Annotated in this window: 201 protein-coding genes and 1 tRNA gene (1 of these 202 only partly in view); 102 read left to right on the top strand and 100 right to left on the bottom strand. The window is 68.5% G+C overall.

The annotated features are described in order from the left end of the window. From FE263_RS13420 to FE263_RS13390, 7 genes are all read left to right on the top strand, one after another. Window positions 1-939, top strand: the 3' portion of a protein-coding gene (locus FE263_RS13420; protein WP_138326524.1) for a lysylphosphatidylglycerol synthase domain-containing protein. 111 nt of this gene lie to the left of the window's left edge; 939 of the gene's 1,050 nt are visible here — the last part of the coding sequence; the start codon falls outside the window, past its left edge; the stop codon is at window positions 937-939. After that, window positions 936-1,601, top strand: coding sequence for a CDP-alcohol phosphatidyltransferase family protein (locus FE263_RS13415; protein ID WP_138326523.1), 666 nt, complete (start codon window positions 936-938; stop codon window positions 1,599-1,601). Before FE263_RS13420 ends, FE263_RS13415 begins: the two co-directional genes overlap by 4 nt. Window positions 1,602-1,609: 8 nt before the next feature. Continuing rightward, window positions 1,610-4,204 carry an MMPL family transporter gene (locus tag FE263_RS13410; protein ID WP_138326522.1) on the top strand — a complete coding sequence of 865 codons (2,595 nt, stop codon included), beginning with the start codon at window positions 1,610-1,612 and terminating at the stop codon, window positions 4,202-4,204. Then, complete coding sequence (locus FE263_RS13405) at window positions 4,204-5,271, top strand: purine nucleoside permease (protein ID WP_138326521.1); 1,068 nt, start codon at window positions 4,204-4,206, stop codon at window positions 5,269-5,271. Before FE263_RS13410 ends, FE263_RS13405 begins: the two co-directional genes overlap by 1 nt. A gap of 128 nt (window positions 5,272-5,399) precedes the next feature. Continuing rightward, window positions 5,400-6,077, top strand: coding sequence for a response regulator transcription factor (locus FE263_RS13400; protein WP_138326520.1), 678 nt, complete (start codon window positions 5,400-5,402; stop codon window positions 6,075-6,077). A gap of 17 nt (window positions 6,078-6,094) precedes the next feature. After that, window positions 6,095-7,630: a sensor histidine kinase gene (locus tag FE263_RS13395; RefSeq protein WP_138326519.1), complete on the top strand. Its 1,536-nt coding sequence runs from the start codon at window positions 6,095-6,097 to the stop codon at window positions 7,628-7,630. Then, complete coding sequence (locus FE263_RS13390; RefSeq protein WP_138326518.1) at window positions 7,627-7,875, top strand: hypothetical protein; 249 nt, start codon at window positions 7,627-7,629, stop codon at window positions 7,873-7,875. Before FE263_RS13395 ends, FE263_RS13390 begins: the two co-directional genes overlap by 4 nt. Window positions 7,876-7,912: 37 nt before the next feature. On the opposite strand, the gene FE263_RS13385 is transcribed toward FE263_RS13390, so the two are convergent. Next, complete coding sequence (locus FE263_RS13385; RefSeq protein ID WP_138326517.1) at window positions 7,913-8,674, bottom strand: SDR family NAD(P)-dependent oxidoreductase; 762 nt, start codon at window positions 8,672-8,674, stop codon at window positions 7,913-7,915. A gap of 100 nt (window positions 8,675-8,774) precedes the next feature. On the opposite strand from FE263_RS13385, the gene FE263_RS13380 reads away from it, so the two are divergent. Then, window positions 8,775-9,677, top strand: coding sequence for a LysR family transcriptional regulator (locus FE263_RS13380; RefSeq protein ID WP_138326516.1), 903 nt, complete (start codon window positions 8,775-8,777; stop codon window positions 9,675-9,677). 11 nt (window positions 9,678-9,688) lie between these two features. On the opposite strand, the gene FE263_RS13375 is transcribed toward FE263_RS13380, so the two are convergent. The 6 genes from FE263_RS13375 to FE263_RS22130 are packed head-to-tail and all read right to left on the bottom strand — an operon-like array spanning window position 9,689 to window position 14,826. After that, entirely contained in the window at window positions 9,689-10,795 is a 1,107-nt protein-coding gene (locus FE263_RS13375; RefSeq protein ID WP_138326515.1) for an aldo/keto reductase, read from the bottom strand. A gap of 11 nt (window positions 10,796-10,806) precedes the next feature. Next, window positions 10,807-11,877 carry an aldo/keto reductase gene (locus tag FE263_RS13370; RefSeq protein WP_138326514.1) on the bottom strand — a complete coding sequence of 357 codons (1,071 nt, stop codon included), beginning with the start codon at window positions 11,875-11,877 and terminating at the stop codon, window positions 10,807-10,809. Next, window positions 11,874-12,551 (bottom strand): nickel pincer cofactor biosynthesis protein LarB, encoded by a 678-nt coding sequence (gene larB, locus FE263_RS13365; protein WP_138326513.1) that lies wholly within the window; start codon window positions 12,549-12,551, stop codon window positions 11,874-11,876. Before larB ends, FE263_RS13370 begins: the two co-directional genes overlap by 4 nt. Further along, the gene (locus FE263_RS13360) at window positions 12,548-13,399 is read right to left on the bottom strand and encodes an adenine nucleotide alpha-hydrolase family protein (RefSeq protein ID WP_205880375.1); all 852 of its coding nucleotides are present in this window, start codon (window positions 13,397-13,399) and stop codon (window positions 12,548-12,550) included. Before FE263_RS13360 ends, larB begins: the two co-directional genes overlap by 4 nt. Then, window positions 13,389-14,642 carry a nickel pincer cofactor biosynthesis protein LarC gene (larC, locus tag FE263_RS13355; RefSeq protein ID WP_138326512.1) on the bottom strand — a complete coding sequence of 418 codons (1,254 nt, stop codon included), beginning with the start codon at window positions 14,640-14,642 and terminating at the stop codon, window positions 13,389-13,391. The genes FE263_RS13360 and larC overlap by 11 nt, the downstream gene beginning before the upstream one ends. A 31-nt stretch (window positions 14,643-14,673) precedes the next feature. Then, a complete protein-coding gene (locus FE263_RS22130) occupies window positions 14,674-14,826 on the bottom strand; it encodes a hypothetical protein (protein WP_171034100.1) in 153 nt (50 codons plus the stop codon). Window positions 14,827-14,936: 110 nt separating this feature from the next. On the opposite strand from FE263_RS22130, the gene FE263_RS13350 reads away from it, so the two are divergent. Both FE263_RS13350 and FE263_RS13345 read left to right on the top strand, forming a co-directional pair. Next, the gene (locus FE263_RS13350) at window positions 14,937-15,767 is read left to right on the top strand and encodes a Dyp-type peroxidase domain-containing protein (protein WP_171034099.1); all 831 of its coding nucleotides are present in this window, start codon (window positions 14,937-14,939) and stop codon (window positions 15,765-15,767) included. Window positions 15,768-15,829: 62 nt separating this feature from the next. Next, entirely contained in the window at window positions 15,830-16,480 is a 651-nt protein-coding gene (locus tag FE263_RS13345) for a hypothetical protein (protein ID WP_138326510.1), read from the top strand. Here FE263_RS13345 and FE263_RS13340 read toward each other — a convergent pair. Together FE263_RS13340 and FE263_RS13335 are read right to left on the bottom strand one after the other, a co-directional pair. Beyond that, a complete protein-coding gene (locus tag FE263_RS13340; protein WP_138326509.1) occupies window positions 16,440-17,924 on the bottom strand; it encodes a UdgX family uracil-DNA binding protein in 1,485 nt (494 codons plus the stop codon). The two genes, FE263_RS13345 and FE263_RS13340, sit on opposite strands and share 41 nt — an antisense overlap. Window positions 17,925-17,931: 7 nt before the next feature. Beyond that, window positions 17,932-19,161 carry a putative DNA modification/repair radical SAM protein gene (locus FE263_RS13335; RefSeq protein WP_138326508.1) on the bottom strand — a complete coding sequence of 410 codons (1,230 nt, stop codon included), beginning with the start codon at window positions 19,159-19,161 and terminating at the stop codon, window positions 17,932-17,934. Window positions 19,162-19,356: 195 nt separating this feature from the next. Here FE263_RS13335 and FE263_RS13330 point away from each other — a divergent pair, with 195 nt between their 5' ends. The 7 genes from FE263_RS13330 to FE263_RS13300 all read left to right on the top strand — a co-directional run bounded on the left by FE263_RS13330 (window position 19,357) and on the right by FE263_RS13300 (window position 28,472). After that, a complete protein-coding gene (locus FE263_RS13330) occupies window positions 19,357-21,144 on the top strand; it encodes a tannase/feruloyl esterase family alpha/beta hydrolase (protein ID WP_138326507.1) in 1,788 nt (595 codons plus the stop codon). A 57-nt stretch (window positions 21,145-21,201) separates the two neighbouring features. Next, window positions 21,202-22,581, top strand: a complete 1,380-nt coding sequence (locus tag FE263_RS13325; RefSeq protein WP_138326506.1) for an MFS transporter — start codon at window positions 21,202-21,204, stop codon at window positions 22,579-22,581. Between the two features lie 55 nt (window positions 22,582-22,636). Then, window positions 22,637-24,277, top strand: coding sequence for an AMP-binding protein (locus tag FE263_RS13320; protein WP_240759529.1), 1,641 nt, complete (start codon window positions 22,637-22,639; stop codon window positions 24,275-24,277). Window positions 24,278-24,351: 74 nt separating this feature from the next. Beyond that, a complete protein-coding gene (locus tag FE263_RS13315; RefSeq protein WP_138326505.1) occupies window positions 24,352-25,059 on the top strand; it encodes a TetR/AcrR family transcriptional regulator in 708 nt (235 codons plus the stop codon). Window positions 25,060-25,111: 52 nt separating this feature from the next. After that, window positions 25,112-26,002: an SDR family NAD(P)-dependent oxidoreductase gene (locus tag FE263_RS13310; protein WP_138326504.1), complete on the top strand. Its 891-nt coding sequence runs from the start codon at window positions 25,112-25,114 to the stop codon at window positions 26,000-26,002. Between the two features lie 2 nt (window positions 26,003-26,004). Further along, the gene (locus tag FE263_RS13305) at window positions 26,005-27,177 is read left to right on the top strand and encodes an acetyl-CoA C-acyltransferase (RefSeq protein WP_138326503.1); all 1,173 of its coding nucleotides are present in this window, start codon (window positions 26,005-26,007) and stop codon (window positions 27,175-27,177) included. A 146-nt stretch (window positions 27,178-27,323) separates the two neighbouring features. Further along, on the top strand, window positions 27,324-28,472 hold the full coding sequence (locus FE263_RS13300) for an AGE family epimerase/isomerase (protein ID WP_138326502.1): 1,149 nt from the start codon (window positions 27,324-27,326) through the stop codon (window positions 28,470-28,472). Window positions 28,473-28,485: 13 nt separating this feature from the next. Here FE263_RS13300 and FE263_RS13295 read toward each other — a convergent pair whose 3' ends face one another. Beyond that, a complete protein-coding gene (locus FE263_RS13295) occupies window positions 28,486-29,061 on the bottom strand; it encodes a DUF2939 domain-containing protein (RefSeq protein ID WP_171034098.1) in 576 nt (191 codons plus the stop codon). A 187-nt stretch (window positions 29,062-29,248) separates the two neighbouring features. Here FE263_RS13295 and FE263_RS13290 point away from each other — a divergent pair, with 187 nt between their 5' ends. From FE263_RS13290 to FE263_RS13270, 5 genes are all read left to right on the top strand, one after another. Then, entirely contained in the window at window positions 29,249-30,058 is an 810-nt protein-coding gene (locus tag FE263_RS13290) for a HesA/MoeB/ThiF family protein (protein WP_138326500.1), read from the top strand. Then, window positions 30,055-30,441 (top strand): hypothetical protein, encoded by a 387-nt coding sequence (locus FE263_RS13285; protein WP_138326499.1) that lies wholly within the window; start codon window positions 30,055-30,057, stop codon window positions 30,439-30,441. Before FE263_RS13290 ends, FE263_RS13285 begins: the two co-directional genes overlap by 4 nt. A gap of 76 nt (window positions 30,442-30,517) precedes the next feature. After that, complete coding sequence (locus FE263_RS13280) at window positions 30,518-31,273, top strand: SH3 domain-containing protein (protein WP_171034097.1); 756 nt, start codon at window positions 30,518-30,520, stop codon at window positions 31,271-31,273. Window positions 31,274-31,296: 23 nt separating this feature from the next. Continuing rightward, complete coding sequence (pyk, locus tag FE263_RS13275; protein ID WP_138326497.1) at window positions 31,297-32,736, top strand: pyruvate kinase; 1,440 nt, start codon at window positions 31,297-31,299, stop codon at window positions 32,734-32,736. Then, on the top strand, window positions 32,733-33,173 hold the full coding sequence (locus tag FE263_RS13270) for a hypothetical protein (RefSeq protein WP_138326496.1): 441 nt from the start codon (window positions 32,733-32,735) through the stop codon (window positions 33,171-33,173). The genes pyk and FE263_RS13270 overlap by 4 nt, the downstream gene beginning before the upstream one ends. Here the strand turns inward: FE263_RS13270 and FE263_RS13265 are convergent. Further along, complete coding sequence (locus FE263_RS13265) at window positions 33,125-33,820, bottom strand: TetR/AcrR family transcriptional regulator (RefSeq protein ID WP_276611200.1); 696 nt, start codon at window positions 33,818-33,820, stop codon at window positions 33,125-33,127. The two genes, FE263_RS13270 and FE263_RS13265, sit on opposite strands and share 49 nt — an antisense overlap. Window positions 33,821-34,049: 229 nt before the next feature. Between FE263_RS13265 and FE263_RS13260 the strand changes: the two genes are divergently transcribed. Beyond that, window positions 34,050-35,087, top strand: coding sequence for an aldo/keto reductase (locus FE263_RS13260; protein WP_138326494.1), 1,038 nt, complete (start codon window positions 34,050-34,052; stop codon window positions 35,085-35,087). 45 nt (window positions 35,088-35,132) lie between these two features. Here FE263_RS13260 and FE263_RS13255 read toward each other — a convergent pair whose 3' ends face one another. Then, window positions 35,133-36,032 (bottom strand): prephenate/arogenate dehydrogenase family protein, encoded by a 900-nt coding sequence (locus FE263_RS13255; protein ID WP_138326493.1) that lies wholly within the window; start codon window positions 36,030-36,032, stop codon window positions 35,133-35,135. 223 nt (window positions 36,033-36,255) lie between these two features. Between FE263_RS13255 and FE263_RS13250 the strand changes: the two genes are divergently transcribed. Beyond that, a complete protein-coding gene (locus tag FE263_RS13250) occupies window positions 36,256-39,114 on the top strand; it encodes a bifunctional diguanylate cyclase/phosphodiesterase (protein WP_138326492.1) in 2,859 nt (952 codons plus the stop codon). 4 nt (window positions 39,115-39,118) lie between these two features. On the opposite strand, the gene FE263_RS13245 is transcribed toward FE263_RS13250, so the two are convergent. Next, complete coding sequence (locus FE263_RS13245) at window positions 39,119-40,129, bottom strand: lysylphosphatidylglycerol synthase domain-containing protein (RefSeq protein ID WP_138326491.1); 1,011 nt, start codon at window positions 40,127-40,129, stop codon at window positions 39,119-39,121. Between the two features lie 153 nt (window positions 40,130-40,282). Between FE263_RS13245 and hpnA the strand changes: the two genes are divergently transcribed. The 9 genes from hpnA to FE263_RS13200 all read left to right on the top strand — a co-directional run bounded on the left by hpnA (window position 40,283) and on the right by FE263_RS13200 (window position 52,373). Next, entirely contained in the window at window positions 40,283-41,293 is a 1,011-nt protein-coding gene (hpnA, locus tag FE263_RS13240; RefSeq protein WP_138326490.1) for a hopanoid-associated sugar epimerase, read from the top strand. Next, the gene (locus FE263_RS13235) at window positions 41,290-42,468 is read left to right on the top strand and encodes a glycosyltransferase (RefSeq protein WP_240759591.1); all 1,179 of its coding nucleotides are present in this window, start codon (window positions 41,290-41,292) and stop codon (window positions 42,466-42,468) included. Before hpnA ends, FE263_RS13235 begins: the two co-directional genes overlap by 4 nt. Window positions 42,469-42,473: 5 nt before the next feature. Next, a complete protein-coding gene (hpnC, locus tag FE263_RS13230; RefSeq protein ID WP_408886193.1) occupies window positions 42,474-43,340 on the top strand; it encodes a squalene synthase HpnC in 867 nt (288 codons plus the stop codon). Then, window positions 43,340-44,224, top strand: a complete 885-nt coding sequence (gene hpnD, locus FE263_RS13225; RefSeq protein ID WP_138326487.1) for a presqualene diphosphate synthase HpnD — start codon at window positions 43,340-43,342, stop codon at window positions 44,222-44,224. Before hpnC ends, hpnD begins: the two co-directional genes overlap by 1 nt. A 12-nt stretch (window positions 44,225-44,236) precedes the next feature. Beyond that, the gene (gene hpnE / locus FE263_RS13220; RefSeq protein WP_138326486.1) at window positions 44,237-45,568 is read left to right on the top strand and encodes a hydroxysqualene dehydroxylase HpnE; all 1,332 of its coding nucleotides are present in this window, start codon (window positions 44,237-44,239) and stop codon (window positions 45,566-45,568) included. 73 nt (window positions 45,569-45,641) lie between these two features. After that, the gene (gene shc, locus FE263_RS13215; protein ID WP_138326485.1) at window positions 45,642-47,609 is read left to right on the top strand and encodes a squalene--hopene cyclase; all 1,968 of its coding nucleotides are present in this window, start codon (window positions 45,642-45,644) and stop codon (window positions 47,607-47,609) included. Next, complete coding sequence (locus tag FE263_RS13210; protein ID WP_138326484.1) at window positions 47,590-48,261, top strand: phosphorylase family protein; 672 nt, start codon at window positions 47,590-47,592, stop codon at window positions 48,259-48,261. Before shc ends, FE263_RS13210 begins: the two co-directional genes overlap by 20 nt. Window positions 48,262-48,374: 113 nt before the next feature. Next, window positions 48,375-50,918, top strand: a complete 2,544-nt coding sequence (locus FE263_RS13205) for a glycosyltransferase family 2 protein (RefSeq protein WP_240759526.1) — start codon at window positions 48,375-48,377, stop codon at window positions 50,916-50,918. A 189-nt stretch (window positions 50,919-51,107) separates the two neighbouring features. Continuing rightward, window positions 51,108-52,373 (top strand): hypothetical protein, encoded by a 1,266-nt coding sequence (locus FE263_RS13200; RefSeq protein WP_138326483.1) that lies wholly within the window; start codon window positions 51,108-51,110, stop codon window positions 52,371-52,373. Between the two features lie 8 nt (window positions 52,374-52,381). On the opposite strand, the gene FE263_RS13195 is transcribed toward FE263_RS13200, so the two are convergent. Both FE263_RS13195 and FE263_RS13190 read right to left on the bottom strand, forming a co-directional pair. After that, window positions 52,382-54,289, bottom strand: a complete 1,908-nt coding sequence (locus tag FE263_RS13195) for a CocE/NonD family hydrolase (RefSeq protein WP_138326482.1) — start codon at window positions 54,287-54,289, stop codon at window positions 52,382-52,384. A 55-nt stretch (window positions 54,290-54,344) separates the two neighbouring features. Next, entirely contained in the window at window positions 54,345-57,341 is a 2,997-nt protein-coding gene (locus FE263_RS13190; RefSeq protein ID WP_138326481.1) for a PAS domain-containing protein, read from the bottom strand. A gap of 155 nt (window positions 57,342-57,496) precedes the next feature. Here FE263_RS13190 and FE263_RS13185 point away from each other — a divergent pair, with 155 nt between their 5' ends. Next, the gene (locus FE263_RS13185) at window positions 57,497-58,381 is read left to right on the top strand and encodes a cytochrome c oxidase assembly protein (protein ID WP_138326480.1); all 885 of its coding nucleotides are present in this window, start codon (window positions 57,497-57,499) and stop codon (window positions 58,379-58,381) included. On the opposite strand, the gene FE263_RS13180 is transcribed toward FE263_RS13185, so the two are convergent. Continuing rightward, the gene (locus tag FE263_RS13180) at window positions 58,378-58,791 is read right to left on the bottom strand and encodes a hypothetical protein (protein ID WP_138326479.1); all 414 of its coding nucleotides are present in this window, start codon (window positions 58,789-58,791) and stop codon (window positions 58,378-58,380) included. The two genes, FE263_RS13185 and FE263_RS13180, sit on opposite strands and share 4 nt — an antisense overlap. Before the next feature lie 166 nt (window positions 58,792-58,957). Here FE263_RS13180 and ykgO point away from each other — a divergent pair, with 166 nt between their 5' ends. The 4 genes from ykgO to FE263_RS13160 all read left to right on the top strand — a co-directional run bounded on the left by ykgO (window position 58,958) and on the right by FE263_RS13160 (window position 62,013). Next, entirely contained in the window at window positions 58,958-59,083 is a 126-nt protein-coding gene (gene ykgO, locus FE263_RS13175; RefSeq protein ID WP_077807834.1) for a type B 50S ribosomal protein L36, read from the top strand. Window positions 59,084-59,276: 193 nt separating this feature from the next. Next, complete coding sequence (locus FE263_RS13170; RefSeq protein ID WP_138326478.1) at window positions 59,277-59,768, top strand: hypothetical protein; 492 nt, start codon at window positions 59,277-59,279, stop codon at window positions 59,766-59,768. Then, window positions 59,765-61,072, top strand: a complete 1,308-nt coding sequence (locus tag FE263_RS13165) for a 3-phosphoshikimate 1-carboxyvinyltransferase (protein WP_138326477.1) — start codon at window positions 59,765-59,767, stop codon at window positions 61,070-61,072. Before FE263_RS13170 ends, FE263_RS13165 begins: the two co-directional genes overlap by 4 nt. Beyond that, window positions 61,069-62,013 carry a carbohydrate kinase family protein gene (locus tag FE263_RS13160; protein WP_171034096.1) on the top strand — a complete coding sequence of 315 codons (945 nt, stop codon included), beginning with the start codon at window positions 61,069-61,071 and terminating at the stop codon, window positions 62,011-62,013. The genes FE263_RS13165 and FE263_RS13160 overlap by 4 nt, the downstream gene beginning before the upstream one ends. Here the strand turns inward: FE263_RS13160 and FE263_RS13155 are convergent. The 3 genes from FE263_RS13155 to FE263_RS13145 all read right to left on the bottom strand — a co-directional run bounded on the left by FE263_RS13155 (window position 62,010) and on the right by FE263_RS13145 (window position 64,741). Continuing rightward, window positions 62,010-62,615 (bottom strand): cytochrome b, encoded by a 606-nt coding sequence (locus FE263_RS13155; RefSeq protein WP_240759523.1) that lies wholly within the window; start codon window positions 62,613-62,615, stop codon window positions 62,010-62,012. The genes FE263_RS13160 and FE263_RS13155 overlap by 4 nt on opposite strands. Then, window positions 62,612-63,664, bottom strand: a complete 1,053-nt coding sequence (locus FE263_RS13150) for a catalase family peroxidase (RefSeq protein WP_138326475.1) — start codon at window positions 63,662-63,664, stop codon at window positions 62,612-62,614. Before FE263_RS13150 ends, FE263_RS13155 begins: the two co-directional genes overlap by 4 nt. 66 nt (window positions 63,665-63,730) lie before the next feature. Next, complete coding sequence (locus FE263_RS13145) at window positions 63,731-64,741, bottom strand: LacI family DNA-binding transcriptional regulator (RefSeq protein WP_138326474.1); 1,011 nt, start codon at window positions 64,739-64,741, stop codon at window positions 63,731-63,733. Here FE263_RS13145 and FE263_RS13140 point away from each other — a divergent pair. Genes FE263_RS13140 through FE263_RS13120 form a run of 5 tightly spaced genes read left to right on the top strand, consistent with a single transcriptional unit; the run spans window position 64,734 to window position 69,858 of the window. After that, complete coding sequence (locus FE263_RS13140) at window positions 64,734-65,921, top strand: Gfo/Idh/MocA family protein (RefSeq protein WP_338086724.1); 1,188 nt, start codon at window positions 64,734-64,736, stop codon at window positions 65,919-65,921. The genes FE263_RS13145 and FE263_RS13140 overlap by 8 nt on opposite strands. Then, the gene (locus tag FE263_RS13135) at window positions 65,918-66,820 is read left to right on the top strand and encodes a sugar phosphate isomerase/epimerase family protein (protein ID WP_138326473.1); all 903 of its coding nucleotides are present in this window, start codon (window positions 65,918-65,920) and stop codon (window positions 66,818-66,820) included. The genes FE263_RS13140 and FE263_RS13135 overlap by 4 nt, the downstream gene beginning before the upstream one ends. 55 nt (window positions 66,821-66,875) lie before the next feature. Then, the gene (locus FE263_RS13130; protein WP_138326472.1) at window positions 66,876-68,114 is read left to right on the top strand and encodes an ABC transporter substrate-binding protein; all 1,239 of its coding nucleotides are present in this window, start codon (window positions 66,876-66,878) and stop codon (window positions 68,112-68,114) included. Further along, window positions 68,111-69,031: a carbohydrate ABC transporter permease gene (locus FE263_RS13125; RefSeq protein ID WP_205880372.1), complete on the top strand. Its 921-nt coding sequence runs from the start codon at window positions 68,111-68,113 to the stop codon at window positions 69,029-69,031. The genes FE263_RS13130 and FE263_RS13125 overlap by 4 nt, the downstream gene beginning before the upstream one ends. A gap of 26 nt (window positions 69,032-69,057) precedes the next feature. Next, entirely contained in the window at window positions 69,058-69,858 is an 801-nt protein-coding gene (locus tag FE263_RS13120) for a carbohydrate ABC transporter permease (RefSeq protein ID WP_138326471.1), read from the top strand. A 16-nt stretch (window positions 69,859-69,874) separates the two neighbouring features. Here FE263_RS13120 and FE263_RS13115 read toward each other — a convergent pair whose 3' ends face one another. The 6 genes from FE263_RS13115 to FE263_RS13090 all read right to left on the bottom strand — a co-directional run bounded on the left by FE263_RS13115 (window position 69,875) and on the right by FE263_RS13090 (window position 74,898). Next, window positions 69,875-70,888, bottom strand: a complete 1,014-nt coding sequence (locus FE263_RS13115; protein WP_138326470.1) for a peptidoglycan -binding protein — start codon at window positions 70,886-70,888, stop codon at window positions 69,875-69,877. A gap of 63 nt (window positions 70,889-70,951) precedes the next feature. Next, window positions 70,952-72,100: a flagellar motor protein MotA gene (locus FE263_RS13110; RefSeq protein ID WP_138326469.1), complete on the bottom strand. Its 1,149-nt coding sequence runs from the start codon at window positions 72,098-72,100 to the stop codon at window positions 70,952-70,954. After that, window positions 72,097-72,873, bottom strand: coding sequence for an OmpA family protein (locus FE263_RS13105; RefSeq protein WP_138326468.1), 777 nt, complete (start codon window positions 72,871-72,873; stop codon window positions 72,097-72,099). Before FE263_RS13105 ends, FE263_RS13110 begins: the two co-directional genes overlap by 4 nt. 72 nt (window positions 72,874-72,945) lie before the next feature. Then, the gene (locus FE263_RS13100; protein WP_138326467.1) at window positions 72,946-74,220 is read right to left on the bottom strand and encodes a GntP family permease; all 1,275 of its coding nucleotides are present in this window, start codon (window positions 74,218-74,220) and stop codon (window positions 72,946-72,948) included. Window positions 74,221-74,230: 10 nt separating this feature from the next. Then, a complete protein-coding gene (locus FE263_RS13095) occupies window positions 74,231-74,656 on the bottom strand; it encodes a type II toxin-antitoxin system VapC family toxin (RefSeq protein WP_138326466.1) in 426 nt (141 codons plus the stop codon). Further along, window positions 74,656-74,898 (bottom strand): type II toxin-antitoxin system Phd/YefM family antitoxin, encoded by a 243-nt coding sequence (locus FE263_RS13090; protein ID WP_138326465.1) that lies wholly within the window; start codon window positions 74,896-74,898, stop codon window positions 74,656-74,658. Before FE263_RS13090 ends, FE263_RS13095 begins: the two co-directional genes overlap by 1 nt. Before the next feature lie 159 nt (window positions 74,899-75,057). On the opposite strand from FE263_RS13090, the gene ilvD reads away from it, so the two are divergent. Next, window positions 75,058-76,920 (top strand): dihydroxy-acid dehydratase, encoded by a 1,863-nt coding sequence (gene ilvD, locus FE263_RS13085; RefSeq protein WP_138326464.1) that lies wholly within the window; start codon window positions 75,058-75,060, stop codon window positions 76,918-76,920. A 72-nt stretch (window positions 76,921-76,992) separates the two neighbouring features. Here the strand turns inward: ilvD and FE263_RS13080 are convergent, their stop codons facing one another. The 3 genes from FE263_RS13080 to FE263_RS13070 form a co-directional block, all read right to left on the bottom strand. Beyond that, on the bottom strand, window positions 76,993-78,006 hold the full coding sequence (locus FE263_RS13080; protein ID WP_338086722.1) for an EAL domain-containing protein: 1,014 nt from the start codon (window positions 78,004-78,006) through the stop codon (window positions 76,993-76,995). A gap of 190 nt (window positions 78,007-78,196) precedes the next feature. After that, window positions 78,197-79,492: a sensor domain-containing diguanylate cyclase gene (locus FE263_RS13075; protein WP_138326463.1), complete on the bottom strand. Its 1,296-nt coding sequence runs from the start codon at window positions 79,490-79,492 to the stop codon at window positions 78,197-78,199. Between the two features lie 6 nt (window positions 79,493-79,498). Then, window positions 79,499-79,864, bottom strand: a complete 366-nt coding sequence (locus FE263_RS13070; protein WP_138326462.1) for a PAS domain-containing protein — start codon at window positions 79,862-79,864, stop codon at window positions 79,499-79,501. A gap of 697 nt (window positions 79,865-80,561) precedes the next feature. Between FE263_RS13070 and FE263_RS13065 the strand changes: the two genes are divergently transcribed. Continuing rightward, a complete protein-coding gene (locus FE263_RS13065) occupies window positions 80,562-82,472 on the top strand; it encodes a ribonucleoside-diphosphate reductase subunit alpha (protein ID WP_408886190.1) in 1,911 nt (636 codons plus the stop codon). Window positions 82,473-82,521: 49 nt separating this feature from the next. On the opposite strand, the gene FE263_RS13060 is transcribed toward FE263_RS13065, so the two are convergent. Beyond that, window positions 82,522-82,725 (bottom strand): hypothetical protein, encoded by a 204-nt coding sequence (locus FE263_RS13060; RefSeq protein ID WP_138326460.1) that lies wholly within the window; start codon window positions 82,723-82,725, stop codon window positions 82,522-82,524. Between the two features lie 201 nt (window positions 82,726-82,926). After that, a complete protein-coding gene (locus FE263_RS13055; protein ID WP_205880370.1) occupies window positions 82,927-83,796 on the bottom strand; it encodes a hypothetical protein in 870 nt (289 codons plus the stop codon). Window positions 83,797-84,002: 206 nt separating this feature from the next. Between FE263_RS13055 and FE263_RS13050 the strand changes: the two genes are divergently transcribed. Continuing rightward, complete coding sequence (locus tag FE263_RS13050; protein ID WP_138326459.1) at window positions 84,003-85,094, top strand: tartrate dehydrogenase; 1,092 nt, start codon at window positions 84,003-84,005, stop codon at window positions 85,092-85,094. A gap of 20 nt (window positions 85,095-85,114) precedes the next feature. Here FE263_RS13050 and FE263_RS13045 read toward each other — a convergent pair whose 3' ends face one another. Beyond that, complete coding sequence (locus FE263_RS13045; RefSeq protein ID WP_205880369.1) at window positions 85,115-86,260, bottom strand: Gfo/Idh/MocA family protein; 1,146 nt, start codon at window positions 86,258-86,260, stop codon at window positions 85,115-85,117. Beyond that, the gene (locus tag FE263_RS13040; protein WP_138326458.1) at window positions 86,257-87,324 is read right to left on the bottom strand and encodes a sugar phosphate isomerase/epimerase family protein; all 1,068 of its coding nucleotides are present in this window, start codon (window positions 87,322-87,324) and stop codon (window positions 86,257-86,259) included. Before FE263_RS13040 ends, FE263_RS13045 begins: the two co-directional genes overlap by 4 nt. A gap of 154 nt (window positions 87,325-87,478) precedes the next feature. Between FE263_RS13040 and FE263_RS13035 the strand changes: the two genes are divergently transcribed. Further along, the gene (locus tag FE263_RS13035; RefSeq protein ID WP_171034095.1) at window positions 87,479-88,729 is read left to right on the top strand and encodes an MFS transporter; all 1,251 of its coding nucleotides are present in this window, start codon (window positions 87,479-87,481) and stop codon (window positions 88,727-88,729) included. Window positions 88,730-88,745: 16 nt separating this feature from the next. On the opposite strand, the gene FE263_RS13030 is transcribed toward FE263_RS13035, so the two are convergent. Next, window positions 88,746-89,141, bottom strand: a complete 396-nt coding sequence (locus FE263_RS13030) for a VOC family protein (RefSeq protein ID WP_138326456.1) — start codon at window positions 89,139-89,141, stop codon at window positions 88,746-88,748. A 179-nt stretch (window positions 89,142-89,320) separates the two neighbouring features. Between FE263_RS13030 and FE263_RS13025 the strand changes: the two genes are divergently transcribed. Together FE263_RS13025 and FE263_RS13020 are read left to right on the top strand one after the other, a co-directional pair. Then, the gene (locus FE263_RS13025) at window positions 89,321-90,355 is read left to right on the top strand and encodes a ribonucleotide-diphosphate reductase subunit beta (RefSeq protein WP_138326662.1); all 1,035 of its coding nucleotides are present in this window, start codon (window positions 89,321-89,323) and stop codon (window positions 90,353-90,355) included. A gap of 247 nt (window positions 90,356-90,602) precedes the next feature. Next, window positions 90,603-91,013 (top strand): hypothetical protein, encoded by a 411-nt coding sequence (locus FE263_RS13020; RefSeq protein WP_205880368.1) that lies wholly within the window; start codon window positions 90,603-90,605, stop codon window positions 91,011-91,013. 1 nt (window position 91,014) lies between these two features. Here the strand turns inward: FE263_RS13020 and FE263_RS13015 are convergent, their stop codons facing one another. Then, complete coding sequence (locus FE263_RS13015) at window positions 91,015-91,803, bottom strand: tRNA1(Val) (adenine(37)-N6)-methyltransferase (protein ID WP_138326455.1); 789 nt, start codon at window positions 91,801-91,803, stop codon at window positions 91,015-91,017. A gap of 277 nt (window positions 91,804-92,080) precedes the next feature. Between FE263_RS13015 and FE263_RS13010 the strand changes: the two genes are divergently transcribed. Beyond that, window positions 92,081-93,028 carry a polyprenyl synthetase family protein gene (locus FE263_RS13010; RefSeq protein WP_138326661.1) on the top strand — a complete coding sequence of 316 codons (948 nt, stop codon included), beginning with the start codon at window positions 92,081-92,083 and terminating at the stop codon, window positions 93,026-93,028. Here FE263_RS13010 and FE263_RS13005 read toward each other — a convergent pair. Both FE263_RS13005 and FE263_RS13000 read right to left on the bottom strand, forming a co-directional pair. Then, entirely contained in the window at window positions 93,004-93,852 is an 849-nt protein-coding gene (locus tag FE263_RS13005) for a glutamate racemase (protein ID WP_240759520.1), read from the bottom strand. The genes FE263_RS13010 and FE263_RS13005 overlap by 25 nt on opposite strands. Before the next feature lie 37 nt (window positions 93,853-93,889). Continuing rightward, window positions 93,890-94,663, bottom strand: a complete 774-nt coding sequence (locus FE263_RS13000) for an orotate phosphoribosyltransferase (RefSeq protein ID WP_408886189.1) — start codon at window positions 94,661-94,663, stop codon at window positions 93,890-93,892. 58 nt (window positions 94,664-94,721) lie between these two features. Here FE263_RS13000 and FE263_RS12995 point away from each other — a divergent pair, with 58 nt between their 5' ends. After that, a complete protein-coding gene (locus FE263_RS12995) occupies window positions 94,722-95,714 on the top strand; it encodes an ELM1/GtrOC1 family putative glycosyltransferase (RefSeq protein ID WP_138326453.1) in 993 nt (330 codons plus the stop codon). A gap of 81 nt (window positions 95,715-95,795) precedes the next feature. Then, window positions 95,796-96,032: a hypothetical protein gene (locus FE263_RS12990; protein ID WP_138326659.1), complete on the top strand. Its 237-nt coding sequence runs from the start codon at window positions 95,796-95,798 to the stop codon at window positions 96,030-96,032. Window positions 96,033-96,217: 185 nt separating this feature from the next. Here the strand turns inward: FE263_RS12990 and gltA are convergent, their stop codons facing one another. The 14 genes from gltA to FE263_RS12920 form a co-directional block, all read right to left on the bottom strand. After that, a complete protein-coding gene (gene gltA / locus FE263_RS12985) occupies window positions 96,218-97,525 on the bottom strand; it encodes a citrate synthase (RefSeq protein ID WP_138326452.1) in 1,308 nt (435 codons plus the stop codon). Window positions 97,526-97,674: 149 nt separating this feature from the next. Continuing rightward, a complete protein-coding gene (locus FE263_RS12980) occupies window positions 97,675-98,181 on the bottom strand; it encodes a SixA phosphatase family protein (RefSeq protein WP_205880367.1) in 507 nt (168 codons plus the stop codon). After that, a complete protein-coding gene (locus tag FE263_RS12975; protein WP_138326451.1) occupies window positions 98,178-98,537 on the bottom strand; it encodes a chorismate mutase in 360 nt (119 codons plus the stop codon). Before FE263_RS12975 ends, FE263_RS12980 begins: the two co-directional genes overlap by 4 nt. A gap of 133 nt (window positions 98,538-98,670) precedes the next feature. Further along, a complete protein-coding gene (locus FE263_RS12970; RefSeq protein WP_138326450.1) occupies window positions 98,671-99,390 on the bottom strand; it encodes a metallophosphoesterase in 720 nt (239 codons plus the stop codon). After that, window positions 99,387-100,892 carry a cryptochrome/photolyase family protein gene (locus FE263_RS12965; protein ID WP_138326449.1) on the bottom strand — a complete coding sequence of 502 codons (1,506 nt, stop codon included), beginning with the start codon at window positions 100,890-100,892 and terminating at the stop codon, window positions 99,387-99,389. Before FE263_RS12965 ends, FE263_RS12970 begins: the two co-directional genes overlap by 4 nt. Before the next feature lie 49 nt (window positions 100,893-100,941). Then, window positions 100,942-101,664: a ligase-associated DNA damage response endonuclease PdeM gene (gene pdeM, locus FE263_RS12960; protein WP_138326448.1), complete on the bottom strand. Its 723-nt coding sequence runs from the start codon at window positions 101,662-101,664 to the stop codon at window positions 100,942-100,944. Continuing rightward, window positions 101,661-104,270, bottom strand: a complete 2,610-nt coding sequence (locus FE263_RS12955; protein ID WP_138326447.1) for a ligase-associated DNA damage response DEXH box helicase — start codon at window positions 104,268-104,270, stop codon at window positions 101,661-101,663. Before FE263_RS12955 ends, pdeM begins: the two co-directional genes overlap by 4 nt. Before the next feature lie 330 nt (window positions 104,271-104,600). Continuing rightward, window positions 104,601-105,074, bottom strand: a complete 474-nt coding sequence (locus FE263_RS12950) for a hypothetical protein (RefSeq protein ID WP_138326446.1) — start codon at window positions 105,072-105,074, stop codon at window positions 104,601-104,603. A 43-nt stretch (window positions 105,075-105,117) separates the two neighbouring features. Next, complete coding sequence (locus tag FE263_RS12945; protein ID WP_138326445.1) at window positions 105,118-106,647, bottom strand: methyltransferase domain-containing protein; 1,530 nt, start codon at window positions 106,645-106,647, stop codon at window positions 105,118-105,120. A gap of 135 nt (window positions 106,648-106,782) precedes the next feature. Then, window positions 106,783-107,712 (bottom strand): hemolysin family protein, encoded by a 930-nt coding sequence (locus FE263_RS12940; protein WP_138326444.1) that lies wholly within the window; start codon window positions 107,710-107,712, stop codon window positions 106,783-106,785. Continuing rightward, window positions 107,709-108,239: an rRNA maturation RNase YbeY gene (gene ybeY / locus FE263_RS12935; protein WP_138326443.1), complete on the bottom strand. Its 531-nt coding sequence runs from the start codon at window positions 108,237-108,239 to the stop codon at window positions 107,709-107,711. Before ybeY ends, FE263_RS12940 begins: the two co-directional genes overlap by 4 nt. Then, a complete protein-coding gene (locus FE263_RS12930; RefSeq protein WP_138326657.1) occupies window positions 108,223-109,359 on the bottom strand; it encodes a PhoH family protein in 1,137 nt (378 codons plus the stop codon). The genes ybeY and FE263_RS12930 overlap by 17 nt, the downstream gene beginning before the upstream one ends. A 5-nt stretch (window positions 109,360-109,364) precedes the next feature. Then, a complete protein-coding gene (gene miaB, locus FE263_RS12925; RefSeq protein WP_138326442.1) occupies window positions 109,365-110,747 on the bottom strand; it encodes a tRNA (N6-isopentenyl adenosine(37)-C2)-methylthiotransferase MiaB in 1,383 nt (460 codons plus the stop codon). A gap of 182 nt (window positions 110,748-110,929) precedes the next feature. Further along, window positions 110,930-112,024, bottom strand: a complete 1,095-nt coding sequence (locus FE263_RS12920) for a lysophospholipid acyltransferase family protein (RefSeq protein ID WP_138326441.1) — start codon at window positions 112,022-112,024, stop codon at window positions 110,930-110,932. A 117-nt stretch (window positions 112,025-112,141) separates the two neighbouring features. Between FE263_RS12920 and FE263_RS12915 the strand changes: the two genes are divergently transcribed. Both FE263_RS12915 and FE263_RS12910 read left to right on the top strand, forming a co-directional pair. Continuing rightward, window positions 112,142-114,070, top strand: coding sequence for an autotransporter assembly complex protein TamA (locus FE263_RS12915; protein WP_138326440.1), 1,929 nt, complete (start codon window positions 112,142-112,144; stop codon window positions 114,068-114,070). 29 nt (window positions 114,071-114,099) lie between these two features. Beyond that, window positions 114,100-118,281, top strand: a complete 4,182-nt coding sequence (locus FE263_RS12910) for a translocation/assembly module TamB domain-containing protein (protein ID WP_138326439.1) — start codon at window positions 114,100-114,102, stop codon at window positions 118,279-118,281. 27 nt (window positions 118,282-118,308) lie between these two features. On the opposite strand, the gene FE263_RS12905 is transcribed toward FE263_RS12910, so the two are convergent. The 4 genes from FE263_RS12905 to FE263_RS12895 are packed head-to-tail and all read right to left on the bottom strand — an operon-like array spanning window position 118,309 to window position 120,205. Then, window positions 118,309-119,019: an SDR family oxidoreductase gene (locus tag FE263_RS12905; RefSeq protein WP_138326438.1), complete on the bottom strand. Its 711-nt coding sequence runs from the start codon at window positions 119,017-119,019 to the stop codon at window positions 118,309-118,311. Window positions 119,020-119,041: 22 nt separating this feature from the next. Beyond that, window positions 119,042-119,242 (bottom strand): hypothetical protein, encoded by a 201-nt coding sequence (locus FE263_RS12900; protein ID WP_138326437.1) that lies wholly within the window; start codon window positions 119,240-119,242, stop codon window positions 119,042-119,044. Further along, window positions 119,202-119,543 (bottom strand): hypothetical protein, encoded by a 342-nt coding sequence (locus tag FE263_RS22920; RefSeq protein WP_408886192.1) that lies wholly within the window; start codon window positions 119,541-119,543, stop codon window positions 119,202-119,204. The genes FE263_RS12900 and FE263_RS22920 overlap by 41 nt, the downstream gene beginning before the upstream one ends. 56 nt (window positions 119,544-119,599) lie before the next feature. After that, a complete protein-coding gene (locus tag FE263_RS12895) occupies window positions 119,600-120,205 on the bottom strand; it encodes a glutathione binding-like protein (protein WP_138326436.1) in 606 nt (201 codons plus the stop codon). A gap of 123 nt (window positions 120,206-120,328) precedes the next feature. Between FE263_RS12895 and FE263_RS12890 the strand changes: the two genes are divergently transcribed. Beyond that, the gene (locus tag FE263_RS12890) at window positions 120,329-121,228 is read left to right on the top strand and encodes a LysR family transcriptional regulator (RefSeq protein ID WP_138326435.1); all 900 of its coding nucleotides are present in this window, start codon (window positions 120,329-120,331) and stop codon (window positions 121,226-121,228) included. A gap of 15 nt (window positions 121,229-121,243) precedes the next feature. Here the strand turns inward: FE263_RS12890 and FE263_RS12885 are convergent, their stop codons facing one another. Genes FE263_RS12885 through FE263_RS12875 form a run of 3 tightly spaced genes read right to left on the bottom strand, consistent with a single transcriptional unit; the run spans window position 121,244 to window position 124,496 of the window. After that, window positions 121,244-121,711, bottom strand: a complete 468-nt coding sequence (locus tag FE263_RS12885; protein ID WP_240759513.1) for a CreA family protein — start codon at window positions 121,709-121,711, stop codon at window positions 121,244-121,246. An 8-nt stretch (window positions 121,712-121,719) separates the two neighbouring features. Continuing rightward, window positions 121,720-122,478, bottom strand: coding sequence for an AIM24 family protein (locus FE263_RS12880; RefSeq protein WP_138326433.1), 759 nt, complete (start codon window positions 122,476-122,478; stop codon window positions 121,720-121,722). A gap of 2 nt (window positions 122,479-122,480) precedes the next feature. Continuing rightward, complete coding sequence (locus FE263_RS12875; protein WP_138326432.1) at window positions 122,481-124,496, bottom strand: M1 family metallopeptidase; 2,016 nt, start codon at window positions 124,494-124,496, stop codon at window positions 122,481-122,483. Between the two features lie 160 nt (window positions 124,497-124,656). Between FE263_RS12875 and mbfA the strand changes: the two genes are divergently transcribed. Together mbfA and FE263_RS12865 are read left to right on the top strand one after the other, a co-directional pair. After that, window positions 124,657-125,613, top strand: a complete 957-nt coding sequence (gene mbfA, locus FE263_RS12870) for an iron exporter MbfA (protein ID WP_138326431.1) — start codon at window positions 124,657-124,659, stop codon at window positions 125,611-125,613. Window positions 125,614-125,816: 203 nt separating this feature from the next. Next, the gene (locus tag FE263_RS12865; protein ID WP_138326430.1) at window positions 125,817-126,041 is read left to right on the top strand and encodes a hypothetical protein; all 225 of its coding nucleotides are present in this window, start codon (window positions 125,817-125,819) and stop codon (window positions 126,039-126,041) included. A 17-nt stretch (window positions 126,042-126,058) separates the two neighbouring features. On the opposite strand, the gene FE263_RS12860 is transcribed toward FE263_RS12865, so the two are convergent. Further along, window positions 126,059-127,678 carry a tetratricopeptide repeat protein gene (locus FE263_RS12860; protein ID WP_138326429.1) on the bottom strand — a complete coding sequence of 540 codons (1,620 nt, stop codon included), beginning with the start codon at window positions 127,676-127,678 and terminating at the stop codon, window positions 126,059-126,061. Further along, window positions 127,668-128,030 (bottom strand): response regulator transcription factor, encoded by a 363-nt coding sequence (locus tag FE263_RS12855; protein WP_138326428.1) that lies wholly within the window; start codon window positions 128,028-128,030, stop codon window positions 127,668-127,670. The genes FE263_RS12860 and FE263_RS12855 overlap by 11 nt, the downstream gene beginning before the upstream one ends. 125 nt (window positions 128,031-128,155) lie before the next feature. Between FE263_RS12855 and FE263_RS12850 the strand changes: the two genes are divergently transcribed. From FE263_RS12850 to FE263_RS12830, 6 genes are read left to right on the top strand one after another with little or no spacing between them, the layout of a single operon-like run. Beyond that, window positions 128,156-129,124 (top strand): sterol desaturase family protein, encoded by a 969-nt coding sequence (locus tag FE263_RS12850; protein ID WP_138326427.1) that lies wholly within the window; start codon window positions 128,156-128,158, stop codon window positions 129,122-129,124. Window positions 129,125-129,160: 36 nt separating this feature from the next. Further along, on the top strand, window positions 129,161-130,228 hold the full coding sequence (locus FE263_RS12845) for a ligase-associated DNA damage response exonuclease (RefSeq protein ID WP_138326426.1): 1,068 nt from the start codon (window positions 129,161-129,163) through the stop codon (window positions 130,226-130,228). Next, entirely contained in the window at window positions 130,225-131,856 is a 1,632-nt protein-coding gene (locus FE263_RS12840) for a cisplatin damage response ATP-dependent DNA ligase (protein ID WP_138326425.1), read from the top strand. Before FE263_RS12845 ends, FE263_RS12840 begins: the two co-directional genes overlap by 4 nt. 32 nt (window positions 131,857-131,888) lie before the next feature. Beyond that, window positions 131,889-133,103, top strand: coding sequence for an ergothioneine biosynthesis protein EgtB (gene egtB / locus FE263_RS22125; protein ID WP_171034093.1), 1,215 nt, complete (start codon window positions 131,889-131,891; stop codon window positions 133,101-133,103). Window positions 133,104-133,127: 24 nt separating this feature from the next. Beyond that, window positions 133,128-134,096: an L-histidine N(alpha)-methyltransferase gene (gene egtD / locus FE263_RS22120; RefSeq protein WP_171034092.1), complete on the top strand. Its 969-nt coding sequence runs from the start codon at window positions 133,128-133,130 to the stop codon at window positions 134,094-134,096. A gap of 20 nt (window positions 134,097-134,116) precedes the next feature. Further along, complete coding sequence (locus FE263_RS12830) at window positions 134,117-134,437, top strand: YnfA family protein (RefSeq protein WP_138326424.1); 321 nt, start codon at window positions 134,117-134,119, stop codon at window positions 134,435-134,437. Between the two features lie 14 nt (window positions 134,438-134,451). On the opposite strand, the gene dhaL is transcribed toward FE263_RS12830, so the two are convergent. Next, complete coding sequence (gene dhaL, locus FE263_RS12825) at window positions 134,452-135,093, bottom strand: dihydroxyacetone kinase subunit DhaL (RefSeq protein WP_138326423.1); 642 nt, start codon at window positions 135,091-135,093, stop codon at window positions 134,452-134,454. Between the two features lie 7 nt (window positions 135,094-135,100). After that, window positions 135,101-136,120, bottom strand: a complete 1,020-nt coding sequence (locus FE263_RS12820; RefSeq protein WP_138326422.1) for a dihydroxyacetone kinase subunit DhaK — start codon at window positions 136,118-136,120, stop codon at window positions 135,101-135,103. A 151-nt stretch (window positions 136,121-136,271) separates the two neighbouring features. On the opposite strand from FE263_RS12820, the gene truB reads away from it, so the two are divergent. The 4 genes from truB (at window position 136,272) to FE263_RS12800 (ending at window position 141,449) form a co-directional block, all read left to right on the top strand. After that, the gene (gene truB / locus FE263_RS12815) at window positions 136,272-137,192 is read left to right on the top strand and encodes a tRNA pseudouridine(55) synthase TruB (RefSeq protein WP_138326421.1); all 921 of its coding nucleotides are present in this window, start codon (window positions 136,272-136,274) and stop codon (window positions 137,190-137,192) included. A 22-nt stretch (window positions 137,193-137,214) separates the two neighbouring features. Next, window positions 137,215-137,484, top strand: coding sequence for a 30S ribosomal protein S15 (gene rpsO, locus FE263_RS12810; RefSeq protein WP_138326420.1), 270 nt, complete (start codon window positions 137,215-137,217; stop codon window positions 137,482-137,484). Window positions 137,485-137,733: 249 nt separating this feature from the next. Continuing rightward, window positions 137,734-139,884, top strand: coding sequence for a polyribonucleotide nucleotidyltransferase (gene pnp, locus FE263_RS12805; RefSeq protein WP_138326656.1), 2,151 nt, complete (start codon window positions 137,734-137,736; stop codon window positions 139,882-139,884). A 149-nt stretch (window positions 139,885-140,033) separates the two neighbouring features. Further along, window positions 140,034-141,449: an NAD(P)H-dependent flavin oxidoreductase gene (locus FE263_RS12800; RefSeq protein WP_138326655.1), complete on the top strand. Its 1,416-nt coding sequence runs from the start codon at window positions 140,034-140,036 to the stop codon at window positions 141,447-141,449. A gap of 3 nt (window positions 141,450-141,452) precedes the next feature. Here the strand turns inward: FE263_RS12800 and FE263_RS12795 are convergent, their stop codons facing one another. Continuing rightward, window positions 141,453-142,349: a LysR substrate-binding domain-containing protein gene (locus FE263_RS12795; RefSeq protein ID WP_138326419.1), complete on the bottom strand. Its 897-nt coding sequence runs from the start codon at window positions 142,347-142,349 to the stop codon at window positions 141,453-141,455. Between the two features lie 145 nt (window positions 142,350-142,494). Between FE263_RS12795 and FE263_RS12790 the strand changes: the two genes are divergently transcribed. Beyond that, the gene (locus tag FE263_RS12790) at window positions 142,495-143,310 is read left to right on the top strand and encodes a class II aldolase/adducin family protein (RefSeq protein WP_138326418.1); all 816 of its coding nucleotides are present in this window, start codon (window positions 142,495-142,497) and stop codon (window positions 143,308-143,310) included. A 10-nt stretch (window positions 143,311-143,320) separates the two neighbouring features. Here FE263_RS12790 and FE263_RS12785 read toward each other — a convergent pair whose 3' ends face one another. Beyond that, the gene (locus FE263_RS12785; protein ID WP_138326417.1) at window positions 143,321-144,187 is read right to left on the bottom strand and encodes an alpha/beta fold hydrolase; all 867 of its coding nucleotides are present in this window, start codon (window positions 144,185-144,187) and stop codon (window positions 143,321-143,323) included. Window positions 144,188-144,476: 289 nt separating this feature from the next. Here FE263_RS12785 and FE263_RS12780 point away from each other — a divergent pair, with 289 nt between their 5' ends. After that, a complete protein-coding gene (locus FE263_RS12780; RefSeq protein WP_240759510.1) occupies window positions 144,477-144,800 on the top strand; it encodes a hypothetical protein in 324 nt (107 codons plus the stop codon). A gap of 3 nt (window positions 144,801-144,803) precedes the next feature. Here FE263_RS12780 and FE263_RS12775 read toward each other — a convergent pair whose 3' ends face one another. Together FE263_RS12775 and FE263_RS12770 are read right to left on the bottom strand one after the other, a co-directional pair. Beyond that, window positions 144,804-145,544: a 2OG-Fe dioxygenase family protein gene (locus tag FE263_RS12775; RefSeq protein WP_138326416.1), complete on the bottom strand. Its 741-nt coding sequence runs from the start codon at window positions 145,542-145,544 to the stop codon at window positions 144,804-144,806. After that, window positions 145,541-147,994, bottom strand: a complete 2,454-nt coding sequence (locus FE263_RS12770) for a mechanosensitive ion channel family protein (RefSeq protein WP_171034091.1) — start codon at window positions 147,992-147,994, stop codon at window positions 145,541-145,543. The genes FE263_RS12775 and FE263_RS12770 overlap by 4 nt, the downstream gene beginning before the upstream one ends. 118 nt (window positions 147,995-148,112) lie before the next feature. Here FE263_RS12770 and FE263_RS12765 point away from each other — a divergent pair, with 118 nt between their 5' ends. Beyond that, window positions 148,113-148,307 carry a twin transmembrane helix small protein gene (locus FE263_RS12765; protein WP_138326414.1) on the top strand — a complete coding sequence of 65 codons (195 nt, stop codon included), beginning with the start codon at window positions 148,113-148,115 and terminating at the stop codon, window positions 148,305-148,307. Here FE263_RS12765 and thiM read toward each other — a convergent pair. After that, window positions 148,304-149,146: a hydroxyethylthiazole kinase gene (gene thiM / locus FE263_RS12760; protein WP_138326413.1), complete on the bottom strand. Its 843-nt coding sequence runs from the start codon at window positions 149,144-149,146 to the stop codon at window positions 148,304-148,306. The two genes, FE263_RS12765 and thiM, sit on opposite strands and share 4 nt — an antisense overlap. Window positions 149,147-149,260: 114 nt before the next feature. Here thiM and FE263_RS12755 point away from each other — a divergent pair, with 114 nt between their 5' ends. Continuing rightward, on the top strand, window positions 149,261-149,896 hold the full coding sequence (locus tag FE263_RS12755) for an NUDIX hydrolase (protein WP_138326412.1): 636 nt from the start codon (window positions 149,261-149,263) through the stop codon (window positions 149,894-149,896). Window positions 149,897-149,912: 16 nt separating this feature from the next. Here the strand turns inward: FE263_RS12755 and FE263_RS12750 are convergent, their stop codons facing one another. From FE263_RS12750 to FE263_RS12725, 6 genes are all read right to left on the bottom strand, one after another. After that, window positions 149,913-151,865, bottom strand: a complete 1,953-nt coding sequence (locus FE263_RS12750) for a CocE/NonD family hydrolase (RefSeq protein WP_138326411.1) — start codon at window positions 151,863-151,865, stop codon at window positions 149,913-149,915. A 102-nt stretch (window positions 151,866-151,967) separates the two neighbouring features. Continuing rightward, window positions 151,968-152,282, bottom strand: a complete 315-nt coding sequence (locus tag FE263_RS12745; protein WP_138326410.1) for a Rieske (2Fe-2S) protein — start codon at window positions 152,280-152,282, stop codon at window positions 151,968-151,970. Next, a complete protein-coding gene (gene nirB, locus FE263_RS12740) occupies window positions 152,282-154,729 on the bottom strand; it encodes a nitrite reductase large subunit NirB (RefSeq protein WP_138326409.1) in 2,448 nt (815 codons plus the stop codon). The genes FE263_RS12745 and nirB overlap by 1 nt, the downstream gene beginning before the upstream one ends. A gap of 14 nt (window positions 154,730-154,743) precedes the next feature. Then, complete coding sequence (locus tag FE263_RS12735; RefSeq protein ID WP_138326408.1) at window positions 154,744-155,094, bottom strand: molybdopterin oxidoreductase; 351 nt, start codon at window positions 155,092-155,094, stop codon at window positions 154,744-154,746. Window positions 155,095-155,115: 21 nt separating this feature from the next. Next, window positions 155,116-157,206: a molybdopterin oxidoreductase family protein gene (locus FE263_RS12730; protein ID WP_138326407.1), complete on the bottom strand. Its 2,091-nt coding sequence runs from the start codon at window positions 157,204-157,206 to the stop codon at window positions 155,116-155,118. Then, window positions 157,206-158,417: a nitrate/nitrite transporter gene (locus FE263_RS12725; protein WP_138326406.1), complete on the bottom strand. Its 1,212-nt coding sequence runs from the start codon at window positions 158,415-158,417 to the stop codon at window positions 157,206-157,208. Before FE263_RS12725 ends, FE263_RS12730 begins: the two co-directional genes overlap by 1 nt. Window positions 158,418-158,538: 121 nt before the next feature. Between FE263_RS12725 and FE263_RS12720 the strand changes: the two genes are divergently transcribed. Further along, window positions 158,539-160,251 carry a bifunctional protein-serine/threonine kinase/phosphatase gene (locus FE263_RS12720; protein WP_205880365.1) on the top strand — a complete coding sequence of 571 codons (1,713 nt, stop codon included), beginning with the start codon at window positions 158,539-158,541 and terminating at the stop codon, window positions 160,249-160,251. 21 nt (window positions 160,252-160,272) lie between these two features. Here FE263_RS12720 and FE263_RS12715 read toward each other — a convergent pair whose 3' ends face one another. Continuing rightward, window positions 160,273-160,773 carry a YybH family protein gene (locus FE263_RS12715; protein ID WP_171034090.1) on the bottom strand — a complete coding sequence of 167 codons (501 nt, stop codon included), beginning with the start codon at window positions 160,771-160,773 and terminating at the stop codon, window positions 160,273-160,275. 198 nt (window positions 160,774-160,971) lie between these two features. On the opposite strand from FE263_RS12715, the gene FE263_RS12710 reads away from it, so the two are divergent. Then, entirely contained in the window at window positions 160,972-161,433 is a 462-nt protein-coding gene (locus FE263_RS12710; protein ID WP_138326403.1) for a nuclear transport factor 2 family protein, read from the top strand. Window positions 161,434-161,528: 95 nt separating this feature from the next. After that, window positions 161,529-162,440 carry a LysR family transcriptional regulator gene (locus tag FE263_RS12705; protein WP_138326402.1) on the top strand — a complete coding sequence of 304 codons (912 nt, stop codon included), beginning with the start codon at window positions 161,529-161,531 and terminating at the stop codon, window positions 162,438-162,440. A 2-nt stretch (window positions 162,441-162,442) separates the two neighbouring features. Here the strand turns inward: FE263_RS12705 and FE263_RS12700 are convergent, their stop codons facing one another. The 5 genes from FE263_RS12700 to hisC form a co-directional block, all read right to left on the bottom strand. Then, window positions 162,443-163,420, bottom strand: a complete 978-nt coding sequence (locus FE263_RS12700) for a zinc-binding alcohol dehydrogenase family protein (RefSeq protein WP_138326401.1) — start codon at window positions 163,418-163,420, stop codon at window positions 162,443-162,445. Beyond that, on the bottom strand, window positions 163,411-163,854 hold the full coding sequence (locus tag FE263_RS12695; protein WP_138326400.1) for a DoxX family protein: 444 nt from the start codon (window positions 163,852-163,854) through the stop codon (window positions 163,411-163,413). Before FE263_RS12695 ends, FE263_RS12700 begins: the two co-directional genes overlap by 10 nt. Before the next feature lie 228 nt (window positions 163,855-164,082). Beyond that, window positions 164,083-165,807 carry an arginine--tRNA ligase gene (argS, locus tag FE263_RS12690; protein ID WP_138326399.1) on the bottom strand — a complete coding sequence of 575 codons (1,725 nt, stop codon included), beginning with the start codon at window positions 165,805-165,807 and terminating at the stop codon, window positions 164,083-164,085. Window positions 165,808-165,827: 20 nt separating this feature from the next. Continuing rightward, window positions 165,828-166,013, bottom strand: a complete 186-nt coding sequence (locus FE263_RS12685; RefSeq protein WP_138326398.1) for a hypothetical protein — start codon at window positions 166,011-166,013, stop codon at window positions 165,828-165,830. A 69-nt stretch (window positions 166,014-166,082) separates the two neighbouring features. Further along, window positions 166,083-167,168, bottom strand: coding sequence for a histidinol-phosphate transaminase (gene hisC / locus FE263_RS12680; protein ID WP_138326397.1), 1,086 nt, complete (start codon window positions 167,166-167,168; stop codon window positions 166,083-166,085). Window positions 167,169-167,289: 121 nt separating this feature from the next. Here hisC and FE263_RS12675 point away from each other — a divergent pair, with 121 nt between their 5' ends. Further along, window positions 167,290-167,865: a YbhB/YbcL family Raf kinase inhibitor-like protein gene (locus tag FE263_RS12675; RefSeq protein WP_138326396.1), complete on the top strand. Its 576-nt coding sequence runs from the start codon at window positions 167,290-167,292 to the stop codon at window positions 167,863-167,865. A 74-nt stretch (window positions 167,866-167,939) separates the two neighbouring features. Then, window positions 167,940-169,199 carry an allantoate amidohydrolase gene (locus FE263_RS12670; RefSeq protein ID WP_138326395.1) on the top strand — a complete coding sequence of 420 codons (1,260 nt, stop codon included), beginning with the start codon at window positions 167,940-167,942 and terminating at the stop codon, window positions 169,197-169,199. Between the two features lie 6 nt (window positions 169,200-169,205). On the opposite strand, the gene FE263_RS12665 is transcribed toward FE263_RS12670, so the two are convergent. Then, window positions 169,206-170,615 carry an amidase gene (locus tag FE263_RS12665; protein ID WP_138326394.1) on the bottom strand — a complete coding sequence of 470 codons (1,410 nt, stop codon included), beginning with the start codon at window positions 170,613-170,615 and terminating at the stop codon, window positions 169,206-169,208. Window positions 170,616-170,729: 114 nt separating this feature from the next. On the opposite strand from FE263_RS12665, the gene FE263_RS12660 reads away from it, so the two are divergent. Next, complete coding sequence (locus tag FE263_RS12660) at window positions 170,730-171,290, top strand: TetR/AcrR family transcriptional regulator (protein ID WP_138326393.1); 561 nt, start codon at window positions 170,730-170,732, stop codon at window positions 171,288-171,290. Here the strand turns inward: FE263_RS12660 and FE263_RS12655 are convergent. From FE263_RS12655 to FE263_RS12630, 6 genes are all read right to left on the bottom strand, one after another. Then, window positions 171,287-171,796 (bottom strand): ankyrin repeat domain-containing protein, encoded by a 510-nt coding sequence (locus FE263_RS12655; protein WP_138326392.1) that lies wholly within the window; start codon window positions 171,794-171,796, stop codon window positions 171,287-171,289. The genes FE263_RS12660 and FE263_RS12655 overlap by 4 nt on opposite strands. A 99-nt stretch (window positions 171,797-171,895) precedes the next feature. Next, window positions 171,896-174,628, bottom strand: a complete 2,733-nt coding sequence (gene treY / locus FE263_RS12650; RefSeq protein WP_138326391.1) for a malto-oligosyltrehalose synthase — start codon at window positions 174,626-174,628, stop codon at window positions 171,896-171,898. Next, window positions 174,625-176,403: a malto-oligosyltrehalose trehalohydrolase gene (gene treZ / locus FE263_RS12645; RefSeq protein WP_138326390.1), complete on the bottom strand. Its 1,779-nt coding sequence runs from the start codon at window positions 176,401-176,403 to the stop codon at window positions 174,625-174,627. The genes treY and treZ overlap by 4 nt, the downstream gene beginning before the upstream one ends. Further along, a complete protein-coding gene (gene glgX / locus FE263_RS12640; RefSeq protein ID WP_138326389.1) occupies window positions 176,403-178,544 on the bottom strand; it encodes a glycogen debranching protein GlgX in 2,142 nt (713 codons plus the stop codon). Before glgX ends, treZ begins: the two co-directional genes overlap by 1 nt. Before the next feature lie 47 nt (window positions 178,545-178,591). Then, window positions 178,592-179,680 (bottom strand): MBL fold metallo-hydrolase, encoded by a 1,089-nt coding sequence (locus FE263_RS12635; RefSeq protein ID WP_138326388.1) that lies wholly within the window; start codon window positions 179,678-179,680, stop codon window positions 178,592-178,594. Next, window positions 179,677-181,218 (bottom strand): NAD(P)/FAD-dependent oxidoreductase, encoded by a 1,542-nt coding sequence (locus tag FE263_RS12630; RefSeq protein WP_138326387.1) that lies wholly within the window; start codon window positions 181,216-181,218, stop codon window positions 179,677-179,679. The genes FE263_RS12635 and FE263_RS12630 overlap by 4 nt, the downstream gene beginning before the upstream one ends. Between FE263_RS12630 and FE263_RS12625 the strand changes: the two genes are divergently transcribed. The 16 genes from FE263_RS12625 to FE263_RS12550 all read left to right on the top strand — a co-directional run bounded on the left by FE263_RS12625 (window position 181,213) and on the right by FE263_RS12550 (window position 200,682). Then, a complete protein-coding gene (locus FE263_RS12625; protein WP_138326386.1) occupies window positions 181,213-182,481 on the top strand; it encodes an efflux RND transporter periplasmic adaptor subunit in 1,269 nt (422 codons plus the stop codon). The genes FE263_RS12630 and FE263_RS12625 overlap by 6 nt on opposite strands. 12 nt (window positions 182,482-182,493) lie before the next feature. Then, on the top strand, window positions 182,494-185,658 hold the full coding sequence (locus FE263_RS12620; RefSeq protein WP_138326385.1) for an efflux RND transporter permease subunit: 3,165 nt from the start codon (window positions 182,494-182,496) through the stop codon (window positions 185,656-185,658). Between the two features lie 243 nt (window positions 185,659-185,901). After that, window positions 185,902-186,969: a transketolase-like TK C-terminal-containing protein gene (locus FE263_RS12615; protein WP_138326384.1), complete on the top strand. Its 1,068-nt coding sequence runs from the start codon at window positions 185,902-185,904 to the stop codon at window positions 186,967-186,969. After that, on the top strand, window positions 186,966-189,842 hold the full coding sequence (locus FE263_RS12610) for a bifunctional transaldolase/phosoglucose isomerase (protein ID WP_138326383.1): 2,877 nt from the start codon (window positions 186,966-186,968) through the stop codon (window positions 189,840-189,842). The genes FE263_RS12615 and FE263_RS12610 overlap by 4 nt, the downstream gene beginning before the upstream one ends. Window positions 189,843-189,916: 74 nt before the next feature. Continuing rightward, window positions 189,917-190,948: a phosphogluconate dehydrogenase (NAD(+)-dependent, decarboxylating) gene (gnd, locus tag FE263_RS12605; protein WP_138326382.1), complete on the top strand. Its 1,032-nt coding sequence runs from the start codon at window positions 189,917-189,919 to the stop codon at window positions 190,946-190,948. A gap of 8 nt (window positions 190,949-190,956) precedes the next feature. Then, window positions 190,957-192,492, top strand: a complete 1,536-nt coding sequence (zwf, locus tag FE263_RS12600) for a glucose-6-phosphate dehydrogenase (protein WP_138326381.1) — start codon at window positions 190,957-190,959, stop codon at window positions 192,490-192,492. Beyond that, entirely contained in the window at window positions 192,489-193,373 is an 885-nt protein-coding gene (locus FE263_RS12595; RefSeq protein WP_240759507.1) for a Cof-type HAD-IIB family hydrolase, read from the top strand. Before zwf ends, FE263_RS12595 begins: the two co-directional genes overlap by 4 nt. Then, window positions 193,370-194,203, top strand: coding sequence for a Cof-type HAD-IIB family hydrolase (locus tag FE263_RS12590; protein WP_138326380.1), 834 nt, complete (start codon window positions 193,370-193,372; stop codon window positions 194,201-194,203). The genes FE263_RS12595 and FE263_RS12590 overlap by 4 nt, the downstream gene beginning before the upstream one ends. Beyond that, window positions 194,203-194,946 carry a 6-phosphogluconolactonase gene (gene pgl, locus FE263_RS12585; RefSeq protein WP_138326379.1) on the top strand — a complete coding sequence of 248 codons (744 nt, stop codon included), beginning with the start codon at window positions 194,203-194,205 and terminating at the stop codon, window positions 194,944-194,946. Before FE263_RS12590 ends, pgl begins: the two co-directional genes overlap by 1 nt. Then, complete coding sequence (gene rpiA / locus FE263_RS12580) at window positions 194,939-195,631, top strand: ribose-5-phosphate isomerase RpiA (RefSeq protein ID WP_240759504.1); 693 nt, start codon at window positions 194,939-194,941, stop codon at window positions 195,629-195,631. The genes pgl and rpiA overlap by 8 nt, the downstream gene beginning before the upstream one ends. Further along, window positions 195,628-196,161 (top strand): gluconokinase, encoded by a 534-nt coding sequence (locus FE263_RS12575; protein ID WP_138326377.1) that lies wholly within the window; start codon window positions 195,628-195,630, stop codon window positions 196,159-196,161. The genes rpiA and FE263_RS12575 overlap by 4 nt, the downstream gene beginning before the upstream one ends. 6 nt (window positions 196,162-196,167) lie before the next feature. Then, window positions 196,168-196,671: a YaiI/YqxD family protein gene (locus FE263_RS12570; protein WP_138326376.1), complete on the top strand. Its 504-nt coding sequence runs from the start codon at window positions 196,168-196,170 to the stop codon at window positions 196,669-196,671. Between the two features lie 123 nt (window positions 196,672-196,794). Then, a complete protein-coding gene (locus FE263_RS12565; RefSeq protein ID WP_138326375.1) occupies window positions 196,795-197,493 on the top strand; it encodes a TIGR04282 family arsenosugar biosynthesis glycosyltransferase in 699 nt (232 codons plus the stop codon). A 35-nt stretch (window positions 197,494-197,528) separates the two neighbouring features. Next, on the top strand, window positions 197,529-198,866 hold the full coding sequence (locus FE263_RS12560) for a glycosyltransferase family 87 protein (protein ID WP_205880363.1): 1,338 nt from the start codon (window positions 197,529-197,531) through the stop codon (window positions 198,864-198,866). After that, entirely contained in the window at window positions 198,863-199,933 is a 1,071-nt protein-coding gene (locus FE263_RS12555; protein ID WP_138326373.1) for a radical SAM protein, read from the top strand. The genes FE263_RS12560 and FE263_RS12555 overlap by 4 nt, the downstream gene beginning before the upstream one ends. A gap of 5 nt (window positions 199,934-199,938) precedes the next feature. Beyond that, window positions 199,939-200,682: a glycosyltransferase family 2 protein gene (locus tag FE263_RS12550; RefSeq protein ID WP_138326372.1), complete on the top strand. Its 744-nt coding sequence runs from the start codon at window positions 199,939-199,941 to the stop codon at window positions 200,680-200,682. Window positions 200,683-200,690: 8 nt separating this feature from the next. On the opposite strand, the gene FE263_RS12545 is transcribed toward FE263_RS12550, so the two are convergent. Beyond that, entirely contained in the window at window positions 200,691-201,050 is a 360-nt protein-coding gene (locus tag FE263_RS12545) for a hypothetical protein (RefSeq protein WP_138326371.1), read from the bottom strand. Window positions 201,051-201,092: 42 nt separating this feature from the next. On the opposite strand from FE263_RS12545, the gene FE263_RS12540 reads away from it, so the two are divergent. Together FE263_RS12540 and FE263_RS12535 are read left to right on the top strand one after the other, a co-directional pair. Continuing rightward, a complete protein-coding gene (locus tag FE263_RS12540; protein WP_138326370.1) occupies window positions 201,093-201,866 on the top strand; it encodes a molybdopterin-dependent oxidoreductase in 774 nt (257 codons plus the stop codon). 224 nt (window positions 201,867-202,090) lie between these two features. Continuing rightward, window positions 202,091-204,052 (top strand): cache domain-containing protein, encoded by a 1,962-nt coding sequence (locus tag FE263_RS12535; protein ID WP_138326369.1) that lies wholly within the window; start codon window positions 202,091-202,093, stop codon window positions 204,050-204,052. A gap of 84 nt (window positions 204,053-204,136) precedes the next feature. On the opposite strand, the gene FE263_RS12530 is transcribed toward FE263_RS12535, so the two are convergent. Genes FE263_RS12530 through FE263_RS12490 form a run of 9 tightly spaced genes read right to left on the bottom strand, consistent with a single transcriptional unit; the run spans window position 204,137 to window position 215,077 of the window. After that, window positions 204,137-205,177 (bottom strand): ABC transporter ATP-binding protein, encoded by a 1,041-nt coding sequence (locus tag FE263_RS12530; RefSeq protein ID WP_138326368.1) that lies wholly within the window; start codon window positions 205,175-205,177, stop codon window positions 204,137-204,139. Continuing rightward, window positions 205,174-206,157 (bottom strand): ABC transporter ATP-binding protein, encoded by a 984-nt coding sequence (locus tag FE263_RS12525; RefSeq protein ID WP_138326367.1) that lies wholly within the window; start codon window positions 206,155-206,157, stop codon window positions 205,174-205,176. Before FE263_RS12525 ends, FE263_RS12530 begins: the two co-directional genes overlap by 4 nt. Next, entirely contained in the window at window positions 206,147-207,121 is a 975-nt protein-coding gene (locus FE263_RS12520; protein ID WP_138326366.1) for an ABC transporter permease, read from the bottom strand. The genes FE263_RS12525 and FE263_RS12520 overlap by 11 nt, the downstream gene beginning before the upstream one ends. Continuing rightward, window positions 207,121-208,131 carry an ABC transporter permease gene (locus tag FE263_RS12515; RefSeq protein WP_138326365.1) on the bottom strand — a complete coding sequence of 337 codons (1,011 nt, stop codon included), beginning with the start codon at window positions 208,129-208,131 and terminating at the stop codon, window positions 207,121-207,123. Before FE263_RS12515 ends, FE263_RS12520 begins: the two co-directional genes overlap by 1 nt. Beyond that, on the bottom strand, window positions 208,128-209,759 hold the full coding sequence (locus tag FE263_RS12510) for an ABC transporter substrate-binding protein (protein ID WP_240759501.1): 1,632 nt from the start codon (window positions 209,757-209,759) through the stop codon (window positions 208,128-208,130). The genes FE263_RS12515 and FE263_RS12510 overlap by 4 nt, the downstream gene beginning before the upstream one ends. Beyond that, on the bottom strand, window positions 209,756-211,399 hold the full coding sequence (locus tag FE263_RS12505) for an ABC transporter substrate-binding protein (protein WP_138326651.1): 1,644 nt from the start codon (window positions 211,397-211,399) through the stop codon (window positions 209,756-209,758). Before FE263_RS12505 ends, FE263_RS12510 begins: the two co-directional genes overlap by 4 nt. A 45-nt stretch (window positions 211,400-211,444) precedes the next feature. Then, the gene (locus tag FE263_RS12500) at window positions 211,445-212,053 is read right to left on the bottom strand and encodes an SCO family protein (RefSeq protein ID WP_138326364.1); all 609 of its coding nucleotides are present in this window, start codon (window positions 212,051-212,053) and stop codon (window positions 211,445-211,447) included. After that, window positions 212,050-214,839: a DNA polymerase I gene (gene polA / locus FE263_RS12495; protein WP_240759497.1), complete on the bottom strand. Its 2,790-nt coding sequence runs from the start codon at window positions 214,837-214,839 to the stop codon at window positions 212,050-212,052. The genes FE263_RS12500 and polA overlap by 4 nt, the downstream gene beginning before the upstream one ends. Window positions 214,840-214,861: 22 nt before the next feature. Further along, on the bottom strand, window positions 214,862-215,077 hold the full coding sequence (locus FE263_RS12490) for a zinc-finger domain-containing protein (RefSeq protein ID WP_138326363.1): 216 nt from the start codon (window positions 215,075-215,077) through the stop codon (window positions 214,862-214,864). A 35-nt stretch (window positions 215,078-215,112) separates the two neighbouring features. Here FE263_RS12490 and FE263_RS12485 point away from each other — a divergent pair, with 35 nt between their 5' ends. Next, window positions 215,113-216,234, top strand: a complete 1,122-nt coding sequence (locus FE263_RS12485; RefSeq protein ID WP_171034088.1) for an alpha/beta fold hydrolase — start codon at window positions 215,113-215,115, stop codon at window positions 216,232-216,234. Window positions 216,235-216,275: 41 nt separating this feature from the next. After that, window positions 216,276-216,352: transfer RNA gene (locus FE263_RS12480), tRNA-Arg, on the top strand. Between the two features lie 81 nt (window positions 216,353-216,433). Here FE263_RS12480 and FE263_RS12475 read toward each other — a convergent pair. After that, window positions 216,434-218,152, bottom strand: coding sequence for a putative bifunctional diguanylate cyclase/phosphodiesterase (locus tag FE263_RS12475; protein WP_171034087.1), 1,719 nt, complete (start codon window positions 218,150-218,152; stop codon window positions 216,434-216,436). Window positions 218,153-218,558: 406 nt separating this feature from the next. Next, entirely contained in the window at window positions 218,559-218,951 is a 393-nt protein-coding gene (locus FE263_RS12470; RefSeq protein ID WP_138326360.1) for a sensor histidine kinase, read from the bottom strand. A gap of 153 nt (window positions 218,952-219,104) precedes the next feature. Between FE263_RS12470 and FE263_RS12465 the strand changes: the two genes are divergently transcribed. Together FE263_RS12465 and FE263_RS12460 are read left to right on the top strand one after the other, a co-directional pair. Beyond that, window positions 219,105-219,395: a hypothetical protein gene (locus FE263_RS12465; RefSeq protein WP_138326359.1), complete on the top strand. Its 291-nt coding sequence runs from the start codon at window positions 219,105-219,107 to the stop codon at window positions 219,393-219,395. A 119-nt stretch (window positions 219,396-219,514) separates the two neighbouring features. Continuing rightward, complete coding sequence (locus FE263_RS12460; protein WP_171034086.1) at window positions 219,515-220,735, top strand: glycosyltransferase family 87 protein; 1,221 nt, start codon at window positions 219,515-219,517, stop codon at window positions 220,733-220,735. On the opposite strand, the gene FE263_RS12455 is transcribed toward FE263_RS12460, so the two are convergent. From FE263_RS12455 to FE263_RS12445, 3 genes are all read right to left on the bottom strand, one after another. After that, window positions 220,732-221,076, bottom strand: coding sequence for a hypothetical protein (locus tag FE263_RS12455; protein ID WP_138326357.1), 345 nt, complete (start codon window positions 221,074-221,076; stop codon window positions 220,732-220,734). The genes FE263_RS12460 and FE263_RS12455 overlap by 4 nt on opposite strands. 20 nt (window positions 221,077-221,096) lie before the next feature. After that, on the bottom strand, window positions 221,097-223,364 hold the full coding sequence (locus FE263_RS12450; RefSeq protein WP_138326356.1) for a TonB-dependent receptor: 2,268 nt from the start codon (window positions 223,362-223,364) through the stop codon (window positions 221,097-221,099). A gap of 96 nt (window positions 223,365-223,460) precedes the next feature. Then, window positions 223,461-223,829: a response regulator gene (locus FE263_RS12445; protein ID WP_138326355.1), complete on the bottom strand. Its 369-nt coding sequence runs from the start codon at window positions 223,827-223,829 to the stop codon at window positions 223,461-223,463. Between the two features lie 133 nt (window positions 223,830-223,962). Here FE263_RS12445 and FE263_RS12440 point away from each other — a divergent pair, with 133 nt between their 5' ends. From FE263_RS12440 to FE263_RS12430, 3 genes are all read left to right on the top strand, one after another. Further along, entirely contained in the window at window positions 223,963-225,174 is a 1,212-nt protein-coding gene (locus FE263_RS12440; protein ID WP_171034085.1) for a PAS domain-containing protein, read from the top strand. An 80-nt stretch (window positions 225,175-225,254) separates the two neighbouring features. Beyond that, a complete protein-coding gene (gene treA / locus FE263_RS12435; RefSeq protein WP_138326353.1) occupies window positions 225,255-226,919 on the top strand; it encodes an alpha,alpha-trehalase TreA in 1,665 nt (554 codons plus the stop codon). A gap of 118 nt (window positions 226,920-227,037) precedes the next feature. After that, window positions 227,038-227,934, top strand: a complete 897-nt coding sequence (locus tag FE263_RS12430; RefSeq protein ID WP_138326352.1) for a fructose bisphosphate aldolase — start codon at window positions 227,038-227,040, stop codon at window positions 227,932-227,934. Window positions 227,935-228,300: the final 366 nt, after the last annotated feature.

The following is a 228,300-nucleotide window of genomic DNA, read 5'->3' as shown; positions in this document are numbered from 1 at the left end:
GGCATCGTGCTGGTGCTGGGCTTCCACCTCGTGCAGGTGCTGTTCTCGGCGCTGGGCTGGCGTGCCATCGCCGGCGCCAGTCCGGGCCGGCCCGGCCTCGCCGACTTCGTGCTGCTGCGCTGGGTCCGCGAGGGGGTGAACAACCTGCTGCCGGTGGCGCAGGTCGGCGGCGAGTTCGTCTCTGCCCGGCTGCTGCGCCGGCGCGGCATGAGCCTGGTCGATGCCACCGCCTGCACCGTCTGCGACCTCACCACCGAGATGGTGACGCAGATCGCCTTCACCATCACCGGGCTGCTGACCCTGCTCGCCCTGCTCGGCCGCAGCCAGGTCACCGACGAGGTGGTCGGCGCCATCGGCATCGCCTGCCCGGCGGCGCTGGGCTTCGTCGGCGGCCAGTGGTTCGGCCTCGCCAGCCTGCTGGAAAAGGGGCTGATGCGCCTCGCCAGCCAGTTCGGCTGGCAGGGCATGGAGGGCATCGCCGGCCTCCACCAGGCGATCCGCCGCCTCTACACCGCGCCGGGCCCGGTCGCCTGGGCGCTGCTGCACCAGACGATCTCGTGGCTGCTGGGCGCCGTCGAGGTATGCCTCGCCCTGCATTTCCTCGGCCACGGCGTGTCGCTTGCCACCGGGCTGGTGATCGAGAGCCTCGGCCAGGCGGTCAAGGCAGCAGGATTTGCGGTGCCGGGCGCGCTCGGCGTGTCCGAGGGCGGCTACATCGTCGTCGGCGGCCTGTTCGGGCTGTCGCCGCAGGTCTCGATCGCACTGTCCCTGGTCAAGCGGGTGCGCGAGATCGGCCTCGGACTGCCGGCGCTGGCGGCGTGGCAGTGGCTGGAGCATCATTGGTCACCTGCTTCCGGACCGGACCTCCCGGCGTCGGGGCCAAAAGTCGAACGGGGCGGTCCCATCGAGGCCGCACTGGATTACGGAGACGCGCCTTGAACAACGACACCTGGACCCACGCCATGGCGCGCGGCGTGGTCCGTCCGCTGCTCGGCACCGGCATCACCCCGAACCATCTCACCACGCTGCGGCTGCTGACCGGCGTTGCGGCGTGCGCGGCGCTGGCGGCCGGCCCGGGCGTACACGGGGCGATGCTGTGGGGCGGACTGCTCTGGGTGCTGTCCGCCTTCCTCGACCGCATGGATGGCGAGTTGGCACGCATCGGCAACATGATGAGCCCCGGCGGCCATCGCTACGACTATCTGGTCGATAACGGCGTCAACTGCCTCTTCTTCGTGGCCATCGGCGTCGGCCTGCGGCATGCGACCCTGTTCGGGCACGATCTCGGCTTGTGGACCATGGTGCTGGGCGTGGTGGCGAGCGGCGCGCTGCTGCTGTGCAACTGGATGTCCGAACGCTACGAGGAGCGCCTGCCCGGCGAACGCACCTGGTCCGGCGCCTGGGGCTTCCATCCCGACGACGCCCTCTACCTGCTCGGTCCGGCGGCCTGGCTCGGCCTGCTGCTGCCGATCCTGCTGGCCGCCGCCGTCGCCACCAGCGTGATGGCGCTGGTGATCCTGGTACGGTTGCGCCTGCTGATCCGGCTGCAGGATGGCGTCCCGACCCGGGCTGCGGCCGCTTCCGTCACGACCCGATCCTGAGCCGGGTCATGCTGAGGGCTCCTCTCGGGCGGCTGGTCGCCTTCTGTGCGCGTCGGGCATTGCTTGTGCTGGTGCTGGCGGCGGTGCTCGCGGCCGGCGCGCTGCTGGTGACGCGCGCCCGGCTGGGCGTGTCGACCGACACCGGCAACCTGTTCTCGGCCTCGCTGCCCTGGAAACAGCGCGCCATGATGCTGCAGAAGGACTTTCCGCAGAACGAGGATCTGCTGGTCGCCGTCATACGCGCCGACATCCCCGAGGAAGGCCAGGAGACCGCGCGTGAGCTCGCGCAGGCGCTGTCCGCCCAGCCCGCCCGCTTCAAGTCGGTGCGCCGCCCGGACGCCGATCCCTATCTGCAACGCAATGCGCTGCTGTTCCTCGATCCGAAGCCGCTCGAGAGCCTGCTGAACGCCACCATCGACGCGCAGCCGTTCCTGGGCCAGCTCGCCGCCGACCCTTCCTCGCGTGGTCTGTTCCAGTCGCTCGGGCTGATCGGCGAGGGCGTCGTCCGCGGCCAGGCCAATCTCGCCAACTTCCAGGCGCCGCTGCAGGCTTTCGCCCGCAACCTCGACGCCGCCGTGGCCGGCCATCCGACGCCGCTCTCGTGGCAGCGCCTGCTGACCGGGTCGCTGAGCGATCTCGGCGGCAAGTACCAGTTCGTCGAGACCCAGCCGCGGCTGAATTTCGGCTCGTTCGCCCCCGGCGGCGTCGCCACCAATGCGATGCACGCGGCGATCGCGACGCTCCCGGAAGTACGCGCCGGTCATGCCAGGGTCTACATCACCGGCCAGGTGGCGCTCGACGACGAGGAGTTCGCCTCGGTGGCGGACGGCGCCATCAAGGAGCTGGTCGGCTCGCTGGTGCTGGTGACGTTGTGGCTGTTCCTGGCGGTGCGCAGCTGGCGGATCATCATCCCGATCGTCATCGTGCTCTTGCTCGGCCTGCTGCTCACCACCGGCTTCGCGGCGATCGCGGTCGGGACCCTGAACCTCGTTTCGGTGGCGTTCGCGGTGCTGTTCGTCGGCATCGCGGTCGACTTCGCAATCCAGTTCTCGGTGCGCTTCCGGGCCCAGCGCCATGCCAGCGGCCAGCCACTGCCGCTGCTGCTGTCGCTGTCTGAGACCGGGCGCGAGACCGGGGTTCAGATCCTGATTGCGGCATCCGCGACCGCGGCCGGCTTCCTGGGCTTCACGCCCACCGCCTTCCGCGGGGTCGCGCAGCTCGGGTTGATCGCCGGCGTCGGCATGCTGATCGCGTTCGCCGTCACGCTGACGGTGCTGCCGGCGCTGCTGATGCTGTTCGGCTACCGGCCGACCGGCATCGACGAAGGCTTCGGCTGGGCGCGACGCTACGACCGCATGTTCCGCCGCAACCGCCGCGGCCTGCTTGCAGGTTTCGCCGTGCTCGGCCTGGTAGGCGCCGCGCTGCTGCCGCTGCTGCGCTTCGACGGCGATCCGCTGCACACCAAGAACCCGAACTGGCCCGGCATGCGCGCCCTGCACCTGCTGATGGACAACCCGCAGACCAGTCCGTACAGCGCCGAGATGCTGGTGCCGAACCTCGCCTCGGCGCAGGCGCTTACCACGCGCCTGCAGAAGCTGCCGCTGGTCAGCGACGTGCGCACCCTGGAGACCTTCGTGCCGGTCGACCAGTCGCAGAAACTGCCGCTGATCCAGGATGCCGCCTCGCTGCTGCTGCCGACGCTGCTGCCCTACAAGGTGGCGCCGCCACCGGATGCGGCCGAAATCCGCAGCGCTATGGTCAGCACCGTCGCCAGCCTGCAGCCGGCGCTCGGCAAACTGCCGGCGGGCGATCCGCTGCGCAGCATCGCGGCGTCGTTGCAGACCCTGTCGACGCGCCCGGACGCGGACCTGTTGGCGACCGACCGCGCACTCGTGCAGTACCTGCCGGTGACGCTCGACCAGCTGCGCAGCGTGCTGCAGGCGAAGCCGACCACACTCGCGGATGTGCCGCCGGGACTGGCGCGCGACTGGATCCTGCCGGACGGGCAGGCGCGCATGGAGGTGCATATACGCAACGGCGCTTCCGACAGCGCCTCGCTGAACCGGTTCCTGCGCGAGGTGCGCACGGTCTATCCGCAGGTATCGGGCTCGGTGGTGACCATCGTGGAGAGCGCGGTGACCATCGTGTCGGCATTCAAGATCGCCGCCCTGTCGGCGCTGGCGATGATCACGCTGATCCTGCTGATCGCGCTGCGCAGGCTGCGCGACGTGGCGCTGGTGCTGGCGCCGCTGCTGCTGTCGGCGATGCTGACGGTGATCGTGTGCCACCTGCTGCGCCAGCCGCTCAACTTCGCCAACATCATCGCGCTGCCGCTGCTGCTCGGCGTCGGCGTCAGCTTCAACATATATTTCCTGATGAACTGGCGTGCCGGCATGCGCGACCCGCTGGCGTCGCCGACGGCGAAGGCGGTGCTGTTCTCGGCGCTGACCACCGGCACCGCGTTCGGCTCGCTGGCGTTGTCGCACCACCCAGGCACCGCCAGCATGGGAAGGCTGCTGCTGATGAGCCTGGCCTGCACGCTTCTTGCAACGCTGGTGTTCGAGCCGGCGCTGCTGCCGCGCCGGAGACAGGACCCGCAGTAATGCGCCAGACGTTGGTTGCCGCCGCTGCATCCTTGCTGCTGCTCGGAGGCACGGCGCAGGCAACCGGCCGCATCCCGGTGCGCGTCGTGGTGATCACGACCTTCGAGCTTGGGGCCGATACCGGTGACAAGCCGGGGGAGTTCCAGGACTGGGTCGAGCGGCTGCCGTTGCCGACGGTGATGTCGTTTCCGCAAGGCTACCACCCGCTGCGCTGGAACGCGTCGCTCGGGGTGCTCGGCATCGTCAGCGGCGAGGGGCCTGCGCGGATGGCGGCGTCGATCACGGCACTTGGCGACGATCCGCGCTTCGACCTGTCCCGTGCCTACTTCGTGCTGGCCGGCATCGCCGGGATCGATCCCAGGATCGGCTCGGTGGCGTCCGCGGCGTGGGCGAGGCATGTGGTGACCGGCGAGGCCCATGAGATCGACGCCCGCGAGATCCCGCCCGGCTGGAGCACCGGCTACGTGCCGCTGACCCGCAGCACGCCGTTCGAGCAGCCTGCGCCACCGCCTTCCGGGATCTGGGGCGGCTCGATGTACACCCTCGATCCCGGCCTGGTGGACTGGGCGTATGAACTGACCCGGGACACCAGGTTGCCGGACAGCCAGCCACTGATGGCAATCCGGGCCCGGTACACCCTGGATGAAGCGGCGCGCCGGCCACCCTTCGTGCTGGAGGGTGACACGCTCGCCTCCGGCATCTTCTGGGTCGGCGGCCGCATGAACGACTGGGCCGAGCAGTGGGTGCGCTACTGGACGCACGGGCAGGGCGTCTTCGCCACCACCGCCGAGGAGGATGGCGGCATGATGCAGGCGCTGACCTTCCTGGCGCAGGCGCACAAGGTCGACCTGTCCCGCGTGCTGGTGCTGCGCACGGCGAGCAACTACGACATGCCCCCGCCGGGACAGACCCCCGCCGAGCTGCTTGCCCGGGAGGGCGGTGGCGGTACCGGCTACTCCGCCTACGTGCCTTCGCTCGACAGCGCCTATCGCGTCGGCAGCCGGGTCGTGCTGGAGCTTGCGACGCACTGGAGCCGCACGCGCGACCATCTGCCCGGTCGTCGATAAAGACTCTGAACCCGAATTTACTGGCTCGGAACCCTCTCGGAGCCATGATCGCCCGGGCGGACCGCTGCCAACCGGCGTAGATGGGGCATGCCACCGCGACAACCCGCCGCCGGGCCGCAGGAGCCTTCATGAGCCGCATGCTGCTGATCGAGGACGATGCGGAGACGGTCGACGAGGTGTCCGGCTATTTCCGCAGCCGGGGCTACGAGGTCGATTGCGCGTCCACCGGGCCAGATGGACTGAGGCAGGCCAGGGACGGCGCGGCGGATGTCCTGGTCGTCGACCGCATGCTGCCCGGGCTCGACGGGCTGGAGATCCTGGGCCTGCTCAGGCGCAGCGAGATCCGCACGCCGGCGCTCGTGCTCAGCGCGCTGTGCGAGATCGACGATCGCGTGCGCGGCCTGCGCGCGGGTGGCGACGACTATCTCGGCAAGCCGTTCGCGCTGAGCGAACTCGCCGCCCGCATCGAGGCTTTGCTGCGCCGGCCGACGCACGGCGCCGAGACCATGCTGCGCGTCGGCCCGCTGGAGCTGAACCTGGTCAGCCATACGGCGAGGCGCGGTGGCCGGATACTGGAACTGCTGCCGCGCGAACTGCGCCTGCTGGAATACATGATGCGTCGCGTCGGCCAGACGGTGACCCGGACGATGCTGTTCGAGGACGTCTGGAGCTACAACTTCGCGCCACGCTCCAATCTCGTCGACGTGCACATGGGCCGGCTGCGGCGCAAGCTCGACCTCCGGGGCGAGGAGGAGCTGCTGACCAATGTGCGCGGCGTCGGCTTCGTCCTGAAGTCGCCATCCTGACGCCAGGACCATCACCCGTGTCCAACCGCGCGATCACCACCCCGGCCGCAGCAACCCCCGCGCCCGCAACTCCATCCGCGACCATGGCACTGCCCGGCACCACCCTGCTGGACCGGCTGCGACGGGCCGCCTCGTCCACCATCTTCCGCTGGACGCTGTCCATCTCCGGTGGCTTCGCCGGCATGGCGTTGCTGCTGTTCGGCTTCATCTACTGGCAGACCGCGCTGCACCAGCGGCAGAAGATCGACAGGACGATCCTGCTGGAGGCCCACCTGTTGGCGCAGGCGCCGGCCCGGGACCTGGAGGAGCCGAGGCTGGAAGCGCGTCTCGCAGCGTGGCTGGCCAACGATCCGCACGAGGTGCGCTATGCCGGCATCTTCCGGCGCGACGGCCGGCATCTCGCCGGCAACCTGCAGGCCATGCCGAAGCACCTGCCGGTCGACGGGCACGCCCGCCAGGCGGTGTTCAAGGGGATCGACCGCGACCATGACGGCGACGATCCGGAAGTCGTGCGCGCGGTGGCGACGGCAATCGGGCCCGACCGGGTGCTGTTGATCGGCTACGATCTCGACGAACTCGAGGACGTGCAGGACATCATCCGCCGTGCCCTGGAACTCGGCCTGGCACCGGCGCTGCTGCTGTCCATCGCCGGCGGGACCTGGCTCGCCTGGCGCGCGCAGAGCCGCATCGCCCGGCTGCACGCGGCGATCGGGCGGATCATGGGCGGCCAGTTGAGCGGGCGGCTGCCGGTCGATCACAGCGGCGACGATCTCGACCGGCTGGCGACGGCGGTGAATGGCATGCTGGACGAGATCGAGCGGCTGGTCGAAGGCATCCGTGGCGTCAGCGACAGCATCGCGCACGATCTGCGTACGCCGCTGACGCGGGTGCGGAACCGGCTGGAGCGCTCGCGCGACGAGGCCGGCACCCGTGACGAGTTCCAGGCCGCGGCGGACCGGGCGATCGCCTCGATCGACCAGGCCCTGGCGGTGGTCGCCAGCGTGCTGCGCATCAGCGCGATCGATCATGGGCGGCGTCGCGAGGCGTTCGCGCGCGTCGATCTTGCCGAGGTGCTGTCGGAGGCCGCCGAGCTCTACGAGCCGCTCGCCGAGGAGAAGGGCGTGGCGCTGCTCCTGCAGTCGCGCCCGGGATCGATCGTCGTCGGCGATCACGACATGCTGCTGGAGGCGGTCGGCAACCTGCTGGACAACGCCATCAAGTTTGCCCCGGTGCAGACCCCGGTGATCCTCGCGCTGACGGCGGAGACCTACGGCCTGCGCATCCGCATCATCGATCGGGGCCCCGGCATCGTCCCCGGCGAGCGCGACCGTGTGCTGCAGCGCTTCTATCGCTCGGAACGCAGCCGGAGCGTGCCCGGCAACGGACTCGGGCTAAGCCTGGTCGCAGCGGTGATGGCGCTGCATGGCTTCAGGATGGAGATCGAGGACGCCGGTCCCGGCTGCATCATCGACCTGCACTGCCAGCCCGCCTTGCCATGGGTCCTCCACAACCAGCAGCACAGCCTGGCAGCAGCACATCCGGACGCGTCATGAAGACGGCCGAAGACTGGCGTCGCTGTGTCAGCAACCTGCACCACGCCATCGAGCGCCTGCAGGCGACGACGGACGACATCCCCCCGGAACTGGCAGCGCTGAAAGATCGCCCGGCGTCGGATGTCGCACTCCTCCTGGAGCGCCATCTGACGACCTTCGGCGACTACACCGTCGCCCTGTCCTGCCTGCAGGCGCACCTCGCGAAGCTCGGCATCATCCCGATCCAGGGTGGCGCGCAGGACTGATCCGCGCCCGCCGGTGCGCTGCAGGCGACAACCAAGGCTAGATCATCATGCCGCCGGAGACCTCGATGCGCTGGGCGTTGATCCAGCGATTATCGTCGGACAGCAGCCCCGCGATCATCGGGCCGATATCGTCCGGCAGCCCCGGCCGGCCGAGGGCCGTCGCCTCCGAGATCCGCCGGTTGATCTCGGGGTTGTCGCGCACCATTCCGCCGCTGAAGTCGGTCTGCACGGCGCCGGGCGCCACCGTGTTGGCGGCGATCCCGCGCGTGCCGAGCTCCCGCGCCAGATACCGTGTCAGCACCTCGACCGCCCCCTTCATGGAAGCGTAGGCGGCACTGCCGGGATAGGCGAAGCGGGTCAGGCCGGACGATACGTTGACGATCCGGCCACCATCGGCGATCAGCGGCAGCAGCGCCTGGGTCAGGAAGAACACGCCCTTGAAGTGGACGCGGTAGAGCGCATCGAAATCCGCCTCGGTCACCTCGGCGATCGGTGCGTGATGCGATGTGCCGGCGTTGTTCACGAGGTAGTCGAACCGCTCGGCGCCCCAGCCTTGCAGGACCTTGCGTATTTCCACCGTGAAGGCTGGAAAGGCGGCGCTGTCACCGGTGTCGAGCCTGAGCGCGGCTGCCCGTGCCCCCGCCCGCTCGACGGACGCGACCACCGCGTCGGCGGCCTCACGGTTGCTGTTGTAGGTGAAGATCGAGCTGACGCCCCGCCGGGCGAGCGCCTCGACCGTCGAGCGGCCGAGGCCGCGGCTGCCGCCGGTGACGAGTGCGATGCGGGATTGTGCGGGCATGGTGGCCTCCATCGGTTGAAGGTCTCCATCTGGGCCGCTCCGATTGCGCGGGTTAGGCCACGGTGGCAGTCAACATTGTTTTGCCCAGCGGAATAGAGCCATGGATCGTCTGACCACGCTCGACCTGTTCGTGCGCATTGTCGACCGGCGCAGCTTCACCGCGGCGGCGGCGGACCTCGGCATCTCGCGTCCGGTCGCGACCGCCAGCATCAAGGCCCTGGAGCAGCGGCTCAAGACACGGCTGCTGCACCGCTCCACCCGTCATGTGCAGCCGACCGTCGAGGGCGAGATCTACTACCACCGGTGTGTCGCGGTGCTGGCGGATCTCGAGGACGCCGATCGTGGCGCCAGCGGGGCGGTGGCCGGGCTGCTACGCATCGATGTCTCGGGATATCTCGCCCGCACCGTGCTGCTGCCGGCGCTGCCCGCTTTCCTGGCGCAGCATCCGGCCCTCACCCTGCATCTTGGCGAGGGTGAACGCTACGTGGACCTGGTGCGCGAGGGCGTCGATTGCGTGGTGCGTGCGGGACCGCTCGCCGACAGCGACATGGTGGTGCGGCGCCTGGGGGTCATGGAGGAGATCACCTGTGCCAGCCCGGGCTATCTCGCCAAGCATGGTGTTCCCGCTGCACCCGATCGGCTGGACGGGCATGTGATGGTCGGCTTCGTCTCGTCCCGGACCGACCGGCCTCTGCCGCTGGAATTCACCGTCGACGGCAGGACGATCGAGGTGATGCTGCCCGCCCGCGTGCTGGTCGGTGGCGCTGATACGAGTGCCGCTGCCGCGCGGCTCGGGCTCGGCCTTATCCAGGCGCCACGCTACCGTTTCGACGACGACCTTGCCTCGGGAGTCCTGGTCGAGGTGCTGGCCGAATTCCCCCCGACACCCACGCCGCTGGCTGTGCTCTATCCGAGCAACCGGCAGATGTCCCCGCGGGTCAGGGTGTTCGTCGACTGGCTGGTCGAGACGATCGGACCGCAACTGGACCGATCGCGACGATAGCCTGACGGCGATCAGCCCCCTGTCTTGGGTGCCAGCGCGGCCGTCGTTGCCGTATCGCCGCCGAGCCAGTCCGGATTATGTGCCGTGCCGTCGAAATGGTCGGTGGTCTTGAACAGCTCGTAGCGGCCTTCGGCAGCCTGCGTCTCGGTCTCCTGCAGGATGCGCTGCTCCTGCACGACGTCCATCGGGCGGAAGCTGCTGGCCGCCCGGAACGCCTGGTCGAGCGCACGCTGGTTGTCGATGCCGGTGATGACGACAGACGTCGGCCGGTTCAGCGCGTAGTGCAGGCAGTCGATCGGCTGTATCGCCGCACCGCTCTTCAGGATCACGCCGTTGGAGCCGCCGAACGGCTTCATGGTGATGACCGCGATGTTGTCCCGCAGCGCCACCGGCATGGCGAGGCGCGCGAACGAGCGGAAATGCGCGTCCATCACGTTCGACGGCATAAGCACCACGTCGAACTGGAAGCCGTTCCGGCGCGCCGCCTCCATCATCGCGATGTGGATGTGCGGGTCCTTGTGTCCGGTGAATCCGATATGGCGGATCTTGCCGGCCCGTTTCGCCGCCACCGCCGCCTCGATCGCACCGCCCGGTGCGAAGATGCGGTCGGGGTCGTCGAAACGCAGCACCTCGTGGAACATCCAGAGGTCGAGATGGTCGGTACGCAGCCTTCGGAGCGACTGCTCGAGCTGCTGGTTGGCGATGCCGGCATTGCGGCCATCCACCTTGGTCATCAGGAAGACACGGTCGCGGTAGCCGCCCTGGCCGAGTGCCGCGCCCATGCGGCGCTCGCTCTCGCCCTTGTTGTAGTCCCAGGCGTTGTCCATGAAGTTCATGCCGCGATCGATCGCCGCATGGCAGAGCCTGATCGACTCCGCTTCCTCGATGCCGGGCTTGGCGAAATGCGAGCCGCCGAAGCCGATCGCCGACACGGTGGCGCCGGTATTTCCCAGCTTGCGATAAAGCATCTCGCCGCGCAGCTCGCCCGGATCGGTGACACGCGGCAGCGGTGGCAGGGGATTGCTGCCGGTGCCGAGCCCGGTGGTGGCGGCGACCGCGGCGCTTGCCTTGAGAACGCCACCGGCGACGACGGTCTGGAACAGGGTGCGACGGTCCATCGGATGGTCTCTCAGGCCTCCGTCAGCCATTGCGGGTTCTGCCCGGTGCCGTCGAAATGCCCCGAGATCTTGTAGTGCTCGGTAGAGCCGGTGCGGCCGACCTCTGCGCTGCGGGCCAGCAGCGCGTTGCGGAACTCGGGCGACGGTGGCGTGAAGGTCCGCACCGCCTGCAGCGCCTGGTGCAGGATCGGCATGCTGTCGATACCGGTCACCTGCAGGCTGACCGGCAGGCCCATCGGATATTGCAGCATCTGGATCGGAGGCATGACGCGCGACTTCAGGATGAAATTATCACCGAACGCCTTCATGCCGATGATGCCGGTGTCGTGCGCGAGCGCGATCGGGACCACCGTCTGCTCGAAGCTGTCGTAGTGCGCGTCCATGATGTTCAGCGGCATCTGTACGGTGTCGAAATGGAAATCGTGCTGGTCCGCGACCGCGAACATGTGGGCGTGGATCTTCGGACTCTTGTGCCCGGTAAAGCCGATGTAGCGCAGCTTGCCCTGCTCGCGCGCGCGCAGCACCGCCTCGAGCGCGCCACCTGCTGCAAAGACGCGCTCGGGATCGTCCATCCGGATGATCTCGTGGAACTGCAGCAGGTCGAGATGATCGGTCTTGAGGCGGGTCAGCGAAGTCTCGATCTGGCCCATCGCGGCCTGCGCGGTGCGGCCGTCGATCTTGGTCATCAGGAAGGCCTTGTTGCGGTAGCCTTCCTGCGACAGCGCGCGCCCGAGCCGGACCTCGCTCTCGCCACCGTTGTAGTCCCAGCAATTGTCGCAGAAGTTGATGCCGGCATCGAGACCGGCATGCACGACGCGGATTGCCTCGGCGTTGGTCATGCCGCCCGGCTTGGCAAGATGGAATCCACCCATGCCGACCAGCGACACCGCCTCGCCGGTGCGGCCCAGCCGACGGTACTTCATGTCCGGATGTTGCGGGATGGACGCGGTGACGGTGCCGGGGGCGGGTTTGGCGGCATCGTCGATGGCGGCGGCGGCGGCCGGAGCGGATGGCATGACGTCGAGTGCGGCGGTCGCGCCGACCCCGGCCGCGGTGGTCTTGATGAAGTCGCGTCTGTTCATGAGGAGTGATCCTTGCTGAGGCGCGTCATTGCGTTGAGGACGCGCAGCGCGGCGCAGGCGCCGCCATAGCCGTTATCGATGTTCACGACGGTGACGCCGGGCGAGCAGCTGGCGAGAATGGCGTCGAGCCCCGCGCGGCCGCCCGCGGCGACGCCGTAGCCGACCGACGTCGGCACCGCGATCACCACGCCCGGCACCAGGCCGCCGATCACGCTGGGCAGCGCCGCATCCATGCCGGCCACCACGATCACCACCTCGTGCCGGCGCAGTTCCTCGACACGGTCAAGCAGCCGCCAGAGGCCAGCGACGCCGACATCGACGATCTCCGTGCTGTCATGTCCAGAGAAGCGCAGCGTCCGCGCCGCCTCGCGCGCCACCGGAACATCCGACGTGCCGGCGGTCACGATGGCGATGCGCGGCCCGGAATGTCCCGCGACCGGAGCCGGGTCGCCCTGCCACGCGGTCTGCGAGACCGGGTCCCAGTCGAGCCGGCTTCGAACCGGCGTCGGCAGGGCGTCGAACTTCGCGGCATCCAGGCGTGTCAGCAACAACGAGCGAGCCGGGTCGGACTCCAGGATAGCGCCTACCTGGGCGGCAGACTTGCCGGCGCAGTAGATCGCCTCGCCGAAGCCGATCCGGGCGGTGCGCTCGAGGTCGAGCTTGAACTCGCTCATGGTGCGACCAGGAAGGCACTGCCGGTCCGGTAGGGCGCGAAGCGCACCGGACGCACCTCGCCGGCGCGTCGTGCCAGCGCCTCGATCTCCTGCAGCAGACCGGAAGGTTCCGCAGGCAGGGCGGCGAGGGCGCCCGGATCGAGTTCCACCACCATGCCGTCGGCGCGCACCCGGCAGCGCACGGTGGCGGGTCGCAGGCGTCGTGTCACGGTGCGCTCGACATCGTGCACCAGGGCAAGCGTCGCCGGTTCAATGGCGATCCCGGTCTCGATCCGGCTCGACAGGCACGGTGCCGAGGGCAAGTCCGACAGCGTCCCGAGCCCAAGCAGCCGGGCGATGCGCCGGACCATCGCCTTGTCGATCCCCGCCTCGACGAAGGGATGCCGCACGCCGTGCAGGCGCGCGGCTTCGAGGCCGGGACGATACTCGCCAAGATCGTCGGTGTTGGTGCCGGACAGCACGATGACGCCGGTCGCGGCGAGGCGGCGGACTATGCTGCCATACAGACTTGTCTTGCAGAAGAAGCAGCGATTGACCGGGTTGGCGCGGTAGTCGGCATCGGCGAACTCGCCGGCGTCGAAGATCTCCAGCCGCCAGCCATGCAGCTCGGCGAGGGCCCTGGTCCGTTCGGTGGCTTCGGATGGCACCGCGGGCGAGGTGGCATGGTGCATCGCCACACCGGCTCCGAGCACCGCATGGGCTGCCGCCGAGAGCGTGAGGCTGTCGATGCCACCGCTGACCGCGACCGCAGCCCCGGTGCCACGCAGGGTTGCCAGGTTGGCCCGCAGGCGAGCCAGGGCTTCCCCAGCCTGAGCGTCCTGCGCCGGGTTGATGTCGTCAGCGTCCATCGTTCTCTCCGCTTGCCGCCTGCTCGGCGCGGCGCCTGAGCGCCTGCCGGCCGGCGTGGCCTAGCGCCGTCCCCACATGGTCGGCCTCGGCCTTGCCGGTGCGCTGCCCGGGCCGGTCCACCAGCTTGACCTGCACAGGCAGCCCGTCGACGGACACCTGGCTCAGGCTGCGGTGAAGCGCCCGCCCCTCGACCATGTGAGTTCGCAGACCGATGGTGGTGGTCTCGGTGAAGCAGGCCGCGACCACGTCATCCAGCCGGTCCGGCACCACCAGCACCTGCACGTGTACCGCAAGCCGGCCCTTCTTGCCGATGGTCGGCCATTGCACGACATCGTGCACCCCGGGCAGGTCGCGCAGCCGGTCGAGGCCGGTGGCGAGATCCTCGCCCGACTGGTCGTCGATCTCGAAGCCGATCACCGCCAGCAGACGATGCGCGGCGGCGGTGTCGCGCTCGGTCGCACCGGTCTGCAGCACCAGGGCGCGCAGGCAGTTGCTGAGGCCGGGAAGGCGCCTGGTGCCGAAGCCGATCCCGGTCGCGCCCATTCGCCCGGATGGACGCGAACGCAGCCGGCCGGAGTCGGCCAGCCAGGCCAGGATGGCGGCACCGGTCGGGGTGACGCGCTCTCCGGCAACGCCGTCGTCGACGATCTCGAAGCCTTCCAGCAATATGGTCGTTGCAGGCGCGGGGACCGGCATGATGCCGTGCGCGGTTCGCACCCGGCCGGAGCCGAGGGGCAGCGCCGAGACGCTCCAGCCGGTTTCCTCGCCCAGCCTGGCGATCAGCCATGAAGCAGCCACGATGTCGGCGATGGAGTCCGCGGCGCCGACCTCGTGGAAGGCGACCTCGTCGGCCGGCACGCCATGCACACGGCCCTCGGCCTCGGCGAGCCGCCCGAAGATCCCGATGGCGATTCCGGTGACGGCCGGCTCCAGGTCGGATCCGCTCAGCCGGGCGCGGATATGGCTCCAGTGCGTGTGCCCATGGCCATGTCCATGCTCGTGTCCATGCTTTTGGTCATGCGTATGGTGGTGGTCGTGTCCTGCGGAGACCGTCGTGTCGACCACGTCGAAGCGGCTCCCGGTGAGGATGCCGTCATCGTGACGCTGAAGGCTGCACGAGACCGGGGCCAGGCGTCGCACGCATTCCGAAAGCGCTTCGGCATGCTGCGGAAAGGCGTCGAGCAGGGCGGCGGTAAACATGTCCCCTGCCACCCCGCCGATGGCATCGAGATGGATATGCATCACGGGTGCGCCATGCGACCGGCTGGCAACGTCAGCGATCGGTGACGCGCGACGGGTTGGCGTTCTGGTCGCCGCTCTGCACCGGCTGTTTCTCCGGAGTGTCCTTGGGCGGTGCGGGACGCGTGCCGCCGGGATCGGTTCCGCTCACGGGCGTGTTGGCGGTGGTCTTCTCGTCCTCGGCCATGCGGCCTCCCATGCTGGTCCGCGTCGATGCGGCGGTCCTGTCAGCGCCGTGGCACCGACAATGTTCCGGAGCGGCTGACGTGGCGGCGGACCCGTGATACGGCAAGAGCCATGGCTGGGCTCCGCTTATTCGCCACGCGCCGGTTCTCCTTCACGCGCCGGTCGTTCCTGGGCGGCCTGCCGGCGGCTGCAGGGATCGCGGCGTCGCATCGGCCCGCCGCCGCTGCCGCCACGCCGGTTTTCCGCGCGCGGCACCAGCCCGGCGTCACGATGCAGCCACCGGTCCTGCTGTTCGTGGCGTTCGATGTGCTGGCCAGCGAGCCGGCGATCCTGCGCCGTGCCATGCGTGTCATGGCCGAGCGCGCCGAGGCGCTGGCCCGGGACCATGTCGTGCTGACCCTCGCGGTCGGCGGCACGCTGTTCGACGGGCGAAACGGCCTGGCCGGGTTGCGTCCGCGCCACCTCGAGGCAGCGCCGGCAAGCGTCGCGGACCAGGGCGGCGACCTGCTGCTGCAGATCGGCGCCGCCACGCCGTGTGCAGCCGCCGATGGCCTGCGCGACGTGATCGCATGCACCCATGACCTCGTGGCGCCGCGCTGGAAGCTGAACGGCTTCCGCCGGGGCGATACCGGCGCCACGGCCGGCTCGCCCTGGATCGGGCCGCAGCAACGCGACGAACCGGCCTGGACCCACGGCGGCAGCTACCTGCTGGTGCGGCGGACGCGGCAGTTCGTCGAGCAGGGCGGCCGGCAACCTGGGTCCGGCTACGGTTACGACCACGGTGTCGATGCCGCCGGGCAGTTCGACATGGGCGACATCCTGTGCCGCTACCGGGCGCGGCCGGATGCTGCCGATGACAACCTCTTCCTTGCGCTGCCCGGGGTGCGCGCCGGACATGCCGGCTTCGGGCAGGCGCTGCTGGATGCCATGACGGCCGCCTGACCGGTGGGGACACGCTAGGCTGTCCACGCACCGCGACGGGCGGCGGCGGGAGAGCCGGCGTGATGGCGAACAATCGATCCCGGCTTTGCGTGCTCTCCCTGCTGTGCCTCGCCGCCTGTGACCCCGGCGTGGTCATGCGTGGCTACGTCGACGTGCCGGAGCCCGGCGGCGGCATGCAACAGGTCGGGCTGGTCTGCCGGGAACTCTACAGTCCGCGCTCCGAGACCTTCAGCATCAGCGGCATCACCCTGCCGTTCGGTGCGGTGATCAAGGCGCAGGTCGGCGGGGTATCCTTCGCCGACACGACGCAGGCGGTGTCCGACCGGATCGAGGGCATGGATCTGCAGCAGATCGCCATCTGCGAGGCGCTGATCCTGCTGCCGTCGCAGCCTGACCTCGAGCAGACCCTGAAGGACTATGTCGGCCTGGACGGCTACCTCGCCCAGGAGATCGCGACCCTCAACAGCTCGACCTCGCCGTCGCAGTATCGCGGCACCATCGCCATCCTGGCCGCCACCCCGGCGACGGTGGCGCCGTCGACACTTGCGGTCGTGCGGAGTGCCGTCGCGCGCGCCGGTACGCTGCCCCCGCAACAGGCGCTGCCGCTGCGCGACTTCGGCCGCGTGCCGATCGACACCTTCTCCGAGCAGCCGCTGCTGCTGGCACCTTCTCTCAGGCCGCCAGTTCCGCGAGCAGCTCCCTTGCGTGCGTAAGATCGGCGACGAAGGCGGCATATTCACGCCGCTTCGCCTCCTCGTCCGGCAGCCGCAGCAGGTAGGACGGGTGCACGGTGACGAAGCCCTGGGTGTTTCCCTCCAGCGGGATCGGCCGGCCGCGCTCGCGCGAGATGGTCACCGTCCGGCCCAGTACCGCGCGGGCGGCGGTGGCGCCGAGCATCAGCAGCAGGGCCGGACGCACCAGCCGCCGTTCCTCGGCCAGCCATGGGGCGCAGGCGGTGATCTCGCTGTTGTCCGGCTTCTGGTGGATGCGCCGCTTGCCGCGCGGCTCGAACTTGAAGTGCTTCACCGCATTGGTGACGTAGACCGCCTGCCGGTCGATCCCGGCCTCGCGTATGGCGCGGTCGAGCAGCTGGCCGGCAGGCCCGACGAACGGCCGGCCCGCAAGATCCTCCTGGTCGCCCGGCTGCTCGCCGACCATCATCATCGCCGCATCCTGCGGACCCTCGCCGAACACCGTCTGCGTCGCCGGCTGCCAGAGCGGGCAGCGCCGGCACCCGGCCGCGTCCCTGGCGAGCGCCGCGACCGAGGCCGGAAGGGTGTCCGCCAACAGGTCGCCGATGGCGGGCTCACCCGGTTCGACGAGCGACTGGGCTGCCTTCGGACGCGTTGCAGCCTTGGGCGTCGGGGCGGTCTTCGGCATCGGAGCAGTCTCCAGCATGGTCCTGGTGCGCTCTTGCGCCGCGCGCACCAGTTCGGGAATGGCGGCGGCCTCGGGCAGGTTGCGCCAGTATTTGCGCGGCATCTCCGACGTCATCGCCGAGACCTTCAGCCGCGCCGGATTGAAGATCGAGCTGAAATAGGCGCGCCAGTAGCGCTCCAGCGCGTCGTCGTCCGGCACCTGCGAGGGGTCGGCGCCGGGGCTGAAATCGACCTGACTGCCGGTCCAGTGCAGGCTGCGGTACGGCGTCAGGATCGAGAACACCATGGTGGCGAAGCGGCGCACGAAGAAGTCGGCATTGGCCTCGACGATGAAGTGGTCGGGCTCGAACCACGACACATAGCGGGTAACGCCCTCCTCCTCGACCGCCCGGAAGCGCACGAAGGCGCGCATCTTGTGGGTGTCGCGCCGCACCGACTGCGAGAGCCGGATGGCGCGCGCGACCTGCGGGTCGGTGACGTCCTCGATCACCCGCTTCTCGCCCCGGCTGGTGCGCCAGATCAGGCCATACAGCAGCGCGAATCGCTCCGGCTCGCGGGCCTGGATCACCGTCTGCGCCAGCTCGACCAGTGGCCGAGGCACGCTGAATGCTGCGGCGGCAGCGGGTTGCGGCGGCTGTTCGGTGCCCGCGAAGAGGTCGTCCGGCGCGCCCACCGACCAGATCACCGCCTCGGGAGGGACGCCCTCGATGGCGAGATCGCGTGCCGCCGCGCGCCAAGCCGCGAAATCCACTTCATGGGCAAGGACGACATTCCGCATGCCGGCCTCAAAGCAGGCTGAGCTGCGCCGGTTTCCTGCTGACCCGTGCCGCCAGCCGGACGCTGTCCAATTCGCCGCGCGGCGTGTGGTCGGCCGCCACCACGAAGGGCGCGATGGCGGCGATCGAGATGCGCAGGCGGGCAAGGTCGTCCATCCGCAGGCTGCGGTGCCGTCGCGCGGTGAGGATGCGCCCCACCGACTTCACCCCGAAGCCGGGCACACGGAGCAGCGCCTCCTTGTCGGCGCGGTTGACGTCGACCGGGAACATCTCGCGGTGCTGCAGCGCCCAGGCCAGCTTCGGGTCGCGCTCGAGGTCGAGGTTGCCGGAACTGTCCGTGGTCAGTTCCTCGACGCCGAACCCGTAGAACCGCAGCAGCCAGTCGGCCTGGTACAGCCGGTGCTCGCGCAGAAGCGGCGCCGGTCGGAGCGGTAGGGCCACCGCCGCATCCGGGATCGGCGAGAAGGCCGAGTAGTAGACCCGCTTCAAACCATACGATCCATACAGGTTGGTGCTGGTGCGCAGGATGGTGCGGTCGGAGCTCGCATCCGCGCCGATGATCATCTGGGTGGACTGGCCAGCCGGCGCGAACCGGCGCGGCTTCGCCCGGCCCGGTGCGGTCTTCTCGCGGGCGGCGTCGATGCCGAGCCGGATGCGGCCCATCGAGCGCCTGATGCCGCCCATGTCCTTCTCCGGCGCGTAGTCGGCGAGCGCCGCCTCGGTGGGGAGTTCGACGTTGATCGAAAGCCGGTCGGCCCAGCGCCCGGCCTCCTCGAGCAGCAGCGGATCGGCGTCCGGAATGGTCTTGAGGTGGATGTAGCCGCGGAATCCGTGCGTCTCGCGCAGCGTGCGGGCGACGCCGATCACCTGCTCCATGGTGTAGTCCGGCGACTTGATGATGCCGGAAGACAGGAACAGCCCCTCGATGCAGTTGCGCCGGTAGAAGCCGAGCGTGAGGCGGACCACCTCGTCCACCGTGAAGCGGGCCCGGCGCACGTTCGAGGAGGCGCGGTTGATGCAGTAGGCGCACTCGAACAGGCAGGAGTTGGTCAGCAGGATCTTGAGCAGCGAGATGCAGCGGCCGTCCGGCGCATAGGCGTGGCAGATGCCCATGCCTTCGGTGGAACCGACGCCGTCCTTGGCGCCACGACTGTCGCGCTTGTCGGTGCCGCTCGAGGCGCAGGACGCGTCGTATTTCGCGGCGTCGGCCAGGATCTCGAGCTTCTGGAGAAGTTCCACTTAGCCATGTTCCTGTATTGTTCGCTCGCATGCAAGCCTCTGGGTATCCATGCGCGGGAGCTCTGAACGCACGTGCCGGAACCTTGTTGCGATGCACAAACTCACTCTCATGTTAGTGAATTTACAGCGAAACGTTCTGGTGCCCATTCTCGCGTCAAATGCGTCCCCGACAGAGGGACCTGAAGGAGGAGCGGAATGTTCGCGCAATCGCGCCACATGTTTTGGCTGGCCCTGCCCATGGCCCTCGCGGCGGCCCCGGCCGCGCACGCCTCGTCCTGCGAGACGATCTCGCCGACGGCCTTCAACCTCGGCGGCGGCGCGACCGTCGTCTCTGCCCAGGGCACCGAAGTCACCGGCGGCAGCTTCCTGCCCCCCGGCTATACCGCGTCGATCACCGGCCTGCCGGCGTTCTGCCGGGTGCAGATCACGGCGTCCTCGAACGGCAATCCCGCGCAGTCGCTCATTTCCATCGAGGCCTGGCTGCCGGAGCAGGGCTGGAACGGTCGCTTCATCGGCACCGGCAACGGCGGCTACGCCGGCACCCTCGACTACGTGGCGCTGTCGCAACGCCTGCAGGAAGGCTTTGCCGTCGCCAACGACGACCTCGGCACCGGGCTACGTTATGCCTGCAACCCGCTTTCCTGCGGCGACGCGACCGGCGGCGGCAGCAAGCCCGGCGGGCTTTACGGCAATCCCCAGTCGATCAGGGATTTCGGCTACGCCGCGACCCATGTGATGACGCTGGTCGGCAAGCAGGTGACCGCGGCGCTGTACGGCAACCAGCCGGCGCACAGCTACTTCGCTGGCTGCTCCACCGGCGGCCAGAACGCGTTCTCCGAGAGCCAGCGCTTCCCCACCGACTACGACGGCATCCTGGCCGGCGCGCCGGCGCACAACCGCACCCACCAGATCGCCTCGAGCCCCGCGCTCTACGCCAATGCCCGCGAGCCCGGCGGATACCTGACCAACGCCGCCCTCGCTCTCATCCACGGCAATGTCCTGGCGCGATGCGCAGGTCACGATGGCGGGCTCGCGACCGACGATTTCCTCGAGCAGCCCTATTCCTGCCCTGCCGACGTCCACCAGCTGATCTGTCACGGCGTATCCGAGGAGGTGCCGTGCACCGATCCTACATCGGCGAAATGCAGTTGCCTCACGCCTGCGCAGGCGACGACGATCGGTGTCTACTGGAACGGCGTGAACGACGATCTCGGACGTCGCGAACAGCCCGGTTTCGAGCGCGGCGCGGAAGAGCCGATCCCGCTTACAGCGGCAAACGGCTTCATCGGCGACATCGGCCTCACCTGGACGCAGATCCAGGCCGAACCGGACTTCGACAGCCTGTTCTACTGGATCTACGGCCCGTCGTGGCAGTGGCCTTCCCTGCTGACCAAGCACCGGAACACCAATGTGCTGATCAGCAAGGCCTTGGATGCCGCGGATGCGTTCCCGATCGGCGGCGACAGCTTCGCCGGCACGGTCAATGCAAACAGCACCAACCTGTCCGCCTTCGCCAGGCACGGCGGCCGCATGCTGCTCTACCAGGGTTACGACGATCCGCTGATCCCTAGCGCCACGGCGATCAACTACTACACGGCGGTGTTCGCCACCGATCCTGTAAAGGTGAACAGCTATCTCCGCCTGTTCATGGCGCCGGGCGTCGAGCATTGCGACGGCGGGCCTGGCGCCAACAGCTTCGGCGCCACCTCGCAGCCACTGCCGCCGGTGCCGCTCGACCGGCAGGACGATGCCCTCGGCGCGCTGATTGCCTGGGTCGAGCACGGCGTGCCGCCAACCCGGATCACCGCGACCAAGTACCTCAACGACACGCCCGCGAGCGGCATCGCGTTCCAGCGTCCGCTTTGCCAGTATCCGCTGCACGCGGCCTATCGCGGCGGCGATGCGAACCAGGCCGGCTCGTTCGCCTGCGTGCCGTCCGCACCCGTGCTCGACCAGATGACCGACCCACACTGGGGCGATTGAAAACGACCGTTCTCGCTACCGGCCGCAAGAGCCGGATCCGGACAAAGGGGGAAACAGATGACCGTCCAATATGCGGATCACCGGGACGACGCACCGATCGAGGACCGCCGCTACGACGCGGCAGCGCGCAAGGCGATCCGCGTGCTGCTGCCGATGATAATCCTGATCTATCTGCTGTCGTATCTGGATCGCACCAACGTCGCGCTGGCCAAGCCCGCATTCCAGCGCGATCTCGGCATCGGGCCGGCGGCCTACGGCCTGGGTTCAGGACTGTTCTTCATCGCCTACGCCTTCCTGGAAGTGCCGAGCAACCTGCTCGCCTACCGGATCGGTCCACGCCGCTGGATCGCGCGCATCGCCGTCACCTGGGGCATCGTCTCGGTCGCCATGGTGTTCGTGCGCGGCGACCTGTCGTTCTATGTCCTGCGCGTTCTGCTCGGCGCCGCCGAGGCCGGATTGTTCCCGGCCCTGCTGTATCTGATCACAAGCTGGTTCGCCTATCGCGAGCGCTCGATCATGGTGGGCTGGCTGTATGTCGCGCCGCCGCTCGCCATCATCTTCGGAAACCCGTTCGGCGGGCTGCTGATGGAGCTGAACGGGGCCGGCGGGCTGCAGGGCTGGCAGTGGATGTTCCTCATCGAGGGACTGCCGACCATCGCGATGGGCGTGTTCCTGTGGTTCCGCCTTCCAGACCGGCCGCGCTCGGCCACCTGGCTGAATCCGGAGGAGGCAGCCGTGCTGGAACGCCGCGCCATCGCCAACACGGAGCAGCGCGCAGCCATCGAGTCGCATGGCTGGACCAAGGGGCTCGGCTCCGCCACCACCCTGCTGATCGGCACCATCTACTTTCTCAACCAGGTCGGCTGGAACGGCCTGGTGTTCTTCGCCCCGGGCGCCATCCACCAGATGAACGTGACGTCGCCGCTGCTGCTCGGCATCGTCTCGAGCAGCATCGGCATCGGCGCCCTGATCGGCGTGCTGGTCATTCCCCGCCTGCATCGACGGGTGCCGAGCGACAGCCTGTTCCTGGCCGCCGTGACGATCGGTTTCCTGCTCTGCGGGCTCGGCTTCGGCAGCACCGGCAACCACGTGCTGCAGATGCTGTTCATCGTCTGCGGCGCGATCTTCGGCGTCGGTGTGCTGCCGGTATACTGGGCGGTCGCCATGCGCCAGCTGAACGGCCTGCAGGCCGCCGCCGGGCTAGCCGCCATCAACACCATGGGCCTCTCCGGCGGCTTCGTCGGGCCCTACCTGTTCGGCCTGGCGGAGAGCTGGACCGGTCGCAGCAGCTCCGGCTTCTACCTGATCGCCATTGCCTCGGCATTGGCGCTGGTGCCGATCTTCCTGCTGAGCCGCGTCGCCCGCGAGGATGGAACGCAGGCCGCTACCCAGGGCGCCACCATGCCGGCCGCCGTCGCACGGACCGCGCTCGAATGACCGGACCAGATACAGCGGTCCGGACCACAGCCGGCCGGACCGGCGGAGTGCGATGATGGCGGGTGTGATCGACGGCGCGATGCAGGATTTCCCGCTCACCCTGGACCGGTTCCTCGACCATGCCGCGCGATGGCATCCAGGGTGCGAGCTGGTGACGGCCAGTCATGGCGGCGAGGTCGCGCGCGTCGGCTATGCCGGTTTGCGCGAGCGCAGCCGTCGCCTGAGCGCGCTGTTCGCCGACCTCGGGATCGTGCCGGGCGAACATGTGGCGACGCTCGCCTGGAACACGCAGGCGCATGTCGAGAGCTGGTATGCCATTATGGGTATGGGCGCCTGCTGCCTCACGCTCAATCCCCGCCAGACTGCCACCGAGCTCGGCAGGATGGCCGCGGCGGCGTCCTGCCGGGTCTTGATCGCCAGTGCCGACCTGCTGCCGCTGGCACGCGCGCTGTCCGCCGGGGCGCCCGGTATCGGCCACATCCTGGTCATCGACGGCGACGCGGTCATGCCGGCCGCCGCCGGGCCGCTGTCCACGGATGAGCGCCCGCTCGAACAGCCCCTCGAACCGCTGCTCGAGCGCATCGCCGCGGCCGAGCCGGACGGCATCGCCGCCGATCCAGGCTGGGGGCGTTTCGACGAGCGGTCGCCGGCCGGGCTGTGCTTCACATCCGGCACCACCGGGGCGCCGAAGGGCGTCACCTACACCCACCGCGCGACCTTCCTGCATACGCTGCGCCTGCTGCAGGCGGACGTGCTCGGCATCACCAGGCAGGACAGCGTGCTGGTCGGCGTGCCGATGGCGCACGCCAATGCCTGGGGGCTGCCCTTCGCGGTCCCGGCGGTTGGCGCGAAGCTGGTGCTGCCGGGGCGCCGGTTGGACGGTGCCAGTCTCGCCGCGCTGATCGAGCGCGAAGGCGTCACGCTCGCCGTCGGCGTGCCGACCGTCTGGCTCGGCCTGCTCGAGCATCTCGAAGCCCATGGCGGCAGCCTGCCGTCGCTCAGGCGTATCTGCATGGGCGGTGCCGCGATGCCGCCGGCGCTGATGGCCCGCCTCGAACAGCGGCTGGGCGTGGTGGTGCAGACCAGCTGGGGCATGACCGAGCTGTCGCCGTCCGGCACGGTGGCGCCGTTGAGCGCCACCGGGCGTTCGGCTGCCCTGAGCGGTCGGCCGGCGATCGGCGTCGACCTGCTGCTGACCGATGCCGACGGCGTGCCGCTGCCGCAGCAGCGCGGACCGGAGGGCCATCTGCGCGTGCGTGGCGCCGCCGTGATCGAACGCTATTTCGGCCAGGCCGAGCCAGCCACCGACGCCGCCGGCTGGTTCCCGACCGGCGATCTCGCCCGCATCGACGCGGACGGCAACCTTGCCATCACCGGCCGCTCGAAGGACCTGATCAAGTCAGGAGGCGAGTGGATCAATCCGGGCGCCATCGAGGCCATCGTCGGCGCGCATCCGGACATCTCGCTGGCCGCCGTGATCGGCCGGCAGGACGAGAAATGGGGCGAGCGGCCGATCCTGCTGGTGGAGACGCGGGATGATCGCGAGGTCTCCGGAGAGGATTTGATCGAGGCGCTGCGCGGCCGGGTCGCGTCCTGGTGGCTGCCCGACACGGTACTCCGGATCACCGCCATGCCGCTGACGCCCACCGGGAAGATCGACAAGACGCTGCTGCGATCGACATATGGGAGCGATTGAGGTGCGGCCGACCGGGGCAGGCAGCCAGCCTTCACCGCTGCGGGCGCGCGCGCGACCAGGAAGGCGGCAGCAGCTTGACGACAGAGACCACCACCCGGAGGAAGCGCCCGACCAAGGCCGAGCAGAGATCCAGCACCACCGAGCAGATCCTCGATGCGGCCGAGCACCTGTTCGCACGGCACGGCTTCTATGGCGTGACGCTGAAGGACGTCGCCGTCCGCGTCGGCGTGCACCACACGCTGCTGAACTACTATTTCAACGACAAGGCAGCCCTGTTCGAGGCGGTGTTCGCGCGGCGGGCGGCGATCTCCAGCAGCCGGCGCATGCAGGCGCTCGACCGCTACGAGGCGGAGTGCGGCGGCAGGCCTTCGGTCGAGGGCGCGGTGCATGCCTTCCTCGACACCGATCTCGAGCTCTACATCGAGGGCGGCGAGGCCTGGAAGAACTACGGCGCGCTCGGCGCCCAGGTGTCGAACACCCCCGACTGGGGGGCGGACCTGATGAGCCGGCATTTCGATCCCGTCGTCATGCGGCTGATCAGCCTGCTGCGCCGGGCCATGCCGGAGTGCCCGGCGGAAGACATCTTCTGGGGCTACAACTTCGTGACCGGCGCGCTGCTGCTGACGCTGGCCCGGACCGGGCGGATCGACAAGCTCTCCGGCGGCCTGTGCCATTCGGACGACTTCGCGGCGGTGAAGGACCGGATGGCGCGCTTCATGGCCGCCGGCTTCCACGCGCTGTGCCATTCCGAGCGGCGGCCGGAGCCAGAATCACCGGATTGAAGAACACCCACGGCCGGCAGCGTACGGGCGGCCCAGCAGAGGAAGTCGCGCCATGACGCTCGAAGGACGGGTCGCCATCATCACCGGGGCGGGTGGTGGGCTCGGTCGCCAGCATGCCCTGTTCCTTGCCAGGAGTGGCGCCGCAGTGGTCGTCAACGACGTCTCGCAGGCGGCGGCGGATGGCGTCGCGCACGAGATCGAGGCCTCGGGTGGCCGCGCGATGGCGGTCGCCGCCTCGGTGACCGACGACGCGGCGGTCCGGGGACTGGCGCGTCGGGTCACGGGCGAGTGGGGCCGGATCGACATCCTGGTCAACAATGCCGGCATCCTGCGCGACAAGAGCTTCGGCAAGATGACGCTCGACGCGTTCCGCGAGGTTGTCGAGGTGCACCTGATGGGTGCGGTGATCTGCACCCAGGCGGTGTGGGAGACGATGCGCGCGCAGTCGTACGGACGCATCGTCATGACGACCTCGTCCTCCGGCCTGTTCGGCAATTTCGGCCAGGCAAACTACGGCGCCGCCAAGATGGCCCTGGTCGGCCTGATGCAGACGCTGGCGATCGAGGGCGCGCGATACGGCATCCGGGTCAACTGCCTGGCGCCCACGGCGGCGACCGGCATGACCGCGGGGGTCCTGCCGCCGGAGAGCCTCGCCCGGCTCGATCCCGCCCTGGTCAGTCCGGGGCTGCTGGCGCTGGTCGGCGATGCCGCCCCGACCCGCATGATCCTGTGCGCCGGCGCCGGGCACTTCGCGACCGCCAGCATCGAGCTGTCGCAGGGGCGCCTTGTCGGCGGCGGCAATGACGCAGCCGCGCGGGTGGTTGCCGGACTCGACGCGATCGCCGACCGCAGCGGGGCCATCGTGCCGGATCGAGGATTCATCCAGGCCGAGCGCGAGGTCGCCAGCGCGACCCAGGCCGCGCCGGCCGCCCAGGGAGAATGAGCATGCGCGACGCAGTCATCGTATCGGTGGCCCGCACGCCGATCGGCCGTGCCTATCGTGGCGCCTTCAACGCAACGCCCGCGACCGAACTCGCCGCGCACGCGATCGGCGCGGCGGTGGCGCGTGCCGGCGTGGCCGGGGACGAGATCGACGACGTTCTGCTCGGCTGCGCGATGCCGCAGGGCATCCAGGTCACCATCGCCCGCAACGCGGTGCTGCGCGCCGGCCTCCCGGTCGGGGTGCCCGCGATGACGCTCGACCGGCAATGCTCGTCGGGCCTGATGGCGATCGCGACCGCGGCCAAGCAGATCATCGTCGACCGGATGGACGTCGTGCTCGCCGGCGGCGTCGAGTCGATCTCGCAGGTGCAGACCGAGGCCTACCGGCTGGACCGTGATCCGTGGCTCACGGCGCACCAGCCGGATGCCTACATGCCGATGCTGGAGACCGCCGAGGTGGTGGCCGCGCGCTACGGCATCGACCGCGAGCGTTGCGACCGATACGCGCTCGCCTCGCAGCAGCGCGTGCAGGCGGCGTTCGAGGCGGGCCGCTTCGACGACGAGATCATCCCGGTCTCGGCGCGCATGCGGGTGGTGGACAAGGCGAGCGGCGAGACCAGCATGCGCGACGTGACGCTGGCCCGCGACGAGGGCCCTCGTCCGGAGACCACGCTGGAAGGGCTCGGGGCGCTGAAGACCGTGCTGCCCGGCGGCACCGTCACCGCCGGCAACGCCAGCCAGCTTTCCGACGGGGCCGCCTGCAGCCTGCTGATGGAACGCGGCCTCGCCGAGCGGCGCGGGCTGGCGCCGCTCGGCCGCTATGTCGGCATGGCCGTTGCCGGCACCCGGCCGGACGAGATGGGGATCGGGCCGGTGTTCGCAGTGCCGCGCCTGCTCGAACGGTTCGGCCTCAAGGTCGAGGATATCGGCCTCTGGGAGCTGAACGAGGCGTTCGCGGTACAGGTCCTGTACTGCCAGGACCGGCTCGGCATTCCCGGGGAGCGCCTGAACGTGGATGGCGGCTCGATCGCCGTCGGCCACCCCTACGGCATGTCGGGCGCCCGGATGGTGGGGCATGCGCTGATCGAGGGACGCCGGCGCGGCGCCAGGTGGGTCGTGGTGACGATGTGCGTCGGCGGCGGGATGGGTGCCGCGGGACTGTTCGAGGTCCTGTAGCGAACGCGCCGGGTGGCCCGATGCTGTCCGCGGCCGATGTGCAGGTAGCGATTCCATCTGCTTCGGCGCTGCTTTAAACAATCCGGTAGCAACAGGAAGCTCGACCGGCCGGAACGCGGCTGCGCGCGGCTGGCGGTGGAGGCGAGATGTCGACCGAGACGAGCAGCAGGCCGGACCCGACCCGGCTTCGCGAGACCGCGGTTCGCGTGCGGCACTGGCTGAACCAGGAGGCCTGGCCGCTCTGGATCGAGCGCGGCATCGACAGCGACGGCCTGTTCTACGAGCAACTGGATTTCGCCGGTCACCCCGACCTGTCTGCGCGTCGGCGGGTGCGGGTACAGGGTCGCCAGCTATTCTGCTTCGCGCAGGCGCTCGCCGCCGGGCACGAGGCGGCGCGCGACAAGCTGGCACTCGGCCTGGCGACGGTCGAGGCTCGGTGCTGGGGGCCGGACGGCAAGCCCGGCTGGATCCACATGCTGACCCCGGACGGCCAGACCCTGGACACCCTGCGCGACACCTATGACCAGGCCTTCATGCTGTTCGGGCTGGCGGCAGCCTATCGCGTCGGCTTCGAGCACGCGCGCGTGCTGGCCGAGCGCACCATTGCGTTCCTCGATCGCGACGTCGCGGACGGCAAGGCTGGCGGGTATCTCGAGGGGGTGCCGGCCTCGCTGCCGCGGCGTTCCAACCCGCATATGCACCTGATGGAGGCGATGCTGGTCTGGTACAGCGCCACCGGCGACAAGGGCTGGCTTGCCCGCGCCGAGGCCATCGCCGCGCTGTTCGAGACCCGCTTCTTCGATCGGACCGCCGGCACCCTGGGTGAATATTTCTCGCAGGATCTCCGGCTGGCCGATGGCGACGCCGGCGACTCCGTCGAGCCGGGCCATCATTTCGAGTGGTCGTGGCTGCTGCACAGGCTTTGCGACCTCGGCGGCCGCAACTTCCGCCACCAGGCCGACGCGCTGTACCGCTTCGCACTCCGCCACGGCATCGGCGCCGACGGGTTCGCCGTCGACGAGTGCCGGAAGTCGGGCGAGCAGCAGCGCGCCTCGCGCCGTACCTGGCCGCAGACCGAGCTGATCAAGGCGCATCTTGCCAACGGCGCCTGGGACGAAGCCGCCACCGTCACCAACGCGGTGTTGCGCACCTATCTCGGCACCCAGGTCGCCGGGCTATGGATCGACCAGTTCGACGCCAGGGGCGAGGCACGGGCCGACGTGGTGCCGGCCAGCACGCTCTACCACCTGGTGGTGGCGTTCGAGGACCTGCTGCGCATCGCTGACGAGGAGTGACCCCGATCGGCGACTAGCTGCGGGCGGCGAACCGGGTCTGCGGCGGCGCGAGCAGGGCCGGCGGCAGGTCGATGGCGGTGATCTTCCAGTGCCACTGCTCGATGCGCATCGACACCTGCACGGCCGGCGAGCCGGCCACCGGGATGCTGGCGACGAAGCTCGCCGGGCCGGTGAAGTGACCATGCGGCATGCCGCGTGCATGGGCGGCCGCCGGGATCCGGCCCAGCATGTCGCCCAGCCGCTCCGGGGTGATCTCGTCGTCGATCATGCCGGAGGCGACGTTGGTGGCGAAGCTCTCGCCGAAATCCGGCAGCTCGTCCTGCTGGGCGATCTGCTGGACCGGCGACTGCAGCCCGAGCGTATGCTTGAGGCTGAGCCGCACCTGCTGCCAATCGAGGCTGCCGCGCAGCGTGACGCGGTCATGGTGGCTGACGGCATAGCCGGCCGACCAGAGCGCCGCGTAGGGAGACATCGCGAACATGAGGCCGGAGACGGCAAGGCTCGTGACGGCGATGCGACGGGCCCGGCGCCCCGGCCGGGTCTGTGCACCATTCGGCGCGGGTCGCGGGCGGAGCATCCGTGCAGCCATCACGCGCATCCTTGTGCGGGCGTAGTCCGGCAGGGGATGCCGGTGTCGGGACGACTATGACTCGACGAAGGTTGAGACTGTATGAATTTTTCTTCGCTCACCCACATTTATCATGTGTCGATGATGGTCCACGGCAGGCGTGGCTGACCCGGCGGATGGAATCGCGGCGTATGGAACGATGATGCAGATGGCCCAGGCGTCCCGGACCGGCGCGCCGGACGATCTGCACTTCACCGAGGCAGAGGTGCAGCGCTACTCCCGGCACATCCTGCTTGCCGAGGTGGGCGGCACCGGCCAGGCCAGGCTGCGCGCGTCGCGCGTGCTGGTGGTCGGTGCCGGCGGCCTCGGCTCGCCGCTGGCGCTCTATCTGGCGGCGGCCGGCGTCGGCACCATCGGGCTGGTCGACGACGACGTCGTCGAACTTTCCAACCTGCAACGGCAGATCGCGCACAGCGACGCCCGGATCGGCAGCAGCAAGGTGGCTTCGGCGCGCGAGGCGATGCTGGCGCTCAATCCCGGCATCGCGGTGCAGGCGCATCCGGTGCGCCTCGACGCCGGCAACGTCCAGGCGCTGGTCGGCGCCTACGACCTGGTCTGTGACGGCACCGACAATTTCGCCAGCCGCTACCTGGTGGCCGACGCCTGCGTCGCCGCCGGCCGCACCCTGGTCTCCGCCTCGGTGCTGCGCTTCGAGGGCCAGCTCGCCACCTTCAGGCCGCATCGTGGGGGTCCCTGCTACCGGTGCCTGTATCCGGAGGCCCCGGAGCCGGGGCTGGTGCCCTCCTGCGCCGAGGCCGGCGTGCTGGGCGCGGTGACCGGGGTGATGGGGACGCTGCAGGCCAGCGAGGCGATCAAGGAGATCGTCGGCATCGGCGAGACCATGGCCGGGCGGCTGCTGCTGTGGGATGCGCTGTCGATGCGCTTCACCATGATCCGGGTGCCGGCCGATCCGCACTGTCCGCTGGGTCACGCCCGGCCCGTTACTGGCGTCCCGTGACGGCATCCGGCGCGACCCTCGGAATCGTGCTGCTGGATGGCAGCCACGCGCACGCGCACTTTGCCTTCTCGATGGCGGCGGGAGCGGCGGCAATGGACCGCACCGTCGTGCTGTTCGCCAGCGGCGCCGGCCTCGAGGCGCTCTGTCTCGACTGGAGCGGCCTCGCCGATGCCGGGCACGACCGGGTGCTGGTCGATCGCGGGGTGGCCGGCCTGGACACCTTGCGCGAGGCGGCACTGACCCTCGAGGTGCGGCTGCTGGCCTGCGAGGCCGGGCTGCGCGGCGGCTCGATCGAGCCCGGCCGGCTGCTGGAAGCAGTCGAGGTCTCCGGCATCGCGAGCTTCCTGGAGGCTGTCGCCGGCGGCCAGATCGTCTCGTTCTGAGGGAATGCCCGCCATCTGCCGCGACCTGGGCCGCCACCCCTTGCCCAACCGGCGCGGGCTTGGCAGGGAGTTGGCCATGCTGATGCCGACGCTGTGCAGGTCATCGAGGTCGACAGGAGGGGCGGCGGCGCCGCGGCCGGCCCGGCTGTCGCTCACCGCCATCGCCGGTGCAGCGCTGCTGGCGGGCACGGGCACGCAGGCAGCGGGCGCGCAGACTTCAGCGGTGCACCACCCAGAGCACCCGCACCACCATCACCGGACGCATCCCGCGCCGCATCGTGCTCCTGTCCACCACGTCCATCCGGCGCCGGTTCCGGCGCCAGTGCCGGTCCCCGCGCTGCCGGCCCCGCCGCCGCCGCCCGTGCCGGCCAATATCGGCACCAACACGAAGTTGCCGCTGCCCCGCTTCGCCGCCCTGCGAGCCGACGAGGTGAACATGCGGTCCGGGCCCGGCACCCGCTATCCGATCCTGTGGCTGTACAAGCGGCGCGACCTGCCGGTCGAGATCACCCGCGAATTCGACGTCTGGCGCCTGGTGGAGGACAGCGACGGCGTGCGCGGGTGGGTCCACCAGGCAACCCTGGTCGGCAACCGCACCTTCGTGGTGACCGCCTCCGGCAGCACCGATCGTGGCCCCGGCGCGGTGCTGCGCGACGACCCGCAGGAGGATGCGGGTGTTGTGGCAATCGTCCGACCGGGGGTAATAGGCCGGCTGCGTGCCTGCCCAGCCGGTTCGGCATGGTGCCGGGTGTCGGTTCATAACTACAGCGGCTGGTTGCAACGATCGGCGTTCTTCGGGCTATTGCCGAACGAGACGATCACGCCGCCCTGATCTCGGAAGAAGAGGCCTCGACCATGTCAACCACCAAGCCGGGCCACCAGCGCCGCACCAAGATCGTCTCGACCCTCGGGCCGGCCAGCTCGACGGCGGCGATGATCGAGCGCCTGTTCGATGCCGGCGTCGACGTGTTCAGGCTGAACTTCTCGCACGGCACCCACGAGGACCATGCCAGCCGGATCTCGATGATCCGCGACCTCGAAGCGCGCAGCGGCCGCCCGATCGGCATCCTCGCCGACGTCCAGGGTCCCAAGCTGCGCGTCGGCCAGTTCGAGGCCGGTCGCGCCGCACTCGCGCACGGCACCCGCTTCCGGCTCGACCTCGACCCCACGCTCGGCACCGCCGACCGCGTGAACCTGCCGCATCCCGAGATCATCCAGGCCGCCCAGATCGGCTCGCTGCTCCTGCTCGACGACGGCAAGCTGCGCCTGCGCGTGCTGGAGAAGGGTGCCGAACACCTCGTCACCGAGGTCGTCACCGGCGGCATCCTGTCCGACCGCAAGGGCGTGAACGTACCGGACGTTGTGCTGCCGATCCCGGCGCTCACCGCCAAGGACCGCATCGACCTCGATTTCGCCCTGGCGCATGGCGTCGATTATGTCGGACTTTCGTTCGTGCAGCGTCCCGCCGACGTGCAGGAGGCGCGCGAGATCATCGGCAACCGCGCCTGGATCATGACCAAGATCGAGAAGCCGCAGGCGCTCGACAACCTGGGCGAGATCCTGGCGCTGTCCGACTGCGTGATGGTGGCGCGCGGCGATCTCGGCGTGGAACTGCCGCCCGAGGAGGTGCCGCTGGTGCAGAAGCGCATCGTCCGCGAGGCGCGGCTGCTCGGCAAGCCGGTGGTGGTGGCGACGCAGATGCTGGAGAGCATGATCTCCGCACCCGCGCCGACCCGCGCCGAGGCCTCCGACGTTGCCACCGCGGTGTTCGACGGCGCCGATGCGGTGATGCTGTCGGCCGAGACCGCGGCCGGGCAGTATCCCGAGGAGGCGGTCGAGATCATGGGCCGCATCGTGCTGCGGGTGGAGCGCGACGCCGGCTGGCAGGCGCTGATGCAGGCCTCGCGCCCGGCGCCGGAGCACTACGCCGCCGACGCCATCGCCGCGGCCGCGCAGCAGGTGGCGCAGACGGTGGCCGCCAAGGTCATCGTCGCCTACACCAACTCCGGCCGCAGCGCGCTCCGCATTGCACGCGAGCGGCCCGAGTGCCTGGTGCTCGGCCTCGCCGGCAACATGGGCGCGGCCCGCCGGCTGTCGCTGGTCTGGGGCGTGCGTTCCTGCGTCGCCGACCAGGGCTCCGACGACGTGACCTTCGGCCATGTGGTGCAGGTGGCCGCCGTGCTGGCCCGCGAAAACGGCCTGGCGGCGACCGGCGACGCCGTGGTGGTGGTGGCCGGCGTGCCGTTCGGCAAGGCCGGCAGCACCAATTCGCTGCGCATCGTCCGGGTGCCTTGAGGGCCGCAACCGCCCTTCTCGCCCTCTCGATCGCGGCTGTACCGGCCGCTCAGGCCTGCGTGGATCAAGCCTGGGCGCAGGCCGCCCTTCTGGCCTCCCCCGGTTCATACAGCCTGGCTCCGGTGCTGCCGGAACCCGGCGCCGCGCCTGGAGGGATCGCCAGCGTCGGCTATGGCACCCGCAACACCCAGACCAGCTCGATCCAGCTGCAGAGCGGGCTGCTCGGCAACACCGGCGCGCGGGCGTTCGTGGCACTCGGCCAGGCGCGTACCGACGTCGACCGGAGCATCCGGTATTTGTCGCAGGGTGGCGCGGTCGGCATCGAGAAGCAGTTCCCGGGCGGGACGACCATCAGCCTTGGGGGCGGCTGGCAGCGCGACCGGTTGCCTTATGCCCCAGCCATGCGCCCGGTCGGGCCGGTCGAACCGGAGCCATAGAGGCGCACGATCACGTCCGCCGCGACCCCGGCATTGTGCCGCCAGGCGCGCGGGATCTCGATCTCGGACCCGGGCAGCACCGCTTCGAGCATGAGGTCACGCATGGTCAACGCCATGAACAGGTCAGCGGCTTCCTGCGGCTCATCGATGCTCAGGGCGAGGCTGTCAGCCTGGTCCCTGAAGAACTCTGCCACCGCCGCGACCAGTCGCTGTCGTACTTCGCCGAGACCGCCGAGGGTCAGGCGCGGCATGCGGGCGCCCTCGATCACGCACAGCCTGATAAGCGCCACCGCCTCGGGGTCGAGCGTGCGTTCCAGGATCCGGCACGCCACCGCGGTGAGGCGCTCCCGGGCCAGCGGCTCTCGGGCCGCGGAACCGTCGGCGCCATCCTCGGCTGCAGGCAGGTCGAACAACCCGTCCAGGGCAACCCGACTGCGCTCACCCAGCACCTTGCCCACGACCTGGTTGAACAGCGCTTCCTTGCTCTCGAAATGCGCGTACAGCGTGGTTTTCGAAACGCCCGATTGCTGGGCGATGGTGTCCATGCTGGTGTCGAGATATCCGTGCCTCATGAATATTTCACGAGACGTTGACAGGATCGTGCCGCGCGAAGACTGGTAACGGGTCGATCTTGTCTGAATGTCCATTTCCTGCACCCGGCCCTGTCCCTAAAAGCCAAACTTATTATTGTTGCAGTTACATTAAGACAGGTATCGGGCTGGTCAATGCCGGTAGTCGGCTGCAAAGCCGCACGCTTCTGTGAGTCACGTTCCTGTCCCGTAATGGCGCAATGCACAAAATCCGCCGAGGCATCCTTTCGCTTCTGCCTGTCGTTGTGTTGTTCAATGGGACACGCCTTCGAAAAGGACCAACAGCATGCGTAACCGCGCACTCGGCCGCACCGGCCTCTATGTTTCCGAGATCTGCCTCGGCACCATGACCTTCGGTGGCGGCGAGGGGATGTGGCAGAAGATCGGCGCGCTACGCCAGGACGAGGCCGAGCGCCTGATCGGCACCGCGGTTGATGGCGGAGTCAATTTCCTCGATACCGCCGATGTCTATGCCGAGGGCCTGTCGGAGGAGATCACCGGCCATGCCATCCGCAACCTGAAGCTGCCGCGCGACGAGATCGTCGTCGCCACCAAGGTGTTCGGGCCGACCGGCAAGGGCCCGAACGCGCGCGGCAACACCCGCAGCCACATCATCGACGGCGTCAAGGCCAGCCTGAAGCGGCTGCAACTCGATCATATCGACCTCTACCAGATCCACGGTTTCGACCCGGCGACGCCGATCGAGGAGACCGTTGAGGCGCTCGACATCCTCGTCCGGCACGGACATGTCCGCTACACCGGTGTCTCGAACTGGGCCGCCTGGCAGATCGTCAAGGCGCAGGGTATCGCGCAGCATCGCGGCCTCGCGCAGTTCCAGAGCCTGCAGGCCTACTACACCCTCGCCGGACGCGACCTCGAGCGCGAGATCGTGCCGATGCTGAAGGCCGAACGGATCGGGCTGATGGTCTGGAGCCCGCTGGCCGGTGGCCTGCTGTCAGGCAAGTACGGCCGCGACGGCAGCGCCGAGCAGGGCAGCCGCCGGGTCGATTTCGACTTCCCGCCGGTCGATGCCGAGCGCGGCTACAAGGTGATCGACGCCATGCGTCCGATTGCCGATGCGCACGGGGTGTCGGTCGCGCGCATCGCGCTCGCCTGGCTGCTGCACCAGGAGGTGGTGACCAGCGTCATCATCGGGGCGAAGAAGCCGGAGCAACTCGAGGACAACCTGGCCGCTACCGAGGTGCGGCTCGACGCCAGGCAACTCGAGACGCTCAACGAGGCAAGCCGGCTGCCGCCGGAATATCCGGGCTGGATGTTCGAGCGCCAGGGCGCCTACCGCCGCGACCAGATCGCCCAGGGCTGATCGCGCCAGGGCCAGGCGGATCGAGGCCAGGACCCAGGGCCGGCATCAGGCCTGGTTCAGTTCGATCAGGCTGCGCCGGATGGCGCGGCCGCGCTCGATCCTGTCCACGATGAACGCGTCGTCGCCCCAGCGTATGGCGCGCGCCATCGCCTGCGCGTCCTCCGTGAAGCGGGCCAGCATCTCCAGCAGCGCCTCGCGGTTGTTGAGGAAGATGTCGCGCCACATCACCGGGTCCGACGCCGCGATCCGGGTGAAGTCGCGGAACCCGGTGGCGGCGAACTCCAGCACCTCGCTGCGTGTCTCGTCGGCGAGGTCGTCTGCGGTGCCGCAGATGGTGAAGGCGAGCAGATGCGGGAGGTGGCTCACGATCGCCAGCACCCGGTCGTGATGCGCGGCATCCATCTCGCGGCTACGGGCGCCGCACTCGTTCCACATCGCGGCCACGCGCGCCACCGCGCCGGGATCGGTCCCCTCGGGCGGGGTGAGCAGGCACCAGCGGTTCTCGAACAGGGTGGAGAAGCCGGCATCCGGTCCGGAGTATTCAGTGCCGGCCAGCGGATGGCCCGGCACCAGTGCCACGTCGGCGCGCAGGATCGGCTCGATCTCGCGCAGCATGGACTGCTTGGTCGAACCGACGTCGCTCAGGATGGCCCCGGGCGCCAGATGCGGCATGATCCGGGCCGCCACGTCCCCCAGTGCCCCGACCGGCACGCAGAGCACGACGCAGTCGGCATCACGGACCGCCAGCGTGGCGTCCGGCTCGACGCGGTCGGCGATGCCGAGCACGCGCACGCGATCGCAGGCCAATCCGGAACTGTCGCACGCCACGATCTCGCCTGCGATGCGGCGTGCTCCGGTGGGGTGCTGCATCGCCCTGCGGGCCAGCGAGCTGCCGATCAGCCCTAGTCCGATCAGGGTGAGACGCTTGAAAATCGGCTCGGACATGGATGTTCCTGTGGTGCAGCGGCCGTCGCGTCCCCCGGGACGCGTTCCTGAGCACGTCCGGTGCGAGGGCACGCAGCGCTCTAGCTGATCGGGCGAGGTCCGGCCAATCGCAAGCCCCGATGGTCCTCGACCGCGGGGCAAGCTGCGTCAACCGGTACTTAAGCAATCCCGCGCATGTTGGGACCTCCGCGACGGTGTCGCCCGGTATCGGATAGGACCCGCCATGGAGCATGCCGAACGCCCGGTCGGGGACCCCGAGCTAAGCGAATGCGACCGGGAGCCGATCCACATCCCGGGCGCGATCCAGCCGCATGGCGCGCTGCTCGCGGCAAGCGAGGACGACTGGCGGATCAGCCATGCCAGCGCCAATCTTTCGGAAGTCCTGGGACTGGATGCGCATGCCATGCTTGGACGTCCCCTGCGGGATGCGGTGCAAGAACTGGCGTTCGGGTCGCTGGCTGCCGCCTCCGGCGAGGCGCTGTCGCACGACAACGTCAATCTCGGGCATCTCAATACGCTCACCCGTGCCGACGGGGTCCTGCTTCACCTGCAGGCGCACCGCTCGGGATCGCATGTCTGCGTGAACATCGAGCCACTGCCTCTGGCTCCGGAAGCTACGCCGGCGATCACGGCAGTGCTTCCGGCTCTGGAGAGCTTCAGGGCCGCGACCAGCTGCAAGGAGGTCTGCACGCTGGCGGTCCGGGCACTGCGGAAGCTAACCGGTTACGACCGCGTGATGGCGTATCGTTTCGCAGCCAAGGGCGATGGCGAGATCATCGCCGAGCTGCACCGTCCGGGCGACGAGCCCTATCTCGGGCTGCATTATCCGGCGGCAGACATCCCCGTGCAGGCCAGGCGGCTGATCATGCTCCAACGCGTGGGCATGATCGCCGATACCAGCTATCGGCCGGTCGCGCTGCTGGTCGACCCCTCGCTCTCCGATGTCGCTCCGCTCGATCTGACCTACAGCGCGTTGCGCAGCGTCTCGCCGCTGCACTGCGAGTACCTGCGCAACATGCACGTCGGTGCGTGCCTGACGGTGGCGCTGGTGCATCACGACCGGCTCTGGGGAATGCTGGTCTGCCAGCACGCGACCCCGCGGACGTCGGGGCCCGAGCTGCGGGCGGTCGTCGACATGATCGGCAAGGTCGTTTCGCTGCTGCTGGCCAGTCTCGGCGAGGCCGAGGCGCATGCCGATCGACTGCAGCGTCAGGAACTCCTGAATTCGCTGGGCGCGCGAATGGAATCCAGGATGCCGCTGCTGCAGGCCCTTGCGGAGCCGGGGGCGGACCTGCTGCGCTGCATGGCCGCGTCCGGCGCCGTGGTTCGGATGTCCGGCAGGACGATGTGCGTCGGCATGGTGCCGGAGGCGGACGTAGCCGAACTGATGCTCTCGACGATGCTCAACCGGGCAGCTGGCGAGGTGCTGGCCTATGACGATCTCGGCCTGCGCCAGGCGGACTTTCCGGCCGGCACCGCCGATACCGCCGGGGCGCTGCTGCTCCCCCTCGGGCAGGCCAGCGGGGATGCCATCCTGTGGCTGCGACCAGAGATGCTTCATACCGTCGTCTGGGCCGGCGAGCCGGGACGGCATGCCATCACCGACACGGAGACCGGGCGGCTGTCGCCGCGTGGCTCGTTCGCTGCCTGGAAGGAGATCGTCCGAAACCGGTCGCGTTGCTGGAGCGACGGCGACCTGGCGACGGCGAGGCAGCTGGGCGCGGTTGTCGCGGCGGCGGCGGCGCGGCGCACCGAGGCGGAACTGGCGCTGCTGCGCTACTACGATCCGCTCACCCGCCTTGCGAACCGGAGCCTGCTGCAGCAGCGGCTGGACGTTCCCGACCGTGAAGGCCGGCCGGCCACCGCGCTGGTGTTTCTCGACCTGGACCGCTTCAAGGCGGTCAACGACACACTGGGCCACGATGCCGGGGACACCCTTCTGATCGAGGTGGCTGCCCGTCTGCTCGCGATCAGCGGACCGGTGCATCTCGTCACCCGGCTCGGTGGCGACGAGTTCGTGGTGCTCTGCTACGGGTTGCGGCAGGAGGCTGTGGTCCACCTCGTGGAGCAGATGCGCCAGGCGATCATGACTCCGTTCGAGATCATGGGGCGATCCTGCCACATCTCGGCCAGCATCGGGATCGTGCTGGCGAAGCAGGCGGGCGGCCTCAACCTGGTCCGGGCCGCGGACATGGCGATGTATTCGGCCAAGCAGGCCGGCGGCAATCGCGGCGTCATGTATGAGTCCGCGTTGTTCGACAAGGCTGCGCAACAGTTTGCCATCGAAGCCGACATGCGCGACGCGCTGCGCGAAGGCGACCAGTTCGTGCTGCTCTACCAGCCACTGTTCCGTCTCGGTGCCGGACGGTCCGTGCTGGCCGGCTTCGAGGCGCTGCTGCGCTGGCGGCATCCGGTCCGCGGCTGGCTGTCGCCAGCGCTCTTCATTCCGGTGGCCGAGGAATCCGAACTGATCCTCCCCCTCGGCGAGTGGGTCATGGAGCAGGCGCTGCGCCAGGGCCGGGCGTTCCATGCGGCGTCTCCCGGCGCCGGGCTGGTGATGAACGTGAACGTCTCGGCCCTGCAGCTGACCCAAGCTGGCTTCTGCTCGGGGCTGGCCGGCGTCATCGAGGCCGAGGGATTGGATGCCGGGCAGCTCTGCCTGGAGATCACCGAGAGCATGCTGACCGGGGCGGGAGCATCGACGGTTCTGGCCGAGGCGCGTGAGCTCGGGGTGCAGGTGGCGATCGACGATTTCGGAATCGGCTATTCGTCGCTGTCCTATCTGCGCCGGCTGCCGGTGGACGTGGTCAAGCTGGACCGCAGCTTCCTGGAGGATGTCGGCGGCGGCTCAAGCGGCGAGGCGTTCGTGGTCGCCGTGATCGCGCTCGCCCATGCCGCCGGCAAGCCGGTGGTGTTCGAGGGGATCGAGACCCAGGACCAGAAGGACATCGCGCGGAGAGCCGGCGCCGACATGGTGCAGGGCTTCTTCTTTGCGCCGCCGCTGTCGGCCAACGCCGCTTTGGAGCTTGTCCGGTCGGACCGGAAGCTTTCGGAGCTGGCCGAGGCAATCACGTCCGACTGATCCGTCAGGCGGTCTGGCTCACCGTCTTCGCGCCACGGCGCAGCCTGACCAGCTCGACCCACTGCCAGAGCAGCAGGACCGGCGCGCCGATGGCGAGGTCGCGTGCGCGCCTGAGCAGCGAGAGGCCGAAGGAGAGGTGGGGGTCCAATCCGAACAGGCTGCCCAGCGCCACGTAGGCCGCTTCCTGCACGCCGAGCGCTCCGGGCACCAGGAACGAAACCGCCATGATGCCGCTGGCCGCGCCCTCGATGGCCAGCGCTGTATCGATCTGCACGGGTGCGCCGAGCAGCCTGTAGGCCATCCATACCCAGGCGGCACCGCCGAGCCAGCCGGTCAGGTGGATCAGGCAGCCGCCGGCGATCCGGCCGGGTCGCGCATAGAACGCATCGAGGTCGCTCTGCAGGCTGTCGATGCCGTCCAGCACCGAGCGACGCAGCGCCGGTGCCGCGACACGGTCGCCCATGCTGCGGGCCAGCCGGCGGAACAGGCCGCCGGCGCCGCGCTGCACCCAGATGAAGCCGGCCATGGCGGCGACTGCCAGCAGCATGCCGAGCCCGAGCGGGCCGGCGAGGTCGGTATCCGGCTTGCGGTCGAGCAGGAACAGCAGGCCGAGCAGCACGAAGGCGATCTGGCCGATCACCTCGGTGGTGAGGTCGATCACGTTGGCGGCGACCGCCATCGGCCAGGCGATCGCGCCGCCAAAGCCGGTGGCGCGCATGCCGATCAGGATGCCGCCGATCTGCGAGAAGGGCAGGCAGGTCATCGCCCCCTCGCGCACCATGCGGGATAGCAGCAGCCGGCCGATGCCGATCCGCAGCAGGCTGCGCGGGCAGGAGGTGCGCCAGGCCAGCGCCAGCACGCCGTCGCAGAGCAGTTGCCAGCCGACCAGCAGGGCAAAGCCGCCTGCGCCCACCGACAGCATGGCCTTGAACACCGCGCCGGCGCCGAGCCAGACGCCGACGGCGGTCATCAGCCCGACCCCGAGCAGGGCAAGCAGGATCGAGGCTGTCTTCAACGCGCACCCTAGCCGGACGGGAGACCTGGGCTCGACGGGAGACCAAGGAGGGGGCTGGCTCTACACCAGCGCGGATCGCGCGGCTATAAGCCGCTTCGCGTTCGAACAGGCTTCGGTTCGGATGGTTCTCTGCGTAACCCCGGAGCAGGCCGCATGGCGACATCACCCACACTGGTCACCGGCGCCACCGGCTTCGTCGGCTCGGCGGTGGCGCGCACCCTTGCGGCGCGCGGCCACAGGCTGCGGCTGATGGTCCGCCGTGGCAGCGACCGGCGCAACCTCGAAGGGCTCGACGCCGAGCTGGTCGAGGGCGATCTCGGCCGGCCTGACACCTTCGCCGCGGCGCTGAAGGGCTGCGAGGCGCTGTTCCATGTCGCCGCCGACTACCGCCTCTGGGTGCCCGACCCGGCCTCGATGATGCAGGCCAATGTCGAGGGCACCCGCCTGCTGATGCTGGCGGCGCAGCAGGCCGGCGTGTCGCGCATCGTCTATTGCTCGTCGGTGGCGGCCCTCGGCCTGATCGGCGACGGCAGCGTGGCCGATGAGGCGACCCCGGTGCACGAGCATGCGGTGATCGGCATCTACAAGAAGTCGAAATACCGCGCCGAGCAGGAGGTGCTGCGGCTGGTGCGCGAGCAGGGATTGCCGGCGGTGATCGTCAATCCCTCCACCCCGATCGGCCCGCGGGATATCAAGCCGACCCCGACCGGCCTGATGATCGCCGACGCCGCCGCCGGCCGCATGCCCGCCTATGTCGAGACCGGGCTGAACATCGTGCATGTGGATGATGTCGCCGAGGGCCATGCGCTGGCGTTCGAGCGCGGCACCATCGGCGAGCGCTACATCCTGGGCGGCGAGGACATGCAGCTGCGCGAGCTGTTCGCCATGGTCTCCGAGGTCGCCGGGCGCCGGCCGCCCCGGCTCAGGCTGTCGCAGTCGGTGCTGTGGCCGGTCGCGGTGGCCTCGGAATGGGCGTCGCGCGGGTTCGGCATCGAGCCGCGGGTCACCCGCGAGATGCTGGCGATGTCGCGCAAGAAGATGTTCTTCTCGTCGGCCAAGGCGATCCGCGAGCTGGGCTACGCACCGCGGCCGGCCAGCGAGGCGGTGGCCGATGCGGTCGCCTGGTTCCAGGTCGATGCGCTGTCGCGGGGCAAGGCCGCCTGATGCTGGTCCTGGCCACCCTGTCGCTGCTGGTCTGGCTGGTGCTGGCGTTCGCGCACGGCCGGTTCTGGCAGGGCGGCCCGATGCTGGGCCCGGTGCCGAAATCGGTGCGGCCGGTCGCCGGCACCTGGCCCGCGGTCTGCGTGGTGGTGCCGGCGCGCGACGAGGCGGAGACCATCGAGGACAGCATCGGCTCGCTGCTGGCGCAGGATTACCCGGGGCCGTACGGCGTCGTGCTGGTGGACGATCGCAGCGGCGACGGCACCGGGACGCTGGCCCGCGCGCTCGCCTCGCCGCACCTGCACGTGGTGGAGGGCGCCGAGCCCCCGGCGGGCTGGAGCGGCAAGCTGTGGGCGGTGGCGCAGGGCACCGCCGAGGTGACGCGGCTGATGCCGGACGAACCCGGTGCTCCGGATAATACCTACATCCTGCTGGCCGACGCCGACATCATCCACGAGCCGGCGCATGTCGCGACCCTGGTCAACAAGGCGCTGCGCGACGACCTGGACATGGTGTCCGAGATGGTGGAGCTGAACACGGCGAGCCGGGCGGAACGCGCGCTGGTGCCGGCCTTCGTGTATTTCTTCCAGCTGCTCTATCCGTTCGCGCGGGTGAACCGTCGCGACAGCAAGGTCGCCGCGGCGGCCGGCGGCACCATCCTGATCCGGCGCTCGGCTTTGGCGCGGATCGGCGGCATCGAGAGCCTGCGTGGCGCGCTGATCGACGACGTGACCCTGGCGCAGCGGGTCAAGCGCAGCGGTGGCGCGATCTGGCTCGGCCACAGCCTGCTGGCACGTTCGGTGCGTCCCTATCCGCACCCGGCCGACATCTGGCGCATGGTGGCGCGCACCGCCTACGTTCAGCTGCGCCATTCGCCGCTGCTGCTGCTGGGCACCGTGCTCGGCATGGTGCTGGTCTGGCTGGTGCCGCCGGTCGCCGCCCTGTTCGGCGAGGGCTGGGCCAGGCTGGCTGGAGCGTTGGCATGGGCAATCGCCACGATCACGTTCCTGCCGACGCTGCGCCGGTTCGAGCTGGTGCCGTTCTGGGCGCTGTTGCTGCCGGCGGTGGCGGCGTTCTACACCCTGGCGACGATCGGCTCGGCGGTGGACCATCATCGCGGACGCGGCGTCGTCTGGAAGCAGCGCGCCTACCGCGAGAGGACGTCCCCCCGGTCATGAACGACATGCGTCCGCAGCAGGCTATCCCGGTCGCCGAGGTGGCCTCCGGCAAGGGGAAGCAGGACGAGAACTTTCCGGTCGGCTCGCTGCTGCTCGACCGCCGCCACCGGCCGCACGTGCATGCCTACTATGGTTTCGCCCGAGCCATCGACGACATCGCCGACAACAGCCTGCTGTCGCCGGAGGCCAAGGTCGCGCGCCTCGATGCGATGGAGGCGGCCGTCCTCGGTCGTTTCGGGGGCGAGGCGGCGAGTGCGGGCGAGCTGGCGCATGCGGTGCGCCTGCGGGCCTCGCTGGCGCTGACCGGGGTGCCGGCCACCACGGCGACCGACCTGATCGTGGCGTTCCGGCGGGATGCGGTGCAGCCGCGCACGCCCGACTGGGACGATCTCCTGCTGTATTGTCGCTACTCCGCCAATCCGGTCGGACGCTACCTGCTGGCGCTGCACGGCGAGAGCGAGGCCACCGCGCCGGCATCCGATGCGCTGTGCACCGCGCTCCAGGTGCTCAACCATCTGCAGGACTGCGCCGACGATCTCGCGACGCTGGATCGCTGCTACATCCCGCAGGACTGGCTGGCGCAGGCCGGGCTGGACGAGACGGCGCTGCGCGCTTCGGCGGCGGGGCCCGCCCTGCGCCGGATCCTGGACCGGCTGCTTGACGAGGTGGACGCGCTGAACCGCCTCGCCGCCACCCTGCCCGGCCAGGTGGTGGACCGGCGCATGCGGCTGGAGGCGGCGGTGATCGTCGGGCTGTCGCACCGGCTGGCGACGCGGCTGCGTCGCGAGGACCCGCTGGCCGGACGGGTGAAGCTGCGCCGCAACGATGTCGCCGGCAGCCTGCTCGGCGCGGCACGCGCCTGGAGGCGATGATGGCGGCGAACCGATCCTCGCGGCGCCGGGGTCCGGCGCTCGGCTGCGATCCGGCCGATCTCGCCCTGGTGGAAGCCATCGTGACGCGGTCCGGCACCTCGTTCGCGCGCGGCATGAAGGTGCTGCCGCCGGACCGGCGCTACGCCATGTTCGCGATCTATGCCTTCTGCCGGCTGGTCGACGACGTCGCCGACGAGGAGGCCCCGTTCGAGGACAAGCTGCCGCGCCTGCGCGAGTGGCGCGGCCGCATCGCCGGTCTGTACGAGGGCTGCACCGGCGACGGGCTCGACCGCGTGCTGCTGGCCGCGATCAGGCGCTACCGCCTGCGCCACGAGGATTTCGAGGCGGTCATCGACGGCATGCAGATGGATGCCGAGCAGGTCATCCTGGCGCCCGCCGAGGCCGAGCTGGACGTCTATATCGACCGGGTGGCAAGCGCGGTGGGGCGATTGTCGGTGCGTGCCTTCGGCGACAGCTCGCCGGCCGCCGACCAGGTCGCGCATCATCTCGGCCGGGCGCTGCAGATCACCAACATCCTGCGCGACATCGACGAGGATGCGGAACGCGGGCGGCTCTATCTGCCGGCCGAGCGGTTGCAGGCGGCAGGTGTCCCGCTGGCGCTGCCGGCGGCGCTGGGGGCGCCGGGCCTGGAGACCGCCTGTCGCGGCATGGCGGCGCTGGCGCACTACCATTTTGCCCAGGCGCGCAGCGCCATGCGCCGGTGCAGGCGGCGGCCGATGCGTCCGGCCCGGCTGATGGCCGCCAGCTACGCCGCGATTCTGGCCACCCAGGAGCGGGCCGGCTGGCAGCCACCACGCCAGCGCATCAAGGTGCCGCGCTGGCGCAAGGCGCTGATCGCGGCAAGGGCGCTGTCGCCGGTATGAAGGCTGTCTGACATGAGTGGCTGCGTGCATGTCGTCGGCGGCGGCCTCGCCGGGCTGTCTGCGGCGCTGGAGGCACTCGCGACCGGCCGTCGCGTGGTGCTGTACGAGGCAGGGCCGGCGTGCGGCGGCCGCGCGCGTTCATACGAGGACCGCCAGCTCGGCTGCCGGATCGACAACGGCAACCACCTGCTGCTGTCGGCGAACCACGCGACCTTCGACTATCTCGACCGCATCGGCGCCCGCGACACGCTGGCCGGCCCGGGCGTGCCGATGTTCCCGTTCTCCGACATCAGGAGCGACCTGCACTGGACCCTGCGGCTGTCGCGCGGGCGCATCCCGTGGTGGGTGCTCGACCGCGCGCGCCGGGTGCCGGGGATGCGGCTGCGCGAGCTGCTGGGCCTGGTCCGCATGCTGCGCGCCGGCGAGGGCACCACGGTGTCCGACTGCCTGCTGCCGGGAATGCTTGCCGACCGGCTGATGGTGCCGCTGTCGATCGCGGTGCTGAACACCCAGCCCGAAGCCGGCAGCGCCATGCTGATGGCGGCGATGATGCGCGAAAGCCTGACCCTTGGCGGCGAGGCCTGCGTGCCGTGGTTTCCCCGCCTCGGCCTCTCGGAGAGCCTGGTCGATCCCGCGCTGGCGCATCTCGCGGCTGGTGGCGCGCTGGTCCGCACCGGCAGCCGCGTCTCCGGTCTGGTCACCGACGGGCGCGGCCGGGTATCGGAGCTGGTACTCCCGGAAGGTCCCGGGCGGCTCGGCGAGGATGACCAGGTGGTGCTGGCGGTGACCGCGCCGGTGGCGGCCGAACTGCTGGCCGGGCCGCTGCCGGGGCAGGCGGTGCCGGACCAGTTCGAGAGCATCCTCAACCTGCACTACCGGATCGCGCTGCAGGACCGCATCGGCGGCGACCTCGGACGGGCTGGCTTCGCGGGCATCGTCGGCGGCATCGCCGAGTGGGTGTTCGTGAAGGCGGACGTGGTCTCGGTGACCATCAGCGCCGCCAACCATCTGGCCGGCCGCGACTCCGTGTCGGTTGCGGCACAGGTCTGGGACGAGATAGTCCGGGTGCTGCGACCGGCGCTGCGTCCATCCATCCAGGCGAAAACGCAACGAGGCAGCGCGCCGGTCGTCCTGCCCTCGGCGCCACCCCCGAACCGTGTGCTGCGGGAAAAGCGGGCGACGTTCGCGGCGACCACGGCGCAGCAGCGGCTGCGGCCCGGAAGTCGCACTGATTTAAGGAATCTCGTCCTGGCGGGCGACTGGACCGACACAGGGTTGCCCGCAACCATCGAAGGTGCAATCAGATCCGGCAAGAGTGCCATCCGCGCGTTGGCCGGATCTTGAAAGCCGGGTATCTAACCAGAACGGAGCGAATGCATTTGTCCAGGTCGCCCTTCTCTCGCAGTCCGACCGGGCCATGCTGACAACACCGGATGCCGCACTCTCCGACGTCGCCCTCGATGGCGCGATCGTTGCCGCCCAGTCGGCCCTCGCCGGCATGCAGAGCGCCGATGGCCACTGGGTGTTCGAACTCGAGGCGGATGCCACCATCCCCGCCGAATACGTCCTGCTCGAACACTATCTCGACCGGATCGACGCGCCGTTGCAGACCCGCATCGGCCGCTACCTGCGCCGCATCCAGGGCACGCATGGCGGCTGGCCGCTCTATCACGATGGCAAGATCGATCTCTCCGCCAGCGTGAAGGCCTATTTCGCGCTCAAGGCGATCGGCGACGATGTCGACGCACCGCACATGCGGGCGGCCCGTGAGGCGATCCTGGCGCTGGGCGGCGCGGAGCGGGCCAACGTGTTCTGCCGCTTCCAGCTCGCGCTGTTCGGCGAGATCCCGTGGCACGGCACGCCGATCATGCCGGTCGAGCTGATGCTGCTGCCGCGCTGGTTCTTCTTCAATATCTGGAACATGTCGTACTGGTCGCGCACCGTGACCTGCCCGCTGCTGGTGCTGGCGGCGCTGCGGCCGCGGGCGCGCAACCCGCGGGGCATCCATGTCCGCGAGCTGTTCCGGACGCCGCCGGAGCAGGTACGGCAATGGACCCGTGGGCCGTTCCGCTCGATCTGGGGCCGGGTGTTCAAGCATGTCGACGATGCCCTGCGGCTGGTCGATCCGCTGACGCCGCAGATCCTGCGCCGCCATGCCGTCAGGCGCGCGGTTGCCTTCGTCGAGCAGCGGCTGAACGGCGAGGACGGGCTGGGCGCGATCTATCCGGCGATGGCCAACAGCGTGATGATGTACGACGCGCTCGGCGTGCCCCCCGACCATGCGGGTGCGGCAATCGCCTGGCGCTCGGTGCGCAACCTGCTGGTCGACCATGGCGAGGAGAGCTACTGCCAGCCCTGCGTCTCACCGATCTGGGATACCGGGCTCGCCGGCCATGCGATGATCGAGGCCGCCAGCGGGCTGTCCAGCCTGCCGCGCGCCGAGAGCCAGGCGGCGACCGGCGAGCGCCTGGCCACCGCCGGGGCATGGCTGCGCGAGCGCCAGGTGCTGGACGTGAAGGGTGACTGGGCGGTGCAGCGGCCGGACCTCGCGCCCGGTGGCTGGGCCTTCCAGTATCGCAACGACTACTATCCCGACGTCGACGACACCGCCGTGGTCGGCATGCTGCTGCATCGCCAGGACGAGGCCGCCAACTCCGGGGCCATCGAACGCGCGCGTGCCTGGGTGGTCGGCATGCAGAGCAGCAACGGCGGCTGGGGCGCCTTCGACGTCGACAACAACCACGACATCCTCAACCACATCCCGTTCGCCGACCATGGCGCGCTGCTCGATCCGCCGACCGCCGACGTCGCGGCGCGCTGCATCTCGTTCCTGGCGCAACTCGGGCACGCCTCCGACCGGCCGGTGATCCAGCGCGGCATCGACTTCCTCCGGCGCGAGCAGGAGCGCAACGGCAGCTGGTTCGGCCGCTGGGGCACCAACTACATCTATGGCACGTGGTCGGTGCTGTGCGCGCTCAACGCCGCCGGGGTGCCGCGCTCGGACCCGATGATGCGCCGCGCGGTAAGCTGGCTGCTCTCGGTGCAGCGCGACGAGGGCGGCTGGGGCGAGGATTGCGCCAGCTTCGAGGGTGCCCCGCCCGGCCGCTACAACCAGAGCCTGCCGTCGCAGACCGCCTGGGCGCTACTCGGCCTGATGGCGGCGGGCGAACGCGACCATCCGGCGGTGGCGCGCGGCATCGCCTGGCTGACGGCGGCGCAGGACGGTGACGGCGAGTGGCGCGAGCTGCCCTACAATGCGGTCGGCTTCCCAAAGGTGTTCTACCTCCGCTACCACGGCTACCGGATGTTCTTCCCGCTGATGGCGCTCGCGCGTTATCGCAACCTGGGCCAGGGGAACAGCCGGCGTGTCCAGTTCGGCTTCTGACCGCATCGGCTTCCTCGTCGGCCTGAGCGCCGAGGCCCGCCTGTTGCGGCCGCTCGGCGCCGGCGTGGCGGTCGAGGTCAGCGGTGCGACCGCGCAGGGCGCCCAGGCCGCCGTGGTTCGCCTGATCGCCGCCGGTGCCGGTGCCCTGGTCAGCTTCGGCATCGCCGCCGGCCTCGACCCCGACCTGCGACCGGGAACCGTGCTGGTGCCTTCACGCATCGTCGTGCCGGGTGCCGGCGGCATGACCGACTACTTCACCAACCTCGCGCTCTGCGCCCGCCTCGGCGGGGTGACGCGCGGCGCCCTGCTGCACAGCGACAGTGCGGTCGATACGCCGGACGAAAAGCGCGCGCGGTTCGAGGCCAGCCAATGCGTCGCCCTCGACATGGAGAGCGGCATCCTGGCCGAAGCGGCGTCGCGGGCCGGACTACCGTTCGCGGCCTTGCGCGCGGTGTGCGATCCGGCGGGCTCCGGGCTGCCTCCCGCCGCATTGGTCGCGCTGGGATCGGACGGCAGGATGCTGCCGGGGGCGATCGCCCGCTCGCTGCTGCGCCGTCCGTACCAGGTGCCGGCGCTGGTCGGGCTGGGTTATCACGCTGCGCTGGCCCGCCGCGCGCTCAAGGCGCGCATTCCGCACATACGCATCGCCTGACATCGCAGGCCGGCGGCGCCCGGGCCGCCGTCTGTTGCAACATCCCATCGCGGCTGTCGTAACGTGCTACCAACGATCCCTTCGTGCCTGCGGCAGGATGGGACCAGCGTGACATGGCGAAGTCGGCGACGATACGGCCAGGTCCGACCCTGCCGGGCACGATGCAGCCCTTCATGGGCATGTTCGAGGCGCTGGCGGATCGCGAGGCGCGTGGCTGGGCGATCGACACGCGGCCGAACGCGCAGGCGGTGCGGCTGCACGTGCTGGTCGACCGCCAGGAGGTCGACACCATCTTCTGCGACCGTCGGCGCGACGACGTGCAGGCGGCGCTGGGTCATCCGCACGGACGGCTCGGCTTTCTGTTCAAGGTGCCGGACCGGTTCGTCGATGGCGAGGTGCATGCGCTGGCTTTCCGGTTCGCGGATCGCAGCGTGGTGCCGTTCATGGACCCGGCGACGTCGGAGGAGCCCGCGGAGGAGCTCGAATTCATCCTGCACCGGCGCTACGACTTCGCCAGCTTCATCGACGGCATGAAGCAGGGCGCCTTGCGCGGCTGGGTGCAGCGCATCGACCCGGACACCCGGGAACGCGTCGGCGGCTGCCGGATCCTGCTCACCGCGAACGGCGCCCCCGTCGCCCAGGCGAGGGCCGACCGCTATCGCGGCGACGTGGCGGCCGCCCTCGGCGGCGACCCGAACTGTGGCTTCGAGATCGTCCTGCCGCCGCGGTTGCGGCGCGGCGGTGCGCAGACGCTACGCTTCATGGTGACGCCGGACGAGCACGAGCTGTCCGGCAGCCCGCTGACGACGCTCCTGGTCGACGATGCGCTGGAGGCGCGGCTGCTCGGCATGCAGGACATCGTGGACCGGCTGTATGGCGAGATCGTCCAGCTGCGCACCAGCATCGCCGACGTCATGCCGACGCCGAGCCATTCGCTCGGCGACTACGATCGCTGGGCGCGGCACTACTACGTGCTGCTGCGTGGCCGCGCCGGCGGCATCCTAGACGTCACCGACGAGGCCGCGCCACTCGTCAGCATCCTCTGCCCGACCTGGCGGCCGCTGCTGTCGGATTTCGAGGCCGCGGTAGGCTCGGTGCTGGCGCAGACCTGGCGCCACTGGGAGCTGATCATCATCGACGATGGTGGCGGGGCGGTGGAAATCACCGCCCGCATCGAAGCCTGGTGCAAGGCCGACAGCCGGATCCGCTGCATCGTGCTGCCGGCGAACCTGGGCATCAGCGCCGCGACCAATGCCGGGCTGGAGGCGGCGCGTGGCGAGTATGTCGCGTTCTTCGACCATGACGACCTGCTGGTGGATGTCGCCATCGAGGTGATGGTGGCGGCGGCCGCGGCGACCGGCGCGCAGGTGCTGTATTCGGACGAGGACAAGATCGATCAGGCGGGCTACTTCCTCGAGCCGAACCTGAAGCCCGACTGGAACTACCGCTACCTGCTGGGCTGCAACTACGTCTGCCACCTGCTGTTCGTCCGCACCGCGACGCTGCGCGCGGTCGGGCCGTTGCGGGCGGAGTACGACGGCGCGCAGGACCACGACCTGATCCTGCGCCTGGCCGAGGCGGTGCCGGCGTCCGGCTTCCACCATGTCCCCGAGATCCTCTACCACTGGCGCAAGACGCCGAACTCGACGGCGGTGGATGTCTCCAAGAAGGGCTACGCGATCGAGGCCGGCATACGCTGCGTGTCGGACCACCTGAAGCGGCGCGGCATCGCGGCGACGGTACGGTCGATCCGCGGCCTCACGCTGTACGGCATCGAATGGCTCGAGGCAGCACGGCCCTCGGTCGCCATCATCGTTCCCTACAAGGACCAGATCCAGACGACCCGGCGCTGCATCGAGGCGCTGCTGGCGCATACCGACTACGGCAACTTCGAGATCATCCTGGTCGACAACTGGTCGGTGACCCGGGAGGCGATCGAGTTCCGCCACCGCCTGTCGCGCCACAGCCGGGTCAGGTTCATCACCGTGGAGGAGGAGTTCAACTTCTCCCGCCTGAACAACATCGCGGCGGCGCAGTCGGACGCGGACTTCCTGGTGTTCATGAACAACGATGTCTTCGTGAGCGATCCGTCCTGGCTCGCCACCATCGTCGCGGAGGCGCAGGCCCTGCCGGAGGTCGCCATCGTCGGCGGCAAGTTCCTGTATCCCAACGGCACCATCCAGCACGCCGGCGTGGTGGTGGGGCCGGACGGCGTCGCCTCCCACGCGCATCGTGGCCTGCCGGCGACCGAATACGGCTATATCGGCCGCGCGATGCTCAGCCACGAGGTCAGCGCGGTGACCGCGGCCGGCATGCTGATACGCGCATCGGTATTCCGCGAGGTCGGCGGCTTCGACGAGGGGCAGCTCAAGATAGCGTACAACGACGTGGATCTCTGCCTGAAGGTGCGCATGGCCGGCTACCGGGTGATCTGGTGCGCCGAATTCGTGGCGGCCCACCACGAGAGCCTGTCGCGCGGCAGCGACGACCAGCCGGCGAACGAGGCACGCTTCTTCCACGAGACCCAGCTCATGCTCGCCCGCTGGGGCAACGTGCCGGACTTCCGGCACGACCCGTTCTACAGCCGGTTCTTTACCGTGCAGCGCCAGAATTTCTTCGATCTCGTGGACCCGGCGTCGCTGGCTACGACAGCGTGAGCCGGGCGGTCCCACCGTTGGTGTTATAGCAGGGATCCGATGCAACCAGGGTCGATATGGCGCGCTGCACAAGCGTCCCGGGATAGCCCGGGCGACCTGCTCATCGCCGGCCTCCAGTCGCGATAAGGTCTGGTCTAAGAGCCTCGTTTTCATTATGCTATCGCAAAGATAAAGCTTATGGAGCGAGTGATGCGGCAGGCCATGCCGGGCATAGTTGTCCTGCTGCTGGCCGGCCACGGGGCCCAGGCTGCAAGCTATCGCGTGGTGTCCCCGGTCTACGCCTGCATCGACCGGCATGCCGCAGTGGTTCTCGGCGATGCTGGGCCCGGCGACGTGCTGGCATCCCCGCGCAACATGGCGATCAGGCGGCAGGGCCACTGCCTTTCGATCGTGCCGGGCGCTCGCTGGGAGCGCATCCTCTCGACCGGCGGCCTGGTGCTGCTGCGCCGCGCTCCGCCTGTGCCGGGGCTGCCGCCGTTGTATTTCCGCGCGGACGCGGTGGCGGAGGTTACCGATAACGGATTTGCTGATCCCTCCTCTCCAGGTGGCCCTGCACCGGATGGCAATGTCCCGGCGGCAGATCCTGGCCACGGCCTTGCGGCATCGTCAGCATCCGGCGCGACCGTAGCCGCGTCGGAACCGCCGATCGTCACCGAGCCGCTGCTGCCGCCAGCGCCATTGCCCACGAACCTGGCGCTGACCGCACCGCAGGCCGAGACCGATCAATCGTTGACCGCAGTGACAACGAACTCGGTCAATCTCGCGAAGGCCATGCAGCAAGGCTACGTCGTAGGCTTCCTGGCCGCGATGCTGCTGCTGGCGCTGGTGGTGGCGGTGCTGGCCGTCGTGGCGTGGACGCTGCTGCGCAATGCCCGGGCGGCGCGGGATGCAGGCTTCATCGGCGTCGACCGCGACGGGGCTGGCGGTCTTTCGCCGATACTGGCCGGCGGCCCGGGGGGCGGGTCTTCCGGTGGATCGTCGCGAATTCGGCGTCTGGTGATGACCGACGAACGCCGCAAGGAAGCACCGGTAGAGGTCATCGACGCTTCCGGCTCGCAATCGATGCAGACCACGCCGCCGCCCGCGACACACCGGTCGGCGCTGCCGCCGTTGGTGCCGCCGCCGCCGAGGGATCCTTCCGGCTACCGGGCCCACTGCATCGCCCTGCTCGAGGCAGCCGGCTGGCGGACCACCCTGCGGCCGGTTGGCAGCCAGCCGATGCCGGACCTGGTCGCCGAGCGGGATGGCAGGGTGCTGACGCTGCTTTGCCTGCCCGCTGAGCCGGCGGTCGACGAGGACAGTATCGAGCTCGCCTGCGTGGGGCGTGACCGCCGGCAGGCAGATATGGCGGCGATCGTCTCGAACGCCTCCTTCACGGCGGCGTCCAAGCTGCTGGCGACGCAGACCGGCATCGTCCTGCTGCACGAGGACGAACTTGCCGCTTTCGCGGCGTAGGTCCCCGTCTACTTTATCGCGGCATCCTTCACGACCGGCAGCCAGACCGCGCTCGCCGCATCCGGGGCGTGCTGCACGGTGATGGTGGCAGCCCGGTAGTCCGACGGCTTCGCCTCGAACATGCTGGCGACGTAGGTCTGCGGGTTGCGGTCGTAGAGCGGGAACAGCGTCGATTGCAGCTGCACCATGATCCGGTGCCCCGGCAGGATCGTGTAGTTCACGTTCGGCAAGGTGAAGCGGTAGTGCTGCGGCTGTCCGGCCACGATCGGCGACGGTGTCGTGAAGCCGTGTGCGTAGCGGCCGCGCAGGATGTCGGTGCCGATCGGCAGCTCGTAGCCGCCCATCCCCGGCTGGGCGCGCACCTGGCCCGGAAAAACGTCGATCAGCTTGACCACGACGTCGGTGTCGGTCCCGGTGGTGCTCTCGACGATATCGGCGATCGGCGCACCCGCCAGCTTGATTGGCTTGTCGAGCACCGCGCTCCGGTAGGTCAGCACGTCCGGACGGCCATCGACGAAGCGCTGGTCGTGCACCAGCCAGGTCCGCCACGCCGCGCGGTCGTCGAAACGGGCCGGCCTCGGCTCGAACGGCACCGGCCTGGCGGGATCCGACACGTAGCTGTCCGAGCCGGCGGCGGCGGGCTTGTGGAACGAGAGCGCATACCCGTCGCGCAGGTAGAGCGGCGTGCTGGCCTGTGCCGCCGGCCAGTCCGGGTATGACTGCCAGTGGTTCAGGGCGGGCTCGTAGAAGTTCACCCGTGGCAGGTTCGCAGGCGGCCCGTCCTGCAGGTGTTCTCGGAAGAACGGCAGCACCATGTCGCGCCGGAACTGCTGCGCGGTGTCGCCTTGCCAGAGCAGCGGCCCCAACGAGCGCCCGTCTGCGCCGACCTGGCTGTGGAACCAGGGTCCGATGACCAGCCAGTTGTTGCCCTCGTGACCGGCCCGCTTGAGCGCCGCGAAGGAGTGGTTGGCGCCCCACATGTCCTCCTGGTCCCACATGCCCTGTTCCCACATCGTGGGCACGTCCGACGGATGCTGCGCCACCAGCCTGTCCAGCGCCTGGTCCTGCCAGAAGCTGTCGTAGGCCGGGTGCGCCTGCAGCTTGCGCGACCAGCCGAGCTGGTCGAGGCCGGCCGCGTTCGCATAGGCGCCGACGGCGCCGGCTTCGAGGAAGGTGGTGTAGTCGTCGTACTGCGCGCGCGGCACGCCGTCGCCGTCGCCCTTCTGTTCGGTCTGCTCGGCGATGTAGTCGTAGTTCGGCACCCGGAATGCGCCGTAGTGGAACCAGTCGTCGCCCATCCAGCCATCGACCATCGGGCTCTCCGGCACCGCGGCCTTCAGCGCCGGATGCGGATGCAGCAGCGCCATCACCACGGTCCAGCCTTCGTACGACGACCCGATCATGCCGACGCGGCCGTTGCTCTGCGGGACGTGCTTGACCAGCCAGTCGATGGTGTCCCAGGCGTCGGTGGTGTCGTCGGTCGCCGACGCGTTCAGCGGGCCGCGCGGCGGCCGGGTCATCTCGTAGACACCCTGCGAGCGATACTTCCCGCGAACGTCCTGATACACGCGTATGTAGCCGGCCTGAGCCAGCTCCTCGTCGCCCCGGCGCAGCACCTCGGTCATCAACGGCGAATCGCTGTCGGCGGCCGCCTTGTGGGCATCGTACGGCGTGCGGGTGAGCACGATCGGGGCGCCCTGCGCGGCCTTCGGTATCACGATCACCGTGTAGAGCCTGACGCCGTCGCGCATCGGGATCATCTCGATCCGCCGCACATAGTCGTCCTGCGCCACCGGCCTTGCGAAGTGATCCGGGATGTCCCCCGGCGGACCCTGGTTGGGCGGGGCCTGGGCCAGAGCCACGGCGTTGCATGAGGCGAGCAAGGCGGTCAGCGCGACCCAGGCGGGTTTTCTCATCCGCCGTGCTTAATCGACAGGCCGCGCGGATGCCAGATGTCGCCGCCGGGCGGGGTCAGGCGCCCTCGATCAGTGCGCGTATCCGGCCGGCCAGCGTCTTCATCGTGAAGGGCTTGGTCAGCAGATGCATGCCCGGCTCCAGCTGGCCGTCGCCGATCACCGCGGTCTCGGCATAGCCGGTGATGAACAGCACCTTGAGACCGGGCCGCAGCATGCGGGCGGCATCCGCCACCTGGCGGCCGTTCATGCCGTTCGGCAGCCCTACATCCGACACCAGGAGGTCGATGCGCGCGCCTGATTCCAGGATGCGAAGCGCCCCGGCGCCATCCTCCGCCTCGAGGGCTCGGTAGCCGAGTTCCAGCAGCACATCGGCCACCAGCATGCGCACGGTCGGCTCGTCATCGACCACCAGCACGGTCTCCCCATCGACGGCACGCGGCGCCTGGCTGGGGGCCGTTGCGTCGCCGGCGGCCTCGCCCGACGCCTTCCCCCGGTGTCGGGGCAGGTAGAGGGAGACTGTGGTGCCCTGTCCGGGTGACGATGCGATCCGCACCTGACCCCCGGACTGCCGCGCGAAGCCGTAGATCATCGACAGGCCGAGGCCGGTCCCCATGCCGATCGGCTTGGTGGTGAAGAACGGATCGAAGGCGCGGGCGCTGACCTCGGCGGACATGCCGGTGCCGGTATCGGTGACGCGCAGCATCACGTAGTCACCCGCGGAGAGCTCGCGCTCGCGCGCGGTACGGCGGTCGACCACGCAGTTGGCGGTCTGGATCGTCAGCCGGCCGCCCTCGGGCATCGCATCGCGCGCGTTCAGGCAGAGGTTCAGCAGCGCGTTCTCCAGCTGCGGCGGATCCACCAGGGTGTTCCACAGCCCCTCGGCGGCCACCGTATCGAGCGTCACCGACGGCCCGACGGTGCGTCGCACCAGCTCCTCCATGTCCGCCACCAGGCGGTTGACGTCGGTAGGCTTGGGGTCGAGCGTCTGCCGCCGCGAGAAGGCCAGCAGCCGGTGGGTCAGTGCCGCCGCGCGATCGGCCGCCCGCATCGCGGCGGCGATGAAGCGTTCGGTCTCGCCATGACGACCCTGCGCGATCCTGGCCCGCAGCAGTTCCAGGCTGCCGGTGATGCCGGTCAGCAGGTTGTTGAAATCGTGTGCGAGGCCGCCGGTCAGCTGGCCGACCGCCTCCATCTTCTGCGACTGCCTGAGCTGCTCCTCGGCCGCCAGGCGCTGGGTGGTCTCGAACGCCTCGGAGATCAGCCCGATGACCGCGCCGGTCAGCGTGCGCACCGGGCGCAGCGAGAAGTCGAAGGCGCGCCGTCCGGTCGGCAGGTTCACCACGAAGGCGCCGAACGAGGTCTCGCCGGCGGCGGCGCGACGGACCGCATCCTGCACCATGGCCGGCACGCCGGGCGTGGCGCTGAACCATGGCGTATCCCAGAACGGCTGCCCGACCACCGTCTCGAGCCGGCCCTCGATGGCGGCGAGGGCCGCCGGATTGACGTCGAGCAGGGTCCCGTCCGGCTCCAGGTAGCCCTGCAGCACGAAGCTCGTCTCGAAGGCGGTGCGCAGCCGCTTGGTGCTGATCTCGAGCGCCGCCAGCGCCTCGCGCAGCTGGTTGGAGCGCTCGTCGACCTGCGCCTCCAGCGTCTGGTTCATGCGTTCCAGCTCGTCCTGCGCCCTGGCGCGCTCGACGGCATCCCAGATGCGCGCGGCGACATCCTCGACCAGCTCGATCTCGGAGTGCGTCCAGGCGCGTGGCACCCGGTGATGGAGATAGAGCACGGCGTGCAGGCGGCCGGCGCGCACCAGCGGCACCCCGAGGCTTGCCGCAATGCCCAGCGCTCCAAGGCCGAGGCCGGCGGTGTCCGAACTGGCCTCCACATCGGCGTAGGCGGCGGTACGGCCCGATCGCAGCCTGGCGATCTGGCCGGCACCGAAGGCGTCGAGCGGATACGTCGCCGCAAGCGGCACGACGTGGTCGACATACGCGGTCTCCAGCGTCACCTGCCGCCCGTCGGTATCGATCAGACCGTAGCCGACGCGGCTGAGTGCGAGATGCCGCCCGATCGCGTCCACCGCGGCCTGCATCGCGGCGCGCGGATCACCCTGCCGGCGCAGGGTGTCGTTGAGGGCGAGCAGGAAGCCCTGGCGGCGCTGGGCGTGGCGGAGCGTGGCGTCGGCGCGCACGCGATCGGTGACGTCGTAGCCGCCGACGAAGATGCCGACGACGGCATCGGCCTCGTCGCGTATCGGCTGGTAGATCAGGTCGACGAAGCGCTCGGCGCCGTCGGCGGCGAGCCGGATCGGCAGCGCGCGGGCCACGAACGGCTGGCCGCTGGCGAACACCCGGTCGAGCTCGTCGAAATGGCCCGGCGTGCGCAGCTCGGAGAACACCTCGCGGATCGGCCGCCCGATGAAGTCGCGCCGGCCGGCGATCGCGACATAGGCGTCGTTGACGTAGTCGTAGACGTGCGATGGACCGGCCAGCAGGGCGACGAAGCCGGGCATCTGCTGCAGCAGCAGGCGCTGGCGCTCGCGTTCGCCGGCCAGGCGGCGTTGCGCCTGCACCTGCCTGGTGGTCTCGGTGCAGGCGCAGAACATCCCCGCCACCGTCCCGTCGGGGTCGCGCACCGGCGTGTAGCTGAAGGCGAAGTGTGTCTCCTCGGCATAGCCGTGGCGATGCATGGTGAGCTGGATGTCGTCGGAGTAGGTCGGCTCGCCGGCATAGGCGCGGTCTAGGATCGGACCGATCTCGTCCATGATGTCGTGCCAGACCACGTCGAAGCGCGACCCGAGCGAGGCGGGATGGCGCGAGCCGCAGATCTGCGCGTAGCTGTCGTTGTACAGCATGATGCGGTCCGGACCCCACGCCACGAACATCGGCTGGTGGGAGCCGAGCATCACCGCAACCAGGGTCTGCAGCGCCGCGGACCAGCCCGAAGGCACGCCGAGCGGGGTCGCGGACCAGTCGATCCCCCGCATGCGGGCTCCGGCTTCGCCACCACCTGCGAGGAAGGCGGCGGGATCCTCGTGGTGAACATGGTCCATGGCGAGCCCGTCCGTCGGCACCGCGTCCAGGCGGCGGCCTCGTTTCTGCAGCGACACTTGTATAGCAGACCGGCGGGAGGCGCAGGTCCAGAGCTATCGTCACGTTGACGGCGGCAGGCGATGCCTTCGCTGTCTTCCTGGGCTAGGATGGCGCCATGAACTCACCTCGCCGCCGCCGCTTCTGGCTGGTACCCGCCGGGCTGCTGGCGGTGGTGGCCGTCATGCTGACGATCGTCTCGTTCTCGGTTCCGCTGTACCGGATGTTCTGCGCCGCCACCGGCGCGGGCGGCACCACGCAACGGGCCTCGGCGGCGGACGGCGCGCTCGGCCGGATGATCACCATCGACTTCTCCACCGGCATCGCGAAGGGGCTGCCCTGGCGGTTCCGGCCGATGCAGTCCCGGTTACGGGTGCGGCTCGGCCAGGAAAGCCTGGTGTTCTTCGAGGCGGAAAACCTGTCCGATACACCCATCGTGGGCCACGCCGCCTTCAACGTGACGCCGGACAAGGTCGGCATCTACTTCAAGAAGATCCAGTGCTTCTGCTTCACCGAGGAGCGTCTCGGCGCGCACCAGAAGGTCGAGATGCCGGTGACCTTCTTCGTCGATGGCCGCCTCGCGACCGATCCGTCGACCACCGACGTCGACGACATCACGCTGTCCTACACCTTCTTCCGGTCCAGTCGCCCGAAGGACGCCACCGACCTCGCCCGCTTCGCCAATGCGCCACCCGATGCCGCCGCCGGGCGCACGCTGTTCGCCGCCGACTGCGCCGGCTGCCACGCCCTCGACCACGCGATCGAGGGGCCGCGACTTGCCGGGGTGTATGGCAGGCGGGCCGGATCGGTGCCCGGCTATCCGTATACCCCGGCCCTGGCCGGCGCCCGCATCACCTGGGACGACCGCTCGCTGGAGCGCTGGCTGTCGGGACCGCGCGCCTTCATTCCCGGCACCGCGATGCCGGATGCCATCGACGACCCGGTCGGCCGCCGCGACATCATCGCCTACCTGCATAGCCTCTCCCCGCCGGGCCGGAGCTAGCGCAGTACGCTGACCACCATGATGCCGAACAAGGCAGCGGCGGCGGTGAACACGACCAGGACGATGCGCAGCCTGAGCGCGATGTCCTCGCCCTGCTGCCGGAAATGCTGCATCAGCACGTCGTGGGCATGATCGATCTGCCGGTCGAGGTCACCGCTGCCGTCGAAGGCGCCCGCGCCGTCCTCACCCAGCGCGTCGCGAAGCCGGGCCAGTCGCGCCGCCGTATCCGGTGCGTGACGGGCGGCATCCAGCCTGGCCTCCGCATAGAGCGCGCGCTGGTAGGGCAGTTGCGCGGCATAGGTCGAAAACAGACCGCACAGGCCAAGCACCACGAAGGCCATCACCAGGAAGCCGGTCCAGGCAAGCTTGCCTCGCCGCTGATCGCTTGTCCCGCCCTGCATTCCGGTCATGACGCGGTGCTTAGGGCAGATCGGCGGCGGGGGGAATGCACGGGCCACGTCACGCCCCTTGACCAGGATCGGCACCCCCGCTAGTCAGCCTCTCCTTCCGGCGCTGCCTGCAGCGGTCCGGATCCTTTTCTATGGGCCTGCAGCGGGCCGGAACCAGGGTCGTGTCATGAAGATCAGAAACAGCCTGAAGTCGGCGAAGGTCCGCGACAAGGATTGCCGCGTCGTCCGCCGGCATGGCCGGGTCTACGTGATCAACAAGAAGAACCCGCGCATGAAGGCGCGCCAGGGCTGAATGCGATGGCCTCCGCGTAGGCCGTCCTACCGGAAAGAGCATCATGCGGGCACCGCCGCACCTGACCGCGATGCAAGCGTTCAGGGGGTGGCTGTCGCTCGCGGCTGTGTTGTCCTGCGCACCGCTGCCGGCTCTCGGGGCCGACGCGCCGCCTCAGGCTCCGGGTCATCAGCAGGCTCCTGGAAGCCAGGCCATGGCCGCGCCGGATCCGAAGATCGTGACGCTGGTCGGCCAGCTTGCCCAGGCTTCCGATCGCAGCCAGGCCGAGGCGGTCGCCGCCCAACTCGAATCGGTGCGCGAGCAGTCGGTGCAGCCCGCCGTTCGCCTGCTGTTGCGGCGCGCGCAGCACGAGATGGCGGCCGGCAAGCGACAATCCGCGGTCTCCGATCTGGACGACGCCCTGGCGCTGCAACCGGACAGCGCCCTGCTCTGGCGGGAGCGGGCGGCGGCGCACGATCTCGACGGTGATCTCGACGCTGCCGTGCAGGATCTCGGTGGCTCGATCTCGCGCGATGCAAGCGATGTGCTGGCGTGGCAGGCGCTGTCGGCGGTCGAGGAGCAGCGTGGCAACGCCACCGCGGCGTGGCGGGCCTGGCAGCACGTGCTGACGCTGGACCCGATGATCGTGGACGGCGGCCACCGGCTGGACCAGCTGCGTCGCAAGGCGCTCGGCCAGCCGGCATGAAGCAGCCGGACAGCGAAAGCCTGACACGTCCCCCGCTTGACTGGCTCGCGGCGGATGCGCTCACCGTGGTGCCACCCGGCCAGCCGTTGCGCGGCCGCGTACGGCCGCCCGGCAGCAAGTCGATCACCAACCGCGTGCTGCTGCTGGCGGCGCTGGCGCGTGGCAATACGACACTCACCGGGGCGCTCAAGAGCGACGACACGCGCTACATGGCGGCCGCGCTGCGCGCCTTCGGCGTTGCGATCGAGGAGCCAGACGACACCTCGTTCCTGGTGCACGGCACCGGCGCGCTTGGCGTTCCGGACAGCCCCCTGTTCCTCGGCAATGCCGGCACCGCCACCCGCTTCCTGACGGCGGCGGCGTGCCTGGCGCCGGGTGACGTGGTGCTGGACGGCGATGCGCACATGCGGGTGCGGCCGATCGCGCCGCTGGTCGAGGCGCTGCGCGACCTCGGTGTCGCGGTCGACTGTCCGACCGGCTGCCCCCCGGTGCGCATAGGCGGTCGCGGACGACTGCCGGCCGGCCGGGTCGCGGTGGATGCCGCGCTCTCCAGCCAGTATGTCTCGGCCCTGCTGATGGTGGCCGCTTGCGCCGAGGGGCCGGTGGAGGTTGCGCTCCGCGGCGACGCGATCGGTGCACGTGGCTATGTCGGGCTCACCCTGGCGGCGATGCGCGCGTTCGGCGCCGAGATCAGCGAGGACGGCCCCGGCACCTGGCGGGTGGCCCCGACCGGCTACCGCGCCGCCGACCTGCTGGTCGAGCCGGACGCGTCGGCGGCGACCTATCTCTGGGCGGCGGAGCGGCTCACCGGCGGTGCGATCGATCTCGGCATCGAGGCCGCTGCGTTCACCCAGCCGGACGCCGCCGCCGCGTCGTTGATCGCCTCCTACCCGGACATGCCGGCGGTGATCGACGGCGCGCAGATGCAGGACGCGGTGCCGACGCTGGCAGTGATGGCGGCCTTCAACCGCAATCCGGTGCGCTTCACCGGCATCGCCAACCTGCGGGTCAAGGAGTGCGACCGGGTGCGCGCGCTGGCCCTGGGATTATCATGCATCCGGCCCGGCCTCGGCACCGAGGCGGGCGACAACCTGCTGGTCGCCGCCGATCCGTCGCTTGCCGGGCAGACGCTGCCGGCCCGCATCGATACGTTCGCCGATCATCGCATCGCGATGGGGTTCGCGTTGGCCGGGCTGCTGGTGCACGGCATCACCATCCTCGAACCGGGATGCGTGGCGAAGACTTATCCCGGCTACTGGGGCGCACTCGAGACGCTCGGGGTCCGGCTGGAGGAGGGCGCATGATCATCATCTGTGGCGACTCGCTGATCGACTTCCTGCCGTCGCGCAGCGAGGATGGCGGCCAGGACGCCTACATCCCGGTGCCTGGCGGATCGTGCCGCAACATCGCCGTCGGGCTCGGGCGACTGGGCAGTGCCGCCGGCTTCATGGGCGGTATCTCCACCGACTTCTTCGGCGACCTGATCGTCTCGTCGATGCAGGTTTCGGGGGTGTCGATGCAGTATGTCGCACGCCTCGACAACGCCACCACGCTCGCCTTCGTCAAGCTGGGCGACGGCGAGCCGGAATATGCCTTCTTCGACGAAGCCAGCGCCTCGCGCTGCTGGACCCTGGCCGCCAGCCCGCCGCTCGCCGACGACGTCACCGCCCTGCATGTCGGCTCGCTCGGCCTGATCTCGCCGCCGGTCGCGGACGAATGCCTGGCCCTGATGCGCGAGCAGAAGGGCCGCCGGGTGCTGTGCGTCGATCCCAATTGCCGCCCGACCCTGACAAGCGACCTCGCCACCTATCGCGCCCGGCTCGCCGAGGCGCTGGCGCTTGCCGACATCATCAAGCTGTCGCGGGCCGATCTCGACTACCTGATCCCTGGCGCCGACCCCGAGACCATCGCCGCGGAATGGCTCGCAGCCGGCACATCGCTGGTGATCGTGACCAAGGGTGGCGACGGGGCGACGGCCTGGGTCAAGGGGGGCCGCATCGACGTTCCGGTCGGCGAGACGGTGGTGGTGGACACGGTCGGCGCCGGCGACAGCTTCATCGCCGCCGTGCTGTGCCATCTTGATCGCACTGGCCTGCTGCATCCGGGACGCATCGCCGCGATCGATCCGTCGCAGGCCGAGGCCGCGCTGCAGTTCGCGGTGCGGGTCGCCGCGTTCACCTGCGGCCGTGCCGGTTCCAACCCGCCCTGGGCGGCCGAGCTGCAGGAGAGCGCGACCCCGGTCTAGACCGGCGGGCGGCCTCCCGCCATCGCCTCGAATACCCCGTCGCGGCGGATCAGCGCATGCATCAGCGCCGCCGATACATGAAGCAGGATCAGCGCGAACAGCAGGTAGGCGATGATGCGGTGCGCGTCCCACAGAACAGCGTGCAGCGCGTCGCTATGCGGCAGGATCGGCGGCAGCTGGAACCCGCCCCACATCACCACCGGCAGCCCCGCCGCCGACACCATCCCCCAGCCGATGATCGGCATCGAGATCATCGCGGCGTACAACAGCCAGTGCGAGAGCGTTGCGCCAAGCTTCACTCCGGCGGGCAGGTCGCGCGGCAGCGCCGGCGTGCCGCGCCTGGCCCGCACGGCGAGCCGCACCACCACCAGCAGGAGGATCAGGATCCCGAGCGGCCGATGCACGTCGACCAGACCCAGGCTGATCGGCCGTGCCGTCGACACCATGCCGACGCCGATGAACAGCATCGCCAGGATGCACACCGCCATCGCCCAGTGCAGCACCCGTTGCACCGGCGCGAACGGTTCGCGCACGACCTCGCCACGCTCCAGCAGGCTGGGTTGCACCCGTCCGTTGAAGCCGTTTCGCGTGAAGTCGCTCACTGCGCGTTCCTCCCGGTATCGTGCCCACCCGTGGCTTGTCCGCTCGCTTCCTGGGCCGTCCGTCTGTTGTACGAAACGGCGTAGACGGCGGACCGCGCGGCCGGGAACGGATCGTCACCGGTCGCCAGCCCCGATGGCAGGATGGTCGGATCGAAATTCACGTCGCGGCAAGGGCCGGCTACGTTGTCCTGGCCTGCTGTCAGGGTGATCGTACCCGCCGCCACGGTCGGACGCCCTGCCGGCCAGGCCTGGCTCGGATCCGCCGTCTGGTCGCCGGGCGCCGCTTCCGTCAGCACCATCCGCCAGTGCAACGGCCCCGAGGCCAACCGCGATTCCAGCTCACGATCGAGGAAGTCCGGCCCCTTCGCCTTCAGTGCGTCGGGTGTCACCTGCTGCGCGGTGGCGGCCGGCAGGAGCGACCAACGCACGAAATGGCGACTGCCGGCGGCGTCGGTCGCCACGAAGGCATCGATCCCGTTGTACTGCTCTTCCGCGAACGACGCCGTCCAGGGCGCCGACTTGGCCCAGCCGCCGAACGCCTTCAATTCCGGATGCGCTGCGGCAACCTGGCCGATGGCACCAGGGTCCTTGCTGCCCGACGCCTGCAGCAGCTGCAGGAACGCGTCCGGGGTCGCGACCGGGAAGAACGGCACGTCTATATTGGCGCTGCGCCATTCCTCGCCGCCGGGCCCGGTGATGTCGAAGCCGAAGCCGCGCACCCGTGTCGCGGAATCCGATGCCGCCGGATCGGCGCTGCCGAGGCTGAAGCGTCCGATCAGCGGATAGGTCCCGGGGCGGAACAGCGAGGCGTGCGACACCGCGGTGGCCGCACCATCGGCGGTGAAGGTGCCGGTGACGCAGACACCCTTGGCGTGGTTGCGCCGGTCGCCGTAGCCGAACCCGCCTGGTGGCTTGAGCGCCGTGATGAACCGCTCCGGGGACAGCCGATCGCCGGACAGCCAACCGCCCGCCCAGGCAAATGCGGCCACCAACACCGCCAGCACCGCACCGATCACCGCTCCGCCGCGCACCACGTTCCCGGCAGCCATCCGCACGCTCCCTCCTGCTGCAGGAGACCGTGCCGAAACCTTGCGTTGCCGTAAAGGCCCGGGCTGTCAGCCGTCGCTGGCACCCTCGACCAGGCGCATCGGCCACAGCTGCTGCACCGGTTCCGGATCCGCATCGGGATCGAGTCGCGCCAGCAGGCTGGCAGCCAGCGCCATGCCCAGGTCGTGCAGGGAGCAGGTGTATCGCGTCAGCGCCGGCGACAGCGCGCGGCAGGCCGGCGCGTCGCCGGTTGCGATCACCGCGAAATTCCGACCCGGCGTGAGGCCGCGCTCGCGAAGCGCCCGATAGACGCCGATCGGCGTCGTCTCGCCGGTCAGCACGGCGGCGGTCGGCGGCCTGGGCAGGTCGAGCAGCCGACCGGCCGCGAGATGGCCGCCCGCTTCATCGGGCTCGACCCGGACCAGGAGATCCGGGTCCGGGTCGAGCCCCGCCTGGACCAGCGCATTGCGCCAGCATTCCTCGACGACATGGCCGAGATTGATGTCGCTGCCCGGCTCGATCGCCGCAATCCGGCGATGGCCGCGGGCCGCGAGGCGACGTACCGCCTCGGTCACCATCGTCTCAAAGTCGAGGTCGATCCAGGACTGCGCGCCGCCCGACAGGCTTCGGCCGAGGGTCGCGAACGGCACGCCGCGCTCCAGCAGGAACGGGATCCGCTCGTCATGCCGCGTGGTGGCCGACAGCAACCAGCCATCGGCGAGGCCGCGGGACACCGCGCGGACGAGGAAGGCGAGCTGGTCCTCGTCGCGCCTCGGCAGCAGCACGATCAGGTCGAGGCCGGCGCCGGCGAGGGCGTGCTGGATGCCGTCGAACAGCGCCATGAAGAACGGATCGCCGTGCGATGCGCTGTCGACGCTTGGCCGCAACACGAAGGCGATGGCGTTGGTGCGGCCACGCCGGAGCGCCCGCCCGGAATGGTTCGGGGCATATCCCATCGCCGCCGCGGCTTCCCGCACCCGCAGCCGGGTCGCGTCGCGCACGTCCTTGCGGTCGTTCAGCGCGCGAGAGACCGTGCCGATCGACAGGTCGAGATGCCGGGCGAGGGCCTTGATGTCCATCTGCACGCGCTATCGGCTGCGGGCGACCTTGACAAGCATGCGTGTCCACCGGCAGCGTCCGTGTCGCGACACCGTAAACGTTTACGCCGGCGTGAGACCGGTGCGTTGGGAGGAGGCGCCTGTGCGGGCAGCTTTGATCGGGTGCGGCAACATGAGCCGCACCTGGCTACGGGCGGCACTCGCCATCGAGGGCCTGACGATCGTGGGGCTGGCCGATCTGGACCGCGCCGCCGCGATCCGGCTTGCTGGCGAGTTCGGACTGGACGACGTCGCCATAGCGGGCGGCATCGACGAACTTCTCGCCCTCGCACGTCCGGACATCCTGTTCGATGTCGTGGTGCCCGCCGCGCGGCACGCGGTGGTGCGCCGGGCGCTGGCGGCCGGATGCCATGTGCTGAGCGAGAAGCCGCTCGCCGACACGCTCGAGCACGCGGTCGACCTCGTAGCCGCCGCCGCCGACGCCGGGCGTGTCCACGCCGTGATGCAGAACCGGCGCTATGTCGCCGGCATACGCCGCCTCCGCCGGTTGATCGACGCAGGTGCGCTCGGCGACATCGACGAGGTGCACTGCGATTTCTTCAAGGCGCCGCATTTTGGCGGCTTCCGCGAGCAGATGGACCACGTTCTGCTGCTCGACATGGCGATCCACAGCTTTGACGCAGCGCGGCTGCTGGCCGGCAGCGATCCGGCGAACGTCATGTGCCGCGAGGGCAATCCGCGCAAGTCCTGGTATCGTGCCGGCGCCAGCGCCGCTGCGGTGTTCTCGCTGCCGGAGGGTGGCGTCATCACCTATCGCGGCAGCTGGTGCGCCAACGGGCTGCAGACCGAATGGGACAGCGCGTGGCGGATCATCGGCACCAGGGGCAGCGCGACCTGGGACGGTGCGGATCGCTTTGCTGCCGAGATCGTCGACGGCCTGCCGCCCGGCGGAGAGCTGTTCGCGCCGCTCCGCGCGGTTCCGGTGCCGACTCTCGAACCCTCCGACCGCATCGGTGGCCATGCCGGCGTCCTGCGCGACTTCATCGACGCGCTGCGCAGCGGCGGCGAGCCGGAGACCTCGAGCCGGCGCAATTTCGCCAGCCTCGCCATGGTGCTGGCGGCGATCGAAAGCGCCGAACAGCAACGTCCGTGCGAGCTGCCCCGCCTGCCAATCGAACTTGCCCAAGGACACGACGCATGAGCAACCCAGCCCTGGACATCCGGATCGGCACCATGATCCGTGCGAATGCGCCGGATCCGGCGGCCTACGTGCGCGACATCCTGCCGCACGGCTTCGAGAGCATCGAGCCCTTCTTCTGGCAGACGCTGGGTGGCGTCGACCTGCCCCGTCTCGCCGGCACGTTGCGGGACGCGATCGGCGATCGCGACGTCACCATGGACACGCTCGGGATGTTCGGCAATCCGCTCGAGGACCAGCCGCTCGATCGCGAGACGCTCGAAGGCTGGCGGGCGCTGATCGACAACGCGCACCTGTTCGGCGCGAAAACCATCGCCGGATTTACCGGGCGCGTGCGCGATCGTCCGCTGCAGGAGAGCCTGCCGCGCTTCAAGGCGGTGTTCGGCGAGCTTGCCAGGCGCGCGGCGGACAAGGGCGTCCGTATCGCCTTCGAGAACTGTCCGATGGACGGCAGCTGGCAGACCGGCGACTGGAACATCGCGCATAATCCCGCTGCCTGGACGATGATGTTCGAGACCTTGCCGGACGACAATATTGGCCTCGAATGGGAGCCGTGCCACCAGTTGTTCTACCTGATCGATCCGATGCCGCAGCTGCGTGACTGGATTCCGAAGATCTTCCACGTGCACGGCAAGGATGCCTCGGTGCGCTGGGACGTGGTGCGCCGTCATGGCGTGCATGGCGCCGAGCCGTTCGCTTTCCATCGCACGCCCGGTTTCGGCGACAGCGACTGGACGGCGATCATCGGCGACCTGCGGCTCGGCGGCTACAAGGGGTCGATCGACATCGAGGGCTGGCACGATCCGGTCTATCGCGGCGCGCTCGAGATGACCGGGCAGGTTGCCGGCCTGAACCATCTGAAGACGTGCCGCGGCGGGACATACGTGCCGAACCCGGCCTGAGACGGGACCATTGCGGACCGGGGAGCAACCCCGGCCGGACGGGAAGGAGGACACCATGTACAGATCAACGACCGCATCGCTGGCGGCCGGACTTGTCGCGTTGGCGCTGCAATCGTCGCCGGTACGAGCCGAGCCGGTCACGCTGACCTTCTGGACCATCGACAAGCCGGACCAGGCGCAGCAGAGCTACGTGTTGGCGCATGAGTTCGAGACGAAGAATCCGGACATCCGCATCGCGGTCAAGCATGTCGATTTCGCCGACATCTCGAACGACGCGATCCGCGCGGTTGCCACCGGCAGCGGGCCCGACCTGGTCTCGATCGACAATCCCGAAGTGGCATTGTTCGCCTCGCACGGCGCCTTTGTCGACCTGACGCCGATGATCAAGGCATCGAAGATCATCGACCCCGCCCGCTTCTTCCCCGGACCGCTCGCGTCCGTCACCTGGAAGGGCGGGATCTATGCGTTGCCACGCGGGTCCAACACGCTCGCGCTGTATCTGAACGACGACGCCTTTCGCCGCGCCAAGCTCGACCCCGCGAGGCCGCCGGCAACCTGGGCGGAACTCAGGGCGGACGCCGCGAAGCTGACCGATCCCGCCGCCAACCGCTACGGCCTGGCCTTCTCGGCGATCGCCGACGAGGAGGGCACCTTCCAGTTCCTGCCCTGGATCCAGAGCGCCGGCGGTGACTGGAACAAGGTGAACGGCGCCGCCGGCGTCTCGGCGCTCACCTTCTGGCAGGGCCTGATCGACGACAAGCTCGCCTCGCGCGATACGCTGGTGCGGGCGCAGACCGACAGCTTCCAGACCTTCGTGGCCGGCAACGCCGCGATGGCCATCTCCGGTCCGTGGGAGCTGAGCGGACCGATCGCCGGCGCGCGCTTCGCCTGGAGCACCGCGCTGCTGCCGGTCGCGGGTCCGGGTGCACCGCACGCCTCGGCGCTCGGCGAGCATACCTTCGGCATCCTGCACACCAGTGCGCATCCCGCGGCGGCATTCCGCTTCCTCGAATATGTCTATTCGCAGGAGGGCCGCGACTGGAACGAGTTCGGCATGCTGCCCTCCATCCGAAATGCCGATCCGAAGAACCCCGCGCATCCGAAGGCCTATGCGACCTTCATCGAGGAGATGCGCTATGCCCGCGTGCGTGGTCCAAGTCCGGCCTGGCCGTCGATCTCGAAGGCGATCCAGTCCGCCTACCAGGGCGCATTGACGCACCAGGCAACGCCGCAGCAGGCACTCGATGCCGGGCAGAGCGCCATCGACAGCGCACGCGAGGAGGCGTCGCCGTGAGCGCACGCCGGCGATCGGGTCAGGATCGTCCGGGCTTCCTGCATCGCAGCGGTTTCGAGACCGCGCTGCTTGCCGCACCGGTGCTGTTCCTGGTCGCCGTCTCGGCGTTGCCGGTGCTCTACACGATCGCCATGTCGGTGCAGTCGGTCGACATGTTCGACATCCTGTCGCTGCACCGCCCGTTCGTCGGCCTGCGCAACTACATCCATCTCTTCCACAACCCGGCGGCCGGGCGGATCGCACTCAACACACTCCTGTTCACGACCTGCTCGGTGGTGGCGCAGGTGACGATCGGGTTTGCGCTCGCCGTCTTCTTCCAGCGGCGCTTTCCCGGCGCCGCGACGATACGCGGCGTATTCCTGGCGGCGTGGATCATGCCCGGGCTGGTGGTCGGCGCGATCTGGAAATGGATGTTCGCGGGCGACAGCGGCGTGGTGAACGCGATCCTTGCCGCATCCGGGTTGATCCACGCGCATCCATTCTGGCTGTCCGACCCGCACCTCGCGCTGCCGGCGGTGATCATCGCCAATATCTGGCTCGGCGTGCCGTTCAACATGATCCTGCTTTCGGTCGGGCTCGCGGCGATCCCGCGCGATCTCTACGAGGCGGCGGCGATGGATGGCGCCGGATCGATCCGGAGTTTCGTCTCTATCACGCTGCCGATGATGCGAGCGACGATCGCTGCCGTGGTGTCGCTCGGCATCATCTTCACGCTGCAGCAGTACGACCTGATTTCCGGCCTGACCGAGGGTGGTCCGGCGAACGCCTCGAACGTCGCGCAATACTGGTCGTGGCAGCTCTCGTTCCAGACCTACCAGATCGGCCAGGGCAGCGCGCTCGCGGTGCTGATGCTGGCGGTGACGGCTCTGGTCGCCTCGATCTATGTGTCGTCGACCCGCCGCGAGGTGGTGGCGTGATCGCGGCATCGGCAGCGAGGCGGCGGATGGATACCGGCCTCGCGCTGCTGCTCGCCGCTGCCTACCTGTTCCCACTGTACTGGATGTACGTGACGGCGCTGAAGGAGCCGCGCGAGATCTTCCTCAATCCGCCATCGTTCTGGCCGCACCGGCTGCACGCCGAATTCGTGCAGGTCTTCGTCGAGCACGGCATGGCACATTACCTGTGGAACTCCTGCCTGATTGCGGCGGGCGCCACATTGCTGACCGTGCTCCTCGGCACCGGCGGCGCCTTCGTGCTGTCGCGCCGCAACGACCGCATGGCGCTGGGTGCATTGTTTCTCGTGTTGCTGTTGCAGGCACTGCCGCCGTCGCTGCTGGTGACGCCGATCTTCGTCGCCTTCAACCAGCTCGGTCTGCTGGCGACGCCGCGTCTTGCCGTCGTGCTGGCGCAGACCGGCCGGATGCTGCCGCTGTTCATCGTGCTCACGCGTCCCAGCTTCGCGCAGGTGCCGCGCGAGCTTGAGGACGCGGCGAGAATGGACGGCGCGTCGCGGTCGAAGGTGTTCCTGCTGATAGCCGTGCCGCTGGCCCGCAACGGCATCCTGGTCTCGACGATCCTGGTGTTCCTGCAGTCGCTCGGCGAGTACGTCTATTCACGGTCGCTGATCAGCTCCGACCAGTTGCAGACGGCGACGGTGGGGCTGCGCGGCTTCCTGGGTACTAACACCACCGACTGGAGCGGCATCATGACCTACGCCGCGATCTACGTGACGCCGATCCTGGTGCTGTTCGCGCTGCTGCAGACGCGGATCGTGGGAGGGCTGACGGCGGGGGCGTTGAAGTAGGTCCCGCCAGCCAGCCTCACCGGTCGGTCAGCCGCAGCTCGATGCGGCGGTTGCGCGCGAACGCATCCGGCGTCCCGGCATCGTCCAGCGGCTGGTATTGCGAGAACGCGGTGGCCGCGAGATGGCGCGGATCGACACCCTGGGCGATCAGAAGCTTCACCACCTGGATGGCGCGCGCCGAGGACAATTCCCAGTTGGTGGCGAAATGCTGGGTGTTCACCGGCTGCCGGTCGGCATGGCCGTCGACGCGCAGCACCCACGGCACGTCCGCCGGGATCTCGCTGCCGATACCCTTCAGCGTCTGCGCCAGCGCCTTCATCTGGTCGGCGCCGGCCTTCGACAGGTCGGCGCTGCCGGGCGGGAACAGCACCTCGCTCTGGAACACGAAGCGGTCGCCCACCACCGCGATGCCCGGACGGTTCGCCAGCACCTTGCTCAGCCGCTCGAAGAATTCAGAGCGGTAGCGCTTCAGTTCCTCCACCTTGTCGGCAAGCGCCAGGTTCAGCTTGTTGCCCAGATCGGCGAGTTTGGCGTCGCGGTCCTTCACGTCCTTCTGCGCGATGTCGAGCGCCTGGGTGATGGCGGCGAGCTGCTTCTCCAGTTCGACCAGTTGCTGGTTGAGCTGGTTGACCTGCGCCTGCGCGTCGGCGCTCAGCTTGTCCTGGCTGGCCTTTTGCGACGCGATCACCCCGGTATCCTTGGCGACCTCCGCATTCAACGCCAGCGCCTGCGCCGCCAGCTGCTGGCGCTCGGCATTCAGCTGCGCGCGCTGCGCCGTCAGTGTCGCCACCGACAGGCCGAGATCGTGCGACTTGCCGCGTTCCAGCGAAAGCAGTTCGGTAAGCTGCGCCATCTCGCGCTGCAGCCGGTCGAGCACATGCTGGCGGCCGTTCAGCGCCACCGACAGGAAGGCCTGCGCCAGCACGAACACCAGCAGCACGAAGATGATCACCATCAGCAGCGTGGACAGCGCGTCCACGTAGCCGGGCCAGGCGTCGAGGCCGTTATGGACGCTGCGACGGCGCCTCATGGCGCATCTCCGACGTGACGGCTCATGGCTTGGGTCCTGTCACGAGGGCTGTCCCCCCAGACATCAAGGATTCGGATTGCCGCCGATGGCGGCCAGGGTGCGCGTCAGCAGCCGGATGTCGCCGCGCAGCTCGGTGGTGCTCTGCGTCCGGCCCTGCTCGTTCTCGCTCAGCATGCGCCCGAGCAGCCGCTCGATCGCGCGCAGATGCTCCCGCGTCTCCCGCGAGCTGTCGCTCTCGATCCGGTTGTCCTGTGCGTCGGCCAGGCGCTTCAGCACCGGAGCCAGCGCGGCCTGGCCCTCGGCGACGCGATGCATCAGCGTCTGGTTCGCGCGCATCATCTCGGCAAGATCGCCGATGCGCTCGGACAGCGTGTTGAGCGTGTGGGTCTGCGACGAACGTGCCTCGTCGCTGCGCGACAGCACCGTCTGCAGGCCGTCGAGGTTCTCGGCGGTCTGCTCCAGCAGCGCCTGCACGTAGTGCGGCATCGGCGCCTCGCCTTCGCCACCGAAACCGCCGGAGAAGCGGGTGATGCCGGCGAGCCATTCCTCCAGCTCGTTGAAGAAGCGGTTCTGCGCCTGGCCTGCGGTGAGGTCGAGGAAGCCGAGCACCAGCGCGCCGGCGAGGCCGAACATCGATCCGGAGAACGCCGTGCCCATGCCGTGCAGCGGCCGCGCCAGCCCGGATTTCAGCTGGTCGAACATCAGGTTGACGTCGCCGGTGCTGATCGAGAGGTTGGCGATCACCTCGGAAATCGCGCTCACCGTCAGCAGCAGGCCGTAGAAGGTGCCGAGCAGGCCGAGGAAGATCAGCAGCCCGATCATGTAGCGCGACAATTCGCGGCTCTCGTCGAGGCGCGAGGACAGGCTGTCGAGCAGCGAGCGCATCGCCGGGGTCGAGAGGGTGAGCCGGTCGGCGCGGTTGCGCGACGCGATCATCGACGCCATCGGCGCCAGCAGCTTCGGCGATGGTGGCGGAGCAAGCCCGGCGCGTGGATGACGCAGCGTCTCCAGCCAGCGCACCTCGGGATTGAGCCTGGCGACGGTGACCAGGTTCCACAGGATGCCGAGCGCCAGCACGCCGAGGATCAGGCCATCCAGCAGCGGGTTGTTGTTGAAGGCGCTGATCAGGGTCGGCAGCAGCGTTGCGGTGACCGCGGCGACCACCGCCAGGAACACCAGCATGCGGACGAGATAGGTCAGTGGTTTGGTCATGGCACCTTTGCCGGTGTGGTGGAGGCCGCCGGTGTGCTGGCGACAGCGGCGGACGTGGTGGTCGGCGCATCGAGGTCCGAGCGGGCAAGGTCGACGCGGTCGGGCTCGCTGTTGTCGAGCGGGCGTCCGATGGCGCGCACATAGATCCGGGTGGACGGGATGCCGGAGTTGATCAGCACGGCGCGCACCGCGAGGCCACGCGAAAGCGACAGCCGGCGTGGCGTCGACGGGTCATCCGGACTGCCGTTGCCGTAGGCGTCGATCTGCGCCCGCGCGACGGGGTCCGCCTTCAGGCTGGCGGCGAAATCGCGCACCGCCTGCATGGTGCCGGCATTCAAATCCGCGCTGCCATCGCCGAAGGTGATCCGGGTGCCGCCATGGCTCGCGGTCGCCTTCCCCTTGGCGCCGGCGACCACCGGGACCGGCGGCGGCGGCGGCTCCGGATGCAGCGGCACGTTGATGATCGGCGGCTTGATGATCGGCGGGGCGGGCGGCGTCGTCGGCACCGGCGGAGGCATGGCGACGCCGGCCGGCATGTGCGAGGACGCGGCGCTGGCTGCAGGCTGGGCGCCCGCCTGGTGCACCGCGTGATGGGCCGGGTGGCGATGGGCCGGGTGTGCCGGCGCAGCCTGCTTCGGCTTCGCGCCGCCGAGCGAGTCCAGGGCGCGCTGGTCGCCGGCGGACTGCGCGAACGCCCGCGTCGCGGGAGCGAGAGCGCTGGCGCTCAGCAGGATCATCAGCAGCGCGTGTCGGACGTTGCCGACCGGGTTCATCGATGGACGCATTGCGCGCGACGCTAGACGACACTCGCCCGATGCTCAACCGGGCCTCTGAACGCCAGACGTCTAGCCGGTGAGCCACCAGAGCAGGGAGGCCCCGGCCAGCCCGACCACCGAGACGATCGTCTGCAGCACCGACCAGACCAGCAGGGTCTGCCGCAGCCGCAGCGCGAAGAATTCCCGGACCATCCAGAAGCCGGCATCGTTGACGTGGCAGAAGAACACCGAGCCGGCGCCGATCGCGAGCACCAGCAGGGCAACGTGGTCCGGGCTCATGTGCAGCCCGGGCAGCAACGGCGCCAGCAGGCCGGCGGTGGTTGTGGTGGCGACCGTCGCCGACCCGGTGGCCTGGCGCAGCAGCACCGCGACCAGCCAGGCGAGCACCAGCACCGGCATGTGGGTGCCGGCGGCGATGCCGGCGACCGTGCGCGAGATGCCGGCAATCACCAGCACCTGCTTGAAGCCGCCGCCGGCGCCGATGGTCAGCAGCAGGACCGCGATCGGCGCCAGGCTGTCGCGCATCGTCTCGCCGGCCCGCACCCGACCCAGGCCCGAGTTTCTCATGCCCCAGCCGAGGGTGACGAGGGCGAAGGTGACCGACAACGTGAGGGCGACGACCGGCTCTCCGACGACATCGAGCGTACGGGCAACCGGGACGGGCAGCAGGCCGAGCTTCGCCAGCGTCCGGCAGAGCATCAGCGCCACCGGCAGCAGGATGACCGCGATCGAGAGGGCGAGCGACCGCCGGGGGACGGCCACGGGAGCGGGCTCGATGGGCATGGGACCGATCACCACGTGATGGGCCAGGGCATTGCCGTAGACCGGGCCGGCCAGGATCGCCGCCGGTATCGCGATGAGCAGGCCGAAGCCCAGCGTGCGCCCGAGGTCGGCGTGCAGGGCGGCGATCGCGATGAGCGGGCCGGGATGCGGCGGCACCAGCGCGTGCAAGGTGGTCAGTCCGGCGAGCGCCGGCACCGCAATGCGCAGCACCGGCAGCCCGGCGCGGGCGGCGAGGGCGAAGATCACCGGGATCATGATGACCAGCCCGACCTCGAAGAACAGCGGCAGGCCGATCACCATGGCGGCCAGGGCGACGAGCCATGGCAGCAGTCCCGGCCTGGTGTCGCGCACGACCGCGTCCACGATGCGCGCAGCCGCCCCGCTTTCGGTGACCAGTCCGCCGAGCAGGGCGCCGAGGGCGATGATCAGGCCGATATCGCCGAGCAGGATGGCGAGGAACGGCACGACACGCAGCCAGCCGATCAGCGTCACGATGACACCCAGCGAGGCGGCGCAGGCGAGGATCAGCCTGGTGTCGTGCGGGCTCCAGGCGGCCTGCATCGGACGGCGGTCAGGCCAGCTGCCGGGTGGGCACGCCGACCAACGGTCCGGCCTCGGCGAGCCGCTTGTCGGGCGTCTGCACGGCGGCGCCATGGTCCGATGCGGTGGCGAGATGCAGGGCATCGCCGGCACGCAGCCCGGGCGTGTGCTGGTCGACGAACCTGGCCGCTCTCGGGAAATGGCTGCCGGAGATCGGCAGGATGGTGAGGCTCTCGGCGGTCAGCCTGTCGAACAGGGCGAGCGTCGCCGCGCGCTGCTCCAGCGTGATGCGCCGGTCGCGCGACCGGATGGCCAGGGCGGAGGACATCTCCGGGACGGTCCAGTCGCTGGTCATGAGCAGGGCCGGATCCTGCTCGCCCAGCCAGGCCTGGATGCGCTGCGTCGAGGCTTCGCTGGACGACGAGGCAACGATCACCGACGTGTCCAGGTAGGACATCAGCAGCGGTCGTCGTGCCGCATCGAGCGCACCAGCCGGGCGGCATCCTCACAGCGTCGCGGCAATGTATCTGTCAGGCTTCGCAGCGTCGCCGGCTCGATGCGCCGACGCGGTGCGGACACCGCGGTGAGCCGGGTGACGGGCTTGCCACGCCGGGCGATGTCGATGGCGTCGCCCGCCTCGGCGCGCTCGACCAGCTCGCTCAGCCGGGGTTTGGCGTCCGCCAGGTTGACCGCTTGCATGCTGCCCTGCTGACCAGGTGGATAGTCATCTAACGAGGGCGATGGGGTGATGCCAGAGGAGTTGCGGATGAATTCCGGGCTTGCAGTTCGCCTCGGCGGCGGCTTGGCGTAGGATGCTTTTCATATAGACGCACCAGCGATCAGCCCAGGACCCGACCGATGCCCGCATACCGCTCCCGCACCACCACGCATGGACGCAACATGGCCGGCGCCCGCAGCCTGTGGCGGGCGACCGGCATGCAGGACGGCGATTTCGGCAAGCCGATCATCGCCATCGCCAACTCCTTCACCCAGTTCGTGCCCGGCCATGTCCACCTCAAGGACCTCGGCCAGCTGGTCGCCGGCGAGATCGCGGCAGCCGGCGGCGTCGCCAAGGAGTTCAACACCATCGCGGTCGATGACGGCATCGCCATGGGTCATTCCGGGATGCTGTACAGCCTGCCGTCGCGCGAGCTGATCGCCGACGCCGTCGAATACATGGTGAACGCGCACTGCGCCGACGCCCTGGTCTGCATCAGCAACTGCGACAAGATCACCCCCGGCATGCTGATGGCCGCGATGCGCCTGAACATCCCGGTGGTGTTCGTCTCCGGCGGCCCGATGGAGGCTGGCAAGATCGTCGCCGATGGCGTCATCAAGCGTGCCGACCTGATCACCGCCATGGTCGCCGGCGCCGACCCGAACGTGTCCGACGCCGAGAGCGAGGTCATGGAACGCTCGGCTTGCCCGACCTGCGGCTCATGCTCGGGGATGTTCACGGCGAACTCGATGAACTGCCTGACCGAGGCGCTCGGCCTGGCGCTGCCCGGCAATGGCAGCCTGCTCGCCACCCACGCCGACCGGCGCAAGCTTTTCGTCGAGGCCGGCTGGACCATCGTGGACCTGGCCCGCCGCTGGTACGAGCAGGACGATGCGGCCGCCCTGCCGCGCGGCATCGCCACGATGGCGGCATTCGAGAACGCGATGTCGCTCGACATCGCCATGGGCGGCTCGACCAACACCGTGCTGCACCTGCTGGCGGCCGCCCACGAGGGCGAGGTGCCGTTCGTGATGGCCGATGTCGACCGGCTGTCGCGGCAGGTGCCGAACCTGTGCAAGGTGGCGCCATCCAAGGCCGATGTGCACATGGAGGACATCCACCGCGCCGGCGGCATCATGGCGATCCTGGGCGAGCTCGACCGTGCCGGTCTGATCGACACCACCACGGCCACCGTCCATGCCACGACCATGGCGGAGGCGCTGCAGCGGTGGGATGTCCGGGCGCCTGGCCGCGAACCGGGCGACACCGCCAGCACCCTGTTCAGCGCAGCACCCGGCGGCGTGCGCACCACGCAGGCCTTCAGCCAGGACAGCCGCTATGTCGAGCTCGACACCGACCGGGCGACCGGCGTGATCCGCGACCTCGAGCACGCCTTCAGCCGTGACGGAGGCCTTGCGGTGCTGTTCGGCAACATCGCGCCCGAAGGTGCCATCGTGAAGACCGCCGGTGTCGATCCGGCCTCGCTGGTGTTCAACGGTCCGGCGCGGATCTTCGAGAGCCAGGACGACGCGGTGTCCGCCATCCTGGGCAACCGGGTGGTGGCGGGCGACGTGGTGGTGATCCGCTACGAGGGCCCCAAGGGCGGCCCCGGCATGCAGGAGATGCTGTATCCGACCAGCTACCTGAAGTCGAAGGGGCTCGGGAAGTCCTGCGCGCTGATCACCGACGGGCGCTTCTCCGGAGGCACCGCCGGGCTGTCGATCGGCCACATGTCGCCGGAAGCGGCGGAAGGCGGCGCCATCGGGCTGATCGAGGAGGGTGACCGGATCGAGATCGACATCCCGTCCCGCAGGCTGTCGGTGGCGGTGTCGGACGAGGCGCTGGCCGGGCGCCGGGCGGCGATGGATGCGCGCGGGGCAGCCGGATGGCAGCCGGACCGCGAGCGCATCGTGTCGCCGGCGCTGCAGGCCTATGCGGCGTTGACCACCAGCGCCAGCCGGGGCGCTGTCCGCGACGTCACCCAGGTGCAGCGGCGCGGCTGACCTGCACGCCCTCTCCTGTGGCTCGCCGCGCACCGTGCCGTGCGCGGCGGTGGCGGTCCGGGGCGGCCCCCCTCACGATGCGTGGCTTGGAACCTCGCTGGCGAGCCAGGGAATATCGCCATCGTGCGCGATGCCCTCGAACAACGGCTTGGCAAAATAGAAGCCCTGTATGAAACGGACCCCGACCGAACGGAGGGCCTGGGCCTCTTCCGCGCGTTCCACGCCCTCGACGACGACCTTCACCCCGATCTCCGCGCCAAGGCGGACGATTGCCGACAGGATCGCCAGCCTGGTGCCGTCCCTGTCGCAATCCCTGACCAGCGCCCTGTCGACTTTCACGATATCCGGCCGCAGATCGGCAAGCCGCGCCAGGCCGGAATGCCCGGTCCCAAAATCATCCAGTGCGATCTTGAAGCCGTGCTTCCTGTATTCACGGATGATATCCAGCAGATGCGCGGTATCGGTGACCGTCTCCGACTCCAGGATCTCGAAGGTCAGGAGATCAAGACGGAATCCCGTGCGCCCTGCGGCCTCCAGGGTTGCCCTGATGCAGGCACGAGGATCGTAGACTGCATTGGGCAGGAAGTTGATGCTCAGCTGCCGGTCGACGCCCAGGCCAGCCGCCATCTCTATGGCCTTGACCCGGCAGGCCTGGTCGAAGCTGTACATGTTCTCCGCGGTCACCTGGTCCAGGACATACCGGGCGCCCTCGGATTGTGGTCCGCGCACCAGTGCCTCATAGGCATCGATGCGGTTGTTCCGGATATCGACGATCGGCTGGAACGCCATCGTGAACGGGAACGCCGGCTTGCCCGTTCGGCACGCGACACATCCAGCGGCTTTCGCCTTTGCGGCCGCTGCGGGCCGCTCTTCCTGTGGCGGGGCACCGATGGGCTCGACTGCCTCTGTCGGACCTGGACTGCGCAGGAGTCCGATCAGGCCAGGGGCGACCGTCTCGAGACGGTCCGGCCTGCGCCTGTCCGTCGTCATGCTCTGGCTGCCTGCTTCCGCAGCCTGATCGGCTGCGACAGCCTCGACAGAAACTCGATCTTGCATCGGGAGATCCAGTCTGCTGCTGCAGAGCAAGCAGCGTTGGTGAGGAACGACGGGAGCGTGCGCCGGACGATATAGGGCTTGGCCAGCGCGAGGCCGGTCGCCCAGGGGCCGGCTGCAAAAACTGTAACGACATCATGCGACCGGCGCATCCACGCCGTGATCGGTACTGCCACGGAACAGGACAGACCGTCCCGGAGCGGTCCACAAGCCGGTCGCCTGTTCACGGGGGGTTCAGAACCGGTTGCGTCTCCACCCGGTTCCGCCCCCGCCGCTTGGCACGGTAGAGTGCTTCATCCGCGAGCTTGAGCAGCGCATCCAGATCCTCCGCGTCCTCGCTGATCGTCGCGCAACCGAGGCTGGCGGTGATCGCAAGCAGGAGGTCACCGGCCACGACCGGTTCGGTTGCGATGACGGCCCGGATTTGTTCGGCGATCTCCACGACTTCCAGATCGTCGGTGCCGGGCAGCAGGATCACGAACTCCTCGCCACCCATGCGCGCCACGATATCGAACGACCGCAGGACGGTGCGGCAGCGTTCGACGGTCACGCGCAATACCTGATCGCCGGCGGCATGTCCGCTCGTGTCGTTGACGTGCTTGAAGTGGTCGAGGTCGATCATGACGACCGAGAGTGGCCGGCGATGCCGATGCCAGCGGGCGATCTCGGTTTCCGCAAGCTCGAAGAACCGCGCGCGGTTCACGGCCCCGGTCAGATGATCGGTCGTGAGAAGGCGCTGCACCTCGGCGGCGGTCACGCGCCGCTCGGTGATGTCGCGCAGAACCATCGAGAAGCCACAGATCTCGCCATTCTCCTCGCGCAGCGCTGCAACCAGGCTCTGGCTCCAGTAGCGGCTTCCGTCCTTGCGGACGCACCGGCCTTCATCGACATGCCAGCCTTCGCGGCGCGCTGCCTCGAGCTGAAGTTCCGGCTTGTGACGGATATTCTCGTCGGACGCATACAGACAATGAAGTGTGCGGCCCAGCATCTCCGCGGTCTCGAAGCCAGTCTGGCGGAGGCCCGAGCTGTTCCACTCCTCGATCAGTCCGTAGCGGTCGAGGGCGAAGAAGGCGAAATCGTTGACGCCCGTGAAGATCGCCTCGAACCACGACTCCGTCTGCTTGAGCTGCCGCTCCTGCTTCACCTGCAGCGAGATGTCGGTCACGACGGCCATCAGGCAATCGCGGTCGACACGCAAGAGGCTGATCGAGAGCACCTCCGGATTCGACCAGGATTTATTCACGAAGACACGATGGCTCGCGCAGATCGTTCCGCGCGGTGCGCTGTAGGACGAAGCGAGATTGCGTATCTCCGGCGCGAAGGTCTCCAGACGTTCGAACAGGTTGTCGAGGACCGGGCTGCCTCCCAGCGGCAGCAGGAGCTGGGCGGCGAGGGGATTGGCCATCCGCACCGCGCCGGACGGGTCGATCTGCAGCAGGCCGGCCGGACACATGTAGAGGAAGGAGAGGAGCAGTTCGTAATCGGCCTCGAGTCCAGACCCTGCCAAGATGTCGCTCATGGCCGGTCAGGTGCGCCGGAGGATGGCGATGTAGCGACGGGCACGGTAGCGCTGCTGCAGCAGACGCAGGATCACCGGCTGCGGTCGCATCCGAAACGTCAGGACATACTCGATGCGCTCGTCCAGATCCGGCTCGTCCTCGAAGCGCTGCGCGATCATGAAGTTATTCATGCAAGGTGCTATCGCCTGGAAGAGATGGCGGCCGATGACCCTCTCCTGGGAAAGGCCGCCGAGCTTGGACTCCATCGCGTTGTAGGTTTCGATCATCCCGTCGCGGTCGAAGCCGATCACCCCGAACGGGAGATCATCGAGCTCGGAGGCTGTCGCAGCGTCCAGAAGATCCAACGTGACTTCGTCGAATGAAGGGGGCACCGGTCGCGTTCCTCAGCCTGTCGTCGATATTCAACTTGAGACATCCTTTCGCTAGCGCCAGCACGGCGAGAAGAATTATCGCACCTAATTAAACATGTTGTTGCGGGCACACAACTGAAACCGTTGGTAATTGCGTCCGCATTCAAGACCAATATTTAGGACGAGTTGAAACAAAAAGACGGACCTTCGGCGCCGCTGCCCGATCCGGTCGGGTAACAATCGAGTGCGGGGTCGGAGCGCACAGCGTGGGCGGGCCGGTTCGCATCACTGTGCCTGCGAGATCACGTCAGGCACGCCGATGGCGGCGATCCGGCTGGATATCCGACGTCCTTGTCTCCGGCGGCGGGTGGATCCGCGAGGGGCCTTACGGGTGGCCCGGCCTGCAGGGAGACGCGCGCCGACGGGTCCCCCGGGGCCGAAGAGCGCCGCCATGCCCCCGGATCGGGCCCTCCCATGCGCGGCGGGGCGAAGCGTGGTCCGATCCTGGCGAGTCGGACTGTTGTCCACAGCCTGTGGATCGAGGGGATCGTCCGGCTCATCGTGTTGAGGCTGCAACACCTTCGAAGCGCCCACTTACCGAATACTTGCGCCCGTCGCCTGAACCTTATCTAGTGGTCGACGTCGTAATAGAGCCCATCATGTAGCGTCTGCTTCTCATTCCCGGGGAGCAGGGTGGATGGGCCCCGCGGAGAAGCTGATGACCCTGCACGAAGCGAAGACCCGGCCGGATGCGAGCGCGGACGAGGCGGCTCACCCCGACATGCTGGTCGATGCGGTGCAGATGCCGGGCCGCCACCAGGTGCGGGTCGACCGCTCGCGGGATGCGCTGCTGACCGATTTCGGCCGCGCTACCCTGGACAACCGATACCTGCTGCCCGGCGAGAGCTACCAGGACCTGTTCGCCCGTGTCGCCAGCTTCTACGGCGACGACCAGCCGCACGCCCAGCGCATCTACGACTACATGTCGCGGCACTGGTTCATGCCGGCGACCCCGGTGCTCTCGAACGGCGGCACCACACGCGGGCTGCCGATCTCCTGCTTCCTGAACGAGGCCAGCGACAGCCTGGAGGGCATCGTCGGGCTGTGGAACGAGAATGTCTGGCTGGCGTCCAAGGGCGGCGGCATCGGCTCCTACTGGGGCAACCTGCGTTCCATCGGCGAGAATGTCGGGCGCAACGGCAAGACCTCGGGGGTGATCCCGTTCATCCGGGTGATGGACAGCCTGACGCTGGCGATCTCGCAGGGCTCGCTGCGTCGTGGCTCCGCGGCGGTTTACCTGCCGGTCTGGCACCCGGAGATCGAGGAATTCATCGAGATGCGCCGCCCGACCGGCGGCGATCCAAACCGCAAGGCGTTGAACCTGCATCACGGCGTGCTGATCCCGGACGGGTTCATGCGCGCGGTGCAGGCCGACGAGGAATGGGCTCTGGTGTCGCCGAAGGACGGCGCGCATATCCGCAAGGTGTCGGCGCGCAGCCTGTGGATACGCATCCTGACCGCGCGGATGGAGCAGGGCGAGCCGTACATCATCTATTCGGACCATGTGAACAACGCGCGTCCCGAGCACCACAAGCTGGCCGGGCTGGAGGTCAAGACCTCCAACCTGTGCTCCGAGATCACCTTGCCCACCGGTATCGACCAGCACGGCCAGCAGCGTACCGCGGTGTGCTGCCTGTCGTCGGTCAATTTCGAGACCTGGTTCGAGTGGAAAGACCATCCGCTGTTCATCGAGGACGTGATGCGGTTCCTCGACAACGTGCTGCAGGACTTCATCGACCGCGCACCGGACGAGATGGCGCGGGCGAAATATGCCGCCGCGCGGGAGCGTTCGGTCGGGCTCGGCGTGATGGGGTTCCATTCGTTCCTGCAGGCCAACAACATCCCGTTCGAAAGCGTCATCGCCAAGGTCTGGAACAAGCGCATGTTCCAGCATCTGCGCAGCCAGGCCGACGCCGCATCGCGCATGCTGGCGGAAGAGAAGGGCGCCTGCCCGGACGCCGCGGAATACGGGGTCATGGAGCGCTTCTCGCACAAGATCGCAATTGCGCCGACCGCGTCGATCTCGATCATCACCGGCGCCACCAGCCCGGGCATCGAGCCGATCGCCGCCAACGTGTTCCTGCAGAAGACGCTGTCGGGATCGTTCACCGTGCGCAACCGGCATCTGCAGAGATTGCTGTCTTCCAAGGGGCAGGATCGCGACGAGGTATGGTCCTCGATCACGCTCACCAAGGGCAGCGTGCAGCACCTGGATTTCCTGACGCAGCAGGAAAAGGACGTGTTCAAGACCGCGTTCGAACTCGACCAGCGCTGGGTGGTGGAACATGCGGCGGATCGGACGCCATATATCTGCCAGAGCCAGTCGGTGAATTTGTTCCTGCCGGCCGACATCCACAAGCGCGACCTGCACCAGATCCACATGATGGCATGGTCGCGCGGCCTGAAGTCGCTGTACTATTGCCGGTCGCTCTCGATCCAGCGCGCCGACACCGTCAGTGACATGGCGGTCAAGACCGACATCCTGCAGCAGGAGGCGGCGGTCCCCCCCATGGCGTCACCGCCGCGGCAGTCCAGCACCGACTACGAGGAATGCCTGGCCTGCCAGTAGAAGCCTCGACCGGTCGGAATGCGCGCCTGGCACCGAGATTGCCGCGGCGCTACCAGCCGTAGGTTCCGTCCCCGACGTCTGCATCGGACCCGGCGGGTCCGGTCCCGGCGACTCCGACGCTCTCCGGTCCCATCTGGCTGGCGCCGACCGGGGCCCGGGCGAGCGAGCCGGGGGCGAGCGCGCCCTGATGTATGGTGCCCGGGCCATTGCCGGCACAGGCCGATGCCGCCAGCGTCAGAAGCAGGGCGCCCATGGCCACGGTCCACCGCACTGTCATCGCGTTCTCCACTGGCCCGTCGATCGAGCGCATGAAGCTTGAACGGCCGGGATTCTTCCGGGTTTGAAACAGCCGGGCGCCATCATCGATCCCTCCGGCTGGATGCCGGCCAGCGCCTTCAGCGGCTTTCCGCCCGGACGGCCGGACGGCTGCAGCACCGTCCGGCCAGCTCGGCGCTCAGTCGTTGAACCGCCAGGTGAGCGGCGTCCGGTCCGGGCCGATCCCGATCACCAGGTCCGCCGGCTGGTCCTCGAGGATCCAGCGCGTCACCCGTTCGTAGTGCGCGATGAAGCGCGCCACCGCGGCGGCATCCATCGAGGGCAGGGCGGAACCGGGAACGCGGTCGAGCCGCTCCTCCTGCTCGAGCCGCCACGCATGGACATGCTCGAAGCCGGGCGCCAGCAGCAGCACCCGGTAGTCCAGCCGCCCGAACAGCTCGCGGTAGGGGCCGGAGAGCGCCGCATTGACGTGGCGGCGCCATTCCCCGCCGCCATCCTCCTCCTGCTCGAGCCTGTTGACCGGTGTCGCGAGGTGCTCCTCCGGCATCGGCCGTGCCGCCACGCACCAGCCCTCCAGGATCACGATCGACACCCTGGCGGGGGAGTGCGGCCACGCCTGTGGCGGCGCGCGGTCGTCGCGGGTCTTGTCGAACACCGGCAGTGCGACCTCGTGTCCGGCGAGCAGCGCGTCGATGGTGGCGAGGGCAAGGTCGAGATCGTGCGTCCCCGGGACCCCCCGGGTCTCGAGCAGCGGATGCACGTCGCGCCCGAGCGATATCCGCTCGGCGCGGGTCAGGTAGAAATCGTCGAGCGACAGCACCACGGTGGGATGGCCGGCACTCTCCAGACGATGCCTGAGCCGCGCCGCGGTGGTCGACTTGCCGCTGCCCTGCGCCCCGCAGAGCCCCGTCAGGATCGGCCGGCCGAGCCGGGTGCGGCACGCCACTAGAGTCTCGGCGATCAGCCGGTCGGCCGCGTCGAACGCGTTCGCGCCCGGCGACGGGTCGAAGCGTCCCGCTTCCATCGGATCGACAAGGTCGGCGTTCATCATGGCAAGCCTTTGCACGGGGTTCTCGCATGACTTGCCGGACGTCGCCCCGCGGTGCCGACCTGCAGTCGCCCGAGGCTACGCGACGGCGCCGCGACGGCAAGTGCCGGCACGAGCAGGACGTCGCTCGCGCCGCTGTGGTCCGGGTAGAAGTGGCATTCTCGATCCCGCGCTATCATCTTCACGCCGTTCCAAGGGAGGCGAGCATGACCAACGATACTGCCGGGACCAACAGGGTGTACCGTCTCGCCGTGATCCCGGGGGACGGCATCGGCAAGGAGGTCGTGCCCGAGGGATTGCGGGTCCTCGAAGCGGCGGCCAGGCGGTACGGCTTCCGGATCGAGACCGACCAGTTCGATTTCGCCTCGTACGACTACTATGCATCGCACGGCAGGATGATGCCCGAGGACTGGAAGGACCGCATCGGCGGCCACGACGCGGTGTTCTTCGGCGCCGTCGGCTGGCCGGACAAGATCCCCGACCATGTCTCGCTGTGGGGTTCCCTGGTCGCCATGCGGCGGGAATTCGACCAGTACGCGAATGTCCGCCCGGTCCGGCTGATGCCTGGCGTGGCCTCGCCGCTCGCGGGCCGCAAGCACGGCGACATCGACTACGTCATCGTGCGCGAGAACACCGAGGGCGAGTATTCCTCGGTGGGCGGGCGGATGTTTGCCGGCACCGATCGCGAGTTTGTGGTGCAGGAAACCGTCATGACGCGAATCGGCGTCGACCGCATCATGCGCTACGCCTTCGAGCTGGCGCGCAAGCAGGGGCGCCGCCGGGTCACGTCGGCGACCAAGTCGAACGGCATCTCGATCTCGATGCCATACTGGGACGAGCGCTTTCGAGAGATGGCGAGGAACTATCCGGACATCGAGACGGACAGCTTCCATATCGACATACTGTGCGCCCATCTGGTGCAGCGGCCCGACCATTTCGACGTCATCGTGGCGTCGAACCTGTTCGGCGACATCCTGTCCGACCTAGGGCCCGCCTGCACCGGCACGATCGGCATCGCACCCGCCGGCAACATCGACCCCGAGCGGCGCTATCCATCCCTGTTCGAGCCGGTGCACGGCTCCGCGCCGGACATCGCGGGGCAGGGGATTGCCAATCCGATCGGCCAGATCTGGGCGGCGTCCATGATGCTCGAGCATCTCGGCGAAAGCGAAGCCGCGACCGCCGTGGAGGCGGCGATCGAGCGGGTGCTGTCGGAGCCGTCGCTGCGTACCTGCGACCTGGGCGGCCGTGCCGATACCGCGACCTGTGGCAAGGCGGTGGCGGACGCGCTCGGCTGAGCGCGTCGCCTGGACGGGCTTCAGTCCTCGATCGCGGTCCAGCAGCCGCCCGCCTCGCTCGACCGCAGCGCCGCCATGATGAAGGCGACGCCACGCACGCCGGCATCGATGCCGGGCAGCAGATCCAGCTCGGTGTCCGCCCGGTGTCCGTCGGCGTGCGCCCGGATCACCGCGGCGGCATCGGTGTAGAGCTGCGCGAAGGCTTCCAGATATCCCTCCGGATGACCGGCGGGAACCCGCGCGCCGGCAACCGCCACCGGCGACAATCCCTTCATGCCGAGGAACAGCGTGCGCGTCGCCTCGCCCAGCGGCGTGTGCTGCAGCTGGTTGGGGAATTGCTGCACCCAGAACAGCGAGCCGCGTTCGCCATACACGCGCACGCGCAGTCCGTTGGCGTCGCCCGGCGCCACCTGGCTTGCCCACAGCATGCCGCGCGCACCGCCCTTGTACCGCAGCAGCATGCCGACGTTGTCGTCGAGCGCGCGGCCCGGCACCATGGTGCTGAGTTCGGCGAGCAGCGTCTCGACCTCCAGGCCGCTGACGTAGCAGGCGAGGTGATGCGCGTGCGTGCCGATATCGCCGGTGCAGCCGGTGGGACCGGATTTCGCCGGATCGACGCGCCAGTCCGCCTGCTTGCTGCGCACCGGCTCGCTCAGCCAGTCCTGCGGATATTCCACCTGCACCAGCCTGATCGTGCCCAGCGCGCCGGCGGCGACCATCGCGCGCGCCTCGCGTACCATCGGATAGCCGGCATAGGTGTGCGTCACGATGAACGGCAGGCCGGTCTGACGCACCAGGGTGCGCAGCGACCGTGCATCCTCGATCGTGGTGGTCAGCGGCTTGTCGCAGATCACGCCGATGCCGGCACGCAGGAAGGCACTGCAGATGGCGGCGTGGCTGTCGTTCGGCGTCACCACGCTGACCACGTCGATGCGGTCGTCGCGCGCTGCCTCGGCCTGCGCCATCGTCTCGAAGTCGGGATAGATGCGGTCGGACGGCACATGCAGCGCCGCACCCGATCGGGCGCCGCGCTCGCGGTCGGAGGAGAAGGCGCCGGCGACCAGCTCATACTGGTCGTCCATGCGGGCGGCGAGGCGGTGCACGGCGCCGATGAAGCTGCCTTCGCCGCCACCGACCATGCCGAGGCGCAGGCGACGTGTGGTCATGCTGATGTCTCCGTGAGGCCGAGCATGCGGCGGTTGGCGGCGAGATCGGTGCCGCCATCGGCGAAATCGTCGAACGCCCGCGCGGTGACCGGGATGATGTGGTGGCGGATGAACTCTGCGCCCTCGCGCGCACCGACTTCCGGCGCCTTCAGGCAGCATTCCCATTCCAGCACTGCCCAGCCGTCGAAATCGTGAGCGGCAAGCTTGGAGAAGATGGCGCCGAAATCGACCTGGCCGTCGCCGAGCGAGCGGAAGCGTCCGGCGCGCTGCAGCCAGGGCTGGTAGCCGCCGTATACGCCCTGGCGCGGGCTCGGGTTGAACTCGGCGTCCTTGGCGTGGAACATGCGGATGCGCTGGTGATAGACGTCGATGAAGCCGAGATAATCCATCACCTGCAGCACGAAATGGCTCGGGTCGTACAGGATGTTGGCGCGCGGGTGCTGGCCCACGGCCGCGAGAAACATCTCGAAGGTCACGCCGTCATGCAGGTCCTCGGACGGATGCAGCTCGTAGCAGAGGTCGCATCCGGCCTCGTCGAAGGCATCCAGGATCGGCCGCCAGCGCCGCCCGAGCTCCTCGAAACCGGCTTCCACCAGCCCGGGCGGGCGCTGCGGAAACGGGTAGAGGTAGGGCCACAGCAGCGCGCCGGAGAAGGTCGCGTGCGCGGTGAGGCCGAGCCGGCGGGAAGCCCGGGCCGCCAGGTGAAGCTGCTCCACCGCCCAGGCCTGCCGCGCCGCCGGATTGCCGTGCACCGTCGCCGGCGCGAAGCCATCCAGGCCGATATCGTAGGCCGGGTGCGCGGCGACGAGCTGGCCCTGCAGGTGGGTGGACAGTTCGGTGAGCGCGACGCCCGCGTCGGCGAGGGTGCCACGCACCTCGTCGCAATAGGTGTCGCTCTCGGCGGCACGAGCGAGGTTGAACAGCCGCCCGTCCCAGCTTGGCACCTGCACACCGTCGAAGCCGCTGTCGCGTGCCCATCGCGCGATGCCGGCGAGGCTGTCGAATGGTGCCTGGTCTCCGGCGAACTGGGCCAGAAACAGTCCTGGACCCTTCAGGGTCTTCATGATGTGCCTCCCTCCGCATCTGGTGCGATTTCCACACCTCAGCGGGCCGGCCCCGGATGGTCAAGTCGCAACTGGTATGCTTAGTCTACCTGTGAGCCGGGCGCAGAGCCGGCTGCGCAGTGGGAGAGACGCGGTGCCAACACTAAGCGAACCGATGCGCCCGTCGCCCGTACGGGTCGCCCAAAGCCAGGACCGCCGCTACCTGGTCTACCTGATCGCCATCGCGCTGGCCGGCTGGAGCCTCGCCTCCTACGACGTGAACCTGCTGGTGCTGGCGCTGCCCGACATCGCGCGTGACCTGCATATCTCCAGCACCGGCCTCGGCGTCCTGGGCTTCTTCGTGTTCGGCGCGCAGTTCATGATCACCATCTTCGCGGGCTACGCGATGGACCGGCTCGGCCGCCGACGGGTCTGGATGTTCTGCCTGACCGGCACCGCCCTGTTCACCGGCCTCACCTGCCTGGTGCAGGGCTTCTGGGAACTGGTGTTCGTGCGCGCGCTCGCCGCGGGACTGGCCTATTCCGAACTTGCCGTCTCGATCACCATCGTCAACGAGCAGGTGCCGGCGCGCAATCGTGGCTTCCTGTATTCGATCGTGCAGGGCGGCTGGCCGCTCGGCGTGTTCCTGGCCTCCGGCGTCTATCTGGTCTTCGGCCATCTCGGCTGGCGGTTCGTGTTCCTGCTCGGCGTGCTGCCGGTGCTTGCCGTCATCGTCGGCCGGATCTTCATCCGCGAGAGCGAGCGCTTCGAGCATGCCCGCGGCACCACCGCCGATCCCGACCATGTGCCGGTGACAGAGATGCTGATGTCGCCCGGCCCGGTGCGCCGGCAGCTGGTCTGGCTTGCGATCGTCTGGGTGTTCTACGGCGCCAGCTACGTCGCCACCAATTTCTACATCACCTACTGGCTCACCCAGTACAAGGGCTTCAGCTCGTCGCAGGCCAGCGGACTGCTGCTCGCCTGTGGCGGCATCGGGTTCTTCTTCTACATCATCGGCGGCTGGCTCGGCGAGAAGCTCGGCCGGCGCGAAGTGATCATCGTCACCGGCATCCTGGTCGCTCCGCTCACCGTACTGTTCCTGTACGTGCAGGACCATGTCGCCGTCGTGCTGGTGTATTTCCTGCTGTATCAGGCCACCAACGGCACCTGGTCGGGGGCGGGCTACGCCTACCAGGGCGAGAGCTTCCCGACCCGGGTGCGTGGCACCGCGGTGGGCTTCCTCTCGGCCATGCAGGTCATGGGCTTCGTGGTCGGCAGCGTTCTGTGGACGGTGATGTCGAACCATGGCCAGCCGACGCTGACCTGGCTGGTGGTGGCGACCGGCGCCTCGCTCGGCCTGTGGGGCACGCTGTGCCTGCGCCGCATCCCGCCCGGTCAGGAACTGGAGGCGACGGCGGGGACCTGAACGGCTGGTCTCCCGATCAGACGAAGCGCCCGCCGCGCTGGATGACCTCGATCTTGTAGCCATCCGGATCCGACACGAAGAAGAACCGCGCGAGGGGCGTCCCCTCGTGCGACATCGCCTTCACCGGCAGGGGGCTCAGCCCGGCGCTCTCGAGGCGTGCGTGCTCGGCCTCTATGTCCTCGACCGATACGGCAAGATGGCCGTAGCCGTTGCCGGGGTCGTACGGCACCTCTTGGCCGGCGTTGACGGTGAGCTCGAGTTCGAAGCCCTGCTCGGCATTGCGCAGGTAGATCAGGGTGAAGCGGTCGAAGCGGTATCGGTCCACCACGTCGAGCCCGAACGCCGTGCGGTAGAAGGCCAGCGAGGCCGCCTCGTCGCGCACCCGGATCATCGAATGGATCATCTTCGCCATGGCTGGGCCTGCTGGTCCGGAGAGTGGAGGATAGCTTGGCGGTAGGGGCGGCAATTGCGACGAGGCGGCAGTCAAGGCCCGCGGTCTCGAAAAAGCAACACATCAAGGTGTAGCAGAAGCCGCTTCTCGAATCGTTGGAAGGCCCGTGTGGCGCGTCCTAGAGTGCGCCGATGGACAGCATGATCGACAACCTCCCGGTTCCCACGCCGGCCGCAACCCAGCCCGAGCAGCGCTTCGACCTGCTCACCGCCAATCCGGTCTACAAGCCGTTCCGGTATCCCTGGGCCTACGAGGCCTGGCTCACGCAGCAGCGCGTGCATTGGCTGCCGGAGGAGGTGCCGCTCGCGGATGACGTGAAGGACTGGCATCGCAGCCTGTCGGCCGGCGAGCAGAACCTGGTGACGCAGATCTTCCGCTTCTTCACGCAGTCCGACGTGGAAGTGAACAACTGCTACATGAAGCACTACAGCCAGGTGTTCAAACCCACCGAAGTGCTGATGATGCTGTCGGCGTTCAGCAACATCGAGACCATCCATATTGCGGCCTACAGCCACCTGCTCGACACCATCGGAATGCCGGAGCTCGAATACTCGGCGTTCCTGAAGTACAAGCAGATGAAGGACAAGTACGACTACATGCAGGGCTTTACGGTCTCGTCCAAGCACGAGATCGCCAAGACCCTGGCCGCCTTCGGCGCCTTCACCGAGGGGCTGCAGCTGTTCGCCTCGTTCGCGATCCTGCTGAACTTCCCGCGCTTCAACAAGCTCAAGGGCATGGGCCAGATCGTCTCCTGGTCGGTGCGCGACGAGACGCTGCACTGCCTGTCGGTGATCCGGCTGTTCCGGGTGTTCATCCAGGAAAACCCGGAGATCTGGACCGACGCGCTGCGCTCGGAACTCACCCAGGTCTGCGCCACCATCGTCGAACACGAGGACGCCTTCATCGACCTCGCCTTCGAGCTTGGCTCGGTCGAGGGGCTGAATGCCGGGCAGGTCAAGACCTACATCCGCTTCATCGCCGACCGCCGGCTGACCCAGCTCGGACTGGATCCGCTCTATCATATCGAGAGCAACCCGCTGCCCTGGCTCGATGACATGCTGAACGCCGTCGAGCACGCGAACTTTTTCGAGAACCGGTCCACGGAATACAGCCGCGCCTCGACCGCCGGGACGTGGGAAGAGGCATTCGAGGACAGCGTCTTCGCAGCCGGCTGAGCCGCCGCTGATCGGCAAGCGCATGCAAGCAAGGCATTGACTCGGAAAGTCATTTTGTCTCCGGCCCGATCGGGCCGGGATGAAGTGGCGGTTTTCCGGCACCACAGCCGAAAAAAAGCACCCTCACGAGAACGAGAGCAGTTCCCTCTTGACCGATTGACGATTATATATCGTTCGAACCACGCGGCGTGCGGCAGGTCACCTTGCTGCGTGGCAGGGCAAGACGAGGCAAAGAATGCAGACGGACATGCGTGCCAACGACGTCCTTGATCTGTCAGATCTCATGCAAGGGTTGCCGGCGACGGTCTCCCGTGCACTCGGCGTGCAGGTCGGCACCGCTCCCAGGCAGAGCCGTCGCCTCCCGGAGCGGATCCTGGTCGCGGCGCACCAGGCCTGTGACCTCGGGGACCTCGATATCGCGGCGCAACTGCTCACGATCCTGGAGACGGTAATCGGCCAGCGCGGCGGCACCGTCGATCCGGGTCGTCGGCGGGTCATGGAGAGCCTGATCGCGGCGCATCAGCGGCTGTGGCATCTCCGGCATGCCGAGACCACGAGCGAGGAACTGGCCGCGCGCGCCAGGTTGCCGGTCCAGGCATACGCACTGCACGAGACGCAGGATGGCGCCGCCTTCAACATGGACTTCCCCGCCGGCTAGGCTATCGTCCTGGGGACCACCTCTGGAGTTCTAGCGCCGCCCCGTCGCGCAGGATCCTCTCCGCATCGGCGGAGTAGACCCCGCCCGGCTCGTGCAGCAGCAGGCCGGGCAGTATCGTGGACGGAGCCCGCGAGCCGCGACGGCCCTGCAGCAGCACGATCTTTGCCGGCCGGCCGACCCTGGGCCAGAACGGCACCAGGGCGATGCCGCCAACCAGGCCGCCCCGGAGCAGGGCAGCGCAGGCTTCTGCATGCAGCGCCGCCGGCAGGATCAGGCTGAAGCTGCCGCCCGGTACCAGCAGCGGCGCCAGCACCGCGATCCACTCCCCCAGCAGGCCGCCCGCCGCCCGTCGCGCCAGGTCACGCTTCGGCACCGGAGACGCGGTCGCATTGCCCCGGTGCCAGGGCGGGTTGCACAGGATGTGGTCGAAGCTCGCCCGTCCGGGCTGGCGTGGGTCGGGGCCGTCCGGCAGCCCATCCGCCGGCAGGCGCGGCAGCACCGCCTGATGCAGCCGGGCGTCGAACCCGTTGGACCGCATGTTCCAGCGCGCGACCTCCAGCGTCTCCGCATCGGCCTCGATGCCGTGCGCGATCACGCCCGGAACCCGGCTGCTGAGGCACAGCAACGCCGCCCCGGCTCCGCAGCCGGCTTCCAGCACCGACTGGCCGGCTCTGGCCGGAACCGCGGCCGCCAGCAGCACCGGCTCGATGCCGGTCCGGTAGCCGTCCAGGAACTGCCGGTAGCGCAGGCGCCCGCCGAGCAACGCATCGTCGGTCACCGCCGGGCTCATGACGCAGCCCTCATCCCTCGATCACTCCGCATCGCTGCGCCGCCGTTGGCTTGACCACCCCCCTGGCGCCGCTCATATGTGCCACGCACCCCGGACGGATCGGGTAGCGGCAGCAGGGGGAGGATCGTGCTTGAGTCTTGCCGCCAACCTCGCTGCAGCCAATCCTGCCTCCTATGCCGACCACGGCGGGGAGGGTGATCTGGACGGCCCGGGTGAGGCGCTCCCCCCTACCGGAAGCGACGCGCTTCGCGAACTGTCCGATCTCCTCGCGGACGACATGGCCGCCTGCAACCGGGCGATCGTCGCGCGCATGGACAGCCCGGTCGCGCTGATCCCGCAGCTCGCGGCTCATCTGGTGGCCGCCGGCGGCAAGCGGCTGCGTCCCTTGTTGACCCTGGCCTCGGCTCGCCTGTGCGGCTACGAGGCCGGGCACGGCGTACCGCGCCACGTCAACCTCGCCGCCTGCGTCGAATTCATCCACACCGCCACCCTGCTGCATGACGACGTCGTCGACGAGAGCCAGCTTCGCCGCGGCCTCGCCAGCGCCAACGCGGTGTTCGGCAACAAGGCCTCGGTGCTGGTCGGCGACTTCCTGTTCGCGCGCTCGTTCCAGCTGATGACCGAGGACGGCTCGCTGCGGGTGATGGCGATCCTGTCGAACGCGTCCGCCACCATCGCCGAGGGCGAGGTGCTGCAGATGGCGACGCAGAACGACCTGTCGACCCCGATGGACCGCTATCTCGACGTCATCCACGGCAAGACCGCCGCCCTGTTCGCGGCCGCCTGCCAGGTCGGCGCCGTGGTCGCCGCGCGTCCGCAAGCCGAGGAGCAGGCATTGCAGGCCTACGGCGACAATCTCGGCATGGCGTTCCAGCTGGTCGACGACGCGCTCGACTACGCCGCCGACCAGGGCGAGCTTGGCAAGACCGTCGGCGATGATTTCCGCGAGGGCAAGATCACCCTGCCGGTTCTGGCTGCCTACGGTGCCGGCGACGAGACCGAGCGGGCGTTCTGGCGCCGGGTGATCGAGCAGAGCAGCCAGGACGAGACCGACCTGGACCACGCCATGGACCTGATCGCCCGTCGTGGCGGCATCGAGATCACGCTGCAGCGGGCACGCCACTATGCGCACGCCGCGCGCGACGCGCTGGGAGTGTTCCCGGACAGCCGCCTGCGCCGCCTGATGGGCGATATCGCGCTTTATACGGTCAGCCGCGGCCGGTAGCCGGTCCCGGCCGGGATCCCGGTCTCGGCGATTTCCAGCAGCGAGAAGTCCGGATAGCCGAACCCGGGCAGGCCGCAACGGAGCGCTTCCGGATCGGCCGGCGGCGCGGTGAACAACGCAACGCCCGCCCCGTTGCCCGTATCGTCCAGTCCAAGCTGCGCCAGCACGTCGGCAGTGCGCCGCGCGACCGCTTCCGCCGGATCCAGCCAGAGGATTCCGTCGGGCGAGGCGGCACGCAGCGCGTCGAGCAGGAAGCTGTAGTGGGTGCAGCCGATGCAGACGACGTCGATCCGGCCGCCACCCGGCTGTCCGAACAGCGCCGCCAGTTCGTGGCGGATGGCGTCCTGCGGCACCGGCCTGCCCCGGAAGGCGGCCTCGGCGAGATCGGCGAGGCCGCGCGCACCGTGCGCCAGCAGAGTGCAGTCCGCAGCGAACCGGGCGGCAAGGTCGTGCAGGTAGGGGCGCCGCACCGTGGCCGCCGTTGCCAGCAGACCGATATGCCGGGTGCGGCTGAGCGACGCAGCCCACTTCACCGGCGGCACGGTGCCGACGAATGGAATGGCGAAGCGCCCCCGCAAGGCGTCCAGCGCCACCGTGCTGGCGGTGTTGCAGGCGATCACCACCACGTCCGGACGCACCGCGTCCAAGCCGGCGCCGATCACCCGCTCGATGCGCGCGACGAGCGCCGTGTCGGGGATCTCGCCATACGGGTAGACCTCGTTGTCGGACAGCATGGTGATGTCGGCCCGCGGCAGCCGCGTGCGCAGGGCGCCGACGATGCCATAGCCGCCGATGCCTGAGTCGAAGGCGAGTATCCTCGTCACGAAGGCGGGCCTCGCGTCATGAAGCCCGGCGCCTGGATCAGTCCTCGGCCTCCCGGGCCGCCTTGCGCGCCAGGGCCTCTTCCGCCGAGGCGACGCCGCCATGCCGCGCCGACCAGGCGCATGGGTCGTCGAGGAAGCGGCGTACCTCGGAGGCGGCCTTCTCGGAGAAATACGGCCGGCCGGCACAGGCCTCCAGCACATCCCACCAGGTGCACAGCGAATGCAGCTGGATGTCCATGTCGGCCAGCGTCCGGTGCGCACCCGGGAACACGCCGTAGAAGAACACCACGAAGGCGTGGTTAACGATCGCCCCCGCCTCGCGAAGCGAGTTCGCGAACTTGATCTTGGACGCGCCGTCGGTGGTCAGGTCCTCGACCAGCAGGGTGCGCCTGCCCTCCGGAACATCGCCCTCGATCAGCGCGTTGCGGCCGAAACCCTTCGGCTTCTTCCGCACGTACGCCATCGGCGCGAGCATGCGGTCGGCGATCCAGGCGGCGAACGGGATGCCGGCGGTCTCGCCGCCGGCCACCACGTCGATGCTCTCGTAGCCGACATGACGGCCGATCTTCTCGACGCCCAGCTCGACGATCTTGGCGCGGGCGCGCGGAAAGAAGATGATGCGGCGGCAATCGATATAGACGGGCGACCTCCAGCCGGAGGTCAGCGTGTAGGGTTCCTCGGGACGGAAGTTGACCGCCTTGATCTCCAGCAGCAGACGCGCCGTCGTGAGTGCCGCATCGCGGTCCCAGTCGGTCGTGCTGCCCGCCGACATGTCGGTGCCGGATTCCGGTCCGCCCGCCTTGTTTGCCATCACGCCATCCCCTCATCTGCTGCGGCAGCGATAGCCGCATGACCACAGGAAATCCATCATGCTCACGGCCGGACCGGATCTCATGAGCCTGGCGCTGCTGCCGCAGCCACCGGTCTGGGTGCTGGACGACACGGGCACCGCCGCCGGTGGCCAGGCGACCGCCATCGCAGGCCGGCTTGGCCTGCCGTTCCGCCGCCTGACCGCCGCTCCGAAGCAGCCGCATCGCCCCGGCGGCCCTGGTCCGGGCCTGGTCCTCTCGGCCGGCCGTCGTGCCGGGCTGCGTGCCCTGCTGCTGCGCTCCCGCCATGGCTGCCGCGTGGTGCATTGCAGCTCAACCCGGCTCTCCGCGATGTTGCCGTACGACATGATCGTGTTGCCGCAGCAGGTGGGCGGGCCTGCCGGTGCCGGCTTGCAGGCCGACCACCGCTCGGAGGATGGGCGCCTGGTGCCGGTGCTTGGGGCGCCGAACGTGGTGTCTCCCATGCTGCTCGCCCAGGCGCGCGAACTCTGGACCGAGAGGCTGGCGCATCTGCCGCATCCCAGGCTGCTGCTGCTGTTCGGCAGCCCAGACCGCCGGTTCGCCTGGCAGGTCGGACGCCATCTGGCGAGCCTCGCCCGCGAGCGCGGCGGATGCGTCCTGGTCTCGGTGCTGCCGGGTGGGCTGCAGACCGCGGACGCCCTCATGGCTGGCCTGTCCGACTGCCTGCACCTGATCTACCGGGCTGGCGAGCCGGGCGAAAACCCGACCCTCGGCTTCCTTGCCCACGCCGACGCGGTCGTCACCGCACGCGTCGGTCCGCTCACCCTCTCCGAGGCGTGTTCCGCCGCCGCCCCGGTGTTTGCGGCGCAGGCCGCCGGCGAGACCGGAACCGCCAGCCGACTGCTGGCGCATCTGCTGGCGGTGGGGCAGGTCCGCCCTCTCGAGCACGATCTTTCGCCATGGACGCGGCAGCCCCTCGACGAGGCCGGCCGCATCGCGCTGATGATCCAGGCGCGGTTCGGTCGGCCGGCGCCCGCTGTTGCGGTGCAGCGAACTATTTCGAAGTCCTGAGCGTCACGTCTTGCGCGACCTGGACCGTAACGTCTAGCCTACGCGTCATTGTTGCGAACGATTTGCAGAAAGAGGTTGGCTGTGGCCATTAGGACGAGCCAGATTGCTCGCAACTGCGAACGTGCCGTTGTGACAGCCTACAAAGAGTTGCGCGGCTGCGGCACGGCGGACCTGCGCGCCTTCCAGTCCTGCACGACGCTGTATCGCATCCACCACCCCGAGGCCTCGATCGACGAGGCGCGCCGTCTGGTCTCGGAATGGATCGACCATCATGTGGTGAGGGAGGCGGAAGGCCCCACCAGAGGCTGCGACTGCTGAGAACCGGCGCGCTGACGCACCAGGCTGGTCATCCGGCGCGCTTTTCCTGCGCTCCGGTGCTCACGGCCCGACGGCCGCTCCGCTCCGGTGCTCGGCAAAACACGACGGGCGGCGCGTAGGTCACCTCTGACTCAGCCTGGTACGGCAGCGCGCCGGTTCCCGTGCCAGGCGAAGCGTAAGGTAGGCTAGCCGCGCTGGTGCAGGGGGACGAAGTCTCGCTGCGGGCTGCCGGTGTAGATCTGGCGGGGGCGGCCGATGCGCTGGCCGGGCTCCTCGATCATCTCCTTCCACTGGCTGATCCAGCCGACGGTGCGGGCGACGGCGAACAGCACGGTGAACATGCTGGTCGGGATGCCCATCGCCTTGAGGATGATGCCCGAATAGAAATCGACGTTCGGATACAGCTTCCGGCTTACGAAATACTCGTCCTCGATGGCGATCTTCTCCAGCTCGACAGCGAGTTCCAGCAACGGCTCGTTCTTGATGCCGAGTTCGCCCAGCACCTCGTGACAGGTCGCCTGCATGATCTTCGCGCGCGGGTCGAAGTTCTTGTACACGCGGTGGCCGAAGCCCATCAGCTTCACGCCGCTGCTCTTGTCCTTCACCTTCCGGATGAACTCCGGGATGTGATCCTTGGTGCCGATCTCGTTCAGCATCTTCAGCACCGCCTCGTTGGCGCCGCCATGCGACGGGCCCCAGAGCGAGGCGATGCCGGCGGCGATGCAGGCGAACGGGTTGGCACCGGTCGAGCCGGCGAGGCGCACCGTGCTGGTGGACGCGTTCTGCTCGTGGTCGGCATGCAGGATCAGGATGCGATCCATCGCGCGCGCCAGCACCGGGCTCACCTTGTACGGCTCGCTCGGCATCGCGAACATCATGTGCAGGAAGTTCTCGGCATAGCCGAGGTCGTTGCGCGGATACACGAACGGCATGCCCTGCGCATACTTGAACGCCCAGCCGGCAATGGTCGGCATCTTGGCGATCAGCCGCAGCGCCGACAGCTCGCGATGCGCCGGATCGTTGATATCGAGGCTGTCGTGGTAGAAGGCCGACAACGCGCCGACCACGCCACAGATGATCGCCATCGGATGCGCGTCGCGGCGGAAGCCGTTGTAGAAATGCCGGAGCTGCTCGTGCAGCAGCGTGTGGTTGGTGATCTGGGCGACGAAGTCCCGGTTCTCCTGGGCGTTCGGCAGCTCGCCATGCAGCAGCAGATAGCCGACCTCCAGGAACGTCGACTGCTCGGCAAGCTGCGCGATCGGATAGCCGCGATGCAGCAGCACCCCCTCGTCGCCGTCGATATAGGTGATCTTGCTTTCGCACGCCGCGGTGCCGCCATAGCCGGGATCGTAGGTGAAGATGCCGAGGTCGGCATGCAGCTTGCGGATGTCGGCGACCGCCGGCCCGAGGGAGCCGGTCAGCAGCGGCAGCTTGGCCGACTTGCCGGTGTCGTCGAGGCTGATCGTGACCGAGGAAGTGGCTGTCCCGCTCATGCGATGTTCCTGTCCTGACCGGAGCCGTCGGCCATGTGTTCCGGGGTTCGACTATCTTGGGCTTCGAGAGATCGTGGCAGATCTATGGTCAAGGCACGCCCGTGGCAACCGGCACCGCGTGTGCCGCGGGCAGGGCGCCCCGGGGACGCTCATGGTGCAACCACGTCCAGCAACCGGGCGTGACGTGCATCCAGCGTCGACCAGCACCCTTCCACGGCAAAGATTGCGAGCATGCAGGTAGGAAAGCCGCGCTGCAGCGCATCCGCCTCGCCGGACAGCCGGTAGGCGAGCTCATGCAGCCCGGGATTGTGCCCGACCAGCAGCACGCTGTCGGCGTCGGCCGGCGCCTCGCGCAGCGCGTCGAGCAGGCTGTCCGGCTCGGCGAGGTAGAGATGGTCGTGAAACGCAGCCGCGGTGCTGCCGTCCGGCGGCTGCAGGCCGAGCTGTGCGTAGGTCTGCCGGGCTCGCGCCGCGGTGCTGACCAGCGCCTGCTCCGGTCGCCATCCACGCTCGCGCAGCAACCGTCCCATCGCGGCCGCGTCCATCAGGCCACGATCGGCGAGCGGGCGCGCATGATCCCAATCGTCCGGCGCCCCGGGTGCGGCGGCGAGCGCCTTGGCATGGCGCAGCAGCAGCAGCCGGCGCTCGTCGGTCATGCCTCCCGCCTGGCCATGCCCGTGGCGACCGGACCGGAGGCGGCGTCGATCGCCGCTGCCTCGTGATGCCGGATCACCTCGCGGATGACGAAGGCCAGGAACTTCTCGGCGAAATCCGGGTCCAGCCGTGCCTCCTGCGCCAGCCGGCGCAGGCGGGCCACCTGCAGCGCCTCGCGGGCCGGATCGGCTGGCGGCATGGCGTGTCGCGCCTTCAACTCGCCGACCGCCTTGGTGCAGCGGAACCGCTCGGCGAGCATGTGGATCAGGGCAGCATCGATATTGTCGATGCTGCTCCTGAGCGACTGCAGATCCGCCAGCCCCTCTGCCTGATCCTGGTCCGCCGCCGTCTGATCCAAATCTGCTCCTCGCGCCGGCCGGGACGTGTGATCGTCCGGCCACCGCACACGCACGGTTCCGGACGCGGAAGTGTGCAGGATCAACGGGGCACCGACAAGGCGCGGCGGCGGCTGGGCGGAGGGTGACGCCGGCCTACAGATCGATCCAGGCCAGGTGGCCGCCCTTGCCGGCGCCGGTATCGGTGAAGATCGCGGTGCCGCCGTTGCGGCCATGCTTGACCCAGGGGCGTCCGTCCGGGCTCCGCCGGTCATGACCGCAGTAGACGGTGTAGCCGCGCGGGATGTGGTCGACCCAGCCGAGCCGCCGCTCCGGGTAGCCGTCCTCCTGCATGCGTCCGGTAGTTTCCCCGAACAACGCGCGGGACAGCAGGTGCGAGACGCCGTCTAGCCCGGGCGGTGGATCCTGCTCCAGCATGCCGGTATGGAAGCCCCCATGCACGAAGGCACGCTGGCCCAGCACCATCCAGGCCGGCGCCCGGCCGATCTCGGCGAGTGCGCGGGCGCGCAGTTCGTCGTCGAGCTGGGCGAGGGTGGCCTCCAGCGGCGGATCCGGCCGCATCCGCCGTCCGCCCAGCGCACGACCCAGCTTGCGATCGTGGTTGCCGAGGATGAACATGCCGCGACCCTCGTCGATCAGGCGGAACATGATGCGCAGGGTGCCGGCGCTATCTGGGCCGTGGTCGACCAGGTCGCCGAGCTGGATGATGAAGCGGTCGGTGGCAACAGCATGGCTGAAGGCGCGGGTGTCGCCATGGACGTCGCCCACCACACGCAACGGTCGCCCGGCAAGGTCCGGCCAGGCATGTCCGGGTGCGAGGCGACCCGCCTGGGGCGGGGGACCGTCGGCGCTCATGAGGCGGCACGCACCTCGTTGCGGAAGGCTGCCAGCGCACGGTCGCGGCCCTCGGTCAGCGAGATGACCGGCCGGGGGTAATGGTCCCCGAGCCGGATGCCGGCGCGCTCGAGTTCCGCCTCCGGCGCCTCCCATGGCTCATGCAGCCAGCGATCGCCGAGGCGCTGCAGCTCGGGCACCCAGCGACGCACGTAGGCGCCGTCCGGATCGAACTTGCGGCCCTGGGTGACCGGATTGAAGATCCTGAAGAAGGGCTGGCTGTCGGTACCGGTGCCGGCGACCCACTGCCAGCTGGCGCTGTTGGTGGCGAGGTCGCCATCCACCAGCGTGTCCCAGAACCAGGCCTCGCCTTCCTGCCAGGACACCAGCAGATGCTTCGTCAGCAGGGAGGCGGTGATCATCCGCACGCGGTTGTGCATCCAGCCGATATGCCAGAGCTGGCGCATCCCGGCATCGACAATCGGCACGCCGGTCTGTCCGCGCTGCCACGCCTGCAGGCCGCGCGGGTCGTGGCGCCAGCGCAGCCGGTTGTAGGCAGGGCGCAGCGGCTCGTCCGGCATCGCCGGGTTGTGGTGCAGCAGGTAGGCGGCGAATTCGTGCCACAGGATCTCGCCCTGGAAGGTGTCGAAACCGGAACGTCCGGTGCTGCCCTTCCTTGCCCGGCCCTGTCCGTTCGCCTCGCGCGCTGCGTGCCAGACCTGCACCGGGGAGAGCTCGCCCCAGCGCAGGTGCGGTGACAGCATGGACGTGCCATCCTCGTTGCCGGGGATGTTGCGGCTGTCGCCGTAGTCGTCGAGATGGTCGGCCAGGAAGCGCTGCATGCGTGCGTGCGCCCCGGCCTCGCCCGGGTTCCAGGCGTCGCGCAGTCCGCCGGCCCAGTCCGGCCGTGTCGGCAGCAGGTGCCAATCCTCCAGTCGGTCGGACGCGAACTTGCCGTCGGGGGCATGCAGCTGCTTCACCGGCGGCAGCGGCGGCTCCGGATCCGGCAGGCCGCGGCAGGTCCGCGCGAACGGGGTGTAGACGCCGTAGACCTTGCCGGTCTGGGTGCGGATGGTGTCGAGCTCGAACAGCGTCGAGACGCGGTGCGACCTGAAAGCGATGTCATGCTGCGCCAGCGCCTTCTCGACCCGGCGGTCCAGCTCGCGCAGCACCGGTTCGTGCGAGCGTCCGCAATGCACGCTAGCCGCGCCCGCCTCTGAGGCCAGCGCCGGAATGATCTTCGCGGCGTCGCCTTCGCGCAGGATGAGTGTGCCACCCGCCTTGCCGATCGCCTCGGCAAGCGCGGCGAGGCTGTGATGCAGCCACCAGAGCGATGCGCCGCCGAGCGCCCAGGCGCCCCCGGCCTTGCGGTCGAGCACGAACACGCACAGCACGTGGCGGGCTTCCTGCAGCGCCTCGGTCAGCGGGCGGTGGTCGGCGAGCCTGAGGTCGTTGCGGAACCACACGAGGGCCGTGTCGTCGCCCCGGTCACTCGCCGCCTTGGCTCCCGGCTTGTGGGCCATCTTCGTTTCGCCTTGCGGCATCCGGCACTTCCTGATCCTGATACCGCCTTCAACAGTTGAGGCGGGCGCCGGTTCTGGACCTCGGAGGTGAGGATGGCACACCGTTCAGGGCAAAACTAAACAAGCGTTCAGCACCGAGCAGGAAGGCGCGGCCGCCGCGCGGGAACAGCCGGGCGATCGGCGGGCTGGTGACGTCGAGGCCGCCGGTATAGGCGCCGAACGCCGGCAGGATGATGCGCCGGCTGTCGGCCACGAAGCAGGGCCGGGAGATGGCGCCGCCCCGGGTGGCGATGCGCGCCTTCGGGTGGTGATGGCCGCACAGCTCGGCCTGTCGCGCCGGCAGACCGTCAACCGCCTGGTGACGGAAGCGGAGCGGCCCAAGGGCGAACTCCTGCGCGCTCTCGCCCGGCAGGCCCTCCGGCGGCGTCGGGTCGTGGTTGCCGAGCACCCACACCAGCCGTGCAAGGCTACCGAGGCGACGTACCCGCTCGCCGTCCGATAGTGTCAGCCGCAGTGCCGCGCGGCGGTCGTGGAAGCTGTCGCCAAGCGCCACCACGATCTCCGGACGCCAGTGCTGGATGCGCAGCAGCAGCCGGTCCAACGTGATCCTGGTGTCCCAGGGTGGCACCAGCGCGCCGCGCCCGGCTGCGGCGGAGCCCTTCTCCAGGTGCAGGTCGGCCACCACCAACAGCTTCGCCGCCGGCCAGAACAGCACGCCGGCCGGATCCAGCATCAGGCGCTCGCCGGCAACGTGCAGCGGGGCGGCGTTCACGGGCGATCCCCGGGACGTCCGGGCGCACGCGCGGCGCTACCGGCAGGCGATCGGCCACCGCCCTCGCCGCGATAGGGGCGCGGACGCCGGCCACCCTGGCGGACGCCCGGCTGCCGGGTCAGCCGGCGCAGCTCCTGCGCGTGGCCGGGGGCGATGCGCATCTCCTCGGTCGACGGCTCGGCGGCGCCGGTCGCTTCAGCGATCAACGCCTCGGTCTCTGCCAGCAGGCTATCCTCCGCATCCTCGTCGCGCACATGCTCGCGACCGATATCCAGCATCACCGGCACCGCCAGGGGCGACACGCGGTCGAGCCGCATGACGCGAACGCGGCCCACGATACGCGCAAGCAGATCGCCCAGCCGGCCGATATCGGTCAAGCCGCCGGCGGCCTCCTGCCTTGTCGCGCGCAGCAGAACATGATCGGGCTGGTGCCGGCGCAGCACGTCGTACACGAGGTCGGTGTTCACAGTGACCTGCCGCCGGCTGGCATTGGCGCCCGGATGCTGGCGCTCGATCAGCCCCGCCACCACCGCTACATTCCGGAAGGTCCGCCGCAGCATCGAGCTCTCCGCCATCCAGGCCTCGAGATCGTCGCCGAGCATCTCCTGGGCGAACAGGCCGCCGATATCCGCGGGCGGCGCCTCGGCGCACCAGATGGCGATCGCATAGTCGCTGGCGACGAAGCCGAGCGGCTGCGCACCGGCGCGTGCCAGCCGGCGGGTCAGCAGCATGCCCAGCGTCTGGTGCGCCAGCCGGCCCTCGAAGCAGTAGGCGATCAGGAACATCCGGCCGTGGCGCGGGAAGATCTCCACCAGCAGATCGTCCGGCCCCGGCAGCACCGAATGCTCGAGCTGCAGCCGCAGCCACTCCTGCACCGGCTCGGGATAGAGCAGCCGCGCCTCGGGATCGTGCAGCATGCGCCGCACCCGGGCCGCGAGCCCCGAGGTCAGCGGGTTCTTGGAGCCGGCCCAGGTGGGCACCAGCGGATCGCCGCTGGCGCCGTCGGACACCTCCACGTTGACCTCGCGCAGGCGCAGGAAGCGCAGCTTGCGGCCGGCGAACATGAAGGCGTCGCCCTCGCGCAGATGGTTGGCGAAGCTCTCCTCGATCTCGCCCAGCACCAGGCCACGCGGACCGCCGAGGCGCACCTTCAGCACCGGCGCCTCGACGATGGTGCCGGCATTCATCCGTGCCTGCCGCGCCACCCGTTCGCCACGGATGTGGACCAGCCCCTCGGCGTCGCGGAACAGCTTGCGGTAGCGGTCGTAGGCGGCCAGCGCGTAGCCGCCATCCTCGACGAAGCCGAGCACGTCGTCGTAGTCGCGCCGGCTCAGCTCGGCATAGGGCTGCGCCAGCCGCACCTCGTCATACATCGCCTCGACGCCGAACGGTCCGGAGGCGGCCATCAGCAGCAGGTGCTGCGCCAGCACGTCGAGGCCACCCGGCACCGGCGGATCGCCGTCCAGCTCGCCGGCGGCGACCCCCTGGATCGCCGCCTCGCATTCCAGCACCTCGAAGCGGTTGGCCGGCACCAGCAGCGCTGCCGAGCTTTCGTCCATGCGGTGGTTGGCGCGGCCGACCCGCTGCAGCAGGCGCGACACCCCTTTCGGCGCGCCGACCTGGATCACCTGGTCGATGCCGCCCCAGTCGATGCCGAGATCGAGCGACGAGGTGGCGATCACCGCGCGCAGCCCGTCCTTCGTGCCACCGCCGCGCGCCATCGCCGCCTCGACGCGGCGGCGCTGGTTGATGTCGAGCGAGCCGTGATGCAGTGCGATCGGCAGCGTCGCCTCGTTGATGCGCCAGATCGCCTGGAACAGCAGCTCGGCCTGCGCCCGGGTGTTGACGAACACGATCGTCATGCCGGCCTGGCCGATGCGATCGAGGATGGCGGATGCGCCGGCGAGGCCCATGCGCCCAGACCACGGCACCCGCTCCTGCGGCAGCATCAGCCCGATGCGCGGTGCTGCGCCCGGCTCTGCCTCGATCAGCCGGGCAGGGGTGTCGAGGCCGACATAGCGGCGCAGCAGGTCCGGATCGGCGACGGTGGCGGACAATCCGATGCGCCGCGCCGCCGGTGCCAGCTGCGACAGCCGGGCCAGGCACAGGGCGAGCTGGTCGCCGCGCTTGGTGCCGGCGAGCGCGTGCGCCTCGTCGATCACGATGCGGCGCAGGCCGGCAAAGAAGCTGCCGGCGTCGCGCCGGGACAGCAGCAGCGCCAGACTCTCCGGCGTGGTGAGCAGGATCTGCGGCGGACGTTCACGCTGCCGGGCGCGCCGGTCGGCGGGGGTGTCGCCGGTGCGCGTCTCGATGGCGATGGCGAGGCCCATCTCCTCGACCGGTGCGGTGAGGTTGCGGGCGATATCGGTGGCCAGCGCCTTGAGCGGGCTGACATAGAGGGTGTGCAACCCGTCTGCCGGTTGCCGCCCCAGCTCGACCAGGCTCGGCAGGAAGCCGGCGAGGGTCTTGCCGCCGCCGGTGGGCGCGATCAGCAGCACGTCCTGGTTCCGGGACGCTGCGTCCAGCACCGCGATCTGGTGCGCCCGCGGCATCCAGCCGCGCCGAGCGAACCAGGCAACGAAAGGGGCCGGGAGGGACGCGTTCATACTCTGTTCACAATAGACCGCCGATCCCATCCCGCAAGGCTGGCGCATGGTGGGGGCGGGATCGTGACCTGAGGTAACGGTGTTGCGTAAACCGGCGCGCCTTCGAAGCTCTCCCGGGACCATCGTCGGCAAGACGAGCCGGGGGCGGCGATGAGGAGCGGATATCTGCTTGCACGCAGCTGCTGCTCGCTGGGTGAGCCGCAGGACGGCGTCGCCCAGTTCTGCACGTCCGGATATGTCGGCCCGGGCCTGCTGACCGTCGAGGTGATCCTCGCCAACGGCCGCTGCGGGAGCACGGACTACCAGCTTGCGGTCAATTTCCGGCTCCGCTCACCCGCGCAGCCGCTGCAGCTCCATCATGTTCAGCGTCTCCGCGTCGTAGGTCTGTCCGGCGGGCAGTTGCGGAAACGGCTGTACCTGCGCCAGCAGCGCGGTGCCGTCGTCCGGTCCGGACGGACCGCTGGCGGGTTTGGCGCCGGTGTCGCCGTGACCGGCATGGAACAGGTGCAGCGCGGCGGTGAGCGCCATGCGGGCGGGATCGATGCCGGTTGCCTCCTCCACCGCCGTGACGGCGACGCCGACCGGACCACCCAGCGCGAAACTGGTTCCGAGGGCCACGATGTTGCGCAGCGTGCTGTTGCCCTCGTCCCCGGTGATGGCGCGGTACAGCGTGCCGACTACAGGGATGTACTGCAGCGGGTTGAGGTCGGACAGGATTTCGTGGAACAGCCCGCCGTGGCCAGACGTGGAAGCTCCGGCATGCGTTGCCGCCGCCGGCTGCTGGACCGCTGCGAGGGGTACCACGTCCGCCATCCAGCCAGTCTAGGCTGCGGAAGTAACCAGGAGGTTAAAGCCGGCCCGTCAGCGTCCAGCTGCCGTCGTAGTCCGGCGCCCCGAGGACGAGCTGGTCGCGCCGGGTCACCGGCAGGATCCGTGCCGGCATGTCGGCTTCCGGCAGCAGGCGGGCGAGTTCGTTATGCAGCGACTGCGACAGCTTGCGCAGTGACTGCAGCAGCAGCGGATGGTTCGCCATCGCCGGGTCGTCGAGCGGACCGTCCGCCAGACCAGGCTGCATTCCCCGCGGCGGCCCGGCGGAACCAGCGCGCTCGACCAGTACGTCGAACCGGCCGTCGCGAGCATGCGGCGTTGCGAGTATCACCGCACCGCAGCCGGATGCCGCACATAGCGCTGCGATCGCATCCGGATCGATGCCACGCGCCTCGGGCAGGGCGGGGCGCGGCAGCGGGTGAAATTCCGGCCACCCGGCGGTCATCCGCAGCGCGACCAACCGGCGCACCTCGACCGCTCGCATGCTGTCGGCCGCCGTGCTGAGCAGGCGGTAGGTGGCCACATCGCCGGCCAGCCGGGCATCAGGTTGCGCGCGCAGCAGGGCGCTGCCCTGGTCCGGACCGGCGAGCCAGCGCCGCAGCGCCGGGACGGTGTCCAGCAGGGCGGGCGGCGGCGGTCCGGCTTGCCCAGCGGCCGCCTTGCCGAGCAGCACGTCAAAGCTCGTGCGCATCGGGTCGGAGACGGACCATCCGCGCCTGAGCCGCACGCTCACCGTGGCGCCGCGAGAGCCGGCATACCGGTGGAACAAGGCCGGATCGAGCGCCAGCTCGGACTGCGCCAGCCAGCCGGCGTGGATCGACTGCCGCAGCGCCGCCACCGTCATGTCGTCCGGCGCGTAAGCCAGCGCGGCGGCCGCGATGCCGGTGGTCTGCAGGCCCAGCAGGCGCACGTTGCGCAGGAACAGATGGCCACCGGGCGCCACCTGACTCCAGTTGGCATCGAGCACGCGGACCAGATAATCGACATCCGGAAATGGCTGCGCGCTGGCGTCGATCACCACGAGGTCGAGCGAGGCCTTGCCGGTCCCGCCGGTCTCATGCGCCGCCTGCCGTAGAACCTGCACGTGATCGAGTGACGGCCGCGCCTCGAGCCAGGCCCGCAGCCGGGCCAGCGAGACGGCGGAGACATCGGATGCCGCATAGGACCTGCAGTGCGGCGCCAGTTCGCGCAGCAGCAGCCCGTCGCCGCAGCCGGTCTCGCGGACCCGCTCATGCGGCAGGGCAAGCAGGCTGCCGGTGACGGCTTCGACGCCGTCGGGCACTCGCCGGTCCGGGATGATCCCGGCGTCCACGGTCCGGTCCAGCTCGTAGGTGTTATGCCACCCGAGCAACGACCGGCTGGCGGCAGCCGCCGCATGCCGGGTCTGTGCTTCGAGCCAGCGCGCCTCGGGCAGCACGCGCACGCTGTGCCGCCGGCCGGCGCCGCCCGTGGTGGTGGCGCTCTCGATGCTGACCGCGCCGGCGACGCGCGGGTCATCCAGCAGCAGGTCGGCGGCGCTGGCGTGGCCCGGTTGGGTAAAAAGGCTCATGGCAGCCTCGGGACTCTGGGTGCGGCCATCGGTCCGGACAGATGCGGGAAACGCACCAGTCGTTTCGCCAATGGATGTTAGACCCGGCACCCGCGCTTGTCTCGCCCGTTAACGTTGTGCGATCGCCCGATTGCCTCAGGCCTGGTCCGCGCTGGCCGCATCTGCGGTGCGGGCGGCTGCCTCGGGCAGCCGCACCCGCACGCGACGGATATGCCGGGCATCGGCGTCGAGCACCCGGAATTCGATACCGCCCTCGTGTGTCAGCACCTCGCCCCGCGTCGGCACGTGGCCCGCCAGCATGAACACCAGGCCGCCGACCGTCTCGATGTCGCTCTCGCGTTCGTCCTCGGTCAGCACCGGCCCGAGCCGGGCCTCGAACTCCTCGATCTCGAGGCGCGCATCGACATCGAAGGTGCCGTCCTGGCGCTCGACCAGCATGACCACCGCCGGCTCGTCGTGCTCGTCGGCGATGTCGCCGACGATGGTCTCGACCAGGTCCTCGATGGTGAGCAGGCCGTCGATGCCGCCGTATTCGTCGACCACCAGAGCAAGATGCACGCGGCGCTGTCGCATCTGCAGCAGCAGGTCGAGCACCGGCATCTGCGGCGCGATCATCAGCGGCTGGCGCAGGATCGACTTCAGGCTGAAGCCGGCAGGATCGCCGGAAAAGGCCAGCAGGTCCTTGATGTGGACCATGCCGAGGATGTCGTCGAGCTGCTCGCCATAGACCGGCAGGCGGGAATGGTTCTCGCGCCGCAGGAAGGTCAGCGCCTCGTCCAGGGTGGTGCCCGCCGCCATCGCCACGATGTCGGCGCGCGGCACCATGACGTCGTCGGCGGTGATTCCGCGCAGGCGCAGCACGTTGGCGATCAGCGCGCGCTCCTGTCGGTCGAGCTCCGGCGGCTCCTCGCCGGATTGCGGCGCCTCGGCCGCCTCCTGCACCAGGGCCGCGATGGAGGAGCGCAGCCGCCCCTGCTCGACACGCCTGCGGCCGAAGAACGAGATCAGTCCGCGCCGTGGCGACGGCGCCTGCGGTTCGGGAACGTCGTCCGGCATCTGGCTCATCCCGGTGCGGCCGATACGGAGGAGGCGGTGACGGCGGGGCGCGTCTTCCAGGGGTTCGGGACGCGCAGGCGGTGCAGGATGCGGGCTTCCTGCATCTCCATGCGGCGCGCGTCGCCGGCCAGGTGATGGTCATGGCCGCGCAGGTGCAGCGCGCCATGCACGATGAGATGCGCCAGGTGATGCGCCGGCCGCCGGATCTGTGACTGCGCCTCGCGACGCACCGTCTCCAGCGCCAGCACGATGTCGCCGCTGCCTGCGTCGACATGGGTCTCGAAGGTGAGCACGTTGGTCGGCTTGTTGCGGCCGCGATGGCGCGCATTCAGGCGCTTCACACGCAGGTCGCGGTCGAGGACCACCGATCCCGCGCCGCCCGCCGCGGCGACGGCACGCCTGGCTATGCGCTCGGCTCCGGGCACAAGCCGGCGCCAGCGTGCGTCGATGATGATGATCTCGGCGCCCCCGGCTACCGCGGCGTCGCCCCTGGATGGTGTCGCTCCCGCGAGGGAGGATCTACTTCGAGGTTCCATTGTGCTCCCGGCGGGCCCTGCTGCGGGAATCCCGCTCGGCCGCCGCCCGTTGATCATAGGCATCCACGATACGCGCAACCAGCGGATGCCGCACCACATCCCTGCTTTCGAAGCGGGTGATGCCGATGCCGGGCAGGCCCTCCAGTGTCTCGACCGCCTCGCGCAGGCCGCTGGTGACACCGTTCGGCAGGTCGATCTGGCTGAGGTCGCCGGTGATCACCATGCGGCTGCCGGAACCGAGGCGGGTGAGGAACATCTTCATCTGCGCCGCGGTGGTGTTCTGCGCCTCGTCGAGGATGACGAAGGCATGCGCGAGGGTCCGGCCGCGCATGAACGCCAGCGGTGCCACCTCGATCTCGCCCGCGGTCATCCGGCGCACCACCTGGTCGCCGGGCATCATGTCGTGCAGCGCGTCGTACAGCGGGCGCAGGTAGGGGTCGATCTTCTCCTTGAGGTCGCCGGGCAGGAAGCCGAGCCGCTCGCCCGCCTCGACCGCCGGACGCGAGAGCACGATGCGGTCGACCTGGCCGGCCAGCAGCATCGCCACCGCCTGCGCCACCGCGAGATAGGTCTTGCCGGTGCCGGCGGGACCGATGCCGAACACCATCTCGTGGCCGGCCAGCATTTCCATGTAGCCGGCCTGCCCGGGCGAGCGCGGGCTGATGGCGCCGCGCTTGGTGCGGATCGCCGGCAGGTCGCTGAGCGGCAGTCGCGGATCGTTTTCCGGCGTCGGCTCGAAGATCGGGGTCGGGCCGCGCATGGCGCCGCGCGGGTTCACCCGGCGCAGGTCCAGCACGTCGCCATGCAGGTCGGACATGCGGATCGCCGCGTCCACCTCGCTGCTGTCGACGTTGCCGCCCTCCTCGATGCGCCGGTACAGCGTGGTGATGGTCGAGCGCGCCAGCGCCACCCGCCCGGGATCGCCGGAGATCGCGATACGGTTGCCACGGCAGGACAGCCGCACCCCGAGGCCCTGCTCGAGGCGCACGAGATGCCGGTCGTGGTCACCGAGGAGCGTCGCCAATCGGGCATTGTCGCCGAACTGGAGGGTGGCGTTGCGCGCACCGGGTGCGAGCGGAGCATGGCCGGAGGCCGAGGCGGAAACTGGGGCAGCTGACAGATCGCTCAAGCGAAGGCTCTCTCCCGTAAGAGGGTACCGGTCAGTGAATTGGTGAGCATGGCCTCGATCGTCACCATCACTTCGGTGCCGATCAGCGTTTCGGAGCCCGCGGCGTGCACCGCCTGCAGGTAGGGGGAGCGGCCGCCGATCTGGCCGGGCTTGCGGCCATGGCCGGTGAACAGCACCGGCATCGTCATGCCGACGCTGGCCGCGTTGAAGGCGTCCTGCTGCTCGCGGATCAGCGCCTGCAGGCGTTGCAGCCGCTCGTCCTTGACCGGTTCGGGCACCGCGTTGGGGGCGCCGGATGCGGGGGTGCCGGGGCGCGGGGAGTATTTGAACGAGAAGGCCTGCGCGAAGCCGATGTCGCGCACCAGCGCCAGCGTCGCCTCGAAATCCGCCTCGGTCTCGCCGGGATGACCGACGATGAAGTCCGACGACAACGCGAGGTCGGGACGGGCAGCCCTGAGCCGTTCGACCAGGCTGCGGTAGGCGGCCGCGTCATGGCCGCGGTTCATCGCGCCCAGCATGCGGTCCGAGCCGGATTGCACCGGCAGATGCAGGAACGGCATCAGCGCCGGCAGCGCGGCGTGCGCCTCGATCAGCGCCTCGTCCATGTCGCGCGGGTGCGAGGTGGTGTAGCGCAGCCGCGCCAGGCCGGGGATCTCGGCCAGCGCATGGAGCAGCCCGGCCAGGCCCCAGGTCCGCCCGTCCGGCCCGTCGCCGTGGTAGGCGTTCACGTTCTGGCCGAGCAGGGTGATCTCGCGCACGCCCTGCCCCACCATCAGCCGGGCCTCCGCCAGCACCGAGGCAGCCGGCCGGCTGGCCTCGGCGCCGCGCGTGTAGGGCACCACGCAGAACGAGCAGAACTTGTCGCAGCCTTCCTGCACGGTGAGGAAGGCGGTGACGCCGCCCGGCAGCTGCGGCCCGGTGGCGTCGGGCAGGAAGTCGAATTTCTGTTCCGCCGGAAAGTCGGTCTCGATCACCGCGCCGCCGGCCCGGGCGGCTCGCGCCACCATCTCCGGCAGCCGGTGGTAGGTCTGCGGCCCGAGCACGATGTCGACATAGGGCGCGCGGGACAGGATCTCGCGCCCCTCCGCCTGGGCAACGCAGCCGGCCACCGCGAGGATGGTGTCCTGGCCGGCCTCGGCGCGTGCCTGCTTGATGACACGCAGCCGGCCAAGTTCGGAGAACACCTTCTCGGCAGCGCGGTCGCGGATATGGCAGGTATTGAGGATCACCATGTCCGCCGTCTCGGCACTGTCGGCCGGGGCGTAGCCGAGCGGACGCAGCACGTCGGTCATCCGCGCGCTGTCATAGACATTCATCTGGCAGCCCCACGTGATCACGTGCAGGCGCCTCGAGGCGATGGGGGAAGAGGGCAGGTTCATCTGAGCAGCAATCCGGCGGCCGGCGGGCAGGTCCCGCGTTGCGCCAGAGCAATCCGGTCTGGCCGGTCGCCGGTCAAGGGCCCCTCACAGAGTCATGCACCCGCAAGAGACGGGGGTCATGCGCCAAGGAGGTCAGGCGACATCATGCGTCGGCGGTTGTCCCGGTCTCGAGTTCGCAACGATCAGGCAAAGGAAGCAGTCGGCTTGTCAAGCACCGAGTGCCCGGACGGCCGGGGATGCACCGGATGGCCCGGCCGTTCCGCAGGCGACGGTGTCCCGGCGGCAACGGCTGGCCGGGGCAGGCGTGCCGGCACCAGCACCGGCCGGTTCTGGCGCAGTTCGGCGGCGCCGGCAGCGACCGCGTCCCAGGTCGCCTGGGCCAGCTCCTTGCGGGTTGGGAAATCGGCCGGATCGAGCGGCGGATGCAGCAGGACGGTCGCCCGCATGGTGCGCCACTGCGCCAGCTGCCAGAAGTGCGAGGCCAGATCCATGTCGCCATACCAGGAGAACACCGGCCTGCGCGCATGGTTGACCGGCAGCCCGGCCAGCCGGTCGTAGACCACCGACACCGGCTGCACGAGCGGCCGGATCGCGCCCGGCGGCTGCACGCCGCTCGGCTTGGCGGCGGCGAAGAACGAGGAGTGGAACGCCAGCACGCGGCAGCCGTCCGAGCTGGTGCCCTCGGGAAACAGGATCAGGTCGTCGCCGGCGCCCAACCTGTGGCGCATCGCGTCGCGCTCGCGTCCGGTGGTGCCGCGCTGCCGGCTGACGAAGATGGTCCGGCCGAGACGCGCCACCTGGCCGACCACCGGCCAATGGCTGACGTCGTCCTTGGACACGAAGCAGGCCAGCAGACGGCCGCCCAGCACCGGCACGTCGAGCCAGGATGAATGGTTCGATGCATATACCACCGGACGCTCGCCGGTGCCGCCGACCGGCTCGCCGATGACGCGCACCTGCAGGCCGAGCAACCTGCAGACCATGGCCCAGTAGGTGCGTGCGAACCGCGCCTTGCCGCGCCCCGGCAGGCCGAGCAGCGCCGATTGCACGAGGCAGCCGATGCCGGTCCAGGAGATGATGACCAGGCCGCGCCGGATCACCCGGATCCGCCGCAGCAGGCGCCGGGCGGGCGGCAGCCGGACCGGATGATCGCCGGGATGGTCGAAGCTGGGCGGCGTGCCGACGCGTCCGTGCGCCTTGGCCTGAATTTTCAGGGGGATGTCGGAGACGCCGTGCTGCCCGGTTCTTCTGCCGAGCCGGCGTGGAGCTGCCTGCATCGTTGCCACATAGCCGTTACCGTGAGGGCCGACAATCGGGCGTCATTCTGTCATGACGGTAGTTCTTGCACCGGAACCGGTTGAACCGGCACCTTCCGGCCTCCTCTGAGAACTCGAGTGACGATCCTGCCGGCCTGCCTCTTCCACCACCGTGCCGTCCTGCGCCGCGCACGCTCCGTCCGGCTATCCTGGGTCGCCGCCCTGCTCTGGGTGCAGCCGGCGCTGGCGGCCGATCCGCAACCCTACAAGACCACCATCGCCAAGACCGGCAATCCCTCTCTCGACGCGGCGCTGGCCGGCTCGTCCAGCCTGATCTCGCTGCAGAAGCTGCATCCAATCGGACCTTTCGCGCTCGCTGGCCGGGCGCGCGCCGACTATGCAAGGCTGCAGACCGCGCTGGAGAGCTTCGGGTACTACGCCGGCACCGTCAGCATCAGCGTCGCCGGCCATGCGGGCGATGACGCCACCCTCCCGGACGTGCTGGCGGCGATCCCCAAGGGCCGGACCGCGCCGGTGAAGCTCTCCTTCACGCTGGGCCCGCTGTTCACCCTTGGCCGCGTCACCCTTACCGACCCGGGGCACGAGGTGCTGTCGCCTGTCGCCCTCGATGCGTTCGGCCTGAAGACCGGACAGCCGGCGATCGCGTCGGACGTGCTGGCGGCGCAGGGTCGCCTGCTGAGCGCGCTCCGCGAGGAGGGCCATGCGCTGGCCGACGTGAAGCCGCCGGTGGCGACGCTCCGGCCGCAGGATCACACCATAGACGTCGCCTACACCGTGCATGAAGGCCCGCGCGTGGATATCGGAACCATCAGCCTGGACGGGCTGAAGCGGGTCCATGAAGACTTCATCCGTCGCCACCTGCTGCTGCATCCGGGCCAGCTCTACCAGCCCAGCGCCATCGAGGCGGCGCGGCAGGACCTGGCGGGGCTCGGCGTGTTCTCCGACGTCGCGGTGCGCACCGGCCTCGGCGGATCCGGCAGCGATCCGAGGCAGCTGCAGCCCGACGGCCGCATTCCGCTGACCTTCGACTTCACCGAGGGGCTGCGTCACACCGTCTCGGCGCAGGCCGGCTATTCGACCGACCTCGGCGGCAGCGCCGGCGTTACGTGGACGCACCACAACCTGTTCGGCAACGCCGAGCAGCTCGACCTCACGGCGCTTGCCACCGGCATCGGCGGTACTGCCGAGCAGGGGCTCGGCTACGACGTGTTCGCCAACCTCACCAAGCCGGACTTCTGGCATCGCGACCAGAGCCTGGTGGTGCGCATCGAGGGCCTCAAGCAGAACCTGCAGGCCTACGACCAGACCGCGCTGCTGGTCCGCGTCGGCCTGAACCGCAAGCTGTCGAAGGACTGGAGCGTCGCCGCCGGCATTGCCGCCGAGCAGGAGCAGATCGACCAGGAGGGCGTCACCCGCGACTACACCCTGGCCTCGATCCCGCTCAGCGCCAGCTACGACAGCACCGACCTCGCCAATCCGCTGGACGCCGCGACGCACGGCATACGGGCGTCCCTCGGTGCGACGCCGACGGAGAGCTTCGTCAGCGGCAGCGCCTTCTTCACCATCCTGCAGGCGACCGGCTCCACCTACTTCGATCTCGCGCGGGTCGGCCTCGCCAGTCCCGGCCGCAGCGTGATCGCGGTGCGCGCCACCGTGGGCTCGGTGCAGGGAGCGTCCACCTTCCAGCTGCCTCCAGACCAGCGGCTCTATGCCGGCGGCAGCTCCACCGTGCGCGGCTTCAAGTACCAGGGCGTCGGGCCGCAATTCGCCGACGGCTACCCGGTCGGCGGCACCTCGCTAGACGCCGCCACCTTCGAGTTCCGCCAGCGCCTGTTCAAGAGCTTCGGCGCCGCCGCCTTCGTGGATGCCGGCCAGGTGTCGAGCCGGTCGGCGCCGCTCGAGGGCACGCTGCGGGTCGGCGCCGGCGTCGGTGCGCGCTACTACACGCCGATCGGGCCGATCCGGGTCGACGTCGCGGTGCCGCTGAACAAGCCGCAGGGCGGTGACAGCTTCGAGCTTTATGTCGGCCTCGGAGAGACGTTCTGATGCCGGCCGCAAGGCCGCCCGGAGGGCCGATGGCCGACCCAGCACCCGCCAGAAGCCGCCGCGCCAGGCGCATCCTGCTCTGGACCGTCGGCCTGCTGGTCGGCGCACCGCTCGCTTTGGTCGTGCTGGTGCTGGCGGTGCTGCTGATCGGCGCCAACACCGGTCCCGGCCGACGGCTGATCGAGCGGCAGGCGGCGTCGCTGAGCGGCGGCCTGGTGACGCTGGACGGCCTCGCCGGCCGATTCCCCGACGGTCTTCGCGTCGCCCATGTCGCGGTGCACGACCATCTCGGCACCTGGCTCACCATCGACGGCATCCGGCTCGACTGGCACCCGCTGGCGCTGATCGGCCGCACCGCGCGCATCGACCTCGCCTCGATCGACCGCATCGCGGTGGCGCGCCTGCCGGTGGCCGATCCGGACGCCAGACCGTCGCCGCCGTCGAAATCGGGTGGCAGCTCGATCCCGAACTTCGCCATCGAGATCGCACGCCTGCATGTCGGCGAACTCGCCATCGCCGCCCCGGTGACCGGGCTCGCCGCCGATCTCGGCCTCGACGGCCATGTGCGCGTGGCGGGCATCGCGCCGCTGCTCAACGGTGTCTCGGTGGCGACGCTGCCGGACAGCGACATCGCGCTCGACGTGAAGCGTCTCGACCATCCTGGCACGGTGTCGCTCACCGCGCTGACCAACGCGGAACGCCTCGGGCTGCACCTGCATGCACACGACCCGCAGGGCGGCCTGGTGACTGCGCTCGCTGCGATGCCGATGCTCGATCCGCTGACCCTGTCGCTGGATCTCGATGGTCCGCGCGAGGCCAGTGCGGTGAAGCTTGCGCTGAAGGCAGGCCCGGTGGTGCTGGACGCGCAGGGCACCGCCGACCTGATGACGCGGCATTTCGACCTGAGCACAACCGGCAGCGCGCCGGCGATGGAGCCGCGCCCGGGCATCGCCTGGAACGGGGTATCGCTGAACGCGCATGTTTCCGGCACCCCGGCGGCACCCGCCGGCAGCGGCCGTCTCGTGCTCGACAACCTGACCGCGCCCGGCGTCGGGCTCAGCCGCCTGACCGCCGATTTCACCGGACAGGCGGCCGACGGCGCCGCCAGCGGACCGGCGACGCTGCACGCGGTACTGGACGGGCTGCGCATTCCCGGCCCGCGCCCGGCGCTGCTCGCGCAGTCGCCGGTGATGCTCGAGGCCACCCTGCACGGCGACCAGCCCGGGCGGCCGGTCGACCTGACCCTGTTCCACGACCTCGCGCAGATCCAGGGCCGCATCTTCACCGCGGCGACCCAGCCGGGTGGATCGGCGTTGCACGGCCATCTCGGCATCACCCTGCCGCAGCTGGCGCCCCTGGCCGAGGCCGGCGGCGTGACGCTCGCCGGGCATGCCGCCCTCGGCACCGATTTCGAACTCCGCAACGGCGCCGAGATCGTGGGCCTCGGCGGTACCGTCGCCATCACCGGCGGCCAGCCGCAGGCGGTCGGGCTGATCGGCGATGCCGGGCAGGTGTCGCTGACCGCCTCCCTCGCCGGCCACGACGTGCGGATCTACGGCCTGAAGCTGGACGGGCGCGCGCTGCACCTGGATGCGTCCGGCAGCGACCTGTCCAACACCCTCGACCTGCATACCAGCCTGCGCCTGCCGAACCTGCAGGCGGCGCTGCCTACCTTGCGCGGCACACTCGGCCTCGATGCCAGCGTGCACGGACCGCTCGACGATCTCGCCGCCTCGGTGCGTGCGAACGGCAACATCGGCTCCGACATCATCCCGGCCGGGCCGCTGACCCTGGCGCTCGATGCCGACCATCTGCCGAAGGCGCCGCAGGGTCACATCACCCTGGACGGCACCCTCGACCGGGCGCCGCTGACGCTGGCGGCCAACGTCGCGCGGCTGGCAGACGGCTCGACCCACGTGACGCTCGACCGGCTTGGCTGGAAGAGCGCCAGCGGCCACGCCGACCTGACGCTGCCGGCGGGGGCCAGGCTGCCGCTCGGCTCGGTCGACCTGCGCATGGCCCGGCTTGCCGATCTCAGCCGGGTGGCCGGGCAGGCGATCACCGGCAGCCTGAAGGCGGTGGTCACCACCTCGCAGCCCGCCGGGAGCGCGCATCCGGTGGCGCGCATCGACGTCAGCGGATCGGCCGGCGCCCGGCCTGCCAGCGTCGGCCGGCTGGCGCTCGCCGGCACCGTCGTCGATCCGGCCGGGACACCCACCCTCGACCTTGCCCTGCGCGCCGACCAGATTGCCGCCAGCGGCATCACCGGCAACGCCAGCGTGACGGCGAAGGGGCCGCAGACGGCGCTCGCGGTGACGGCGCGCGGCGCGTTCGAGCATGTCGCCGGCGCTCCCGCCACGCTGGATGCCGCCCTGCTGCTCGACCTGCCCGGCAAGCATGTGCGGGTGCAGCGTCTCGCCGGGACCGCGAAGGGCGAGACGCTGCGCCTGCTGGCGCCGGCCCGCATCGGCTTCGGTCCGGCGATCGAGGTCGACCGGCTGCGGGCCAGTCTGGCGCCGGCGGGTGCGACAACGGGGGCTCTGCTCGATGTCGCCGGCACGGTCAGCCCGCGCCTCGATCTCACCGCGTCGCTCGCCAACGTCACGCCCGCACTTGCCAGGCCGTTTGCCCCCACCCTGGATGCCACCGGGGTGATCGCCGCGCAGGCGCGCCTGACCGGCACCACCGCGAAGCCGAGCGGCAGCGTGACGCTCACCGCGCGCAACATGCACCTGCGCACCGGACCCGCCGCCTCGCTGCCGCCGGCGGTGCTGGATGCCAGGGCGGTGCTGGTCGGGGGTTCGGCACGCATCGATGCCCATCTCGATGCCGGCCGGGAGATCGCGCTGGCGCTCTCCGGCACCGCGCCGGTCGGCGCCGATGGCGCGCTCGGGCTGCGGGCACGCGGCAACATCGATCTCGCGGTGGCCAATGCCGTGCTCGGCGCCGAGGGGCGCCAGGCCGGCGGCCAGCTCGGCCTCGATCTCGGGGTCAGCGGCACCGCGAAGGCGCCCCGGCTGGATGGCGCCATCCGGCTCGATCACGGCCAGATCCAGGATTTCGCGCAAGGGGTGCGGCTGACCGACATCTCCGCCCTGATCACCGCGCGCGGCCAGAGCATCGGCATCGACAGCTTCGTGGCGCATGCCGGCGACGGCACGCTGAACGCCTCCGGCAGCGTCGGCGCCCTTGTGCCCGGCCTGCCGGTCGACCTGCATCTCACAGCGCACAAGGCCAAGCCGCTGGCCAGCGACCTGCTGACCGCGGTGCTCGACATGGACCTCACGGTGAAGGGGCAGGTGCAGTCCCGCCTCGACGTTGCCGGCACGGTGACCATCGACAGCGCGGCCATCAACATCCCGAATGGCCTGCCGCCATCGGTCGCGACGCTGGACGTGATCCGCCCGGGCGAGACGCGGGCGACGCAGGCCGCCGTGGCTCCCGCGCGCATCGTCGGCCTCGACATGACCGTGCGGTCGCCGGGCCAGATCTTCGTGCGCGGCCACGGGCTGGACGCGGAGATGGCTGGCAAGCTGCACGTCGGCGGGACCACCACCGCGCCGCAGGTGAGCGGCGGCTTCGACATGCGTCGCGGCACCTTCAGCCTGGCCGGCGTATCGCTCACCTTCACCAAGGGCCGGGTCGGCTTCGATGGCGCCGGCGTCACCAACGCGATCGACCCGTCGCTCGACTTCACCGCCGAGAGCTTCGTTGAGAACGATGTCGCCCGGCTCCATGTCGGCGGATATGCGTCGGCCCCGAAGATCACGCTGTCGTCCAACCCGCCGCTGCCGCAGGACCAGGTCCTGGCGCTGATCCTGTTCCAGCAGACCACCACCAAGCTGTCGACGGCGCAGATCGTCAGCCTCACCGCCGCCCTCGCCGAACTGAGCGGCGCCGGCGGCAGCGGCGGCGGCGTGCTTGGGACGGTGCGCAGCACGCTGGGGCTGGACCGGCTCTCGGTCGGCAGCGGTGGCGCCAACACGAGCGGCGCCAGCGTGGAAGCCGGCAAGTATGTCGCCCGCGGCGTCTATGTCGGCGCCAAGCAGTCCACCTCCGGTGCCGGCACCCAGGCGCAGGTGCAGATCGACCTCACCCGCCGCCTCAAGCTCGAGACGGTGGTCGGTACCGGCGGCCAGGTCACCGGCACCACCACGCCGGAGAACGATCCCGGCAGCAGCGTCGGGTTGAAATACCAGTTCCAGTACTGAGGCGGACGGGTGCGGCGCCGCGATCCGTCACATGATCCGGCCGCCGCCATCGACGTTGATGGTCGAGCCGGTGACGAACGGGTTCGATGCCGCGAACAGGATGGCCTGGGCCACATCCTCGGCTTGGCCCAGTCGCCGGACCGGCAGGCCGGACCGCATCCGATCGAACATCGCCGCCCGCGACGCCTCGGGCATGCGGTCGTGCAGCGGCGTGTCGATGATGCCGGGCGACACCGTGTTGACCCTGACCGGCGCCCGCTCGAGCGCCAGTCCGCGGGCCAGCGCCTCCAGCGCCGCGTTGATCGCGCCCTGCAACACCGAGGCGGCGGAGGGGCGCTGCGACAGCATGCCGGACACGAAGGTGATCGAGCCGTGCTCGCTGATCCTGCAGGCACGCGCCACGCGGTAGGCGCCCCAGAACTTGCTCTCCATCGAGGCCTTCGCATCGTCGAGGGATAGTCTGGCAACCGGACCGCCGGTCGTGCTGGCGGCGGCGACCACCACGTGGTCGAATGCCGGGTGGCCGGCGAAGAACCGCTCGATGGCGTCGTTGTCCAGCACATCCAGCGCGACACTCTCACCGCCGACCGCCTCGGCCACCGCGGCGATCTGTCCAGGCGTCCGACCGGCCGCGCTCACTGCAGCACCGGCCGACGCGAAGGCCATTGCGGTCGCCCGGCCGATGCCTCCGGCCGCCCCCACCACCAGCACGCGCTGGCCCCGCAGGCTTTCCGTCATGATGTTCGTTCCCCAGCCGAAGTCAGAAGTAGCTCTGCACCGTTCCCGACTTCGCTGAACGTGTGATGGCGTCCAGCATGCGATGGCGCGACACGGCCACGTCGAAACCCGGCGGGTGATGGGTGTGGTCAAGGATGTCTTGTGCCAGGGCTGCATAGTTCCGCGCGATGTTTGCCACCGGATCAGCGAGCGGACCGGCACCGGCCGGCAAGGCACGAAGCACTTCCGGAGGATCCAGGCGTTCGAGCGGAGCGCTGCCGCGCCGCCCTTCGATCCCCGATCGTCTCGCCAGTATAGCGGATGGTTACCTCGGGGATACTGGTCGCGGTGCGGGCTGCGAGTTCCTCGAACTCGCCGAGACTGAACAGGGTGTCCAGGAAATGCCCACCATGGACGGTCAGCGGATTGGCGCCGTTCTCCGGATCGAGCATGTAGCTGTTGGACCTGCTGACCGACCCGAGGCTGCAATCGTCGCCGGCAACCAGCGCGGTCGACAGGACCCGCCCGACATAACGCCGCGAGATGCATTTTCCGCCTGACGCTCATCACGGCTGTCCGCCTCTCGGTGAAATCATCCCGCCTAGATCAGGCCTTCCTCGCGCATCGCCTGCACGACGGCGGGGCGTGCGCCGATCCGCTCCCGCCAGGACGCCAGGACCGGCCATTGCCGGAGGTCCATGTCGAACATCGGAGCCCATCCGGTTATCGCGAAGGCATAGGCGTCGGCGATGGTGAAGTGATGGCCGAACACGAAGCCCCGATCTCCGATGATCCGCTCGAGGATCCCGAAGGCCCTGCCGATCGCGGCAACCGTGTCTGCCCTGTGTGCGGGCGCTATGAGCGGGCTCCACATGGGCCCGAAGCCGCGATGGATCTCGGAGGCAATGAAGTTCAGGGTTTCCAGGAAGCGGTAGCGATCGAATCCTTCGGCGGGCATCGGGAGTCTCCCGGGCGCGAGCGATGCGACATATTGCAGGATGACCTGGGTCTCCGTCAGCCTGCCCTCGGCAACTTCCAGCAGGGGCACCTTGCCTTTCGGATTGATCTCGAAGTAATCGCGATCACCAGCCGTCTTGGTGCCGTCCGGATGAAGCTCGACCATGGCTATTTCCAGATCGATACCGGCTTCGAGAGCTGCGATGTGCACTGACATCGAGCAGGAAGCGGGCAGGTAGTAGAGTCGCATCGTATGAGCTCCTGGCTCTGCACGAGAAACCTCGGCTTCGGCATGGCTGCTATTTCGACCGTCTGCCGTATCGGCAGAAGCCCCTGATTGACGAACGCATCGTTCGCGATTAGGAAACAGTCGATGGATCTGAATGATCTGGCGGCGTTCGCCCACGTCGTCGAGCAGCGGGGTTTCAGTGCTGCCGCACGTGCGCTTCGCACGACGAAGTCGGCGGTCAGCAAGCGGGTCGCGCGCCTCGAGAAGGTTCTCGGAGTACGCCTGATCGAGCGTTCCACCCGGGCGTTCCGCGTCACCGAAGTCGGCAACGCCGTATATGTCGAAGCCCAGGCGATGCTCGCCGGGGCGGAGGGAGCCAGCGCCGCCGCCGCCATTGCCGCAGCGGCGCCCCGCGGCTCGCTACGCGTCGCCTGTCCACCCGGCCTGCTGCATGACGTCGTCATGGACGTCCTGCCGGGGTTCCTGCTGCGGTATCCGGAAATCCGGCTCGCGCTCGACGTTTCGAACCGCTTCGTCAACCTGGTCGAGGAACGCTTCGATCTGGCCATCCGGGCAAGGGAACAACTGCAGGACGACCCGACCGTCATCGTCCGTCGCCTCGGCATGACCCGCCGCATCCTGGTGGCAGATCCGCGCCATCTTCTCGCGCGTAGCCCTGTCGACCGTGTCGCGGACCTGGCCGACGGACCGCTTCTCGCTCTGGGCAACGATTTCGGCCGTCAGCGTTGGGAGTTGATCGGCAACGACGGCAAGGAGGTCGCGATCGAGTTCGAGCCCCGGTTTGTCGTCGGTGATTTCGTGGCCCTGCGCGGTGCCGCCATCGCCGGCGTGGGGATCGCGCTTGTTGCCGAAGGATACTGCCATGAAGCAATCGCCGCCGGCTCCCTCGTCCGCGTCCTGCCACGATGGCGTTCGCGGGAAGGCATCGCGCATCTCGCTTTTCCAAGCCGACGCTGGATGCTGCCCGCGACACGTGCTCTGGTCGACTACCTGGTGGAACAGCTGCCGCCAAGGTTGGCGTGAAAGCGCAGCCCGGTCCTACGGCGCGTCGAGCGGTACGGCGGTGATGCTGTTGTACGGGCTGCCGCCGGTGGTCATCGCCCTGGTGGACCAGACCAGGTAGAGCAGCACGTGCTTCTCCGGATCGTACATCCGCGTCACCCGGATCACCTTGAAGAAGAAGCTGCTGGACTGGTCGAACACCACCTCGCTGGCCGGCAGGTCGCCATGCACGACCGGCTTGCCGGTGGCGCGGCAGGCGATCGAGAAGCGGCTCGGGTCGGTCGCGACACCGAGCGAACCACGCACGCCGCCGGTCTCGGCGTGCGACATGTAGCACGACACGTTGTCGACGCGCGGGTCGTCGTAGCGGTCGACCGCGATCTGGTCGTTGCGGCCGAGCAGCCGGAAGGTGGTGCTCACCGCGCCGATGCGTTTCTGGCCATCGGCGTGGGCGGAGGGGCTCCATAGTCCCGCCGTCAGGGCAAGCAGGCTTGCGATCGTCAATCGGTTTATCATTCGAACACCTTGCGTATGAACTGGCCGGCGAGCCCAGCCGCGGCGCCGGTCTCGGCACCTGCGACCGCACCGCCGCCAAGATAGGGCGAGAGGGCGTGGGCGAGGTTGGGAAGCGTCAGGGTCTGCAGCCAGATCCGGCCGGGTCCGGTCAGCCTTGCGAGAAAGAAGCCGTCGCCACCGAACAGCTTGTTGCGCAGGCCGGGCAGCATGGTGATCTCGAAATTCACGCTGTCCTCGAACATGCCGACATGGCCGGGATGCACGTCGATCTGCTCGCCCGCGGCCAGCGTGTGGCTGACGATCTCGCCGCCGAGCTCGACCCAGAACCGGCCCTGGCCCGAGACCTGCTGCAGCAGGAAACCGTTGCCACCGAAGATGCCGGCGCCGAGGCTGCGCTGCAGCACCACCGAGAGGCTGATACCCTGGGTGCCGCACAGGAAGCCATGCCGGTGCACCAGGTAGGAGCGCCCGGGCTGTACCGCATGCTCCTCGATATGGCCGGGCACCTTGGCGGCGATGGCGACAAAGCCGGGGCCACCCTCGGCGACGTATTCGGTCATGAACAGCCCGCCGCCGCCGAGCGACCGCTTCACCGCACCGAGGAAGCCACCGGCGCCGCCGGCCGCAATCCCGGTGCGCAGGCTCACGTTAGGGCTCTTCCAGGACAATTCGCCGGTTTCCGACAGCAGTACCTCGCCGGCATCCAGCCCGACATTCAGGACCGGCAGGATGGTGCCGATGATGCTCGTCTGCATGCTCAGTGCCCCTCGGCAGGTGTGGGTGCCGTTGCAGCCGGCTGGATCGGCCGTATCAGCATGTTGTCGGAGCGGTCGACGTCCGGAAGAACATGGTCGGGATCGATGGTGACGCCGACGATGCGTGCCGCACCGGCAACGCCTACCGTCACCGGCGAGCCCTGCTGCCACAGCTCGGCCGGCAGTCGCATCCGCCTGCTGCTGCCGTCGGCGTAGTCGATGCGCAACGTCGCCGGCATCACCAGGCCGCCCTTGCTCACCAGCGTGACGGTGCCGGCCTTGTCGTCGATCGAGGAGACGCCGAAATCGAGCGGCCAGTTGTTCGCGAACCAGCCGCGCCAGAACCAGGACAGGTCCTCACCGCCCTCGCTATCCATGGTGCGGAAGAAGTCCGAAGGCGACGGATGCCTGTAGGCCCACAGAGCGATGTAGCGGCGGAAGGCCAGGTCGAAGCGTTGCGGACCAAGGATCTGCTCGCGCAGCAGCCGCAGGCCGAGTGCCGCCTTAAAATACTGCACCGTATGGCTCCAGCGATATGGCACCAGGTCGGCCTCGTCGAGGATGGTGGGTGCATCCGGCTGCCTGAGCAACGGCACGATCTCCTCCACCGGGTTGCCGCCGCCCGGGGCGTATTCGGAGTCGCGTTTCGGCGCGTATTCACCGTGGTTGAAGTCGTCAGACGCGTAGGTGTCGATGAAGGTGTTGAATCCTTCGTCCATGAAGGCGGCGCGTCGTTCGTTGGAACCGACGATCATCGGAAACCAGGTGTGTCCGATCTCGTGCGTGGTGACCCAGTAGAGTTTCTTGCCGGCATCGGCGATGCCGTCGAAGACGATCGCCGGATATTCCATGTTGGCGCCGTGCCCGGCCATGTTGATGGCGTTCGGCCATGGATACGGGTACCATTTTCCAGAGAAATATTCGATGGCGGCGCGGACATATTCGGTGGAGCGCGACCAGCGCCCGTCCTGCGCCGCTTCCACCGGATAGACCGACATCGCGAGACGCGGCTGGCCGCCGATGTCGGGCAGATGCATGTGCGCCGCATCCCAGACGAAGGCGGGGGAAGCGGCGAAGGCGACGTCGCGCGTATCGTGCATGAGGAAATGCCACGTACGCGTGGTGGAGGGCGGCGCCGCCGCCGCGTCCGCCTTCACTTCGTCCGCGGTGCGGATCATGATCGTCCGATCGCTGCGACCTGCCCGGGCGAGACGCTGGCGCTCGACCATGGACAGCACCTCGTCGGGGTTCTGCAGCGCACCGGAACCGGCCACGATGAAGTTCGTCGGCACCGTCACGCGATAATCGATGTCGCCATATTCCAGATAGAACTCGTTGCCGAGATAGGGCAACGTGTCCCAGCCGCGCAGATCGTCATAGACCGCCATGCGCGGGAACCATTGCGCGATCTCCCAGATGTCGCCGTTGCGTGTCGGTGTCACCGCAGTCCGGCCGCCCCATGGGCCGGGCACTGCGTAATGCCAGCGTATGTGCAGGGCGATGTGTCCGCCGTGCGGCGCGAGCGGCTGCGACAGGGCGACGCGCATGCGGGTGTCGCTGACGACGAACGCGGCCGGGATGTCGCGGCCACCCTCCTGGACCGACACCGCCTCGATCACATCGCCCTCGGTGTGCTGGCGGCCGAAATAGCGCGACACGGTGGCAGCCCTCGCGTTGGCGCGATAGATGTTCTGGTCGAGCTGCACCCACAGCGCGTCGAGCGCGTCCGGGCTGTTGTTGGTGTAGCGGATCGTCTCGTCGCCGGAGAGGCTCCTTGTCGCGGTGAGCAGCGTCGCCCTGATCCGGTAGTCGGCCCGGTTCTGCCAATACATCGGGCCAGGAGCGCCGCTGGCAGACCGATAGGCATTGACCGGATATTGCTGCGGATACGGGGCGAAGATCTCCCTTGCCGGCGGCACCGGCTCGGCAGCCGCTGCAGGGAGGAATGCGGCGATCGGCGACAGCGCGGCCAATACGCAAAAGGGTGGGGAGCGGCGGGGCTGGAGGCGCTGGATCATGCCGCATGGTCGACGGCTTTGCGGCAGCCGGCAAGCAGGTGCTGCGGCCATCCGGCGTTGCGAATGCAAACGGCTTGCAGCAAGTAGAGTGCAAACAATTCTCAGTATAGATTGCGGCAGCCCTTTTGACTTTCTTGTGGTTCCAGGCTCAGGATGCTGCATGCGAATGTTCAAAGACCTGACCGAGCGCGAGGTGCTTGCCCTCGCCATCGCCAACGAGGAGGAGGACGGCCGCACCTATGCCGACTTCGCCCGCAGCCTGCGCGACACCCACCCGGACAGCGCGAAGCTGTTCGACGACATGGCAGCCGAGGAGAACGGCCATCGCCGGGCGCTGATCGACCTGTTCGAGAACCGTTTCGGCGATCACATCCCCGACATCCGCCGGCATGACATCAAGGGTGCGCCGGTGCCGAAGCCGGCCTGGCAGATCGTGCCGAAGGGTATCGACGTGGTTCGCCGGCAGGCGCGGCAGATGGAGGCGGATGCCAGCCGGTTCTACCTGCAGGCTGCGGCGCGTGCTTCCGATCCGGCGATCCGGCGGTTGCTCGGTGACCTGGCGGCGGCCGAGGCGGAGCACGTGCAGACCGCCGGCCGCATCGAGGAGACCCGCCTGCCCGGCAACGTCCGCGACCGCGAGGACGAGGACGCCCGCAAGCGCTTCGTGCTGCAGGTGATCCAGCCCGGCCTGGTCGGGTTGATGGATGGCTCTGTCTCGACCCTGGCACCGGTGTTCGCTGCGGCGTTCGCGACCCACGATCCGCACAAGGCGTTCCTGGTCGGCCTCGCCGCCAGCATCGGTGCCGGCATCAGCATGGGTTTCGCCGAGGCGCTCGCCGATGACGGCAAGCTCTCGGGACGCGGCACGCCGTTCCTGCGCGGCCTGGTCTGCGGGCTGATGACCATCGCCGGCGGCATCGGCCACACGTTGCCGTATCTGATCCCGGACTTCTGGACCGCGACCGCCATCGCCGGCGTGGTGGTGGTGATCGAGCTCGCGATCATCGCCTGGATCCAGTTCCGCTTCATGGAGACGCCGCCGTTCTCGGCCGCCGCCAAGGTGATGCTGGGCGGTGCGCTGGTGCTGGCGGCGGGCATTCTGATAGGCAATGGGTAAGATCTGGCCGATCCCGCCACATAGCGGCGGGCTCGGCCAGAAGTCGTGGCTCCGCGCCAACTACAGCCGCCAAGCCAATGGTTCTGAATTAGAATTCTTATTGTTTACAAGTAGTTAAGCGTGCCGATCCTGCTGGCACGACCTCTGCAATGTCGCTGGCACGGAGGCCAATCCGGCTTCCGGAACCGCAGAGGAAGCCAGCCATGACCACTTTCGTGATGAATGCCGCCACCGTTTCCGGCACCGGCCTCGGCACCCTGGTGCCCGCGTCGGTCTCCACCGCATCCCGCCAGGTCGCGGCCCGGTTCGAGCTGGCCTCGATGCGCATCAACGAGTGGGCGCTCGATCACCTGCTGGACGCCGCCGGCGGCTTCACCCTCGCGCTGCTGCCGTTCTCGTTCCTGGCCTGGACCTTCATCACCCGCTGACCGGCCCGGACCTTCGTTCACCCGCCCCGCGGGCTGGCGGTGCGCGCGAGTTCCAGCATCGGCAGCAGCCGGTCGACAACCCCGCTCCAGTCGCCCGGACGGCTCTGCCGCAGGATGCTCACCGTCGGATACCAGGGGCTGTCGTCGCGGCCGTGCAGCCAGCGCCAGCAATTGTCCCATCGATCGAGCAGCAGCGTCGGCCGTCCGAGGGCGCCCGCGAGATGCACCACGGAGGTGTCGACGCTGACCACGACATCGAGATCCATCATCAGCGCGGCGGTGTCGTCGAGATCCTCCACCGCCGGCATCGGATCGTGGATCTGCAAACCCTCCGGGGCGCTCGCAAGCTCGTCGGCGTACGGACCTTTCTGCAGGCTGACCAGCTGCACGCCCTCCAGGCCGGCGAGCGGGGCGAGGGCGGCGAGCCCGATGCTGCGCCTGAGATCGATGCCGTGCGCCACCGGGTCGTGCGAACGCGGCGCGCCGCCCCAGGCCAGGCCCACGCGCAGCACGCCGGACCGGGCAGGTGGCAGCTGGGCGCGCATGGCGTCGATGCGGTGCCGGTCGGCGCGCAGATACGGCACCGGCGCGCCATAGGGCTGGGTGGTGCCGGAGAAGGCTCGTGCCAGGCTGATGAACGGGCAGTGCCAGTCGAAGCCGATGCCGTGCACGTCGCCGCTCAGGACCTCATGGACACCCTCCACCCGCGCCGCCAGCCGGCGCAGTGCTTCCGGCACCCATAGCACCACGCGGGCGCCGCGTTGTGCCAGCAGCGGCACGTAGCGCAGGTACATCAGGCTGTCGCCGAGGCCTTCTTCCTGCGTCACCAGCACCGTGCGCCCGGAGAGGTCCATCGGCTCGCTGAGGTTGGGCAGCATCCGTGCGCGCGGCAGGTCGGTATGGCCGGGCAGCGCCAGCCGCCATTCGTGCTCGGCCCAGCCCTGGGTCATGCGCCCGGCCTTGAGCAGGCAGATCGAATGATTCAGGCGGATCTGCGCCTCGTTGGGCCGCAGCCTGATCGCCCGGTGGTAGCTCGCCAGCGCGTCCTCGAAGAAGCCTTCGTTCGCAAGCGCGCAGCCGAGATTGGCCCAGGCGGCGTGATTGGCCGGATTGATCGCCACCACGTCCCGGAACAGGCCGAGCGCAGTCCCGGTCTGGCCGAGCGCCGCCTTGACGATGCCGAGCTGGTTCATCGCCGAGAGGTCGCGTGGCCGCAGGTGCAGGCAGCGCTCCAGCACCGTCTCGGCCGCGTCCGGCTGGTGCCACGCCGCCAGATGTTCGCCGTAAGCCAGCAGCAGGCGCGGCTCGTCCGGCGTCAGCGCAAGGGCGGCGCGGAACATCGCAGCCGCCTCGCTGCCACGCTGCCGTGCGGCGAGGAGAGTGGCGAAATCCTGCACCGGATGCAGGGCCTGCGGCCTCTCCTCAGCGATCCGGCACAACAGGGGAGCGGCTTCTTCCACCGCGCCGCAGCCGGCCAGCGCCAGCCCGTGCAACAGCCTTCCCTCGATGTCGGCATCGGTCGCGAATGGCGCCGTCAGCGCCGCAGCCGAGTCGAACCGTCCGGAATGCAGCGCCTCCAGGCCGGCGCGCAGGCTGCTATGCCGATCCTGCTCGGGCGCTCCCCCGTCAGCCCCCATCGAGGATCTGGCGCACCCGGGCGGACAGGGCGATCGGCGAGTAGGGCTTGTTGACGTAGCTGTTGAGCGGGTTCGGGTCCGGCTGCGTCTCCGAGCGGCCGCTCATGAAGATCACCGGCAGGTCCGGCCTGCTCTCGCGCACCTTGCCGGCCAGCCCCTTGCCGTCGATACCCCCCGGGAGCTGGATGTCGGTCAGCATCAGCGCAATATTCTCTTCGGCCGCGAGAAGCGCCAGGGCGCCGGGACCATCCTCGGCCTCGAGTACTTCGAACCCGTCGTCGGCCAATACCTCGGAGAGCGTCATGCGTATCAGGAACTCGTCCTCGACGAGCAGCAGGCGATGCGCAGCCATGAACTTCTGCTTATCCGATCCAGAATCGATGCAACCCGTGATGTTCCAGTGCGGATCGGCATGCCGGTCAAGCCGGGAACGCCGGCACGATGCGGCGCGCACGATAACGTGCTAATGAAAAGAGCATGATAGACCCGTTCGCCTGGATCGCCGGCTGGATCCACGAGACCGTCCTGATCCCGATGCTGTGGCAGCTCGGCTGGATGCAGTGGGAAGACGTCTCCTTCATGTGGGTGCTGTTCGCCGTCTACGGCGTGCTGCAGGTGGCGCTCAACTGCGCGCTCTGCATGCCGCTGGAGGCCTGGTGGCCGGTGCAGTCCACGCTGAAGGGGCCTGGGCATCGCCGCGCGGTGACCATGGACATCGTCTACACGCTGCTGGCGCGGATCGGCATCTTCCCGGTGGTGACATTCTTCGGCTTCTACGAGATGCAGACCTGGATCAACGGCGCGCTGGCCGACCATGGCTACGTGCCGCCGACGCTGGAGACGCTGGTGCCGGCGCTCATGGGCATGCCGGTGCTGAGCTTCTTCATCTATGCGGTGGTGCTGGACTTCGCAGACTACTGGCGGCACCGCTTCTCGCACACCTTCGGCTGGTGGTACGGGTTGCATGCGCTGCATCACGCCCAGCGGCAGATGACCTTCTGGTCGGACGACCGCAACCACGTGCTGGACGACGTCATCTCCTATGTCTGGTTCATCGCCGCCGGCCTGCTGATCGGCGTGCCGCCGATGCAGTTCCCGCTGCTGGTGCTGAGCCTGCGCCTGGTGGAAAGCTTGTCGCACGCCAATACGCGGGTCGGGTTCGGCTGGCTGGGTGAGCGGCTGCTGATCTCGCCGCAGTTCCACCGCGCGCATCACGGCCTGCGTGCCGCCGGTCGCAATTCCTGCAACTACGGTGGCGTGTTTCCCTGGTGGGACATGATGCTCGGCACTGCCGACTTCACCCACGCGGTGGTCGAGACCGGCGACCCGCGCGCCGCCGAGACGCTGGCGACCGGCAGCTGGTGGGAGCAGCAGCGCGACGGGCTGCTGCTGGCCTGGCGGCTGGCGCGGCGGCACCGGCGGCCGCGCGGCGTTGCCGCCGAATAGGCAACCCGCCTATCCGCTGGCGCGTCTGCAGATCCGATGCCGCCACACCCCGAAACCTGGCTCAAGGTGCTGCCCGAGGGCCTGTTCTGCGAACCCGGCGGCTTCTTCATCGATCCGCCCGGACCGGTGCCGCGCGCGATCATCACCCACGCCCATGCCGACCATGCCCGCCCCGGCCACGGCGCCGTGCTGGCAAGTCCGGAGACCATGGCGCTGATGGACGTGCGCATGGGCGAGGGCCGCTCCGGCGCGCAGCGGCAGGTGCTGCCGTACGGCGAGCCGATCACTCTCGACGGCGTACGGGTCTGGCTGCAGCCGGCGGGCCATGTGCTCGGCAGCGCCCAGGTGGCGATGGAGTGGCAGGGCAGCCGGGCGGTGGTGTCCGGCGACTACAAGCGCGTGGCCGACCCGACCTGCATGGGCTTCGAGCCGATCGCCTGCGACGTGTTCGTCACCGAGGCCACCTTCGGGCTGCCGGTGTTCCGCCACCCGCCGGCGCTCGGCGAGGCGGCGCGGCTGCTTGACAGTGTGCGGCTGTTCCCGGAGCGAACCCATGTCATCGGCTGCTACGCGCTCGGAAAGTGCCAGCGCCTGATCGCCCTGCTGCGCCAGGCCGGCTGGGATGGCCCGATCCACCTGCACGGCGCGCTGATCCCGCTCTGCCAGGCCTACGAGCGCATGGGCATACCACTCGGCGAGCTGCGTCCGGCGACCGTCGCGGCCAAGGCCGAGCTGGCCGGCGCCATCGTGCTGGCACCGCCTTCGGCCATCGCCGACCGCTGGGCGCGTCGCCTCGCCGACCCGGTGGTTTGCCTGGCGTCGGGCTGGATGCGGGTGCGCCAGCGGGCCAAGGCCAAGGGTATCGAGCTGCCGCTGGTGATCTCCGACCATGCCGACTGGGACGAGCTGTGCGCGACGCTCACCGAGGTGGACGCTCCAGAAATCTGGGTCACCCACGGCCGCGAGGAGGCGCTGATCCACGCCGCCGAGCAGCAGGGACGGCGTGGCCGGGCGTTGCGCCTGGTCGGCTACGGCGACGAGGACGATGCCGGGGTCGAGGCGGTACCGGGCGAGACTGCCTTGGGCGGCAAGGTGGTCGCGTGATCGCTTTCGCCGAGCTGCTCGAACGGCTGACACTGACGCCTGGGCGGCTCGCCAAGATCGCCCTGCTGCGGCGCTTCTTCGAGACCGAGCCGGACCCGGATCGCGGCATCGGGCTTGCGGCGCTGACCGGCGAACTTGCCTTCGATGCCGCCAAGCCGGCACTGATCCGCCAGCTCGCCGAGAGCCGCACCGATCCGGTGCTGTTCGCCTGGTCGTATGATTATGTCGGCGACCTCGCCGAGACCGTCGCGCTGATGTGGCCGGAGCGACGGGTGAACGCGCCGCCGCCATTGCTGATGGAGGTGGTGCAGTCGCTGGCGACCACGCCGAAGAGCGAGCTCGGCGCGCTGGTGGCGGGCTGGCTGGATGCCTCGCCGGCCCCGGTAAGGCTCGCCATCCTCAAGCTGATCACCGGCGGCCTGCGGGTCGGCGCCTCGGTGCGCATCGCCAAGATCGCGCTTGCCGAACTCAGCGGCGGCCGCATCGCCGCCGACGATATCGAGGAGGTCTGGCACGGGCTGTCGCCGCCGTATACGGAGCTGTTCGCCTGGCTGGAGGGGCGCGGCGACAAGCCCGATCCGGCCGGCGCGCCGGTGTTCCGGCCGCCCATGCTGGCGCATCCGCTGGAGGTGCAGGACCTCGCGGTGCTGGACTATGCGCGCTACGTCGCCGAGTGGAAGTGGGACGGCATACGCGTGCAGCTGGTCTCCACCCCGGGCGGCCGGCGGCTGTACTCGCGCGGCTCGGAGGACATCTCGGCGGCGTTCCCCGAGATCGTCGAGGCGATGACGTTCGACGCCGTGCTGGATGGCGAGCTGCTGGTGCTGCGCGACGGCCCGGACGGCGTGGTCGTGGCACCGTTCGCCGACCTGCAGCAGCGGCTGAACCGGAAGGCGCCGACCGGGCGCATGATGCAACAGTTTCCCGTGGGTATCCGCCTCTACGACATGTTGTTCGAGGCGGACGAGGACCTGCGGCCGCTGCCGTTCGACGCGCGCCGCCGGCGGCTGGAGGACTGGTTCGCCCGCGCGGCGCCGGCCCGCATGGACCTGTCGGAACTGATCGACGTCCCCGACCTGCCGGCGCTGTCGGTGCTGCGCGACGGTGCCCGCGCCGCCTCGATCGAGGGGCTGATGCTGAAGCGGCGCGACAGCCCGTATGTGCCGGGGCGTCCGAAAGGCCTGTGGTGGAAGTGGAAGCGCGACCCGCTCACCATCGACGCGGTGCTGATGTATGCCCAGCGCGGCCACGGCAAGCGCAGCTCGTTCTATTCCGACTATACCTTTGGATTGTGGCGCCAACTGGAGGGCGGTTCGGAAGAACTGGTGCCGGTCGGCAAGGCCTATTCCGGCTTTACCGACGCCGAACTCGCCATGCTCGATCGCTGGATCCGCAACCACACCACCGCGCGCTTCGGACCGGTGCGCGAGGTCGCGCACGGACGGGACGCCGGAATAGTACTCGAAATCGCCTTCGATGCGGCGCAGCGTTCCACCCGGCACAAATCAGGCGTCGCGCTGCGCTTCCCGAGGGTGTCGCGCCTGCGTACCGACAAGCCGCCGGCCGAGGCCGACCGACTCGACATCCTGATACGACTACTCGAAGGTGAGGCAACCATCGCGATCTGATCGTGTTGCACCCCCTCATTCGCGAGCATGGCATGTCCCAGCCCCAGTCCCGTCCGAACAGCCTCCGCCAGGACCTCGCCGAACGATGCCGGGCAGTGCGGACCCATACCGAGCACCTCGCCAGCGGCCTGTCGCCCGAGGATCAGTGCGTGCAATCGATGCCCGATGCCAGCCCGGCGAAGTGGCACCGCGCGCATACCACCTGGTTCTTCGAGCAGTTCGTGCTGGGACCGAACCTCCCGGGCTACCGTGCCTTCGACCCGGCCTTCCCGTTCCTGTTCAACTCGTACTACGACGCCGTGGGCCCGCGTCATCCGCGAACGATGCGGGGCCTGCTGACCCGCCCGGACGCGGCGCATGTCGGCGCCTATCGCGCCCATGTCGATGCGGCGCTGGAGACCCTGCTGCAGAGCGTGGACGACCCCTCGCTCGACGAACTGGTAACACTCGGGTTGCACCACGAGCAGCAGCACCAGGAGCTGTTGATCACCGACGCGCTGCATGCGCTGGCGCAGAACCCCCTGGCCTGGGTGGATGACGGCTTCGCGGTCCTGCCCGGCTGGACCCCGCCCGCGCGGCATCCGGGCCCGACCCGGTTCATCGAGCGCAGCGGCGGCCTGGTCGGCATCGGCCATACCGGCGGCGGCTTCGGCTTCGACAACGAGTATCCGCGCCACCAGCAGATCCTGCTGCCGCACGCGCTTGCGAACCGGCTGGTGCGCAACGGTGAGTGGCTGGAGTTCATGCGGGACGACGGCTATGCCCGCGCCGACCTTTGGATGTCCGATGGCTGGGGGCAGGTCTCGGAGCAGGGCTGGAACGCGCCGCTGCATTGGCGGCCGGATGGCGACGGCGGCTGGCGGCAGGTCAACCCGGGTGGCTGCACCCTGGTCGACCCCGACGCCCCGGTCACCCATGTGAGCTGGTACGAGGCCGACGCCTACGCGCGCTGGGCCGGCGCCCGGCTTCCGACCGAGGCCGAGCTGGAGGCGGCGCAACCGGACCTGCCCGAGTTCTTCGGCCATGCCTGGCAATGGACCGGCAGCGCCTACCTGGCCTATCCGCGCTTCAAGCCGGTGCCTGGCGCGATCGGCGAATACAACGGCAAGTTCATGATCAACCAGATGGTGCTGCGCGGCAGCTCCTACGCCACCTCGCCGGGCCATGAGCGGACCAGCTACCGCAACTTCTTCCAGCCGGAGAAGCGTTGGCAGGTCACCGGCCTGCGGCTCGCCCAGGATCGCTGAGATCACGACAAGCTAGGACTCCGCATGCCTGACCAGTTTGGCGCCCAACCATCGCAGCGCGAGCTCGATCGCATGGATATCCTGGCCGGCCTGACGGCGTCGCAGAAGACGCTTCCGGCCCGGCTGTTCTACGACGAGGCGGGCTGCGAACTGTTCGGCCGCATCACCGGACTGCCCGAATACTACGTCACCCGCGCGGAGACGGCGCTACTCGACCACCATGCGCGTGAGATCGTGGCCGATGTCGAGCCGGGCACCAGCCTGATCGAGTACGGCGCCAGCGACGAGCGCAAGGGTGTGGCCCTGATCGACGCAGCACCCGGGACCCTCGTCACCTACGTGCCGATCGACATCGCCGGTCCGGCCCTTGCAGCCCTGGCGGAGCGGCTGCGGCGCAGCCATCCGGCCTTGCGGGTGGAGCCGGTGGAGGCCGATTTCACCGGTCCGGTGGAACTGCCGCGCACAGGGGGCGGCAGGCGTCTTGGCTTCTTCCCGGGCTCGACGATCGGCAATTTCGAGCCCGAGATGGTATTGCGGTTCCTCCGGCAGACGCGGGAGGACCTGGCCGATGGGCTGGACGGCGCTCCGGTCCGGTTCCTGATCGGCACCGACCTGTTCAAGGACCGCGCCGAGTTGATCCCGGCCTATGACGATGCCGAGGGCGTCACGGCGGCGTTCAACCGAAACATCCTGCGTCACGTGAACCGCATCTGCGACGCCGACTTCGATCCGGATCATTTCGCCCACCGCGCGGTCTGGAACCAGCAGGCCGGCCGGATCGAGATGCATCTGGTCAGCAGCGCTGCGCAGACCATCGCACTGGGCGAGCGCAGCATCGCCTTCGCGCGTGGCGAGACCATCCACACCGAGAGCAGCTACAAGCACACGCGCGAGGGTTTCGCGGCGCTGGCGGCGCAGGCCGGCTGGCGGTCGGAGCAGTTCTGGACCGACCCCGACGGCCGTTTCGGCCTGCACGCCCTGCTGGCGACCTGACCAGTTCGTGGCCATCGCTGCTGCGTGACGGCGCGATCTACGCAGCCGCGGCACTGGCCGAGATCGGCGGCTGCTTCTCCTTCTGGGCATGGCTCCGCCTGGGTCGAGGCGTGCTGTGGGTGTTGCCCGGCCTGGCGTCGCTCGCAGCCTTCGCCTGCCTGCTGACGCTGATAGACAGTGCTGCGGCCGGCCGGGCCTACGCGGCCTATGGCGGCGTCTACATCGTCGCATCGCTGGCCTGGCTCAGGCTGGTGGAGCATGTGCAGCCCGGGCGCTGGGACCTGGCCGGCGCGGCGGTCTGCCTGCTTGGCGCCATGATCATCATTGCCGCCCCACAATGAAGCAGCGGGTGACCTCAGTCCTCGCGCTGCCCTGCCACGTAGTCCTGCATCGCCGCGAGCTGGATCTGCATCGAGATCGCCCCCGGATCCGGATGGCCGAGCGAGCGCTCGCCGAGCGTGCGCGCCTTGCCGGTTGTCGCGATCATGTCGCGGCTCGCCTGCACGCCCTGCTGCGCAGCGTCGGCTGCTGCGCGGATCATCGCCGCCAGACCATCCGCCTGCGCGGCCCGCGCGGCCTCGGCGGCGGGGGCGAGGGCGTCGATCATGGTCTTGGCACCCGGCACCGCGCCGCCGCGCTTCTGCACCGCCGCCAGGCCCTGTTCCAGGAACGCCAGGAACGTTGCGGCATCCAGCGCATGGTCGCCGCAGGCGGTGGCGCCGGCGCGGTAGAGCGTGCCGAACACCGCGCCAGACGCGCCGCCGGTCTGCGCCATCACCGCGGTGCCGACCGTCTTGAACACCTCGGCGACACTGGCGGGCTCGAGCGCCTCGAGCTTGTCGCGCGCGGCGGTGAAGCCGCGCCGCATGCCGATGCCATGATCGCCGTCGCCGACGGCCTGGTCGGCCTCGGTCAGCCGGTCGGTATTCTCGATCATCCGCGTGCAGACCTGCAGCAGCATCGCGCGGACGGCGACTGCGTCGAGTTCGTCGGCCATGCCGGTGCTATCCCCTGCTGTAGGCGACGGAGCGCGCCGGTGCGTCGAGATGGTGCTTCAGCTCGTCGTCGAGTTTCAGCAAGGTGATCGAGTAGCCGGCCATCTCCTGCGTGGTCAGGAAATGCCCGATCTCGGTGCGATGCACCCCGACGCCGGCCTGGTCCAGGCAGTGCCGGATGCGCCGGTTGGCGATCAGCAGCTCCATCATGGTGGACGCGCCGAGGTTGTTGATCAGCAGCGCGACTTCGCAGCCGCGCTCGAACGGCAGGTCCGGCAGCAGGGCGGCCATCATCTGGTCGACGACGGCGTCCGCCGGCCCGATCTTCTGCCGGCTCACGCCGGGCTCGCCATGGGCGCCCATGCCGATCTCGATCTCGTCGTCGCCGAGCTCGAAGGTCGGCTTGCCGGTTTCGGGAATGGAGCCCGCCGACACCGCGACACCGATCGAGCGGGTGTTGGCTTCCGCCTTCGCGGTGATGCGCCACGCCTCGTCCAGGGTGTCACAACTCTCGCAGGCGCTGCCGGCGATCTTGACCACGAACAGGTCGCCGGCGATGCCGCGGCGATCGTCGATGCGCTCCTTCGGGGCGGCGGCGACGTCGTCGCGTACCCGCACGTTGCGCACGGTGATATCCTCGTCGCCTGCGAGCTCGGCGCCCATGTCGAAGTTCATGACGTCGCCGGCGTAGTTGCCATAGACGTACAGCACCCCGGCGCCGTCATCGATGTCCTGGGTGGCGGCGGCGATGGCGTCCGGGCTGGGCGCCGCGAACACGTTGCCGCACACCGCCGCATCCGCGAGGCCCTGTCCGACCAGGCCGGAGAACAGCGGCTCGTGCCCGCTGCCGCCGCCGACCAGCAGCCCGACCTTGCCCTTGCGGCCGGCCTCCCTGGCCGATGGCTGGCGCACGATCACCCGGTGCCCATCCATCAGTCGCGTGGTGCCGTCGGAGGCCAGCACCAGGCCCTCGACGGTCTCGGCCACCACGTCGGCGGTGTCGTTGAGGATCTTCTTGACGCGTTGCATCCGGCCTCCCGTGCGGGCGATCTGTCGTCGCCTCAAACCTGCTGGGCCACAGCATATCCTGCGCGGGTGCCGGGTAAAGCCGGGGGGCCGGTTTGCCGGCGGCAACCGCCTCGTCTACACGCGGCGCACACTGACAGAGGCTGACTGACCCATGCGACGCAAGCGCGGACGCGCCCTCGATGGCTGGCTGCTGGTCGACAAGCCAACCGGCCCGACCAGCACCGACGTGGTGAACCGCGTGCGGCGCGGCTTCGATGCCCAGAAGGCAGGGCATGGCGGCACCCTGGACCCGCTGGCGACCGGGCTGCTGCCGGTGGCGTTCGGGGCGGCAACCAAGACGGTGCCGTACATCATGGACGGCACCAAGCTGTACCATTTCACCCTGCGCTTCGGCGAGGCGCGCGACACCGACGACGCCGATGGCGAGGTGATCGAGACCTCGGGCGAGCGGCCGGACGACGACCGGATCCGGGCCGGTCTTGCCGGCTTCCAGGGCGACATCATGCAGGTGCCGCCGATCTTCTCGGCCATCAAGGTGGCAGGCGAGCGCGCCTACGACATGGCCCGCGAGGGCAGGCCGCCGGTGCTCGAGCCGCGCCCGGCCAGGATCGACCGCTTCGAGCTGATCGACCGGCCCGATGCCGACAGCGCGGTGTTCGCGGTGCAGTCCGGCAAGGGCGTCTACATGCGCAGCCTGGCACGCGATCTCGCCCGGGTCTGCGGCACCGTGGGCCACGTGGCAGCGTTGCGCCGGCTTCGGGTGGGGCCGTTCCTGATCGAGGACGCGATTTCCCTGGACAAAATTCTCGAGGGAGCGGACAACGCGCCCACCTCACCGGCGCTTCTGCGTCCGGTCGCGACCGCGCTGGCCGACATCCCGGCGCTGGCCTTGACCGAGAGCGAAGCGGAAAGCCTCTCACACGGCCAGGCGATCAGCCTGGTTACCATGATGGGCCGGATCCCTGACAGCGCGAACCCCGCAGGGGGTATCGCGCGGGCCATGGACGGGGGGCGCGTGATCGGACTCTGCCGGCTCGAAGACGGGTGGCTGCGTCCGGAGCGCCTGCTTTAACCCAGTCCTACGGAGCATCACGATGTCGATTACAGCCGAGCGCCGGACGGCGCTTGTCGGCGATTACGCCAATGCCGCCAACGATACCGGTTCGCCGGAAGTGCAGGTCGCGCTGCTCAGCGAGCGGATCGTCAACCTGACCGAGCACCTCAAGACGCACGCGAAGGACTTCCACTCGCGCCGCGGACTGCTGATGCTGGTCGGCCGCCGCCGCCGCCTGCTCGACTACCTCAAGCGCAAGGACCAGGGCCGCTACGAGACCCTGATCGGACGCCTCGGGCTGCGTCGCTAGGCATGGCGGCGCCGAGCCGGGTCCACTAAGACACCATGGGTTCGCATCCGGGGATGATCGTGGCGTCGGGGGACCATCCCCTGCCTGCCGCGCTCGTCCCTGGAGGCATTTCTAGCCCGGGTCCGGAGACCACCAGGGGTCGCCCGGCGTTTCAGGCCACATGGGGTGCTGCTCCATGCCGTCCGAGACGCCGCAGCCGATGCGCCTGATGCCCTCCGTCCCCCGGCCAACACGCAAAAGGGGAACATGATGTTCGACTTCTATCGCAAGGAAATCGACTGGGGCGGCCGCAAGCTCGTCCTCGAGACCGGCAAGATCGCCCGCCAGGCCGATGGCGCCGTCATGGTGTCGTATGGCGACACCATCGTGCTGTGCACCGCCGTCGGCGCCCGCAACGTCAAGCCGGGCCAGGATTTCTTCCCGCTGACCGTGAACTACCAGGAGAAGGCGTTCGCCGCCGGCAAGATCCCGGGCGGCTTCTTCAAGCGCGAGGGCCGGCCGTCCGAGGCCGAGATCCTGAACTCGCGCCTGATCGACCGCCCGATCCGGCCGCTGTTTCCGGACAATTTCCGCAACGAGGTCCAGGTGGTCGCCACCGTCCTCAGCCATGATCTCGAGAACGATCCTGCCATCGTGGCGATGATCGGCTGCTCGGCGGCCCTCACGCTGTCCGGCATCCCGTTCTTCGGCCCGATCGCCGGTTGCCGGGTCGGCTACGAGAACGGCCAGTATTTGCTGAACCCGACACTGGCGGAGACCAAGACCAGCCAGCTCGACCTGGTGCTCGCCGGCACCACCGAGGGCGTGCTGATGGTCGAGAGCGAGGCCTCCGAGCTCACCGAGGAGGTGATGCTGGGTGCTGTCACTTTTGGCCACGAGGCGTTCCAGCCGGTGATCCAGGCGATCATCGAGCTTGCCGAGCATGCCGCCAAGACGCCCTGGACGCTGGCCGAGCCGGATGCCGAACTGGTGTCGCTGCACAGCCGTATCGACGCGCTGGGTCGTGCCTCGATCGCCGAGGCATACCAGGAACGCGTCAAGCAGGCCCGCTACGAGAAGGTGGGTGCCGCCAAGAAGCAGGTCATCGAGGCACTGAAGGCGGAGGGGCTGGACGCCGACAAGGCAAAGCCGCTGCTGAAGGAGCTCGAGGCCGACATCGTGCGCGGCGCCGTGCTCGACACCGGCCTGCGCATCGACGGCCGCGACCTGCGCACCGTGCGTCCGATCGTGGCCGAGGTCGGCATCCTGCCGCGTGCCCACGGCTCGTCGCTGTTCACCCGTGGCGAGACCCAGGCGCTGGTGGTCACCACGCTGGGCACCGGCCAGGACGAGCAGGTGATCGACGCACTCGAGGGCGAGTATCGTTCGAACTTCATGCTGCACTACAACTTCCCGCCGTACTCGGTGGGCGAGGCCGGCCGCATGGGCTCGCCGGGCCGTCGCGAGATCGGCCACGGCAAGCTCGCCTGGCGCGCCATCCACCCGCTGCTGCCGGGCAAGGAAGCGTTCCCGTACACCCTGCGCGTGGTCAGCGAGATCACCGAGAGCAACGGCTCGTCCTCGATGGCGACCGTCTGCGGCACTTCGCTCGCCTTGATGGATGCGGGCGTCCCGCTGAAGCGTCCGGTGGCCGGCATTGCCATGGGCCTGATCAAGGAGGATCGCGGCTATGCGGTGCTCTCCGACATCCTTGGCGACGAGGACCATCTCGGCGACATGGACTTCAAGGTGGCCGGCACCGAGGCGGGCATCACCTCGCTGCAGATGGACATCAAGATCACCTCGATCACCCCGGCGATCATGCAGGTGGCGCTGGAGCAGGCGCGCGAGGGCCGCATCCACATCCTGGGCGAGATGGCCAAGGCGCTGACCGAGAACCGCTCGGGCGTGTCGGCGACGGCGCCGAAGATCACCGTGATCAACGTGCCGAAGGAGAAGCTGCGCGACATCATCGGCACCGGCGGCAAGGTGATCCGCGAGATCGTCGAGACCACCGGCTGCAAGATCGACATCAATGACGACGGCACGGTGAAGATCGCGGCGAGTTCGGACGAGCAGGCACAGAAGGCGATCGACCGTATCCGCGGCATCGTGGCCGAGCCGGAGATCGGCGTGATCTACACCGGCAAGGTGGTGAAGGTGGCCGATTTCGGCGCCTTCGTGAACTTCCTCGGCGCGCGCGACGGCCTGGTGCATATCAGCGAGCTGGCGCAGGGGCGGGTCAACAAGACCGCCGACGTGGTCTCGATGGGCGACGCCGTGAAGGTGAAGGTGCTGGGCTTCGACGATCGCGGCAAGGTGAAGCTGTCGATGCGCGTGGTGGACCAGGCCACCGGCGCCGATATCAGCGAGAGCGTCGGGTCGAAGGGCCGTGAGCGTCGTCCCGACGATGCGGCCTGAGGTCGACAATCTCGGCCGCACCGGCTCCAGCACCGGGTTCGGGATGGCGTGCTCTTGCACGGGCGTGCCATCCTCACGATCTGTAACCGAATAAGACAAATCTTCCGGAGCATCCGGAAGCAGGGCCGGAACGGAGCGAACACGCCGTGATGAAGACGATCAATGCGATCAGGATGGCGGGACAGGAAATCCTGCCGCTGGTCGAGGGCGGGAAGGGCGTCTCGGTTTCGACCGGGATATCCTCCGGACATTGGGCGGCATCGGGCGGCGTCGGCACCATCAGCGTGGTGAATGCTGACAGTTACGATGACCAGGGTCGTGTGGTCCCGCAGGTCTACCATGGCCGCACCCGGCGGGAGCGCCACGAGGAGCTGATCAACTACGCGATCTCGGGCGGCATCACCCAGGCGCGCGCGGCATACGATCTTGCCGACGGGCAGGGGCGCATCCACGCCAACATCCTGTGGGAGATGGGTGCTGCCGAGCGCATCATCACCGGAGTGCTGGAGGGCGCGAAGGGCCTGATCAGCGGCCTGACCTGCGGTGCCGGCATGCCGTACCGGCTAGCCGACATCGCAATGCGGTTCGGCGTCCACTACTACCCGATCGTCTCCTCCGCACGTGCCTTCAACGCGTTGTGGAAGCGCGCCTACTCCAAGGCGGCCGACCTTCTCGGCGGCGTGGTCTATGAGGATCCGTGGCTGGCGGGCGGCCATAACGGCTTGTCGAACGGCGAGGATCCGACCAAGCCGCAGGCTCCGTACGAGCGCGTGCTGGAGTTGCGCCGGCTGATGCGCACCTTCGGCCTCGGCGACACCCCGATCATCATGGCGGGCGGCGTCTGGTGGCTTGAGGAGTGGGAGGACTGGATCGACAATCCCGATCTCGGTCCGGTCGCCTTCCAGTTCGGCACCCGGCCATTGCTGACCCGCGAGAGTCCGATTCCCGAAACCTGGAAGCAGACCCTGCTGCACCTGAAGCCGGGCGACGTCTACCTGAACAAGTTCAGCCCGACCGGCTTCTATTCCTCGGCGGTGAACAACAGCTTCATGCGCGGGCTGCGCGAGCGGTCCGAACGCCAGGTCGCATTCTCCGGCGAGCCGCTGGGCGCACATGTGGCGCCGTTCGGTGTCGGCGCTCGCAAGCGTCTGGTGTATCTCGCCCCGGCCGATCTGGCGCGGGCCGAGGCCTGGGAGGCGGAGGGCTTCACCGAGGCGCTGCGCACGCCGGACTCGACGCTGGTGTTCGAGACACGCGAGCGGGCCGCCGAGATCATGGCCGACCAAGTGGCCTGCATGGGCTGCCTGTCGGAGTGCCGGTTCTCGAACTGGAGCCAGCACGGTCCGGATTTCAGCAACGGCCGCAAGGCGGATCCGCGCTCGTTCTGCATCCAGAAGACGCTGCAATCGATCAGCCACGCGGCGCCCGACGATGTGGAGGCGACCGAGCACAACCTGATGTTCGGCGGCCAGAATGCGACCCGGTTCGCGAGCGATCCGTTCTACTCGAACGGTTTCGTGCCGAGCGTGAAGCAACTGGTCGAGCGCATTCTCACCGGGCGCTGAACGCTAGCCCGGCGCCTCGTGCAGCGCTGCACGAAGCCACGTGCGGAATGCGGTGATGGATGGTTCGCCGAATGCAGCCTCGCGGCAGGACAGGAAGTGCATGTCCCGACGAACGCCGCGGTAGCGTCCCGGAGCCGGCTCGACCAGCTCTCCCGAGGCAAGCTCCGACTGCGCGAACCGCCTTCCTTCCAGCGCGACACCGATGCCCTGCGCTGCGGCCGATACCGCCAGCGCGCCGCGGTCGAAGGATGGCCTGGACGCCGGGGCGGGTTCCGGTAGCCCGTTCAGCGCAAACCAGTCGGACCAGCGCACCGGATTGACCGAAGACTCGATCAGCAGGCTGCCCACCGCCGGATCCAGCGGATCGAAGCGCTCGGCCAGGGCAGGCGCGCAGAGGGCCACGATCTCCTCCACGCCAAGCGGCTCGACGACGAGCCCGGCTCGGCTCAGGGGGGCGCCGTAGGAGATCACGATATCCAGCTCATCGTGCCGGGTGAGGTCGATCGCGCCCGCTTCGGCGGTAAGACGCAGGGCGACCGACGGACAGGCCCGCATGAAGTGCGGCAGGCGCGGCCCCAGCCATTTCGAGGCGAAACTCGGCGCGCACAGGACGGACAGGCGCCGGTCCGGAGGGATGCGCTCCAGTTCGGAACATGCCTTCTCCATGGTGTCGAAGGCGGTTTGCAGGCGCCCGGCGAGGCGGGCGCCGTCGGCGGTGAGTTCGACCCGTATGCCTTCGCGGCGGAACAGCTTCTGGCCGAAATGGCGTTCGAGCGCACGCACCTGGTGGCTGATGGCCGATGGGGTGAGGTGCAGCTCCTCGCCTGCCATCGTGAACGACCCGCGCCGCGCCGCCGCCTCGAACGCACGCAGGGCAGGGAGGCTGGGCAGGCGTCGCATCAGGCAACCCATGAATTGCATTCTCAGGAACGATGAAAACTCGTCGTTTGTCAATCAAGCCGGCCGCGCGCAGAGAAATGGCAAGTAATCGCACCGGCGCCTTTGCCGCGGTGCAGCATCAAATCGACCGGGGAGAGGTTTCGACATGCTCGATGCAGCCGACAGCAGGGTTTCCATCTACCAGCCGGAGCAGCCAGGCCTGGTATTCCCCGAGATCCCGCAATTCGCGTCGTACGAGGAGGAGCGCACCTACCGCAAGCAGCATCTGGTCGCCGCCGTCCGCGCCTTCGCCCTGCACGGCTTCGATTACGGTTTCGCAGGCCACCTGACGGTGCGCGATCCGGAACGGCCCGAGCTGTACTGGACCAATCCGATGTGCGTGCATTTCTCGCAGGTCCGGATGTCGAACCTGGTGCTTGCCGATCATGCCGGCAACGTCGTCGAGGGCACGCATGCGATCAACCGGGCCGGCTTCGTGCTGCATTCGGCGGTGCACGAGGCGCATCCCGACATCATCGCGATGTGCCACGCCCATACCACCTACGGCACCGCCTGGTGCGCGACCGGGCGGCCACTCGACATGATCAGCCAGGATGCCGCCTGCTTCTATGACGATCATGTGGTGATCGGTGCGTCCGCCGGTGCCGTTGCCGTCGAGCGCGAGTCGGGGCACTCGGTGGCGAGCTACTTCACCAGGGCTCGCGCGGCGCTGCACCAGAACCATGGCCTGCTGACCGCAAGCCGCCACAGCATCGACGATGCCGCGTTCTGGTTCATCGCGCTGGAACGCTGCTGCCAGGTGCAGTTGCTGGTGGAAGCGTCGGGTGTGAAGCCGCAGATGGTCTCGGAAAAGAGCGCCGAATACAGCCGCAAGCATGTCGGCAACGACTTCATCGGCTGGCTGCATTTCCAGACGCTGTACAACCAGATCGCTGCACAGCAGCCCGACATGTTCGAGTAGGGCGGGGCGGCTATGTCCGCCCGTTGAAGAACGACGCGATCTCGACGCTGGCGCGATCGGGGTCCTCGACATGCGGGAAATGGCCGACGCCCGGGAATATCTGCAGATCGAGATCAGGGAAGGTCTCGTGCAGGCGGTCGGTCCAGCTCACCGGAAACAGCGGATCGTGCTCGGCCCAGCGCACGCAGGTCGGCAGCGTGATCGGCGGCAGTACCGGTGCCTCGCCTTTCAGCATGGCGATCCGAGACGCGGCGGTGGCGCGGTAGGCAGCGAAGCCGCCTTCGACATTGCCGGGCTTCTGGAAGTTGGCGACGAAGGCATCCAGCACGCCATCGAACGCCTCCTTGCGGTAGGCCCAGTTCCGCAGGAAATGCGTGAAGTAGATCCGCACCGTTTCCGGCGAGGCGCCGACCAGCGCCGGCGCGAGATCGGTCAGGTGGAAGGAGGTGTACCAGATGTGGATCAGCCGGTCGGGCAGCGCCATGCGCGGTCCGATACCGGGATACATGAAGTCGAAGAAGAACAGGCCGGTAAGGCGGTCCGGCGCCAGGCGCGCCATCGCCTGCATCACGCCGCCGCCGACATCGTGGCCGACCAGTCCGACGCGCTGCAGGCCGAGCGCGTCGAGCAGCGCCAGCATGTCGACGGCGTGCTCCGGAGCGCCGTACGGACCGTCCGGCTTGCCGCTGTCGCCGAAGCCGCGCAGGTCGGGCGCGATAAGCTGATACCGATCGGCGAGCCGTGTCATCACCGGCTCCCAGGTCAGCCAGAATTCCGGCCAGCCATGCAGCAGCAACAGCGGCGCGCCCTCTCCGCAGCGCGCGACATGCAGCGTGGTGCCGTTCACCGCGATGTCGAGATGCTCGATTCCGGTCATGGCCGTCTCCTCATGGTCAGGCATCGCTGGCACCGTCGATCATGTCTGGAAAAGCGGCGCCGGACAATTCCCAGTGCGTCGCCAGGCACCCACGGTGACATCGCACGGCTTCACGATGCGACGGTATCCGCCGGCCGGTCGTGGACTGGCCAGCTCCGCCCGGCCTCGCAAGTGGTGTATTGCGCCGCGGACCAGCGCTTCGCGTGCCCCGGTTGCGGCCGCAACGCGGGATTGAACAAAATCCGCGCTGCGTCGTTACCGCAAGCCAACAACTGCGGAGAACCATGCCGTGCGCGTCTCAATTCTGACTTCGATGGGAGCGGCCCTGCTGCTCCTGGCAGCCTGCAGCCAGTCCGGCGCGCCAACCAAGGCAGACATCAAGCAGGTGATCCAGACACGCATGCAGGCGGCCAACGCGCAGACTTCGGCGAACACGCTCGGCATCTTCAGCGGCCCATACGACGTGAACGATTTCGACGTCACCAACGCGGACTGCACCGCCAAGGATAATGGCATCTACAGCTGCGCGGTCACCGCGATCACCAAGAACAAGACCAACACCGCACAGCTTTCCTTCAAGCAGGTCAACGGCGCCTGGACCCTCGTGCAGTAGCACTCAGCGCCTGAACGTCACCACCAGCACGTCGCGGCAGGCGGGGTGTCCGGGATCCAGCGGCCGCACCGCCGTCACCCCGTGATAGACCCGGCTGTCATCGACGAAAGCGGAATCCAGTGGCTCGGTCAGCGTGAAGCTGCCGAGCTTCTGGCGTTGCAGGTCGTGGATGCTGGTGTCGCCGCTGGCGATGTTGAGCCGCGACACCAGCAGCACCAGCACCCAGTCGACGCCGTCGCGGTGCAGTCCCTCCGGCGTCGGCTGGCCAGCCTCGTCCGTACGCGCCTCGATGCGGAACTGGTGCAGTTCGACATGCCAGGTGTCCGGCCTCAGCGCCGGCGGGGTGAGCGCGGTGAAGGTGGCATCGCACAGGCGCAGGATCGAAAGCAGCGCGGGATGGTGGCCGATCTCCTCGGTGACCGGGCTGAACCAGCGTTCGAGGCCGCCGTTCAGCATGTTGTAGTCGCGGCTCTGGTAGTGCGGCTGGTGCGGCTTGCGCCGGATCTCGCCGCCGGTCACCGCGTAGTTCGCATGCCGCCGCCGCCGGTAGCGGCCGCCATCGGCCATGTAGAGATCCATCCCGAGATCGCCCCAGCTTCCGGCAAACCCGTCCCAGTCGCTCAGGCCATACGGCTGCAGCAATGCCAGCATCGCCGGCCGCCGGACCAGGGCGAAGCCTTGTCCGCCCAGCTCCCGCTCCAGCGAGCCGGACCCGTCTGTGGGTAGCGTATCCTGTTCGGTCATGCGGTCTCCGGTGTCGGCGTGCTCGGGGGGGTAGGCCCCGCGGCGAGGTGCAGGTCCGGGATCGAGAGCGGGCGCGACGGCAGCGCCACCCTAGCCTCCTGCAGCGCGATGCGCAGCCGGCGATAGAATTCGCGCTGGATCGCCCAGCGTCCGCCGACCGTGCATTTCATCGTGCCGCTGATGGCGGTCGAATACTCGTTGATGCTGTCGACGCCATTGAGTGCGAAGTCGGCCAGGGCGAAGTCCGTGTACGAGGGATCGGCGCGCAGGCCGGCGCCAACCTCTTTGAGGATGACGCAGACCCGGTCGGTGTCCTCGGCGACTGCAATGGTGAGCGCGATCGCCGCCACCGCGAAATCGCGCGACTGGTTGCTGACCGTGGTGACCGACGAGAACGGGATGATCTGCACCGACCCGTCGCCGCCGCGTAGCCGCAGCGTGCGGATCGACAGATGCTCGACGGTGCCGGTGACGCCGGCCGCGGTGACGGTATCGCCGACCTGCATGGCGTTCTCCACCAGCAGGAAGATGCCGGTGATGAAGTCCTGCACCAGTTTCTGCGAGCCGAAGCCGATGGCGACGCCCAGGATGCCGGCACCGGCCAGCAGCGGTGCCACGTTGATGCCGATCTCGCTCAGGATGGTCAGCAGCACGATGGCGCCGAGCGTGATCAGCAGCACGGTGCGCAGGATCGGCAGCAGGGTCTGCAGCCGCACCGCGCGGGCGGTCTGCGCGCTGCGCCCGAAGCTTGCGATCTGCCGGTCCAGAGCCGCATTCACGCCCTCCCAGGCCACCACCCCCAGGATCAGCGCGACCAGGACGGAAAGCAGTGCCGAGACCATGCGGGTGCCGAGCCGGCCCTGGGTGAACCAGGACAGCGCAGGCAACCCCCAGCTCTGCAGGAGCAGCACGGCGCCGGCGGCCAGCATGATGGCGTTCACCACCCGGCGCAGCAGCGGGTACCAGCGGTTGGCGCGCATCTCCAGCCCGGGATAGTGCTGCTCCAGCTCCGGGCTTACCCGGAAGAGGCGGTCCAGCAGCCCGAGCAGGGTGAGGGCGACGAAGCGGCAGACCACGATGATGACCACCGTCATCACGAACAGCCGCCAGATGCGCTGGTAGCCGTTCTGCACCTGCGCCGCCCAGACCAGCCAGAGTGCGAAGTCGAAGAACATCGCCGGGATCCACCAGCGATGCGCCAGCCGGGCCAGCACCGCACCGGTGGCGGTCTCACGCAGGCGGCGCGGCGGCTGCAGTGCGTTGCCGACCCGCACCCGGGTGCGCCAGATCAGGCCGGCCAGCAGGATATGCTCGATCAGCACGATGGCCCGGATGATCGACTGCGCGGCGCGCTGCGGCAGGGCGATGAGGCCGCCGATGTCGGTCACCGCGACCGCGACCACCGGGACGGCGATCAGCCAGGTCCACCAGCGGCACAGCAGCACCGCGGTGCTGTCGGTGACGGAAAGCAGGCGGACGCCGGGCGCGTCGGGGGCAACCAGCATGTCGAGCAGCAGGTAGAGCAGCCGGCCGAAGCCGTACAGGTTGGTGATGGTCACGATGACCAGCTGGCTGACCGGCTGCTGCGCCCAGCCGGTGCCTGCGATGTTGCCGATCGCCAGCACCGTACCCACCGGCACCAGCTTGATCAGCAGGCGCAGCAGCGCGAACGGCAGCCGCTTCAGGGTCCGCAGCGTGCGCCAGCGATGCCGCGCGTCGCGCTGCCGGTGCTCCGCGGCGTCCTGCTGTTCAGCTTCCTCCCGCGCGACGTCCGCGGGATCGCCGGGCATGGAGGCGGGCGGGTGCGGGACCCCGGTGGGCGCCGGCGCCGCAATGCCCCGTCCCGCCAGATCCTCTTCCTGGGTCACCCGCGCATCGCGCGACAGCGCCCGCAACGGACGCCGTAACAGCAGCGCCAGCAGTCGCTCGACGATCAAGCTGCCGACAAAGACCAGCGCCGCCCGCCACGCGGCGTCATACAGCACCAGCCGGCTCGCCGGATCACGCAGTTCGTGGCTGAGCCAGCGCGTCACCAGCACGGTGTCGCCGAACATGCGGCCAAAGGCCCGCGCCTGCGTCAGCACCAGCAGCTGCGCCGAGCCGACCTCGGAGAGCAGCTCGCTGCCCAGGCTGTCGGGAGCGAGGGTGACCTTCGACGGCAGCGCCTTGGCAGGTGCGGCCGGTGCGGCGACCGTCGCCGCCGGCAGACCGCGGGCCATGGCGGTCAGGGTCCTGCTGAAGGCTGCGCGCTTCTGCGGGTCGTTCAATACGTCGAGGACCTGCTGCGCCTGGGCCGCGGTGATCGGCGTCGCGGTCGCGCTGCCCGGGGCGGTGGCGTCCGATGTGCCCCTGGAAGATGCGGCGGGTCCCGCCAGGGCCGGCCACGCAGGCAGCAGCAGCCACATCAGCAGGGCCGGCAACACCCCCCGGAGCAGCCGGCCGACCTGCATCGCGGGTTGATCATTCCCTTCGACGTGCATGTGGCCTGCCCCCGACAACTCAGGCGCGTGTGCAACCACGCGCAGGAGGCGGCTGTCAAATGCGGCGACATGTCCCTATGTGAAGGGCATGCGCACGCTGCTGACGTTGCTGATGGTCTTCGCGATGATCGGGACGGTGGGAGTCCTGGCTGCCGGCGTGGTGGGCTTCGTGCGCGGCGGTGGCGACCCGCGCCGGTCGAACCGGCTGATGCGCTGGCGGGTCATCCTGCAGGCGTCCGCCATCCTGCTGTTCGTCCTGCTGCTGACGATCTTCCGGCGCTAGCCGCCCCGGACCACCAGATGCGCGCGCCGGGCGACCAGGTCGGCATCCATGATGTAGAGCGCGTCGATCAGCGCAACCTGCAGGGTGCCCGGCCCGGAGGCGAGCTCCGCCGCCATTTCTCCGGCCAGCCCGGTGAACACCATGCCGGCGACGGCGGCGGTGAGCGGGTCGGGCGTGACGGCCAGGCAGGCGCCTATCAGCGCGGTGGCGGTGCAGCCTAGTCCGGTCACCCGGCTCATCATCGCATCGCCGTTGCTGATGGCGGCCGTGATGGCGCCATCGGTGACGTAGTCGACGGCGCCGCTGACCACCACGACGCAGTGCAGGTGCCTGGCGAGGGCGCCGGCGGCCTCGCGCGCGGCATCCGACTGCAGGGTGCTGTCGACGCCCCGGCCGCCGCCGGCCTGGTCCGCGATGCCGAGCATGCCGGCGATGGCCCGGATTTCGGAGGCGTTGCCGCGCACCACCGCCGGGCCGTGTTGCAGCAGCTCGACTGCGATGCGCGACCGGTACGACAGCACGCCCACCGCGACCGGATCCAGGATCCACGGCGTTCCGGCGGTGCGCGCCGCCGCGGCAGCCAGCCGCATCGCCTGCGCCCGCGCCTCGTCCATGGTGCCGAGATTGATGACCAGGGCACCCGCAACGGCAGCGAATTCCTCCACCTCCTCGCCCCCCTCGACCATGGCGGGCGAGGCGCCGAGGGCGAGCAGCGCGTTCGCGGTGCTGTTGGTCACCACCAGGTTGGTGATGCTGTGCACGAGGGGCGTGCGCGCCCGCAGGGTCGAGAGCAGGGCGCCAATCGTTGCCGGAGTCGGTTCGTGGGCGGGCAGGGACATCGTCGGCCTTTGGTTGCTTCGCTGCCTGGGTACGGGCAGCCGCAATCTGTATCGTCCGCTCGCCGCCGGTCGTCCAATTCGAGGGCGGCCGGGGTAAGCGAGGCGGGGCGCGCGATGCAGGATGAGCCGGAATGGTTGCGGCAGGTACGCGGGCTGCAGGCGATCGCGCAGACCGGGCTCGCCTTCACGCGGGACCCGTACGATCGAGAGCGCTACGAGGCGCTGCGGGCGCTTGCCGCACGCATGCTGGCCGACCGCGTTGGCGGCAACGAGTTGGCGCTGGGTGCCCTGTTCGAGGTGGAGCAGGGCTACGCGACGCCGAAGGTGGATGTGCGCGGGGCGGTGTTCGACGAGCACCATCGCCTCCTGATGGTGCGCGAGACCGCGGACGACAGTCGATGGACCCTGCCGGGCGGCTGGGCCGACGTGAACCAGACCGCCTCCGAGTGCGTACTTCGCGAGATACGCGAGGAAAGCGGCTACGAGGCCCGCATCGTCAAGCTCGCCCTGCTGCACGACCGGGCCAGGCAGGGACACCAGCCGGCCGGGCTATGGTCGATCTACAAGCTGTTTTTCCTCTGCACCCTGACTGGCGGCGTGGCCCGTGGGAGCCTGGAGACCAGCGAGGTACGTTTCTTTGGCGAGCACGAGATCCCCGCCGACCTCTCCACCGGCCGCACCCTGCCGCACCAGATTGCCCGCCTGTTTGCGCACCATCGCGAGCCGGCCCTGGCGACCGAGTTCGACTGATCCGCGTGCGGTTGTGTCAAGGTCCCGCAACCTCCGTTCCGTCGGCGCTCGCCACCACCGGAAGCTGCACGTAGCTGGCAGCATCGGGCGTATGGAACACCCGGTCGGTCGCCTTGATGTAGTCGCCGGGCCTGGCAAAGAAGATGTTGGGCACGTAGCTCTGCGGGTTGCGGTCGTAGAGCGGAAACCAGCTCGACTGGATCTGCACCATGATCCGGTGCCCCGGCAGGAAGACATGGTTCACGTTCGGCAGCGCCAGCGTGTAGGACACCACCTTGCCCGCCGGGATCGCGCTCGGATGCGCCGGATCGTCGCGGTAGCGCCCGCGCAGGATGTCCATGCCGATGCCGAGCTCGTAGCCGCCGAGTTCCGGCTGCTCCGGCACGATGTCAGGATAGACATCGATCAGCTTGACCACCCAGTCCGCGTCCGTGCCGGTGGTGGACGCCGACAGATGCGCGACCGGGGCTCCGGTTATGGTGACCGGCGCCTTCAGCGGGGGCGTGCTGTAGCTCAGCACGTCCGTGCGCCCGTCGGCGAAGCGCTGGTCGTCGACCAGCCAGTTGTGCCAGGTCGAATCGTCGGCGTAGGTCGGCCGGATCGGTCGTGGTCGGTACGGCACCGGCTTGGCCGGATCGGACACGTATTCGTCGAAGCCGGGCGCATCTGCCGCGGGCTTGTCGAACGACAGCCCGCCATTCGCCTGCAGGTAGAGCGCATGACCGGTATCGGCGCATGCGGCGCAGGCCTGCGGCCAGTTGGGATAGGTCCGCCAGGTGTTGCTGCCGGTCTGGAATACGGTGACAGGTGCGATGCGCGCGGGCGACCCGTTGTCCTTCAGCCGCGCATCGAGGAACGGCAGCATGACGTGGTGGCGGAACCACGCGCCGGTATCCTCGCCCCACTCGAACGGCCCGAGCGCCGTGCCCTTGGTATTGGCCTGGCCGTGGAACCACGGCCCCATGACCAGGAACCGGTTCGACGCATCCCCCTTGGCGGCCGTCGCCTCGTAGGCGGCCATCGCGCCGTAGATGTCCTCCTGGTCCCACTGTCCCTGCACGAACAGCGTCGGCACCGTCAGTGGCGCGCGTGCCAGGAGTTTATCCACCGCCTGTCCCTGCCAGAACGCGTCGTAGGCGGGATGCGCCTCCAGGCGCCGCCAGAACGGCAACTGCTCCATTCCCATCGACCGCCCGAACGCTCCGGCCGAGCCGTGGCGCATGTAGACGGTGAAATCGTCGTGTCCGGTGGCCCACCACTCGGAGCTCGAATCCTTCGAGGCGGTCTGGCCATAGACGTAGTCCATCATCTCCTGGCGGAACGCTCCATGATGGAACCAGTCGTCACCAACCCAGGTGTCGACCATCGGATTGATCGGCACCGCCGCCTTGAGTGCCGGGTTCGGGTTGATCAGGCTCATCAGCGTGGTGAACCCGTCGTAGCTGGTGCCGATCGTGCCGACACGGCCGTTCGATTCCGGGACGTGCCGCACCAGCCATGAGATCGTGTCGTAGGCGTCGGTGGTGTGATCGACCTTCGTGGGGTTCAGCGGCCCGACCAGCGGCCGGTTCATCACGTAGTCGCCGTCGGACTTGTATTTGCCGCGCACATCCTCGGCCACGACGATGTAGCCGTCCTCGACCAGGTCGCGAAACACGTAGCGCATCGTCTCGTCGACGAGCGGCGACTCCACCTTGCCGGTCATCTTGTCTGCGCTGTACGGCGTGCGATCGAGCATGATCGGTCCGTGCTTCACGGTGTGCGGGACGATGATGACCGCATGCAGGCGGGCACCGTCGCGCATCGGGATCATGACGTCGCGCTTGTCGTAGTCGTAGGTGCTCAGCATCGGCTTGAAATGCGCAGGGATATCGCCGCCTGCAGCTACCGTCTTCGATGTCGATGCGGGAGGCGGGTCCGGGGCCTCCCGCGCCATCGCCGCCCCGGTCTGCGACGCCCCCAGCATCATCGCTACCGCCAGAACCGATCGCCCATTCGCCACTGCTTTTACCCAAGTCAATCCGCCGGGTGTTAGAGCCTGCCGTGAGCCGTTCCGCAACCCGCACGCATGTCAGCCCGCAGCCGCCGCGAGCATGATCGCCCCATCCTCGCCCACCGTGAGCGGATACGTGGTGATGCTGCACTCCGTGTTGACGCCGGCGCCGGTACGCAGGTCGTAGGTGCGGTCGTGCAGCGGACACATGATGGTGTGGGTGCCGGTCAGCCCATCTGCGAGCGGGCCCTGCCGGTGCGGACACTCCGGCTGGGTCGCGAACACCCCGGCCCTGGTGCGGAACACGGCAAGATGCATCCCCGCCGCTTCCACCAGTCTGCCTTCGCCTTCGGGAATGTCGGAGAGATGGGCGATCCTGATCGCGCCTGCCATTATCCGGCTCCGTCGGCGACGAGCAGGTCGCTGAACTGGTTTGCCGTACGTGGATGCACGGCCTCCTGCCACGGGTCGTAGGCGGCATCGACCGAACGCTGCATGGCGGCATCGAGCGCCTCCACGATACCGTCGCTGTCGTCCACCACCACCGCACGAAGGCGCTCGATGCCCACACGCTCGACAAAGGTGTAGGTGCGCTCCTTCCACTTCGCGTTCTCGCGGTAGTACTGCATGAAGCGCGCGGTGATCTGCATGACTGCATCCTCGCCATCGACGGTGCACAGCACGTCGCCCTTGCGGATATGCGCCCCCGCTGCGCCTCCCACGTAGATCTCCCACTTGTCGTTGCCGATCGCGACCGCGCCGATATCCTTCACCATCGCCTCAGAGCAGTTGCGCGGACAGCCGGCGGTGGCGAGCTTCAGCTTGGCCGGGCTGTCGACGCCGCGGAAACGCTTCTCGATCTTCGTCGCCAGCCCCATGCTGTCGCCGAGCCCGAAGCGGCAGAACTCGGTGCCGATGCAGCTCTTGCAAGTACGGTAGCTCTTGCCGTACGCGTGCCCGGACGGCATTCCGAGATCGGCCCACACCTTCGGCAGGTCCTCCTTGCTGATGCCGACGAGGTCGATGCGCTGGCCGCCGGTGAGCTTGACCAACGGCACGTTGTATTTCTTGGCCACCTCGGCAATGCGGATGAGGTCGTCCGGGCTGGTGACGCCGCCCGCCATTTCCGGCACCACCGAGAAGGTGCCGTCCTTCTGGATATTGGCGTGCACACGGTCGTTGATGAAGCGGGCGTCGCGCTCGTCCTCATACTCTCCGGCCCAGATCGTGATCAGCAGCGATGCCAGCGCCGGCTTGCTGGCGGCGTCCTCGATGCCGCCAGAAAGCGCCCGGAACACCGACGATACCGAGCGAAGCTCCTGGTCGCGCACGGCGGCCACCAGCTCCGGCTTGGTCATCGGAATGCAGGGTACGTAGTAGTGGATCGACGGGTCCTCCTCGACCGCGCCGCCGGCGAACCAGGCCACCACCTCGCCGACAAGACTCTTGCAGGAGCCGCATCCCATGCCGGCGCGGGTTGCATCCATCACCGCCTTGGTGGTCTTGCGGCCCGACTTCACGCAGGCGCCGATCGCCTCCTTGGTGACGCCGTTGCAGTTGCACACCTGCTGGTCGGCAGGCATCTCGTCGAGCGTGATCTTCTGCGACGGCGTGCCCAGATCGAACAGCAGTCCGAGGCGCTCCTCCGGCAGCTTGCTGTCGCGATCGAACGCCTGCATCAGGTAGGCGGCCTTGGAGATGTCGCCCATCAGGATGCCGCCGACCAGGCGCCCTTCGCGCACGATGAGTTTCTTGTAGGTGCCGCGGCCCGGCTCGCTGAACTGGATCACCTCGTCGCGCTCATCGACAGGATCGGTGATGCCCATCGAGGCCAATTCCACACCCATGACCTTGAGCTTGGTGGCAAGCTTCGAACCGTGATAGGCGGCATCCAAGTTGCGGTCGGTGACGTGATCGGCGAACACCTTCGCCTGGTCCCAGAGCGGCGCCACCAGTCCGTAGACCTTGCCGCGATGCTGTGCGCATTCGCCCACCACGAAGATGCGGCGGTCGTCCAGGCAGCGCATGTGGTTGTCGACCACGATGGCGCGCTCCACCGTGAGGCCGGCACGCTGCGCGACCTCGACATTCGGACGGATGCCGGCCGACACCACCAGCATGTCGCAGGCGAGCGTATCACCGTCCTTGAAGCGCAGGCCGGTGATGCGGCCGTCACCCAGAACGGCTTCGGTGCTCTTTCCAAGATGGATCACGACGCCCATCTCCTCCATCTGGCGGCGCAGGATGGCGCCGCCCTGGGTGTCGAGCTGGGCGTTCATCAGGTGCTTTGACAGGTGGATGACATGCACCTCGCAGCCATGGTTCAGCAGGCCGCGCGCCGCCTCCAGACCGAGCAGCCCACCGCCGATCACCGCCGCGACCTTGCTGCGCTTCGCGGTTGCCATGATCCCGGTGCAGTCGTCGATCGAGCGGAACCCGAACACGCCCTCGCGGAGCTCGCCCTTGTCGTTGCGGATATTCTCGACCGGCGGGATGAAGGCGCGGCTGCCGGTGGCGATCAGCAGCACGTCGTAATGCGCCTTCACTCCTGCTTCCGACATCACCACGCGCGCGGCGCGGTCGATCTCGGTGACCGGCGAGCCGGTATGCAGCGTGATGGCGTTGTCCGCATACCAGTCGAGCGGATTGATATAGATCTCGCTGGCGTCCTGCACGCCGCTCAGCACGTTCGAAAGCATGATGCGGTTGTAGTTTCCGTACGGCTCGTCACCGAACATGGTGATGTCGAACATGTCGGCGCCGCCGCGCGCGAGCACCTCCTCGACCGCCCGGGCGCCGGCCATGCCGTTTCCGATGACAACCAGCCTCTGTCGCGTCATGGCCGCTTCTCCCATCAGATTTCCATCAGCCCCATATCGATCACCACCGTGCCGGACACGCCCTCGGGGGCGGCGACGCGCATCTCGATCGTCGTCTCCGGGAACAGATCCTCGACCACCGCGAGCGGCACGTGCTGACCGGATTTCGCGCCGAGCGGAAACAGCCGCATCGGCGAGCCATCGCGCAGCAGCACCAGGCTCACCATCTCGTCGGCGGAATTGCCGGCGCGCAGATAGACCAGCTGCGACCGTCTGTCGGCAGGCACTTTATAGGCTTCGAGCCCGGACAGCACGACGGGGTTGCCGAACCCGGCCCCGGTGAAGGTGAAGATGCCGGTGATGATCCTGGGCGTTGCTTCGATCATGGTGGTTCCGTCCTCTGGTGCTTACGCAGGCGCGAGATGCACGGCGCAGATCTTGTACTCCGGAATCTTCGAGACAGGATCGACGGCGTCGTTGGTCAGCAGGTTGGCGTTGGAGGCGCCGCCCCAATGGAACGGCACGAAGATCGTGTCGCGCCTGATGTCGGGCGTCAGCCTGGCCTTGAAACGTGCCTTGCCGCGGCGCGTGGTGAGTAGCGCCATGCTGCCCTGCACGATGCCGGCGAGGCGCGCGGTATCGGGATGGATCTCGGCAAACGCCTCCGGCTCGGCCGCGGCCAGCTCCGGTACGCGCCGGGTCTGCGCGCCGGTCTGGTAGTGGCTGAGCACCCGACCGGTGGTGAGGTAGAGCGGATAGTTCGCATCCGGCTCCTCGGCGGAGGTGCGACGTTGCACCGCATGGAAGCGGGCGCGGCCATCCTCGTGCGCGAACCGCGTCAGGTAGGGGCGGCGATGGTCGTCGCCGCTCTCGTCCGGACAGGGCCAGAACACGCCCTGCTCGCGGTCGATGCGCCCCAGAGAAATGCCTGCATAATCCGCAGGGCCGCCGCTGGAGGCGCGCCGCAACTCGTCGAACACCTGCTCGGGATCGCTCGATGGAATATGCCGTCCATGGCCGAGCCGTGCGGCGAGATCCGCCATGATGTCGAGATCGCTGCGCACGCCGGGCGGCGGTTCGACCGCCTGCCGGCGATGCAGCACGCGGCCCTCGAGATTGGTCATGGTGCCGCTCTCCTCGGCCCATTGCGTCACCGGCAGCACGATGTCGGCAAGCGACGAGGTCTCGCCCAGGAACTGGTCGCAGGCGACGAACAGCGGCAGGTCGGAGAGCCGCTGCGCCAGCGTCGCGGTGTCCGGCGCAGACAACAGCAGGTTGCAGGCCATCAGCAGCAGGCCCTGGATGCCGCCCTCGCGCCCGAGCGCGTCCAGGATGCCGACCGCCGGCAGGCCGGGCTGCGGCAGGCTTTCCGGAGGCACCCCCCAGACGGCGGCGACCTCGGCGCGATGCCTCGGATTGGCGAGCTGCCGGTAGCCGGGCAGCTGGTCGTTCTTCTGGCCATGCTCGCGACCGCCCTGGCCGTTGCCCTGGCCGGTGAGACAGCCCCAGCCGCAATGCATCCGCCCGGCCTGCCCGAGTGCCAGGGCCAGGTTGATGAAGGCGAGCGCGTTCTGCACGCCCTGGCTCTGCTGCTCGGCGCCGCGTCCGGACAGGATGATCGCGGTGGCGGCTTCGCCCAGCATGTGCGCGGCGCGCTCGATCTGCAGCGCCGGCACGCCGGTCTCGCGCTCGACGCGGTCCGGCCAGTACGACGCCACGGTGCGCCGCACCGCATCCCAGCCGGTGGTGCGGGTGGCGATGAAATGCGGATCGATCAGCTTGTCGCGCACCGCCACGTGCAGCAGCCCGTTGGCCAATGACGCGTCCGTCCCCGGGGTCAGCTGCAGATGCAGGTCGGCGAGCTTCGCAGTCGCGGTGCGTCTCGGATCGCTTACAATTAGCTTGCCGCCGCGATCCCGCTGCGCCTCGAAATACTGCATGATCGGCGGCATCGTCTCGGCGGGATTGCCGCCCGCGATCAGGACGGCCTCGGCGCCGGGAATATCGTCGAGCGGGAACGGCAGCCCGCGATCCATCCCGAATGCGCGCAGGCCGGCTGTCGCGGCGGACGCCATGCAGAAGCGTCCATTGTAGTCGATATGCGCGGTGCCCAGCACGACGCGCGCGAACTTGCCGAGCAGGTAGGCCTTCTCGTTGGTCAGCCCGCCACCGCCGAATACCGCGATGCTGTCGCGGCCATGCATACCCTGCAGCAGCCGGATGCCGTCGACGATGCGGTCCAGCGCCTCGTCCCACGAGGCCGGCCGCAGCGCTGCACCCTTGGCGTCGCGCAGCATCGGAGTGGTCAGGCGCTCGGGATGGGTGAGCAGGCTGCCCGCGGTCCAGCCCTTGCGGCACATGCCACCCTTGTTGGTCGGGAAGTCGCGCGACTGCACGGTGAAATGGCCGTCGCCGCCACGCTCCAGCGTCATGCCGCATTGCAGGGCGCAGTACGGGCAGTGGGTTTCGGTGCGGGTGATGGCGAGCGCGTCCAACATCACACCCGGGCGACGTCCGCGCTGGCACCCCAGGTCGTGCGCCAGCGCGACTTCACGCTGGTCAGGCCGAGCAGGGCGACCAGCGCCAACCCCGCGAAGATCAGGAAGCCGGCGCCATACGAGCCGGTATGCTGGCGCGCGAAGCCGAGCGAGGAGGCCAGGAAGAACCCGCCGACGCCGCCGCACATGCCGACCAGGCCGGTCATCACGCCGATCTCGCGACGGAAGCGCTGCGGCACCAGCTGGAACACCGCGCCGTTGCCCATGCCGAACGCCAGCATGCTCACCACGAAGACGGCGAGCGCCATCCAGAACACCGGCAGCCCGACCGATACGATGATCAGCGCCGCCGCGGCGACCAGGTACATGATGCTGAGCGCGCGTATGCCGCCGATGCGGTCGGCCAGCGCGCCGCCGACCGGCCGCACCATCGAGCCGGCGAAGACGCAGGCGGCGGTGCAATAGCCGGCGGTGATCGCGGAGAGGCCGTACTGGCCGTTGAAATAGATGGTGAGCGACGAGGCGAGGCCCGAGAAGCCGCCAAACGTCACGCCGTAGAACAGCATGAACCACCAGGCATCGCCATGGCCGAGCACGGCGGCATATTCCCCGAGCTGCTTCGGCGGTGGCTGCGACGGGGCGTTGCGGGCGAAAGCGAGATAGGTCGCGAAGGCGATCGCCACCGGTATGGCGGCGATGATGAAGACGGTCCCGATGCCGAAATGCGCCGCCAGCAACGGTGCGAACAAGGCGGCAAGCACGGTGCCGGAATTGCCGGCGCCGGCGATGCCGAGCACGATCCCCTGGTATTCGGGCGGATACCAGCGCGAGGCCAGCGGCAGTGCCACCGCGAACGAGGCGCCGGCGACGCCGAGCAGCAGGCCCAGGATCAGCATCTCGCCATAGGAATGGATGCCGATCAGCCAGACGCCCACCAGGGTTGCGAGCACGATGCACTGGGTGATGATGCCGGTCAGGCGCGGATGCAGCCGGTCGACCAGCACGCCGAATACTACCCGCAGCAGCGCCCCGGACAGGATCGGCAGCGCCACCATCAGGCCCTTCTGGCTCGGGGTCAGGTGCAGCAGGTGCGAGAGCTGCACGCCGAGCGGGCCAAGCAGCGCCCAGACCATGAAGGCCATGTCGAAATAGAAGAAGGCGCTGAGCAGGGTCGGAGTGTGACCCGCCTTCAGGAATGCCCGGTTGATCATCAGGGAGCCTCGCTGGCGGTGTCAGGCTGCGACTTCTGACCAGCGCCATTGCACTGCCGCCGTGCAGATTTGACAAGAGACTTCAGAGAAATAAGAGTCTGCCTATATTGTGGGCGGAATGATGAGGCTGCAGGCAGGGTTCTGTTCCGAGGTCGGCAAGCGGGACCGCAACGAGGATTACGTCGCCGTCTCGCCGGCTGCCGCTTTGCAGGAAGTGAGCCAGTCGGACGGGCCGAACGACACCGCCCTGGCGGTGGCGGTCGTCGCCGATGGGGTGGGCGGCCATCGTGGCGGCCGGGTCGCTGCCGAACTGGCGGTGCGCCTGTTCCTGGATGGCTTCCTGGCGCAAAGCCAGGCGCTCGGTGTGCGCCATGCCGTCGGCCGCGCCATCGATCCGGTCAATCGCTGGATCCATGCCATCGGTCGGGTCGATGCCGAACTGGAAGCCATGGCCTGCACCTTCACCGCACTGGTGCTGCGCGGCCGGCAAGCCTTCGTGGTGCATGTCGGCGACAGCCGGCTCTATCGATTGAGGGCCGGAACCCTGCAGCGCCTGACCAGCGACGACGTCCTGTCCGGGGCCGGACGCGGGCACATCCTGACCCGGGCGATCGGCCTGCAGCCGGATCTTGCCGTCGGCTGCGAGGCAGTGCCGGCGCAGGACGGCGACCGCTACATGCTGTGCAGCGACGGCATCCACGGGGTCCTGCGCGACGGCGACATCGCGCGGCTGCTGGCGAGCGATGCACCGGACCGGGCGGCCTCGCGGCTGGTGCGTGCCGCCGAGACGGCCGGCAGCACCGACAACCTCACCGCCTGCGTGCTCGACGTGCTGTCGCTGCCAGCGGCCGGGCAGGACGATCTTGCTGCCGGCCTGGCGGGGTTGCCGTGCGCGCCCGAGTTGAGCGCCGGAGACTCCATCGACGGCTACCGGCTTGAACGGGCGCTCCCGGCCGGCCGCGACACGCGCGTGTTCGTCGCGCGCGACACCCAGGCCGAGGGATCGACCCTCGTGCTCAAGATGCCCCGGCAGGTCGACCCCTTGCTGCTGTCCGCCCTGGCGCGCGAGGCCTGGATCGGCTCATCGGTGCGCAGCCCGTGGCTGGGCGAGGTGATCGACCTGCCGCCCGAGCGGCGCAGCGTGCTCTACGTGGCGATGCCGTTCTATGCCGGCGAGACCCTGGAACGCCGGCTGAGCCGGCCGCCGCGGGTATCGGCGCCGGAGGGCATCGCGATCGGCGCCAGGCTGTGCAAGGCGGTGGCTGCGCTGCACCGGGCCGGCGTGATCCATCGCGACATCAAGCCGGAGAACATCGTGCTGACCGGGGGCGGCGGCCTGCGGCTGATCGATTTCGGCGTCGCCCGGCTGCCCCGCCTGGAAGCGGAGGAGGAAGCGCCGGCGGCCGCTGTCGCGCCGGGCACCGCCAGCTTCCGGGCTCCGGAGATGCTTGCCGGGCGGGACGCGGGGAGCATCGCCACCGACATCTATGCGCTCGGGGTGACGCTGTACCGGACCTTCACCGGCGACTATCCCTACGGCGAGATCGAACCGTTCTCGAACCCGCGCTTCGCCACGCCGCGACCGCTGCTCAAGCTGCGGCCGGACCTGCCGCCGTGGCTGGACCGCGTGGTGATGCGGGCGGTTGCGGTGGCCCCCGCCGACCGGCCCGGCGATGCGATCGAGCTGCTGTTCGCGCTGGAGCATGGCGAGGCGGATCTGCAGGCCCGCCCGCCCGAGCGCGTGCCGCTGCTCGCACGCGACCCGCTGCGCACCTGGCAGATCGTTAGCGCACTGCTGGCGTTGGCCCTGCTGGCGTCGCTTGCGCTGCGGTAGGCGACCCCCGCGGATGCCGGTTCAGCCAGGCGGGTTGGTCGGCGAGAAGCTGTAGCGCGCGATGCGCCAGACGCCGTCGTCGCTCTTTTCCAGCAGGAACAGTTCCTGGTTGGCTTCCGACGTGCGGCTTCCGGTCGAGTGATGCAGTGTCTCGCCGGCGGAGTTGGTTCGCACGAACGCCCAGCGCGGCGCCATCGTGACGATCTCGGCGATATGGAACTTCACGTCGAACTTCAGTTCCGAAAATACCCTGTCGTAGGCGGTCCTGATCGCATCCCGGCCGACGAAGGACTGGCTGTACGGTGCCATGAAGACGCCGTCCGGCGTGTAGAGCGGCAGCACGGCCCGCGTGTCGCCGCCATTCAGCGCCACGTTGTAGGCCGCCATCGTGTGCTCGATGCCGGATCTAGCCGACGCGGTCGCGGCGCGCGCCGCCGTGGGCGTGACGCTGCCAGACACCAGGCAGAGCGTCGTTGCAGCCAGGGCGCCGAGTGCTGCGCCCAGCAGCGGTCTGATGTTCATCGCAGTCACCTTCCGGTCCATCGCAGCTTTCTGCCGTGGCACAACCGCTACGTCGTCCGCATCCGGAGCGTTAGCCGCCAAATCCGGGAAGGTCATTTCCAGCTTTGGCGGCTACCTCCGGCACCGCAGCCAGGCTTCGATGCGCGCTCTCCGCGGTGCATCGGCCCGCGGACGCATAACCTGGAGAGACCGCAATCCATGACCAGGAGCGCGCTCGAAATCGTCCGGTCCATCCTTGCCGATCCAAAGAACCTGGAGCACGTGCGGTCCCTGGTGACGCCGGACGTGACGTATGTTTCGCTAAGCCATGACGATCCCGACCTCCGGCGCATCATGCCCTGGTGCGGTACCTCCCAGGGCCCGGAGGCGATCGTGCGGACATTCGTGGATGTCGGACATTACTGGAAGGTCGTCGACTTCCGGATCGAGAGCGAGCTGGACGATGGCGAGAACGCTGCGATCTTCGGACGCTTCACGTACGAGTCTGTGGTGCTGTCGCAGACCGTCACGTCGCCATTCGCGATGCTGTGCAAGGCGAGCGGCGGTGTCTGTCACTTCCTGCAATTCATGGAAGACAGTTTCGCAACCGCGAAATCGTTCCGTCGCGGCGGCAGCTGGACGATTGCGAGCGATCCGGACGGCAACGAGATCGAGGTCTGAGCGCCAGCTGACAGGCTTCCATGTGGTCGGGAGCTGCTCCACGATCCAGGCGGCGCCCGCGGGCAGCCATGTAGTTTCGAGGAGAGCATAGGCGCATGCCCGATCTGAACGCCCTGATCGTGTTCGCCAAGGTCATAGAGGCACGTAGCTTCTCGCAGGCGGCACGACGGCTCAAGATCCCGGTCTCGACGGTGAGCCGGCGCGTCGCGGATCTGGAAGACCAGCTCGGAACCAGGCTGCTGGAACGTTCCACGCGCAACCTGCGCCTGACCGAAGTCGGCGCCGACGTCTTCGAGCACGCGCTGCGTATCATGGAGATCGCCGAGGCCCTGGACGGTCACGTCTCCAACCAGTTGTCCCGGGTTGCCGGCACGCTGCGGCTGTCTGCGCCACCCAGCATCTCGGACTCGCTGCTGATGCCGCTGATCGGTGCGTTCCAGGCGTCCTATCCGGACGTGCGCGTGCAGGTCATGATCACCGAGCGCACCATCGATCATATCGCCGACGGCGTCGATCTTTCGTTCCATGTCGGCCCGATGCGCGATTCGGCGCTGATCGCGCGCCGCATCCTGACCTACCGCCACCAGCTCGTGGCCAGTCCCGCCTATCTCGCGCACCGCGAACCGCCGCGGCGGCCGGAGGATCTGCAGGACCACCGCATCCTTGCCTTCTCGCATTGGCAGCCGGAGCACCGGTGGGTGTTCTCGCGGGCCGGCAGCACGGAGACGCAGACCTTCTCGTTCCTGCCGCACCTCGGCATCAACGACTTCGCCGGGGTGACCGCCGGCCTGCTGGCGGGCCAGGGCGTCGGCGATCTGCCACCGATCGTGCAGCCCGACCTCATGCGCGACGGCAGGCTCGTGGAGATCATGCCGGAGTGGCGCTTCCCGGTCTTCGACCTGTGCCTGGTGCATCTCGGCACCAGGCGGCTGCCGTTGCCGGTCCGCGTCTTCAAGGATTTCACCTACACGATGGTGCAGACGATCTTTCCGGATCTGCCGACCTGAGTTCAGGTCGTCACGACGATCTTGCCGCCGGCCTTGTTGTCTTCCATGCAGCGATGCGCCTCGGCGATCTCGTCCAGGGTGAACACCCGGCCGATCTGCACCTGGAGTTCGCCACCGGCAATCTGCTGGGCCAACTCGTCGAGCGGCGTCAGCATGAAATCTTCCGAGCCGCCGTCGTAGGTGGTCAGGCACACGGAGGTGGGAATCGTCTCCATCGGGCTGAAATCCGTCAGCGACCACCGGTTGCCGACCATGCCCGTCATGCACACGATGCCGCGCGGCCTGGCGCAGCGCAGGGAGTCCCGCAGCGTCGTCGCCCCGATCATCTCCAGCACCTTGTCGGCGCCACCCGGACAGACCTCCCTGACCTGTTCGGCGATCGTTCCGGTGTCGACAAAGACCTGGTCGACACCGCTGCGCCGCAGCAGCACATCGTTGCCCGGCTTGCGCGTCGTCGCCATGACCAGGGCGCCGTGCCGCTTTGCGATGGCGGCGGCGGCCAGACCCACCGAGGTGGTGCCTCCGCGGATGAGCAGGCGCTCGCCGGCTTGCAGCCGGAGCGCCTTGAACAGCGAGCCCCAGGCTGTCTGCAGCATTTCCGGCAGCGCGCCGAGGGTCTCCCACGGCAGGCTGGTTCCGATCGCCTGCACCTGGGATGCAGGCACCCTGGTATATTCCGCGTAGCCGCCATCGAACTGCCGGCCCATCCCGCCCATCGCGGTCGCCACCGTCTCCCCTTGCCTGAACTCCCCGCCGGGCGCGCTCTCGACCAAACCGACCGCCTCGATCCCAAGGACCCGTGGGAACTGCACGTCGGGAGACAGTCCCTGCCGGGTGAACATCTCCGACCGGTTCAGCCCGAATGCCTTCACCCGGATGAGGACCTCGCCGGCGCTCGGGGTCGGAATGGGAACGGTCTCGATGCGCAGGACCTCCGGCGGCCCCGCCGCGCGGACCACCGCCGCCTTCATCATCCCCATGAGCCGTCTCCGCGCAGCGCCGTGGACGCCGGACGCAATGGCACCGGCCTGCGCGCCAGCCGCCACGCATCGACGCTGAACGCCGACGGGCGGGCTCTCGCGATCAGCAGGAAGCCCCCCGCCATCGTCATGTTCTTGAGGAAGTTCATCAACTGGTTCTGGTCGGTGAATGCGGTGTGGAAGATGACCGCGGTGAGCACGCACCAGCCGGCCAGCAGGATCGCGAGCGGACGAATCCAGAGTCCGAGCAGCAGCGACAGCCCGGCGACAAGTTCCCAGGCCGCGGCAGGGACGGACAGCAGGCCAGGAACGCCATGGAGCTGCATGTACGCCTGCGTCCCGGCGTTCTGGGACAGCTTGCCGTATCCCGAGACCAGGAACAGCAGCGACATCAGTAGGCGCGCCGGCAGGTCGAGGAAGCGCATGTCCGTCATGGCACGTCATATCCAGGGCGGTGCAGATCGCCCGGCGACGCCAGATGATTCTTGGGTCGACGATTTTCCACGGCTTGGCGCTCCCTCGGTGCAGCCGCCACGCTACGCGGCGCCTGCTGCGGGGATTACCGGTGCTATTTGGGAATGACTTTCCCGTCGATGGCATGGGCTCGCGACGCATGGACGAGGCATGCCCGGTCCTGGCGCGCCGACGCGACCACCGGTGGGCTACATGCGCTCGGGCACCGCAATGCCGAGCAGCCAGAGCGCCTTCTCCATCACCATCCTTGTCAGCGCGCAGAGCGCGAGCCGCGAGCCGCGTTCGGCGTCGGTGTCGGCTGCCAGCACCGGGCACTCGCTGTAGAAGCGGCTGAAGCTTTGCGCGAGGGCGAACACGTAGTCGGCGATCTCGTTGGGCGCGAGGTTGCGGCTGGCGGATGCCACCACGTCCGGCAGCCGTGCGCATTCCAGCACCAGCGCACGCTCGGCCGGCGCCGTCACCGCGATCGGTCCCGCACTCGCCCCCTGCGACGCGGCCTTTGCCAGGATCGAGCCGATGCGCACGCAGGCATATTGCACATACGGCCCGGTGCGGCCCTCGAACGAGACCATGCGTTCAGCGTCGAAGATGTAGCCCGAGGTACGGAACGAGGAGAGGTCGGCGAACTTCACCGCCGCCAGTCCGACCAGGCGGGCGAGCGTCTCGCGCTCGGCATCCGGGGTGGTTTCCGGCAGCCGCTCCGCCGCCCGCTCGATCGCATCGCCGAGCAGGTCGGACAACTGCGCGGCATTGCCCTCGCGGGTCTTGTACGGCTTGCCGTCGGGGCCGTTCACGGTGCCGTAGCCGGCATGGATCAGCTCGATGCCATCGGCGTAGCCAGCCCGCCGGGCGGCGCGGAACACCTGCTCGAAATGCAGCGCCTGGCGCTGGTCCACCACATAGATGATGCGCGCCGGATCGTGCTCGCGCTTGCGCGCCAGCAGCGTCGCCACGTCCGTGGTCGCATAGAGTGCAGCGCCGTCCGACTTCGCCAGCAGCAGCGGCGGCATCGGCTTGGCTTCGTCGGGCGTCGCCACCTCGACGATCAGCGCGCCCTCGCTCTCCACCGCGATGCCGCGCTCGCGCAGGTCGGCGATCATGCCGGGGATCAGTGGCTGCACGTCGCTCTCGCCCAGCAGCAGGTCGAAATGCGCGCCCAGCAGGTCGAAGTCGCGCGTCTGCGCCTCGAGCGAGATCCGGCGCAGCTCCGACCACACCTTGTATGCATCCGGGTCGCCGGCCTGCAGCGCGGCGGTGGCGGCGCGCGCCGCGTCCATGCGGGCGGGATCGGCGCGGCAGGCGGCAGCCGCCTCCGGATACAGCACCTGCAGGTCGTGCTCGGTGAGCGGCGGCAAGGTGCCCGGCGGCTGGTCGGGAAACCGCAGGCGCAGCTCCGACAGCAGCATGCCCATCTGCAGGCCCCAATCGCCGAGATGGGTGTCGGACAGGGTACGCACGCCCTGCGCGTCGAGGATGCGGCGCAGGCTCTCGCCGATCACCAGCGTGCGCAGATGGCCGACATGCAGCGGCTTGGCGACGTTCGGGCCGCCGAAATCCAGCATCACCAGGCCGGTGTCGACCTGCTCGATGCCGGCATGGGCATGGTCTGACGCCTGCGCCGCCGCGCATTCGGCGAGGAAGCCGGCGGACAGGCGCAGGTTCAGGAAGCCGGGACCGGCGACGCCGACCTCGTCGAATTCGGCCCGCTCGCCGAGGGCGGTCGCGATCGCGGCGGCAAGCTCACGCGGATTGCGGCCGGCGGCCTTGGCCAGCGGCATCACGCCGTTGCATTGCAGGTCGGCCAGCTCCGGCCGCGAGGCACGTGATGCCCGCGCGGTCTCGGTCGGCAGGCCGCAGGCGGCGAACGCCCCGGCCAGCAGCTCGTCGACGCGCCGGGTCAGCGAGGCGGTCATGCCGGTGTCCCTGCAGCCGGTCAGCGCGTCTTCAGCTCGGCCTCGAGCTCCTTGATGCGCTTCCTGACGCTGTCGCGCAGGGTCTGCGCCACGTGCGGCTTCATGCCGGCCAGGGTCTCCTTCAGCTCGCGAAGCTGCTTCTGCTTCTCGGCGGTATTGCGCCGGATCGGCTGGTTGTCGGAGTGCTGTCCATCGAATGCGCGCATGGCGAGGTGTCCCGTAGTCGTCGGCGCAGGATTACGACGCCGGGCCGGGAGTGGGAAGCGCCGGGCGCCTCAGCCGGCCGCCGCCCGGGGCTGGTTGCGGGCAAGGATGTCCGCCAGCGCCGCCAGTAGTCGGTCGGATTGCGTGTCGGTGCCGATGGTGATGCGCAGGTACGGCGAGACGCGCGGCCTGGCGAAGTGGCGCACCAGCACCGCACGCTCCCGCAGCGCCACCGCCAGCGCCGCGCCGTCATGGTGCGGATGGCGGACGAACACGAAGTTGGCCGAGGAGGGCAGCACTGCAAAGCCCAGCTGCTGCAGGCCGGTCACCAGCCGCTCGCGGCTCTCGATCACGGTCGCGCGGCTGGCCTGGAAGAACGCCTCGTCCTCGATGGCGGCAATTGCCCCGGCCTGCGCCGGCCGGCCGAGCGGATACGAGTTGAAGCTGTCCTTCACCCGGGTCAGCGCCTGGATCAGCGCGGCGTCGCCAATCGCGTAGCCGACGCGCAGCCCGGCCAGCGCGCGCGACTTCGACATCGTATGCACCACCAGCAGGTTGGGATGGCGGGCCACCAGAGGGATCGCGGTCTCGGCGCCGAAATCGACATAGGCCTCGTCGATCACCACCGGCTGGTCGGGATGCTCGTCGAGCAGCGCCGCGATCTCCGCACGGGACAGGGCGATGCCGGTCGGCGCGTTCGGGTTGGCCACGATGATGGCGCCGCAATGCCGCCGGTAGTCGGCGACGCGCACACGCATGTCGTCGTCCAGCGGAACCGTCTCGTGGCGCACGCCGAACAGCCGGCAATAGACCGGGTAGAAGCTGTAGGTGATGTCCGGGAACAGCAGCGGCGCCTCGTGCCGCAGCAGCGCCACGAAGGCATGCGCCAGCACCTCGTCGGAGCCGTTGCCGACGAACACCTGGTCGGGCTGCACCCGGTGATACCGCGCCAGGGTCTCGCGCAGGGCGGTAGCGTCTGGATCGGGATACAGGCGCAGGCTGTCCGTCGCCTCGGCGCGGATCGCCTCGAGGGCGCGGGGCGACGGACCCAGCGGGCTCTCGTTGGTGTTGAGCTTGACCAGCTCCGCCACGCGCGGCTGCTCGCCCGGCACATACGGCGTGAGGTCGTGCACCAGGTCGCTCCAGAAGCGGCTCATCGTCGTCGTCCCGTATGGAAGGCAGCCCAGGGTGTGTGCACGCTCGCGCGAGGATGCAAGCCTTGCAGGCAACCTTGTCCTGCCCCGGAACGTCGGTCAGCCGTCATGGGGGAGCCTGAGCATGCTCGAGAAATTGCCGGCCGGCGTCGGCCGGGTGCTGAAATCGATCCGGCCGGGCACCGAGGCGCTGGTCTCGCAGGACGACGCCTTTGCCGATGTGCCGGACATCATCGCCATCACCTCGACGGCCTTCCCGGCCGATGGGGCGATCCCGGCGCGCTATACCGAGGACGGTGACAAGATCTCGCCGCCGCTGGAGTGGATCGGCGTGCCACCCGAGGCGCAGGCGCTGGTGCTGCTGGTCGAGGATGCCGACAGCCCGACCTTCCGGCCTCTCGTGCATGCCATACTCGGTGACCTGGCGCCGCGCGACGGCGGCCTCGCGGAGGGCGATCTGCCGTCCTCCGGCTCGGGCGGCGAACGCTTCGGCATGGGCCGCAACTCGTTCCTGTCGCACGGCTGGCTGCCGCCCGATCCACCGCGCGGGCACGGGCCGCACCGCTATGCCTTCCAGATGTTCGCCCTGGATGAGGTTCCGAGCTTCAGCAAGGCGCCGGGACGCACGGCACTGGTGGCGGCGCTGCGCGGACACGTGATCGCCCGGGGCATGCTGATCGGAACCTACAGCCGGGACTGATCGCGACCAGGGCTTGACGCGCGACGGCCCGGTCCTTGCTCTGCGCCTCCTGGAGCGGGCGGGGGCACTACACGATGCAGGACGATTCAGCTGTCGGGCGGCAGGAGGCTGCCGGCCTGATGGACCGGCTCGATCTGCTCGCCGGATGCACCGACGGCAATGGTGAACTGACCCGCCTATACCTTTCGTCCGCGCATCGGGCGGCAATCGATACCGTGGCGGGCTGGATGCGGCACGCCGGCCTGGTGACCAGGATCGATGGGGCCGCGACCCTGATCGGGCGACTGGACGGCACCGAGGCAGGGGCTCGCACCCTGCTTATCGGCTCGCATCTCGACACTGTCCGCGATGCCGGGCGCTACGACGGGAGTTTCGGCATTCTTGCCGGCCTGGCCACCCTGGAGCGGCTTCAGGCGCGCGGCATCCGCCTGCCGTTTGCGGTCGAGTTGCTGGCATTCGGTGACGAGGAAGGCGTGCGTTTCCCGGTCACCCTGACCGGATCGCGGGCCTGCGCCGGCACCCTGGATATCGAGGCGCGGCTGGCGAGCCAGGATGCGGATGGCGCCACCTTGCGCGATGCGCTTTCCAGGTTCGGCTGCGATCCGGCAACGCTGGCCCATGCCGCCTTCGACAGGGCGGACATCATCGCCTACCTCGAACCGCATATCGAGCAGGGTCCGGTGCTCGAGCGGGATGGCCTGGCGCTCGGCATCGTCACCGCCATCAACGCCGCCAGCCGCTTCGTGGTGACGGTGCAGGGCGAGGCGGGCCATGCCGGTACGGTGCCGATGGATGGCAGGCGGGACGCGCTCGCCACCGCTGCCGAGATGATCGTGGCGACGCGCGGCGCCGGCATGGCCTGGCCGGACGTGACCGCGACGGTGGGCCGCATACAGGCCTGGCCGGGTGCGGCGAACGTCATCGCCGGCAGGGTCGAATTCAGCCTGGATCTTCGCGCGCCGACCGATGCACTGCGCGACAAGGCCTGCGCCGCCCTGTTCCACGAGTGGGATGCGATCACCGCGGAGCATGGCGTCACCCATCGCGTCGAGCCCGGCTTCAGCGCCTCGGCGGCGGCGTGCGACGAGCTGTGGCAGGCCCGGCTGGAACGTGCGGCGGTGGCCTGCGGGGTGGAGCCCGGCCGCCTGCCGAGCGGTGCCGGCCACGACGCCATGGCGATGGCAGCACTCTGCCCGATCGCCATGCTGTTCGTGCGTTGCCGCGGCGGCATCAGCCACAATCCGGCGGAGTCGATCGCCGCGCCGGATGCGGAGCTGGCCGTGGATGTGCTCGTGCGGTTGCTGGAGGACCTCGCGGCGGACGGGGTCCGCTGAAAGGCTTCAGAGCACCGGATGCAGATCGCGGAACGGGCTGGTGGCTTCCAGCAGCGCCGCGAGATGCAGCACCGTCGATTCCGCCATCCACCTGGTAACCAGTTGCACGCCGATCGGCAGTCCTTCGCGGCTGGTGCCATACCGGATCGACAGCGCCGGCAGTCCGGTCACGTTGAACGGCACGGTTGCCGCCATGATCTGCAACGCGGAGACCGGCTGACCACCGATGACGATTTCCGACAGGCCGTGCGCGTGCGCCGGGATCGGCAGCACCGGACAAAGCAGCGCGTCGTGATCCTGGAAGTAGTGGGCAAAACCGTCGCGCAGCCGGTCCGATGCCTGCTCCGCCCGCAGGAAGTCGGCCATCGAGGTGTCGGCCGTTCCGAGCAGGAATTTCGACATCGCGAACATGTCGGCCTCGTGCCCGGCGGTCGCGGCGGCGACATCGGGCTTCATCTCCATCACATGCAGGCGCAGGAACGCTTCCAGCGCATTGTCCTGCTCAAGCGCCGGAATTCGCACCGGTGCCACCTCGCAACCCGCGTCGCGCAGCGCGTCCGCCGCCGCCTGGACCGACGCCGCCACCTCGCGGTCGATCGGACCGAAGCCCGGCTCGACCAGCCAGCCGACGCGGAGCGGCCGGTCCGGCGAGGCGCCGGTGCCGGCGTCGAAGGCCAATGGGCTGGTGGCGAGGCCGTCGGCGCCATCCGGGCCGGCCAGCAGCGAGTAGGCCAGGGCAAGATCGCGCACGCTTCGCGCCATCGGGCCGACATGCCAGTACCGTCGCGGCGAGCGGGGCCAGATCCCGGTCATCGGGATGCGCCCGTGCGTCGCCTTCAGGCCGACGATGCCGGTCTGCGCTGCCGGCCCGCGTATCGAGATGGCGAGGTCGCTGCCGAGGCCCAGCGGTGACAGGCCTGCCGCGATCGCGGCCGATTCGCCGCCGCTCGATCCGCCGGGTGTGCGATCGAGGTTCCACGGGTTGTTCGACCGCCCGGTAAGCAGGTTGTCGCTCTCGGTCGAGTATGAGAATTCCGGCAGGTTCGTCTTGGCGAGCAGGATGGCGCCGGCGCTCTTCATCCGGGCCACGCTGGTGGCGTCGACCGCCGGGACGCGGCCCCTGAAGATCGGCGAGCCGCGCTGGGTGGGCACGCCTTCGGTGTCGATGGAGTCCTTGACGGTGAACGGCACGCCGTGCAGCGGGCCAAGCGTCTCACCGGCCAGGATTGCGGCCTCCGCGGCACGGGCGCCGTCCATTGCGCCTGTGGCCACCGTAACGATGGCGTTGATGCCGGGATTGATGGCCTCGATGCGGTCGAGATGCGCCTGCATCACCTCGACCGGCGACACCTCGCGGGCCCGGATAAGCGCGGAGAGGCTGGTTGCGTCGAGGTAGTGGAGCGGGTTCTCAGCCATGAAGACCTCCTGATCTTTCCTACCTGACGTCAGGTAGGTACCGGGGCTAGATCTGGGCCTTTCCGTACCTCTCGTCAATGACTATCTATCGTCAGGTAGACACGGGAGGCTGGCTTGGCTGCCGAGACGAGGGAACGGATACTGGAAGCGGCCCGTCTCACGGTGCAGGACCGCGGCTACGGCGGACTCAGCTTCCGCGAGCTGGCAGCCGAGGTCGGCATCAAGAGCGCCAGCATCCACTACTACTTCCCGACCAAGGGCGAGCTGGGCGGGGCGCTGGCCAGCCGCTACACGGCCGATTTCGCCGCGTATCTCGATGCGCTGCTGGAGCAGGAGCTCGATCTGCCGACGTGCATGGCGCGCTACACCGATGTCTTCGGCAACACCCTGCGGAACGCCAACCGCATCTGCCTGGCCGCAAGCCTTGCAGCCGAGCTGAGCGAACTGCCGGACGAGGTTCGCATCGAGGTGGCACGGTTCGGCAGGATGAACGAGAATTGGCTCGCCCGTGCGTTGTCGGCCGGTGTCGCCGCAGAGCCGGAGGAGTGCCGGCGCCGCGCACGCGCCATCTTCGCGGCGGTCACCGGAGCGCAGTTGATCGCTCGCGCACGCGGAGACACCGCCCTCTACGACGAGGTCATCGCCTCCTACCGGGCGAGTGGCCTGCTGCCCTAGAGCCTGGCGGACCCAAGCAGATCGATCAGATCCCGATGGCCCTGGCGCTGCGCCAGGCTGAGGGCGCTGTTGCCTTCGCCGTCGCGTCGCACCGGGTCGGCGCCGGCTTGGAGCAGGTAGCGAGCCATCTGCTCGCGGCCGAACATTACCGCAAACATCAGCGGCGTACGACCGACATCGTTCGGGGCGTCGACGGTGGCACCGGCCTTGACAAGCACCCGGGCAATCTCGACGTCGCCCTTGAAGGCGACGCCGCCCAGCGCGGTGCTACCCTTGGCATCTCGCCCGTCGGGCAAGGCGCCGCGCGACAGCAGAAGCTGGGTGGCCTCCAGGTAGCCGTTGTAGGACGCCAGGATCAGCGGGGTGTAGCCGCGCAGGTCGGTGCGGTTGGCGTCGGCGCCAGCGTCGAGGAAAGCCTCCAGCAGATCGGTCTGGCCATCCCTCGCTGCGCTGAAGAACAGCGCCTCGACCTGCTCGTGGGTGAAACCGGCCGGTGGCGCCGGCACCGGCGGTTCTCCCGAAGGCTGCGATGTGATGTCCGATGGCACGGCAGCGGGCTCCTTGTCTTCGAGGTGAAGCCACCTGAAGGGAGACTACCGCCGGCGTTACGACCTGACCAGCACCGCCACCGGCAGTAGCGCGAATACCTCCTCCAGTGCCACGTTGCCGCCCTGGTAGCGACGCCGGCTGAACAGGTCCACCCAGTCGCCATCCGGCAAGGAAGCGGCAGTACCCTCCCAGCCAATCCCGCCGTCCCGAAGGCCGGGATAGCGCGAGACCAGCACCAGCAGCTTCGCCTCCTCGTGGGTCCGCAGAAAGCCGATGGCCTGCTCGGAACGCTCCCCGACGATCGTCAAGGGCTCGTAGCCACCATCTCCGAACAAAGCAGGATGCTCCGCACGCAGCCGCAACAGCATGGTGGTGACCGCGAGCTTGACGCGCCCGTCCTGCCAGTTGTCGCGCAGGCCAGCCAGCGTTTCCGCCGGCGACTCCCGCAGACCCGGCTCCATCGCCCCCAGTGCCTGTCGACGGACATCATAGTCGACCGGCCGGCGGTTATCCGGATCCACCAGGCTGAGATCCCACATCTCGCTGCCCTGGTACAGGTCGGGCATGCCGGGAACCGTCAGCTTGAGCACCGCCTGCGCCAGGCTGTTCTCGGCACCCAGCCGCGCGACCTTCTGCACAAAGGGCAGGAAGCTCGCCAGGAAGCTGTCGCGGTTCGGATCCAGCGCGTCGCGTGCGAAGGACTGCATCGCGTCCTCATAGGCGGCGTCCGGGGACGACCAGTTCGAGTGCAGCTTGCCCTCGCGCATCGACTTCTCGAGCGTCGCCTTGATCCGCTCGCCATAGGTCTTCAGCCCTTCGGCATCGGTGCTGGCGAGCATCTCGACCGGCCAGGAGCCGACCAGCAACTGGTAGAGCAGGTATTCGTCGTTGCGGTCCGGCGGGGCGTTGCCCTCGACGTCGCCGCGTCGCGCACGGAGCAGGCGGCTCCACGTCTGAACCTGCCGCGCCCACTCCTCGGGAATGTCGGCCAGCACCGCCAGACGGGCACGGGTATCCTCGCCGCGCTTGGTGTCGTGCGTGGAGGTGCCCAGCATGGCATGCGGCCAGTGCCTGGCGCGCTGCGTGTTGGCCTTGTGGAAGGCACCGGCGGAAAGGCCGAACCGCTCCGGCTCGCCGCCGACCTCGTTCAGGGCGATGAACCGGTTGTAGCGATAGAACGCGGTATCCTCGAGACCCTTGGCCATCACCGGGCCGCTATACTGTTGCAGCTTCATCGCCAGGCGCAGCACGCTGGTGCGATTGAAACCGCTCTTCGGCTTCGCGGTCAGCCGACCCGACAGCAGGTCGTGCAGGAACTTGAACACCGAGGGATCGAGAGCGGGATCGCGCCGGCGCGCCTGGGTGATGGCCCAGTCGAGATCACGCTTGTCGGCGCTGTCGCTGTCGGACTCGAACTCGATGTAGGTGCGATACACCGGGAAGCAGGCGACGATCTGCTTGATCGCCCGCTGCAGCACTGTCTTGGTGAAGTCCGAGGTCATCGGGTTCTGCCGCGCGACACGCCCTGCATCACGGCCGAGCGAGTTCAGCTCGCTCGCCATCTCGTTGTCCATGATGCGTATCTTGCAGTCATAGACTATGCTGCTGAACGGCGTGCGCAGGCCGGTGAAATCGTGGTAGGTGGCGGTGAACGCCTCTTCGGCCGCCGGATTGACCAGCACGCCCAGCACCAGGTTGGTGAAATCGTAGCCGGTGGTTCCCTCGACCTTCCAGTCCTCCCGCAAGGCTTCATGCGCGGCCAGGATCTTCTCGATCACCAGGTAGAACGGCCGGTCGGTGGCACGGCGCAGATCCTCGATGTAGGCCTTAGGATCGAGCAGCCCGTCGATATGGTCGATGCGCAGGCCGTCGATGGTGCCGTCCTCGATCATCGGGATGATGCGGCCATGGGCGTGCCGGAACACCGCCGGCAGCTCCATGCGTATGCCGGCAAGATCGTTGATGTTGAAGAACCGGCGGTAGTTGATGTCGTCGCCGGCGACTCCGAAATAGGCGATGCGCCAGCTCTGCTGCTGGATCAACGCATCGAGGGCGCGCCAGTCCGAGTTCAGGGCCGCGATGCTGGCATCGAGCGCCTCGCGAACCGATGGGTGCGAGCCGGCCGCCCGTGCCAGCTCCGACTTCAGGGTGGCCGCGCGCTCCGCCATCTGCGGCCGCCATTGCGGCAGGTCGGAGAAGAAATCGCTGAGCCGGTCGAGTTCCGGGTCGTCGTGGCCCAATACCACATCGTACTGCAGCGGGCAGATCGGCAGCTTGTGGCTGTCATAGGCCCACACGGCAAGGCTGCCATCCTGCTCGTCGAACTTGACCTGAAGCTTGCCGCCCTTCAGCTCGCTGCCGTACTGGTCGCCGAGGAACGGCACCAGCAGCTTGTCCTTGAGGTAGCGCCGATCCGGATCCCAATCGATGTCGAACCAGCCGGCGTAGTCGGATTGCGGCCCCCATTCCAGTACATCGAGCCAGAGTGGATTATCCGCACCGCCGACGCCCATGTGGTTGGGAACGAAGTCGAGGATCTGGCCAAGCCCGTTCGCCTTGAACGCCGCCACCATGGACGCGAAATCGTCCTCGGTGCCGAGTTCCGGGTTCAGCGCCAGATGATCCGTGATGTCGTAGCCATGCGTGCTGCCGGGCCGCGCCTTCAGATAGGGCGAGGCGTAGACGTGGCTCACTCCGAGCCTTGCCAGGTAGGGTGCAACCACCGTGGCATCCTTGAAGCCGAAGCCGGCGTGGAACTGCAGCCGGTAGGTTGCTCGCGGAGTGGTCATGCAGCCTCCAGGGACCAGCGTACCGACCAGGGACCCATCCCCGGATCGGTCTCGCCCTCGGTCCAGATCGTCTGGCCGGTCGGTTTCGGAAATTCCACTTTCGCGCCGGACAGGTTCGCGGACAACGCCAGGACGCGGTCGAGACCGATCTGCCAGCGGACCTGCACCGCGCCGGGACCGAACTCAATGGCGCTGCCGCCGCGCACGATGTGCGCAAGCAGCGGCACGATCTCGCGCCGACGCACAGACAGCAGGTCCCGGTAGAGTCCGAGGCGCTTCTGGTCTATCGCGTTCCAGTCCAGCTTCGCCGACAGGAAGGTCTTTTCCGCCAGCGGGTCGGGAATGCGGTCGCGCTGCTCCGGGTCCTGGAACTCGGGAAAGCGCGAGAATTCCTCACGGCGGCCCTTGCGGACCGCATCGGCAAGATCACCCTCGAAATCGCAGAAGAACGGGAACGGCTGGGTCGCGCCCCATTCCTCGCCCATGAAGATCATCGGCGTCTGCGGCAACAGCAGGTAGACGGCCGCCAGCGCCCGCATCGCATCGTGGCTGGCAACCGTATTGAGTCGATCGCCGAAGGCACGGTTGCCGACCTGGTCATGGTTCTGGATGAAGGCAACGAACGCACCCGGTGGCAGGTTGGCGGCCGGGGCCCCGCGCGCGGAACCACGATACGGCATCATCTGGCCCTGGTAGGCGAAGCCCTCCGAGAGGGCCTTGGCGAGCAGACCCGTATTGCCGGCATAGTCGGCGTAGTAGCCCTGGTCCTCGCCGGTGGCAGCCACGTGCAGCACGTGATGCACGTCGTCGTTCCACTGCGCGGTGTAGTGCACAGGCTCGCGGCCGTTGCGGGTCAGCCGCTTCGGTTCGTTGTCCTCGTTCTCCAGCAACAGGTGCACCGGACGCCGCGTGCTTGCGCGGGCGCGCTCGGAGAGCTCATCGAGCAGATGCTTCGGACCATCGTCGATGATTGCATGCACCGCGTCGAAACGCAGTCCGTCGAGGTCATATTCGTCGAGCCAGTAGAGCGCATTGTGGATGACGAACTCGCGCACCGCCTGGCTGCCTTCGCCATCGTAGTTGACGGCGGCGCCCCAGGGCGTGTGATGGCGTTCGGTAAAGAATTTCGGAGCGTAGACCGGCAGGTAGTTTCCGTCCGGACCGAAATGATTATAGACGACGTCGAGCAACACCGCGATGCCGCGCGCATGCGCCGCCTCGACCAGCGCCTTGAAATCCTCCGGCCGGCCATAGGTCGAGTCCGGCGCATACGGCAGCACACCGTCATACCCCCAGTTACGACCGCCCGGAAAATCCCAGACCGGCATGATCTCGATCCCGGTCACACCCAGCGCGGCAAGATGGTCGAGCTTGCCGATGGCCTCCCGGAAGGTGCCGCCGGGAGTGAAGGCGCCGACATGCAGTTCGTAGAGGACGATCTCGTCCCAGGGGCGCCCTTCCCATGCGACGGTCCACTCGTAGGCCGCCGGGTCGATTACCTCGCTGGGCCCATGCACGTCCTGCGGCTGGAACCGGGAGGCCGGGTCGGGCACCTGCGTCCCATCCGGCAGTTCGAAGCGGTAGAGCGTGCCGGCACCGGCTCCCGGCACGGTGAGCGCGTGCCAGCCGTCCGCCTGCGGCTGCATCGGCTCCCGGGAGCCATCGGCTTCAAGGCGGAGCAGGACCTGCTCGCAGCCTGGCGCCCATAGCCGGAATCCGGTGCCGCCGTCGCCGAGGCTAGCCCCGGCAGGGATGCTGTGCTGCCGCTTGCTCATCAGGTCCGTTCCGGCACCAGGGAGAACAGCAGGAGCGAGCGACCCGTCACGCCGTAGACGCTACCCGGCTTGAAGGTCGGCTCCTCCTTGGACTCTGCCTCGGACTTGTTGGTGTCGAGCAGCAGGGTCCACTCGCGCTCGGAGCCGCCATGATCGGGCAAGGTGAACTCCACCAGGTCATGCCACGCATTGTAGATCATCAGGATGCTCGCATCCTCGCCACGCTTGCGTATCCCGGTCGGCTGCGCGCGACCGTCCAGGATCAGGCCGAAGCTCTGCGCGCTCTCGCCCCAGTCGCCCGGCTGCATCTCGCCACCGCCGGCACTCACCCAGGTGAGCTCCTTGATCCCGAGCTCCTCGTTGTAGGCCGCGGTCAGGAACCGGTTGCGGCGCAGGATCGGAAAGCGGGAACGCAGGTCGGTGACACGTGTCACGAAGTCGATCAGCGCCTGGCCCTTCTCCTCGATCTCCCAGTTGACCCAGGAGATCTCGCTATCTTGGCAGTACGCGTTGTTGTTGCCGTTCTGCGTGCGGCCGAACTCGTCGCCCGCCACCAGCATCGGTGTGCCCTGGCTCAGCAGCAGGGTCGCCAGCAGGTTGCGTATCTGCCTCGCCCGCACCCGGTTGATCTCCGGATCATCGGTCGGACCTTCCACGCCATAGTTACTGGAACGGTTATCCGACGAGCCGTCCTTGTTGTCCTCGCCGTTGGCCTCGTTGTGCTTCTCGTCGTAGGTGACGATGTCGTTCAGCGTGAAGCCATCATGCGCGGTGATGAAGTTCACCGACGCCCAGGGCTTGCGGCCCTGATGGTCGAACTGCTCCGGCGACGCCAGAAGGCGAGGCGCCAGGTCCGCCACGTTGGAGGCGCCCTTCCAGTAGTCACGGGTGATGTCGCGGAACTTGTCGTTCCATTCGGCCCAGCCGGGGGGAAACTCGCCTACCTGGTAGCCACCGGGACCGCAATCCCAAGGCTCGGCAATCAGCTTGACGGAGCCGAGCGTGGGATCCTGGCAACATGCCTTGAGGAACCCGGACCTGTTGTCGAAGCCATTGGGCTCGCGCGCCAGGATGGTTCCAAGATCGAAGCGGAAGCCGTCGACATGCATCTCGTCGGCCCAGTAGCGCAGGCTGTCGGTGACCAGCTGGATGACGCGCGGATGACTGAGGTTGACCGTGTTGCCGGTGCCGGTGTCGTTCACATAGAAGCGCGGCTGATCGGCAGTCAGGCGATAGTACGAGGCGTTGTCGATGCCCTTGAAGGACAACGTCGGACCACGCTCGTTACCCTCGGCGGTATGGTTGTACACGACATCAAGGATGAGTTCGAGGCCGACATCGTGCACCTTCGCGACCATCTCCTTGAACTCACGCAGCGAGTTGGCACGGTCGGCGGCATAGCGAGGGTCGGGCGCGAAGAACCCGATGGTGTTGTAGCCCCAGTAGTTGGTTAGGCCCTTCTCGAGCAGCTGGCTGTCGTTGATGAAGCTGTGCACCGGCAGCAGTTCGATGGAGGTGACGCCAATGCCCTTGATGTACTCGAGTACTTCCTTGGTGCCGAAGCCGGCATAGGTGCCGCGCAGCGCAGGGTCCACCTTCGGATGCTGCTTGGTGTAGCCACGAACATGGGTCTCGTAGAGAACCGTGCGGTCCCATGCGACCGGGTTGCGGCCGGCCTGGCCACGCCAGTCGAAGTTCGCATCGACGACCACCGACTTCGGCATGAACGGCGCGCTGTCGCGCTCGTCGTAGGAGAGGTCGTCATCCTTGTGGCCGATCGTATAGCCGAAGATCGCCGGGTCCCACTTCAGTTCGCCGATGTGGGCACGCGCATAGGGGTCGAGCAGAAGCTTGTTCGGGTTGAAACGATGACCGGCCTCCGGCTCGTAGGGACCATGCACGCGATAACCATACACCTGGCCCGGCCCGATCTCCGGGATCCATCCGTGGAAGATCTGGTCGGTGTATTCCGGCAGCGCGATGCGCTCGATCTCGGTGATGCCGTCGCGGTCGAACAGGCAGATCTCGACCTTGGTGGCATTCGCGGAGAACAACGCAAAATTAACGCCCTTGCCGTCCCAGTTCGCCCCGCGCGGAGAGGGGTAGCCCTCGCGTAGGCCGGCCTTTAAGTTGCTCGCCACGTGACAGGCTCCTGAATTCGTTGCGCCGCAACAACCCGGCGCGATGGCTACGGTTCCACCGCCTGCACGGACGACGATGCAAACCGCCTGCACTCGCCGAAACCCAGAGTCGTGAAAGCTTCCGGTGCGACGCCCTGCCGCTCGCGCTCGCGGGCAAGCTCGTGTTCAGGCGCGTCGATGGCTTCGTCGGTCAGGCGGAAGGTGCCGAAATGCATGCCGAGCGATTGCCGCGCTCCGAGCAGGCGATGCGTCGTCACCGCTTCGGCCGGGTTCATGTGCACCCGGCGCATCAGCGCGCGTGGTTCGTAGGCGCCGATCGGCAGCAGCGCCAGGTCGGGTGCGCCGAGCCGGTCGCGTATCATCGGCCAGTGGGTGCCGTTGCCGGTATCGCCCGCGAACAGGATGCGCGTGCTGCCGCCCGGTTCCCCGGATTTCGTTGCCGGTATCTCCAGCATGAAGCCGGCCCAGAGCGCGCGTCCGGCATCGCGCAGCGTTCGCGCCGAGAAGTGCCGTGCCGGCACGGCTGTCACCCGTACGGGAGTGCGCGAAGGCAATGGCGGACCCTGGCCGACCCAATCCTGCCACCAGTCCAGTTCCTCGATCTCGAAGCGTCCCGCCTTGTCGATCAGCGCCGCATTGCCGAGCGGGGTGACGATACGCGGCGCGTCGCGTCGCTGCAGCGCGCGCAGCGAGGGCAGGTCGAGATGATCGTAGTGGTTGTGCGACTGCAGCACGAGGTCGATCCGCGGCAGCGCGTCGAGCCGGCGGCCGGGCGCGCGCACCCGTGCCGGACCGGCCCAGGAGACCGGCGAGGCGCGGTGGCTGAACATCGGGTCGGTCAGCACCGTGAGGCCCGGCAGGCGGATCAGGAAGCAGCTATGGCCGATGAAGGTGACGCTGATTTCCCCCGGCGCCGGCGTCCTTGACGGGTCGCCGGAAGGCTGCGGGTCCACGATCCAGTCCGGCCAGGGCGATCCTTCGCGACGCAGCCGCCAACGCAGGATGGCAAGCGCCCTGCCGCCCGGCCGCCGGGGCGCCGCGCTGATCGGCACCGATGGCTCGACGGGAGCGTCCGGCGGGGTGAGCCAGTCCGGATTACGGAAACCGGTACCGGTATGGTGGCGGCGATCGTTCAAGCGCCGCTGCCCGCCCGAGCGTTGACGGTCCCGGGCCGATGAGCCGCGCCCTCAGGCAGCAGGTCGGCGAGCGGCCGGGTGATCACGCGCGCGCCGCGGCCATAGGTGAGCCACGCCCAGACCCAGTTGATATAGACCACCACCCGGTTGCGGGCGCTCACCAGCAGCAGCAGGTGGACGGCGCTCCACACCACCCAGGCCGCAAACCCGGTGAGCCGGATCCAGCCGAAGTCTGCCACCGCCGATGACGAGCCGATCATCGCCAGCTGGCCGTAGTTGCGGTAACGGAAGTCGCCGGGTGCCCGGCCGCCGGACAATCGCGCGGCGATGGTACGGCCAACGAAGTGGCCCTGCTGCTTGGCAACCGAGCCAAGCCCGGGCAGCGGCTTGCCGTCGGCGCCGTTGCAGGAGGCGGCGTCGCCGACGATGAAGATCTCGGGATGGCCCGGCAGCGTGCAGTCCGGCCCGACTTCCACCAGCCCGTGCTTCGCGGCCTTCACGTCGAGCCAGCGCGCCACCGGGGTCGCCGCGGTGCCGGCGGCCCAGAACACGGTGGCTGCGGCGATCCGCTCGCCGCCCGCCTCGACCCCCCCGGCATCGACCGCACCGACCTGGCACGAAAGCCGCAGCTCGATGCCGAGCGACTGCAGGCGCCGGGCCGCATAGTCCGACAAGGTCTGCGGGAACTGCGCCAGTACCCGCGGCCCGGCATCGCACAGGATGATGCGGGCGTCCGGCGCATGGATACGGCGGAAATCCCGGGCCAGGGTGTGGCGCGACAGTTCGGCGACCGCACCGGCCAGCTCGACCCCGGTCGGACCCGCGCCGATCACCACGAAGGTCATCAGCCGGGCGATCTCGTCCGGATCGGTCGCGATTTCCGCCCGTTCGAAAGCGTCCAGCAGCCGGTTGCGCAGCAGGTCGGCCTCGTCGAGGGTCTTGAGCGCGATACTGTGCCGCTTCCAGTCGTCGTGGCCGAACCAGGAATAGACCGAGCCGGTGGCCAGCACGAGGGTGTCGTAGGACAGCGTGTTGCCGGAGGCGAGGCTGACCTCCCGCCGGTCGCGATCGATGCCGGTCAGCTCATCCATCGCCACCGTCACGTTGCGCTGGCGGCGGAAGATCGACCGGATCGGCAGCGCGATGTCGTTGCCGGACAGGGCCGCGGTGCCGACCTGGTAGAGCAGCGGCTGGAACAGGTTGTGGTTGGTGCGGTCGACCAGCACGATCTCGGCGTCGGCACGATGCAGCGCCCGGGCTGCGTTCATGCCACCGAACCCGGCACCCACGATCACGACCCTGTGTCCGATACCGCGGGCATGCTTCGGATCAGGCGGCAAAGGCAAACCCTCCTGCTGCGCCGCCGGCCTGATCCCCGACGCGTGGTGGGAACGGCCTCCGCCGGGCACAGGTTGCAGACTTGCGGGTCGGTCGTGTAAGTCAGCTGGTGACCAAGCGGTCAGCGACAGCCTGCCTGCGCTGTCCGACCGCTTCCGACGCCGGGTCCTGCCGGCATCTGACGAGGACGATCCATGCATATCCTCTCCCGCGCTGCACCGGCGGTCCTTCTCGCCTGCGCGGCGCTCGGCGCGACCACGGGCCGGGCCGCCGCACAGGGTGCGCCGCCGGCTCCCGCGGTCGGTGTCGCCGAGGTGAGTGCGAAGCCGGTCACCTCGACCAACCAGTATGTCGGGCGCATCCAGGCGATCGACAGCGTGGCGCTGGTCGCCCGCGTCACCGCCTTCCTGGAGCAGCGGCTGTTCACCGAAGGCGCCGACGTCAAGAAGGGGCAACTGCTCTATGTGCTGGAGCAGGGGCCGTTCCAGGCGCAGGTGCTGGCCCAGCAGGGCAATCTCGACCAGGCGCAGGCCAACGTGAAGAACGCGTCGGTGAATTTCCAGCGCCAGAAGGCGCTGCTGAACACCCCGGCCGGGCAGAAGCAGGCGTTCGACAACGCGCTGGCCACTGCCCGCGGCAACGCCGGCAACGTGCTGACCGCGCAGGGCAACCTGCAGGCGGCGCAGATCAACCTTGCCTATACGGAGATCCGCGCCCCGGTTGACGGCCGCATCACCCAGACCGCGGTCAACGAGGGCAACGTGGTCAGCCCGACCAGCGGCACCCTGGCGACCATCGTGACCCAGGACCCGATGTACGTGGAGTTCCCGGTGGCGTCCCGCGACGTGGTCACCCTGCAGAAGAAATACGCCCCGTCCGGCGGGCTCGGGAGCGCGAAGGTGAAGCTGCAGCTGACCAATGGCGACACCTACGACCGCGACGGCAAGCTCGACTACGTGTCGCCAACGGTCTCCGCCAACACCGACACCATCACGCTGCGCGCCACCATCGCCAATCCCGAACGCGGCGGCGGCGATCAGGGCGGTGTCGGCACCCGGCAGCTGGTCAACGGCGAGTTCGTAACGGTGCTGATCTCGGATCCGCATCCGGTGATGTCGCTGATCGTGCCGAGCAGCGCCGTGCTGTCCGATCAGCAGGGCGACTATGTCTTCACCGTGGATGCGCAGAACAAGGCGCACCGGTCCAACATCAAGCTCGGCACCCTGCAGGGCTCGCAGCAGGTGGTCGATAGCGGCCTGAAGGACGGCGACCACGTCATCGTCGACGGTGTGCAGCGCGTGCATGCCGGCATGCAGGTGAAGCCGGAGGCGCCACAGGCGGTGGTTCCCGACCCCGGCGCTGCCTCGTCGGCCTCTAGCACACCAGCCGAGAAGTCTGCCGCCACGCAGAGCGGCAACGCGGCTCCCCCGGCGGCGCCCGCCACCACGCCTAGCCGCCAGTAAGGGCCGGCGCGCATGATTTCCGGAGTTTTCATCGACCGGCCACGGCTGGCGATCGTCATCGCGATCGTCATCACGCTCGCCGGCGTCGTCGGACTGACCCGCATCCCGGTGGCGCAGTTCCCAGACATCGTGCCGCCGCAGGTGCAGGTGGCGGCGACCTATCCGGGTGCCTCCGCGGCGGTGGTCGAGGCCAGCGTCGCGCAGCCGATCGAGGCGCAGGTCGTCGGCGTCGACAAGATGATCTACATGCGGTCGGTCAGCGGCAACGACGGCTCGTACAATCTAACCGTCAGCTTCCTGCTCGGCACCAATCCCGACATCGACACCGTCAACGTGCTGAACCGCGTGCAGACCGCCGAGGCAGAGTTGCCGGCAACGGTGGATGCCGAGGGGCTGACGGTACAGAAGCGCTCGTCGGCGATCCTGATGTTCGTGAACTTCTACAGCCCGACTGGCAAGTTCAAGCCGCTGTTCATCGCCAACTACATGACGATCAACATCATCGATGAGGTCAGCCGCACCACCGGCGTCGGCCAGGCGTCGCTGCTGTCGCGGCAGAAATACTCGATGCGCGTCTGGTTCGACAACAACCGGCTGGTGCAGCTCGGCCTGTCGCCGACCGACATCACCAGCGCGATCACGTCGCAGAGCCAGGTTGCGGCGGTCGGACGCATCGGCGCGCGGCCGGCAGGGCCCGACCAGCAGTACCAGCTCAACGTGCAGACGCAGGGCCGGCTGGTGACCACGCAGCAGTTCGGCGAGATCGTGATACGCGCCAACCCGGACGGCTCGTCGCTCAAGCTGAAGGATGTGGCGCGGCTCGAGCTCGGCGCGCAGACGCTGGATTCAGAATCCCGCTTCGACCAGAAGCCGTCGGTGGCGCTGGCGATCTATCTCGCCCCGGGCGCCAACGCGCTCAACACCGCTGCCACCATCAAGTCGTTGCTGACGCGGTTGTCCGGCCGCTTCCCGCCCGGGCTTGCCTACAACGTGACCTACGACAGCACCGACTTCGTGCACGACACCGTGCATGAGGTGCTCAAGACGGTATTCGAGGCCTTCGTCCTCGTCGTCATCGTGGTGTTCCTGTTCCTCGGCAGCGTGCGCGCCACCATCATTCCGACCTGCGCGGTGCCAGTCAGCCTGATCGGCGCATTCGCCGGCATGTCGGCGCTCGGCTTCTCGGCCAATACCGTCTCGCTGCTCGCCATGGTGCTGGCGATCGGCATCGTGGTGGATGACGCCATCGTGGTGGTGGAGAACGTGGAGCGTGTGATGGAGGAGGAGCCGGAGCTGTCGCCCGCACAGGCGACGCACAAGGCGATGACCCAGATCACCGGTCCGATCATCGCCATCACCCTGGTGCTGCTGTCCGTGTTCGTTCCGCTCGCCTTCATCCCGGGTCTGTCCGGCGTGCTGTTCCAGCAGTTCGCGGTCACCATCTGCATCGCCATGCTGATCTCGGCGCTGAACGCGCTGACGCTGTCGCCCGCCCTGTGCGGCGTGTTCCTGCGCCATACCGGGCCGAGGCGGGGGATCATGGGCCGGGTGCTGAACGGCATCGACCATACCCGCAACGGCTACTCGCGCGTCGTGGCCCGACTGCTGCGCTTCGCCCTCGGCGGCGTGCTGGTGGTGGCGCTGTGCGCCTTCGGCATCTTCGTGATCCAGGGCCACCTGCCGCTCGGCTTCCTGCCCGAGGAGGACCAGGGTGGCTTCTTCACCAACGTGCAGCTGCCGGACGGCGCCTCGGTGGCGCGCACCAGCGGCGTTGTGGCCCAGGTCGAGAAGATGGATGCAGCCCTGCCCGGCGCGCTGCACACCTTCGGGGTGATCGGCTACTCGTTCCTCGATACCGTGCAGGAGCCGAACGCCGGTTTCGTGTTCACCAGGCTCAAACCGTTCGACCAGCGCACCACGGCGGCCACCAACGTGCAGTCGCTGCTACGTGACGTGTTCGGGCAGTCGCAGAATATCCGGCAGGCGACGATCTTCCCGTTCAACCTGCCGCCGATCATCGGCCTCTCGCCCGGCGGTGGCTTCGAGTACGAGCTCGAGGGGCTGGAGGGACAGGATCCGACGCAGCTCGGCGCCGCCATGAACGGCCTGCTGGCCTCGGCGAATGCCGACCACCGGCTGGCGCGGGTGTTCTCCACCTTCACCGCCAGCAATCCGTCGATCTATCTGGACATCGATCGCGTCAAGGCACAGGCGCTCGGCGTCAGCGTGAACGACATCTTCACCGCCCTGCAGGACACGCTCGGCAGCGACTATGTCAACGACTTCAACCTGTTCGGCCGGGTCTGGCAGGTCAACGTGCAGGCGGAGGCGCGCAACCGCTCCAAGATCGACGACCTGTGGTCGATCTATGTGCGCAACAGCAGCGGCGGCACCGTGCCGCTGCGCTCGCTGGCCACCGAGAAGATCATCACCGGTCCGCAGGCGATCACCCGCTACAACAACTACCGGGCGATCACCGTGAATGGCGGCCCGGCGCCGGGGGTGTCGTCGGGCACCGCTCTCGACGCGATGGCGACGATCTCGAAGCAGACGTTGCAGACCGGCTACGACTACGAGTGGACCAGCACGGCCTACCAGGAGGTCCAGGCGAGCGGCAAGACCGGCATTATCCTGGCGATGTCGCTGCTGTTCGCCTTCCTGTTCCTGGTGGCGCTCTACGAGAGCTGGATCATCCCGATCCCGGTGCTGATGTCGGTGGCGGTCGGCGTGCTCGGCGCCATGATCGGCATCGTTCTGGCCGGGCTGTCGCTCGATCTCTACGCCCAGATCGGCCTGGTGGTGCTGATTGCGCTGTCCGCCAAGAACGGCATCCTGATCGTCGAATTCGCCAAGGAGCGGCGGGAGGCGGGGGACAGCATCGTGGAGGCGGCAAAGCAGGGCGCGCATATGCGGTTCCGTGCCGTCATGATGACCTCGTTCGCCTTCATCCTGGGCCTGCTGCCGTTGGTGACCGCAACCGGGGCTGCGCAGATCAGCCGTCGCGACGTCGGCACGCCGGTGTTCGCCGGCATGCTGGCGGCCAGCGGCGTCGGCATCTTCATCATCCCGATGCTGTACGTGACGTTCCAGACCGTGCGCGAGTGGTTCCACCGCAAGCTCGGCATCGGCGAGGCAAGGCCGCCGCATCGGGCACCGCACGATCCCAGCCACCCCTGAGATCGAGCCAGCCCATGCATCGGCTTGGCAAGGGTTGCGGCATCGAGACTTCGTGATCGTCCTCCCTCTGATTTCGTACGGGCGTCATGCTGGCCGATGCGTTTCCGTGCCAGCATCACCCTGGCGAACCAGGGCGGGTGCCCCGCAATGACTTGCTACCCTCAGGCGGGGGATCCATCCTGGTCCACGCAGGCATCAGGCAGACGCGGCTGGCGTGATCGATCAGGGAGAACAGAGCATTTCATGCGGACAGTGACGGATCCTCCCGGGCGTCCCCGATCCCTCGCCGCAACCGATGCCGAATTTCCCGGCGCCGGCGGGATCGAAGAACTCGGTATCGATACGACCCGCACCTTGTCCATGGATGCCGTGCAGGATGCGAGGTCCGGCCATTCCTGCACCCCGATGAGCCTTGCGCCGGTTGCCCAAACGCCCTGGCAGAACGTGCTCTCCTACGATCCCGCCGAGCCGCGCTGGCCGGGTCGCGACCGCTCCGTGCTCCCGGCCGGGCACGCATCGATGCTGCTCAACTCGCTGATCTCCCTGTGCGGCTTGGAGGAGATCCGTGACGAGGGCCAGGACGGCCAGCCGACCGCGAAGGGCGCTCCGGCACCGACCCTGGATGACCTGCATAAGCCTCGCCAGGCCGGCAGCGAGACCCCGGGCCATCCCGGATACCGCTCCACCTCCATCGTCGAGACCACCACCGGTCGGCTGGGCCTGCTGACCATCCGCGATGGCGATGGCGATGAGGTGGCCGGGGCCTGGCGGGTCGTCGTGCCGCTGAAGGAGCAGCCCGTCGCGCTGATCCTGAGCCGCCAGCCGATGCCGACCATGGACCGCGGCAGGCATGCGGCCGTCTCCGGTCCGGCCCGGAGCAGCTATCTCCTGGCAGACGGCAACGGCACCCCGGACGTCATCCTGATCGCCACCGGCACCGAGCCCGGCCTGGCGATGGGGACCATCGAGACGCTGCGTGGCGAGGATATCAAGGCCCGCGTGGTGCCGCTGCCGTGCCGGGAGTTGTTCCAGCAGCAGGAGCAGTCGTATCGTGAGGCCGGGCTTCGACCGGAGGCGACCGGACGGGTGGTGATAGAGCAGGCGGCGGCGCCTGTCTGGGAACGCCATGCCGGCACCACCTGCAGCTTGATCCTCATGCGCACCTTCGGCCGTCGGCACCGCTTCCCGGGCTGCAGTAGTCCGGATTTACGCCCGGGACGGTCCTCGAGGCAGCGCGCAAGCAGGCGAACAGATCCAAAGCGGCCCGAGGGCCGGTCGACAACAAGAGCCAATCACAAGGAGCTCCCATGAACGTAGTACAGAAGACGCCGGGCGCCCAGGAAGCGGGCAATCCGCTGCAGACCCTGGAGAAGTTCGGGCAGTCGCCCTGGCTCGACTTCATCCAGCGATCGTTCGTGCAGAACGGCAGCCTGGCCGGGCTGGTCGAGAAGGACCGCCTGAAGGGCGTCACCTCCAACCCCGCCATCTTCGAGAAGGCGATGGGGCATGGCACCGACTACGACGACCAGTTCAAGGCGCTGGCCAGTAAGGGCAACGCGACAGCGAGCGACATCTACGAGACGATGGCGATCGACGACATACGCGAGGCGACCGGGGTGCTGAAGCCGGTCTGGGACGAGACCAAGGGCCTCGACGGCTATGTCAGCCTGGAGGTCTCGCCCTATCTCGGCATGCGCACCGACGAGACCATCGCCGAGGCAAAGCGCCTGTGGAAGACGGTCGACCGGCCGAACCTGATGGTCAAGATCCCGGGCACCGAGCCGGGTGTGCCGGCGGTGCGCGCGGCCATCGCCGACGGCATCAATGTCAACGTAACGCTGCTGTTCTCTCTCGACGCCTACAAGAAGGTTCTCGAGGCTTACATCTCGGGTCTGGAGGAGCGCCACGGCAAGGGGCTCGATATCAGCCATATCGCCAGCGTCGCCTCGTTCTTCGTCAGCCGTATCGACGGTCTGATCGACAAGAAGATCGATGACCGGCTTGCCAAGAACGATCCGGAGAGCGCTGCCCTGAAGGCGGTGCGCGGCAAGGTCGCCATCGCGAATGCGAAGATGGCCTACCAGCATTATCTCGAGGTCTCCAGGAGCGAGCGCTGGCAGACCCTGCTGAAGGCGAAGGCCAATCCGCAGCGACTGCTCTGGGCCAGCACCGGCACCAAGGACAAGGCGTACAGCGACGTGTTGTATGTCGAGGAACTGATAGGCGCCGACACCGTCAACACCATGCCGCCGGCGACGATGGATGCGTTCCGTGACCACGGCATGGCGCGCAATTCGCTGACCGAGGATATCGAGGGCGCAAAGCATGTGCTGGCGGAAGCCGACCGGCTCGGGCTCGACCTGCCGGGCGTTACGTCGAAGCTGGTTGCCGACGGCGTCTCCGCCTTCGCCGACAGCTTCGACCAGTTGCTTGGAGCGGTGGCAGCCAAGCAGGTGGCACTGGCCGGCGCTAGGCTGAACAGCGCCAAGATCAGCCTGCCGTCCGATCTCGACGAGGCGGTGAAGGCAAGCCTCGATGCCTGGCGTAAGGACGGCACGGTGCGCCGCATCTGGGAGCGCGACGCCTCGGTCTGGACCGGCAAGGACGAGGCCGACTGGCTGATCTGGCTCGACATCATCGACGAGCGGATCAGCCATATCGACGAGCTGACCAGCTTCCAGCGCGAGGTGAAGGAGCGTGGCTTCAGCGATATCCTTCTGCTCGGCATGGGCGGTTCGAGCCTCGGCCCGGAAGTGCTGGCGGAGACCTTCGGAAAGCGCGGCGGCTATCCGACGCTGCATGTGCTGGACAGCACCGATCCGCAGCAGGTGAAGGCATTCGAGAACAAGGTCGATCTCGCCAGCACTCTGTTCATCGTCAGCTCGAAGTCGGGCGGCACCCTCGAGCCGAACATCCTGAAGGCGTATTTCTTCGAGGCGGCGCGCAGGGCGGTCGGAGACGACAAGGTCGGCAGTCATTTCGTCGCGGTGACCGACCCCGGCTCGCACATGGAAGAGGTCGCGAAGTCGGATCGCTTCTGGAAGATCTTCCACGGCCAGAAGCAGATCGGCGGCCGCTATTCTGTGCTGTCGAATTTCGGGCTGGTGCCGGCGGCGGCCATGGGCCTCGACCTGCACGAGTTCCTCGAGAGCGGGCAGCGCATGGCCTACGCCTGCGGCTCGGGCACGCCGCCGCTGCAGAACCCGGGTGTTCAACTCGGTACAGTCCTGGGCGTGGCCGCGAAGCACGGCCGCGACAAGGTGACCATCGTCGCCTCGCCGGCGATCTACGATCTCGGCGCCTGGCTCGAGCAGCTGATGGCGGAGAGCACCGGCAAGAACGGTCTTGGCCTGATCCCGATCGATGGCGAGACGCTGGCCCCGCCCGAGCATTACGGTCACGACCGGGTGTTTGCCTATCTTCGCCTGTCGGACGCCCCCGATGCGGCGCAGGACAAGGCGATCGAAGTGCTGCAGCAGGCCGGTCATCCGGTGGTGTCGATCACCATCGGCAGCCCGGTGCAGATCGTGCAGGAATTCTTCCGCTGGGAGTTCGCGACCGCGGTCGCCGGCGCGATCATCGGCATCAATGCCTTCGATCAGCCGGACGTGGAGGCCAGCAAGATCGAGACGCGCAAGCTGACCGACGCCTACAGCAAGAGCGGCTCGCTTCCCCAGGAGACGCCGTTCGGCCGCGACGGCGATTTCAGCTTCTTCGCCGATCCGACCAACGCCAAGGCGCTGGACGGCAGCTCGCTCAATGCGGTGCTGAAGTCGCAGTTCGGCCGCGTCAAGGCGGGCGACTACGTGGCGCTGCTGGCCTACATCCAGCGCGACACCGAGACGCGGCAGTGGATCCAGACCGCGCGGCTGGCAATCCGGGATGCGAAGAAGGTGGCGACCGCTGCCGAATTCGGTCCGCGGTTCCTGCACTCCACCGGCCAGGCCTACAAGGGTGGTCCGGCCAGTGGCGTGTTCCTGCAGATCACCGCCGACGATGTCGCCGACCTCTCGGTGCCGGGCGAGAAATACTCGTTCGGCGTGGTCAAGGCGGCGCAGGCGCGCGGCGATTTCGACGTGCTGGCCGAGCGTGGCCGAAGGGCGCTGCGGGTGCACATCCACGGCAACCTTGCAGCCGGCCTCGAGCGCCTCGGCCAGGCGATCGCCTCCGAAGCTGCTGCCTGACACCAATGCGGCCCGGCGCCACCATGCCGGGCCGCACCGTTATTCTCTAAGTCATCATCGCGACGGAGACATTCATGCAGATCGGCGTCATCGGTCTTGGCCGCATGGGCGGCAACATTTCGGTGCGGCTCTCGCGGCATGGCCACGAGGTCGTGCTCTACGACCATGATCCGAACGTCGTCACCAAGGTGCATGAGCGCGCCGAAGGCAGCTCCGAGGCGCATGGCCTCACCGACATGGTGGCCAAGCTGACGTCGCCGCGGGTGGTATGGGTGATGCTGCCGGCCGGCAAGATCACCGAGGACACGATCAACACGCTGGCCGAGCAGCTTTCTAGCGGCGACATCATCATCGACGGCGGCAACAGCTTCTACAAGGATGACATCCGCCGGGCCAAGGTGCTGCGCGAGAAGGGCATCCATTACGTCGATGTCGGCACCTCGGGCGGCGTCTGGGGCCTTGAGCGCGGCTACTGCATGATGATCGGCGGTGCCAAGAAGGCGGTCGACACCATCGACCCGATCCTGTCGGCACTTGCACCCGGACTGGGCTCGGTCGAGCGCACCACCGGGCGAGACAGCGACCGCAAGCTCGACGCACGCGCCGAGCAGGGCTACCTGCATTGCGGCCCGGCCGGCTCCGGGCATTTCGTGAAGATGGTTCACAACGGCATCGAGTACGGGATGATGGAGGCCTACGCGGAAGGCTTCGACATCATGCGCAACAAGAACTCGCATGACCTGCCGGAGGACGAGCGGTTCGACCTCAACATGGCTGACATCGCCGAGGTCTGGCGCCGTGGCAGCGTGGTCTCGTCCTGGCTGCTCGACCTGTGTGCATCAGCGCTCGCCAAGAACGAGAGCCTGTCCGACTACACCGGCCAGGTCGCGGACTCCGGCGAGGGACGCTGGACCATCGAGGCGGCCATCGAGGAGGCAGTGCCGGCGCCGGTGCTAACGGCCTCGCTGTTCACCCGCTTCCGCAGCCGCACCGACAACAACTATGCCGAGAAGCTGCTGTCCGCGATGCGGTTCCAGTTCGGCGGCCATGTCGAGCAGCACCACACCGAGAAGAAGCATGGCGGCGAAGTCTCGGAGGTCAAGTAGGCACTGGCATGGATGTCCCGACCAACTCCGTCAATCTGAGCGATCAGTCGGACGACGATACCGGTCGGCCGACGCCCGCTCCGCCCTGTACGATGATCATCTTCGGCGGCGGCGGCGACCTTACCCGTCGCCTGCTGATGCCGGCGATCTACAACCTCACCTGTGCGGGCCTGCTCAACCAGGATTTCTCCATCGTCGCGGTCGATTGGGCCGAGATGGACACTGAGCATCTGCGCGAGCAGCTCGGCGCCACCATCCGGCAGTTCGTGGCGCAGCGTCGCGCCACCGCGGTGACGCTGCAGGAGGATGAGTGGAACTGGCTTTGCCAGCGCGTCTCCTACGTGCGCGGCAGCTTCGACGATCCGGCGACCTACCAGCGGCTGGCCGAGATATGCGGCACCGGCAATTGCGTGTTCTATCTCGCCGTGGCGGCGCGATTCTTCGGCACGATCGTGTCGCAGCTGGACGCCGCCAACCTCACCCACGAGACCGAGCAGAGCTTCCGGCGCGTGGTGGTCGAGAAGCCGTTCGGCTCCGACCTCGGCTCGGCGCGTGCGCTGAATGCCAAGCTGCTGGCGAGCCTCGAGGAAAGCCAGATCTACCGGATCGACCACTATCTGGGGAAGGAGACGGTGCAGAACATCCTGGCACTGCGCTTCTCCAACGGCTTCTTCGAGCCGCTCTGGAACCGGCAGAATATCGACCACGTGCAGATCACCGCCGCCGAGACGGTCGGTGTCGAGAAGCGGGGCAGGTTCTACGAGGGCACCGGGGCGCTGCGCGACATGGTGCCGAACCACATCATGCAGCTCCTCGCCATGGTGGCGATGGAGGCGCCGGCTTCGTTCGACGCCGATGCGGTGCGCGACGAGAAGTCCAAGGTGCTGGCGGCGATCCACGAGACCACCTATCGCGACGCGGTGCGTGGCCAGTATGTCGCGGGCGCCATCGCCGGTCGTCCGACACCGGGCTACCGGGAGGAGCCCGACGTTGCGCCGGACAGCCAGACCGAGACCTTCGTCGCGATGAAGCTCAGCATCGACAACTGGCGCTGGGCCGGTGTCCCGTTCTACCTGCGCACAGGCAAGCGTCTCACGCTGCGCAAGACCGAGATTGCGGTGCATTTCAAGCAGGCGCCGTATGCCTTGTTCCGTGATACGCCGGTCGAGAAACTCACGCCGAATATCATGGTGCTGCAGATCCAGCCGAGCGAAGGCGTCACGATGCAGTTCTCGGCGAAACTGCCCGGCCCGGTGGTCAAGCTTGGCGGCGTGCGGATGAAGTTCGACTACGCGGACTGGTTCCAGGAAGGTCCCAGCACCGGCTACGAGACCTTGATCTATGATTGTCTTATCGGCGACGCCACCCTCTTCCAGCGCGCCGACAACGTCGAGATGGGCTGGCGTGTCGTGCAGCCCATCCTCGACGCCTGGCAGGCCAGCCAGGGCGAGGTCTGCCAATACGAGGCCGGTCGGCCCGGACCAACCGAGGCCGATGAACTGCTTGCGCGCGACGGACGACACTGGTTGAGGCTGACCGCATGAGCATGCTCGACGACAAGACGCTGCAACCGGGACGGACCGATCCCTCCAGCCGCATCAGGCTGCTGGTGTCGGATATCGACGGAACGCTGGTGACGCGCACCAAGGACCTGACCCGCGCCGCCCTGCGCGCCGCCGGCCAGTTGCGCGAGGCCGGCATCAGGCTGGCGCTGGTCAGCAGCCGGCCGGCACGCGGCATGGACATGTTCCTCGCACCGCTTGCCATCGACACGCCGCGCGCCGGGTTGAACGGCGGCGAGATCCTGGCACCCGATGGCAGCTTGGTGGCGGCGATGGCGCTCGATCCGGAGGTCGCCCAGATCGTGGTCGAGACACTGGACGAACACGGCGTCGATAGCTGGCTGTTCGCGGAGGGACGCTGGCTGATACGCCGCCCCGAGGGCGCCTATGTCGCGCAGGAGCATCGCGCGGTGCGGCTGGAGCCGGTGGTTGTGGACAGTTTCGCCAACCATTACCACCGGATCGGCAAGATCATGGGATCGAGTGCCGATTATCATCTGCTCGAGCGCGTCGAGCGGCATGTGCAGTCGCTGCTCGGCGAGCGCGTGAACGCCCACCGCTCGCAGTCCTACTATCTCGATGTCACCCATCCGGATGCCAACAAGGGCAATGCGGCGCTGCGACTGGCCGGCCTGCTCGGCGTGCCCGCGGACGAGATGGCCTGCATCGGTGACATGGGCAACGATATCTCCATGCTGCAGATCGCGGGCGTTTCGATCGCGATGGGGAATGCCACCGAAGAGGTCGCGGCGGCGGCACATTTCGTCACCGACACCAATGAGGAGGATGGCTGGGCTCACGCGATGCAGCGCTTCGTGCTGCCACGGGGTCCCGCATCCGTTCAAGCCGGAGGAGCAGCATGAGCGCAGTGACCCAGCCGCCCAAGATCGGACTGGTGCTGGCCGATGTCGACGGCACGCTCGTCACCAAGGAAAAGCTGCTGACCGAGCGTGCGATTCGCGCCGTGCACACCCTCAAGGAGCGCGGTATCCGGTTCGCAATCACCAGCGGCCGTCCGCCGAAGGGCATGGAGATGGTGATCAAGCCACTCGCCATCACCGAGCCGGTAGCGGGCTTCAACGGTGGACTGTTCGTGAAGCCGGACATGACCATCATCGAGGCGAAGACCTTGTCACGTGAGGTGACCGAGCGCACCATCGCAATCCTGCGTGAGCACAAGGTCGATGTGTGGGTCTATGCCGGCGAGGACTGGATCGTTCCGGATGCCGAGGGGCCGCATGTCGCGCGCGAGCAGTGGACGGTGAAGTTCGCGCCCAAGGTCGCCAGCGACTTCGGCAAGGCCCTGGACAGCGCCGTAAAGATCGTCGGTGTGAGCGACGACCTGGAATTGATGAAGAAGTGTGAGAAGGACGTCCAGGAAGCGCTTGGCGACAGCGCTTCGGCGGCACGATCGCAGCCATACTATCTGGACGTGACCCATCCGCGGGCCAACAAGGGCGGTGTGGTCGAAAGCCTGGTTGCGATGCTCGGTATTCCGGCGGCGGAGATCGCGACCTTCGGAGATCAGCCGAACGACGTGCTGATGTTCCGCAAGAGCGGACTGTCGATCGCCATGGGCCAGGCCAGCGACGAGGTGAAGCAGGCGGCGACGCATGTCAGCAGTTCCTCCGAGGAGGAAGGCTTCGCGCGTGGCATCGAGCGTTTCGTGCTGGGTGAAGAGGGAGCCGCCTGATGACCGACGTGGCCGAAGGCCAGGAGTGGGTACTGCCGGATGCGCAGTCGGTGGCGCGTCGCGTCGCGGAGTTCCTGCTGGAGCAGGCGAAGGCAAAGACCGGCGGCCCGTACGTGATCGCGCTGTCGGGCGGCTCCACGCCGAAGAAGCTCTACGAGGTCCTGGCGGCGGCGCCGTTCGCCACCGAGTTTCCCTGGTCGAAAGTGGAACTGTTCTTCGGTGACGAGCGGGTGGTGCCCCCCGACAACGACGACAGCAACTACAACATGGTGAACCACGCCCTGCTGTCGAAGGTGGCGATCCCGTCCGAGCGGGTGCACCGGATGCCGACCGCGGGCGACCCGGCGGAAGCGGCGCGCACATACCAGCGCGATCTTCAGGCGGTCTATGGCAGCGACACATTGCAACCCGGGCGGCCGCTGTTCGACGTCGTGCTGCTCGGCCTCGGTGAGAACGGCCACACCGCGTCGCTGTTTCCCGGCACCGCGGTGCTGGAGGAACGCACCGCCTGGGTTTCGACCTGCACGCCGCATGATGCGCCGCATCGTCGCCTGACCCTTACCTATCCGGCGATCGACAGCAGCGCCCATGTGCTGTTCCTGGTCACCGGCGCCGGCAAGGCGGACGTGCTTGCCAAGGTACGGGCGCGCGATCCGGCGCAGCCGTCGTCTCACATCACCACCAAGGGCGAGCTGATCTGGGTGCTGGACGAAGCGGCGGCAGGACATCCGGCTCGTGGATGATCCGGCCGCCAACCTGAAGCGCGAGGCCGGCGAGCAGGCAGCACTGCTGGTCGAGGGTGGCATGGTGGTCGGCCTCGGCACCGGCAGCACCGCCGCCTTCGTCATCGCAGCCCTTGCCAGGCGCCACCAGGAAGGACTGCGCTTCACCGCCATCGCGACCTCCGAACGTAGCGCCAAGCAGGCCCGTGATCTCGGCATCGAGTTGTCGGATTTCGGTCATCATGACGCGATCGACCTCACCATCGACGGCGCCGACGAGATCGAGCGCGGGTCGCTCAACCTGATCAAGGGTCTCGGCGGCGCCTTGTTGCGGGAGAAGATCGTAGCGGCAGCGAGCCGCAAGCTCGTCATCATCGCCGACGAGCGCAAGATGGTACGGCACCTTGGCGAGCATACCGCGGTGCCGGTCGAGGTCACGCCGTTCGGCTGGGAGTCGACTGCGCGCCAGCTTGGGGTCCTGGGCGCGCGTGTCTCAGCACGCCATGACCGGGTCGGCACCTTGTTCGTGACGGATGGCGGCAACATGATCCTCGATTGCAATTTCGGCGTCATCGACGATCCGGCTGGCCTCGAACGGCGCATCGGCGAAATCGTCGGCGTGATCGAGAGCGGCCTGTTCATCCAGCGCGCTTCCCTTGTGCTGGTAGCAGGCGCGGATGGCGTTGCCCGCTACGAGCGCGCATGAGCGAGCATTTCAAGCCCCGGGTCCTTGTCGTGATGGGCGTGTCCGGGTCCGGCAAGAGCAGCATCGCGCTCAGGCTGCGCGACGAAACCGGCTGGCCGTTCCAGGAGGGTGACGAACTGCACCCCAAGGATAACGTCGCCAAGATGGCGGCGGGCACCCCACTGACCGACGAGGATCGCTGGCCGTGGCTCGATCGCTGCGCCGACTGGATCCGGGAGCGGCTCGAGGCCGGCAGCGGCGGGTTGCTGACCTGCTCGGCGCTCCGCAAGGTCTATCGCGACCGCTTGGGCGAGGGCGTTCCGGGGCTGCAGTTCCTCTATCTGAAGGTGTCGGCGGAGGTACTGCGCGAGCGTCTGCAGAGGCGGCGCGGGCACTACATGCCGCCGTCGTTGTTGCCGAGCCAACTGGCCACGCTGGAGGAGCCCACTACCGACGAACCCGCCCTGGTCGTGCCGGTCGAGCGCACCGTCGACGAGACCGCCGCCGACGTGCTCGCCGTGCTGCGGCGGCTCGACAGCCAGGGCAAGTAGCCGGATTTGCCACCGGACGTCACAGCCACGCGCATCTTCGTGGATGCCGATGCCTGTCCGGTGAAGGACGAGGTGTATCGCGTCGCCACCCGCTACGGGATCCAGGTGTTCGTGGTGTCGAACAGCATGATGAACGTGCCCGCCTCGCCGCTGTTCGAGCGTGTGGTGGTTCAAAGCGGACCTGATGTCGCCGACGACTGGATCGCGGAGCGGGCCGGGGCGCGGGATGTGGTGGTGACGTCCGACGTGCCGCTGGCGGCGCGCTGCGTGAAGGCGAATGCCGCGGTGCTGGCGCCGACCGGCCGGCTGTTCGACGAGACCGCCATCGGCATGGCGCTCGCGACACGCAACCTGATGGACGACCTGCGATCGGCTGGGCAGGTTACCGACGGACCACGGCCATTCTCCGCGAAGGATCGCTCGGCGTTCCTCTCGGCGCTCGATGTCGCGGTCAACCGGGCCCGTCGCGGGCCTCGCCCAAGTGTCAGTCTCGCCGCACCGAGGCACTAGGACGACTGAACCTCTGTAACTTCCGGCGTGCGTCTGCCGAAAGACGGTGCAGCAACAAGGCGGGCCAAGACCCTGCGCAGCACATCGACGAATACCAATCGACCCGATTGCGCCATTGCCGTCATGGGCAAGGTTCCGCGCGCCGGCCGTTCGAAAACCCGTCTCGGCGCGGTAATCGGCGCGGAGGCCGCAGCGGAGTTGAGCGGCTGCTTCATCCGCGACACGACGGACAATATCGCGTTGGCGGCCCGAACCGCGCCGATCCAGGGCTATGTCGCCTACGCCCCGGCGGGCGAGGAAACGGAACTGTCCGCCTACGTCGCCTCGGGCACCGGCTTCCTGCTTGCCGATGGCTGCGGCACGATGCCCGCCGGTGTGTCGGGCTTCGGCCGCTCGCTGTTCGGCGCGATACGCGACCTTCTCGCCGCCGGGCACGGCGCCGCATGCGTGCTGAACTCGGATGGACCGACGCTGCCGACCGAGTTCCTGGTCCGGACCGCTGCACTGCTGGCGCAGCCCGGCGATCGCGCCGTGCTCGGGCCGGCGGAGGATGGCGGCTACTACATCCTCGGCCTCAAGCGCCCGCATGCCGCCCTGTTCCGCGACATCGCCTGGAGCACGCCGGAGGTCGCCGACGCCACCCGCGCCCGCGCCGCATCCGTCGGTCTCGACCTCGTCGAGCTTCCCCCATGGTACGATGTCGATGACAACGAAGCGCTTCTCCGCCTCGGCGCCGATCTTGCCGATCCGGACCATGCGGGCTTCGCGTCCCCCGCGACCCGCGCCTGCCTGCATCGCCTCGGCCTCGGCGGGCGGCAATGACCACATTTTCGCGCCGGGATGAGGTTCTTCTGTCCGTGCTCGGGCTCCTCATCGTCGTCCTGATCCTGGCCTGCCTGGGATTGCACCGTCCCGGTGCCGACAGCGTCGGTTCAGTCGCGCTGGTGAACGGCTTCGTGGCCCTTCTTGCAGCCGCCGCGGTGGTCTTCCTGCTCGCCTGCGGGCTCGTGCTGCGACGTGTTCCTGTCGCCGGTGCGGAAGGCCGGACATTGCTCATCATTCTCGCCATCGCCGCCCTGATGCGCGCCGGCCCGCTACTGGCGCCACCGTTCCTGTCCAGCGACCTCTATCGCTACATCTGGGACGGCCGCGTCCAGCGTGCCGGCATCAATCCGTATCGCTTCATTCCCGCCGACCCCGCACTCGCCGGGCTGCGCGACCGGACGATCTATCCGCACATCAACCGCCGCGACTACGCGCCGACCATCTATCCCCCGGCCGCGCAACTGCTGTTCCGTGGCGCGACACGCATCAGCGAGACGCCGCTGGCGTTGAAATGCGCGTCGGTGCTGATGGAAATCCTCGCCGTCGCCTGCCTTGTCGCCGCCCTGCGCCACGCCGGACTACCGACTGCACGGGTGCTGCTCTACGTCTGGAACCCGCTGGCCGCCTGGACCTTCGCGGGCAACGGTCATGTCGATGCGGCTGCCATCGGCTGCATCGGGATTGCCGTCATGCTGCGTCTTCGTGGCTTGGACGGCTGGAGCGGCGCGGCGCTCGGCATCGCGGTGCTGGTCAAGTTCATTCCGGCGGCCATCGTCCCGGCCTTCTGGCGCGGGCGCTGGCGCTTTGCGATCGCACTGTCCGCGACGATGCTCCTGCTCTACGTCCCGTTCCTCGATGTCGGCTGGAGGCACGTCGTCGGCTTTCTCGGCGCCTATGGCGGCGAGGAGGGGGTACGTGACGGCAGCGGCCTCTGGCTGCTCGCAGGCCTGGCGCGACTGTGGGCACTCCCGGCCGTCACCGTCCCGCTCTACCTGCTGATCGCCGCGGCAGGGCTCGGCATCCTGGCTCTTGCGACCGGACTGCGCCCTGGTGCCGCCACCCGCGCCGGCGATGCAATCTCGGTCGGTGCGCGGGCCGGCAGCCTCGCCGCCGCCGCCTTCATCGTTCTCAGTCCGCACTATCCGTGGTATTTTCCGTGGCTCGGGTTGTTCGCGGTGCTTGCCCCGGCTCTCTCAGTACTCTGGCTCTCCGTGGCGCCACTCGTGCTCTACCTCGATCCCTGGCACGAATTCTTCCTGTGGCCGTCGATCGTCTATGCGCCGGCGATCCTGCTTGCGGTCTTCGATATCCGCGCCGGCATCCTGCCGTTCGGAAACATGCCCCCCAGAGCAGGAAATATTCCCGCATGAGCATCGACATTTCCGCAGAGGTTTCCCCGGGCCCCGATCCGCGCCGCTATTTCGAGCAGATCGATCGGTCCCGTTCGGTAGCGGCCGAGAAGCCGCCCGTCTGCCTGTATCTGGAAGTCACCAACCGCTGCAACCTGCTCTGCGAGACCTGTCCACGCACCTTCGAGGCGCTTGAGCCGCCGGCGGACATGAGCTGGGAGTTGTTCACGCGCATCGTCGATCAGATCCCCAGCCTGCAGCGCTGCGTGCTGCATGGGGTTGGCGAGCCGATGCTGGTGCGCGAGTTGCCGCGCATGGTGCGGTATCTGAAGGATCGCGGTGTCTATGTGCTGTTCAACACCAACGGCACCCTGCTCAACCCAAGGAAGTTCGAGGAACTCGTCGCCACCGGCCTCGATGAACTGCGGGTCTCGCTCGATGCCGCCGACCGCAAGACCTACGCCCTGGTGCGCGGCAAGGATTTCTTCGATCGCATCGTGCGCGACGTCGGCAGGCTGACGCAGTATCAACGTGATACCGGCGCCACCACGCCGCGTGTCTCGCTCTGGCTCACCGGCATGAAGGAGACCGTCCAGCAGCTTCCGGATTTCGTCCGCCTGGCTGCCGAGATGGGCGTGCGGGAGGTGCATCTCCAGCGCCTGGTGTTCGACGAAGACGGCTTCGGCATGGCCCGGGCCGAAAGCTCGCTGTTCGAGCAGACCCAGGCCGAGGAGCAGGCCACGCTCGCCGAGGCGACGGCGCTCGGCCTCGCGCTCGGCGTCACGCTCGATGCCTCCGGTGCCACCGAGCCCGGCCTCAGCCTCAGACAGGCCGACGACGAACAGCCCTGGTCGTTGTGCCGCAGGCCCTGGTCGCTGATGTATTTCACCGCGCACGGTCGCGCGCTGCCTTGCTGCATCGCCCCGTTCTCGGCCCGCGACTACTCCACCTACACGCTCGGCGACGCGACCCAGCAGGACATCCGCGACATCTGGGACGGGCCGGCCTATCGGGACTTCCGCGCGCAGCTGCTCAGCGACGAGCCGCCCAAGCCCTGCCAGGGCTGTGGCCTGCGCTGGAGCCTCTGAGCGGCATGGCGGTACCGGATCCCGCTCAGGTCGCCGCGATCATCCCGGTTTTCGAGGAACAGGGCGCCATCGGTCCCACGTTGCGGCGGTTGCCCCGCGCGGTGGCGGCCTATGCCATCGTCGTCGATGGCGGCAGCCGCGACGGCACCGTGGCGGAGGCCCGCGATGCGGGCGGCATCGTGATTCTCGAGAACCGCCGCGGCTACGGCCGTGCCTGTGCCAGCGGCGTCGACGAGGCCAGGCGTCTCGGGGCGAGCATCGTGCTGTTTCTCGATGGCGACGGCAGCGACGAAGTCGAGCGCGCGGCTGCCATCGTCGGGCCGGTCCTGCGCGACGAGGCCGACTTCGTGCTTGCCTGGAGGTCCGCGCCGGGACGCGAGGCCGGCAGCATGGGCCGCCACCAGGTATTTGCCGGCTGGTCGATCGGCCTGGTCTGCCGCCTGCTGACCGGCACGCGGTATCGCGACATGTCGGCCTTCCGCGCCATCCGCATCGAGGTCCTGGATCGCCTTGGCATGACCGAGATGACCTATGGCTGGAACCTGGAAATGCAGCTCCGGGCTGCCCATGCCGGACTGCGCATCCGCGAGATCGAGCTTCCCTATCGTTGCCGGCTTGCCGGCGCCTCCAAGGTGGCCGGAAACTGGCGCGGCACCCTGCGCACCAGCCTGCGCCTGGCCGCCGTGCTGTCGCGTGCCGGCCGCGCGGTGCTGGCCGACCGCCGCCCCGGGCGGGCCGCCGTGCGATGAGCGGGCACTCAGTGCGAAGGCTTCGCCAGCCCGACTTCGATCACCGCCTCGCGTGGCAGCGGCTGAGCGGATGCCGCTTCGAAATCCGGCAGCGCGTCGAGCTGCTTCACCGAATAGGCGACCGGTTCGACCACGTCTCCCAGCAGCACCATCGCATCGACCGGCACGGCGATCAGCCGGCCGCCTATCCCCAGCCAGCTCCCGTAGCGGATCACCATCTCGATCCCGCCATCCGCACCGCGCACCACGTCGCGCACCGTGCCGAGTGGCTGCTGGCTCGCCACCGGTCGGCGCACATCGCGACCGATCAGCGTGCCGACCCGCACCGGCTGCGGGAACCGCATCGCCGCCGACTGTCGCAGGCTCATGCCTTTCGGGGGTGGCATTCCGCCGGGCGTCCGGCTCTGCGCATGAGGTCGCCGTTCCGGCCGGCTTCACTTCCCGATCCGGCCATCCTCGGCGACCAAAAGCCGCTGCTTCGCGACCTCAAGCGACGCAAGCTGCTGCGCGGCGGCCTCTCGCTCGGGGCGCTATCCCTCCTCACCGGCTGCGACGTCAAGCGCCCGGACTCGGTGCAGGACGCCTTGCTGTCCATCTCGCGCCTGAACGACGGCGTGCAGGCCTGGTTGTTCGATCCCACACGGCTGGCGCCGACCTATTCCCCCAGCCAGGTCCTGGTGCCGCCGAAATTCAATGCCTATTACGACGTCGACAAGGTCAAGCCGGTCGATGCGTCCCGGTGGACGCTGGAAGTGTCCGGCCTCGTCACCGAGCGCAAGTCCTGGACGCTCGCGGAACTCGCCGCCCTGCCGCGGACGGAAATGATCATCAAGCATATCTGCATCGAGGGCTGGGACTATATCGGCGACTGGTCGGGGGTCCGGTTGTCCAGCTTCCTCGAACTGATCGGCGCCGACCGCAAGGCGCGGTATGTCGCGTTCAAGACCGCCGACGATTATCCCAGCAGCATCGACATGGCGACCGCCCTGCATCCGCAGACCATCCTTGCGATGGATTATGCCGGCTCGACCATCACCGACCCATTCGGCTTCCCGCTGCGCCTTCGAATGTCCACGAAGCTGGGCTACAAGAACCCGAAATGGATCACCGCCATCGAGGTCACCAACATCTATCCCGGAGGCTATTGGGAAAATCAGGGTTTCCCCTGGTTCGCCGGGCTGTAGGGTTCCCGCCGAGATCGACGGGGGAAGATATGACGGGCGATTTCCCGCGGCCTGCCAACGGCTGAGCGTCACTGCGTTGCCGCAAGACCTTCCTAAGCTCGATTAAGCATTCGGTAAGGTCTGATGCCCAATATGTGCTGCGACCGCTACGAGGTTCCGCAGTGCCCATCCTGCTATCGCTCTTGCGTAGATGTCTTTTCCGTTTCGGTCTTGCACCGCAACTCGTGCTCGCGTCGCTGCTGATCATGGTCTTTGCCGTGACCGCCGTAGAGGCCTGGACGCTGCGGGCATCGCGGCTGGCGCTGACGGATGCGGCGCATCGCCAGCTCGGTACCAACGTGGTCCTGCTCAAGGAGCTGCTGAGCCCGCTCGGCGAAAAGTGGACGCTGCATGACGGCCGGCTTTCGCTCGGCGGCCATGTCCTGAACGACCGTGAGGATATCGTCGACGCGTTGCGGCATACCGGGGGCGGCACCGCGACCTTGTTCGCAGGTGACGTGCGGATCGCGACCAACATCATCAAGCCGGACGGAAGGAGAGCACTGGGCACCCGGCTTGCTCCCGGTCCGGTGCATGACGCCATCTTCCTGCGCGGCGAAACCTACCAGGGGATTGCCATGATCCTCGGCCGTGCGCATCTCGCGATCTATGAACCGCTGCGCGACGGCAGTGGCCACATCATCGGCATCCTATTTGTCGGAATGCCCCTGATCGAGCTCTATGCGCCGATCACCCGGCTCGTCAGGACCGCGATCGCCGGGACGGTCCTGCTCTCCATCCTCGCCGCCCTGGCAAACTGGCTGGCGCTGCGGCTTGCCCTCAGGCCGCTGCTGCGCCTGGCTGCGACGACACGTTCGCTGGCCGAGGGAAATCTCGCCACGGTGGTCCCGGGGACCGGGCGCCGGGACCAGCTCGGCGATCTCGGACGAGCGCTGGTGGCCCTCCGGGATGGGGCCGCTGCTTCCCTGGGACTGCAGCTGGTCGCGGAAGAGGAGCGCGCTGCGTCGGAGGTCTCGCGTATCGAAGGGATGCGGCGATTGGCCAGAGAGATCGAGGACGAGGCGGCATCGGCGGTGGACCAAGTGGCCGCGGGCATGGAGCGCGTGAGCACGGCCGCGGACGACATGGTTCGATCCGCAGCGGCGGTTGGACGCGACAGCGAGGAGGTCTCGAACGAGGCCAGGCAGATGCTGGACCAGAGCCTGGTCATCGCCGACACGGTCCAGGAGCTTTCGACCACCATGGGCGCGATCGCCGCTCAGGTAGGCTCCGCCAGCGCCGCGACGCGACACGCAGTCAGCGAGAGCCAGGCGAGCAGCAGCGCCATACAGGCGCTGTCGCAGACGGTGGCGCGGATCAGCGACATCACCCGGCTGGTGGCCGACATTGCCAGCAGGACCAACCTTCTGGCGCTGAACGCAACCATCGAGGCGGCACGTGCCGGTGAAGCCGGGCGCGGCTTCGCCGTAGTGGCCTCGGAGGTCAAGTCGCTGGCGTCGCAGACGGCGAAAGCAACCGACGAGATCAACGGTCAGGTCAGGATGATCCACGTCGCGATGAACGACGCGGTCAGGCAGGTCGGCGGCATTTCCACGATTGTTGCCGACGTGGACCGTATCGCCGCTGCCATCCTCGATGCGATCGAGCGGCAGTCGTCGGCGGCCATCGACATCGCCCGGGCGGTCACCGCGACCGCCGAGGGCACGCGTACCATGTCGGACCGGCTCTCGATCGTCTCGAGGGAGACGATCCTCTCCAAGACGCGGGCTGCCGACGTCCTGGATCAGGCCGGCAAGACCCGCCACGCCGTCTCGACGCTGCGCAACGACCTGGTGCGGGCGATACGTGCCTCTGCCCCCGAATTGAACCGCCGCGGGGACACGCGGTTGCCGATGCAACAAGCGGCCCGTCTGACGGGGGACGGCCTGCCGGATGGGGCGACGGAGGTCGAACTGCTCGACATCTCCGCCAGCGGCGCCTTGCTCTGTATTCCAGCTCATTTGCGGCCGCGAGGAAGACTGGCTCTGGCCCTGCCAGGGTTGCTGTCAGGGTCCGTTGCTGCCGAAATCGTCGGGCAGGCTGCCGATCAGTTGCGTGTACGCTTCGTGCTCGATGGATCCACAAGGGGACAGCTGCAACGCGCACTGGACCAGAACGTCCACCGATCGGTCCCCGCCGCCGCCTGAGCCATCGCGGCAGCCGCACGCTCCGGCCCGGACTGCACAAGCGGGTGAGAGCCGGAGCGAACGTGCCTGCGGAAACGAAAGCGCTTACCCTGTCGCGTACCGGTCGGGCACGTTGCTGGCGGGATGGAGCGGATAATGACAGGCGACCTCGTGGAGCGCCTCGTCCGGGGCGGGCACGAGCGGACGCAGGGCCGGGATCTCCACACTGCAGCGCGCCTCGGCCTTCGGACAGCGCGTGTGGAACCGGCAGCCGGGCGGCGGTGAGACCGGGCTCGGCACATCGCCCTTGAGGATGACCCGGGACCGGGCTCCCGCGCTGACCACCGGTTCCGGCACCGCGGTGATCAGAGCCGCCGTGTAGGGATGCGCCGGTGCGTGCAACACGCTGTCGGTCCCACCGCGCTCGACGATGGCGCCGAGATACATCACGGCAACCGACGATGCGATCTGCCGCACCACGCTGAGATCGTGCGCGATGAAGATGTAGGTCAGGCCCAGGGTTTCACGCAGGTCGGTGAACAGGTTGATGATCTGCGCCTGGATCGACACGTCGAGTGCCGAGACCGGCTCGTCGGCAACGATCAGGCTGGGCTGCAAGGCAAGCGCGCGGGCGATGTTGATACGCTGGCGCTGGCCGCCGGAAAACTCGTGCGGATAGCGGTCGAGCGCGCTGATCGGCAGGCCGGTCAGGTCGAGCAGGTCGCGCAGCCGCTGTGCGATGAAGCTGCGGTCGTGCGGGGCGCCGCTTGGCTGCCTGTGCACGCGCATCGGCTCGGACAGCAGGTCGGCGATACGCCGGCGCGGGTTGAGCGACGCATAGGAGTCCTGGAACACCATCTGCATGCGCGGGCGCAGGCGGCGCAACGCGCGCTCGCTTCGCGTCGTGATATCCTCCCCCTCGAACAACACGCGGCCGCTGCTGCTCTGGGTCAGGCGCAGCAGGCAACGGCCGAGGGTGGACTTGCCGCAGCCGGACTCGCCCACGATGCCGAGCGTCTCCCCGGGCATGACGTGAAGCGAAACGTTGTCCAGAGCCCGCAGCGTGCGCCGCGACTGCCCAAACAATCCTCCTCCGGCGACCCGGTAGTGCTTGCCCAGCGAGCGCGCTTCAATAATTGGCGTCATGCCTGCACGGGCTCGGGCGCCGCGAGCACGCAGGCGATATCCTGCTCGCCGCGCCGGACCATTGGCGGGGTCTGCTCGCACTGCGCATGCGCCTGCGGACAGCGCGGCCGGAACGGACAGCCCGCCGGGCGTTCGGCGGGGCTTGGCGGCTGTCCCGGGATGGACAGCAGCCGGCTCGGGCGCACCCCATGCAGGGGCGGGATCGAGGCAAGCAGCGCGCGCGCGTAGGGGTGGCCGGGATGCGCGAAGATGTCGCCGGTCGGGCCACGCTCGGCGACGTTGCCGGCATACAGCACCAGCGTTCGGTCGCAGGTTTCGGCGACGACGCCCATGTCATGCGTGATCAGCAGCACCGACGAGCCGAAATTGTGCCGGAGCCGCCGCAGCAGGTCGAGGATCTGCGCCTGCACCGTCACGTCGAGCGCCGTGGTCGGCTCGTCGGCGATCAGCAGCGAGGGGTTGCAGGACAGCGCCATGGCGATCATCGCGCGCTGCCGCAGTCCGCCGGAAAGCTGGTGCGGATAGCGGTCGGCGGCACGCCTCGGATCCGGCACGCCCATCTCGCCGAGAAGGTCGATGGTGCGCGCACGGGCGCCGGCGCGGCTCAGGCTCTCATGAGCGCGGATCTGCTCGTCGATCTGCCAGCCGATGGTGTGGACCGGCGTCAGCGCCGTCATCGGGTCCTGGAAGATCATCGCGATCTCGCGGCCACGCAGGCGACGAAGTGCCCGCGCGCCGAGTCCGACCAGCTCCTGGCCCTTGAAGAGCATCGAGCCGGTGATGCGGGCCCCCGGCACGTCGATCAGCCCCATGATGGCGAGTGCCGTCATGCTCTTGCCGGATCCCGACTCGCCGACGATGCCGAGGATCTCGCGCGGCGCCAGCGAGAAGCTGAGGTTCTCGACGATGCGGATCATGCTGCCCTGGGAGCCGGGCAGCGCGATCGTCAGGTCGCGGGCGGCGAACAGCTCATCCTGCATCGCGCACCCTGGGATCGAGCAGCACATACAGGATATCGACCAGCGCGTTGGCCAGCACGACGAACACCGCCGAATACATCACCGTCGCCATGATCAGCGGCAGGTCCAGGTTGGACAGCGCCTGGTAGGTCAGCCGTCCGACGCCCTGCAGGCCGAACACCACCTCGGTCAGCAGCGCGCCGCCGCCGACCAGCTGCGCGAAATCCAGCCCGAACAGGGAGACGAAGGTGATCATCGAGGTGCGCAGCCCGTGCCGGAACAGCACCCGGCTGGCCGACAATCCCTTTGCCTGCGCGGTGCGCATGAAATCCTCGCTGTAGGCGGCGACGAGATCGGCACGCAGCACGCGGCCGTAGATGCCGATGAACAGGATCGCCAGCGTGATCCACGGGATCACCAGCACCTTGAACCAGCCCACCGGATCCTGCGTCAGCGGCACGTAGCCGAGGCCGGGCACCCAGGAGAACATCCAGCTGTCGTGCATCCGGCTCTGGGTGACGAGGTTGATGACTTCGCCGAGCCAGAATACCGGCATCGAAATCCCGATCAGGCCCAGGATCATCAGCCCGCGATCCACCAGGCTGCCGCGCAGTGCGGTCGCCAGCGTGCCCATGCCGATCGAGGCCAGCACCCAGACGATGGCGGCACCGAACACCAGCGACAGCGTGACGGGGGCGGCGCGGAACACCTCCGGCACCACGCGCTCGCCATGGTCGACGAAAGAGGTCAGGTCGCGGGTGACGAACAGGCTGACCATCATGCGCTCGTACTGCACCGGCAACGGCCGGTCGAAGCCATACTGGTGCCGGATCAGCGCCATCGTCTCGGGCGAGGCGTTGCGGCCGGCGATACGCGCGGTCGGATCGGCGCCGGGGGTTGCGAAGAACACCAGGAATACCAGCACGCTGATGCCGAACAGCACGAGGACCGTCTGGCCGAGGCGACGCAGCAGCGCCATCGCCATCAGCCGCGCCTCCGGCTGGTCTCGCGCACGTCGAGCGCGTCGCGCAGCCCGTCGCCCAGGATGTTGAGCGCCAGCACCGTCAGCACGATGGCGAGCCCCGGCGCGATCGCCACCATCGGCCGGGTGTAGATCAGGCCCTGGCCGTCCTGGATGATGGTGCCCCAGCTCGCCGCCGGCGCCTGCACGCCGATCGACAGGAACGACAGCGCGCTCTCCGCCAGCATCGCCAGTGCCATCAGCAACGGCGCCAGCACGATCAGCGTGGAGCTGACATTGGGCAGGATGTCACGCAGCAGGATGCGCCCCCGCGGGACGCCGAGGCCACGGGCGGCGAGCACGAATTCGCTGCGACGCAGCGTGAGCACGCGGCCGCGTATCGGACGCGCGGCATACGGGACATAGACCAGCGCGATGATCCCGATCGGCAGCAGCAGGTTGTCGCTCCGGATGGTGAACGGGCCGATGCGCAGGCCCTGGCTGATGGTGACGATGGAGAGCGAGATCGCGAACAGGTAGACCGGGATTGCCCACATGATGTCCATCAGCCGCGACAGCGCCGCATCGACGACGCCGCCAAAGAAGCCGGAGACGATGCCGACGAACGCCGCCATTAGGATGCAGAGCACGGTGGCGGCGGCGCTGATCAGCAGCGAGTTGCGGCCGCCATACAGCAGCCGCGCCATCACGTCGCGTCCCTGGCTGTCGGCACCGAGCAGGTAGGCGGACGGATGCCAGGTCGGCGCCAGCGGCGTGAGGCCGAGATGCAGCGGGTTGTCGTTCGGCTGCATCACCGCGAGTTCCTGGCCATGCACCATGACGGTGGCGGCTACGTCGCTCTGGAAGGGGTCGGTGTGCGCGATATCTTCCGCATAGACAGGTGCCAGCACGCAGGCGGCGATGATCAGCAGCAGCCCCGCCAGCGCGATCATCGCGGCGCGGTCGCGCAGCAACGTCGTCATGGCGGTGGTCCAGGGACCGGAGCGGCGGGTGGCGGGATGTGTCGCGCTCATTGCACCCAGACCTGCGAGAACAGCATGTGGTAGATGCCGGCGTTGACGTAGTGGCCGAGGCGCCTCGACACGAAGTCGACATAGCGGCGCTGCACCAGGGGCGCCACCGGAGACTGCTCCATGACGCGGCGGTCGATGGCGCTCCAGAGCGCCGCGCGCGAGACGGTATCGGGCGTGGCGTTGGCGCGGTCGAACATCGCCTGCACGGCCGGATCGCAAAATGCGGATATATTGATCGACGAGTTCGAGCCGGGATGGATGTTGCGGCAGTCGAAAAGAACCTGCAGGAAGTCCGCGGGTCCGGGATAGTCCGCATCCCAGCCGGTCAGGCTGATCTGCACCTTGTTGGCGCTGTTCTGGATGTAGTTGAACTGCACCGCCGGCGTGATGCTGCGGACCTCCGCGTCCCAGCCGATCCGAGACAGCGTCTCGCGGAGGTTTTCGCCGAGGGCGTCCTCGTTGCGGCTGGCGTTCACCACCAGGATCACCCGCATGCCCCGGGTGCCGCTGGCCGCCACCAGCGCGCGGGCCCGGACGGGATCGGGCCGCAGGCGATCCGGGCTGCCGGCGCCGAGCGACGGACAGTCGGGCACATGGCCGGTGATGCCGCGTGGCAGCATGGTGCAGGCCGGCAGCATCGCGCCAGGGCCGCCCATGAACAGCACCGCCGCCCTGCGATCGACCGCGAGATTGACCGCCTGTCGCGCAGCCAGCCGGTCGAACGGCGGCTGGCGCGTGTTCATCGCAAGGTAGTACAGGCTCGGCAGGTCGAAGACATGAACCTGTGCGGTATAGCGTCCGGCTATCTCGCCGAGCCGGTCGAGCGGCTTGTTCTCGTACATCCAGTCAAACTGGCCATTCTCGATGGCGGTGATCTCGGCTTCCTCGTCGAGGCCGTAGTCGAGGCGGATCCTGTCGACATGGCCATCCGGCTGCGCCACCGCGTCCCATTCGTGGAAATAGGGATTGCGGTCGAGCAGCATGCCGTGATGCGGGTCGTACGAGACGATGCGGTAGGCGCCGGTGCCTGGCAAGGGGGTGTCGCCGGCGTCGTGCGGCGGCGCGCTCGCTGGCAGGATGCTGGCGTGGGTCCAGGCAAGCTTGTCGAGGAATTCCGGGTCCGCATGCACCAGGCGGATGGTGATACCGCGGATCGCGGGGTCGGTCACCACGCCACCCGCAAGCGTGCAGTCCGCCGGTGACCGCAGGCATGCCTGGGCGCCGACGATATTGCCATAGAAACTGCCCGCGGTCGGACTGCCAGCCTTGAAGATGCGTCGCAGCGACGCGGCGACGTCGTCCACCGTCAAGGACTGGCCGTTGGAGAAGCGGATGCCGGGACGGAGGATGAAGCGATAGGTGCGACCTGCGTCGGTTGGTACCGGCAGCGCCTCGGCGAGGTCGGCGACCGCATTGTCGGCTCCGGCCGCCTTCGGGAAAGTCGCCAGTCCATCATAGACGGCGGCAAACAGCTCGGTGCTTTGGCTGTTGTAGGAGATCTGCGGATCGAGCGTGTCGACGCCGCTGCTGGCGGTGAGATGCAGCGTGCCGCCACGATGGAGATCGACGGCGAGTGCGGCGGCCGGCATCGCGACCGCCATCATCGCCGCCGCCGCCAGCCACCTCACCGGACCCAGACCTGGGAAAACAGCATGTGAGTCAGCAACGTGTAGGTGTAGTGGCCGAGCCGGCGCGACACCAGGTCGACATACTTGAACTGTATCAGCGGAGCCGCCGCCGAGAGCTTCATGACCTGCCGCCCGGCCTGCGCCCAGAGTGCGTTGCCGGCTGCGGGATCGGTGACCGAGATGCGTCCGGCCCGATCCATGGTGGCCTGCAGATGCGCATCGCAGACGCCGGAGATGTTGATCGAGGAATCCGAGCCGGGATGGAAATTCTCGCAGCCGAACAGGTCGTCGAGGAAATTCGAGGGCGCCGGGTAGTCGGCATACCAGTCGGTGAGGCTGATCTGCACCTTGTTGCTGGTGTTCTGGATATAGTTGAAGGCAACGGAGTCGGTCACGAACTTGACCGAGGTGTCGTAGCCGATCTGCTGCAGGGTGTTCTGCAGATACAGTCCCATCGAGACATCGATGGCGCGGTTGGGCGCGATCAGCGTCACCTTGGCGCCCTTGGTGCCGCTTGCCTCGACCAGCGCGCGGGCGCGGGCGAGATCGGGCTTCTGCCAGGCTGGCACGGAATGATCGGGGTCCGCGCCGCTGCTGTAGAAGCAGCGGTCGATGCGGCCGGGAATACCGGTCGGCACCATTTCGCAGAGCGGATCGGCCACCGCGCTGCCGCCGAACAGTATTGCCATGGCCCGGCGATTGACCGCGTAGTTGACCGCCTGCCTGGCCTCCAGGTTGTCGAACGGCGGCAGGTTCATGTTCATGGGCATGTAGAAGATCGCGAACATGTTCTGGATGTGGACCTGCGACGCGTAGCGATCGCCGAGCTCGGCCAGCCGGTCGAGCGGCTTGTTGTTGAACATCCAGTCGTATTGGCCATTCTCGACGGCGGTGACCTGCGCTTCGTCGCCCAGGCCGAAATCATACTGGATCCGGTCGACATAGCCCTCCGGTTGGGCGACGGCGCTCCACACCCGGAAATACGGGTTGCGTTCCAGCACCATGCCATGATTTGGGTCGAACTCGGTGATCTCGTAGGGCCCGGTAGCGGCTGCGGGCACGTTGCCGAGATCGTGGCCGGGCGTATCGGCGGGTACGACGGAGGCGTGCGGCATCGCCAGCTTGTCGAAGAACTCGCCATCCGGCTGGGTCAGGTGGAAGGTGACGGTGCCGGCCGCATCATCCGCCTCGACGCCGCCCGCGAGCGTGCAATGAAGCGCATCCTTGAGGCAGTGCGCCGCGCCGACGATGCCGCCGTAGAAACTTCCCGCCGTCGGGCTGCCAACCTTGAAGATGCGCTGCATCGTCGCCAGCACGTCGCTCGGCCGTACCGGCTGGCCGGTGGAGAAGCGCACACCCGGGTGCAGATGGAAAACATAGGTGCGGCCGCCATCCAGCGGCGTCGGCAGGCTGTCGGCGAGGTCGGGCACGACGACGGCGCTGCCTGGACCGTCCACATGGGCGTAGGTGGTCAGGCCGTCATTGGTGACTGCGAAGATCTGCGCGTTGGTGCTCACGTAGTTGATCTGCGGATCGAGCGTGCCGCCGCTGGCATCCGCGGTCAGCCGGAGCGTTCCGCCGCGATGCGCGGACTGGTACGGCGAGGCGGCCGGGTCTGCGGCGAAGGCGTTCCCGGCCATCACCGGCAGAGCGACCAGCAGGCATCGCAGAAGCGGCGGACGCACCTAGCTGTCCAGCGTTCGCAGCCTGGCCGCGATATCCTGTGGACTGGCCGCCCCGTCGATGAATTCCCGGAACCGTCCGGTCTTGTCCATCACGTAGAGGATCGAGCTGTGGTCCATCGAGTAGCCGCCGGTCTTCTCGTCGTGCCGCGCGGCGTAGACGCGATACTCGCGTTCGGCGGCCTCGATCTGCGCCGGCGTTCCGGTCAGGCCGACGATCTGCCGGTCGAACAGGCCGGTATATCGGCCCATCGCCGCCGGCGTGTCGCGCGCGGGGTCGACGGTGATGAACACCGGCGCGATGTCCGCCCTTTTCGCCTTCATCAGGTCGAGGGCGTTGGCGATATTGTTGAGTGCGGTGGGGCAGGCGTCCGGACAGTGCGTGTAGCCGAAATAGACCAGCATCCACTTGCCGTGGAAATCCGCATCGCTGACCGAGCGCCCGTCCGGAGCGGTGAGGTTGAACGGGCCGCCCAGTGCCGGAGGGGCGCTGTCGCCCGATGGTGCGCCGAACGGATGCAGGATGGTCGAGGGATCGACCAGCGCCAGGCCGCCCATTGCCAGAAGCAACGCGGCGCCGATACCGGCAAGGGAAGCGGCGGCACGGTTCAATGCGCGTCGCCCCAGCTATGGCCGTGCCCGGTCTCCACCACCAGCGGCACCGACAGGCTGGCGGCGCCCTCCATCACCCGCTTGGCGAGCGCCTGCAGCGCTTCGGCCTCGCTCTCCGGCGCCTCGAACAGCAATTCGTCATGCACCTGCAGCAGCAGCCGTGCGGCGAGCCCCGCCTCGGCCAGCGCCGCCGGCAGCCGCACCATCGCGCGCTTGATGATGTCGGCGGCACCGCCCTGCAGGGGCGCGTTGCTGGCCTGTCGCTCGGCATATCCCCGTCGGGCGGGGTTCTTTTCTGCGATCCCGGGGATCCAGCAGCGCCGCCCGAACGGGGTCAGCACGTAGCCGTGCAGGCGGGCTTCCTCGCGCGTGCTTTCCATGAAGTCGCGTATGCCCGGGTAGCGCGCGAAATAGGCGTCGATATAGCTGCGCGCCTCGCCCGGCGGGATGCCAAGCTGGCGGCCCAGTCCGAAGGCGCTGATGCCGTAGATGATGCCGAAATTGATCGCCTTGGCGCGGCGGCGGGTGGCGGAGTCCATGCCTTGCATCGGAACCCCGAACACCTCGCTGGCGGTACGCGCATGGATGTCCTGGCCCTCGGCAAACGCCTCCTTCAGCGCCGGGATGCCGGCGACATGGGCCAGCAGGCGCAGCTCGATCTGCGAATAATCCGCAGAGACCAGCACGTGGTCGGGGGCAGCGATGAAGGCGCGGCGGATGCGGCCGCCCTCCTCGGTGCGGATCGGGATGTTCTGCAGGTTGGGTTCGTTCGACGAGAGACGCCCGGTCGAGGTGATCGCCATCTGGAACGAGGTGTGCACGCGCTGGGTGGTCGGATTGATCTCCTCGACCAGCGCATCGGCGTAGGTGGATTTCAGCTTGGCGAGCTGGCGCCATTCCAGGATGCGCGCCGGCAGGTCGTGGCCTTGCTCGGCGAGCGCCTGCAGCACCGAGCTGTCGGTACCCCAGGCACCGGTCTTCATCCGCTTGCCACCGGGCAGCGACATCTCATCGAACAGGATCTCGCCGAGCTGCTTGGCGCTGCCGAGGTTGAAGCTGCGGCCGGCGAGGCGGTGGATCTCGGTCTCCATCACCGCCATGCGCTGCGAGAAATCCTCCGACAGCCGGCGCAACTCGACCGCATCGACGCTGATGCCGGCCTGCTCCATGTCGGCCAGGATGCGTATCAGCGGCCGCTCGAGCTGCTCGTAGAGGGCGAGCGATCTGTTCGGGCGCAGCAAGGGCCGCAGCGTGCGCCACAGCCGCAGGGTGACGTCGGCATCCTCTGCGGCGTAGTCGGTGGCACGCTTGAGATCCACGCGGGCAAATGGGATGCGGTTGCGGCCGGTGCCGGTGACCTGGTCGTAGGTGACCGGAGTATGTCCGAGATGCCGCGCGGACAGCTCGTCCATGCCGTGCCCGTGGCTGCCGGCCTCCATCGCGTAGGAGATCAGCATGGTGTCGTCGATCGGGCTCGCACGCGGGGCGCCGGCGTGCTCCAGCACCAGCAGGTCGAACTTGGCGTTCTGCAGCACCTTCAGCGTGCCGGGATCGGTCAGCAGCGGGGCCAGCGCCTCGATCGCAGCCCTGCTCTCGATCTGCGCGCCGACCGGATTCTCCAGGTCGCCGTCATGCAGCAAGGGCACGTAGCAGGCGCGTCCTGGTGTCGATGCGAGGGAAAAGCCGACCAGGTTGGCGCGCATCGGATCCAGCCCGTCGGTCTCGGTGTCGATGGCGCACACCCCGGCGGCCTGCGCCTCGGCGATCCAGGCCTGCAGCACCGCGAGATCGGTGACGGTCTCGTAGCCGGCGAACGGCACGCTCTCCGAGCCGGCGGCGACGGGGACGGCGGGTGTCCCCGCCGGTGCCGCGGGAACTGCTTGGCCATCCACCCCGAGGCGCTGGCTGATCGAGCGGAAGCCCATGCCGTCCAGCCAGGTGGCGAGGCGCGGCGGATCGGGCTGCGCGAAACCGAGCTCGCGTATCGGCAATGGCAGCGGCGCGTCGTCGCGCAGGATCACCAGCCGGCGGGAGATGCGAGCGGCCTCGGCATGTTCGATTAGCATGTCGCGCCGCTTGGACGGCTTCATCGACGGCGCCGCCGCGAGGATGGCCTCGAGGTCGCCGAACTCGGCCACCAGGGTGCTCGCGATCTTCGGCCCGATGCCCGGCACGCCGGGGACGTTGTCGACGCTGTCGCCCATCAGCGCCTGCACCTCGATCACCTTGTCCGGACCGACCCCGAAGCGGTCACGCACCTCGGCCTCGCCGATCGGCTTCTGCTTGATCGGGTCCAGCATGTCGACACCGGGCCGGATCAGCTGCATCAGGTCCTTGTCGGACGAGACGATGGTGCAGCGGCCGCCGGCCTCCACCATCGCCTTCGCATAGGCGGCGATCAGGTCGTCGGCTTCCCAGCCGGCAAGCTCGATGGCGGGGATGCCGAACGCGGCGGTGGCGTCGCGTACCAGGGCGAATTGCGGGATCAGCTCGGGCGGCGGCTCCGGACGGTGCGCCTTGTAGTCGCCGTACAGCTCATTGCGGAAGGTGAGGCGGCCGGCATCGAAGATGACCGCGAGATGGCTGCCGACATGGTCGCGCAGGAAGCGCGCCAGCATGTTGGTGAAGCCGTACACCGCGTTCACCGGGGTGCCGTCGGCACGGTTCATCGGCGGCAGCGCGTGGAAGGCGCGGAAGATGAAGCCGGAGCCGTCGATCAGGACGAGATGCGCGTCCGCGAGCGTGTCGGGCGCGATTTCCGCCTCGATCTCGATAATTTCCGTCACTTCAGGCTCCGGCACAGGCGGATCAGTGGCCGGTATCGCCGGCGTCGGCCGCGTTCTGGTCGAGGACGTAGACCCGCGAGCAGTACGGGCAGAAGGTCTGGCTCTCGACGATGCGCAGCCAGACGCGCGGATGGCCAAGCGGCCCGTCGCCGCCGTCGCAGGCCACCACCCGGCTGTCGACGACGATGGTCTCGATCTCGCCGAGCTGCGGGGTAGGGGTAGATGCGCCGAACGGCATGGATGCGCCTCGTCTGTGGCCGGTATGATCGGGCGATGATACGCAGGAAGACCGTGCGCATAAACCTCCGTCTCCCGCCAGTCGTCCGGCTGTCTCGCCTGCTGCTCGCCCTGCCGCTGCTGGCGGCCTGCGCCGGCGGCCCCTCCAGGACCGATGCCGCCCACCTCGTCGCATGGCGCGCGCACGCCGCCGATCGCCGGCTGGTGCCGCCCGATCTAACCTGGACGCTGACCGATGGCGCACGCATGCCGGTGCGGGCGTGGCTACCGCCCCCGGGTCGCACGCGCGCCGTGGTGCTCGCCCTGCACGGCTTCAACGACAGCCGGGACGCCTGGGAGCTGGCTGGTCCGGCGCTGGCGGGGCAGGGTATCGCGGTATTCGCGCCGGACCAGCGCGGCTTCGGTGCGGCGCCCGGGCGTGGGCGATGGCCCGGCACCGACCGGCTGGTCGACGACGCCGCGCAGATGGCGCGCTTGGCTGCCGTCGCCGAGCCGGGCCTGCCGCTCTATGTGATGGGCGAGAGCATGGGCGGTGCGGTGGCGCTGTGCCTGGCTGCGCGGTCCGACCATCCGGTGTTTGCCGGCGTCGTCCTGCTGGCGCCTGCAGTGTGGAGCAGCACGCAGATGAGCCCGCTGCTGACCGCCTCGCTCTGGGCCGCTTCCACCTTTACCCCGGACTGGAGCCTGACCGGCCGCGAGGTCTCGTTGCATGTGGTGGCGAGCGACAACCTCGCTGCCCTCTACCGGCTCTCCTACGACCCGCTCACCCTGGTGGGCAGCCGGACCACGGCCTTGCGGGGCCTGGTGCAGTTGATGACGCAGGCGGCGGGGGATGCGTCGAGCGTGCGGGGCAGGGTGCTGATCGCCTACGGCGCGCATGACGATCTGGTCCCGGCCGCCGCCATGGCCGCCACCTGGCGCCGGCTGCCGGCCTTGGTGCGACGGGCCTACTACCCGCGCGGCTACCACCTGCTGATGCGTGACATGGGCCGTGCCTCGGTGATCGGGGACGTGGTGTCCTGGATCCAGGATCCCGATCGCGCGCTGCCCTCGGGGGCGGATGTCGCAGCGGCGGCCTGGACCGCCGGCGCCGGCTGGGAGACCCGGGTGCCGCTGTTGCTCCCGGCCGGGCTGGACGGCCTCGCCGGCGGCGGCTGAGACTTGGCAGGGCGGGCTCGCCGGGCTATGCAACCCGGGCGGGACCCGTAGCTCAGCTGGATAGAGCGTCGCCCTCCGAAGGCGAAGGTCGAAGGTTCGAATCCTTTCGGGTCCGCCACCAAATTCCATGATCACAGCGACTTGGATGGCGCTTTCGCTCTGGTGTGCCGCCCTCAGGGCGCAGAGCACGCTCCAGAGGTCAGTGGGCGGCGACGGTCCCCGACGGCTGCGACAGGAGAAGGCAGAGCGCCGCAATGTCCGCGGCGGGACGTGCCTTGCTGAAGAGATAGCCCTGGGCTTCGACGCAGACGCCAATCTGCAGTTGCCGCAACTGCTCCTCGGTCTCGACGCCCTCGGCCAGCGTGATCATGCCGAGGGTCTCGCACAGGTCCGTCACCGCGGTCACGATCGCATTGCATTCCTGGCCGGTTCCGAGGCCCTCGATGAAGGAGCGGTCGATCTTGACTTTGCTGAACGGGAACCTCCGCAGCGAGTTGAGCGAGGAATATCCGGTACCGAAATCATCCATTGAGATACTGAGCCCGAGATCGCGCAGCTTGTGGAGGATGATGAGTGTTCCTTCGGTGTCGTCGAGCATGACGGTCTCGGTGATCTCGATCTCGAGCCGGTCCGACGCCAGTCCTGAAGATTGCAGTGCGGCGGACACGTCCTCCACCAGGGTCGGGGAGCCAAGCTGGATGGGCGACACGTTGACCGCGACGCCAATCCGGCCGGGCCACGTGCTTGCGTCCTTGCAGGCCTGGTTCAGTACCCACCTGCCGATCGGTATGATGAGGCCTGTCTCCTCGGCCAGCGGAATGAAGTCGCCAGGAGGCACCAGGCCGCGCTGCGGATGGTTCCAGCGCAGAAGGGCTTCAAAGCCGATCACGATGCCGGCCTTGATGTTCATGAGCGGCTGGTAATAGACCTCGAACTGCTTCTCGATGATGGCCTTGCGGAGGTCGATCTCCAGCGTCCGCCGGGCCTGCATGGTGGCATCCATGCCCTGCTCGAAGAAACGGTAGCTACCCCGTCCGGCCGCCTTCACAGCGTAGAGCGCCGTATCCGCATTCTTCAGGAGCTGGTCCGGATCGCGTCCATCCCGGGGAACGAGGGCAATACCGACGCTGGTTCCGACGACGACCTGCTGGCCTTCAAGCTCGTAGGGCTCGCTCAGCACCTCGATCAGCCGGTTGGCGAGCACGGTCGCGTCCTGCGGCTGGTCGAGGCCGGACTGCACGATGGCAAATTCGTCGCCGCCCAGGCGGGCGACCGTATCGATCGCGCGCACCTGTTGCTTCAGGCGGTGGCTGACTTCCTGCAGCAGGGCATCACCCACCGGGTGGCCGTGGGTGTCGTTGACTGCCTTGAAACCGTCGAGGTCAAGACAGAGGAGGGCGGAGGTCTCACCGCGCAGGCTGCGCGCCACCGCCTCGCGCAGACGCTCGTGGAACAGCAAGCGGTTCGGCAGGCCGGTCAGGGCGTCATGGTGCGCCATGTGGCTGATCTTGGCCTCGGCAAGCCGTCGCTCGGATATATCCTCCAGGGTCAGCAGCCAGCCGTCGCCCTTGATCGGAACGTAGCTTACTGCCAGCGTACGGTCATCACGCAGGTGTACGCTGCAGCCGCCGGGCTGCCCGACGGCTACCAGTTCTCGCAGGCCCAATGAGAGAGACTCGACATCATTCTGCGGCAGCGCCGCATGCGCGAGGATCTCCTCGATGGTCGAGCCGGCGGCGACATCGCCGTGATCGAGGGCGAGCATCTCGGACAAGCGGTTGTTCGCCACGATAAGTCTGCCGGCATGGTCGAACATGCAAAGCGCCTGTGACATGTTGCCGAGCGCTGCGCTAAGACGGCCATTCTGGATACCCATTTCCCGGTCCGCAAGCGCCCGTTCGTGCGCCAGTTCCAGCATGGCCTCCGCCTGGTGCCGGGCGCCTTCCGCGCGTGCGAGGGATCGCTCCTGCGCCACCTGTCCGGACACGTCGGCGATGGTCAGGATGCAGCGTTCCGCACCAAGCTTGACCAGGGTGCAGGACAGCACGCGGGTCTCGCTGACGAATACCCGGTGGTTCTCGCACACGTTGCCGTATTCCGCTGGAAACGCTTCGATCAGGCTGCGGAGTTCCGGCGCGTATGGCCCCATGATCTGGAACAGGTTGCCCGACCAATCCCTCGAGATTGGCAGGAGCAACTGCATCGCCAGCGGATTGATCAGACCGAAAGCTCCGTCGGCAGTAATCTCGGCGACCCCCAGGGGACAGGCGTAGATAAACTTCAGGAGGTCCTCGTTCTCGCTCGCGAGGGATATGCTTGCGATGCTATCCACCGACCATGCTCCGGTCGACGAGGATCCAACGGCGTGATGCGGCGGCGCCCTGCAGCAAGCGCAGGCGAACCGGGGTCGGGCGCATCCGGAAGGTCAGCATGTAGTTTATGACTGTATCGAGTTCCTTCTCGTCCTCGAAACGCTGCGCCACCATGAAGTTGTTCATGCACTGTGCAATGCTCAGGAAGAAGTGCGAGCCGATCACCGAGGCTGCGGGCAATCCTGCAAGTCTGGCCTCCGTTCTGTTGTATGCGACGACCAGTCCCTCCTGGTCGAGGGCGACCACACCATACGGCAACATGTCGGTCTCTTCGCTGGATAGCGTCTCAAGCCTTTCGAGATCGATATCAACGAACCCGTCACAGATTGATGTGGCTTCAAGCATCTCGACATCCTTCGCTTGGACGAGACGCGAAAGGGCAGCCTCGCCGATGTCGCGCTCGCCTGGGTGTTCTGGTATTGCCGGTGACGCCAGGAAATGAAGGTGTCAAACATCAGTATGGACCGGTGTCGTTAACAAGTCCTTACCTCTGGATGCGTGAACAGCCACGTTCGGCCGGTCCTGCATCAACAGCCTTCGCTTCCCGAGGAGATTGCCGCGCCGGCAGGCGACGCGCACCGCATCTTCCAGCGCATGCGCCAGCGAGACCTCAGGAAGGTCTGGCTGGTTAAGGATCGCGCCCACGCCGCCGGTCCGTCTCAGATTTCCGCGCGGAGGCGCAAGATCACCGTGTTGCGAAAGCTCTGCAGGATGGAGGATCTGGCGTCGGGTGTAGGCAGGATGCGCCGGCCCTCGCAATTCGATGGCCAGACGACCAGCATGAGCTAGGCGTCCACTCCCGAACACCACAAGTCCAGAACGATCAAAATGCCTGGTTCGAGTACCGTGCGGTTAGAGTTTCCTTCATCCCGGCCGCGCAGCTTCATCGGATGAAGACCGATGATCGCATGACCGTTCCTCCCCTCCCGGGGGCCGACCTACACACATCGTCGATCGTCTATCTGCCGATGCTGTGCCTCGGCCTGCTGGGCTTCGGCTTGGGCTTGATCTTCTACCGCAACGCGCCCGGATCGGACCTGATGGTGTTCCACACCGCCGGCCGGCTGGCGGAGTTGGGAGACTACGCGACCCTGGCCGACGGCAGCCGCTTCACCGAACTCCTCGTGAAGACGCACCAGGCCTGGCTCAGGGTGCCCCCAGGCCTGCACCCATGGGTCTATCCGCCTACGATGCTGCCGTTCGCAATGATGATCGGCGCGTTTCCGTTCGGTTTCATCTATCCGGTCATGATCGCGGCTTCGCTCATCGTGCTGCTCTCCTGCATGGCGCGCTGCTGGCCGACCGGATCCGCGCGGGACCTTGCAATCCTTCTTGTCGTCCTCTCGCCGGGCACCGGGTGGTGCATCGGCGCGGGGCAGGTCAGCTTCATCGCCGCAAGCATCATCCTCGCCGGCCTCGCGGTCCTTCGGCGTAGGGGCCTGGCGGCCGGGCTGGTGCTCTCCCTCCTCACGCTCAAGCCCCAGTTCGCCCTGCTGGTGCCGGTAGCCCTTGTCTGCGGAGGCAACCGTAGAGCCTGCATCGGCTTCACCCTCGGAGCGGCAGCCCTGCTGGCCCTCAGCGTGGCGATGCTGGGCGCGGATCCATGGCTTTCCTGGATCCATTTCATCTCCGGGACGGACGCGCATTTCGCCGCCTGGCAGGAGACCGGACGCTACTCCGGGCAGAGCATGGATGCGCACCTCCTGGTGCTTGGTTTTTCATCGCGTATCGCCGGTGTCGGCCAGCTCATCGCGTCGCTGGCGGCCGCCGGCATCGTCGGCTGGAGTTTTGCCACCATCCTGGACACGCGGCGCCGCATGATCGTCTTCATGGTGGCGGCCACCCTCGGCGCGCCGCACATCTCGAACTACGACGCCGTCCTGTCCGCCCTCGCCGCCGCACTGGTCCTGACGTCGCCCCGGCAAGTCCGCGGGCCGGGCATCACCATCGTTGCGATACTCGTCTGGTCGAGCGCCCTGGTCAATCCACCCTTCGTCATGAAAGCCCTGGGCATTCCGGCCCTGGCGATACTTTCAGCGGCGACGCCACCGCTTCTTTTCCTGTTCGCGATCATGACGATCATCGCCCGAAGCGAGCTGCCGGCCACGATCGGCTACGACCGAGCCTAGTCGTGGCCGTGCCGTTGCGCGCGCTCCTGCTCGACCTGGGCCACCGTGCGATCCAGGGCGCGGAAGAAATTCCCCTGTCCCAGGGCCTGGCAGCGCAGGACGGCCATGAGGATGGCCTGGACCTTGCCGTCCCGCCCGAGCGGCTTGTCGGCGCCCGCGGCGCGAAGATGGTCCTGCAACGCATCGACGATGGCTTCCCGGCCGTCGAAGGCGCCGGTCTGGAAGCTGGACCGGATGGCTGCGCAACTCGGCCCGGCCGCCTCGGCAACGGCTGGCTGGCCAGCGGGGAGGAGGCCCAGCAGGGCGAGTGCTGACATGAACAACAGGCGTTGCGGATGCATGGGACGGCTCCCCGGCACCGTCAGATGACGGCGGCGATATTGAAGAACAGGCCGCGGCCGGGATGGACCCAGTAGAGCGGCGCACCGTTCCCGGCGGCGGCTCCCGCGTAGCCGATCAGGCTGAGATTGTTCAACAGGTTGGTCGCCTGCATGCCGAGTTCGACACGACGACCATGGAGCACCGGAAGGATGTAATGCACGGAGAGATCGAGCGTGTCGTATGACTTGATCGGGTACTTGTTGACGAAGCCGGTATCCACGCCCCATTGCGGCCCCACATCCTTGTCGAGCAGGGAGAACCCGACCCGGTCGCCTTCGAGCGCCACATTGGCGCGGTCGAACAGCAGGCCGGCGACGGCGGTTCGGCGTGGTGCCTGGGCGACCGACGCGCCGTTGAGATAGTTGGCATCGTTGAGCGAACCGTTGGCGTACAACGCGAAGCCGTATCCGATCTGCGCCGTCGCCTCGACTTCCACGCCCTTGAAATGCGCCGAGCCCTGGTTGGTGTACAGCGTGTTGGTGCCGAGCGTGGTGGCGGCGATGTAGTCCTGGTAACGGATGTAATAGAGGTCGGCATCCGCCGACAGCCACTTGTGCTGATACACGGTTCCGACCTGGTAGTTGTCGGTGCTTGACGGCTGCACGCTGTTCACGATGGACGCGTAGAACACGTTGAGCGGCGGCGTCAGGAAGCCCTTGGCGGCCTGCGCATAGACCGACAGCCCGGTCGCGACCCGGTAGTTCACGTCGATCGAGGGCAGCGCCTTGTTGTAGGTCGCGTTGTCGTTCGCCGGCCCCTTGATGGTGCGTACCAGCGGTCCCTTCAGCTCGCGGGTGACCGAGCTGTATTTGACTCCGACCGTCACCGTCAGCCGCGTCGTCGGCTTCCACGCGAACTCGATGTAAGGCTGCGCCGTCGTCAGGCGGTCGAAATAGTCATACTGGAACGGCGACGCCGTCCGCGATGTCGTGTAGGGCAGGTCGTCGCGCGTCAGCACCACGTTGGTCTTGTAGAGCGGGTTGTCCTCGGTCTCGAACCAGGCGCCGGTGCGAAGCTGGCCGTAGCGCGTATCATAGGTCAGGCGCAGGATGTCGCCCCAGGCACGGTAGTCGTTCTTGTAGGCTGCCCCCGGAACATCGTTGTCCAAGGTCGTGCGCACGCCGTTCAGGTAGTACGACCGGGTTGCGGTGGTGGTGAGGTTCGGGGTGCTGAGCGAGGTGTCCGAGGTCTGTGTTCCGCGATGATAGAAGGCTGTCGTATAGGCCTGGTCCGAGACCTTGAGCCCGCTGCCGAAATCATGATCGAGTTTGATGTATTCGAAATCCGTCGTGTAGTTGTCCCGGTTGTATGGACCGTAGGCCTGCGAACGCGGGTCGGCGTTCAGCGAGAAGTTGCGGCCATACTCGTTGATCAGGGCCAGCGGCGTGCCGTAGGGCGTATCGGTGACGGCGTTGTCGAGATTGACCGCCGCGGTCAGGACGGTGTCGACGCCGATCGGCTGGACATACTTGGCGAACAGGTTGCGGCGTTCGTCGCTCGTGCCCGTCAAGGCCCCGCGGCTCTCGTTGCGCTGGATGTCGATAAGCAGGCGGCCGTCGCCGAATATTCCGCCAAGCTTTCCGGTATCGATCTGCAGCCCGTAGAGCTTGGTCCCGAAGCTGCCGAAGGTGGCGTACGGATTGAACCGCATGGTGGTGGATGGATCGCGCGAAGTGAGCTCGACGTCGCCGCCGAAGGTCGCCGAGCCGACGGTCGAGGCGGGTCCCGGACCGCGGTTGACGACGATGCCGGAGAGATCGTGCGCGACGAAGTAGGCCGCCGGTTGCGGCGAGAGGTTGCTTGGCGAGCCCGGAACCTGGACCCCGTCGAACAGCACGCTGAACTGGGTGTATTGCAGGCCGCGTATGCTCTGCCCGAAATCCTGTTGCAGGCCGGGTCCGTTCGGATCGATATCCATGGCGCTCGGCGTCAATCGGATGATGTCGTCGTAGTTCGAGGTAGCCGGCACGTTCTCCTGGATGAAGCGCTGGCCGATCACCGCGGTCGGCTGGATCTGCTTGAGCGATCCTTGCGACGGCGCCTGCGCCGTGGCGGCGCCGGGGAAGACATGCCCGTTGACCTGGACATGCTCGGTGGGCTCGGGCGGCCGAGCCGGCGGCGGCTTGGCGGCTCCGGGCAGCGCCGGCGGGGCAGCCTGCGCCGCGGCCGGCCGCTCCAGTGCGCAGGGGGTCAGGATGCCGAGGGCAAGTGCCACAAGCGGCCGAACGGCACCGATATCTTTGATCACGAGAAGCCTGACGAGATGCTGACGTCCCGTCTTAGTTTCTGGACCGGTTGAACGGCATGAAACTCTGGTGACAACCGTCCTTAAGGAGAGCCAGCGCTAGGCAGGCGGTCCGATCAGGGTGTGCAGCAGCGTGATCAGTTCGCTCGGCAGGTAGGGCTTCCTGAGCAGCCGGTAGTCGTAATCATCGCGCCAGCGCGGTTGCAGCGCCTCCGGGCGACCGGACGCGATGATGACCGGGATCTCCGGGAACTTCTCCCGGACGCTTGCCGCCACCTGCGAACCGTCCACCCCGCCCGGCATGTGGAAGTCGGTCACCAGGGCGGTGAAGCGACGGGGCGGCTGGCGCAGCATCTCGACGGCGACGGAGCCGCTATCGACTTCCACCACCTCGTAGCCGGCATCCTGCAGGCTCTCCGCCATGACCTCCCGGATCAGGGTCTCGTCTTCCACCAGCAGCACACACACGCGAATGGTCTCCGACTTCAGGAACCCAGACGCGGTGCCGGCTCTATCGTTCCTCCGGGTGTCCTGGGCACCCCGGCGAATATACGCCGGTGTGATCGGAACAGTGCGGGGCGCCGGCCTGGATGGATGCACGATGACCGAACCGACCGATCCGACTGACACGCCAGAGGCACCCGGACACCACGTGTCCGGCGGACGCAACGTGATCGCGTCGGGAGGCGCCGCCGCGGGCACCAAGGCAGGTCATACCGACATCTTCTTTGCCGCCGTCCAGATGAGCCGGATGCCGATGGTGCTGACCGATCCGCACCAGCCCGACAACCCGATCGTGTTCTGCAACCGCGCCTTCGAGCTGCTGACCGGCTACAGCCAGGAGGAGATCATCGGACGGAACTGCCGCTTCCTGCAGGGCGACGGCACCGATCCGGAAGCCATCGACGAGATCCGCCGCGCGCTTCGCGCCTCGCAGGACGTGCATCTCGAGATGGTGAACTACCGCAAGGACGGATCCTCGTTCTGGAATGCACTGTTCATCAGCCCGGTGATCGATACCGGCGGCAACCTCGTCTACCACTTCGCCAGCCAGATCGACGTGACGCGGCGGCGCGATGCCGAGGCGGTGCTGCAGCAGTCGCAGCGCATGGAGACCCTTGGCGCGATGGCGTCCAGCCTCGCGCACGAGTTCAACAACCTGATGACCATCGTGCTGGCCAACCTCGAGCGGCTGGCGGTCGAACCCAGCAGCGAGCGACGGGCGAAGCAGATCGAGCGCGCCAGCTGGGGGGCGAGGCGGGCATCGAAGCTGACCGACCAGATGCTGTCCTTCGCCAGGCGGCAGTTCCATGACGACCAGCTGCTGGACGTGAACGAGACGCTCGCCAACTGCGACAGCATCCTCGACCAGATGGCGGGATCGACGGTGGAGGTCACGCTCGACCTCGCGCCGGAGCCGCTGGTGACGTCGCTCGATGCCAGCCAGCTGGAAATGGCGTTGCTCAACCTGGTGCGCAACGCCGCCGACGCGGTACCCGCCGGAAGCAGCATCGGCGTCAGCACCCGGCTGCGGCCGCCGTCCGGGCCTGACGGCACGCCGGCCATCGAGATCGCGGTCACCGATCGCGGATCGGGCATGGATGCCGAGGTTGCCCGGCGCGCCACCGAGCCGTTCTTCACCACCAAGGCGCTCGGCAAGGGGACCGGGCTTGGCCTGTCGATGGTGAAGGGGTTCGTGGAGCAGTCGCGTGGCCGCTTCGAGCTGGAGTCCAAGCCGGGCGTCGGGACCACAATCAGGCTGGTGTTCCCGCAGGTCGTCCCGCCGGCGTCACACGCAATGTCCTCGATGTGATCGCAACGGATCGTTACACGCCTTGACCGGTTTCCTGCCGGCTCGATGATGCCGGCAACAAGAAGCTGTCGGGGGACGTCATGTATCGCACCATCCTGGTCGCCGTGGGGACGCTTGCCTTGTCGGTCGCGACCGAGGCGCAGCCGGCGCCGCCGTCGCTGGAATTCCCCACCCTGTTCCCGGCGGCGCAGCTGACGCCGCTCTATCCGGACCAGAAGACCTTCTGCGACCTGGTCCCCAAGGCACCGCCGTTCGCCATCAACACCCTGTACGCCCTCGCCCGCCGGCAGCCGGGGTTCTCGCTCGCCGGCTTCGTCGACCTGGCGTTCACGTCGGGTCCGCCCGGCCCGACCATTCCGCTGGCCTCCGCGGGCCAGCCGATCCGCAGCTACATCGACGGGCTCTGGACCACGCTGACCCAGACCGCGCCGGCCGGCTCGCCGTATGCGTCGCTGCTGCCGCTGCCGCAGCCCTATGTCGTCCCCGGCGGACGCTTCAACGAGCTCTATTACTGGGACACCTTCTTCGACCTGGTCGGCCTCGAGCAGTCCGGCCGCAGCGACCTCTCGGACGCCATCATCGACGATTTCGCCTACGAGATCCGGACCTTCGGGCACATTCCGAACGGCAACCGCTCCTATTACCTGAGCCGCTCGCAGCCGCCCTTCTTCGCGACCATGCTGGCACTGGTGGCCAGGCGTCGCGGCGCCGGCGTGTTCCGGCAGTACCTGCCGGAGCTGCTCACCGAATACGCGTACTGGATGCGCGGCGCCGACGGGCTCGCCCCGGGGGCTGCCGCGCACAACGTGGTCCGGCTCTGGGACGGCACCGTGCTGAACCGCTACTGGGACGAGCGCGACGCGCCCCGCGACGAGTCCTACGCCGACGATGTCGCCACCGCCACCGGATCCGGCCGCGTCGCGACGACGGTGTATCGCGACCTGCGTGCGGCGGCGGAGTCTGGCTGGGACTTCTCCTCGCGCTGGCTCACCGACGGCAAGACCTTGTCCACCATACGCACCACCGAGATCGTGCCGCCCGACCTCAACAGCCTGCTGTACGGCCTAGAGGCGGCGCTGGCAGTCGGTGAGCAGCAGGCCGGCAACCAGGCGGCCTCCGCGCGCTATGCCGCCGCTGCCGCCGTCCGCAAGGCGGCGATCCAGCGGTTGATGTGGGACGACAGCTCCGGCGCCTTCGTCGACATCCTGCGCAGCACCGGCAAGAGCACCGGAGTATACTCGGCCGCCACCGTCTACCCGCTGGTGTTCGGCATCGCCACGCAGGCCCAGGCGCACAAGGTGGCGGTCTCGCTGCGCCAGCGCCTGCTGCAGGTCGGCGGCGTGGCGACCACGACGATCGCCAGCGGCCAGCAATGGGACTTCCCGAATGGCTGGGCGCCGGTGCAGTGGCTCGCCACCGAGGGCTTCCGGAACTACGGCGAGAACGACCTCGCCTACACCATCGCGGCGCGCTGGACCGCCAATGTCAGCGCCGGCTTCGGCAGCCTCGGCAAGCTGGTGGAAAAATACGATGTCACCCGCACCGATGGTGGTGCCGGCGCGGGCGGCGAGTATGCCACCCAGATCGGCTTCGGCTGGACCAACGGCGTGCAGCTCGGACTGTACGCCGACTATCCCGGGCTGAAGGCCGGTGCCGGGAGTTCCGCGTCGGCCCGATCCACGGCGCCGCAGGCTTCGGCGATCCAGCCGGTCTCGCTGACCGCTCCCCTGAACCGCAACCGGTGAGCGCCTCGGAGGATTGCACGATCTCGACGCGGCATGTCAGATTTCGGCCGATTTGACCGGGGTGGCCGGCAGGAGCCGGAGACCGCCCGGTGCAGCAACCAGGACAAGGATGACGATCATGGTCGATAGCAGGATGACGAAGCAGGCCCATGGGAAGGCCGGCTTCATCGCGGCGCTCGATCAGAGCGGCGGATCGACGCCAGGGGCGCTGCGTGCCTACGGCATTCCGGACAGCGCCTATGAAGGCGAGGCCGAGATGTTCCAGAAGATGCACGAGATGCGCGTGCGGATCATGACCTCGCCCGCCTTTACCGGCGAGAAGGTCATCGGTGCCATCCTGTTCGAGAAGACCATGGACGGCGAGGCGGAAGGCCGTCCGGTGCCTAGCTATCTCTGGGAGCAGCGCGGTATCGTGCCGTACCTGAAGGTCGACAAGGGACTGGAGGCCGAGCGCGACGGGGTCAGCCTGATGAAGCCGATCCCGGGGCTGGATGCCCTGCTGGAGCGCGCCGTGAAGCTCGGCGTCTACGGCACCAAGATGCGCTCGGTGGTCAACCTGCCGTCGCAGGAGGGCATCGCCGCCATCGCACGCCAGCAGTTCGAGATCGGGGCGCAGATCTCGCGCCACGGATTGATGCCGATCCTGGAGCCGGAGGTTTCGATCAAGAGTCCCGACAAGGCGGCGGCGGAGGCCATCCTGCTGGCCGAGCTGCGGAAGGGCCTGGATGCCCTTCCGGACGGCCAGCAGGTCATGCTGAAGCTGACCATCCCGGATGTGCCGGACACCTACGCGCCGCTGATTGCGCACGACCGGGTGGCGCGCGTGGTGGCGCTTTCGGGTGGCTACAAGCGTTCCGATGCCTGCCGGCGCCTCGCGGCCAACCACGGCATGATCGCGAGCTTCTCGCGGGCCCTGATCGACGAACTCAGGGCGGCGATGAGCGATGCCGAGTTCGACGCTGCCCTCGCTGCTGCCATTGACGAGATCTATCAGGCCTCCACAGTAAAGATCTGACTAACAGAGCAGCTTTGTCAGTATTGTTTCGCAAGGGCGGAGCCGGTATCGGCTCCGCCCGTTGTCCTCCAGGTGCTTCCAGATAATGATTGCATGGACCGAAACTCAGGCCCCGCCGAGGTTTCATTGCAAACTCGCAATATGATAGCCTTGTCTCGCAGGCGCCGGTAATTCCCAGTATACTGGTCTGGTTATTTTCTGTTTACTTGCGTCGACTTGTCATAACCGTCAGCTTCAACTTGTATTCACGAGAACGTGAGTTCATCATCCGCGTGGGTCGTGATCCTGATGGTGGTGAAAATGCGTGTGCTTCTGGTCGAAGACGACGTCGCTTCTGCCCGCGGGACCATTGCGGTCCTCAAGGGC

Origin of the sequence: Lichenicoccus roseus (genome assembly GCF_005844085.1) — a bacterium.
GTDB classification, from domain to species: domain Bacteria; phylum Pseudomonadota; class Alphaproteobacteria; order Acetobacterales; family Acetobacteraceae; genus Lichenicoccus; species Lichenicoccus roseus.
The sequence above is the reverse complement of the archived record's forward strand: the minus strand, read 5'-3'. Positions and strand labels throughout refer to the sequence as shown.

What these genes read in the sequence shown, in the direction of transcription:
- FE263_RS13360 (WP_205880375.1), bottom strand. Translation starts at nt 13,399, where the DNA reads ATGGACGCTGACGACATCAACCCGGCGCAGGACGCTCAGGCTGGGGAA.
- FE263_RS13095 (WP_138326466.1), bottom strand. Translation starts at nt 74,656, where the DNA reads ATGTCCTACCTGGACACGTCGGTGATCGTTGCCTCGTCGTCCAGCGAA.
- FE263_RS13205 (WP_240759526.1), top strand. Translation starts at nt 48,375, where the DNA reads ATGGCGAAGTCGGCGACGATACGGCCAGGTCCGACCCTGCCGGGCACG.
- FE263_RS13055 (WP_205880370.1), bottom strand. Translation starts at nt 83,796, where the DNA reads ATGAACGCCGACCTTGTCGATCCGATGGAAGCGGGACGCTTCGACCCG.
- FE263_RS13115 (WP_138326470.1), bottom strand. Translation starts at nt 70,888, where the DNA reads ATGAGGCGCCGTCGCAGCGTCCATAACGGCCTCGACGCCTGGCCCGGC.
- FE263_RS13400 (WP_138326520.1), top strand. Translation starts at nt 5,400, where the DNA reads ATGAGCCGCATGCTGCTGATCGAGGACGATGCGGAGACGGTCGACGAG.
- FE263_RS13110 (WP_138326469.1), bottom strand. Translation starts at nt 72,100, where the DNA reads ATGACCAAACCACTGACCTATCTCGTCCGCATGCTGGTGTTCCTGGCG.
- FE263_RS12855 (WP_138326428.1), bottom strand. Translation starts at nt 128,030, where the DNA reads ATGGCTGCGCATCGCCTGCTGCTCGTCGAGGACGAGTTCCTGATACGC.
- FE263_RS12735 (WP_138326408.1), bottom strand. Translation starts at nt 155,094, where the DNA reads ATGATCGAAGCAACGCCCAGGATCATCACCGGCATCTTCACCTTCACC.
- FE263_RS12800 (WP_138326655.1), top strand. Translation starts at nt 140,034, where the DNA reads ATGAAGACGATCAATGCGATCAGGATGGCGGGACAGGAAATCCTGCCG.
- pnp (WP_138326656.1), top strand. Translation starts at nt 137,734, where the DNA reads ATGTTCGACTTCTATCGCAAGGAAATCGACTGGGGCGGCCGCAAGCTC.
- FE263_RS12675 (WP_138326396.1), top strand. Translation starts at nt 167,290, where the DNA reads ATGCTCGAGAAATTGCCGGCCGGCGTCGGCCGGGTGCTGAAATCGATC.
- FE263_RS13105 (WP_138326468.1), bottom strand. Translation starts at nt 72,873, where the DNA reads ATGAACCCGGTCGGCAACGTCCGACACGCGCTGCTGATGATCCTGCTG.
- FE263_RS12725 (WP_138326406.1), bottom strand. Translation starts at nt 158,417, where the DNA reads ATGATCAACCGGGCATTCCTGAAGGCGGGTCACACTCCGACCCTGCTC.
- FE263_RS12895 (WP_138326436.1), bottom strand. Translation starts at nt 120,205, where the DNA reads ATGCGACTCTACTACCTGCCCGCTTCCTGCTCGATGTCAGTGCACATC.
- FE263_RS12940 (WP_138326444.1), bottom strand. Translation starts at nt 107,712, where the DNA reads ATGAGCCAGATGCCGGACGACGTTCCCGAACCGCAGGCGCCGTCGCCA.
- FE263_RS12525 (WP_138326367.1), bottom strand. Translation starts at nt 206,157, where the DNA reads ATGCAGGATGAGCTGTTCGCCGCCCGCGACCTGACGATCGCGCTGCCC.
- FE263_RS13165 (WP_138326477.1), top strand. Translation starts at nt 59,765, where the DNA reads ATGAAGCAGCCGGACAGCGAAAGCCTGACACGTCCCCCGCTTGACTGG.
- ilvD (WP_138326464.1), top strand. Translation starts at nt 75,058, where the DNA reads ATGCCCGCATACCGCTCCCGCACCACCACGCATGGACGCAACATGGCC.
- FE263_RS13185 (WP_138326480.1), top strand. Translation starts at nt 57,497, where the DNA reads ATGAACTCACCTCGCCGCCGCCGCTTCTGGCTGGTACCCGCCGGGCTG.
- FE263_RS13145 (WP_138326474.1), bottom strand. Translation starts at nt 64,741, where the DNA reads ATGGACATCAAGGCCCTCGCCCGGCATCTCGACCTGTCGATCGGCACG.
- egtB (WP_171034093.1), top strand. Translation starts at nt 131,889, where the DNA reads ATGTCCCAGCCCCAGTCCCGTCCGAACAGCCTCCGCCAGGACCTCGCC.
- FE263_RS12530 (WP_138326368.1), bottom strand. Translation starts at nt 205,177, where the DNA reads ATGACGCCAATTATTGAAGCGCGCTCGCTGGGCAAGCACTACCGGGTC.
- FE263_RS13180 (WP_138326479.1), bottom strand. Translation starts at nt 58,791, where the DNA reads ATGACCGGAATGCAGGGCGGGACAAGCGATCAGCGGCGAGGCAAGCTT.
- FE263_RS12620 (WP_138326385.1), top strand. Translation starts at nt 182,494, where the DNA reads ATGATTTCCGGAGTTTTCATCGACCGGCCACGGCTGGCGATCGTCATC.
- ybeY (WP_138326443.1), bottom strand. Translation starts at nt 108,239, where the DNA reads ATGGAACCTCGAAGTAGATCCTCCCTCGCGGGAGCGACACCATCCAGG.
- FE263_RS12745 (WP_138326410.1), bottom strand. Translation starts at nt 152,282, where the DNA reads ATGGCAGGCGCGATCAGGATCGCCCATCTCTCCGACATTCCCGAAGGC.
- hisC (WP_138326397.1), bottom strand. Translation starts at nt 167,168, where the DNA reads ATGAGCCGCTTCTGGAGCGACCTGGTGCACGACCTCACGCCGTATGTG.
- larC (WP_138326512.1), bottom strand. Translation starts at nt 14,642, where the DNA reads ATGCATATCCATCTCGATGCCATCGGCGGGGTGGCAGGGGACATGTTT.
- FE263_RS13060 (WP_138326460.1), bottom strand. Translation starts at nt 82,725, where the DNA reads ATGGGCGCCCTGCTTCTGACGCTGGCGGCATCGGCCTGTGCCGGCAAT.
- FE263_RS13325 (WP_138326506.1), top strand. Translation starts at nt 21,202, where the DNA reads ATGACCGTCCAATATGCGGATCACCGGGACGACGCACCGATCGAGGAC.
- FE263_RS12865 (WP_138326430.1), top strand. Translation starts at nt 125,817, where the DNA reads ATGACCACTTTCGTGATGAATGCCGCCACCGTTTCCGGCACCGGCCTC.
- FE263_RS13340 (WP_138326509.1), bottom strand. Translation starts at nt 17,924, where the DNA reads ATGCGGAATGTCGTCCTTGCCCATGAAGTGGATTTCGCGGCTTGGCGC.
- FE263_RS13295 (WP_171034098.1), bottom strand. Translation starts at nt 29,061, where the DNA reads ATGGCTGCACGGATGCTCCGCCCGCGACCCGCGCCGAATGGTGCACAG.
- FE263_RS12440 (WP_171034085.1), top strand. Translation starts at nt 223,963, where the DNA reads ATGACCGAACCGACCGATCCGACTGACACGCCAGAGGCACCCGGACAC.
- FE263_RS13320 (WP_240759529.1), top strand. Translation starts at nt 22,637, where the DNA reads ATGGCGGGTGTGATCGACGGCGCGATGCAGGATTTCCCGCTCACCCTG.
- FE263_RS12670 (WP_138326395.1), top strand. Translation starts at nt 167,940, where the DNA reads ATGCAGGACGATTCAGCTGTCGGGCGGCAGGAGGCTGCCGGCCTGATG.
- hpnD (WP_138326487.1), top strand. Translation starts at nt 43,340, where the DNA reads ATGGCGGCGAACCGATCCTCGCGGCGCCGGGGTCCGGCGCTCGGCTGC.
- FE263_RS13030 (WP_138326456.1), bottom strand. Translation starts at nt 89,141, where the DNA reads ATGGCGAAGATGATCCATTCGATGATCCGGGTGCGCGACGAGGCGGCC.
- pyk (WP_138326497.1), top strand. Translation starts at nt 31,297, where the DNA reads ATGTCAACCACCAAGCCGGGCCACCAGCGCCGCACCAAGATCGTCTCG.
- FE263_RS12630 (WP_138326387.1), bottom strand. Translation starts at nt 181,218, where the DNA reads ATGCATGGATCGTCCTCGTCAGATGCCGGCAGGACCCGGCGTCGGAAG.
- FE263_RS13370 (WP_138326514.1), bottom strand. Translation starts at nt 11,877, where the DNA reads ATGAACAGACGCGACTTCATCAAGACCACCGCGGCCGGGGTCGGCGCG.
- FE263_RS13195 (WP_138326482.1), bottom strand. Translation starts at nt 54,289, where the DNA reads ATGAGAAAACCCGCCTGGGTCGCGCTGACCGCCTTGCTCGCCTCATGC.
- FE263_RS12995 (WP_138326453.1), top strand. Translation starts at nt 94,722, where the DNA reads ATGCTCACGGCCGGACCGGATCTCATGAGCCTGGCGCTGCTGCCGCAG.
- FE263_RS13045 (WP_205880369.1), bottom strand. Translation starts at nt 86,260, where the DNA reads ATGACCACACGTCGCCTGCGCCTCGGCATGGTCGGTGGCGGCGAAGGC.
- FE263_RS13140 (WP_338086724.1), top strand. Translation starts at nt 64,734, where the DNA reads ATGTCCATCTGCACGCGCTATCGGCTGCGGGCGACCTTGACAAGCATG.
- FE263_RS13345 (WP_138326510.1), top strand. Translation starts at nt 15,830, where the DNA reads ATGGCGAACAATCGATCCCGGCTTTGCGTGCTCTCCCTGCTGTGCCTC.
- FE263_RS13040 (WP_138326458.1), bottom strand. Translation starts at nt 87,324, where the DNA reads ATGAAGACCCTGAAGGGTCCAGGACTGTTTCTGGCCCAGTTCGCCGGA.
- FE263_RS13405 (WP_138326521.1), top strand. Translation starts at nt 4,204, where the DNA reads ATGCGCCAGACGTTGGTTGCCGCCGCTGCATCCTTGCTGCTGCTCGGA.
- FE263_RS12730 (WP_138326407.1), bottom strand. Translation starts at nt 157,206, where the DNA reads ATGTTGGACGCGCTCGCCATCACCCGCACCGAAACCCACTGCCCGTAC.
- FE263_RS12490 (WP_138326363.1), bottom strand. Translation starts at nt 215,077, where the DNA reads ATGCCGTTCGGCGCATCTACCCCTACCCCGCAGCTCGGCGAGATCGAG.
- hpnE (WP_138326486.1), top strand. Translation starts at nt 44,237, where the DNA reads ATGAGTGGCTGCGTGCATGTCGTCGGCGGCGGCCTCGCCGGGCTGTCT.
- FE263_RS12795 (WP_138326419.1), bottom strand. Translation starts at nt 142,349, where the DNA reads ATGCGACGCCTGCCCAGCCTCCCTGCCCTGCGTGCGTTCGAGGCGGCG.
- FE263_RS12980 (WP_205880367.1), bottom strand. Translation starts at nt 98,181, where the DNA reads ATGACCGACGAGCGCCGGCTGCTGCTGCTGCGCCATGCCAAGGCGCTC.
- treY (WP_138326391.1), bottom strand. Translation starts at nt 174,628, where the DNA reads ATGACCACTCCGCGAGCAACCTACCGGCTGCAGTTCCACGCCGGCTTC.
- FE263_RS12755 (WP_138326412.1), top strand. Translation starts at nt 149,261, where the DNA reads ATGCAGGATGAGCCGGAATGGTTGCGGCAGGTACGCGGGCTGCAGGCG.
- FE263_RS12955 (WP_138326447.1), bottom strand. Translation starts at nt 104,270, where the DNA reads ATGAACGCGTCCCTCCCGGCCCCTTTCGTTGCCTGGTTCGCTCGGCGC.
- FE263_RS12920 (WP_138326441.1), bottom strand. Translation starts at nt 112,024, where the DNA reads ATGCAGGCAGCTCCACGCCGGCTCGGCAGAAGAACCGGGCAGCACGGC.
- FE263_RS13035 (WP_171034095.1), top strand. Translation starts at nt 87,479, where the DNA reads ATGCGCCCGTCGCCCGTACGGGTCGCCCAAAGCCAGGACCGCCGCTAC.
- dhaL (WP_138326423.1), bottom strand. Translation starts at nt 135,093, where the DNA reads ATGGCCGACGAACTCGACGCAGTCGCCGTCCGCGCGATGCTGCTGCAG.
- FE263_RS12965 (WP_138326449.1), bottom strand. Translation starts at nt 100,892, where the DNA reads ATGGCCCACAAGCCGGGAGCCAAGGCGGCGAGTGACCGGGGCGACGAC.
- miaB (WP_138326442.1), bottom strand. Translation starts at nt 110,747, where the DNA reads ATGAACCTGCCCTCTTCCCCCATCGCCTCGAGGCGCCTGCACGTGATC.
- FE263_RS12515 (WP_138326365.1), bottom strand. Translation starts at nt 208,131, where the DNA reads ATGAGCGCGACACATCCCGCCACCCGCCGCTCCGGTCCCTGGACCACC.
- FE263_RS13300 (WP_138326502.1), top strand. Translation starts at nt 27,324, where the DNA reads ATGTCGACCGAGACGAGCAGCAGGCCGGACCCGACCCGGCTTCGCGAG.
- FE263_RS13250 (WP_138326492.1), top strand. Translation starts at nt 36,256, where the DNA reads ATGGAGCATGCCGAACGCCCGGTCGGGGACCCCGAGCTAAGCGAATGC.
- FE263_RS12720 (WP_205880365.1), top strand. Translation starts at nt 158,539, where the DNA reads ATGAGGCTGCAGGCAGGGTTCTGTTCCGAGGTCGGCAAGCGGGACCGC.
- FE263_RS12695 (WP_138326400.1), bottom strand. Translation starts at nt 163,854, where the DNA reads ATGACGGACATGCGCTTCCTCGACCTGCCGGCGCGCCTACTGATGTCG.
- FE263_RS12750 (WP_138326411.1), bottom strand. Translation starts at nt 151,865, where the DNA reads ATGATGCTGGGGGCGTCGCAGACCGGGGCGGCGATGGCGCGGGAGGCC.
- FE263_RS12945 (WP_138326445.1), bottom strand. Translation starts at nt 106,647, where the DNA reads ATGAGCCTTTTTACCCAACCGGGCCACGCCAGCGCCGCCGACCTGCTG.
- FE263_RS13390 (WP_138326518.1), top strand. Translation starts at nt 7,627, where the DNA reads ATGAAGACGGCCGAAGACTGGCGTCGCTGTGTCAGCAACCTGCACCAC.
- FE263_RS13135 (WP_138326473.1), top strand. Translation starts at nt 65,918, where the DNA reads ATGAGCAACCCAGCCCTGGACATCCGGATCGGCACCATGATCCGTGCG.
- FE263_RS12550 (WP_138326372.1), top strand. Translation starts at nt 199,939, where the DNA reads ATGGCGGTACCGGATCCCGCTCAGGTCGCCGCGATCATCCCGGTTTTC.
- FE263_RS12615 (WP_138326384.1), top strand. Translation starts at nt 185,902, where the DNA reads ATGCGGACAGTGACGGATCCTCCCGGGCGTCCCCGATCCCTCGCCGCA.
- FE263_RS12880 (WP_138326433.1), bottom strand. Translation starts at nt 122,478, where the DNA reads ATGCAGACGAGCATCATCGGCACCATCCTGCCGGTCCTGAATGTCGGG.
- FE263_RS12700 (WP_138326401.1), bottom strand. Translation starts at nt 163,420, where the DNA reads ATGGGGATGATGAAGGCGGCGGTGGTCCGCGCGGCGGGGCCGCCGGAG.
- FE263_RS12715 (WP_171034090.1), bottom strand. Translation starts at nt 160,773, where the DNA reads ATGAACATCAGACCGCTGCTGGGCGCAGCACTCGGCGCCCTGGCTGCA.
- FE263_RS12555 (WP_138326373.1), top strand. Translation starts at nt 198,863, where the DNA reads ATGAGCATCGACATTTCCGCAGAGGTTTCCCCGGGCCCCGATCCGCGC.
- FE263_RS13280 (WP_171034097.1), top strand. Translation starts at nt 30,518, where the DNA reads ATGCTGATGCCGACGCTGTGCAGGTCATCGAGGTCGACAGGAGGGGCG.
- FE263_RS13260 (WP_138326494.1), top strand. Translation starts at nt 34,050, where the DNA reads ATGCGTAACCGCGCACTCGGCCGCACCGGCCTCTATGTTTCCGAGATC.
- FE263_RS13375 (WP_138326515.1), bottom strand. Translation starts at nt 10,795, where the DNA reads ATGGACCGTCGCACCCTGTTCCAGACCGTCGTCGCCGGTGGCGTTCTC.
- FE263_RS12545 (WP_138326371.1), bottom strand. Translation starts at nt 201,050, where the DNA reads ATGAGCCTGCGACAGTCGGCGGCGATGCGGTTCCCGCAGCCGGTGCGG.
- FE263_RS13160 (WP_171034096.1), top strand. Translation starts at nt 61,069, where the DNA reads ATGATCATCATCTGTGGCGACTCGCTGATCGACTTCCTGCCGTCGCGC.
- pgl (WP_138326379.1), top strand. Translation starts at nt 194,203, where the DNA reads ATGACCGACGTGGCCGAAGGCCAGGAGTGGGTACTGCCGGATGCGCAG.
- truB (WP_138326421.1), top strand. Translation starts at nt 136,272, where the DNA reads ATGCGACGCAAGCGCGGACGCGCCCTCGATGGCTGGCTGCTGGTCGAC.
- FE263_RS13130 (WP_138326472.1), top strand. Translation starts at nt 66,876, where the DNA reads ATGTACAGATCAACGACCGCATCGCTGGCGGCCGGACTTGTCGCGTTG.
- FE263_RS13120 (WP_138326471.1), top strand. Translation starts at nt 69,058, where the DNA reads ATGGATACCGGCCTCGCGCTGCTGCTCGCCGCTGCCTACCTGTTCCCA.
- FE263_RS13305 (WP_138326503.1), top strand. Translation starts at nt 26,005, where the DNA reads ATGCGCGACGCAGTCATCGTATCGGTGGCCCGCACGCCGATCGGCCGT.
- FE263_RS12470 (WP_138326360.1), bottom strand. Translation starts at nt 218,951, where the DNA reads ATGCTTGAAGCCACATCAATCTGTGACGGGTTCGTTGATATCGATCTC.
- FE263_RS12610 (WP_138326383.1), top strand. Translation starts at nt 186,966, where the DNA reads ATGAACGTAGTACAGAAGACGCCGGGCGCCCAGGAAGCGGGCAATCCG.
- FE263_RS13015 (WP_138326455.1), bottom strand. Translation starts at nt 91,803, where the DNA reads ATGAGCCCGGCGGTGACCGACGATGCGTTGCTCGGCGGGCGCCTGCGC.
- FE263_RS12770 (WP_171034091.1), bottom strand. Translation starts at nt 147,994, where the DNA reads ATGCAGGTCGGCCGGCTGCTCCGGGGGGTGTTGCCGGCCCTGCTGATG.
- FE263_RS12590 (WP_138326380.1), top strand. Translation starts at nt 193,370, where the DNA reads ATGAGCGCAGTGACCCAGCCGCCCAAGATCGGACTGGTGCTGGCCGAT.
- FE263_RS12970 (WP_138326450.1), bottom strand. Translation starts at nt 99,390, where the DNA reads ATGAGCGCCGACGGTCCCCCGCCCCAGGCGGGTCGCCTCGCACCCGGA.
- FE263_RS12785 (WP_138326417.1), bottom strand. Translation starts at nt 144,187, where the DNA reads ATGACCGGAATCGAGCATCTCGACATCGCGGTGAACGGCACCACGCTG.
- rpsO (WP_138326420.1), top strand. Translation starts at nt 137,215, where the DNA reads ATGTCGATTACAGCCGAGCGCCGGACGGCGCTTGTCGGCGATTACGCC.
- FE263_RS12595 (WP_240759507.1), top strand. Translation starts at nt 192,489, where the DNA reads ATGAGCATGCTCGACGACAAGACGCTGCAACCGGGACGGACCGATCCC.
- FE263_RS12520 (WP_138326366.1), bottom strand. Translation starts at nt 207,121, where the DNA reads ATGGCGATGGCGCTGCTGCGTCGCCTCGGCCAGACGGTCCTCGTGCTG.
- FE263_RS13385 (WP_138326517.1), bottom strand. Translation starts at nt 8,674, where the DNA reads ATGCCCGCACAATCCCGCATCGCACTCGTCACCGGCGGCAGCCGCGGC.
- FE263_RS12845 (WP_138326426.1), top strand. Translation starts at nt 129,161, where the DNA reads ATGCCGCCACACCCCGAAACCTGGCTCAAGGTGCTGCCCGAGGGCCTG.
- FE263_RS13310 (WP_138326504.1), top strand. Translation starts at nt 25,112, where the DNA reads ATGACGCTCGAAGGACGGGTCGCCATCATCACCGGGGCGGGTGGTGGG.
- mbfA (WP_138326431.1), top strand. Translation starts at nt 124,657, where the DNA reads ATGCGAATGTTCAAAGACCTGACCGAGCGCGAGGTGCTTGCCCTCGCC.
- FE263_RS13330 (WP_138326507.1), top strand. Translation starts at nt 19,357, where the DNA reads ATGTTCGCGCAATCGCGCCACATGTTTTGGCTGGCCCTGCCCATGGCC.
- FE263_RS13190 (WP_138326481.1), bottom strand. Translation starts at nt 57,341, where the DNA reads ATGGACCATGTTCACCACGAGGATCCCGCCGCCTTCCTCGCAGGTGGT.
- FE263_RS12505 (WP_138326651.1), bottom strand. Translation starts at nt 211,399, where the DNA reads ATGGCCGGGAACGCCTTCGCCGCAGACCCGGCCGCCTCGCCGTACCAG.
- ykgO (WP_077807834.1), top strand. Translation starts at nt 58,958, where the DNA reads ATGAAGATCAGAAACAGCCTGAAGTCGGCGAAGGTCCGCGACAAGGAT.
- FE263_RS12625 (WP_138326386.1), top strand. Translation starts at nt 181,213, where the DNA reads ATGCATATCCTCTCCCGCGCTGCACCGGCGGTCCTTCTCGCCTGCGCG.
- FE263_RS12775 (WP_138326416.1), bottom strand. Translation starts at nt 145,544, where the DNA reads ATGACCGAACAGGATACGCTACCCACAGACGGGTCCGGCTCGCTGGAG.
- FE263_RS12455 (WP_138326357.1), bottom strand. Translation starts at nt 221,076, where the DNA reads ATGCATCCGCAACGCCTGTTGTTCATGTCAGCACTCGCCCTGCTGGGC.
- FE263_RS12875 (WP_138326432.1), bottom strand. Translation starts at nt 124,496, where the DNA reads ATGATCCAGCGCCTCCAGCCCCGCCGCTCCCCACCCTTTTGCGTATTG.
- FE263_RS13350 (WP_171034099.1), top strand. Translation starts at nt 14,937, where the DNA reads ATGGCTGGGCTCCGCTTATTCGCCACGCGCCGGTTCTCCTTCACGCGC.
- FE263_RS12790 (WP_138326418.1), top strand. Translation starts at nt 142,495, where the DNA reads ATGCTCGATGCAGCCGACAGCAGGGTTTCCATCTACCAGCCGGAGCAG.
- FE263_RS12765 (WP_138326414.1), top strand. Translation starts at nt 148,113, where the DNA reads ATGCGCACGCTGCTGACGTTGCTGATGGTCTTCGCGATGATCGGGACG.
- FE263_RS13170 (WP_138326478.1), top strand. Translation starts at nt 59,277, where the DNA reads ATGGCCGCGCCGGATCCGAAGATCGTGACGCTGGTCGGCCAGCTTGCC.
- FE263_RS13290 (WP_138326500.1), top strand. Translation starts at nt 29,249, where the DNA reads ATGGCCCAGGCGTCCCGGACCGGCGCGCCGGACGATCTGCACTTCACC.
- FE263_RS13100 (WP_138326467.1), bottom strand. Translation starts at nt 74,220, where the DNA reads ATGCAGGCCGCCTGGAGCCCGCACGACACCAGGCTGATCCTCGCCTGC.
- FE263_RS12475 (WP_171034087.1), bottom strand. Translation starts at nt 218,152, where the DNA reads ATGCTGGAACTGGCGCACGAACGGGCGCTTGCGGACCGGGAAATGGGT.
- gltA (WP_138326452.1), bottom strand. Translation starts at nt 97,525, where the DNA reads ATGAGCGGGACAGCCACTTCCTCGGTCACGATCAGCCTCGACGACACC.
- FE263_RS12910 (WP_138326439.1), top strand. Translation starts at nt 114,100, where the DNA reads ATGGCCGACCCAGCACCCGCCAGAAGCCGCCGCGCCAGGCGCATCCTG.
- gnd (WP_138326382.1), top strand. Translation starts at nt 189,917, where the DNA reads ATGCAGATCGGCGTCATCGGTCTTGGCCGCATGGGCGGCAACATTTCG.
- FE263_RS13050 (WP_138326459.1), top strand. Translation starts at nt 84,003, where the DNA reads ATGACCAACGATACTGCCGGGACCAACAGGGTGTACCGTCTCGCCGTG.
- FE263_RS13150 (WP_138326475.1), bottom strand. Translation starts at nt 63,664, where the DNA reads ATGGCTGCCGGGAACGTGGTGCGCGGCGGAGCGGTGATCGGTGCGGTG.
- argS (WP_138326399.1), bottom strand. Translation starts at nt 165,807, where the DNA reads ATGACCGCCTCGCTGACCCGGCGCGTCGACGAGCTGCTGGCCGGGGCG.
- FE263_RS12705 (WP_138326402.1), top strand. Translation starts at nt 161,529, where the DNA reads ATGCCCGATCTGAACGCCCTGATCGTGTTCGCCAAGGTCATAGAGGCA.
- FE263_RS13265 (WP_276611200.1), bottom strand. Translation starts at nt 33,820, where the DNA reads ATGGACATTCAGACAAGATCGACCCGTTACCAGTCTTCGCGCGGCACG.
- FE263_RS13380 (WP_138326516.1), top strand. Translation starts at nt 8,775, where the DNA reads ATGGATCGTCTGACCACGCTCGACCTGTTCGTGCGCATTGTCGACCGG.
- FE263_RS12890 (WP_138326435.1), top strand. Translation starts at nt 120,329, where the DNA reads ATGGATCTGAATGATCTGGCGGCGTTCGCCCACGTCGTCGAGCAGCGG.
- hpnC (WP_408886193.1), top strand. Translation starts at nt 42,474, where the DNA reads ATGCGTCCGCAGCAGGCTATCCCGGTCGCCGAGGTGGCCTCCGGCAAG.
- FE263_RS12460 (WP_171034086.1), top strand. Translation starts at nt 219,515, where the DNA reads ATGACCGTTCCTCCCCTCCCGGGGGCCGACCTACACACATCGTCGATC.
- nirB (WP_138326409.1), bottom strand. Translation starts at nt 154,729, where the DNA reads ATGACGCGACAGAGGCTGGTTGTCATCGGAAACGGCATGGCCGGCGCC.
- FE263_RS12820 (WP_138326422.1), bottom strand. Translation starts at nt 136,120, where the DNA reads ATGCAACGCGTCAAGAAGATCCTCAACGACACCGCCGACGTGGTGGCC.
- FE263_RS13065 (WP_408886190.1), top strand. Translation starts at nt 80,562, where the DNA reads ATGACCCTGCACGAAGCGAAGACCCGGCCGGATGCGAGCGCGGACGAG.
- FE263_RS12665 (WP_138326394.1), bottom strand. Translation starts at nt 170,615, where the DNA reads ATGGCTGAGAACCCGCTCCACTACCTCGACGCAACCAGCCTCTCCGCG.
- FE263_RS13255 (WP_138326493.1), bottom strand. Translation starts at nt 36,032, where the DNA reads ATGTCCGAGCCGATTTTCAAGCGTCTCACCCTGATCGGACTAGGGCTG.
- FE263_RS22130 (WP_171034100.1), bottom strand. Translation starts at nt 14,826, where the DNA reads ATGGCCGAGGACGAGAAGACCACCGCCAACACGCCCGTGAGCGGAACC.
- FE263_RS12565 (WP_138326375.1), top strand. Translation starts at nt 196,795, where the DNA reads ATGGGCAAGGTTCCGCGCGCCGGCCGTTCGAAAACCCGTCTCGGCGCG.
- egtD (WP_171034092.1), top strand. Translation starts at nt 133,128, where the DNA reads ATGCCTGACCAGTTTGGCGCCCAACCATCGCAGCGCGAGCTCGATCGC.
- zwf (WP_138326381.1), top strand. Translation starts at nt 190,957, where the DNA reads ATGGATGTCCCGACCAACTCCGTCAATCTGAGCGATCAGTCGGACGAC.
- FE263_RS12685 (WP_138326398.1), bottom strand. Translation starts at nt 166,013, where the DNA reads ATGCGCGCATTCGATGGACAGCACTCCGACAACCAGCCGATCCGGCGC.
- FE263_RS13200 (WP_138326483.1), top strand. Translation starts at nt 51,108, where the DNA reads ATGCGGCAGGCCATGCCGGGCATAGTTGTCCTGCTGCTGGCCGGCCAC.
- hpnA (WP_138326490.1), top strand. Translation starts at nt 40,283, where the DNA reads ATGGCGACATCACCCACACTGGTCACCGGCGCCACCGGCTTCGTCGGC.
- FE263_RS12860 (WP_138326429.1), bottom strand. Translation starts at nt 127,678, where the DNA reads ATGGGGGCTGACGGGGGAGCGCCCGAGCAGGATCGGCATAGCAGCCTG.
- FE263_RS13025 (WP_138326662.1), top strand. Translation starts at nt 89,321, where the DNA reads ATGATCGACAACCTCCCGGTTCCCACGCCGGCCGCAACCCAGCCCGAG.
- FE263_RS12850 (WP_138326427.1), top strand. Translation starts at nt 128,156, where the DNA reads ATGATAGACCCGTTCGCCTGGATCGCCGGCTGGATCCACGAGACCGTC.
- FE263_RS12575 (WP_138326377.1), top strand. Translation starts at nt 195,628, where the DNA reads ATGAGCGAGCATTTCAAGCCCCGGGTCCTTGTCGTGATGGGCGTGTCC.
- treA (WP_138326353.1), top strand. Translation starts at nt 225,255, where the DNA reads ATGTATCGCACCATCCTGGTCGCCGTGGGGACGCTTGCCTTGTCGGTC.
- FE263_RS13410 (WP_138326522.1), top strand. Translation starts at nt 1,610, where the DNA reads ATGCTGAGGGCTCCTCTCGGGCGGCTGGTCGCCTTCTGTGCGCGTCGG.
- FE263_RS13075 (WP_138326463.1), bottom strand. Translation starts at nt 79,492, where the DNA reads ATGAGCGACATCTTGGCAGGGTCTGGACTCGAGGCCGATTACGAACTG.
- shc (WP_138326485.1), top strand. Translation starts at nt 45,642, where the DNA reads ATGCTGACAACACCGGATGCCGCACTCTCCGACGTCGCCCTCGATGGC.
- thiM (WP_138326413.1), bottom strand. Translation starts at nt 149,146, where the DNA reads ATGTCCCTGCCCGCCCACGAACCGACTCCGGCAACGATTGGCGCCCTG.
- FE263_RS12485 (WP_171034088.1), top strand. Translation starts at nt 215,113, where the DNA reads ATGATACGCAGGAAGACCGTGCGCATAAACCTCCGTCTCCCGCCAGTC.
- FE263_RS13010 (WP_138326661.1), top strand. Translation starts at nt 92,081, where the DNA reads ATGGCCGCCTGCAACCGGGCGATCGTCGCGCGCATGGACAGCCCGGTC.
- FE263_RS13020 (WP_205880368.1), top strand. Translation starts at nt 90,603, where the DNA reads ATGCGTGCCAACGACGTCCTTGATCTGTCAGATCTCATGCAAGGGTTG.
- FE263_RS13090 (WP_138326465.1), bottom strand. Translation starts at nt 74,898, where the DNA reads ATGCAAGCGGTCAACCTGGCGGACGCCAAACCCCGGCTGAGCGAGCTG.
- FE263_RS13000 (WP_408886189.1), bottom strand. Translation starts at nt 94,663, where the DNA reads ATGGCAAACAAGGCGGGCGGACCGGAATCCGGCACCGACATGTCGGCG.
- larB (WP_138326513.1), bottom strand. Translation starts at nt 12,551, where the DNA reads ATGAGCGAGTTCAAGCTCGACCTCGAGCGCACCGCCCGGATCGGCTTC.
- FE263_RS12540 (WP_138326370.1), top strand. Translation starts at nt 201,093, where the DNA reads ATGAGGTCGCCGTTCCGGCCGGCTTCACTTCCCGATCCGGCCATCCTC.
- FE263_RS12905 (WP_138326438.1), bottom strand. Translation starts at nt 119,019, where the DNA reads ATGACGGAAAGCCTGCGGGGCCAGCGCGTGCTGGTGGTGGGGGCGGCC.
- FE263_RS12430 (WP_138326352.1), top strand. Translation starts at nt 227,038, where the DNA reads ATGGTCGATAGCAGGATGACGAAGCAGGCCCATGGGAAGGCCGGCTTC.
- treZ (WP_138326390.1), bottom strand. Translation starts at nt 176,403, where the DNA reads ATGAGCAAGCGGCAGCACAGCATCCCTGCCGGGGCTAGCCTCGGCGAC.
- FE263_RS12710 (WP_138326403.1), top strand. Translation starts at nt 160,972, where the DNA reads ATGACCAGGAGCGCGCTCGAAATCGTCCGGTCCATCCTTGCCGATCCA.